At 55.6% G+C, this 230,686-nt stretch carries 203 protein-coding genes, 2 tRNA genes and 1 other RNA gene (1 of these 206 cut by a window edge); 135 read left to right on the top strand and 71 right to left on the bottom strand.

The features are described from left to right. Both JW885_07175 and JW885_07180 read right to left on the bottom strand, forming a co-directional pair. On the bottom strand, positions 1-303 hold a 303-nt coding region (locus JW885_07175; protein MBN1881938.1), incomplete at its 3' end, for a Gfo/Idh/MocA family oxidoreductase. A 622-nt stretch (positions 304-925) separates the two neighbouring features. After that, positions 926-1,001: transfer RNA gene (locus JW885_07180), tRNA-Ala, on the bottom strand. Positions 1,002-1,144: 143 nt separating this feature from the next. On the opposite strand from JW885_07180, the gene JW885_07185 reads away from it, so the two are divergent. Beyond that, a tRNA-Leu gene (locus JW885_07185) sits at positions 1,145-1,232 on the top strand. A gap of 216 nt (positions 1,233-1,448) precedes the next feature. Here JW885_07185 and JW885_07190 read toward each other — a convergent pair. The 15 genes from JW885_07190 to JW885_07260 all read right to left on the bottom strand — a co-directional run bounded on the left by JW885_07190 (position 1,449) and on the right by JW885_07260 (position 20,443). Beyond that, positions 1,449-2,030 (bottom strand): cache domain-containing protein, encoded by a 582-nt coding sequence (locus JW885_07190; GenBank protein ID MBN1881939.1) that lies wholly within the window; start codon positions 2,028-2,030, stop codon positions 1,449-1,451. A 404-nt stretch (positions 2,031-2,434) separates the two neighbouring features. Then, a complete protein-coding gene (locus JW885_07195) occupies positions 2,435-4,192 on the bottom strand; it encodes a FecR domain-containing protein (protein MBN1881940.1) in 1,758 nt (585 codons plus the stop codon). 164 nt (positions 4,193-4,356) lie between these two features. Next, on the bottom strand, positions 4,357-6,144 hold the full coding sequence (locus tag JW885_07200; GenBank protein MBN1881941.1) for a hypothetical protein: 1,788 nt from the start codon (positions 6,142-6,144) through the stop codon (positions 4,357-4,359). A 375-nt stretch (positions 6,145-6,519) separates the two neighbouring features. Continuing rightward, a complete protein-coding gene (locus tag JW885_07205; GenBank protein MBN1881942.1) occupies positions 6,520-6,969 on the bottom strand; it encodes a DUF126 domain-containing protein in 450 nt (149 codons plus the stop codon). A 16-nt stretch (positions 6,970-6,985) separates the two neighbouring features. Beyond that, on the bottom strand, positions 6,986-8,266 hold the full coding sequence (locus JW885_07210; protein MBN1881943.1) for a DUF521 domain-containing protein: 1,281 nt from the start codon (positions 8,264-8,266) through the stop codon (positions 6,986-6,988). Positions 8,267-8,515: 249 nt separating this feature from the next. Then, positions 8,516-10,027, bottom strand: a complete 1,512-nt coding sequence (gene fucK / locus JW885_07215; protein ID MBN1881944.1) for an L-fuculokinase — start codon at positions 10,025-10,027, stop codon at positions 8,516-8,518. 13 nt (positions 10,028-10,040) lie between these two features. Then, on the bottom strand, positions 10,041-10,967 hold the full coding sequence (locus JW885_07220; GenBank protein ID MBN1881945.1) for a 1-phosphofructokinase family hexose kinase: 927 nt from the start codon (positions 10,965-10,967) through the stop codon (positions 10,041-10,043). A gap of 7 nt (positions 10,968-10,974) precedes the next feature. Continuing rightward, positions 10,975-11,571 (bottom strand): class II aldolase/adducin family protein, encoded by a 597-nt coding sequence (locus JW885_07225; GenBank protein ID MBN1881946.1) that lies wholly within the window; start codon positions 11,569-11,571, stop codon positions 10,975-10,977. Between the two features lie 64 nt (positions 11,572-11,635). Next, complete coding sequence (locus tag JW885_07230) at positions 11,636-12,652, bottom strand: LacI family DNA-binding transcriptional regulator (GenBank protein ID MBN1881947.1); 1,017 nt, start codon at positions 12,650-12,652, stop codon at positions 11,636-11,638. 66 nt (positions 12,653-12,718) lie between these two features. Continuing rightward, positions 12,719-13,735: an alcohol dehydrogenase catalytic domain-containing protein gene (locus JW885_07235; protein MBN1881948.1), complete on the bottom strand. Its 1,017-nt coding sequence runs from the start codon at positions 13,733-13,735 to the stop codon at positions 12,719-12,721. Between the two features lie 7 nt (positions 13,736-13,742). Next, positions 13,743-14,864, bottom strand: a complete 1,122-nt coding sequence (locus JW885_07240) for a (Fe-S)-binding protein (GenBank protein ID MBN1881949.1) — start codon at positions 14,862-14,864, stop codon at positions 13,743-13,745. A gap of 2 nt (positions 14,865-14,866) precedes the next feature. Beyond that, entirely contained in the window at positions 14,867-16,309 is a 1,443-nt protein-coding gene (locus JW885_07245; GenBank protein MBN1881950.1) for an FAD-binding oxidoreductase, read from the bottom strand. A gap of 45 nt (positions 16,310-16,354) precedes the next feature. Then, a complete protein-coding gene (locus tag JW885_07250) occupies positions 16,355-17,362 on the bottom strand; it encodes a Gfo/Idh/MocA family oxidoreductase (GenBank protein ID MBN1881951.1) in 1,008 nt (335 codons plus the stop codon). A gap of 23 nt (positions 17,363-17,385) precedes the next feature. Further along, positions 17,386-18,894 (bottom strand): hypothetical protein, encoded by a 1,509-nt coding sequence (locus JW885_07255; protein MBN1881952.1) that lies wholly within the window; start codon positions 18,892-18,894, stop codon positions 17,386-17,388. Between the two features lie 13 nt (positions 18,895-18,907). Further along, a complete protein-coding gene (locus JW885_07260) occupies positions 18,908-20,443 on the bottom strand; it encodes an NAD(P)/FAD-dependent oxidoreductase (protein MBN1881953.1) in 1,536 nt (511 codons plus the stop codon). A gap of 403 nt (positions 20,444-20,846) precedes the next feature. Between JW885_07260 and JW885_07265 the strand changes: the two genes are divergently transcribed. Then, positions 20,847-22,250, top strand: coding sequence for an MFS transporter (locus JW885_07265; GenBank protein ID MBN1881954.1), 1,404 nt, complete (start codon positions 20,847-20,849; stop codon positions 22,248-22,250). Positions 22,251-22,742: 492 nt separating this feature from the next. Here JW885_07265 and JW885_07270 read toward each other — a convergent pair whose 3' ends face one another. Continuing rightward, positions 22,743-22,979 (bottom strand): hypothetical protein, encoded by a 237-nt coding sequence (locus JW885_07270; GenBank protein ID MBN1881955.1) that lies wholly within the window; start codon positions 22,977-22,979, stop codon positions 22,743-22,745. Between the two features lie 193 nt (positions 22,980-23,172). On the opposite strand from JW885_07270, the gene JW885_07275 reads away from it, so the two are divergent. Next, a complete protein-coding gene (locus JW885_07275; protein MBN1881956.1) occupies positions 23,173-24,174 on the top strand; it encodes an NYN domain-containing protein in 1,002 nt (333 codons plus the stop codon). Positions 24,175-24,306: 132 nt separating this feature from the next. Here the strand turns inward: JW885_07275 and JW885_07280 are convergent, their stop codons facing one another. From JW885_07280 to JW885_07310, 7 genes are all read right to left on the bottom strand, one after another. Beyond that, on the bottom strand, positions 24,307-24,594 hold the full coding sequence (locus tag JW885_07280) for a transposase (GenBank protein MBN1881957.1): 288 nt from the start codon (positions 24,592-24,594) through the stop codon (positions 24,307-24,309). A gap of 71 nt (positions 24,595-24,665) precedes the next feature. After that, the gene (locus JW885_07285) at positions 24,666-25,166 is read right to left on the bottom strand and encodes a hydrogenase maturation protease (GenBank protein MBN1881958.1); all 501 of its coding nucleotides are present in this window, start codon (positions 25,164-25,166) and stop codon (positions 24,666-24,668) included. Then, complete coding sequence (locus tag JW885_07290) at positions 25,147-26,595, bottom strand: Ni/Fe hydrogenase subunit alpha (GenBank protein ID MBN1881959.1); 1,449 nt, start codon at positions 26,593-26,595, stop codon at positions 25,147-25,149. The genes JW885_07285 and JW885_07290 overlap by 20 nt, the downstream gene beginning before the upstream one ends. 20 nt (positions 26,596-26,615) lie before the next feature. Beyond that, entirely contained in the window at positions 26,616-27,155 is a 540-nt protein-coding gene (locus tag JW885_07295) for an NADP oxidoreductase (protein ID MBN1881960.1), read from the bottom strand. 15 nt (positions 27,156-27,170) lie between these two features. Next, positions 27,171-27,875 (bottom strand): (2Fe-2S)-binding protein, encoded by a 705-nt coding sequence (locus tag JW885_07300; protein ID MBN1881961.1) that lies wholly within the window; start codon positions 27,873-27,875, stop codon positions 27,171-27,173. Beyond that, a complete protein-coding gene (locus JW885_07305; GenBank protein ID MBN1881962.1) occupies positions 27,872-29,647 on the bottom strand; it encodes an NAD(P)H-dependent oxidoreductase subunit E in 1,776 nt (591 codons plus the stop codon). Before JW885_07305 ends, JW885_07300 begins: the two co-directional genes overlap by 4 nt. 464 nt (positions 29,648-30,111) lie before the next feature. After that, positions 30,112-30,291, bottom strand: coding sequence for a PLDc N-terminal domain-containing protein (locus tag JW885_07310; GenBank protein ID MBN1881963.1), 180 nt, complete (start codon positions 30,289-30,291; stop codon positions 30,112-30,114). A 547-nt stretch (positions 30,292-30,838) separates the two neighbouring features. On the opposite strand from JW885_07310, the gene JW885_07315 reads away from it, so the two are divergent. The 4 genes from JW885_07315 to JW885_07330 all read left to right on the top strand — a co-directional run bounded on the left by JW885_07315 (position 30,839) and on the right by JW885_07330 (position 34,156). After that, positions 30,839-31,228 carry a pyridoxamine 5'-phosphate oxidase family protein gene (locus JW885_07315; protein ID MBN1881964.1) on the top strand — a complete coding sequence of 130 codons (390 nt, stop codon included), beginning with the start codon at positions 30,839-30,841 and terminating at the stop codon, positions 31,226-31,228. Positions 31,229-31,260: 32 nt separating this feature from the next. Then, a complete protein-coding gene (locus JW885_07320) occupies positions 31,261-32,169 on the top strand; it encodes a TIGR01777 family oxidoreductase (protein MBN1881965.1) in 909 nt (302 codons plus the stop codon). Positions 32,170-32,239: 70 nt separating this feature from the next. Then, a complete protein-coding gene (locus JW885_07325) occupies positions 32,240-33,079 on the top strand; it encodes an MBL fold metallo-hydrolase (GenBank protein MBN1881966.1) in 840 nt (279 codons plus the stop codon). 237 nt (positions 33,080-33,316) lie between these two features. Beyond that, complete coding sequence (locus tag JW885_07330; protein MBN1881967.1) at positions 33,317-34,156, top strand: MBL fold metallo-hydrolase; 840 nt, start codon at positions 33,317-33,319, stop codon at positions 34,154-34,156. Between the two features lie 40 nt (positions 34,157-34,196). Here the strand turns inward: JW885_07330 and JW885_07335 are convergent, their stop codons facing one another. Continuing rightward, positions 34,197-35,213: a mechanosensitive ion channel family protein gene (locus JW885_07335; protein MBN1881968.1), complete on the bottom strand. Its 1,017-nt coding sequence runs from the start codon at positions 35,211-35,213 to the stop codon at positions 34,197-34,199. Between the two features lie 567 nt (positions 35,214-35,780). Here JW885_07335 and ileS point away from each other — a divergent pair. The 4 genes from ileS to JW885_07355 are packed head-to-tail and all read left to right on the top strand — an operon-like array spanning position 35,781 to position 40,487. After that, positions 35,781-38,579, top strand: coding sequence for an isoleucine--tRNA ligase (gene ileS / locus JW885_07340; GenBank protein ID MBN1881969.1), 2,799 nt, complete (start codon positions 35,781-35,783; stop codon positions 38,577-38,579). Further along, a complete protein-coding gene (gene lspA / locus JW885_07345; protein ID MBN1881970.1) occupies positions 38,579-39,124 on the top strand; it encodes a signal peptidase II in 546 nt (181 codons plus the stop codon). The genes ileS and lspA overlap by 1 nt, the downstream gene beginning before the upstream one ends. Further along, positions 39,124-39,924: a prolipoprotein diacylglyceryl transferase gene (lgt, locus tag JW885_07350; protein MBN1881971.1), complete on the top strand. Its 801-nt coding sequence runs from the start codon at positions 39,124-39,126 to the stop codon at positions 39,922-39,924. The genes lspA and lgt overlap by 1 nt, the downstream gene beginning before the upstream one ends. A gap of 41 nt (positions 39,925-39,965) precedes the next feature. Continuing rightward, complete coding sequence (locus JW885_07355; GenBank protein ID MBN1881972.1) at positions 39,966-40,487, top strand: hypothetical protein; 522 nt, start codon at positions 39,966-39,968, stop codon at positions 40,485-40,487. A gap of 248 nt (positions 40,488-40,735) precedes the next feature. Here the strand turns inward: JW885_07355 and JW885_07360 are convergent, their stop codons facing one another. Continuing rightward, positions 40,736-41,731: a 4Fe-4S binding protein gene (locus JW885_07360; GenBank protein MBN1881973.1), complete on the bottom strand. Its 996-nt coding sequence runs from the start codon at positions 41,729-41,731 to the stop codon at positions 40,736-40,738. Between the two features lie 206 nt (positions 41,732-41,937). On the opposite strand from JW885_07360, the gene JW885_07365 reads away from it, so the two are divergent. From JW885_07365 to JW885_07450, 18 genes are all read left to right on the top strand, one after another. Beyond that, positions 41,938-42,516, top strand: a complete 579-nt coding sequence (locus tag JW885_07365) for a winged helix-turn-helix transcriptional regulator (GenBank protein MBN1881974.1) — start codon at positions 41,938-41,940, stop codon at positions 42,514-42,516. A 147-nt stretch (positions 42,517-42,663) separates the two neighbouring features. Further along, the gene (locus JW885_07370; GenBank protein ID MBN1881975.1) at positions 42,664-43,941 is read left to right on the top strand and encodes a sulfate adenylyltransferase; all 1,278 of its coding nucleotides are present in this window, start codon (positions 42,664-42,666) and stop codon (positions 43,939-43,941) included. A 77-nt stretch (positions 43,942-44,018) separates the two neighbouring features. Next, complete coding sequence (cysC, locus tag JW885_07375) at positions 44,019-44,582, top strand: adenylyl-sulfate kinase (protein MBN1881976.1); 564 nt, start codon at positions 44,019-44,021, stop codon at positions 44,580-44,582. Between the two features lie 206 nt (positions 44,583-44,788). Beyond that, a complete protein-coding gene (locus JW885_07380) occupies positions 44,789-45,703 on the top strand; it encodes an NAD(P)-dependent oxidoreductase (GenBank protein MBN1881977.1) in 915 nt (304 codons plus the stop codon). Positions 45,704-45,752: 49 nt separating this feature from the next. Continuing rightward, positions 45,753-47,720 carry a hypothetical protein gene (locus JW885_07385; GenBank protein ID MBN1881978.1) on the top strand — a complete coding sequence of 656 codons (1,968 nt, stop codon included), beginning with the start codon at positions 45,753-45,755 and terminating at the stop codon, positions 47,718-47,720. Positions 47,721-47,993: 273 nt separating this feature from the next. Then, positions 47,994-48,884, top strand: a complete 891-nt coding sequence (locus tag JW885_07390) for an SDR family oxidoreductase (GenBank protein ID MBN1881979.1) — start codon at positions 47,994-47,996, stop codon at positions 48,882-48,884. Further along, positions 48,877-49,854: a glycosyltransferase gene (locus JW885_07395; GenBank protein MBN1881980.1), complete on the top strand. Its 978-nt coding sequence runs from the start codon at positions 48,877-48,879 to the stop codon at positions 49,852-49,854. Before JW885_07390 ends, JW885_07395 begins: the two co-directional genes overlap by 8 nt. A gap of 170 nt (positions 49,855-50,024) precedes the next feature. Continuing rightward, positions 50,025-51,026: a GDP-mannose 4,6-dehydratase gene (locus JW885_07400; GenBank protein ID MBN1881981.1), complete on the top strand. Its 1,002-nt coding sequence runs from the start codon at positions 50,025-50,027 to the stop codon at positions 51,024-51,026. An 18-nt stretch (positions 51,027-51,044) separates the two neighbouring features. Then, on the top strand, positions 51,045-51,746 hold the full coding sequence (locus tag JW885_07405; protein ID MBN1881982.1) for an NTP transferase domain-containing protein: 702 nt from the start codon (positions 51,045-51,047) through the stop codon (positions 51,744-51,746). Between the two features lie 12 nt (positions 51,747-51,758). Continuing rightward, positions 51,759-52,715, top strand: a complete 957-nt coding sequence (locus tag JW885_07410; GenBank protein ID MBN1881983.1) for an NAD-dependent epimerase/dehydratase family protein — start codon at positions 51,759-51,761, stop codon at positions 52,713-52,715. A 146-nt stretch (positions 52,716-52,861) separates the two neighbouring features. After that, a complete protein-coding gene (locus JW885_07415; protein ID MBN1881984.1) occupies positions 52,862-53,782 on the top strand; it encodes a phosphoglycerate dehydrogenase in 921 nt (306 codons plus the stop codon). A 128-nt stretch (positions 53,783-53,910) separates the two neighbouring features. Then, entirely contained in the window at positions 53,911-54,585 is a 675-nt protein-coding gene (locus tag JW885_07420; GenBank protein ID MBN1881985.1) for a cyclase family protein, read from the top strand. Positions 54,586-55,273: 688 nt separating this feature from the next. Then, positions 55,274-56,299 (top strand): UDP-N-acetylglucosamine 4,6-dehydratase (inverting), encoded by a 1,026-nt coding sequence (pseB, locus tag JW885_07425; GenBank protein ID MBN1881986.1) that lies wholly within the window; start codon positions 55,274-55,276, stop codon positions 56,297-56,299. 1 nt (position 56,300) lies between these two features. Then, complete coding sequence (gene pseC, locus JW885_07430) at positions 56,301-57,515, top strand: UDP-4-amino-4,6-dideoxy-N-acetyl-beta-L-altrosamine transaminase (protein ID MBN1881987.1); 1,215 nt, start codon at positions 56,301-56,303, stop codon at positions 57,513-57,515. Between the two features lie 52 nt (positions 57,516-57,567). Beyond that, positions 57,568-58,335, top strand: a complete 768-nt coding sequence (locus tag JW885_07435; protein ID MBN1881988.1) for a TIM barrel protein — start codon at positions 57,568-57,570, stop codon at positions 58,333-58,335. A 278-nt stretch (positions 58,336-58,613) separates the two neighbouring features. Next, positions 58,614-59,522, top strand: a complete 909-nt coding sequence (locus JW885_07440; GenBank protein MBN1881989.1) for a class I SAM-dependent methyltransferase — start codon at positions 58,614-58,616, stop codon at positions 59,520-59,522. A 48-nt stretch (positions 59,523-59,570) separates the two neighbouring features. Then, on the top strand, positions 59,571-60,452 hold the full coding sequence (locus tag JW885_07445) for an NAD(P)-dependent oxidoreductase (protein ID MBN1881990.1): 882 nt from the start codon (positions 59,571-59,573) through the stop codon (positions 60,450-60,452). Further along, the gene (locus JW885_07450; protein ID MBN1881991.1) at positions 60,449-61,147 is read left to right on the top strand and encodes a metallophosphoesterase family protein; all 699 of its coding nucleotides are present in this window, start codon (positions 60,449-60,451) and stop codon (positions 61,145-61,147) included. The genes JW885_07445 and JW885_07450 overlap by 4 nt, the downstream gene beginning before the upstream one ends. 4 nt (positions 61,148-61,151) lie before the next feature. Here JW885_07450 and JW885_07455 read toward each other — a convergent pair whose 3' ends face one another. After that, the gene (locus JW885_07455; GenBank protein MBN1881992.1) at positions 61,152-61,484 is read right to left on the bottom strand and encodes a hypothetical protein; all 333 of its coding nucleotides are present in this window, start codon (positions 61,482-61,484) and stop codon (positions 61,152-61,154) included. 18 nt (positions 61,485-61,502) lie between these two features. Here JW885_07455 and JW885_07460 point away from each other — a divergent pair, with 18 nt between their 5' ends. The 14 genes from JW885_07460 to JW885_07525 all read left to right on the top strand — a co-directional run bounded on the left by JW885_07460 (position 61,503) and on the right by JW885_07525 (position 75,852). Further along, positions 61,503-62,150, top strand: a complete 648-nt coding sequence (locus JW885_07460; GenBank protein MBN1881993.1) for an ATP-grasp domain-containing protein — start codon at positions 61,503-61,505, stop codon at positions 62,148-62,150. Positions 62,151-62,169: 19 nt separating this feature from the next. Continuing rightward, entirely contained in the window at positions 62,170-63,237 is a 1,068-nt protein-coding gene (gene pseI / locus JW885_07465; GenBank protein ID MBN1881994.1) for a pseudaminic acid synthase, read from the top strand. A gap of 79 nt (positions 63,238-63,316) precedes the next feature. Next, positions 63,317-63,520: a hypothetical protein gene (locus JW885_07470; GenBank protein ID MBN1881995.1), complete on the top strand. Its 204-nt coding sequence runs from the start codon at positions 63,317-63,319 to the stop codon at positions 63,518-63,520. A 239-nt stretch (positions 63,521-63,759) separates the two neighbouring features. Further along, on the top strand, positions 63,760-65,088 hold the full coding sequence (locus tag JW885_07475) for an aminotransferase class III-fold pyridoxal phosphate-dependent enzyme (protein ID MBN1881996.1): 1,329 nt from the start codon (positions 63,760-63,762) through the stop codon (positions 65,086-65,088). A gap of 17 nt (positions 65,089-65,105) precedes the next feature. Beyond that, positions 65,106-66,014 carry an aldo/keto reductase gene (locus JW885_07480; protein MBN1881997.1) on the top strand — a complete coding sequence of 303 codons (909 nt, stop codon included), beginning with the start codon at positions 65,106-65,108 and terminating at the stop codon, positions 66,012-66,014. Positions 66,015-66,017: 3 nt separating this feature from the next. After that, complete coding sequence (locus JW885_07485; GenBank protein ID MBN1881998.1) at positions 66,018-66,767, top strand: glycosyltransferase family protein; 750 nt, start codon at positions 66,018-66,020, stop codon at positions 66,765-66,767. 210 nt (positions 66,768-66,977) lie between these two features. After that, positions 66,978-68,726 (top strand): hypothetical protein, encoded by a 1,749-nt coding sequence (locus JW885_07490; protein MBN1881999.1) that lies wholly within the window; start codon positions 66,978-66,980, stop codon positions 68,724-68,726. 8 nt (positions 68,727-68,734) lie between these two features. Beyond that, entirely contained in the window at positions 68,735-70,276 is a 1,542-nt protein-coding gene (locus JW885_07495; protein MBN1882000.1) for an oligosaccharide flippase family protein, read from the top strand. A gap of 229 nt (positions 70,277-70,505) precedes the next feature. Beyond that, positions 70,506-71,279 carry a 2,4-dihydroxyhept-2-ene-1,7-dioic acid aldolase gene (locus tag JW885_07500; GenBank protein ID MBN1882001.1) on the top strand — a complete coding sequence of 258 codons (774 nt, stop codon included), beginning with the start codon at positions 70,506-70,508 and terminating at the stop codon, positions 71,277-71,279. Positions 71,280-71,310: 31 nt separating this feature from the next. Then, entirely contained in the window at positions 71,311-72,096 is a 786-nt protein-coding gene (locus JW885_07505; GenBank protein ID MBN1882002.1) for a 3-deoxy-manno-octulosonate cytidylyltransferase, read from the top strand. A gap of 32 nt (positions 72,097-72,128) precedes the next feature. Further along, positions 72,129-73,064 carry an NAD-dependent epimerase/dehydratase family protein gene (locus JW885_07510; GenBank protein MBN1882003.1) on the top strand — a complete coding sequence of 312 codons (936 nt, stop codon included), beginning with the start codon at positions 72,129-72,131 and terminating at the stop codon, positions 73,062-73,064. 126 nt (positions 73,065-73,190) lie between these two features. Next, positions 73,191-73,979 (top strand): class I SAM-dependent methyltransferase, encoded by a 789-nt coding sequence (locus tag JW885_07515; GenBank protein MBN1882004.1) that lies wholly within the window; start codon positions 73,191-73,193, stop codon positions 73,977-73,979. A 231-nt stretch (positions 73,980-74,210) separates the two neighbouring features. Next, positions 74,211-75,200, top strand: a complete 990-nt coding sequence (locus JW885_07520) for a class I SAM-dependent methyltransferase (GenBank protein MBN1882005.1) — start codon at positions 74,211-74,213, stop codon at positions 75,198-75,200. 70 nt (positions 75,201-75,270) lie between these two features. Beyond that, positions 75,271-75,852 (top strand): acyltransferase, encoded by a 582-nt coding sequence (locus JW885_07525; protein ID MBN1882006.1) that lies wholly within the window; start codon positions 75,271-75,273, stop codon positions 75,850-75,852. Between the two features lie 341 nt (positions 75,853-76,193). On the opposite strand, the gene JW885_07530 is transcribed toward JW885_07525, so the two are convergent. From JW885_07530 to JW885_07555, 6 genes are all read right to left on the bottom strand, one after another. Further along, positions 76,194-77,285 carry a glycosyltransferase gene (locus tag JW885_07530; GenBank protein MBN1882007.1) on the bottom strand — a complete coding sequence of 364 codons (1,092 nt, stop codon included), beginning with the start codon at positions 77,283-77,285 and terminating at the stop codon, positions 76,194-76,196. A gap of 116 nt (positions 77,286-77,401) precedes the next feature. Next, a complete protein-coding gene (gene wecB / locus JW885_07535; GenBank protein ID MBN1882008.1) occupies positions 77,402-78,505 on the bottom strand; it encodes a UDP-N-acetylglucosamine 2-epimerase (non-hydrolyzing) in 1,104 nt (367 codons plus the stop codon). Between the two features lie 12 nt (positions 78,506-78,517). Continuing rightward, positions 78,518-79,828, bottom strand: a complete 1,311-nt coding sequence (locus tag JW885_07540; protein MBN1882009.1) for a glycosyltransferase — start codon at positions 79,826-79,828, stop codon at positions 78,518-78,520. Between the two features lie 453 nt (positions 79,829-80,281). Further along, on the bottom strand, positions 80,282-82,060 hold the full coding sequence (locus JW885_07545) for a hypothetical protein (protein ID MBN1882010.1): 1,779 nt from the start codon (positions 82,058-82,060) through the stop codon (positions 80,282-80,284). A 187-nt stretch (positions 82,061-82,247) separates the two neighbouring features. After that, a complete protein-coding gene (gene asnB / locus JW885_07550) occupies positions 82,248-84,194 on the bottom strand; it encodes an asparagine synthase (glutamine-hydrolyzing) (protein ID MBN1882011.1) in 1,947 nt (648 codons plus the stop codon). 3 nt (positions 84,195-84,197) lie between these two features. Further along, the gene (locus JW885_07555; protein MBN1882012.1) at positions 84,198-85,541 is read right to left on the bottom strand and encodes a nucleotide sugar dehydrogenase; all 1,344 of its coding nucleotides are present in this window, start codon (positions 85,539-85,541) and stop codon (positions 84,198-84,200) included. Positions 85,542-85,700: 159 nt separating this feature from the next. Between JW885_07555 and lipB the strand changes: the two genes are divergently transcribed. The 12 genes from lipB (at position 85,701) to JW885_07615 (ending at position 98,731) form a co-directional block, all read left to right on the top strand. After that, on the top strand, positions 85,701-86,432 hold the full coding sequence (gene lipB / locus JW885_07560) for a lipoyl(octanoyl) transferase LipB (protein ID MBN1882013.1): 732 nt from the start codon (positions 85,701-85,703) through the stop codon (positions 86,430-86,432). 225 nt (positions 86,433-86,657) lie between these two features. Beyond that, positions 86,658-88,094, top strand: a complete 1,437-nt coding sequence (locus JW885_07565) for a sulfatase-like hydrolase/transferase (protein MBN1882014.1) — start codon at positions 86,658-86,660, stop codon at positions 88,092-88,094. A 25-nt stretch (positions 88,095-88,119) separates the two neighbouring features. Continuing rightward, positions 88,120-89,538, top strand: coding sequence for a sulfatase (locus JW885_07570; protein MBN1882015.1), 1,419 nt, complete (start codon positions 88,120-88,122; stop codon positions 89,536-89,538). Positions 89,539-89,755: 217 nt separating this feature from the next. Continuing rightward, positions 89,756-90,571 carry an SDR family oxidoreductase gene (locus JW885_07575; protein ID MBN1882016.1) on the top strand — a complete coding sequence of 272 codons (816 nt, stop codon included), beginning with the start codon at positions 89,756-89,758 and terminating at the stop codon, positions 90,569-90,571. A 404-nt stretch (positions 90,572-90,975) separates the two neighbouring features. After that, positions 90,976-92,292, top strand: coding sequence for an O-antigen ligase family protein (locus JW885_07580; GenBank protein MBN1882017.1), 1,317 nt, complete (start codon positions 90,976-90,978; stop codon positions 92,290-92,292). Positions 92,293-92,337: 45 nt separating this feature from the next. Next, the gene (locus tag JW885_07585; protein MBN1882018.1) at positions 92,338-93,231 is read left to right on the top strand and encodes a sugar nucleotide-binding protein; all 894 of its coding nucleotides are present in this window, start codon (positions 92,338-92,340) and stop codon (positions 93,229-93,231) included. After that, positions 93,228-93,977: a glycosyltransferase family 2 protein gene (locus JW885_07590; GenBank protein ID MBN1882019.1), complete on the top strand. Its 750-nt coding sequence runs from the start codon at positions 93,228-93,230 to the stop codon at positions 93,975-93,977. Before JW885_07585 ends, JW885_07590 begins: the two co-directional genes overlap by 4 nt. Before the next feature lie 110 nt (positions 93,978-94,087). Then, positions 94,088-95,002 carry a methyltransferase domain-containing protein gene (locus tag JW885_07595; GenBank protein MBN1882020.1) on the top strand — a complete coding sequence of 305 codons (915 nt, stop codon included), beginning with the start codon at positions 94,088-94,090 and terminating at the stop codon, positions 95,000-95,002. A gap of 150 nt (positions 95,003-95,152) precedes the next feature. Continuing rightward, complete coding sequence (locus tag JW885_07600; protein ID MBN1882021.1) at positions 95,153-95,998, top strand: DUF72 domain-containing protein; 846 nt, start codon at positions 95,153-95,155, stop codon at positions 95,996-95,998. A gap of 117 nt (positions 95,999-96,115) precedes the next feature. Beyond that, a complete protein-coding gene (locus JW885_07605; protein ID MBN1882022.1) occupies positions 96,116-97,081 on the top strand; it encodes an alpha/beta fold hydrolase in 966 nt (321 codons plus the stop codon). A 121-nt stretch (positions 97,082-97,202) separates the two neighbouring features. Then, positions 97,203-98,150, top strand: a complete 948-nt coding sequence (locus tag JW885_07610; GenBank protein ID MBN1882023.1) for an alpha/beta hydrolase — start codon at positions 97,203-97,205, stop codon at positions 98,148-98,150. A gap of 71 nt (positions 98,151-98,221) precedes the next feature. After that, on the top strand, positions 98,222-98,731 hold the full coding sequence (locus tag JW885_07615; protein MBN1882024.1) for a VOC family protein: 510 nt from the start codon (positions 98,222-98,224) through the stop codon (positions 98,729-98,731). A 203-nt stretch (positions 98,732-98,934) separates the two neighbouring features. On the opposite strand, the gene JW885_07620 is transcribed toward JW885_07615, so the two are convergent. The 11 genes from JW885_07620 to hemB form a co-directional block, all read right to left on the bottom strand. After that, positions 98,935-99,570 (bottom strand): carbonic anhydrase, encoded by a 636-nt coding sequence (locus tag JW885_07620; protein MBN1882025.1) that lies wholly within the window; start codon positions 99,568-99,570, stop codon positions 98,935-98,937. Between the two features lie 273 nt (positions 99,571-99,843). Next, positions 99,844-101,058, bottom strand: a complete 1,215-nt coding sequence (locus JW885_07625; protein MBN1882026.1) for a tyrosine--tRNA ligase — start codon at positions 101,056-101,058, stop codon at positions 99,844-99,846. Further along, positions 101,055-101,852, bottom strand: a complete 798-nt coding sequence (locus tag JW885_07630; protein MBN1882027.1) for a TIGR00282 family metallophosphoesterase — start codon at positions 101,850-101,852, stop codon at positions 101,055-101,057. Before JW885_07630 ends, JW885_07625 begins: the two co-directional genes overlap by 4 nt. Before the next feature lie 80 nt (positions 101,853-101,932). Further along, on the bottom strand, positions 101,933-103,537 hold the full coding sequence (rny, locus tag JW885_07635; protein ID MBN1882028.1) for a ribonuclease Y: 1,605 nt from the start codon (positions 103,535-103,537) through the stop codon (positions 101,933-101,935). After that, on the bottom strand, positions 103,509-104,120 hold the full coding sequence (locus JW885_07640; GenBank protein ID MBN1882029.1) for a 5-formyltetrahydrofolate cyclo-ligase: 612 nt from the start codon (positions 104,118-104,120) through the stop codon (positions 103,509-103,511). The genes rny and JW885_07640 overlap by 29 nt, the downstream gene beginning before the upstream one ends. A 172-nt stretch (positions 104,121-104,292) precedes the next feature. Further along, a non-coding RNA gene (ssrS, locus tag JW885_07645) (6S RNA) lies at positions 104,293-104,473 on the bottom strand. A 644-nt stretch (positions 104,474-105,117) separates the two neighbouring features. After that, on the bottom strand, positions 105,118-106,047 hold the full coding sequence (gene ftsY / locus JW885_07650; GenBank protein MBN1882030.1) for a signal recognition particle-docking protein FtsY: 930 nt from the start codon (positions 106,045-106,047) through the stop codon (positions 105,118-105,120). Then, entirely contained in the window at positions 106,044-106,400 is a 357-nt protein-coding gene (locus JW885_07655) for a roadblock/LC7 domain-containing protein (protein MBN1882031.1), read from the bottom strand. Before JW885_07655 ends, ftsY begins: the two co-directional genes overlap by 4 nt. Before the next feature lie 2 nt (positions 106,401-106,402). Continuing rightward, complete coding sequence (gene smc, locus JW885_07660) at positions 106,403-109,951, bottom strand: chromosome segregation protein SMC (protein ID MBN1882032.1); 3,549 nt, start codon at positions 109,949-109,951, stop codon at positions 106,403-106,405. Between the two features lie 169 nt (positions 109,952-110,120). Continuing rightward, positions 110,121-111,221 carry a radical SAM protein gene (locus JW885_07665; protein ID MBN1882033.1) on the bottom strand — a complete coding sequence of 367 codons (1,101 nt, stop codon included), beginning with the start codon at positions 111,219-111,221 and terminating at the stop codon, positions 110,121-110,123. 6 nt (positions 111,222-111,227) lie between these two features. Then, a complete protein-coding gene (gene hemB / locus JW885_07670) occupies positions 111,228-112,205 on the bottom strand; it encodes a porphobilinogen synthase (GenBank protein ID MBN1882034.1) in 978 nt (325 codons plus the stop codon). A 144-nt stretch (positions 112,206-112,349) separates the two neighbouring features. Here hemB and JW885_07675 point away from each other — a divergent pair, with 144 nt between their 5' ends. The 3 genes from JW885_07675 (at position 112,350) to JW885_07685 (ending at position 114,503) form a co-directional block, all read left to right on the top strand. Continuing rightward, positions 112,350-113,117: an alpha/beta fold hydrolase gene (locus JW885_07675; protein MBN1882035.1), complete on the top strand. Its 768-nt coding sequence runs from the start codon at positions 112,350-112,352 to the stop codon at positions 113,115-113,117. Positions 113,118-113,308: 191 nt separating this feature from the next. Next, positions 113,309-113,755 (top strand): MerR family transcriptional regulator, encoded by a 447-nt coding sequence (locus JW885_07680; protein ID MBN1882036.1) that lies wholly within the window; start codon positions 113,309-113,311, stop codon positions 113,753-113,755. 274 nt (positions 113,756-114,029) lie between these two features. Beyond that, positions 114,030-114,503, top strand: coding sequence for a hypothetical protein (locus JW885_07685; GenBank protein ID MBN1882037.1), 474 nt, complete (start codon positions 114,030-114,032; stop codon positions 114,501-114,503). Between the two features lie 10 nt (positions 114,504-114,513). Here the strand turns inward: JW885_07685 and JW885_07690 are convergent, their stop codons facing one another. Both JW885_07690 and JW885_07695 read right to left on the bottom strand, forming a co-directional pair. Then, the gene (locus JW885_07690) at positions 114,514-115,989 is read right to left on the bottom strand and encodes a CoA-binding protein (protein ID MBN1882038.1); all 1,476 of its coding nucleotides are present in this window, start codon (positions 115,987-115,989) and stop codon (positions 114,514-114,516) included. 13 nt (positions 115,990-116,002) lie between these two features. Further along, positions 116,003-116,257 (bottom strand): hypothetical protein, encoded by a 255-nt coding sequence (locus JW885_07695; protein MBN1882039.1) that lies wholly within the window; start codon positions 116,255-116,257, stop codon positions 116,003-116,005. A gap of 360 nt (positions 116,258-116,617) precedes the next feature. On the opposite strand from JW885_07695, the gene JW885_07700 reads away from it, so the two are divergent. Then, positions 116,618-118,042: an FAD-binding protein gene (locus JW885_07700; protein ID MBN1882040.1), complete on the top strand. Its 1,425-nt coding sequence runs from the start codon at positions 116,618-116,620 to the stop codon at positions 118,040-118,042. A 45-nt stretch (positions 118,043-118,087) separates the two neighbouring features. On the opposite strand, the gene JW885_07705 is transcribed toward JW885_07700, so the two are convergent. The 3 genes from JW885_07705 to nadA all read right to left on the bottom strand — a co-directional run bounded on the left by JW885_07705 (position 118,088) and on the right by nadA (position 121,330). Next, positions 118,088-119,059, bottom strand: a complete 972-nt coding sequence (locus JW885_07705; protein MBN1882041.1) for an NAD(P)-dependent oxidoreductase — start codon at positions 119,057-119,059, stop codon at positions 118,088-118,090. A gap of 78 nt (positions 119,060-119,137) precedes the next feature. Next, positions 119,138-120,325, bottom strand: coding sequence for a CHAT domain-containing protein (locus JW885_07710; GenBank protein ID MBN1882042.1), 1,188 nt, complete (start codon positions 120,323-120,325; stop codon positions 119,138-119,140). Positions 120,326-120,412: 87 nt separating this feature from the next. Then, positions 120,413-121,330, bottom strand: coding sequence for a quinolinate synthase NadA (gene nadA, locus JW885_07715; protein MBN1882043.1), 918 nt, complete (start codon positions 121,328-121,330; stop codon positions 120,413-120,415). A 137-nt stretch (positions 121,331-121,467) separates the two neighbouring features. Here nadA and JW885_07720 point away from each other — a divergent pair, with 137 nt between their 5' ends. Together JW885_07720 and cysQ are read left to right on the top strand one after the other, a co-directional pair. Continuing rightward, entirely contained in the window at positions 121,468-122,463 is a 996-nt protein-coding gene (locus tag JW885_07720; protein MBN1882044.1) for a lytic transglycosylase domain-containing protein, read from the top strand. A 58-nt stretch (positions 122,464-122,521) separates the two neighbouring features. Beyond that, positions 122,522-123,304: a 3'(2'),5'-bisphosphate nucleotidase CysQ gene (gene cysQ, locus JW885_07725; GenBank protein ID MBN1882045.1), complete on the top strand. Its 783-nt coding sequence runs from the start codon at positions 122,522-122,524 to the stop codon at positions 123,302-123,304. A 319-nt stretch (positions 123,305-123,623) separates the two neighbouring features. On the opposite strand, the gene JW885_07730 is transcribed toward cysQ, so the two are convergent. Next, positions 123,624-124,799 (bottom strand): PD40 domain-containing protein, encoded by a 1,176-nt coding sequence (locus tag JW885_07730; protein ID MBN1882046.1) that lies wholly within the window; start codon positions 124,797-124,799, stop codon positions 123,624-123,626. Positions 124,800-124,976: 177 nt separating this feature from the next. Here JW885_07730 and JW885_07735 point away from each other — a divergent pair, with 177 nt between their 5' ends. The 20 genes from JW885_07735 to alaS all read left to right on the top strand — a co-directional run bounded on the left by JW885_07735 (position 124,977) and on the right by alaS (position 146,147). Beyond that, on the top strand, positions 124,977-126,998 hold the full coding sequence (locus JW885_07735) for an ATP-dependent DNA helicase (protein ID MBN1882047.1): 2,022 nt from the start codon (positions 124,977-124,979) through the stop codon (positions 126,996-126,998). Between the two features lie 304 nt (positions 126,999-127,302). After that, on the top strand, positions 127,303-127,815 hold the full coding sequence (locus JW885_07740) for an ATP/GTP-binding protein (protein MBN1882048.1): 513 nt from the start codon (positions 127,303-127,305) through the stop codon (positions 127,813-127,815). A gap of 21 nt (positions 127,816-127,836) precedes the next feature. Beyond that, positions 127,837-128,214: a roadblock/LC7 domain-containing protein gene (locus JW885_07745; GenBank protein ID MBN1882049.1), complete on the top strand. Its 378-nt coding sequence runs from the start codon at positions 127,837-127,839 to the stop codon at positions 128,212-128,214. Between the two features lie 35 nt (positions 128,215-128,249). Beyond that, the gene (locus JW885_07750; protein ID MBN1882050.1) at positions 128,250-129,077 is read left to right on the top strand and encodes a protein-glutamate O-methyltransferase CheR; all 828 of its coding nucleotides are present in this window, start codon (positions 128,250-128,252) and stop codon (positions 129,075-129,077) included. 61 nt (positions 129,078-129,138) lie between these two features. After that, positions 129,139-130,422: a methyl-accepting chemotaxis protein gene (locus tag JW885_07755; protein MBN1882051.1), complete on the top strand. Its 1,284-nt coding sequence runs from the start codon at positions 129,139-129,141 to the stop codon at positions 130,420-130,422. 4 nt (positions 130,423-130,426) lie between these two features. Then, positions 130,427-130,912, top strand: coding sequence for a purine-binding chemotaxis protein CheW (locus JW885_07760; GenBank protein ID MBN1882052.1), 486 nt, complete (start codon positions 130,427-130,429; stop codon positions 130,910-130,912). After that, positions 130,902-131,270, top strand: coding sequence for a response regulator (locus JW885_07765; GenBank protein MBN1882053.1), 369 nt, complete (start codon positions 130,902-130,904; stop codon positions 131,268-131,270). The genes JW885_07760 and JW885_07765 overlap by 11 nt, the downstream gene beginning before the upstream one ends. Before the next feature lie 8 nt (positions 131,271-131,278). Then, on the top strand, positions 131,279-131,869 hold the full coding sequence (locus JW885_07770; protein ID MBN1882054.1) for a chemotaxis protein CheB: 591 nt from the start codon (positions 131,279-131,281) through the stop codon (positions 131,867-131,869). Positions 131,870-131,871: 2 nt separating this feature from the next. Then, on the top strand, positions 131,872-133,953 hold the full coding sequence (locus tag JW885_07775) for a chemotaxis protein CheA (protein MBN1882055.1): 2,082 nt from the start codon (positions 131,872-131,874) through the stop codon (positions 133,951-133,953). 3 nt (positions 133,954-133,956) lie between these two features. Next, on the top strand, positions 133,957-134,550 hold the full coding sequence (locus JW885_07780) for a hypothetical protein (protein MBN1882056.1): 594 nt from the start codon (positions 133,957-133,959) through the stop codon (positions 134,548-134,550). A 6-nt stretch (positions 134,551-134,556) separates the two neighbouring features. Further along, positions 134,557-135,318, top strand: a complete 762-nt coding sequence (gene larB, locus JW885_07785) for a nickel pincer cofactor biosynthesis protein LarB (protein ID MBN1882057.1) — start codon at positions 134,557-134,559, stop codon at positions 135,316-135,318. A gap of 34 nt (positions 135,319-135,352) precedes the next feature. Next, positions 135,353-136,552 carry a nickel pincer cofactor biosynthesis protein LarC gene (larC, locus tag JW885_07790; GenBank protein MBN1882058.1) on the top strand — a complete coding sequence of 400 codons (1,200 nt, stop codon included), beginning with the start codon at positions 135,353-135,355 and terminating at the stop codon, positions 136,550-136,552. 18 nt (positions 136,553-136,570) lie between these two features. Then, positions 136,571-138,043, top strand: a complete 1,473-nt coding sequence (locus JW885_07795; protein MBN1882059.1) for a response regulator — start codon at positions 136,571-136,573, stop codon at positions 138,041-138,043. A gap of 9 nt (positions 138,044-138,052) precedes the next feature. Further along, positions 138,053-138,625 carry a phosphatidylglycerophosphatase A gene (locus JW885_07800; protein MBN1882060.1) on the top strand — a complete coding sequence of 191 codons (573 nt, stop codon included), beginning with the start codon at positions 138,053-138,055 and terminating at the stop codon, positions 138,623-138,625. After that, entirely contained in the window at positions 138,622-139,917 is a 1,296-nt protein-coding gene (locus JW885_07805; protein ID MBN1882061.1) for a competence/damage-inducible protein A, read from the top strand. The genes JW885_07800 and JW885_07805 overlap by 4 nt, the downstream gene beginning before the upstream one ends. A gap of 61 nt (positions 139,918-139,978) precedes the next feature. Further along, positions 139,979-140,539: an RNA 2',3'-cyclic phosphodiesterase gene (thpR, locus tag JW885_07810; GenBank protein MBN1882062.1), complete on the top strand. Its 561-nt coding sequence runs from the start codon at positions 139,979-139,981 to the stop codon at positions 140,537-140,539. 13 nt (positions 140,540-140,552) lie between these two features. Further along, entirely contained in the window at positions 140,553-141,575 is a 1,023-nt protein-coding gene (gene recA / locus JW885_07815; GenBank protein MBN1882063.1) for a recombinase RecA, read from the top strand. A gap of 9 nt (positions 141,576-141,584) precedes the next feature. Next, on the top strand, positions 141,585-142,766 hold the full coding sequence (locus JW885_07820) for a type IV pilus twitching motility protein PilT (GenBank protein ID MBN1882064.1): 1,182 nt from the start codon (positions 141,585-141,587) through the stop codon (positions 142,764-142,766). A gap of 99 nt (positions 142,767-142,865) precedes the next feature. Then, a complete protein-coding gene (locus JW885_07825; protein MBN1882065.1) occupies positions 142,866-143,351 on the top strand; it encodes a regulatory protein RecX in 486 nt (161 codons plus the stop codon). 165 nt (positions 143,352-143,516) lie between these two features. After that, positions 143,517-146,147 (top strand): alanine--tRNA ligase, encoded by a 2,631-nt coding sequence (alaS, locus tag JW885_07830; protein MBN1882066.1) that lies wholly within the window; start codon positions 143,517-143,519, stop codon positions 146,145-146,147. A 105-nt stretch (positions 146,148-146,252) separates the two neighbouring features. On the opposite strand, the gene JW885_07835 is transcribed toward alaS, so the two are convergent. The 4 genes from JW885_07835 to JW885_07850 all read right to left on the bottom strand — a co-directional run bounded on the left by JW885_07835 (position 146,253) and on the right by JW885_07850 (position 150,000). Continuing rightward, a complete protein-coding gene (locus JW885_07835; GenBank protein MBN1882067.1) occupies positions 146,253-146,441 on the bottom strand; it encodes a DUF2892 domain-containing protein in 189 nt (62 codons plus the stop codon). A 215-nt stretch (positions 146,442-146,656) separates the two neighbouring features. Beyond that, on the bottom strand, positions 146,657-147,007 hold the full coding sequence (locus tag JW885_07840; GenBank protein ID MBN1882068.1) for a hypothetical protein: 351 nt from the start codon (positions 147,005-147,007) through the stop codon (positions 146,657-146,659). Between the two features lie 815 nt (positions 147,008-147,822). Next, positions 147,823-149,712, bottom strand: coding sequence for a tetratricopeptide repeat protein (locus JW885_07845; GenBank protein MBN1882069.1), 1,890 nt, complete (start codon positions 149,710-149,712; stop codon positions 147,823-147,825). Positions 149,713-149,718: 6 nt separating this feature from the next. Next, positions 149,719-150,000, bottom strand: a complete 282-nt coding sequence (locus JW885_07850) for a septum formation initiator family protein (GenBank protein ID MBN1882070.1) — start codon at positions 149,998-150,000, stop codon at positions 149,719-149,721. Positions 150,001-150,271: 271 nt separating this feature from the next. On the opposite strand from JW885_07850, the gene JW885_07855 reads away from it, so the two are divergent. From JW885_07855 to JW885_08000, 30 genes are all read left to right on the top strand, one after another. Further along, the gene (locus tag JW885_07855; GenBank protein ID MBN1882071.1) at positions 150,272-151,633 is read left to right on the top strand and encodes an amino acid permease; all 1,362 of its coding nucleotides are present in this window, start codon (positions 150,272-150,274) and stop codon (positions 151,631-151,633) included. Positions 151,634-151,814: 181 nt separating this feature from the next. Further along, complete coding sequence (locus JW885_07860; protein MBN1882072.1) at positions 151,815-152,726, top strand: peptidoglycan DD-metalloendopeptidase family protein; 912 nt, start codon at positions 151,815-151,817, stop codon at positions 152,724-152,726. 44 nt (positions 152,727-152,770) lie between these two features. Further along, positions 152,771-153,217, top strand: a complete 447-nt coding sequence (locus JW885_07865) for a hypothetical protein (GenBank protein ID MBN1882073.1) — start codon at positions 152,771-152,773, stop codon at positions 153,215-153,217. 194 nt (positions 153,218-153,411) lie between these two features. Beyond that, positions 153,412-156,336, top strand: coding sequence for a preprotein translocase subunit SecA (gene secA, locus JW885_07870; protein MBN1882074.1), 2,925 nt, complete (start codon positions 153,412-153,414; stop codon positions 156,334-156,336). A gap of 14 nt (positions 156,337-156,350) precedes the next feature. Further along, on the top strand, positions 156,351-157,538 hold the full coding sequence (argJ, locus tag JW885_07875) for a bifunctional glutamate N-acetyltransferase/amino-acid acetyltransferase ArgJ (protein MBN1882075.1): 1,188 nt from the start codon (positions 156,351-156,353) through the stop codon (positions 157,536-157,538). Further along, positions 157,519-158,451 carry a prenyltransferase gene (locus JW885_07880; protein MBN1882076.1) on the top strand — a complete coding sequence of 311 codons (933 nt, stop codon included), beginning with the start codon at positions 157,519-157,521 and terminating at the stop codon, positions 158,449-158,451. Before argJ ends, JW885_07880 begins: the two co-directional genes overlap by 20 nt. Before the next feature lie 221 nt (positions 158,452-158,672). Continuing rightward, complete coding sequence (rpsB, locus tag JW885_07885; GenBank protein ID MBN1882077.1) at positions 158,673-159,509, top strand: 30S ribosomal protein S2; 837 nt, start codon at positions 158,673-158,675, stop codon at positions 159,507-159,509. Positions 159,510-159,587: 78 nt separating this feature from the next. After that, positions 159,588-160,190: a translation elongation factor Ts gene (gene tsf / locus JW885_07890; protein ID MBN1882078.1), complete on the top strand. Its 603-nt coding sequence runs from the start codon at positions 159,588-159,590 to the stop codon at positions 160,188-160,190. A 44-nt stretch (positions 160,191-160,234) separates the two neighbouring features. After that, the gene (locus tag JW885_07895; protein ID MBN1882079.1) at positions 160,235-160,963 is read left to right on the top strand and encodes a UMP kinase; all 729 of its coding nucleotides are present in this window, start codon (positions 160,235-160,237) and stop codon (positions 160,961-160,963) included. After that, a complete protein-coding gene (gene frr, locus JW885_07900; GenBank protein MBN1882080.1) occupies positions 160,960-161,517 on the top strand; it encodes a ribosome recycling factor in 558 nt (185 codons plus the stop codon). The genes JW885_07895 and frr overlap by 4 nt, the downstream gene beginning before the upstream one ends. Before the next feature lie 58 nt (positions 161,518-161,575). Then, positions 161,576-162,274: a di-trans,poly-cis-decaprenylcistransferase gene (gene uppS / locus JW885_07905; GenBank protein MBN1882081.1), complete on the top strand. Its 699-nt coding sequence runs from the start codon at positions 161,576-161,578 to the stop codon at positions 162,272-162,274. 258 nt (positions 162,275-162,532) lie between these two features. Continuing rightward, positions 162,533-163,342 carry a phosphatidate cytidylyltransferase gene (locus JW885_07910; protein ID MBN1882082.1) on the top strand — a complete coding sequence of 270 codons (810 nt, stop codon included), beginning with the start codon at positions 162,533-162,535 and terminating at the stop codon, positions 163,340-163,342. After that, positions 163,339-164,493, top strand: coding sequence for a 1-deoxy-D-xylulose-5-phosphate reductoisomerase (locus JW885_07915; protein ID MBN1882083.1), 1,155 nt, complete (start codon positions 163,339-163,341; stop codon positions 164,491-164,493). The genes JW885_07910 and JW885_07915 overlap by 4 nt, the downstream gene beginning before the upstream one ends. Beyond that, positions 164,490-165,566 carry an RIP metalloprotease RseP gene (rseP, locus tag JW885_07920; protein ID MBN1882084.1) on the top strand — a complete coding sequence of 359 codons (1,077 nt, stop codon included), beginning with the start codon at positions 164,490-164,492 and terminating at the stop codon, positions 165,564-165,566. The genes JW885_07915 and rseP overlap by 4 nt, the downstream gene beginning before the upstream one ends. 5 nt (positions 165,567-165,571) lie before the next feature. Continuing rightward, positions 165,572-166,342, top strand: a complete 771-nt coding sequence (gene tsaB / locus JW885_07925) for a tRNA (adenosine(37)-N6)-threonylcarbamoyltransferase complex dimerization subunit type 1 TsaB (protein ID MBN1882085.1) — start codon at positions 165,572-165,574, stop codon at positions 166,340-166,342. A 62-nt stretch (positions 166,343-166,404) separates the two neighbouring features. Next, entirely contained in the window at positions 166,405-166,623 is a 219-nt protein-coding gene (locus JW885_07930; protein ID MBN1882086.1) for a DUF465 domain-containing protein, read from the top strand. A gap of 90 nt (positions 166,624-166,713) precedes the next feature. Beyond that, a complete protein-coding gene (gene ilvB, locus JW885_07935) occupies positions 166,714-168,399 on the top strand; it encodes a biosynthetic-type acetolactate synthase large subunit (protein ID MBN1882087.1) in 1,686 nt (561 codons plus the stop codon). A 107-nt stretch (positions 168,400-168,506) separates the two neighbouring features. Further along, on the top strand, positions 168,507-169,523 hold the full coding sequence (gene ilvC / locus JW885_07940) for a ketol-acid reductoisomerase (GenBank protein ID MBN1882088.1): 1,017 nt from the start codon (positions 168,507-168,509) through the stop codon (positions 169,521-169,523). 2 nt (positions 169,524-169,525) lie between these two features. Beyond that, positions 169,526-170,191: a phosphatidylserine decarboxylase family protein gene (locus tag JW885_07945; protein ID MBN1882089.1), complete on the top strand. Its 666-nt coding sequence runs from the start codon at positions 169,526-169,528 to the stop codon at positions 170,189-170,191. Continuing rightward, positions 170,188-171,003, top strand: coding sequence for a CDP-diacylglycerol--serine O-phosphatidyltransferase (gene pssA / locus JW885_07950; GenBank protein MBN1882090.1), 816 nt, complete (start codon positions 170,188-170,190; stop codon positions 171,001-171,003). The genes JW885_07945 and pssA overlap by 4 nt, the downstream gene beginning before the upstream one ends. A gap of 42 nt (positions 171,004-171,045) precedes the next feature. After that, positions 171,046-172,584 (top strand): 2-isopropylmalate synthase, encoded by a 1,539-nt coding sequence (locus tag JW885_07955; GenBank protein ID MBN1882091.1) that lies wholly within the window; start codon positions 171,046-171,048, stop codon positions 172,582-172,584. Between the two features lie 117 nt (positions 172,585-172,701). Further along, positions 172,702-173,967, top strand: a complete 1,266-nt coding sequence (leuC, locus tag JW885_07960) for a 3-isopropylmalate dehydratase large subunit (GenBank protein ID MBN1882092.1) — start codon at positions 172,702-172,704, stop codon at positions 173,965-173,967. Positions 173,968-174,132: 165 nt separating this feature from the next. Continuing rightward, positions 174,133-174,639, top strand: a complete 507-nt coding sequence (locus JW885_07965) for a 3-isopropylmalate dehydratase small subunit (GenBank protein ID MBN1882093.1) — start codon at positions 174,133-174,135, stop codon at positions 174,637-174,639. Then, complete coding sequence (gene leuB, locus JW885_07970; protein MBN1882094.1) at positions 174,636-175,739, top strand: 3-isopropylmalate dehydrogenase; 1,104 nt, start codon at positions 174,636-174,638, stop codon at positions 175,737-175,739. Before JW885_07965 ends, leuB begins: the two co-directional genes overlap by 4 nt. Before the next feature lie 33 nt (positions 175,740-175,772). Next, positions 175,773-176,798, top strand: coding sequence for an aspartate-semialdehyde dehydrogenase (locus JW885_07975; protein ID MBN1882095.1), 1,026 nt, complete (start codon positions 175,773-175,775; stop codon positions 176,796-176,798). 135 nt (positions 176,799-176,933) lie between these two features. Next, complete coding sequence (locus JW885_07980) at positions 176,934-179,087, top strand: hypothetical protein (protein MBN1882096.1); 2,154 nt, start codon at positions 176,934-176,936, stop codon at positions 179,085-179,087. A gap of 49 nt (positions 179,088-179,136) precedes the next feature. Continuing rightward, positions 179,137-179,898, top strand: coding sequence for an energy-coupling factor transporter transmembrane protein EcfT (locus JW885_07985; protein ID MBN1882097.1), 762 nt, complete (start codon positions 179,137-179,139; stop codon positions 179,896-179,898). A gap of 1 nt (position 179,899) precedes the next feature. Continuing rightward, complete coding sequence (gene truA / locus JW885_07990) at positions 179,900-180,640, top strand: tRNA pseudouridine(38-40) synthase TruA (protein ID MBN1882098.1); 741 nt, start codon at positions 179,900-179,902, stop codon at positions 180,638-180,640. Between the two features lie 25 nt (positions 180,641-180,665). Beyond that, the gene (locus tag JW885_07995; protein MBN1882099.1) at positions 180,666-181,196 is read left to right on the top strand and encodes a biotin transporter BioY; all 531 of its coding nucleotides are present in this window, start codon (positions 180,666-180,668) and stop codon (positions 181,194-181,196) included. Then, a complete protein-coding gene (locus tag JW885_08000; protein ID MBN1882100.1) occupies positions 181,189-182,136 on the top strand; it encodes a hypothetical protein in 948 nt (315 codons plus the stop codon). The genes JW885_07995 and JW885_08000 overlap by 8 nt, the downstream gene beginning before the upstream one ends. A gap of 9 nt (positions 182,137-182,145) precedes the next feature. Here the strand turns inward: JW885_08000 and JW885_08005 are convergent, their stop codons facing one another. Continuing rightward, positions 182,146-182,625, bottom strand: a complete 480-nt coding sequence (locus JW885_08005; protein ID MBN1882101.1) for a DUF488 domain-containing protein — start codon at positions 182,623-182,625, stop codon at positions 182,146-182,148. A 17-nt stretch (positions 182,626-182,642) separates the two neighbouring features. Continuing rightward, positions 182,643-183,284 (bottom strand): hypothetical protein, encoded by a 642-nt coding sequence (locus tag JW885_08010; GenBank protein ID MBN1882102.1) that lies wholly within the window; start codon positions 183,282-183,284, stop codon positions 182,643-182,645. A 226-nt stretch (positions 183,285-183,510) separates the two neighbouring features. Here JW885_08010 and JW885_08015 point away from each other — a divergent pair, with 226 nt between their 5' ends. From JW885_08015 to JW885_08040, 6 genes are all read left to right on the top strand, one after another. Next, positions 183,511-186,132 (top strand): TIGR03960 family B12-binding radical SAM protein, encoded by a 2,622-nt coding sequence (locus JW885_08015; GenBank protein ID MBN1882103.1) that lies wholly within the window; start codon positions 183,511-183,513, stop codon positions 186,130-186,132. Beyond that, positions 186,129-187,643 carry an Rne/Rng family ribonuclease gene (locus JW885_08020; protein MBN1882104.1) on the top strand — a complete coding sequence of 505 codons (1,515 nt, stop codon included), beginning with the start codon at positions 186,129-186,131 and terminating at the stop codon, positions 187,641-187,643. The genes JW885_08015 and JW885_08020 overlap by 4 nt, the downstream gene beginning before the upstream one ends. Before the next feature lie 424 nt (positions 187,644-188,067). Further along, positions 188,068-188,358, top strand: coding sequence for a co-chaperone GroES (gene groES, locus JW885_08025; protein ID MBN1882105.1), 291 nt, complete (start codon positions 188,068-188,070; stop codon positions 188,356-188,358). A 15-nt stretch (positions 188,359-188,373) separates the two neighbouring features. Continuing rightward, positions 188,374-190,008 (top strand): chaperonin GroEL, encoded by a 1,635-nt coding sequence (gene groL / locus JW885_08030; protein MBN1882106.1) that lies wholly within the window; start codon positions 188,374-188,376, stop codon positions 190,006-190,008. Between the two features lie 111 nt (positions 190,009-190,119). Next, entirely contained in the window at positions 190,120-190,677 is a 558-nt protein-coding gene (locus JW885_08035) for a tetratricopeptide repeat protein (GenBank protein MBN1882107.1), read from the top strand. After that, entirely contained in the window at positions 190,677-191,309 is a 633-nt protein-coding gene (locus JW885_08040; GenBank protein MBN1882108.1) for a tetratricopeptide repeat protein, read from the top strand. Before JW885_08035 ends, JW885_08040 begins: the two co-directional genes overlap by 1 nt. A gap of 219 nt (positions 191,310-191,528) precedes the next feature. Here JW885_08040 and JW885_08045 read toward each other — a convergent pair whose 3' ends face one another. The 4 genes from JW885_08045 to JW885_08060 form a co-directional block, all read right to left on the bottom strand. Further along, a complete protein-coding gene (locus JW885_08045) occupies positions 191,529-191,930 on the bottom strand; it encodes a hypothetical protein (GenBank protein MBN1882109.1) in 402 nt (133 codons plus the stop codon). Between the two features lie 74 nt (positions 191,931-192,004). Beyond that, a complete protein-coding gene (locus tag JW885_08050) occupies positions 192,005-192,808 on the bottom strand; it encodes a peptidylprolyl isomerase (protein ID MBN1882110.1) in 804 nt (267 codons plus the stop codon). Between the two features lie 84 nt (positions 192,809-192,892). After that, positions 192,893-194,179, bottom strand: a complete 1,287-nt coding sequence (locus tag JW885_08055) for a DUF2088 domain-containing protein (protein ID MBN1882111.1) — start codon at positions 194,177-194,179, stop codon at positions 192,893-192,895. A gap of 21 nt (positions 194,180-194,200) precedes the next feature. Further along, the gene (locus tag JW885_08060; protein ID MBN1882112.1) at positions 194,201-195,166 is read right to left on the bottom strand and encodes a 3-hydroxyacyl-CoA dehydrogenase family protein; all 966 of its coding nucleotides are present in this window, start codon (positions 195,164-195,166) and stop codon (positions 194,201-194,203) included. A gap of 256 nt (positions 195,167-195,422) precedes the next feature. Between JW885_08060 and asnS the strand changes: the two genes are divergently transcribed. Further along, positions 195,423-196,724 carry an asparagine--tRNA ligase gene (asnS, locus tag JW885_08065; GenBank protein ID MBN1882113.1) on the top strand — a complete coding sequence of 434 codons (1,302 nt, stop codon included), beginning with the start codon at positions 195,423-195,425 and terminating at the stop codon, positions 196,722-196,724. A 1-nt stretch (position 196,725) separates the two neighbouring features. On the opposite strand, the gene JW885_08070 is transcribed toward asnS, so the two are convergent. The 6 genes from JW885_08070 to JW885_08095 all read right to left on the bottom strand — a co-directional run bounded on the left by JW885_08070 (position 196,726) and on the right by JW885_08095 (position 208,173). Then, complete coding sequence (locus JW885_08070; protein MBN1882114.1) at positions 196,726-197,238, bottom strand: type 1 glutamine amidotransferase; 513 nt, start codon at positions 197,236-197,238, stop codon at positions 196,726-196,728. A gap of 130 nt (positions 197,239-197,368) precedes the next feature. Continuing rightward, entirely contained in the window at positions 197,369-198,445 is a 1,077-nt protein-coding gene (locus JW885_08075) for a hypothetical protein (protein ID MBN1882115.1), read from the bottom strand. 77 nt (positions 198,446-198,522) lie between these two features. Then, the gene (locus tag JW885_08080) at positions 198,523-201,795 is read right to left on the bottom strand and encodes a UvrD-helicase domain-containing protein (GenBank protein ID MBN1882116.1); all 3,273 of its coding nucleotides are present in this window, start codon (positions 201,793-201,795) and stop codon (positions 198,523-198,525) included. Then, positions 201,788-204,934, bottom strand: coding sequence for an exodeoxyribonuclease V subunit gamma (locus JW885_08085; protein MBN1882117.1), 3,147 nt, complete (start codon positions 204,932-204,934; stop codon positions 201,788-201,790). The genes JW885_08080 and JW885_08085 overlap by 8 nt, the downstream gene beginning before the upstream one ends. A gap of 189 nt (positions 204,935-205,123) precedes the next feature. Then, positions 205,124-206,926 (bottom strand): long-chain fatty acid--CoA ligase, encoded by a 1,803-nt coding sequence (locus JW885_08090; GenBank protein ID MBN1882118.1) that lies wholly within the window; start codon positions 206,924-206,926, stop codon positions 205,124-205,126. Between the two features lie 191 nt (positions 206,927-207,117). Continuing rightward, the gene (locus JW885_08095) at positions 207,118-208,173 is read right to left on the bottom strand and encodes a histone deacetylase (protein MBN1882119.1); all 1,056 of its coding nucleotides are present in this window, start codon (positions 208,171-208,173) and stop codon (positions 207,118-207,120) included. Between the two features lie 190 nt (positions 208,174-208,363). Here JW885_08095 and JW885_08100 point away from each other — a divergent pair, with 190 nt between their 5' ends. The 8 genes from JW885_08100 to rfaE2 all read left to right on the top strand — a co-directional run bounded on the left by JW885_08100 (position 208,364) and on the right by rfaE2 (position 217,994). Next, complete coding sequence (locus JW885_08100; protein MBN1882120.1) at positions 208,364-209,479, top strand: PAS domain S-box protein; 1,116 nt, start codon at positions 208,364-208,366, stop codon at positions 209,477-209,479. Positions 209,480-209,481: 2 nt separating this feature from the next. After that, positions 209,482-210,831, top strand: coding sequence for a sigma-54-dependent Fis family transcriptional regulator (locus tag JW885_08105; protein ID MBN1882121.1), 1,350 nt, complete (start codon positions 209,482-209,484; stop codon positions 210,829-210,831). A 215-nt stretch (positions 210,832-211,046) separates the two neighbouring features. Further along, entirely contained in the window at positions 211,047-211,988 is a 942-nt protein-coding gene (locus tag JW885_08110) for a response regulator (GenBank protein MBN1882122.1), read from the top strand. Positions 211,989-212,086: 98 nt separating this feature from the next. Further along, entirely contained in the window at positions 212,087-212,455 is a 369-nt protein-coding gene (locus JW885_08115) for a roadblock/LC7 domain-containing protein (GenBank protein MBN1882123.1), read from the top strand. 296 nt (positions 212,456-212,751) lie between these two features. Then, on the top strand, positions 212,752-213,669 hold the full coding sequence (locus tag JW885_08120) for a hypothetical protein (protein ID MBN1882124.1): 918 nt from the start codon (positions 212,752-212,754) through the stop codon (positions 213,667-213,669). A gap of 54 nt (positions 213,670-213,723) precedes the next feature. Beyond that, positions 213,724-214,647 carry a DUF2520 domain-containing protein gene (locus tag JW885_08125; protein MBN1882125.1) on the top strand — a complete coding sequence of 308 codons (924 nt, stop codon included), beginning with the start codon at positions 213,724-213,726 and terminating at the stop codon, positions 214,645-214,647. A 120-nt stretch (positions 214,648-214,767) separates the two neighbouring features. After that, positions 214,768-217,500, top strand: a complete 2,733-nt coding sequence (locus JW885_08130) for an AsmA-like C-terminal domain-containing protein (protein ID MBN1882126.1) — start codon at positions 214,768-214,770, stop codon at positions 217,498-217,500. A 2-nt stretch (positions 217,501-217,502) separates the two neighbouring features. Then, positions 217,503-217,994 carry a D-glycero-beta-D-manno-heptose 1-phosphate adenylyltransferase gene (rfaE2, locus tag JW885_08135; GenBank protein ID MBN1882127.1) on the top strand — a complete coding sequence of 164 codons (492 nt, stop codon included), beginning with the start codon at positions 217,503-217,505 and terminating at the stop codon, positions 217,992-217,994. Between the two features lie 155 nt (positions 217,995-218,149). Here rfaE2 and trxA read toward each other — a convergent pair whose 3' ends face one another. Further along, complete coding sequence (gene trxA / locus JW885_08140) at positions 218,150-218,476, bottom strand: thioredoxin (GenBank protein MBN1882128.1); 327 nt, start codon at positions 218,474-218,476, stop codon at positions 218,150-218,152. Between the two features lie 205 nt (positions 218,477-218,681). On the opposite strand from trxA, the gene JW885_08145 reads away from it, so the two are divergent. The 3 genes from JW885_08145 (at position 218,682) to JW885_08155 (ending at position 222,587) form a co-directional block, all read left to right on the top strand. Continuing rightward, positions 218,682-220,055, top strand: coding sequence for an amino acid permease (locus JW885_08145; protein MBN1882129.1), 1,374 nt, complete (start codon positions 218,682-218,684; stop codon positions 220,053-220,055). Next, positions 220,056-221,141 carry a DSD1 family PLP-dependent enzyme gene (locus JW885_08150; protein ID MBN1882130.1) on the top strand — a complete coding sequence of 362 codons (1,086 nt, stop codon included), beginning with the start codon at positions 220,056-220,058 and terminating at the stop codon, positions 221,139-221,141. It abuts the gene before it with no gap. Between the two features lie 177 nt (positions 221,142-221,318). After that, positions 221,319-222,587 (top strand): inner membrane CreD family protein, encoded by a 1,269-nt coding sequence (locus JW885_08155; GenBank protein MBN1882131.1) that lies wholly within the window; start codon positions 221,319-221,321, stop codon positions 222,585-222,587. A 77-nt stretch (positions 222,588-222,664) separates the two neighbouring features. Here JW885_08155 and JW885_08160 read toward each other — a convergent pair whose 3' ends face one another. After that, positions 222,665-223,738, bottom strand: coding sequence for a hypothetical protein (locus tag JW885_08160; protein ID MBN1882132.1), 1,074 nt, complete (start codon positions 223,736-223,738; stop codon positions 222,665-222,667). A 91-nt stretch (positions 223,739-223,829) separates the two neighbouring features. After that, positions 223,830-224,780, bottom strand: a complete 951-nt coding sequence (locus JW885_08165; GenBank protein ID MBN1882133.1) for a TAXI family TRAP transporter solute-binding subunit — start codon at positions 224,778-224,780, stop codon at positions 223,830-223,832. A 185-nt stretch (positions 224,781-224,965) separates the two neighbouring features. On the opposite strand from JW885_08165, the gene JW885_08170 reads away from it, so the two are divergent. The 4 genes from JW885_08170 (at position 224,966) to JW885_08185 (ending at position 228,393) form a co-directional block, all read left to right on the top strand. Next, complete coding sequence (locus JW885_08170; protein MBN1882134.1) at positions 224,966-225,628, top strand: hypothetical protein; 663 nt, start codon at positions 224,966-224,968, stop codon at positions 225,626-225,628. A gap of 72 nt (positions 225,629-225,700) precedes the next feature. Further along, positions 225,701-226,126, top strand: a complete 426-nt coding sequence (locus JW885_08175; protein ID MBN1882135.1) for a hypothetical protein — start codon at positions 225,701-225,703, stop codon at positions 226,124-226,126. Positions 226,127-226,279: 153 nt separating this feature from the next. Next, complete coding sequence (locus JW885_08180; GenBank protein ID MBN1882136.1) at positions 226,280-227,575, top strand: phosphoglycerate kinase; 1,296 nt, start codon at positions 226,280-226,282, stop codon at positions 227,573-227,575. A 212-nt stretch (positions 227,576-227,787) separates the two neighbouring features. After that, positions 227,788-228,393, top strand: a complete 606-nt coding sequence (locus tag JW885_08185; GenBank protein ID MBN1882137.1) for a ComF family protein — start codon at positions 227,788-227,790, stop codon at positions 228,391-228,393. A gap of 29 nt (positions 228,394-228,422) precedes the next feature. Here the strand turns inward: JW885_08185 and JW885_08190 are convergent, their stop codons facing one another. Then, entirely contained in the window at positions 228,423-228,938 is a 516-nt protein-coding gene (locus JW885_08190; GenBank protein ID MBN1882138.1) for a hypothetical protein, read from the bottom strand. Positions 228,939-229,004: 66 nt separating this feature from the next. Here JW885_08190 and JW885_08195 point away from each other — a divergent pair, with 66 nt between their 5' ends. Together JW885_08195 and JW885_08200 are read left to right on the top strand one after the other, a co-directional pair. Next, positions 229,005-230,144: a glycosyltransferase family 9 protein gene (locus JW885_08195; protein ID MBN1882139.1), complete on the top strand. Its 1,140-nt coding sequence runs from the start codon at positions 229,005-229,007 to the stop codon at positions 230,142-230,144. Beyond that, positions 230,141-230,686, top strand: partial view of a glycosyltransferase family 4 protein gene (locus tag JW885_08200; protein MBN1882140.1) — the beginning only. 624 nt of this gene lie beyond the right edge of the window; 546 of the gene's 1,170 nt are visible here — the first part of the coding sequence; its start codon is at positions 230,141-230,143; its stop codon lies off the right edge, out of view. Before JW885_08195 ends, JW885_08200 begins: the two co-directional genes overlap by 4 nt.

A 230,686-nucleotide genomic window follows, 5' to 3' on the forward strand; every position in this document is an offset into this window, starting at 1 on the left:
CGGTTTTTCGCACAGGATAGGAAGACCTTTTTCGGCGCTGTCTTCAACATGACGCGCGTGAAGCCATGGGGGCGACGATATGACAACGGCATCGAGATCTTCATGTTCAAGCATGGCGCGGTGATCCTCATAAACTCCGCTTACCCTATACTTTTTTGCGAAGATATCTCTGTTGTGCGGGTCTGGATCACTGATTGCGGCGATATAGGCCCTCCCGTCCGCCGTGATGGCTGGACCATGGCCCACTCGACAGATATTTCCCGCACCAATAAGACCGAGCTTTGTTTTATTGCTTTGTTTCATAGCGCTTCCCCAAGGACTTATAATATCATTTTATGACTATGCCTGCCTCTTTCCATAAAAAAATGGGATTCTGTTGCATTATATCTGACAATCCGCATTCGCCGTTAGTTTGGCTTTTATATCTGACTCTCTTTTAGTTCGATATACTACAAAACTATTTCATAACGATCAACAATTAAATCTCCAAATTGGCCGTGCTTCATTCCGTCTGGAATTTTTTTACCACCGAAACGCCTCGAGATACTCCTTCCTCATATCATCAACGATATACTTTTGACACTGCTCCGTACCCTCTATGGTTGAGTCTCCCGGAAGCTGTTTCAGATTCGCTCGGTTGCCGGTGCTATTTTAGGAAATGGATCGCAAACAAATGTCTGAGGGTGCGGGGATGGATATCCATATCCAGTGCGCCGTTTCCGATGATCTTCACGATATCCCTGGATACCGTATTGAGGTTTGAGCGGACGGCCCTCCCTCTTCCCTCTTTCGTTTGATAAGGGAGGTGAGCCTCTCCTATGGATCATCAAAACGGGCTAACATACTTGACATATTAAAACCACATGACTATATATAACACCCCATAAAAAAAGGGCCGCGAAAAAATCGCAACCCTTGAAAAATTTGGTGGAGCTGAACGGGATCGAACCGTCGACCTCATGACTGCCAGTCATGCGCTCTCCCAGCTGAGCTACAGCCCCGTGTTCTTTTGATTGTTATTATGAAAATAATTAATTTTTATATCACACCTTTTTTTCTATGTCAATAAATTTGTCCGAATTATCGGGTTTCTTTTTCAAATATCTTGACATCCCGAGACATTTCCACCTATAATAACCTTCGTGCCGGAGTGGTGAAATTGGTAGACGCAGGGGACTCAAAATCCCCCGGACCTCGCGTCCGTGTGGGTTCGATTCCCACCTCCGGCACCAATTTGCTATTGATTTTGGGGTTTTACGAGACAGTAAAACCCTTTTTTCGGGGTGCATCGGATAAATCAAGGCGATTCAAACAGCCCGACCCGGAATTCCGGGTCGGGCTGTTACCGTGGTGCTTTATTCGTATGTGAGGAGGAGGTACAGAAACGCAATCAGCTCGATATCAAAGCATAATAGAGGCGGACGGATGAAATTTTCAACCTCCCTTTACTATTTTTCGGTTGTTGACTCCGGGGTCTCTGGAGTTTCCGGAGCCTCCGGGGTTTCCGTAGTTCCCGATGTTCCGGTACGGTCGAGCATAGATTCGAGTTCGGAGAGGGAGAGGTCCGGCTCATAAATACCGGCTCCCACCTGGTACGGCTGCCCCGGGACCTGGTAGATGTATGATATCTTTCGACTCGGTTCCGCTTCTCCCAATTTCTCCCACCAGTATTCGGTAAAACCACCCTTCTCCCGCTTGGCGGCGTTACACAGGTCAAGTCCCAGGTATGTTCCATGCACGTCGATCAACGTATTCAGCTTTACGCCGATCAGTTGATTATTCGGATGGGCTGCGATAATCCCCTCGTCACAGTCGTAGACGAAAATGTAGGTATCCGCCCAGACCCATGGTCCCGCCGGATTATTAAATTCACTTAGACCGGCAGGTCCCTTTTCCTCCAATACCCGTGCCGCCAAACGTACTTTTGTGATGATGACATCGAAAGTTGTGCCTTCCTGGGGATATGCGTTGGCGGCGAAAACCAGGACCAACACAAACAACAAGAGCGGTATCCATTTCATCGATTTCATTTCATTCCTCCATGGATATGATCTAAATTAGTATTTTTGAGTGACTCAGGATTGTGTACTACCCGTTTATTATAGCATTTTTGTTTAAATTTGTGAGTTCATTATTCATGTGAAATAAAAAAGAAAAATCTGTGCCGATAATGGTATTCAGCTTCGGTCGGGCTGAATGCCGGGTGATTTTATATACACAATGCGGATTCGTCTCCTGGGGGGCCGATTGAAACCGAGAGCGGTCTCGACGCCGGGAGTATCGTCTTCTTGTCCGCCGCAGTTCTGTGCCGAAGAAAATCGGGAAGGGCTCTCTGGAATGGATATGGAACGGGATTGATCACGTGAACGAGGCGAATGCCGCAGAAGACATTCGCCTCGTGTTTGTTTGGATTTTCCGTCTTTTTAACGAGGGGTTAGGGGAAAATTCCGATTTCCTGATCAAAGAAGTAACCGTAGTCGGAGTAGGTGACGTTGATCCAGTTATCTGGAGACAGTCTATATCGAAAGCTGCCCGCGCAGAACGGCACGGCGAGACAACTGGTGACCTCCTCGACAACGAACTCACCGCCGAATCCGTACTCCTCCCCGGTCTTCGCTTGATAGTAGCTGCGGGTCAGAGTGCGGGGAAAGGTATCACAATCCGTGCTGATGGTGACGGTGATGGAATTGATCGAAGGCGGTATGTCCGGAACTGTCATCAGAACGACCACTACTTTGTTGCAGGGTGGAGCTGCGGGAATTGTATCCACATACATCTCAAGGTCCGGCTCGATCTCGGCATAACCGGTGTCGAACCAGTCTCCCTCGGTGTGAATAAGGCGGTACTCGTCGGTTTTGGAAAGCCACCATTTGGTTGTGCCTGTGTTGGTCGTCCCCGCCTCGTTCGTCGTCCAATGAGCGGTGAAAATGATGTCGTCGCCCAGGGAGTCCACCTGTTTTATGGAGTAGGTGACCGAGAGCAGCGTGTTCCTTCCGGTGTCGATGTATGAGTCAATGGAGTCTCGAACAAGCTCTTCCCGAGAGTAATACCCCCCGGCGGAGCCGTCGTAGTCCCGGGAGATGAGGTCCTGTGCGTCGTACGTGTTTCCGTTCTTGACGGAGCGAAACAGGGTTTCCAGAAAACGCTCCGCCACTTCCCGATAATTGAGCGGTGTATAGGTGATCATCCAGGGGCCGGTGTCCCGATAGTCCGAGACAACCCCCGCCGTGTTTGTGGCCCGAACGGTGAGCTCGTAATCAATATATTCCCTCGGCTGGAATTCATATGACCAGCTTTCCGTGCCGACGGTGTCTTCCCAGGTCATGCCTCCGTCGAGGGACACCTCAACGCCGGATATGGGGGATGCTTCGTCGTTCGTTGTTCCGGTAATGAGAACGGTGCCTGATCGGGTCATGTCGTCGTCCGTGAGGGTGAGGGTGCGTTCGATATCATCCAGGTTTATGATACGGTTTATAAAAACGGACGTCACGACGGGCGGCTCGGCGTCTCCTCCCGCGCCCGCCCCGTCGTCGAACTGCATGTCTTTGAGAAAATCCTCGGCGACGCCTTTTTCGGTATCCTCGGGACCCGACGGGACCACACCCGAGCGCAGAAAGATGGAACGTCCGGTGCATACTTTATACGGCGCCATCCCAACAAGCTCACGATGCGATACCTCAACGCATCCGCTGACGGTCATGATAAAGGTTCGACTCAGGTCGGGATCGTAGGACTCGCCGAAATCGGTTCCCCGGACGCCGCATGAAGCGTTTTCCGTCTCGATGATGAGTTCGGCCTTCCCTTCCGAAGGCGGATTGACGAAGGTGCGAATTTTCCCGCGGATCAGCTCGAAGGTGCTGAGGTGTACCTTCGTGACCTCAACGGTCCCGAGGGACTTAATGGCGACGAGGCTGTCCGGACCGATCTTCAGGATACTATCTTCGGCGAACAAGATTTGAACGTATCCCTCGGCGTCCGTTTCGATTTGATCTCCGGCGTGTAACACATCGCCCGTTTTCAACGGTATCCAGTCCGAGCTTCCGTGATAGAGTACGTCGACGAATCCCTCGACGGACGTTACAACGGCGGTATCATCACGTGCCTTCTGGGCCATGACCCGGGGAATCCCCGTTGTTGCAATGAGCGCCAGTATCAGGACACACCCGATAGCGTATGAGAGTCGATGTGTCATAATGTCTCTCCCTGGGAAATCAATAAGAAAGGATTATCGTAAACGGTATACAGAACATTTTGTGTAAAGGGCATACGATACTACTTTTTCTATTGTACGAAAAGATCGGTGATTTGAAAAGAGGATATATGATAATTCTCTTCTGGCGAATCGCACAGAATCAATCAGAAATGGACGGAAAATTCCATGAGATAGACATTTTCGCCGTATCGCTCTGAGGGATCGCGGCTCCAGAAATCGTTGTTTCTATACGTGAGACCCATGCTGGAGGAGAAAAAATTCCATTCATAGATCATCTGGGTGAGGGTTACCTCGGTGGTGTTTCGCCGTGTTTCAAAGAGGGTCTGTCCACGGTTGTCATACCGTGTACCGAAGCTGCCGTAGTATGATGCGGAAAGGTCCGTTCCCCAGGGCTCGTACGCCACGGAAATTCCCGCGGACGGTCCCCAGGTAACCTGAGTTTCGGATCCGTCCGGGTTCGTCTCGTATATGCGCTCGTGTGTGAAGCGATATGCAAGCCACATGTCCCAACTGACATCCCCGGTTTCAAAGAAATATCCCCAGGTGGCCCTCAGGTTGCTTGTCAGGGAATCGGCGCTGTCATGGGTCCGGTCGTCATCAAGGATCAAACCGTAATCCACCGAATATCGCATATGATAATGGGAATTGGATATCCCGATGAGAAAGCTGTGTTCGTCTTCGTTGACGCTTTTCGGGAGATCGTCGGAGTAAGCGGTGGCGTAGTCGTATCCAAGCTTCAGGCGAAGACGCTGGAAATATCCTCCCGAATCGATGAACGGGCGAACCGACACCTCGTTTTCCCAGTAGTGATCGAAGGTGCGGTAGGTGTCGGGTGAGTCGCTGTTGAGCTTGTCGTGGATGACTTTATATGCGGTATAGAGATCCCACGAACTGCTCGGCCGATACGAAACGCTCCCCTTGAATGACTGTCGATCCTCGGAGGCGCTTCCCATGATGGTTTCGAATGTCGGCTCGACGCGCTCGTAATCAAATGACAGTTTCAGCTCCCGTATGGGCCTGTAGTCCAGTTCCAGCCGGGACGCCAGGCCTTCCCGCCGGTATTCTTCCGTCAGGAAGCGGTTTCCCTCTCCGGGATCTCGTCTGTCCGGATAGAAAACGGAGTATGCCTGCTCGCCCGTGATAATCAGGGAGTTGTCCAGGAATTTCATCCGGGTATCGAAGGAGTAGACCTGGTTTTCGTAGTCGCCGTAGGTCGAGGATGTGTAGAGGTCGGTGACTTCGGTATGGACGAACGTACCTCCGAAGAGGATGGTTGAAAGGGGTGAGAACTCCACCCGCCCGCCGCCGAACCAGTGCTCGTAGGTATCGTCGAAGGGAACGCGGTTTCTCCCCGCGAGGGCCATGAATGCGAGGGAATCGATCGGCTCCACCCACGCCTTGCCGCCCAGGAATATGTTGTTGAACGTATACTTTGTGAAGTATTCGCTGATGTCTCCACCGGCCATCTCATAGTGGTCACCGTACAGCGTCAGGTTCCAATCGATGATGTTCCATTGCGTGTCGTCCGTTATGATTGAGTCGTCGGTATGCTGTCCAAATCCATAGGCCTCAAGGATCATATTCTCCATCAGTCTCCGGGTGAAATATGCCTCCAGAGACTCGTAGTAGTGCAGTTCCTCCTGGGTCCCGGGATCGACGTCCAGAGACGAATAGTCCGTGTTTCCATACACATGTTCGTAATAGGACCTGACGGTATAATCAACATCCAGGGATTCCTCCAACACGTCGGAGACGGTTTCCCCACCCGAGCCGATTCCTCCCGCATTATCCTGAAGGAGGTAATCATTTTCATTGATTTCAGGTTTCTTCGTCGGCGGCTCGGATGTCTCAGGGGTGTCGAGCTCCCTCGTGCTGTTCCATCCCAGGTCTTTGGTGCTGTTCCACTCGGTGTTATCCGCCTGAGCCGTCAAGAGGGGAGTAGGAATGCCGGGGTGATACGATGATTTGAAAGAAAAACCGGAAGATGAAAAAGGGGAATCAGCTGAAACGGCGAACGTCGGATACACACAGAGACACGCACCGAGCAGAAACAACAGGGTGGGATTTCCCCGAATGCGGGGGAGATACCTTTTCTTGGGGAAGAGAGGCATCGATCGAAGAAAACAATAGTATATAATTATGCTAAAATTTAGCATACTAATATATAATTTGTCAACAAAATAGGCGCGCGGGCATGTTTTTACCACACCGAGTGTGCGTGGAGCGACATAATGACGGAGTGACACATAAGGGGGTGGATCGGGAGTGTAGAACAGAGGTTTTTACTAAAAGTATAGTGTGTCCGATCAATCCCGGATAACCGTTACGACGCCGTCCATTGTGACGGTGAGTGACGCTCCGTCCGTGACGTAATCCAGGAATTCTTCGCCGAGGCGATCGACCGTGACGATTCGATGTCCGCTCCAGATATCGGACAGTATCACCCCGGCCGCCGCAAGAGAATCGATCTCCTGGGAAAAAAGCATGGCCCGGGGGGCCAGGCCGAGGTCCACGGCGGTCATGAGCACCAGGCCGCCGGTGGTGGAACCGATGGTCTTCGGAAGACAGATGATTTTATCGGTGAGGTCTTTTTTGAAGAGGTCCGGGTTGTCCTGATCGGAGCAGATCGCCTGTTTCGACTTTCTCAGGGCGCTCTTTATATAGGACGCGAGGCTGTTGAACCCCTGTCTCGATACCACGGCGTGGCCCGAAATATCTCCAGGCAGGAGCGCTCTTCCGGTAAATTCCTTTTTCATTGGTACCTCTCTCGTATTATCCGCATATCATCGCAAGGGTTTCGTCGTCGGGATAAAATCGTGCGGTCGTGTAGGTCCTGAGTTTGTTTGAGTTGGTTATCACAGGGATCTTCGACGAAATGGGATTGCTCATGAACGCCACGGGGCAGACGGACGACAGGTACACACCGGCCCGTTCGAGGCGTGACGCCGTCTCGTTTTTTTCTCGAAAGATCCGCATGATCTCCGGTGCCGCCGTGAGCACCACCGGCATGGAAACCCGGGTCTTCCCGATGGAGTCGAGGCGTTGAGTGATTGCGGCGGCCCAGTCCGCCACCTGCTCCAGGGACAGATGCGGGCATCCGATGAAACAGCGTTTCGGCTTGAGATCAGGTCGTTTCCACAAGATCTTATATCCGTTCCTGATGCGTGAAAGCTCCTCGTCCGTGATCACATACGTGTGGTGGTTGAGCCTCAGAAGGGAATCGCCGTGCGTTTTCGCTTCGGGGGTGATGTGTTCAATGTGAAAGAGCCCCACCGCCCCGTTTGATGCCGTCGCGGCGCCGAAGTCCTTCAGGTAATCCCGTATGAAGGCGTCGCTCTTCCCTTTGAGGAGCGCTTCCAAACCGCCGATATACGGCACATCCTCCATCACCTTCATGCCCACGGCGGAGCCGAGAAGCTGGGGATTCGGAAGCGTGTCGGTTTTGATCTCGACCAGCCAGTCCGCCCGGCGGCCATCGTCGTTCAGAAGGCCGAACAGGGGGGCGCGGTTGATGATGTTCATGAGGATGTCTATGCCCGTGGAGTTTCTGTTTGTTCGGGCGCCGATTACCGAATTGACAAAGACCACCGCCGAGGATTCCGACCACGCCAGAATATCGCCAAAGGAGGGGGTGTTGCCTACTTCAGGGAGGTAAGAGGTGCACGAATACGAGCGGGAATCGATCAGCCCCAGGCTGTCAAGCTGGCGCTCGAGGTTTTTCTGTGCGCCGTAGATGTATCGAAACAGGAGGTTTTCAAAAAAAGACGACGGCGTTGTGTGAGGGTCGTAGGTTCTGGGATTGGTGGTGAAGGGACGGAGTGTTTCCAGACTCTCGTCGATCAGCGCATCGAGCAGGCCGTAGTATGATTTCAGTATTGAGGCGCCGAAGGACATGGCGAGATGCGGCCGCCCGGAAATGGGAATCAGGCGCGTCGCGTCGAAGGCCTCGCCGTACAGGACGACCGATCGAAGCACCTTCTGCACTACCGGTCCGCTCGATCCGGCGAGGATATCCCGCTCTTCCCGAGTCAACTCCATGCGATAGTCTTCCATATATCGTCCTTTTTTGAGGGGTTGAACGATGAGTCGTCGTGGATCTGATATCGAGAAGTCGTAGGAAGTTTCAAGCTGGACAAATGAGCATGTGTATCGTGAGAATACAACAGGAACACAGTATAGCCCGGGAGACGTAAAAAAACAACAAATATGATAGAGTATAACACGGGTGTTTCGACGATACAAAATACGAGCAGACGAGTGCGAATATCCGGCATATGGCCGAAGGGTCGGGAGGCATAAGATTCAGCGGCGGTAGAAATCCGAAAGGTCGGGCCCGATTGTCAAAAACCGATCGAAGAGTTCGTCGTAAATAGTTCTTTCCTGTGACGGCTCTATGATGTCCGTGAAGAAATCGATTGCATTATGAGCCTCATCGAAGTTTTTATATATCCCGGCGCCGATGAATCCGAATACGGCCGCCCCCACGACGGTATTCTCCCGCTGCCTGGTCAGACGGATCGGCATGTTCAGGACGTCGGCCCTGATACGGTTCCAGAGGTCGTTTTTAGCCCCTCCCCCCACCAGCGTCAGCATGCCCGGGAATACATCCGTGTGCTTCGACAGGAGATTCATGGCCATCCGCAGGTGGAACGAGAGTCCCTCCAGGAAGGCCCGGTAGATCTGTCCCCTCTCGGTATGGAGGGTAAGGCCGAGGATGGTCCCCGCGGTGTTGTGATGTCCGGTCACGCCGGTGCCCTGGAGGAACGACGGCTCAACGAAGACGCCCCCGGAGCCGGGAGGATGGTTCCTCGCCTCGTCGATCATCTTTGCGTATCTCTCCGGGTCCGATATACAATCCCGAAAGAAGAGGCGTGAGGTCCATTCCAAAGCGCCGGAGGCGATCCACTGCTGTCCCACGTTGAAGAGGCCGCAGATCGCGTCACACTCGTTTTTCAGCCCCGCTTCCCGGGCGGCGTCCGTGGTGATTGGTCGGTGGTGCCTCAGAAAGAGTATCTCCCAGGTACCGGAGCTGAGCACCGCATCATTGGGACGGCACCCCGAGCCGCATACGGCGAACTGCGTGTCGTGCCCCGCGGCGACCACCGGCACATTGGGCGCCAACCCCAAAAGGGAGGCGGCATCCTTCGTTAGCGGGCCGATGATCTCTCCCGGCTCCACCATCTCACCGAAAAACGAGGGCACAAATCCCAGGCGGCCCAGGAGATCCGTTGAAAATATTCTTTTCCTGATATCGATGAGCATGGTGCAGTCCGCCGTGGTTGGATCGTTCACCATGCGTCCGGTGAGTTTATGGTTTATCAGACCCGGCGTCATTAGGTAGGCATGGGCGTTTTCAATGATGTCGGGATTATTCTCCCAAAACCAGAGAAGGCGCATGATCGTGTGCTGGCGCATCACCTGTTCGCCGCTGATCGAAAAGAGGTCGATAAAGGGTATGTAGTCGTCGATGCGTTCGGCGACGGGTACGGTGCGGGGGCACTGCCAGGAGATGATCGGGTAGAGAAGATTGCCGTCCACGTCCACCGGCGCCCCGTCGTCCCCAAAGGTGGTGACGACGACCGCCGCGACGCTCTTTTTCCCCACTCGGGCGATTACCTCCCTGGCGCATTGGACGAGCTTTTCCCAGATCGCTTCGAAATCCCAGATCAACCAAGCTCTGTCCGGAAACTGGCGCACCGACCGGTTGTCTTTATATGAGGAGTGGAGGATGTTTCCCCGGGCGTCGACGGTGATGGCCCGGACATTGGTCGCCCCGCAATCGAGAACCAGTACGACATGTGTCGGTGCATTCATCCTGTCCTCTTTTTTATTGTTCCGTTATGATTGCATGTTCGATGATATCTTCAAGGTTAGTATCGTCCCAGAGGATCTCTCGCGAGCTGGCGCACAAGGTTCCCGCGGCAACGGCCCGGACGAACGTGGTGCGGTCCCACCTCTTTGTGACATCGAAGGATGCGGCGAGACCCGCCACGAAGGCGTCCCCGGCGCCCACCGGGTTGACGGCGGGTCCTGAAGGAGGCGTGATGGAGACGATTTTGGTCCGGGTGATGAAGGTCGCTCCGTCGCTCCCGAGGCTCAGGGCGACGACCGACACCATATCCGTGATTTTTTTCAACTTACGGATAATGTACTTATCCGTCGTTTCCCCCGTCAGGGCGGCCGCCTCGTCCCGGTTCGGCTTGATGACCTCTGGATGAAATTTCAACGATGCGACAAGGGCCGCGCCGCTGGTGTCCAGGATGACCGGGATGTTCTCTTCGTGGGCGCTGTCGATGAGGCGACCGTAATAGTCATCCGGCGCGTCGCTCGGGAGGGAGCCGGAGAGGACCACCAGGGAAGGCCTCTTGATCGTGAGGAGCTCCGCGAAGAACGATCCGAACTCATTCAGGGTGTTTCTGTCGATTGCGGGCCCCGATGGGACGATCTTCGTCTCTCTTCCCGTCTTCTCTTCAATATACGCCACGGTGATGCGGGTAAGCATGTCTACGGGATAAAAGGCGCACTCGATGCCGGAATCGATCAATCGCTCCCGGATAAAATCACCGGTAAAACCGCCCAAGAAACCGGTGGCGAGCACATCGGCCCCTAGAAAACGTGCGACTCGGGCGACGTTGTTTCCCTTGCCGCCTGGATCGGGAGGCTGATCTACCCCCCGGTTGGTGGTGTGATGCGCAAACGGCCCGCCGAAGACGGTGAAGTCCACGGCGGGATTGAGGGTGACGGTGAGGATCATTTCTCGCCTACATATCCAGGAGCTTCCCGAGAATCTGGCAGCGGCATTCCGACTCCACCCGGTCCACGATATCGAAGCATGCGTTCATGTCCCTTCCCATCGCCACGATGCCGTGGCGAGGGAGGATGACTTCGAGGGCGGTCTTTTCCCACTGATTCCGTTTCGAGATGAAGTGGGAGATGACATTCACGGCGAGCTCCGGGCTGTAGCCGGGGGTCTCCGGGATGCAGTCGATGGTCCCAAACTTCTCGGTCGCCTGGAGCGTCGGGATGATGGGTCGGGATTTCGCCACGAATACGTTCGTCCAGTAGGGATGGGCGTGAATGATCGCGCCGGCATCATTGAACTCCCGATAAAGCCCCAGGTGCATGGCCCCTTCCCGGGTGATGTCCTCGGGGCCCTCCAGGACGGTGCCGTTGAGGTCCACGATGGAAAGGTCGTCCTTTGTGGTCTGCCAGCGCAGGCGGTATCCCATAAGACGGGGGGTGATGCAGACGATATTTTCCCGCCGGACGCTGATGTTGCCGCCGGCGATGTCGGAGAGCCGTTTATCCCATATCAGTCGGGCGATCTCAATAACAAGGTTTTTCATATCTTCTTTCATGCTGGTCTGTCCTGTGCGGTGCCGTCATCCGCCGTTGAAAATGAATAGGAGTGGGGACATCGGATCAGGTGGATGCCCGGATGATGAAATCATCTTCCAGGACAATATTTTCCGGCGGTCCCGTTTTTGCACCCTCCATACGCTCCATCAGGAGGGTTGCGGCGCTCTCCCCCATCCGGTGGGTGTTCTCGGACACCACTGTCAGTGGAGGAAAAAGCAGGGCCGACCAGGGGGTGTCGTCGAAGCCGATCACCGACACGTCATCCGGTATCGAAATGCCCCGCTCCTTCAGGATATCGAGGGCCACGGAGGTTTTCCCCTGGGTCGAGCAGATGAGCCCGTCCATGGGAAAGTTTGAGTCCAGAAATTCGCGAAACGCCCGGGCGATGTCCGCCCTGTCGTGATCTTTAACCGGGATGATGGCGGCGTCCGTAAGGCCCGCGTCGGAGAGGGCCGCCTCGAAGCCCGATTTTTTCTGGTTCGCCGAGAGCGTTCGGCGGTCGAACCCCAAAAGCACGAGATGCCGCCGCCCCTTTTCGATCAGGTGCTTGGTGGCGGTGTGGGCCGCGTTGAAGTTGTCAGAAATAATGGAGTCGGTATCCAAGCCTGTGATTTTTCTGTTTATCTGCACGATGGGTGTGCCCCGGGACGTGATGGAACGGAGAAAATCGAGGTTGTCCAACGAACAGGGCACAAGGAGAATGCCGCTGATGCGCTTTGCCTGAAAGATATCCAGCACCTCCCGCTCCCGGGCCGGGTCTTCTTCGCTGGAGCAGAGAAGAAAGCCGTATTGATTCTGATGGGCGATCTCGTTGACCGCCTGCATGATCGGCGTATAGAATCGACTCATGACCGGGATGACAAGACCGATGGTCTTGGCGTCCTTCATCTTGAGGGCCCGGGCCAGGGGATCGGGGGTGTAGTTCAGCTCCGTGATGGCCCGCTCGATTTTCTGCCCCAGCTCGGGAGATACGTAGCGTGTGCCGTTGATATAGGCGGATACGGTGGCCCGGGATACGCCCGCAAGACGCGCCACATCCACGCTTGAGGGACGTTTTGCCTGTGCCGATTTCCTGTCCATGAATCATATCTCTCTATATAAGAAAAAAGTGCGATACACGGCCTTCAACCGTTTTGCCGCATTGTATCACAAATCAACGATGACTTTCAGTGTTTCGTCCGTATGCCGCATGAGAAGTCGATATCCCTCGATCCAGTTATCGAAAGGGACGTGGTGGGTGATCAGCGGCTCGAGGGACACCCTCCTTTTTTCCATCAGATCGACAGCCCCGTAAAAATCGTCCCAGGTATACATGAGGGAGCCGGTGAGGGTCAGCTCCTTGTCCTGGACCAGGACCATCTCCGTTGTCGGATCGTCCCCGTATACCCCCAGCACCACCACGTCTCCGCCGCGGCGGGTCGCCCGGATGCACGCGTTGAGGGCCGACGCGGTCCCGGCGCACTCGAAGGAGACGTCCGGGCACCTCTCGAAGAGGCCTTTTACCTGCTCCTCGATGGGGGACGACGATCGCGGCTCGATGACGTCGATGGAGAGATCCTCAAGGATTTTCCTTCGAAACGCCACGCGCTCGGCGACGACGAGGCGCCGCGGCCCGAACAGGCGCGCCGCCTGGGCGATGAGGTTGCCGATGGTGCCGCCGCCCACGATCAGCACGTCTTGATCTGTCAGGGAGGGGGGGTGGCCTACGCCGTGGACCGCGACGGCCAGCGGCTCCGTCATGGCCGCCTGGTCGGGACTGATACCCTCCGGCATCCTGACGACATGCCGTGCGGGAACCGACAGGTACTCGCTCCCCGCGCCGGGGAGCGCTCCTCCGATGAACAGCAGATCGTCGCACCGGGCGATGAATCCCTCCCGGCAGCGGTCGCACACCCCGCACCCAACCGCGGGCTGTACCGTGACCAGGTCGTTCGGTGCGAGGCCCGAGACGTCTTTGCCGACCTCTTCGACGAAGCCGGAAAACTCGTGCCCCTGCACCAGGGGAAACTCCACCAGGGGATGCTTTCCCTTGAACACGTGGAGGTCCGAGCCGCAGATGCCGATCCGGGACACCCTGATAAGGACCTCATCCGCACCGGGCGTCGGCGTCTCGACGTCGCGGTACAAAATCGTATCCGGTTTCGGAAGGTATGCCTGCTTCATGAGACGTCTATATCCTTTCCGCAAGAAATGCCCCGATATCCGTGACGGTGATCGTAAGATCCTTCGCCTTCGCCGCCCGGCGGAAGGATACCGTGCAGTTGGGACATGCGGTGATGAGCGTTTCGACGCCGTCGGATATGGCGCCGGACAAACGATGCGCCGCGACCAGTTCCGCAATGTCCGGGTCCGTCAGAAACATCCCGGCGCCCGCACCGCAGCATTCGGCCATCTTTTTGCTGTGAAAGAGCTCGATGGGAGGAGCACCCGTCGCCGCCTCGATAACCCTTCTGGGGGCGTCCAGGATGCCGGCATTTCTCCCCAGGTGGCAGGGATCATGATACCCGACCAAAGATGTATCGTCGACCTTTTTTACATTCAAATCCCCGGCGGTGATCGCGCGATCCAGATACTCGGTGAAGTGACGTATTTCGATCTTTTCCGGCATCGAGACTCCCATCCGGGGGAGGTAGTCTGTCATCGCCCGGTACTGGTGGGCGCAGCCAATGACGATTCTCTTCGGTGCGACCGTCGTGACCGCATCGATGAGGCGTTTCGCCTCTGCCCGCGCCTGCTCCACGTAGCCCAGCTCGAAGAGCCCCGCGATCGCCGACGGCTCCCGCTCGAGGATTCCCCAGTCGCTTCCCGCGGCCGTCATCAGGACGGCCGCCGACTCCAGCACCTCCGTGGTCTCTATCCTGGCGGCTGCGCCTGTGAGAAAGAGGATATCGGGGTGCTTCTTCCCGACGACGTCCTTTTGTATCGAAAGGTTCTTTATGTTTTCTGCGCCGGCCTCGTCACGGGAGATGAGCTCATCGGCCGCTTCTTTCACCCGGTCGGGCACGGCGTTTGCTTGTATTATTTCCTCCCTCGCCTGGCGGACCAGCTCGTCCTCCCGCCAGTGATAGGCGCAATCCTCCCGGCACAGGCCGCACTGGCTGCACTGGTAGAAGCGGTCGACGATCGCCTTCGTCCAGGAGAGCTTCTTCGCGTCGATCTCCGCCCGGAGGAGGGCGTACCCCCTCGGGGTGTGGGAGTCGAGCTTCGTGGCCAGGAAGGTGGGGCACGCGTGCCGGCACATGAAACAGTGTTTGCAGCTCTGTATGGTCTCTTTTATCTGTTCGGTATCCATCTCTATTCTCCCAGGCCGAGTTTTCCGGGGTTCATGATGTTGTTCGGGTCCAGCGCCCGCTTGACGGCGCGGGCGATCTCGTAGCCGTCGCCGTAGATGTCGCGCATCATCCTGCCGCAGCGAAGGCCGATGCCGTGATGCTCGTTGACCACGCCGTTGTTCTCCACCGACGCCCTCACCGCCGCGTCCATGATCCTGTTGTAGAGCCTCATGGCGTCTTTGGGATCGTCGGGGAACTCCTTGATGAGAAACGTGGGGTAGAAGCTCGTTCCCCAGTCGTACCAGTGGGAGAAGTGCGCGTGAAATTCCGCGTTCCACTCGGCGAAATCATTCTCGACGCTCCGTTTCATCTCATCATAGATGGTCTCGATATCCTCATAGGGGGCCACGGTATCGGTGACCGCGGTCATCCAGGGATAGGCGATGTAGTCGTTTGGGGGATAGTAGGACTTGTAGCGTCCCTCCCACCAGTTCTTCCCCGGCTCCTCCCCCAGGTCCCGGGCGCCCGACGTGAGCAGGATGCCGGTCGCCTCGGTCATCTGGGCGTCCACGATGGACGTCATCCCGTCGAAGCCGATGAGCATCACGCAGCCCTCCTCCTCCACACCGAACTGCTTTTTCATGATGTGCCGGGTGTCTTTCTCGTCGTACAGGCGCATCAGACAGGGATCAACGCCGTTGACCATGATCTTTCTGCCCGCCTCGATGCCGTCCTTTAGGTTCGGCAGGAGAAATCCCCAGAAGATACGCTTCTGGGGGAGGGGGTGAATTTTGCAGACCGCCTCTGTGACGATCCCGAAGGTCCCCTCGGCCCCGAGGAAGAGCCGCGAGTAGTCGGGGCCGGTGGAGTGAAGACGAACGGGGAGGCTCTTGAAGATCCGTCCAGTGGGGAGGACCACCTCGAGACGATGGGTCATGTCGGAGAGCTTCCCGTACTTGGAAGAGAGTACCCCCGTGCCGTTGGTGCTGATGAATCCCCCCAGTGTCGAGGTGGTGAACGACGCCGGGAAGTGGTTCATGGTGTAACCCCGGCGGTTCAAGCGCTCTTCCAGATGCTTCTGAAGGATGCCCGGCTGGACGGTGACGGTGAGGGATCGCTCGTTTATGGAGATGATGTTATCCATCCGCTTTGTATCCACAACGATCCCGCCGGTCAAGGCCGAGGCCCCGCCGCCGTCGCCGGCGCCGCCGCCCCGGGGGATGACCGGGATCTTGTAATCGTTACAGAGCCTGACGACGGCCGCCACCTCCTCGGTCGTCTCGGGAAAGACGATGGCGAAGGGCTTCGGGAATTCGAACTCGGTGAATTTCCAGAACCTGGTCACCCACCAGACGTCCAGGGACTGGGCCTCGATCTCGGCCTCGTCTGTGATGACGCGTTCTTCTGCCAGAAGCCGCTCAAGCTCATATTTAATCATTTCGTGATAAAAGGTTGTGCCGCTCATGGTGCACGTGACTCCTCGTGATGTGTGAAGTGTGTTGATAAAGCATTACAGCATGCTTGAAACCGGTCCCCATTCGATGGGGATGCCCCCCTTTTCGGCTATCTGTGCGAGCACGCTCATGGTCCGCGCCTCATCACGGATGGAGGGTGTGGGTTCCCTGTTTTCTCTTGCGCAGTCGATGAAGTGGCGGTATTCCCCCACGTAGCCGTTGAAGACGTGGCTCTGGTTGGGGCTGATCGGGTTCCAGTCGCTGGTCCAGATCTCCCCCGCCTCAGGGGTGTAATAGGTCACCTCCCGGGCGTTGGTGATGATCACGCCCTTTCCGGTGTCGGAGAGAACCTCGATGCGCTCGGCGAAGGGGCCGGGGCCCCCGTAGGTGCCCCATGCCAGCGTGCCCACAGCATTGCTTGTGAACTTCAGCATGGCCACCAGCGCCCCCGTGTTCGGCCCGGTGAGGTGGGCGGCGGCGTCCACCTCGGCAATGTCGCCCCCGAAGGAGATCACCGCATCCAGGTTGTGGCACTGCCACTCCAGCATACAGGTATAGAAGGTCGGAAAGACGTCGAAGCCGTGCATCTTGCTCTCTATCTGTATGATGTTTCCGAAGGTTTTTTTGTCTCCGATGATCTCCCGGACCCGGTTGTATGCCAGGCCGTGGCGCTTCTGGTGCCCCACCTGGACGATTTTTCCGGCCCGCTTCGACGCCTCCAGGATTCGCTCGGTATCGGCGGGGTAGATGGACGAGGGCTTTTCGAGGAAGACCGGGAGCCCCCGCTCCAGCACCCGGCAGGCCACGTCCGGGTGGTGTTTTCCCCCGAGGCAAATGATCACCCCGTCCAGGTTCTCCGAGTCGACCATTTGCTCAAAGTTGGTGTATGTCCTTTTCCATCCGTATTTATCCGCCATCCGCTCGGCCCGGGTGATGTCCAGGTCGCAGACGGCGGCGCGATCGACGTCATCGAAGAAGTGGAGTGAAAGGCTGGGATACAGGTTGGCCTCCGCGAAGACGCCCGCCCCGATGGTTCCCAGCCGAAAGGGTTTGTGTGAGGTCATGTCCTCCTCCAATATTCTCGTGTTTATCGTCGGTTCGATGCCGACCCATAGGCACAGTCGAGTGCCTCTTTTATCTCTCTGTATCGACCGAAGAGATCGGCGTACCGTGCGTGGATTTCTCTATCGTAAGAAATCGTCTCCCCCCCCGTGACACATCGTCGGGCGGCGTCCCGGGCGCTCGAATAGACACCTATACCGACGCCGGCCAGGAGGGCCGCACCCAGAGCCGCCGAGGCGTTGGGGATAATGACCCCATCCACCCCCATGACGTCCAGGATGATGCCGGTCCAGACCCTGTTTTTCATCCCGCCGCCGATGAGATGATAGGACGTGAATGAATCACCGATCGCCCCCAGGGCGCCTTTCGCATCGGCGAGGGCGAAGGCGGTGCCCTCGTACACCGCCCGGACGAGGTGAGACCGGGTGTGGGAGACGTTCAGGCCGAAGAAGCTGGCGGTGAGGCGGTGGTCCCAGTAGGGGGCGTCCTCTCCCATCAGGTAGGGATGAAAAAAGAGGCCGTCCGCCCCCACCGGCACGGTTTCGGCCATCTTCGCCATCTCACCGAACGCGATCGTTGAGTCGCAGGCGTCATCGAAGAGGATATCTTTCAGCCAGACGGTGGACTGGGCGCACGAGCGGGTGTTGATGTCCAGCATCCACGTCCCCTCCTCGACGAACGACCAGAGATAGGCGGGCGAATCCTCGGGGATGTCGGAAAGGTCCGAGACAATCGTCGAGACGGCCCCGGAGGTGCCCAGGCGGAGCTTTGCAGAGGACAGGTCCACCACCCCCGAGGCGAGCATCTCCGTCACCGCGTCGCTCCCGCCGACGATGACGGGCGTTCCCGGAATGAGCCCCGTCTCCCTCCCGATATCTGCCGTGACGTGTCCGGTCACATCGGTGGAGACGAGAATGCGCGGGAGCTTCGATTTCGGTATGGAAAAAAGCTCCAGCAATTCTTCCGACCAACTCCCCGTCAAATGGTCGAAGAGCGAGCTTCCCGACGCGTCGCTGGCGTCCGTCGCCACAGAATCGGTCAGGCGGAGGGCAATGTAGTCCTTCGGGTAGATGAAGGTCTCTGCCCTCTCCCATGCCCCGGGCTCGTGTTTTATGAGCCACAGGAGCTTCGGCAGGGTGCACATGGTGTTGAGGGGATTCCCGGTGACCCGCCGCACCAACTCTCCGTGCCGGGCGGTAATCTCCTCCACCTCTTTGTGGCACCGGGAGTCGTTCCACAGGACGGCGGGGCGGACCGGGAGTTTATTTCTTCCGATGAGGGTGACGCCCCGCATCTGGCCGGTCAGCCCGACGGCGTCGACGGGTGCCCCTGAGGAGGGAAAATCCGATGTCAGCTCGCGGATGACGTCCATCGCCGCAACAAACCAATCCTCCGGGTCCTGCTGGCTCCACCCGGGTGCGGGAGTGTCGGGGGCGTATTCACGAGCCGCCTCTTTGATCGCCCTCCCGTCATGGTCCACCAGGAGCCCCTTACAGCCGCTGGTGCCGATATCTATGCCGAGGAGATATCCCATAAAAGACCTGTTCTTATATATCCTTTTTCGCCCGCCGTACGACGTTCCGGGCGCTGATGATCTGGGTCCAGACGCCCGGCCCGGTCTCGCTCTGGCTTCCGATGAAACGGAGCCCCCGGATGGGTGTCTCCGACGGCGCGCCGCTTCTGTTGAGCATGGGGCAGTAGCCGCCGAAGGAGTGGTGATCGACCAGATGCACCAGCTTTCCGAAGTCCTTCGGGGTGATGGTCACCGAGGTTTTTATCATCCCGGAAAGATTCGGGATGATCGATTCCGCCTCGGCCACCAGTTTTCGTGTCATCTCGTCTTTGACCTCGTCCCAGTCTTCCTTCATGCGGTACGGGGCGATGGTATAGACGGTGACGGCGTGGGCGCCGTCCGGCGCCATCTCCGGGGAGTGGAGCGAGGGGATGTAGATAATATATCCGTCTTTTCCCTCATGATAGACGCCGTCCCGCACCTTGATAACGCCGTCGGTGACGTTGTGGGTGCCGTAATAGTAATTGAGGGGCACATCCTGATGTGCGGTGATGTCCCCTTCAACGCCCAGGTGCACCATAAAGACCGATTCCATCAGCGGGATGTCGTCTATTTTCCGTGAATAGTCCTCGGGCAGGCGGTCTCTCCCGAGAAGCGTAAAAAAACACTCCCGGGCGCCGCCGCTGGCGAGGACCATCTCCGCCGGGTGCTCGGTGCCGTCGGACAGGACGACCCCGGTGACGCGGTCCTTTTTCGTGAGTATCCTCGTGACGACCGCGTTCGTCCGGATGACGCCCCCATGCTCGAGGATGACCCGCTCCAGCGCCTCGATAATCCCGCCGCACCCTCCCCGGACGAACTGGTAGGTGATGTTCCTCGGGCCGATACCCAGCGCCCGCTTCGGGGGAATACGCCGGTCGTAGGCGGTCTCCTGGTTGGAAAAGGGGATGCCCAGGGCGGGATACTCCTCGGGAAGGATGGTCATGTCGGCGAGGATCATCATGAAGAAGGATTTCAGCACCTCGTCGGTGAAGAATTCAGCCATAAGCTCTTGAGCATTCCATGTCTCATACTTCTTGATCCGCCGCCAGAGAAGGAGCATCCCGAGAAGCAGCGGGATCTTTCGGATGGGTCCTGCCACGGCCGAGTGGCGCTCGCACGTGATCAGGTCGATGGAGGTCTCGAGAAACGCATAGAATCGATCGAGGTTAGCCGCCTCGTGGGGGAAGAGCTCTTTCAGACGCTCCTTTCTCCAGTCCCTCCCCCGGTACTCGTCGGGCCGGAAGACGCGGAAGTCCGGGAACGCAAGCCCCCGATCCCCCCTGACAAGATCGTACCGACGGTTACAGCCCAGCTCCGCCATCACCAGGTCCGCCGGCTCTCCGGGCCCGATGCCCTCCAAAGCCATCGGTCCCAGGTCCCACCTGAAGCCGTCCCGGCGGAGTGTGGCGGTGACCCCTCCCGTGTGGTCGGCCTGCTCGAAGAGTGTCACGTCCGCGCCGTCCTTCGCCAGAAAGGCCGCGGCGGTCATGCCGGCCATGCCGGAGCCGATGATGATGACCCGTGTCATGTGATCCCTCCCGTTTTCCGGCCTGCGCCCGTATCGATGCCGAAGCTTGTTTCGGGCAAAGCAGACAGGCCGGAAAACGGACAGTTACAAATAAGATTGAGCGACACGTGTAGCTGCACGTGTCACATCTAAAGTCTACAACATACGTGTTGAATGTCAAGAGAGAAACGCAGTTTTTGTGAAAAAATAGTCATCGGCCGGGTAACAGGTGCTTTCCGGTGGATATGCTTTTTAGGGAACTGTTTTTTGTTGCGATTTCTGGAAATTAAGGGTACAGTGTAAATAGAGTTTACACGTGTAGCTGCACGTGTAGTCCATGAGCAATTTCAATCTGCTTTGAGAAAAACGTAGAGCAGATGCCGTTCGAACGAATCCGAAATGATGTAAAGCGGAGGATAGAAATATGGCTATGATGGATATGAACGGAAAAGCGGGTGTCCATGGAGACGAACGGATTCCCCTCTCCACCAAGCTTGGATACGGCATTGGTGATTTCGGCGCGAACCTGGCGTTTCTCACAACGCTGTTTTACCTGTTGTATTTTTTTACCGACGTGTTCGGAATCGAGGCGAAGGTGGCGGGGATCATCGTTCTCGCGTCCAAGTCCTGGGACGCGGTGAGCGATCCCCTCATGGGAACAATCTCGGACAGGACAAAAAGCCGCTGGGGGAAAAAAAGGCCCTATCTTCTTTTCGGAGCGTTGCCCGTGGGTATCGCTTTCATGCTCCTGTTTTACTCACCACAGTTCGGGGGGAGTGAGGAGGTGATAGCCAGATATCGGATCATCTGGGGAGTTCTTACCTATATTTTATTCTGCACTACGATAACGGTTGTCAACGTTCCCTATGCAGCCCTCACCGCGGCGATGACGAGGGATTCCCACGAGCGATCGGTGATTACCGGATATCGCATGTCCTTTGGCATCGTTGGGACACTGGTGGCGGCCGGGGCCACACTGCCGCTGGTCGGTCTTTTCGGCGGTGATGATCCGATCGCCGGATTTCGCACCCTGGGAATGTGTTACGGCGCCGTACTGACGGTGGTCACATTGATCGCATTCGGAGCAACCCGGGAAACGGTGACGGATGTCACGATCGATGTCGGGACACAGATGCGGCCTTACGAATACGTCCTGACGGTGGTGAAGAATCGGCCGTTTATGATCCTGCTTGTGGGAACGCTCATGTACATGCTGGCGATGAACACCCTGGCCGCTGTGGTTGCATACTATTTCAAATACAACCTCAAGGCGGAAAACCTCATCGCCTTTGCGAACATGGGGATATTCATCCCCGCTCTTTTTTCCATTCCGCTGTTTGTATCTATCGGGAAAAAGGCCAGCAAGAAACTCGCCTATAACCTGGGCATGGGAACGGTGGGGGCGATGCTGGTGGTCCTCTTCTTTTTCGCGGAAAAGAGCCTCGTCCTCACGTTTATCTGCCTTGCCGTGGCGGGCATGGGGCTTTCCACCAACTGGCTGTCGCCCTGGGCCATCATCCCCGATACCGTGGAATACTCGGAGTGGAAGCTGGGGATACGAAACGAGGGGATCCTCTATGGGGTGTTCTTTTTCGTCTTCAAGCTGGGAGCCGCTCTGGCCGGATTTTTGGTCGGGAGGGTCCTGGATTTTGTGGGATACATGGCAAACCAGCCCCAGACGGATCAATCACTCCTGGGCATCAGGCTCCTGTTTACGCTGTTTCCGGTCTGCTTCATCATCCTGGGAATCACGATCATGTCGTTTTTCCCGATTGACGCGAAGAGACATCGGGAGATGATAGACGAGATAGAAAAACAGAGGGTATAGAGCGGGTGGTTCGGAACGTGGAGATCGCCGCTGGATCCGGTATCGTCAATGGGGTGCGGATGGTTTGCCGTCCGAAGAAATCACATCCCGGAAACGGCCGAGGTCGGTAGGGAGTCGCGTCGTATCAAGGATACGGAATAATTTATCCTCGTGGTGCATCATCACCGGTTTTTGATTGCCCATGCCTCCCGGATGGTGGAGACGGCGTTTATGGAGAACCGGTTGTTTTCCCCGGTTGAATATTAATGAAGCGCCGCCCGGTCACATCGCGGCAAAAAAAGAGGGCGGCGCCGCTCGCCTGGCGATGCTCCCGGGCAGGGAAGAGCGATAAAAAGACAGCCCGCCCCCAGGATGCTCCCTACAGAGGCGATGATCAGGGCGTATTTGAGAAGCATGTCCCGTACTTAGTTGAAAGTGGGTGACGGTTTGTGTTTCCATATTATGCTACACCTTCCTTTTTGCAAAAGATGAAATCTTCATCGAGTCTTACTTCTAGCATCCAAAGGTCCCTATAACCACTAATCCGTTTAAAGCTCTTCTCGGCAGAAGCAAAAGCCGTTGCAGCCCAACGAAGCGCCATCTTACCATTTCTCCACCTGCACACCCTGTTTGTTTTTCTCCTGCTATGACCTGGGAAGAAAGCATGAGTACCGCTTCGATGCTGGCCCTCCCCACAACAGCAATCAGCTCGTATATCACCACTCTGGAACCCTTGAAAAGCTCCACCATCGGTAATAAATACCGGGGTTTTTTAGTAAATACTCCTTAATCTTTTGCTTGTCCTTTTGTCAACAAAATGATAAGATTCCTTCACTGAGGTTCCTCCATCTAAATGGTTTTTTTGAATAACCCGATTCTATCGAGTCGGTTCAGGAACCGCCGCCCTTTTTTCAACTTCCAACTATCTTTGGGAAAAATTATATTGCGTACTACCAAAAAGAATGTTGCCATATTGTGGGATATTGAAAATGTCACCCCATCAAAAGACTCCTTATTTGTGGATGGGTTGTTGGATTATGCGAAGCAGATCGGCAATATCTCATCAGCACTCGCGATCGGAAATTGGACAGCCACCTTGACAAACAATCTTGCTGTCAATATTTCAGAGAAGGGTTTTGAACTGATCCACATGCCACAACCTGATGAGAAAACAAAACGGAAAAAGAACAGCGCAGATTTCGCCTTAATTGCGAAGACTATGGAAATGATTTTCCAATACCCCCATCTTCAGACGTACATACTCTTAACGGGAGATATTGACTTCAGGCCACTCCTTCAAACTTTGAAAAGACATGGAAAACGCATTATTGTCATTTGCGATTCCAATACGGCCTCTGAGGACCTGCTAGAATTTGCAGATGAATATGCCGATTACCGGGCGTTAATTCCCGATGATACCTCGACAGACGCAAGTGAGCAGCCCGAGACGACGAAAGGACTCAAAAAAGAGGAAGCCTTCCCTCTCTTAACAGAAGCTATTCAGGAAATGACAAAAAAGAAAAAGATTCCTACGCCTGGTTCCGTTAAAGTTCGTATGCAGCTGCTTAATGAGAACTTCTCCGGGACGATTAACGGCTGTGCCACGTGGCAGGAATTTATCAATGCCGCAGTAAAACAGGACATCATTGCGGTCACAGAGACTGACCATGGTATAACCCTTTCTATTCCAAGCAACAACAAACATCGAAAATCCCAGAGCGATATGCCGTATATTATTAACGCCTTACTTGATGCTATTCAAGGGGTATCGCCATCCAAAAAGTGGGTCCGCTTTTCTCAAGCGGGCGAAGCCCTCATGGAAAAAGGTGTGAACATTAAAGCGCATAATTACACGAAGTTTAAGCAATTGATATTAGATGCGGAAAAACGAAACCTTGTTGAAACCAGGCAAGACAAGATGGTGTGGTATGTGCGGAGAAAATGATAGTGGAAAGAGGGGGATTTCCCCGAAACACAGGCTTGGTAGGGGGCAAGTTAAAAAAGTGCTGTAAATTCCCGTATCACCCGTTCCCGTCCTCGAAGTTCCAGATGTACCCGGCTCAAGCATATTTGTTGTTCAAAGACGCACCCGGCACCTTTCGGGCAGTGAAAGAACTGTAAGATCGTAATCAAGCCCGTTCTTAAGAACATCAAGAGCCCGGTCAGCCCTTCCGGACAGATCACCGAACACGGCCTCATATATCTTCCAGGCGTCGTCCCGATTATCCGACCCGAATATCCGCCTCAGGCCCGCAACCATCCGATCCTGTATATACCGAGGAGTTACCCCAAGAACATTGCGCATCAGGTGCACCTGACACCGCTGCCACGACGCACCCTGAAAATGACGCAGTATCGCCTTCACCAATCCCGGTGATCGTCCAAAATCACCACCTCAACACCGGGCAGGCTCGTTCCTTCAACCATGCCAGGGTCTCATTCCAGCTCGATGCGGGCCGTGGGATTCGCCGCCCATGCGGTGAGCTTTTGGGTGATAAATGAAAACGCCGCCTCGAAATTTTCCAGAGCCCCGGGCGTGAGACCCTCTTCGAGCTCGAAGGAGTATCCCCGGATACCCACAAGCCATGCCTGAGGTGTGTGTTTCATGTGTTCCTCGCATATGGCAAGAATCGTTTCGGGGGATACCGAATGGCTGGTGAAGGTTATCTCCTGAGACGGAGAGATCTGAGAGACCGAGAAGGGCTCCGGGCCGTTGATGCTGGCGTCAATGAATAAGGCGATGTCGTGCTCGGAGATGGTGGCGGCGTCCTCTATTTGGAGCTGCAGGTCCGCCTCCGAGGTGACACAGGGAAGGCCGAGGGCCTCTATGCCCTCGGCCATTAAAAATCCCATTGCGTCATCCTGGCGTCCGGGGTTGCCGTACCCGATTATGACGACCGTGTGTGTCACAGCGCTCCTATCCCTTGACCTTCTCATCGATGACGGCGCCGTCTCGATCGAGGAGCTGAACCAGAAGCTTCATCTGCCCGATGGCGTGGGTGGCGCAGGAGAGACACGGGTCGTACGCACGGATGCCCACCTCGATGTGGTTGAGGAGCCCCTCGGTGATCTCTTTCCCCTCCAGATACTGCTTCGCGACCATCTGCGTTACCCGGTTCATGGGCTCGTTGTTGTTCGTCGTGGAGACGATCAGGTTGGCGAGCACGATCTGGTCGTTGTCGTCGATCTCATAGTGGTGGAAGAGGGTGCCTCTCGGCGCCTCGAGGTACGCCACGCCGCGGTTTCTCCGCGTGCCTGTAACCGTCAGGTCGCCGCTCAAAAGGTCCGGATCGTCCAGAAGCTCCCGGATCTTTTCGGCGGCGTGAATCGTCTCGATCAGCCGGGCCCAGTGATAGGCCAGGGAAGAATGGACGGGCCGCCCGCCACCCAGGGCCATGAATTCCTGGCGCTCCTTTTCGGCGATGGGGGTGTCGATGTAGTTACAGGCGTTGACCCGGGCCAGGGGACCCACGCGATACCAGCCCTTCTCCTTGCCCAGCGGCTTGATGAAGGGGAACTTCATGTAGCTCCAGGGGCGGACTTCCTCGGCGATGTAGTCAAGGTAATCGGCGGGCTTGACCTGATCGAAGATGATCTTACCGTCGGCGTCGATGGCCCTCAGATTCCCGTCGTACAGGTCCATACAGCCGTCTTCCTTGACGATGCTGACGAAGTTGGAGTCGAAGGTGCCGAACTTCAACAGCTCGTCCTTGTTTTTGCTGATCACGTCCTTGCAGATCGAAAGGCCTAATTCTGCCCATTCAACCATGGTATCGGCGTCCTTTTTGAGGAAATCCCGATCCTCGACGGTCAAATGCTTGTTGATGCCGCCGGGGATGGCGCCGGTGCCGTGGACTTTCTTGCCGGCGGTCGCCTTGATGACTTCCTGGCCGTACTTGCGCATCAGGACCGCCTTGGTGGCGAGTTCCGGGTCGGCTTCGATGATCGCGATGACGTTTCTCTTCTCGGGCGGCGCGTCGAACCCGAACAAAAGATCCGGGGCGGAGAGATGGAAGAAGTGGAGGGCATGGGACTGATAGGTCTGCCCGTAATGCATCAGGCGGCGCATTTTTTCGCCGGTGGGGGTAAGCTTGTCCGCACCGACGATCACGTCGGTCGCCTTTGCGGCGGCCAGGTGATGGCTCACCGGGCAGATCCCGCACAGACGTTCCACGATGTTCGGGGCTTCCCAATAGAGCCTTCCCTGAACGAATCGCTCGAATCCGCGGAATTCATTGATGTGAAAGCGCGCCTGTTCAATATTGCCGTTTTCGTCAACATGGAGGGTCACTTTGCCGTGCCCCTCGACCCGGGTAACCGGATTGATGACTATTTTTCTTTTTCCCTTTTTAGCTGCAGCAGCCATAGGTCGGTTCCTCCAGCGATTTAATCGTATTTAATGAGCTCATAGGGGAGTTCGGGTTCCTTCCCGGAAAGAAGCGCCACCAGGGCGTTCCAGATGGTGTCCGCCGAGGGCGGACAGCCGGGGAGGAAGTAATCTACCTTGATAACCTCGTGAAGCGGATACACCTTGTCCAGGAGGAGCGAGATGTCCGGGTCGTTGGGGATGATCCCGTCGACGACCGTCGGGCCGTTCAGGTACGCCTCCTCCATACACTCCTTGAGGGTTACGGTATTTCGCATGGAAGGGACCGAGTTGGCCACGGCACAGGAGCCGAGGCCGATGATGATCTTGCAGTTTTCCCTGAACTTGCGCGCCACTTCCACGTGTTCTTCATTGCTGACGCCGCCCTCTATAATGCCGATATCCACAGGCTTCGTGAATTCCTTGATATCGTCGATGGGCGACTTGTTAAACTCCACAAGCTCCACCAGCTTGAGGATTCTATCGTCTATGTCCAGAATGGACATGTGACAGCCGAAACAGCTTGTCAAATGCTGCGTTGCGACCACAGGTTTTGCCATGACGTTCTCCTCTGCTTACTTCTGTTCTATATCAGAGCCGATGGGCTTCTTGTCGTACTTTCTCTGGCCGTAGGGGATGCGGTATCCTTGCCTCTTGATGACGATCGCCCCGGTGGGGCAGACTTCCGCCGCCTTGTCGGCCTTGGTCATGTCGGTTTCCCCGAGATTATGCTCCGCGTTGACGGCGATCTTCTTTTTTGCACCCCTGCCGACGAAGCCGAAGACGCTCTTGCCGTCGACTTCCTGAGACGCCCGGATACATCGGCCGCACAAGATGCACCGATCCCGGTCGATGTAGACATCCGGATGGGATGCGTCAACGGTATGCTTCGGACGCATGTAGGGAAGCGTCGGGGTGATCATACCGAGTCGGTATGCCGTCGCCTGAAGCTCGCACTCGCCGCTGACCTCACAGGAGGGGCAGTAGTGGTTCCCCTCGACAAAATGCATCTCTACGAGCCTGCAGCGGAAATCCTTCAGGTCGGGGGTATCGTTATCGATGATCTGCCCTTCTTCCGCGGGGAATACGCAGGAAGCCTGGGGGCGTCCGTTTACCTTGACGGTACAGACCCGGCAGTTGCCGCCGGCGGGGAGGTCCTTGTGCCAGCAGAGTCGGGGGATATAGACGCCGGCGGCGTCGGCCGCTTGCATAATCGTCTGTCCCGGCGTTGCCGGTATCTTCTTGCCGTCTATGGTGATAGTGAGAGTGTCTTTGCTCATGAGTGTGCCTCCTCAAGTTCGGATTTTCTTCCCGCCATCTCCTCGCCGGCCTTGACGGCCTTGTCGAATTCAAAGCGGCCGATGTATTCATCGGGCCTGAGGATGGCTTTATACAGCTCCGGGAAGCTTTCCATGCTCGTCAGAATCGGATTGGCGGCCGTTTGCCCCAGTCCGCAGCGGCTCATGGTCTTGACGAGCTCTCCCAGATGTTTCAGATTGTCGAGATCCGCCTGTGTGCCCCTGCCGTCCAGGATCTTTTCAAATTCCACCAGGAGCAGGCTGGTACCGATCCGGCACGGTGCGCACCATCCACAGGACTCTTCGGTGAAGAACTCCATGAATTGATGCATGTACTTGAGGACGTCTCTCGACTCGTCGAAGACGATGAAAGAGCCGCCGGTGGGGTACTCTTCGAATGAAATCCTGGCGCCGAAGTCCTTGGGGGCCAAAAGACGTCCCGACGGGCCGCCGATCTGGACCGCCTTGGTCTTTTTGGCGCCGCACAGTTTGAGAAAATCTGCAATGGTGGTTCCGTAATCGATTTCGTAGACGCCCGGCTCTTTACAGTCGCCGGAGACACTGATGAGCTTGGTGCCGGTGGAGTCCTTGGTGCCGATGGCGGAAAACCAGTCCGCGCCCTTTTCCATGACCCGGGCGGCGGCGCACAGGGTTTCCACGTTATTCACCGAGGTGGGTTTATCCATGTAGCCCTTTTCAACCGGGAAGGGCGGACGCTCTCTGGGGGCTCCCCGCTTCCCCTCGGCGGATTCCAACAACGCTGATTCCTCGCCACAGACATAGGCCCCGGCGCCCAGCTGGATGCGGATATCGAAATTGAAGCCTTTTTTGCCTTTGATGTCGGCGCCCAGGAGGTTGTTTTTTCTGCGCTCTTCCAAGGCCTTTTCCAAAGCGGGCTTCATATAGGCGTACTCACCCCGGAGGTAGAGAATGCCCTCCGCTGCGCCAAGGGCGTAACCGGCTACGGTCATACCCTCGAAAAGCAGATCCGGCTTTTCTCTCAGGATAACGCGATCCTTGAATGTGCCCGGTTCTCCCTCGTCGGCGTTACAGACGACATAGCGGGTATCGGACTTGTTCATGCGGCAGAATATCCATTTCCGTCCCGTGGGGAAACCCGCACCGCCCCGTCCACGAAGACCGGATTTGTCGATTGTCTTGATCACTTCATCGGGCGACATCTTAAGTGTCGCGTCCAGGGCCGCTCCGTTTTCCATGGGTGCGAAGATGACCGGCCCCTCCTTCTTCAGGTTGGCCGCAACCTTTGCGCCGGGAAGGTCGGAAACGGCGTCTTTTTTCGCGGCGTCGATGACCTTTTTTACGTCTTTGGGCGTAAGATTTCCCACCGGGACGCCGTCGACGATGGCCGAGGGGGCCTGATCGCTCATGCCGATACACTCGGCATAACCCAGGCTGAAAAGGCGGTCGGATGTGGTTTCGCCGCACGAGACGCCCAGCTCCTTCTCGAAGGCCTTGACAACGTCCGCGCCTCCGTTCATCCACTCGACGACGCTTTTGCTGACAAGCACTTCATGTTTCCCCGTTTTTTTCCGGGGGAAGAATGCGTAGAAGCTGAGGGTATCGCGTACCTTGACCCGGGGCATGTTCATAGCCTCGGCGATTACGCCGATCGTCTCCTCGGAAAAGTATCCCAGCTCTTCTTTGATATCCAGCAGGACATCCATGAGCCGAGCAGGATCCTTGTCATACTTCTCCGCAATACTGCGGATGGTTTTCACCTGATCTCCTGCCATGTCCTCTCCTCTAACAAGTTTATATTGAATAGTGTTTTTCTAACCGGATTTGTTCGCAATCTCAGAACGACCGCTTGTGACACATATTTGTCACCCGTCGTATGAATGCAAGATTATATTATAATAGAAAAAGGTCGAAAGAAGGAAATTTTCTGAATTTATCTCTACCGTTTTTTGATTAACAATGAAAAGTGGGGTAGAATCGTAACTAAATCATGATATGTTGTCAAGTCTTTTATAGAAATGTATTATTTCCGATAAAAAAAAGCGGGAAGGGATGAGCTTGTGTTCTGCTGTGGAGGGATGTAGAGACATGGAAGAGATGCTCTCTTTCGAAAGCATCTGCCTGTTTTACACAAATCGAGACGTGTCTTCAGAAAAAACCGGCCGTTCTCGGCCGGTCGTTTCGTTATACGGATTCCCGCCTTTTTCAATGTCCGGATCGTCCGGGGCTGTGTGCATTTCTACTTCTTCGGCCCCATGAGGAGCCAGAACATCAAGCCGATAATAGGCAGAACGATGATCACGACGATCCAGAACACCTTTTTACCCGTGGACGCCCTGCTCTGAACCGTCTTCACGATGGCCCAGACATCCGCTATTAAAAGAATAAGGCCAAGAATGCCGCCGACTTCGATTCCCATATGTCCTCCTGTGTATATAAATGTTTTAAAAATACCGAGTGGGAAAACAGAACGGCTTTTAAGTGGATTCGTTCTGTTTTCTTTTATTGATATATATTATAATTTTTCGCACGTGTATTCAAGGATAAACCGAAAAAGCGTAGTGTAACGCCGAAGATCGGTGCTGTTGGTGTTCGATGGTGAGGTGAGGAGCTTTTTGCCGCTCTGCGCTTTTATGTGTGAGGCATCAAGGTTTTTTTCAGGGTACCGGGAAGAAAACGTGACCGGTATGTTGTGATACATTCCTTTTTGGAAACTGTGATATAGGACACAAAAATAAATGTAAGTTGTATTGTATCATAATACTACATACCGAGAAAAACGACGCAAAGAAAGAAATCTGTTTGTAATGGGGTGTGCCGACGGAGAAAGAGAAACTTCTCGGCACTCGGGAGGGTGTGGTCTCTTCAAATAAACTGTTTGCCACAGTCGGAATGAACGGTATAATGGAAAGTAAAAAAACGAAGAGCAAAACGCAAACCCTGACTCGATCGGGAGCAAGGCGCCCGTGAACCTGAAACAGTATTTTGACGATACCGACGGATTCGGCGTACTGGTAACATCGGATGACGAGGGACTGGTCAACGGCGCCGTATACGGACGGCCGCACGTATTGGATGACGGCACCCTGGCGTTTATCATGAGGCACCGGAGATCGTATCGGAACCTTCGGTCGAATCCTCATGCAGCGTATGTTTTCATAGAAAAGGGTGAGGGGTATTCGGGAAAACGGTTCTATTTGACGAGTATCAAAGAGAGCGGCGATGCGGCGGTCATCGAGGCTCTCAGGCGAAGGAAGCGACCGGAAAAAGCCGAAGGGACCGAGACCGAGGGCGTGTCGGTCGTCTATTTCTCCGTCGACGCGATCCGTCCCCTGGTGGGCGACGGTGATCCATAAAACGCATTCCGCGTTGCGTGAGGAGATGTGTCGTGACCGTTTTTATGACAGGCGGGACCGGATTTGTGGGAACCGCCCTGGCACGGACGCTCGTTGATGCGGGGATGCAGGTGACGGTGCTGTGCCGTTACGGCGAAAATCCTCCCGGTCTGCCAGAGGGTGCGGCGCCTTTCGAGGGAGACCCGACCCGCCCCGGCCCCTGGCAGGATGAGGCCGCCCGGCACGACACATTCATCAATCTGGCCGGGGCGTCCATCTTCAGCCGCTGGACGAAACGGCAAAAGGCGCTCATCCGAGAAAGCCGCATGGCCACGACCGAGAATCTCGTGGCCGCCGTCGGGAAGAGAGGAAAAAAATCCACGACGCTCTTCAGTACCTCGGCGGTGGGGTATTATGGTTTTACCGGGGACGATGAGTTGACGGAACACGCTCCGGCGGGGGATGATTTTCTTGCCCGAATCGCCGCCGATTGGGAGCGGGCCGCACGCAAGGCCGAAGAATACGGCGCTCGGGTGGTCATCACCCGGTTCGGCATCGTTATAGGGCCGGGCGGCGGCGCTCTGAGCCGGATGATACCGCTGTTTCGATGGGGATTGGGAAGTCCCCTGGGGAGCGGGCGCCAGTGGTTTTCATGGATACATCTCGACGACCTGTGCCGCGCGTTTTTGTTTTTAATGGAACATCCCGAGATTACGGGACCGGTCAACTGTACGTCGCCCGCGGCCGTTACAAATCGGGATTTGACAAAGAGTCTGGCGGCTCAGCTCTCCCGTCCCGTGTTTCTGCCGCCGATTCCGGCCCCGGTGCTTCGGATCGTTCTGGGTGAGTTCTCGCACGTTCTGGTCCGAGGACAGCGGGTGGTGCCGAAGCGACTGACGGATGCGGGATTTGAATTTGAATATCCCAAAATAGATGGAGCGATCAGGAGTTCTCTCGATTGATGTGGTGATGCTCGCGAACAATTTGTTTATATATATACATTCGGTCATTGTGTCTTGGGAGGAATAAGGTATGAAGATCAGGGTCTGGGGTGCCCGGGGATCCATCCCGGTATCCGGCAGGGATTATATCAAATACGGCGGAGACACCACCTGCCTCGAGGTTCGTACAAAGAATGACGACATCATTATCATAGACGCCGGTACCGGTCTGAGACGGTTGGGAAACCTGCTGGTGAAAGAGGGACGCACCGACTATCATATGCTGTTTACCCATGTGCATTGGGACCACCTGCTGGGATTTCCCTTTTTCAAGCCGCTGTATAAGGACGACACCAGTATCTGGATGTACGGCGGCCAAATGGCCCAGGATTCCATTAAAGGTCTCGTCTCCCCGGTCATGAACCCGCCCAATTTCCCGGTTAATTACGACAATCTGAACGCACACATTGAATATCAAGGCGAGTGTGAACTGGAGTTTGCCATCGGATCGGTTGAGATTCAGGCGATTCCGATCAGTCATCCCAACGAGGGGATGGGCTACAGGCTTACGGAGGACGGGAAAAGTTTCGTATTTTTGACCGATAACGAGTTGACCTATGTCCACCCGGGCGGCAGAGAATTTGACGATTATCTCGAATTTTCCAAGGGCACAGACCTTTTGATACACGATACGGAGTTCACCGCCGAGGAATACAAGAAAACGAAGACCTGGGGCCACTCGGTGTATAACGATGTGGTGGATATGGCGATACGGGCCGGGGTCAAGAGTTTGTGCCTCTGGCACCACAACCAGGACAGGAAAGATGACCAGGTGGACTGGATGCTCCAGGACTGCCGGAGGCTGGTGAAGGAGCGGGGTGCAGAACTTGAGTGTATCGCTGCATACCAGGATATGGAGATCATCCTGTAATATAAAAAAACCTGATGTGACGATGTGCGATGTGCCTGATCGGTAATACGGCCGTGCTGCAGGCATGTCCCTGTCGATTTTTTGCGGCCTGTTTTATATTCCGCACAGAGTTCGTGTATACGGGTAAACCAGAAGCCTTCCCATGTGCGGAGGGGAAAGGGGATCCGTCGTCCGTATCGTGCGCGGCTGATTTTGTTACACAATTCAAAAGGTACTGAATCTCATTCGGGGAAGTTCATGCTGATAAGGATCTGGGGCGCCCGGGGTTCCACCCCCGTATCGGGCGCCGAATACGTGGAGTTCGGCGGCGACACGACATGTCTGGAGGTCGTCGCGAACAGCGGCGATACCATCATTCTCGATGCGGGCACCGGCATCCGGAGGCTGGGAGCCGAGGCGTATCAAAAGGGTAAGACCGATTTTCATATCCTCTTCACCCACGGCCACTGGGATCACTTGTTCGGACTTCCCTATTTCAAACCGCTTCATAATTCCTCCACGCGGTTGTGGCTCTACGGATACCGGGGGAAGGAGGGCGCCGTCAGGGATCTTATTTCGTCGTTACTGTCGCCTCCCCATTTCCCGGTCGACTATGAGAACATCACGGCCCGGAGGGAATACCGCAATGGAGACGGCTCCGAATATCGTATCGGCACGATTACCATCCGCTCCATACCGATCAGCCATCCAGGCGGCGGGCTCGGCTATCGGCTGACCGAAGGGGATACGACGATGGTGTTTCTCACCGATAATGAGCTGGGGTACGAACATCCGGGGCGCGCGACGTATGATGAATACCTGGAGTTCTGTCGGGACGCGGACCTCTTGATACACGACGCGGAATTTACGCCGATGGAATACGGGCGTGTGCGGTCCTGGGGGCATTCATCATATGCGGATGCGGTGGACCTGGCCGCGGACGCCGGCGTGAAGAGACTGTGCCTGTGGCATCACAACCATGAGCGGTCTGATGAAGGGCTGGCGCGTATCGAGCGGGAGAGTCGACAGATCGCACTGAAAAGGGAGAGCGGGCTTTTATGCTTCGCCGCACGGCAGGATATGGAGCTCTCCCTGTAATGTGCGCGAAACGGCCGCAGGTAATAATTTCCGGCGGGGGTTATTTCGTCTTTTTCGGGAGGCCGGTTCGGGATGTATCGGGCGGCGCTGCTGTCCCGGCCGGATCGGCACCTTTTTCCCCCTCGAGGTAATTGGCATAGAAGCGCTGGGTCGGGTAGGCGAAATCGATATCGTCATGGTCGGCGAATGCCCTGAGAATATCCTCCCAGATATCCTGCTCGCTCGTCCGCCGGTCTCTCGGTGCGCACAGATACCGGATCGTGAGGAGCACTCCGCTTTCTTTGACGCTGGTATATACGGCGGGTGTCAGGTTTGTGTAGAAAATGAGGAATCTCCTGGCCGCCTGGCGGACCTTTCTCTCCGCCCGTTCCGTCAGATGCAGTGCGTTGGCGTCGACGATTTCCTTCAGTATCTCCTTTGCCTTCTGCCAGTCGCTCTCGAAGGTGAGCAGGACGGGTATCTCGTTCCAGATATATTCAAAGCCCTTTGAATAGTTGGCCTGCATCTCCGTAAATATCTTGCCGTTGGGTATATGAATGATACGCCCGGTGCTCTGGTCGGCGTCCACCCAGTTGCCGATTTCAAGAAGCGTGAACTGAAAGATGCGGATATCGATGACGTCTCCTTTGTGTTCTCCCATCTGGATGCGATCGCCCACTTCCAGGGGGCGCCGCCACAGGATGAACGCCCATCCGGCCAGGTTGACCAGGGGGTCCTTAAGAGCGATGGCGAGGCCGGCGGAAAGGAGCCCCAGAAAGGTCACCACGGATTGGAACGCCTCAAACCAGGTGCGGCCGATAATGAGGATGCCCAAAAAGACACTGATATATGTTGAAATCTTACGCCACTGGTAGCGATCTTTGATATTTTTGACCCACTGGAAGGCGATTCTGAGAACGACGGTCCTGACAAACCAGATGAGAAGGATCACCATCAGGGTGACGAAAACTTTTTTAACGACATCGGGGTTGACGTCGGTAAATTCCTGAAGCCAGTGGGAAAAATCCACAAACCGGTCGACGGCGGTTTTGAAAAGAGACGAAGCTGTTTTTTTCATAAATAGAGAAACCTCCGCCGGCGCCGGGTGACGCGAGACCCAATGATGGATCCGGGTATATATATCAAACGGGAGTGTGCGCTAAAAAAATAAAATTTTACCACGAAACCGATCACCCCGCAAGGGGGCGGATATGACCGCGGTCGACAGGGGGAGTTGTCCCCGTTGTCGGGGGACGCGCATCCCCCGCAGGCCTGTTTTCGGTATGGTGTCGGGGGCACTGTCTGAATTCCCCGTACGGCGGACGAAACATCCCCAGTTCCCCCTCTGGCACCCTCCCTCTTTAAAAAAAGGGAATCCATATATTTCCCTTTAACGGGAGGTGTCCAATCGTGCTTGTTTGCGGTGTTATACACGGCCGCCATCGAATCACCTCCCTGAAGGGGCGGAGACCGGCCGGGGTACGGGCGTGCAACCGTCGGGGAGTTTCTCCTTGACAAAAAATGAAATCGCGTGATAATCTTTCTAAGTTTATCTGTATATATTGGTTTCCCGTCGGGACGAGTGGGCGGGTAAAAAAGGCAATAGATCGCCCGTTCCCGGCATACACAGCGATCGGAGCAGGAGATGGACTACAAGGATACGCTCAACCTTCCGAAAACCGAATTCCCCATGAAGGCGAATTTGTCCAAGCGAGAGCCCCAGACCCTTTCCCGATGGGAGGAGATGCGGATATACGAGAGAATCATGGACATCTCCAAGGGCCGGGAAAAGTGGATCCTTCACGACGGGCCCCCCTACGCCAATGGGCACATTCACCTGGGCACGGTCCTCAATAAGGTTCTCAAGGACCTGATCGTCAAATCCCGCTTCATGATGGGATACGACAGCTACTACGTTCCCGGGTGGGACTGCCACGGGCTTCCCATCGAGCACCAGGTGGACAAGGAGCTGGGCGAGAAAAAGCTCGAGCTTTCCAAGAGCGAAATTCGAAAACGCTGTCGGACGTTCGCGGAAAAATTCATCGATATCCAGAGAAACGAGTTCATCCGGCTGGGAGTCTTCGGCGACTGGTTCGATCCCTACCTGACAATGACCTACGACTACGAGGCCACCATCATCCGGGAGTTCGCAAAGTTCGCCGAGTCCGGGTCGGTTTACCGGGGCAAAAAGCCGGTGTACTGGTGCGCCTCATGCGTGACGGCGCTGGCCGAGGCGGAGGTGGAATACCACGACCACGAATCCCCGTCGATCTACGTGAAGTTCCCGATGATCGACGACCTGTCGGACCTCTTTCCGGAACTTTCGGGCAAAAACGTCTCCGTGATCATCTGGACCACCACACCCTGGACGATCCCGGCGAACCTCGCCATTGCAGTGCATCCGGAGTTTGAATACATCGCCGCCGAGGTGAAGCCCGGCGAGGTGCTGATCCTGGCGCAGGATCTGGCGGACCTCGTGTTACCGTCCTTCGGTATGGGCGAGTATACGACCCTCGCGACATTCAAGGGCAAAGAACTGGAGTACAAGAAGGCGAAGCACCCGCTCTATGATCGGGAGTCGGTCATCATCCTGGCAGACTACGTGACCCTCGATGCGGGTACGGGCTGCGTCCACACCGCTCCCGGCCACGGCCAGGAGGACTACGAATCGGGCCTCAAGTACGGTCTTGCCATCTACGCGCCGGTGGACGATTACGGCAATTTCACCGACGATGTGGAGCTCTTCGCGGGCCGGAACGTCTTCGATGCGAACGAGAGCGTCAACGAAAAACTCGAAGAGACGGGCACCCTTCTCCGCACGGAGATATACGGCCATCAATACCCGCACTGCTGGCGGTGCAAACAGCCCATCGTCTTTCGATCCACCCCCCAGTGGTTTATCTCCATGGATGAAAAAAGCTTGAGGGAAAAGGCTTTATCGGAGATCGAGCGGGTCACCTGGATACCGAAGTGGGGGAAAGACCGCATCTTTGGGATGATAGAGAACCGTCCGGACTGGTGCATCTCCCGTCAGCGATCCTGGGGCGTGCCCATCACGGTCGTCTACTGCGATTCGTGCAACGCCGATATCATCAATCCCGAGAGCCTCGAAAAGGTCGCCGCCGCCATGGAAAAAGATGGGGCGGACGTCTGGTTCGACCGGGACGTCAAGGAATTTTTACCCGAAGGATTCTCTTGTCCGAACTGTCAGGGAACGAGCTTCACCAAGTGTGAGGACATTTTGGATGTCTGGTTCGACTCCGGCTCCAGCTACGCCGCCGTGTGCGAAAAGCGGCCCGGGCTGAAGCCGGTGCCGGATATGTATCTCGAGGGGAGCGACCAGCATCGGGGCTGGTTCCATTCATCGCTTCTCATCTCCGTCGGCAACCGGGGCCGCGCCCCTTACCGGGAGGTGCTGACCCACGGATTCCTGGTCGACGGCGAGGGCCGAAAGATGAGCAAGTCCCTGGGGAACTTCATCGCCCCGAACGAGGTCATCGAAAAATACGGCGCGGAAATTCTCAGACTCTGGGTGAGCGCCGTGGACTATCGGGAGGATATCCGAGTCTCCCAGGAAATCCTTCAGCGAACCAGCGAGGCGTACCGCCGCATCAGGAACACCTCCCGGTTTATCCTGGGCAACCTTTTCGATTTCGACCCGAAAACCGATTTCTCCCCGATGAGTGATCTCACCGATCTCGATCGCTATACCCTTTCGGCCTTTACAAAGATGGTTTCCCGGGTGCTGAAGGCGTATAACGACTACGAATTTCACGTGATCTATCACGCCATACACAACTTCTGCGCCGTGGACCTGAGCGCCCAGTACCTTGACATCATCAAGGACAGGCTCTATACCACGGGTGCGTCGTCCAAAGAGCGGCGGGCCGCCCAGACGACCATGTACATAATCCTCAAGGATATGGTCAAGCTCATGGCGCCCATCCTCTCGTTCACCGCCGAGGAAATCTGGCAGGAGATGCCGGGAGACGATAAAGAAGAGAGCGTGCATTTTGTCGGTTTCCCGGAGGCCGACGAGGCGTTCCGTGATACTGACCTGGAGGAAACCTGGGAGGTTATCTACGAAACGAGGAGTGCCGTGACTAAGGTCCTCGAAGAGGCGCGTCGGGAGAAGGTCATCGGCCATTCCCTGGACGCCCGGGTGACGCTTTCCGCCGCCGGCAGGAGAAAGGATATCCTCGCCAGTTATGAGTCGATATTGGCGGATATATTCATCGTCTCGGACGTCGTGCTGGCCGATGACGCCCCGAAAAACGCCACAGAAAACGAGGATATCCCGAACCTGTTTGTCGCGGTGGAAAAGGCCCCCGGGGAGAAATGTCCCCGCTGCTGGCACTATACCGAGGACATCGGAAGTGATGCCGCGTATCCCGATATCTGTGGGCGATGCGTCGGTAACCTGAAGGGAGGGAAAGACGCATAATGACCAAAACGGACGCGCACAAAATTCCGGAGAAGAATGAAAACCGGCGAAAGATTATCATGTTTTCCATCATCGCGGTTTTCGTGATTGTCTTTGATCAGATTACCAAGCACCTCATCGACACCACCATGCGCCTGGGCGAGCGTATCGAGATCATTCCGAATTTTCTCGATATCCGCTACATCAGCAATACCGGCGCGGCATTCGGCATCATGGCGAAGCTGCCGGACGGCGCCCGGCTCCCGTTTCTGATAGGGGTCTCGATTCTGGCGATGCTGCTTGTGTTCTATCTCTTCGTGAAAGCCGAGGGGAACAGAGTCGCCTACCAGGTTTCCCTGGCGCTGGTATTTTCCGGGGCCGTGGGCAACCTCATCGATCGGGTCTGGTTGGGATTCGTTCGCGATTTCGTCGACGCCCATATATACGATCTGCACTGGCCGGTATTCAACGTGGCGGATTCGGCCATCACCGTCGGAATCGTCATTCTGGCATATGAACTCCTGATACGGGAGCCCCGCCTCGAACGGGAGGCCGAACGCGGCTGATGCATCCGGTTCTTTTTTCCATAGACGGACTGACGATCTACACCTACGGATTGTGCATGTCCGTTGCGTTTCTGGTCTCCTTCGGCTGGGGATTGCTGGAGGTGAAGCGACGGGGGCTTTCGGTGGAAACCGGCATCGACCTGACCTTCTGGGCGCTGATTTCCGGCCTGTTTTTCTCCCGGCTCGCCTATGTGCTGGTCAACCTCTCCTTCTTCATCGCCAATCCCCTGAGGACCGTCATGATATGGGAGGGGGGGCTTGTATGGTACGGGGCCTTTTTCGGCGCGATTGCCGCGGGGGCGATCTTCTTTCGGGCGCACAAACTCAACGGATGGCTGTGGGCGGATATCGCCGCCCCGTTTTTCGCCCTGGGCCAGGGCATCGGCCGTATCGGCTGTTTCATGGCGGGGTGCTGCTACGGCCGTCCCACCGATTTATGCTGGGGAGTCGTGTTCACCAAATCAGAAATTGCGCCGCTGGGGGTGCCGCTTCACCCCGCCCAGCTCTACGCCGTCGTCGCCAATCTGCTCCTGTTTCTGTTTCTCTTTCAGCGGCGGAGAAGATCGAATTTCGACGGGGAGCAGATACTCGCATACGTGATTCTGTACGCTGTCTTGCGGAGCATCCTGGAGGTTTTTCGGGGTGATCCGAGGGGGTTTTGGTTGGGAGGTACGGTCTCCACATCCCAGATGATCGCCGTCGTGGCCGTAATGGGTGCGGCCGGGCTCTATTATTACCTGAAGAGCCGGGGGAAAACGTCCCGGACGGAAAGAGAAGCCGGGACCGAATCGGGCTCGTAACGCCGAGTTGCACAGCGGACCGGAGGAAGGAAATAACACACATGGATGAGAAAAAAAGAAAGCTGTCCGATCGATTATTTCCCGATTATCGCCTCTATGACGAGGTGCCCTTCGGTTTTTGGTATGTCGGTTTTTTCGGTATTGTGCTGGCGTTTTTCAACCTGGCCATCAATTTTTTCTCCCACCTGTCTTTGCTGCTCGGATTTCTGACCGATACGCTCTTTGACGTCCCGAAAGATCCCGGGGCCTTTGACCTGTTTCTCTCCGGCCTGTTCGCCCTCTACTACCTCTTTTCCGGCGTTCTTTTCCTCCGTTTCAGCGTTCAGTACTGGAATTTCAAACACAGGGCGGCCATACGGTTCCGACGGCTCCTCATGATCGATATGGGAGTATTCGTCGTCTATAACCTCCTCTATTTCGCCGGGCTCTACCTCTACAAGAACCACTACCTTGTCCCCAAGCTGCCCATCTATATCGTCCTCTCGGTGGTGGCCCTCTACTACCTGTTTCAGAACGTGGGAAAGACGGCCGAGAAGGCGGTCGTTCGAATCGACGGGAAATAACGGGCGGCGAAATACCCGGAGGCATATTTTCAGTAAACAGTGTGATCACGAAGAACGCCCTGATATCAACATGTGATGTCGGGGCGTTCGTGTTATATCCGAGTCTGTCGACGTATGGGTGAAATGGCACCCGAAAGATCCGGACGCCGGCGGGGAGGTTCTTTCGAATTTAAAAAAAGGCCGACGCGAAAAACGCGTCGGTCGTTTGGAAACAAAAACATCTTTTGTGAGTGTTCGCCGAATTCCCGTCAGGCGGGGATGGTATCCACATCCCGTGTTTCTATCAGGATAATCGCCTCAACCGGACATGCGGGAACACACACGCCGCACCCCATGCACCTGTCCGGATCCACGAGGGCCGTGTCGTCTTCCTCCATGGAAATGGCGCCGAAAAAACACCGCTCGATACACGATTCACATCCGGTACACTCGATTTCGTTCACCTGGGCGGTGAACCTGCTGGGAGCCAGGATATTGACTCCCTCCTTGATGAAGACCGGCATGGTCTGACAGCAATCCCGACAGCAGTTGCAGATAAAATTCTGTTTGGACGCGCTGTTCATGATGACGTGCACCAGTCCCTCCTCGTCGCATTTTTCGATGATTTCTCTGGCCTCGTCCCGGGTCAGTTCCCTCCCGGTTCCCCGCTCGATGGCGTAATCGGCGGATCTATCCACCTGGACGCACACCTCCAGGGGGGCGCCGCACTTGCCGTCTATGGTTCGACACGTGCAGTTCGTCACCGCGAACCTCCGGGCGTTGTCGAGAATCTTCATCACGTCATCGATGGTCTGGACCTGGGAATCCGCCTCAATGGACTGCCCCACCGGCACAACTCTGGTGAAGGGGTCCTTGACCACCTTTTCAATCACCTTGGCGTATGAAGACCATTCGGTGTCCATATATTTCTTCCAGAGGTTATGGTACTCCTTCGGAGCCTCCGGCCACAGTATCGTCGCGTCGTGAAACTGGACGATATCCCTACACATGCGGTATTTCGTTATGTCGTCCTTGGTGGACTTGAACATCAATCCCTTATGAAAGAGTTCATCGAGCATCTCCTGAGTGGTTTTTTTATCCTTTCCCGTTTTTTCGCTCAATTCGTCGACGGTTCCCGGAGTCGCCAGCATCAACCGGGCCTCGTCGTCGCTGGCGATAAATGCGAACAGCTCCGGTATAATTTTTGAGCCGGATGTCATGATCCTATCGGAGAGCTGCTCGTACAGGCTCTTCTCTTCGGTCATTTTGCGCGTCCTCCTTGTGGCTTTGTGTGCAGGGTGTCGATATTCTTCTTACTGAGAGACATTAACCCACGCAGATGGTAACATCGGCGTGACGGCTTGTCAAGTGGCGCATCGGGGCCGTGTCCCCGGTCCGTTTTTTCTTGACAGGTCCTCTCTAAAACAATAAAATTCAATAATTGAACATCGTATTATTGTTATATAATGTTATGGACAAAGAAGATCTGCGAATCCTCCGCATTATGGAGGAGGTGGAGAATAAAGATAATATAACCCAGCGGGAATTGGCGGGGAAGCTGGGGATCTCCATCGGCATGACAAATATTTTCATAAAGCGCATCATCAAAAAGGGCTACATGAAGATCACCACCATTCCGCCCAGGCGTCTCGCATACATTATCACCCCCAAGGGATTCATGGAAAAATCGAGGCTGACCATGGAATACCTCAAGTATTCCCTGGATTTCTATCGGTCGATCAAAACCCAGATCGAAGAACGCCTTGTCGAGATAGAGAGCGCCGGATCTGAGACGCTTGTGTTCTACGGCACCGGCGACATCTGTGAGCTGGCGTGTCTCTTTCTGGGCGAAACGGGGATGACCCTGACGGCAATCGCCGACGACACCGGCACCGGTTCGGTGTTCCACATGTCGATCATCCCGCCGGAGAAACTGCCGTCGGTGCACTGGGATGCTCTCTTGATTACCTCTCTCGAAGATGTGGATGTGAAACGACAAAGGCTTTCGGAATTGGGCATAGAGCACGAAAAAATATATACGCTTCAGTAAAACGAGCGATAAAACAGGAATTCTGTGATATACAAAAACAGGTAAAGACCCCGAGGAGTCATACGTGATCGACATAAACGGATATCCGTATGCATCGCACGCGCGATTTCATGAACCCTGGTGCACGAACGCAGGAGAGACAGAGTTATGACAAAAATCGACACGGGACCCAAGAGGGTCCACGGTGGGCTGGAAGCGCCCATCAATCGCATTATAACCGAAGAGAGGGCGCGGGAGGTCCAAGCCCGTGCCGGTGAGCTGCCGAAGCTAATGTTGTCTCCGGCGGACCTTTCGACGATACGACGCATCGGCGACGGCTCCCTCAGCCCCCTGACAGGTCCTATGAACAGTGATGTGTTTTATGAGGTGCTGGCGGACGAGCGCATCCTCTCCGGCGGAGAATCCTACGCCTGGACCATCCCCATCGCCTTCCCCGTCACCGATGACGAAAAGAGCGGTCTTTCCGGGAAAAAGGAAGCCGTCGTCACCGATCCTGAGGGGAATCCCGTGGGCCTCCTTGAAGTTGAGGATGTGTTCGAATTTGACAAGATGATGTACCTGGAATCGGTATACGGCACGAACCGGACCGACCATCCCGGGGCCCGCATCATTCTGAACGATGAGCGGGAAACGCTGGTCGGCGGGAGTGTGTGGGTATTCCCCGAGATGTACCGGGGGATGTCCTCATCGCACCAGCTCCATCCTAATGATTCCAGAAAGCTGTTTATGGAGCGGGGCTGGGAGCGCATTATCGCGTTTCAGACGAGGAATCCCCTTCATCGCGCCCATGAATATGCAATGGTCGTGGCGGTGGAGCGTCTCACCGCCGAGGGAAGGTTTGCGGGCATCGTCCTGAATCCCCTTCTGGGGGAGCTCAAGTCCGACGACGTGCCCGCGACCGTGCGCATGAAGACCTATCAGGCCCTGCTGGACAACAGGGCCCTGGGCCGGGGCGATAAGGATGAGGCGATCTGGGAGAAGGCCGGATACGACATCAACGACCAGTTCATGTTGCTCGGTCTTGACATGAAGATGTTTTACGCCGGCCCGAAAGAGGCGATCATGCACGCGATCTATCGCCAGAATTACGGGTTTACCGACATCATCATCGGCAGAAAACATGCCGACGCCCCCTTCGACGACGGCAGCCCCATCTGGGGGGATTTCGACGCCCAGGAGAAGTTCGGCAACCTCAACGGGAACCTTGCCGTCAACAACCTGAACGTCGGCTTTGCGGCGTTTTACGAGGAGCTGGGCCGGGTGGCGCTGATGGAGGATGAGCGGGTGAAGGGGCTGAAGCCCACGACCATGTCGGGGACGAAGCTTCGAGAAATCCTGTCCCGGGGCGAGGTACCGGAGGAGAAATTCATGCGGCCCGAGACATCGAGCGTTCTTATTGAGTATTATAAAACACTGAAAGATTGAGGCGAGCGAAGGGAGATATCCCGTTTCGCATTTTCAAACAGATCAGGTGATTCAGGAGGTAACTCGTGGGAGATTTTATGCACCCCGGTGCGACGCTCTGGTTTACCGGGCTTTCCGGAAGCGGCAAGACCACCGTCAGTAAAATACTGGAAGAGACGCTGAAAAAATCAGGATATAAGGTTGAAGTGTTGGACGGAGACGTGGTTCGGACGAACCTCAGCAAGGGTCTGGGATTTTCCAAAGAGGATCGCGACATTAATATCAAGCGTATCGGCTTTGTCTGCAACCTCTTGACCAGAAACGACGTGATCGCCATCGGCGCGGCTATCTCGCCGTACAGAGAGGTGAGAAATTCCGTCAGGGAGCAGGTCGGAGACAAATTTATAGAAATATACTGCGAGTGCCCCCTCGACGTGCTCGTGGAGCGGGACGTGAAGGGATTGTACAAAAAGGCCCTGGCGGGGGAGATAAAGAATTTTACCGGCGTATCCGACCCCTACGAGGAGCCGGAGAACCCGGAAATCACGGTCTATTCAGGTACGGAGACCCCCGAAGAAAGCGCCGAGAAGATCGTCCAGTATCTTATTGCACATGGATATGTCGATGCCGATCGATTGAATCGGTCATACAAGGTTGCGTGACGATTCCGGCGGCTTCAAACATGAGAGGAGCCGTTGAAAAGAAGGTGTACTGACATTGCGGCCCATATCTGAGGGCGGTATGGAGTAGAGCTGCCGGTGGGTGCGGGAAGGCGGGTTTTGTACAGAGTGGGAGAGATGTCCCGGCATACCGTTCATCGTCGGGGATCGGTCGTACTGTGTATTCATTAAAAAAGGTAACAGGGCGTATGAAGGTATTGGTTACAGGGGGCTCGGGCTTTATAGGCAGTCATATTGCCGATAGTCTCTCGGATAAGGGCCATGACGTGAGAATTGTCGATATTCGCAGATCGGAATATCAGAAAAAAAATCAGGAAATGATGGTGGTTGATATTCTGGACCAGGATGCGTTGGACAAAAGTGTTGAGGGGTGCGAAGCGGTATACCACTTGGCGGGGATTGCCGATCTCGATAATGCGTCCACTCGTCCGGCGGAGACGGTGAGACAAAACGTCCTGGGCACCATCCTTCTGCTTGAATCATGCCGTAAGGCCGACATACGGCGGTTTATCTATGCCAGTACCATTTATGTATACAGTGAAAAGGGCGGATTTTACCGGTGCAGCAAGCAGGCTGCGGAGACCTATATCCACGAATATCACAGAAGGTACGGCCTTGAATATACGATCCTTCGCTTTGGGACGCTGTATGGCCCCAGGGCTGACAACAGGAACAGCGTGTGGCGTTATCTGTATCAGGCGCTCAAGGATGGGAAGATAATGGGGTCGGGAACCGGAGAGGAGATCCGTGAATACATCCATGTCAGAGACGCCGCACGGCTTTCTTCGCAGGTGCTGGATGAGGAGTTCGCCAACCAGCAGGTAACGATCACCGGTCATCATCCGATCAAATATCGTCAATTGCTTGAGACGATCAAGGAAATGCTCGGCGGGCGGATTGATATCTCCTTCAATAATGAGGACAGCAACGATCACTATCGCATGACGCCCTACTCATATACTCCAAAGATCGGACACAAGCTGGTCAGCAATTACTACGTTGATATGGGGCAGGGACTCTTGGAATGTGTCCAGGAGATGGAATCTTCAATCTTCAACGATTCTCAAGAGAAACACATCGTAATCGATGACGAGAATCGGTAGTCTTCTGGAAATATTCTCAAGCAGGTGACAGGTGGGCTTTCTGTGGATAATGGATGTGTGGGATCCGGCGGTTCTCGATGTTTCTTCCGAGGCTTCACCGAACGTACAGTTTCTCTGGCTCGGCGATACTCTCTTTCCCGTTGAGTGGGATCTCGAGCTTGAAAAGAGAGGGATAACACGGGTCGGTCTTTCGCGGGAAGAATCATGGGCGCTTCAGGAAGCGTTCAAAAAAGACTACATAGAATTTATCGCACACTGGCCGATACAGACGCATGTGAAAGCACATCGTTTTCTGGACCGCTTTAGTTGTGATGGATTTCCCCTTTGGTGGTTATCCGATCCGTCCGAGAAAAACACCCTGGTAAGCCCCGCCATACAGTACAGCCTTCAACTTCTGATGACCCGGGAAATACTCTCGAGACATGCGCCGTCCAGGGTGATGCTTCATATCAAAGAGGAGGGTTTCTTCCTCGCATTGAAATCTCTTGCGGCCGGTCTTGGGATCGAAGTCGACGCATCGCACAGCACGTATACTCATCGTGATAAGGGCATCGTGTGGTTTCTGAAAAAGCGGTTCAGGCATATGCTCAGAACCATGTTTACGTTTTTCTTCTGCCTCTGTATCTATTGGAGGTATACCGACGGGGCGATTCTAAAAAAAGGGTCCCGCTCGGTCGGTTTTTATTCCCTCTTCCCCGAGACATGGTTCCTCGACGGCGATAACAGCCGTGAGAGGATGTACGGATGTCTCCCGGATGAGCTGGAAACAAAAGGGGGATATCGAACCTTCTTCCTTTCGTTCACCAATGGAATCAGGCCGTATTTCGAACAGATACAAAGGTGCGGGAAGAAAACGAGAACGGATCTTCACAAAATAATTCCGCTGCATGCATTTTTAAAGGCGACTGATATTATTAGATCCTTTTTAGACCCACGCCCCGTTCTCCGTTTCTTGCAATTCGAGAGGACGCTTTCGTACAAAAAGGCCTTTCAGTTTTGCGGCATCGACCTGTATCATGTCTTTCGAAATGAATTTCGCAGGAGTTTTATCGGACCGTATATGCCGAGGGAGCTGATACATTATTTTGGCGTGAAGAATTTTTTGCGACGGCATGGGGATAGGGTGTCGGTGTTTTTCTATTTTCTGGAATTTCATAAGTGGGAGCGATCTCTGGCCATGTCCTTCAAGCGGACGGGGCATCACGATAAGCTTGTGGGGTGCCAGCACTCCACGATTTCACCGATGAGCATTAATTATTTTTTCTCTCCGGAAGAGATTCCCGTGCTTGATGATGAGAAGAAACACTTCGATTCACATCTTCCCATACCGCCCGGGATCGTTCTTTCCGGTGAGAAGAACCGTCACTATTTTTTGGAATCGGGTTTCAATCCGGATACGCTGAAGGTATTGGGAAGCCTCAGGTATGAGCGGGAGAAGTTTCTCACACCGTCTCGGGCCGCCGGAAAAACAAAGAAGGTGTTTCTGCCCGCGTCCATTCACCCGAGGGATGCCGTCACGTCGGTCGAAATGACCATCTATGCGTGCAAGAAGAACGGGTTTTCCCTGGTGGTGAAATCCCACCCGGTGTGTGATATCAGCCGGGAAGTATTCTCGATTGCACGGAGGGCGGGGTTTCGTGATATCGAGGTGTCCCAAGAGGCGACCTTCGATATTTTCCCTCAGGTCGAAACGGTCGTAACGTCCTGGACCACCGTATCTCTGGAAGCCCTGGTCTTCGGTCTGCCGGTCGTTATCCTTTCACATACAAACGGGCTCGACATCTCCATTTTCATGGGTGAAAGGGACATTGACGGGTTATGGTTCGCATCGGACCAGCATGAGCTTTCCGATGTGCTGATGGAGATTCACCGGGAGTATTCGACGACTCCCTTTGAGGTGAGGGAGCGTCTTTGGACCCGGTACCTCGGCGGAGAGAGTGCGTCGATCATGCGAAATTATATGGATCTTTTGTATGAACTCGAGAGCGAACAAAAAAGGCGCGCCCGCTCTCTATAATGAGACGCTTTTTTGTATATAGGAGATATTCACTGTGTACACTCGGGTCGTTATGGAGCAATCAGGCCCGGTACAATCCGATGAGTATCGACTCCCTCGGTGAAATCCATAAACTGTTTGACTCAAGAGGGAATGCAGTGTTACATTATATCTTTTTTGTTTGAAAAGGTTCCGAGTTGATTCTCAGCTCCGGGCCGTGACTTCAAGACAGGTGTGATCGGGACTCCGGCGGGATATCGCGAAACGTATAAAAAAGAAAAAGAGAGTGAAACGATGAGGATATTCATTACGGGCGGTACGGGACTTCTCGGAAGAAACTTAATAACGTACCTTGAAGAGAAACATACTCTTTTCTGCAGTCACTTTCCCGCCGTTCCCGTCGACCGTGATCATATTCCCCATTATCTCCTTGATATCACAGAGCGGGAGCGTGTTTTCGATATCCTTGGCGAGGTGAAACCGGATGTAATCGTTCATACCGCCTCGTGCGGGAATGTGGACTGGGTGGAGAAGAACCGGGAACAGGGGCGGAAGGTAAATGTTGAGGGGACGAAAAACATCGTTGATGCGGCGCGAAAGATAGACGCCAGGGTGATTTTCACGTCCACCAATGCCGTTTTCGACGGGGAAAACGCCCCCTACCGGGAGGAAGACCCGACTCATCCCATAAATATGTACGGCAAGACGAAGGTCGAGGGCGAGAGAATCGTCTCTCAGGCGGGGACGAATCATACCATTGTCCGGCCGATTCTCATGTACGGCTGGAATCACCCACAGGAGCGTCAGAATCCCGTTACCTGGCTGTTGGTGCAGTTGAGAGAGGGAATACAGATCAAGCTTGTCGATGATATATATGCCAATCCCCTCCTCGTGGATGACTGTTCGATGGCGATCAAAAAGATTATCGAGGAAGAGAAATCCGGACTCTATCACATCGCCGGGGGCGAGCGGCTCAACCGCTACGAAATGGGTGTGATGACGGCGGAGGTTTTCGATCTCGATGTCGATTTGCTGAGTCCGGTGAAGAATTCTTTTTTCCAGGCGATCGCTCCCCGGCCCGTCGATACGTCATATGATGTCTCCAAGATGATTTCCGATCTGGGGGTTCGCCCCCGCGGGATGCGGGAGGGATTGGTATTCATGCGAGAGAGTGATCATGGCTAAGAATACCGTGAGTATCGTCGTCCCGGTGTATAATGCACAGCAGTATATCGGGGCCGCCATACAAAGCGCCGTCGACCAGACCTATCCTGATAAGGAGATCATTGTGGTGAACGATGGGTCAAAGGATGACAGCGAGAGAGAGATACTCCTTTTCAAGGAACACATTCATTATATCAGCCAGGACAATGCGGGCGCTTCCGCGGCCCGTAATCGGGGCATTCAGGCCGCCTCCGGAACGCATATCGCCTTTCTGGACCACGATGATGTCTGGTTACCGCACAAGCTCGAAGAGCAAATGGCGCTTTTCGATCGTGATCCCTCACCGGGCCTTGTATTTTCCGATTTTTATTATCTGAAGGGGTCTTCCGTATATAAAGAGACACAGGAGAATCGCTTTCACCGGGGAGACGCCCTGGTGGATCTCTTGAGGGGAAATTTCATCTCGCTTTCTTCAATAGTGGTCCGTCGAGACGTCTTTGACGAAGTCGGTTATTTTGATAAAAAGTACAAGATCCCCCAGGATTATGATTTATCCCTCAGGATCGCCGCAAAATACCCTATTGATTATGTCGACAAACCGTTGTTCTACTACCGCATATATGATGACAGCACATCGCTGGGCAATGTAAGCGTCCTCATCAATGAGACCCTTGATATTCTTGACACATGGGAAAAAAAGGCGGGTGATCCACGGGTTTCCGCCGCTATTGCCGAGCACAAATCTCAACAGTATCTCGGTCTGTCGCGGTATTATGTCTCGGCGGGCGATAAAAAGAGCGCCGCACAGGCCCTTGTGATCGCCGCGGGCTATAGTGAAAACCGGATGATACGGACGAAAAAAAGACTCCTGACCCTTTTTGGCCTGAGGGGGTATAGGGTAGTCAACACAATATGGGACATGATGCAAAGAAAAAAGCGGCGGGGGTACATCGGATCGCTGGAAGGGTGTATGCATGATTCCCACGTGTAGTCGAATTGTCGGGCCGTCTTGAATTGATGAAAGTCTTTTATGTCAATCGTGTGTCGTGGGGGGAGAGGGGAGTGGGTGCTTTTCTTATGATTGTCGGAAAGGTACGCGGGCGGGGATCATCGGTTGATGTCTCATTGAGATGATGATTGCGTCGTAATTATACATCGTGGATGGTGATTATGGGGAATCTTACCGGGAAGCGTGTTTTGGTGACCGGCGCCGGCGGTTTTATCGGAAGCCATGTGACCGAAGCCCTGGTGCGTGAAGGCGCGTCCGTAATCGGATTCGTCCACTACAACAGCAGGAACGACTGGGGTAATCTTGAACTGCTGGAAGAAGAGATCCGAAAGGAGGTGAATGTCTTTGCAGGAGACGTCACCGATCCTTTCAGCGTTCGCACCGCTGCCCTCGATAGTGAGATAATCTTTCATCTTGCCGCGCTCATCGGGATCCCATATTCGTACACGGCGCCGGCGTCGTACGTCGCCGTGAACGTCACGGGCACCCTGAACGTCATGGAGGCGGCCAGGGAAACCGGCGCCCGGGTCGTTCACACGTCGACGTCCGAGACATACGGTTCGGCGCAGTATGTTCCGATAGACGAGAAACATCCCCTTGTCGGGCAATCGCCGTATTCCGCCTCAAAAATCGCCGCCGATAAGATTGTCGAGAGTTATTACCGATCCTTCGATATGCCGGTCGTGACCGTTCGTCCGTTCAATAATTACGGCCCCAGGCAAAGCGCCCGGGCGGTCATTCCGACGATCATCTCCCAGGTCGTTTCGGGATTTCCTGAGATTAAACTGGGGCTGACAACGCCGATACGTGATCTGCTGTACGTGTCCGATACCGCCCGGGGATACATGCTCGCGGCGTCCTCACAGGAGGCCGAGGGCGAAACGATAAATCTGGGATACGGCAAGGGCATCACCATCGGCGATTTGGCGCGGATGATTATCGAGATTTCGGGAAAAGACGTGTCCGTGGTATCCGATGAAAGTCGTGTGAGGCCCGAGAAGAGCGAAGTAACACAGTTGATAGCGGACAACACCAAAGCCAAGGCGCTTCTCGGATGGGAGCCCCGTGTCGAACTGAGGGAGGGATTGGAGAGGTGTTATGCGTATATCCGGGACAATCTCTCTCTCTTCAAACCGGAAATATATAATGTGTAGGAGCAAAAGGAGCTTCTCGTGAGAGCGGTAATTCTTGCCGGAGGTAAAGGGAAGAGGCTCATGCCGTATACCGCGATTTTGCCCAAACCGCTGATGCCGGTCGGCGATCGCCCGATCCTGGAAATAATCATCCTCCAGCTCAAGCGATGCGGTTTTACCCATATAACGATGGCCGTCGGTCATCTTGCGTCCCTGATACAGACGTTCTTTGGTGATGGATCACGATGGGGCGTGAAGATCGATTATTCGATAGAGGACAGCCCCCTTGGAACAGCGGGTCCGATAGGCCTGATCGACGACCTGTCGGACGATTTCCTTGTGATAAATGGGGATATCCTCACGGATCTGAATTTTGCGCTGTTGATGGAACAGCACAAGCAATCCGGCGCAATGGCCACTGTCTCTTCATATGAAAAGAAGGTTGAGATAACCCTCGGGATTTTGGAAACGGAACAAAATCGTGTGACGAAATATATCGAGAAACCCACACTGACGTATCGTGTCTCAATGGGCGTCTATGCCATGAATGTCTCCGTTCTCACATATATCACAAAGGGGGCGCCGTTGGATTTCCCGGACCTCTTCACGTCATTGGTCGCCGCCGATGAAAGGGTCATGTCGTATGATTTCGACGGCGTCTGGTTTGATATCGGCAGGGTTGAAGATTACGAGGAGGCCGTTGTCTCTTTTCAGGCGCACACGAATATCTTCCTTACGTAGGGCCGCATCAGGATGAAACGAGCGCTCATCACCGGGGCACTGGGACTGGCCGGAGTATATCTGGCTCGACACCTCATTGAGAAGGGATATCGTGTATTTGGAATGGACGTCAGGGACGGCCGTGACGACGACCTTGTCCCTGAGGGGCTCAAGATCATTACCGGAGACATTACCAATCCGAGTGATGTGATCGAATCTTTTAAGATATCGTCTCCTCATCTGGTCTTTCATCTCGGGGCGATGATCTCGGGCGGCGGGGCTGCGGGCGGCAGCGCCGATTTTTTGGATTGCAATGTGAAGGGAACGCTGCATGTTCTCGAGACGGCGCTGGCTCAAAACAAGAAATCCCGGATTCTCTTTTCCTCCTCTTCCGCGGTGTATGACGCGGGTATTCGAAAGACGGTTGCCGAAGACTCCCCCCTGGGGCCCGTGACGTTTTACGGAGTCACGAAGCTGTTGTCCGAGCAGCTGTGCACCTATTTCGCCGGGAAATACGATCAGGAAATCGTTATCGCACGGACCTTCAACAATACCGCCCCGGGAGAGCATACCAGGATGGTGTCGTCCAGCCTGGCCGTCCAGGTGGCGCGGATGGAGGGTGGTGAGGCGCCTCCCCTTTTGAAGGTCGGGCGGACGGACATCGTGAGGGATTTTACGGACACGCGGGATGTTGTGCGCGCATATTTCGGACTCATCGAAAAGGGCGAGCGAGGCGGGATATATAATGTCTGCAGCGGCACCGGCAGGCCGATAGCATGTATTATCGATGTGCTCAGGGAAGCGTCTTCGATCTCCTTTGACGTGGAGACGGAATCCGGGCGGGAGAGAAATGCAAAAGAGGACATCTCGTCCCAGATCGGCGATCCGTCGAAGCTTACGGCCCGAACGGGATGGAAGACGAACATCCCCTTTGAGCAGACGATACGGGAGCTTCTGGACTATTGGAGGAGGAACGTGTCGCGTTCCTGAGCGTCGATGTCATCCGTATCTTGAATAATGGATCGCACAGACTGCCGCGGCATGAAGGAGATATCCCGACAATTCCGGGGAATCTTCCTGATATCATCTCGAAACGAAAATGAAGAGTGTCTACAGTAACCATCGTGTGGTAGGGTATGAAAAAGATTACCGTTTCAACATCAACATTCGGTGCGTATGACAGAGCCCCCCTCGAATCTCTTGAGGCCAGGGGGTATACGGTCGTGTTGAATCCGTTTGGAAGAACCCTTTCCGAACAGGAGGTGATCGACCTTGCCGGGGGGTCGGTCGGCCTTATTGCGGGCACGGAGTCGCTCAGCCTCGGGGTGCTGAATTCCCTTTCCGATCTCAAGGTGATCGTGAGGCTCGGGACCGGAATGGATAATGTGGATATGGAGGCGGCAGAAAAAGCGGGAATCGCCGTTACCAACACACCCGACGGTCCCGTTCTTGCTGTGGCGGAACTGACAATCGCCCTGGCGCTCTCGCTGTTGAGAAATATCGCCCTGATGAACGGTCACATGAAGGGCGGGACGTGGGAAAAGAGGATGGGAAACCTCCTTTTTGGGAAACGGGTCGGAATCATCGGGTACGGTAAGATCGGCATGAAGGTGGGGGAGCTGTTTCAGAAACTCGGCTGCGATATTTCTTTTTTCGATCCCGTCGTGGAAGCGTCTTTTCCCGGTGCGACGAAACTTTCGCTTGTGGAGCTGCTCAAAACATCGGATATCGTCACCATACATGCTTCCGGCGGGGACGCTCCCATCATCGGGAAAGAGGAAACGGCCGTGGTGAAAGAGGGCGCATGGCTGATAAATTGTTCCCGGGGCACGCTTATTGATGAGACGGCGCTCATCGACGCGCTTCAAAGCGGCCGTATTCGCGGGGCTGCGCTGGATGTCTTCAGCCGGGAGCCGTACAGCGGCCCGCTGACGGCCCTGGATAACGTGATCCTGACCCCACATATCGGGTCGTATGCACTGGAGGCGCGGGTGAAGATGGAGCACGACGCAGTGCAGTTGCTCCTTGCGGGGTTGGATGGGCTGAACGGGAAATGAGTGAATAGATCGCCGAAGGGACGGGGCGATAAAAGGGGGAGGGAAACGTGCGCGGGTCGATGTGTATTGAGAGATGACGGATATGCACGGGTTTCATTCTTTTAGTGTAAAAGTATCCGGTGAGCGGTATGGATGAATGGATTTTTCTTTCGTATCTGTTGGACGGGCGGACGCCCGCATACGGCGGCGGTGAATCCATACAGATAGAGTCCGTTCGATCGATGGAGAATGGAGATACCTGCAACACATCGCAATGGGCCCTCTCAAATCACCTGGGAACGCACATCGACGCCCCCAGGCATTTTGCACACAACGGAAAAACCGTCGATGACTATCCGGCTTCTTTCTGGATATTCACCTCGGTCTGTGTTGTGTGCGTTGAAACAACGAAGGGTGAGATGACGATCGGGCGCGGTGAATTGGAAAAGGCGGGGGTGCCCGATCAAACCGACCTTTTGATATTTAAAACAGGTTTTTCCGACCTCAGAGATAAGGACTCCTATATCTATGAGGGGCCGGTGTTTCTGCCGGAAACCGCGGATTATATCCGATCGGAGCTTCGGTCCGTCAGAGTCATCGGATTCGACTCAATATCGGTCTCATCATGGAGGGACCGCCCCCTTGGGAGGGAGACGCATAAGCGGTTTCTGGACCATGAAAACCCCATCCTCCTTTTGGAGGATCTCGATCTCTCTTCGATAGATCGTCACAGCACCATTGTGTGCTGTATCATCAGCCCGCTTCGTGTGACCGGCGCCGACGCCTCACCATGTACGGTTCTGGCGCGGATACACCATACATGAGTATTATCGCCGATGGAAGCGTTGCCGACATGGATGAAAAAACGGCCGTATAGCGCCGTTTCGCGTTGCCACGCGGGATCTCACGGTAATCATGAAGGAGACATGAGGATTTCCCGGTACTTGGCTTTTTTGATCGTGTGCGGCAACTTTTTTTGTTTGACACGATACAAGAGAGCGGTTAAAATTCAATAAGTGAACATCAAAAGTGCTGGGATATTAGCGAAATAGCAAAGAATCGCTTTTATTCTATCGGGTTCTCTCGTCCCGACGTCTCTGTTCGCGAGAGAGTACCATGAGTGGATGGTCGAGAGCGATCTGTTCGTCGATGTGATGGATCGGCGACTGCTTCGACCGCGGGACCCGATCCTCTCGGAATGACATGCGCCGTATGTATTGAGAGGTGCGTTGATCGGGATATGTGGGAAATATTCGATTGATAGCATTGAAAGAAGAGAAGATGACGTTTCTCTTGTTCCGGTGAAAAATGGGGGGGCTTTCGCTCTCTCAATTGTGGAACAGGAGATGTTAAACGTGTCATATTTATGGTAGTATCGGTATATGGGATGAAGATGGGCGTTATGTTTCATACCAGGATGAACTCGCAGTGGTTTCCTGGTAAAGTTTTTTGTATTGTGCATGAAAAACCGATGTTCATTCCACTTACCATGTACCGGAATGGAGAAAAACATTGTTAAACGGTAAAACGATACTTATCACCGGTGGGACCGGATCGTTCGGGAAAAAATGCGTTCAAACCATTCTTTCCCGATATGAACCGAGAAGACTTATCATTTTCAGCAGGGACGAGCTGAAACAGTTTGAGATGTCACAGGTGTTCAGCGTGGAGAAATATCCTTGTCTTCGATATTTTATCGGCGATGTGCGGGATAAAGAGCGGCTGCACAGGGCGTTTCACAATGTTGATTATGTCATTCACGCCGCCGCCCTCAAGCAGGTTCCATCCTGCGAGTACAACCCATTTGAGGCGATCAAGACGAACATCATCGGCGCGGAGAATATCATTAATGTCGCCATCGACCAGGGGATAAAGAAAATCATCGCCCTTTCGACGGACAAGGCTGCGAATCCAATCAACCTGTACGGCGCCACCAAGCTCTGCGCCGACAAGCTGTTCATCGCGGCCAATACATATGCGAGCAGCGGAAATACGCGTTTCGCCAACGTCAGGTACGGCAATGTGTTCGGCTCTCGGGGAAGCGTTATCCCGTTTTTCCTCGAGGAGCGAAAGAACGGGGTGCTTCCGATTACGGATGAGCGCATGACGCGGTTCTGGATCACCCTCCAGCGGGGTGTTGATTTCGTTCTTGCAAGCCTGGAGAGAATGAAGGGCGGTGAGCTTTTTATCCCCAAAATCCCGAGCATGAAAATTGTTGACCTGGCCCGTGCCATCGGCCCCGAGTGCGAATTGAAGGTTGTGGGCATTCGGCCCGGAGAAAAAATACACGAGGTGCTCCTTCCCCGGGAGGAGTCGAGAAACGCCGTTGAATTTGATGAATTTTACGTTGTCCAGCCCGATATGAAATTTTTTCATTACGAGTCATGGAGTAACGGTGCGGAAGTCCCGGAAGGATTTGAATACAACAGCGGGAACAACACTCAATGGCTGACGGCTGAACAGATGAGAAGCATGATCGAGGAGCTGTATCCCGAAGAACCGGTTGGTATTGATACCACCTATATGAAAATAAAATGAGATGAACGATCCCGAAATAATTCCATATGGCTGCCAAACGATAGAAGAAGACGATATTGAGTCCGTTGTAGAGATTCTTCGCTCAACCCTCATTACCACCGGCCCGGCAGTCGAACAGTTTGAAGATAAACTGCGGAATTACCTGGGAGTGAAATACGCCGTTGTGTGTTCATCCGGGACGGCGGCGCTGCATCTCGCATGTTTGGCCGCCGGAATCGGCCCCGGAGATGACGTCATCACCTCTCCCCTTACCTTTTCGGCGTCGGCGAACTGTTCCATATTCGTCAATGCCCGCCCACGCTTTGTGGATATCGAGATTGACACGGGATGCATGAACGCCGATGCCCTGGAGGAATACCTCTCAGAGAGAAAAAACAACGGGAGCGCACGCGCGGTTATCCCCGTTCATTATTCCGGGCTCACCTGTGATATCCCCGGGATATACGATATCGCCCGGGAAAACGACCTTGTTGTCATTGAGGACAGCTGTCACGCCCTTGGTGCACAGTACCGGCATGATGGAACATGGTACATGGTTGGGGCGTGTGCCCACTCGGACATGTCGGTTTTCAGCTTTCATCCGGTGAAACACATCACCACCGGTGAAGGAGGGGCGATAACGACGAACGATGAAAATATATATAAAAAGTTGATCAAGCTTCGGTCTCACGGTATGGAAAAAGACCATGAACACTTCAAGTATCCGGAGCTGGCTCAAGATAATACGGGGAACGTCAATCCGTGGTACTACGAAATCGAAGAGGTCGGGTATAACTTTAGAATCACCGACTTTCAATGCGCATTGGGTATGCACCAGCTGCAAAAACTGGAGACGTTTCTTGAAAAACGGAGAAAGATTGCATCAGTATATACCGAAGCGTTTTCTGATTTGGATCACCTGGCTCTCCAGGCGACTTTTGAAGATCGAAACCATGCCTACCATCTGTTTCCGGTATTAATTGATTATGATGCGATCGGTTTGACGCGTGGAGAGTTGATGCTATTGTTGAGAGATAAGGGAATCGGGAGTCAGGTACATTACATCCCGGTCCATTATTTGGGATATTACCGTAAAAAATTCGGATATTCGCCGGGCGATTATCCGAACGCGGAGCGATTCTATGAAAAAGAGCTGTCGCTGCCGATTTTTCCGAAATTGACCCGCGAACAGCAAGAACATATCATAGAAGAGATTCAGCGGGTTTTCAGTTCCTGACATACTCGTTTATTGTAATCGGTCGAAAAGAAAAAAGAACACAGCATATAGAATGGACGATTATAAAATCGGTTTGAAAATATGGTCGATCAATAAAGAGTATTTTCAACCGGCACAGATTCTTATCTCAGAGGGATATTGTGATTTTCTGGAAATCTATTATGTTCCGGGTTCCAGCGCGGATTATGTATCACTCTGGAAGAAAATTGACGCCCCGATTTTTGTGCACGCCCCTCATTATTCCCACCGAGTGAATCTATCCCTTCGGGAGTTTGAAGAGGGTAATCGGAAGTCGCTGGATGAGGCAATAACCTTTGCGAAGCGCCTCGACGCCCGGGGAGCAATTATACACGGAGGAACGGGGGGAACAATCGACGAATTGATCCGCCAGATCAGTCGGTTTGACAGGAACACCTTGATCATCGAAAACAAGCCGGTATGTGGCTTGAATGATGCTTTCTGTGTTGGTGTTACCCCGGAAGATATCAAAACGATTCTCGATGAGCTCGGTATGAGGTTCTGCCTGGATATTTCGCACGCGATTATCGCCGCGAATACACTCGGGATCGATGCGCTCGAGTTGATCGATAGCTTTATTTCTCTCGGGCCGACACTATATCATCTGTGCGATAGTTATACCGACGGTAATGTCGATCATCATTTGAATATCGGGGATGGTGATTATGATTTCCCGGCTTTGTTGTCTCACATCCCAAAAGACGCATGGATAACGCTCGAAACTCCGAAAAACAAGAAACCAGGCCTTTTAGATGTTATAGATGATGTTCAATTGCTGCGACACTTGTGCGGCCATGAATAAGTGGAGCAATTGTTCCTCGTATTTGAGAAAGAGATATGTCGTTTTAAGACATGGACATGTGCATGCGATAGAGTAATAATTTGATTTGGTGGAGAAAGAGTTGATATGTGAGAGTACAAGACTCCTTCAAAATTTTGATATGAAGTGTTTTTTTAAATTATCAAAAGTTTTTAATGTGCGCCCGGTAGTGTGAGAAACGAAGGATTTGTCACGTCACTCGATGGAGAGAAAAGTCAGGCTGAGTTTTTTAGTGTTGTCCGGGCAGAGGAGAGCCTTTCATGAAGGTAGCGGAATATAAGGTAATTACCGACCCAAAGTATGGTTTTAAACGGATTGATCCTGTACCCACGGACGAAGAACTAAGAAAACATTATTATGATACATACTATTCCTTGGTTTCAGATAACCGGGGAGTTTCTATGAAAAGACTGCTTGAGCGGGATACGGAAACACAGCTTGAGATCAATTGGCTGGAGCAGACGGTATATACTGATATTGAGCACATATTACGGACCAATTTGGCTGAGGAGAGTAGATCACTGCTTGAGGTTGGTTGCGGCACCGGGGATTTCCTGGCCTACCTTTCCGACCGCGGGTGGGATTGTGAAGGCGTTGAACCGTCGCAGGAGGCAACTGAGTATATTGTCAAGGAGAAGGGAATCCGAATTCAGCATTGTTTTTTTGAGGATTTTGTTGCCGATTGTCCCGAAGCGCACAAAAAATACGACGTGATCTTGCTCATGAATGTTCTTGAGCATGTACCCCGTCCCGACGAGTTTCTCAACATGACAAAGAAGGTATTGAAGCCGTCATCTGGAATTGTATGTATCAAGATTCCGAATGATTTTTCACGTTTCCAGGAGTTGGCGGAACAGGTCATTGACGAAAAAAAATGGTGGGTACAGGTTCCCGACCATATAAATTATTTTGATTTTTCTTCCATTGAATTATTTTTAAACAAAATGGGATTCCATATTATTGAAAAGGTGGCGGATTTCCCCATGGAATTCTTCTTGCTGTCTGGAGACAACTATATCAATAAACCGGATGTTGGGAGCGCATGTCATAAGAAAAGAAGAAGATTTGAAATGTCCATTCCGGGAGATCTCAGAAGAAGTCTTTATGTTTCTCTCGCACAGATTGGAGTCGGGAGGGAATGTACGGTCTTCGCTTCATACCGGGAATGATATTGATTGATGAAGAATCTGGATACTTTTTAAAAGGCACAATTGTCGATGATAGATACAGTAATAGTTACGGGGGCGTCCGGTTTTCTCGGTTCCGAGTTGTTGATATGTTTGAAAAAGACATACCCGAAAGCAACCATTATTCCGATTGTATCTCCAAGACAGGAAAAAGGAATTGATTTATGTGATGATAATGTCGTCTCTCAACTCAATCAGACATACGACATACCTCATCCCGATAATACCCTCTTGATACATGCCGCTGCGTATATGGATTGGCACTCAAGGGAGGGTATATTCAAAAATGTGGAGATGGCGACCAATATTGCCGAATGGGCGAAATCTCAAGGAATTGGTTTTAACATCTTCGTGAGCAGTGTCAGTGTCTATAAACAAAGCGAATATGCAGATCACACGACAGGGTGTTTCCCGGAAACATATTATGGGATAGGGAAATTAACCTCCGAACATGTTTGGAGGATGTTATTGCCGGAAAAAAACAGATCGATCATCAGATTTTCGGGTATCTGGGGTTGGCAGAGGAAACCGACTCTTTTTTGGAACAAATTGCTGATCTCCGCCGCGACGGATTCTCACAATGATTCTGATCTCGTTATTACACGAGCAGGCAGTAAAAGGAATTATATATCATATAGGGAAGCATCCAATTGCCTGATACATATAGCGAAGAACCGTTTACATGGGACGTTTCTTGCGGCGGGCAAGGATATGATAGACACGAAAACTTTTATCGACTATCTGAATAAACAAAAAGACTCGAAATTGTCGGTTGTCTGGAATGATGACGGTCATCAGGATGAGATTTTTTTTAAACCGAGCGATGAAATACTGGATTGCTTACACCCGTTCGAAGATGAAATGGAATATATGTGGTCCCAAAAACCGGCATGGGTTGATGAAACCGCATGATACTCTCTATCATTTCGGATATCCATGGAAACTTCCCGGCCTTCAGGGCGGTGATGGATGTGATTTCTTCCCGGGTTGAAAAGATGCTCTTTCTCGGCGATCTCTGCGGTTATTATCCTTTTGTTGAGGAATGTATAGGAATTTGGGACGAAAAACAGATCATCGGCGTAAGAGGGAACCACGATCAGATATTCATCGATTGCATGGAGTCGGGGCGGGAACCCGATGCGGAGTATGAGAAGAAATACGGCTCCGCCCTGAAACGCTCCCTGGATGATGCGTCGGAGCGAGCCCGACATATCATCATGTCGATGCCCCAATATAGGAAAATAGTTTTTGGAGACGTGACGATCGGAATGTATCACGGTGCGCCATGGGACCCGCTTGAGGGGAGGGTATATCCTGATTTCAAAGACTTGGAGCGCTTCGGTGATGTGGATGTTGATATCGTTTTACTGGGTCATACCCATTATCCAATGAAACTTACGTATAAGGACAAACTGATCGTCAATCCCGGATCCATCGGGCAGCCGCGGGACCGAATCCTGAGTGCATCATATGCGCTCCTGAACACGCATTCCGGGGAGGTTGAACATCAAAGAATCGAGTATGATCCTCATGTGATAATTGAAGATGCAAAGAAAAACGATCCAGATAATCGGTATCTTGTGGAGGTCTTGAAGTCTTATGAGTGAATCGTTACGTGTACTGGTTACCGCCGTCGGCGGTGATCTCGGCCAAGCTCTTGTAAAGGCGCTTCGCCTTTCTCGGCGTACCATTGAATGTTATGGTACCGATTGCGATGATACGGGAATAGGCTCGCTCATCGTCGATACATTTCATGTCGTTCCTCGAGCCGATAACCCGGACTATGTGGATTCGTTGATAAAAATATGCCGGGAATATGGGATTCAGGCGGTTGTGCCGGGCAGTGAGCCTGAAATACACGTCCTGAGCCGTCTGGGTGATCCCCCGCAGCTGGATGAAAATATCCCGATAATTTGCCAGCCTTCCAAATGGTTTGACATCCATCGTGATAAACTGCAATCCATGCAACAGCTTTCGGAAAGCGTAGACCTGGTTTCTTTTGCCGATGTCAACGATCCCGAAGCCCTCGCCGGATTCATCAAGGAATCCGGTTTCCCCGCGATAGTCAAGCCGAAAACGAGCAGCGGTTCCCGGTCCATTCAGATTGTACAGAATGAAGGACAGCTGAAAACGGCCCTCGAGCGTAACGACTCGTCCATCATACAGGAATATATTGATGATGCGGGTGGTGAGTTTTCCGTCGGTGTTTTCGTTTGCGACGAATTTTCGTCTGCAATCGCATTCAAGCGAGATCTTGGACCTGTCGGGTGTTCCTGGTATGCGGAGACGTCATATGACAAAGACGTACTGGATTATGCCATGAATGTCGCGAGGGCCTCACACCTTCGTGGGAGCGCCAACGTCCAGCTGCGTAACAGCTCGAAGGGACCGCGGCTTTTAGAGATCAACCCCCGTTTTTCCAGTCTGGTGGCGGCGAGGGCGATCTGTGGTTTTTTGGATTTGGAATGGTCAATCGATATTGAGTTCGGATGGAAACCGGAGATAACGAGTCAGCCATATAAAAAGATACGGTTTCGCCGTTATTTTCAGGAGGCCGTTGATTTTTGTGATGGTTTTATGTCTGTGCCCGAGTGGTCGGTCAATAGATAAATAATTCAGGCAATACGATATGAAGGATTATATTCAGATCGGGAAGAGAAAAGTCGGGAAAGGCTTTCCGGTATATATTATTGCGGAGATGTCGGCAAACCATATTCAGAATTATGACCTGGCTGTTGAGATAATACATGCCGCGCATTCATCGGGAGCGGATGCCGTAAAACTTCAGACATATACTCCCGATACATTAACGATGGATTGCAATAACGAATACTTCCAGATAAAAGGAACCCTCTGGGACGGGATGACCCTGTATGGATTGTATCGGCAAACCTACACCCCCTGGGAGTGGCAGCCGAAGCTAAAGAAAATCGCCAATGATCTGGGCATGGATCTTTTTTCAAGCCCGTTTGATGAAACCGCCGTCGATTTTTTGGAGAAGATGAATGTCCCCGCATATAAGATCGCTTCATTGGAAATCGTTGATTTTTTTCTCCTCAAAAGGATCGCACGTACGAAAAAACCGGTTATTATGTCTACCGGTACAGCCGGCCTGGGTGAAATTGATGAAGCCGTAAGGACATTACGCAGAGCGGGATGTAAGGAGCTTGCCCTGCTGAAGTGTACCAGCGCGTATCCATCACTTCCCGAAGAGATGAATATCAGGACCATTCCTCATCTTGCAGATTCATTTTCAGTCCCCACCGGGCTTTCCGATCACACGTTAGGAATAGAGATACCCATCGCCGCCGTGGCGCTTGGAGCGTGCATTATCGAGAAACACTTTATTATTTCTCGAGACAGCTCAAGCTTCGACAGGGCCTTTTCCCTCGAGCCGGATGAATTCAAGGCAATGGTTGATGGAGTCAGAATAGTAGAAAAGGCGCTGGGATCGATTCGCTATGAGGTGATGGAGAATGAGGAAAAAATTTCAACGTACAGGCGCTCGTTGTTTGTCACACAAGACATGAAAAAGGGCGAGCAATTTTCGAAACGCACCGTCCGCTCAATACGTCCGGGTCACGGGCTCCATCCAAAATTTCTGGACATGGTATTGAACAAGAGAGCGGCAATGGATATCAAGAAAGGCACGCCGTTGAACTGGGGCCTTCTTGATGATATACCCGGTGATTCATGAATTGTATTATTGCAATTTTCCCCGGCAGAGCGGCCGATAAGAGGAGTTGATTCTTAGTTATAAAGAGCCGCTTCCATGCATGGACGTGATGGTGGTGTTCAGCCGTCCGATCATGGTTGCAGGTGTAAAAACCAAAACCAACCGTATACCACAAGGAGAATACCAAGACCGCACGGAAGAAGCTGACATAAAACAGCCTTATATTTCTACAGTGAGTCGAAAACATGCAGTAAGCACGCTGTATCCCGCATCCGGTTCTACGGGTGCAAGAAAGCGTTTCTGAAATACGGTTTGGAAAGGCTGATCAATAAGCTCCTTATCCCAGGTTCCCATCCCAATGAGCTGCCCGGTGAAATAAAGACCAGAATCATCGAGTTTGCCCTTCAATGCCCGACTGACAGTCAGCAGGGATTGGGGACCGGTTAACGTCTCAGGGCATGGTGGTGTACGCCGCGTCTGGCCGAAACGTCAGGATGAGGGGGGATATTTAAATTTAGCGTTGCAACAAAATGTAACAGGGTAATGCCCATGATTGACAATTACAAGATGTCTCTTTTATATCAGGAGAGGGCCAAAAAGAGAATTCCCGGTCTTTCTCAACTCCTGTCCAAGAGGCCGGACCAATTTTCTCTGGGAGTATGGCCCGGGTACTTCAAGAAGGCTCGGGGGGCGGAGGTATGGGACCTCGATGATAATCGGTATATCGATATGAGCATATCCGGGATCGGCGCCAATGTGCTCGGGTATGCCGATCCGGACGTGGATGCGGCGGTCAAACAAGCCATCGACCAGGGCAGCAGCTCGTCTCTCAACTGCCCGGAGGAGGTGGACCTGGCGGACCTCTTGTGTGAACTGCACCCCTGGGCCGACATGGTTCGATATACGCGAACAGGCGGTGAGGCGATGGCGGTGGCGGTCCGTATCGCCCGGGCTTACACGGGGCGGGATAACGTGGCGTTTTGCGGATATCACGGGTGGCATGACTGGTATCTGGCGGCGAACCTCGGTACGGAGGACGCACTGGGGGAACATCTCCTGTCCGGCCTCGATCCCAACGGTGTCCCCCGCTGCCTGCAGGGAACGGCGTTTCCCTTCAGGTACAACAACCTCGATGAGTTGAAAAAAATCGTTGAGACACAGCGAAAGAGCCTTGCCGCCGTTGTGATGGAGCCGATTCGTGGAGACTCGCCGACGGCTGAATTTCTTGAAGGTGTCAGAACAATTGTGGACGACATCGGCGCGGTATTGATCCTGGATGAGGTATCCGCCGGTTTCCGTCTGAATACCGGAGGGGCCCACCTGACGCTTGGGCTCCGACCCGACGTTGCGGTATTCTCAAAGGCTCTGGGAAACGGCTACCCGATTGCCGCGATAATCGGGACCGGCGCGGTGATGGAAGCCGCCCAGACGACGTTCATCAGCAGCACGAACTGGACCGAGAGGACGGGGCCCGCTGCGGCCATCGCAACAATACAGAAACACAGAGACGTTGATGCGGGCGCGCGACTTATCGCCCTCGGTAAAATGGTTCAGGAAGGGTGGCGATCTTTTGCCGACAAAAACGGTCTGGATATCGACATCGGCGGCATATTTCCGATGGGTCATTTTGCTTTCAAAAATGTCGATCACCTGGCCGCAAAGGCCTTTTTCGTCCAGGAGATGCTTCACCGCGGATTTTTGGCGTCTACTCTGTATTATGCCATGTATGCCCACGAGGATGATCACGTAGGGAAATATCTGTCGGCGGTTGATGAGGTGTTTAAGGAAATTTCCGGGGCAATTACAAATGGTGATCTTACAAAAAGACTTCGGGGGGCCCCGGCTGTTTCCGGCTTTAAACGCCTGACATAACATACGGGTGACAGATAATGGCCGATGTGTCATCTCTCATACTCGGTACCGCCCAAATCGGGCATCCCTATGGTATCGCAAACAGGCACCGCGAGCCTGACCGCGCACGGGCGGTACGTGTCATACAGGAGGCCGTCGGGAGGGGCATCTTTTCGATTGATACCGCCCAGGCCTACGGGGTAAGCGAAAAGATGGTCGGCGCCGCATTGAAAGAGATCGGCTGCCGGGACAAGATGCGCGTCATAAGCAAGTTCCACCCGGATTTGAATCATCTGGACTCAAAAACAATGCTGGATTCTCTTGACGGCTCGCTGGCTCGACTCGGCGTCGACGTCATGGGCGGTATGCTCTTTCACCGGGAGGCGAGCATCGATCTTCTGGACCGGGGACTCTCGGACGTCATCCGATCGTTGCTCTTCACCGGCAGGGTTGAAAAGATCGGGGTTTCGGTCTACTCGCCGGATTTTGCCCTGAGGGCGTTGATGAGTGACGGGATCTCAATCGTCCAGGTGCCGACCAATATCCTGGACCGGCGCTTCATCGACGAAGGGGTGTTTGATCTGGCCGAGTCTTTGGGGAAAGAGGTTCATGTGCGAAGTGTGTTTCTCCAGGGCTTGATCCTGATGAAGCCGGAAGAACTTCCGGAATACATGAGCTTTGCACGGCATATCGTGGAGGAGATCCGGTTGTTGTCACAGAGGCTTTCCGTATCCCCGAAACAGATGGCCCTGGATTTTCTCAAGGTGTCGGTGCCGCAGGCACGAATTGTATTCGGTGCGGAGATTCCCGAGCAGGTTCAGGAGAACTGGGAATTTTGGAAATCCGAACCCCGAGAAGATGTGTTGGGGCATCTCGAGGCAATTTGTAAAACATGCGATGAGCGAATCATAAACCCTTCACAATGGAAGCAGCAGGGAGAGACATAGGACATGATCGGAGCCGTAATTCAGGCGAGGATGACTTCCACACGACTGCCGGGAAAGGTATTGATGGAAGTAAACGGGAAACCATTGCTTGAGTATCTTGTAGAGCGTATCTCGTATTGTAGAAATGTCGACAGAATCGTAATTGCGACGACCACCAACGAAGCCGATAATCCGATAGCGGCCTTTGCGAATAAACGCGGGATATGTTGTTATCGCGGCTCCGAGGATGACGTGTTGGAGAGATATTTCAAGGCGGCGAAGAAATTTGATATCGATACGGTGATACGTGTTACGGCGGATTGTCCGTTGATCGACCCGTATCTCTGTGATGCTATCGTTGAAAAATTCAAGAATGAACACTATGAGTATATTGGAACGGCGCCTTCTTTTGCAGAGGGGTTGGATATTGAAATTATGTCCGTTCATGCCCTTCAAAAGGCTCATAGAGAGGCAAAGAACAAATCCGAAAGGGAGCACGTCACTCTCTACATTACAAGCAATCCACATCTTTTTCGAAGTGTACGGTTGGAAAATGAAACCGATGACAGTATGTATCGCATTACGGTTGATGAGGAGGTGGATTTCAAAGTTGTTGAGTCAATCATTGATGCGCTTTACAAGGAGGGCGAGAGGCCTTTTGATCAATTTCAGATCAAGCGTTTTCTGGACGATCATCCTGAAATTTATAACCTGAACAGGCATATTATCAGAAACGAAGGGCTCCTTAAATCATTCAGGGAAGAAGGGACGTAGGATTCATCCACGATTGAAAAACGGGAATGAAAAAAAGAGGCGGAAAAAGCCATCGGTGTCGATAAATCTCCGATGGGCGAAAAGCTTCGATAAAACAACCCCCAGGTAAAGCGATACTCTGTATGGCTCGTGGTGATAAAAACGAAACATGCGCCATGTGGAACGCGGTAATAACTGAGGACGGCAAGAGAGACGGAAGGTAAATCCGGTATGCGATCAATGGTCATCATCCATGGGATTGAAGACGCGATTCATTGTGTCGAAAACACCCTGTATACAGATAACATCTTGGTTTCGACACATCCATCTGTTGAAGTATTCCTGAAGGAGATGTATGGAGTTGACTGTATGTCTCTCAGTAGTTTTCTCCGTACGGAGGAGTGCTTTGCCTTCAAAGAGAAGGCGACCGCCCTTATAGACGAAATCGTTCTCAATCTGGATACGCATATTTCTCCGCTGATTAACAGCCCCCTTGATCTTAAAATGAATTGGTTTACAGCTCGGTATCAATACAGGGTAAAACATCAGTGTTTGAGCTATATGTGTTTTATCCATTCCCTCAGAATGGGTATCGAAAGACATAATGTTGATTATATAAAATCATACAAATATGTCTGTAATAGTTTGATGGATACGTCTTCGGATATATCGTATATTCTCGAGATTTTTTTTGAAAACCACGAATTTACGACGATCGAAAACGAGTATTCTCCCGCCGGTAATGAAAATAGAAGCTTTCGGGCTTTTGCGGCCACGCTGCGCAGCAATATTATTGAATATCTCAGGCATATCGGCGGCATAAAATCCGGGAGGAAGAAGACCCTTTTTTGCGACTTGATATACAACCTCCATTTTTTAAAAGACACGCTGCCCGAAAAATATAACATGTTGACACTCCGGGATGTTCAAGATGAGATGGATAACAAAAAAGTCCGCTCTCTGTTGAAAAACGGAGTGAATTATAACAGCCTGCTCGATTTTGAGAAGTGTTATAGATCGCCTGAATTCGCCCAACTGGAAGGGCTTATTCTGAAAGATATTAAAGAGGATTTTATATGCAACAGTGATGTGTTTTTGGGAACGGCCTTGGCCATGAGAGAATTGCACAAAAAGCACCCGATCTCCCTCGGTATTTCGGGACTGCCTCGGGTGGATAAGGTGGGGGCAATCGCCTTTGAATACCTCAGGTCTGAAAATATTGACGTAGTAATCGGTCAACACGGCTATTCGTACGGCGAGTTATATAATACGTGGCACTTCGATTTAGACTTCGATTTGTGCAGTTACTTTTTCAGTTACGGCTTTACCTTCGATGATCTACAGAGGCTCTATCCTGAAAGGAATGTGACATGCGAAATTGTTCCTATTGGGTATAACTCACCGCTCAGGCGCACGCCAAGAGAAGAAATAGATCTTCTTTTCCCAATGACGTTTTCAAGCTCTTTTTTTCATGGCGGATTCAATAAAATTCTCCCTCACTTGCTCCTTGAAAGACAGATCGCATTATTGGAGTTTTTGGATTCACTCAAAGATCTCAACATCGTGGTGAAACCTCTCGCTGGATCCAATTTTGACAACTGCGCAGTGTTACCGGTCCTAAAAAGGCTAAAAAATATTCGGACGATTCAAGATGTTACGCTTACAAGATTCCTTGAAAAATACAAGCCGAGGGCGGTCTTGGTCGAATTTCCCTCCACTCCATTGATCGAAGTGATCGGATTGGACACCGAGATATTTTTCATGGGTGATGACATGTTTCCCTATGATGGTAAGATATTGGAGATGCTCAGGAAAAGAGTGTATTTCTTTTCGGATGTGAAAGACGTTACAGAGCATATTGAACGGTTTTTTCAGGGGAAACTCGAAAAAAAGAGGGATACTGAATACTGCTCCAACTATTTACGCACGGAGAATGTGAAAGAGAACGCCCTGAGAAAAATTGAAAAAATCATTGAATAATTCACAACGTGGATACACTCAGAAAACGATATTTTTATAAGCTCTCCACCAACCTGGTCGGGTTCCTGCTCGGCCTGATCACCATGGGTATTGTCCCGAAAGGTCTCGGTCCGAAGGCGTATGGTGATTTCAACTTCCTGACAAATTTCTTCACCCAGGTCTCCGGTTTTCTGGACATGGGCACTTCCACCTGTTTCTACACGAACCTCTCCCGGAGACAGAATGATTATGGGCTTGTTTCCTTCTATTTCTACTTTTCCGTCATTCTCTCCGCAGTCATGGCCCTTTTTGTTCTCGGGGCGCATCTCAGCAGGGCGTATCAACATATCTGGCCGGATCAGAATATCATTTATATTTATGCCGCGCTTTTGTTCGGCATCTTGAGCTGGTTTGTTACCATAATGACCCAAATGATGGACGCATGGGGCCTGACGACACAGTCGGAGGTGGCCCGGATGATACAGCGGGTGGTGGCTACGACTCTCGTGTTAATTCTCTTTGTTGTGGGGTGGCTGAACCTGGAGAATTTCTTCTTTTATCACTATTTTCTGTTCTTTTTTCTCGGAGGTTGTTTTCTTTTTCTAATATGGAGAAACAAGGGATCGGGTGTGCGAAACCTGGTCACCCGCAGGGTGGAATTAAAAAAATATATCCCGGAATTTTATCATTACAGCCATCCCATCTTCGTGTTTTCGACAATAAGCTTTGTCGTTGGTATCCTTGATCGCTGGATTCTGCAGCTCTTCGGCGGGAGTGTGGAGCAGGGCTTTTACAGCCTCTCATTCAAGATCGGAGAGATCATTTTTATGTTTACCAGCGCAATGACGCCTCTGTTGATGAGGGAGTTTTCCATTTCCTTCGCCTCCAATGATAACAATCAGATACGCTACAACTTCAACAGGTATGTTCCCCTTCTGTTTTCTGTCACCGCATATTTTACCTGTTTTTCCGCCGTGCGGGCTGACATATTGATAGAACTGCTGGGGGGCGCGGAGTACAAAAACGCCCTGGCGGCGGTGATCATCATGTCCTTTTATCCCATATTCCAGGTGTATGGACAGATGACGACATCCGTCTTCTTTGCCACCGACAGGACCCGTCAGATGCGAAACATCAGGGTGGTGATTATACTCGCCGGGCTGCCCGTAACCTATTTCATGCTGGCGCCTGCTGAAATGATGGGGCTTGATGCGGGGGCGACGGGACTTGCGATAAAGATGGTCGGCGTACAGTTCTTTGGGGTCAATGTTTTGTTGTATTTCGTGGCGAGGATTCTCGGATTTTCCTTCTGGAGTCATATCCGCCATCAGATCACCTGTGTCGGCATCCTGGTGGTCCTTGCGCTTGCGGCCGTTTTTGCGGTTGATAGCCTCTTTGGATTCGGGGACAGGAGAATCCTGGATTTCGTCGCCTCCGGTTTCATATATTCGCTGTTTACGCTGATGCTTTTGTTCATCAGCCCGACTGTTCTGGGGTTGAAACGGGATGATCTCAGGATGATAATCGAGGTGGTAAAAAACAGGGGCGGCGGTAGAGGAGCAAAGCGGTAAAAAAGAGGGTGTCCGGGTGCGGAAAGCGTCGATCGGGGGGAAAGACGGTGGACGCATGCTCCGTCTTCCTTTTGTACGATGGATCGTCCCGGAGCATTTTACGATACGGAACGGGAAAACGGATTTTTAGGCTTGACCGGTTTTTACTGTCTCCATATAATGCAACGCATATAACCGGCTGAGAAGTAAATAAGAGGCGAATTTATACCACCATGAGGTTGTGATTTTCATGAAAGATATCGGAATAAAACAAAAAATCAAGGACGGGCGGCTCCTATTGGGCTCGTGGATTACCCTGTCGCACCCTTCAATCGCGGAGATCATGTCGGAATCCGCTTTTGACTGGCTTGTCGTGGATATGGAGCATAGTGCGATATCCCTTTCGGACGCCCAGGCATTGATACGTGTCATGGAACTGAAGGGTACGGCGCCGCTGGTGCGTGTGGGTGAAAACAGTGCGAACCTGATCAAGCGGGTGATGGACGCCGGTGCGCATGGCGTCGTTGTCCCCATGGTGAATTCCGCCGCGGATGCGGAGAGGGCGGTATCGGCGGTGAAGTATCCGCCGCGGGGCACCCGGGGTGTGGGCTTGGCCCGGGCGCAAAAATACGGATTCGGGTTTTCCGAATATCTGAAATGGAACCAGGAAAATTCGATCGTCATCGTTCAGATTGAGCACATAGACGCGGTAAACAATTTTGAAGAGATCCTTGCCGTTGACGGCGTCGACGGCTTCATTATCGGGCCGTACGATCTTTCGGGCTCTCTCGGCGTGCCGGGGGAATTTGAAAATGAAAACGTGAAACGCGCGCTGGATCGGGTGAAGGAGGTTTCCCGGAAATCGCCGCATATTATGCCGGGATTTCACGTGGTGGACCCCGATCCCGACATGCTGCGCGAAAAATACGAGGAAGGGTATCGTTTTCTCGGTTACGGCCTGGATACGATATTTTTGGGGAAAGCCGTTCAGGGTGCGCTTTCACCGCTGAAGGATCTGAAATAGACCATACACACAGAGGGGGCAGAACAAACACATGGCGGAAAAGAGAATTATAGGAATCATCCCGACCCGTATGGGCTCAAGCAGATTTCCGGGCAAGCCTCTTGAAAAGATTCACGGCATGCCGATGGTCGGGCATTGTTTCTTCAGATCGAAGATGAGCACTCTTTTGTCTGACGTCTACATCGCCACGTGCGATCAGGAGATTTTCGACTACTCCAATGAAATCGGGGCGAAGGTCGTCATGACGGGCAGCCATCATAAGAGGGCGACCGATCGAACCGCGGAGGCGGTGTTGAAAATCGAGGAGGACACCGGCTCGTCGATAGATATCGTGGTGATGATCCAGGGCGACGAGCCCATGATTTACCCGGATATGATCGATGCGGTCGTATCTCCCCTGATCGAGGATTCGAGCATCGTTATCTCAAACGGATTCGCGCCGCTCATGAACCGGCGGGAGCAGGATGATCCGAATGAAGTAAAGGTGGTCATAGACAGGCAGGGATTCGCCATGTACTTTTCGCGGGAGCCGATCCCCTCGTGGAAGATGGGAGCCGAAAGCGTCCCGATGAACAAGCAGGTGTGCATCATTCCCTTTCAGCGTGATTTTCTGCTGACGTTTCTCGATTTGGAGCCGACGCCGCTGGAAATCGTTGAATCCGTGGACATGCTCAGGGCGATGGAGCACGGATACAGGGTCAAGATGATTCGGATGGACAGGGAGACATACGCGGTTGATACGCGGGATGATCTGGAGAACGTCGAGTCCCTGATGGAACATGATCCGCTGATGAAAGAGTATATCAAAAACCGGTAACACGATACCGTACCGAGAGAAAGGGTGGTTTGATGGGAAGCTATTTGGTTACGGGCGCCGCGGGTTTTATCGGATCCGCGATCGCGCGGCGTCTTGTCACAGAGGGAAATGAAGTTGTCACGATAGACAACCTCTCCACCGGATTCCTGGAAAATATCCCTGAGGGAGTCTCGTTTATTCAGGGGAATTGCCAAGACCCGGATGTTATTGAAAAGCTGCGGAAAAAGTGTTTTGACGCCATTCTACATATTGCCGGGCAGTCGTCCGGGGAGATCAGCTTTGATAATCCTTCGTATGACCTTGCGACAAATACGGAGTCGACGCTTCGGCTGATCTCATACGGGCTCGAGACGGGATGCACGCGCTTTATATATGCGAGCAGCATGTCGGTGTACGGCACGGTGGCGGATACCGCCATCGACGAAAAACACGTGACGTATCCCCTTTCGTTTTACGGCGTCGGAAAGCTTGCCAGCGAACACTACATGCGAATCTATGAAACAATGGGATTGAGGCCGACGGCGCTCCGTTATTTCAACGTGTATGGCCCGGGTCAGAACATGAGCAATCTTCGCCAGGGGATGGTCAGCATTTTCTTGGCCCAGGCGCTGGAGACCGGGAACGTCGTTGTGAAGGGGAGCCCGGATCGGTACCGCGATTTCATTTATATAGACGATGTCGTTGACGTAACGCTTTCGACGATTGCCAACGAAAAAGCCGTCGGCGAGGTATTCAACGTGGGTACGGGTGTCAAGACGACGGTGGAGAAGCTGTTGTTGTTGATCAAGGATGGACTGGGCGGCGATATAGGGATTGAATTCTCGTCCGGAACGCCCGGCGATCAAAAGGGCATCTATGCGGATATCACAAAGCTCAAGACTGTTTTGGGATTTACTCCGAAAACGGTTCTGAAGGACGGTCTGGAGTCAATGATACAGTGGGCTTCAAAGAACAACTCAAATATATAAGGAGAATCCTTGAAAGCGCCTCGATGTCGATTTTGTGATGCACCGTCAAAAAGCCAGACGATCAAGGGACATTATGTGTACGGAGGGACCGAGGACCAGCATTTCTGGCGTTGCGATGAGTGTGGAATGATATATTTGTATCCGGTGCCCTCGGAGAAGGAGGAGGATCGCTTTTATCTGGAAGATTTTGAAGGATTTATGAGCGAACGGTCCGGCGGTGATAAGGACTGGTCCGCCCCCGACAGGCATTTCAAGGCGAATCGTGCTGAAGTCGCGCGGCGCATGAAAGTGCTCGGTGAATATGTGAAGCCGGGCGGGACGCTCCTCGAAATAGGGTGTTCCAGCGGATTCATGCTCGACGAGATGAAGAAAAGGGGTATGGACGTATACGGTATCGAGCCCTCGAAAGTATACGGGGAGTATACCCGCGCCCTCGGCATAGAGGTTTTTAATGACTTTGAAGGTCTCGTCGCCTCAAAAAAAGATCAATTCGACCTGATAATCCACTACTATGTTCTCGAACATATCAGAAATCCGGTCATGTTTCTTGAGGATGTCGCAAAGCTGGGGAAAAAGGGCGGGAAGATGATTTTCGAGGTGCCGTCCGCGACCGAGCCGTTGATCGAAACGTATAACATCGACGCATTCGACAAGTTCTACTGGTCCGTCGTTCACCACTGGTACTTCACTCCGGACAGCCTGCGGCGGGTGTTGTCACAATTGAACAGGCCGTTTGAGCTGCTTCCGGAGCAGAGATATGATCTGTCGAATCACATGACATGGATGCACCATGGGAAGCCGGGGGGACTGGGGAAGTACTCGGAGATCTTCGGGGAGGATTTGGACGGGATCTACAGGGAGCGGCTGAAGGAATTGTGGCGTTGCGATACGATAATCGCCGTTATCGACCTGTAGGGAAATGATACAGGATGTGGTATGCGTTGTCCGCGTATGTTCATCTCCCGATAATGGTATAACGCCGGACGAAATGCCGAATCACACGATATTTCATGGCGGGTAATCCTTACGGAAGAACCCGCACCCGCCGAAAAAAACCCGTCGCGGGAGCCGTACGGGGGGGGTGGGGATAGCCGGGAAAGCCGTCGTTTGTCTCGGCATGTGCGTAAAAGAAGCTGAAGGCGCAATATGAAGGAAAAGGATATACGTCCCGACGATTTGTTCAAGGAATACCTGGAACTCGCGGTCAAGGACAGCACGGATTTTTTTTCGGATGATGATTTCGTGCATGTCACCTGTCCCGCATGCGGCGGCAAGGAGAGGGCGGGAGAATTCGAGAAACACGCATTTACGTATGTGCACTGTCGGGAGTGTCGCACCCTCTATGTGTCTCCCCGGCCGTCGAGAAGCCCCCTCATGCGGTATTACGGCAGCGCCCCGTCCAGTCTTTTTTGGACGAAATTCTATCGGAACATGTGGGATGCCAGGAGGGAGAAAATTTTCGTCCCCAGAGCGAAAATGGTTCATGACATGTGTTCTGAATATGCGGGTGACTGTTCGAACGTGTACGACATCGGCGGCGGACACGGCATCATGTGCGATGAAATGAGAAAGCTCTCTCCGCATGCGTCGTTCGTCGTCATTGAACCGTCCCACGGGCTGGCGGAGATGGCGCGGGAAAACGGGTTGTTCGTCGTCGAGAAATTTATGGAAGACGTCGTCCCGCAGGACATGCCGAATCGCGCCGACGGCTATGCCGTGGCGATGTGTTTCGAGATATTGGAACACCTGTTCGACCCGTTGACGTTCCTCAGGGCGGTTCGCGCCGTGCTTTCTTCGGGCGATATCTTTGTTGTGACGTTTTTGAACAATCTCGGTTTCGATCTTTCCCTCCTCTGGGAGGAGTCCGACAGCATTCATCCTCCCCAGCATGTCACGATTTTCAATATCGAATCGCTCCCGCTGCTGCTTGAGCGCGCCGGCTTCACCGTGCTCTCGATGACCACGCCGGGAAAGCTCGATGTGGAGCTGGTAAATAAAAAGAAAGAGAAGGTGAAGGACCCGTTCCTTCGATACATGATGCGCACGCTTGACGAGGCGGCCATGGGCGAGCTGCAGCGATTTTTGTCGAGCAACCTGCTGAGCTCATTCAGCATGTGCATGGCGCAGGTTGCGTGAGAGCTGTTTCCCCTTGGAAGGGGGAATCAATACGTTTTATCGGACGGCGACAAGGAAGAGCGACGGCACAGTGAGATTTTTTATCCAGGAACTGAAACATGCGGCGAAATTCGCCCTCGCTTTCTTCCCGGGCGGGACCGGCGAGAGGCTGAGGTCCGCATATATCAAGAGAAAATCGAGAACGTGCGGCGGGGGGATCAGGATCGGGATCGGCGTGGAGATAACGGGCATAGAGAATATCGAATTCGGTGAGAACGTCTCGATCATGAAGTATTCGTCGCTCTACGCCCATGACGGAGAAATCATCCTCGGCAGCAACATCAGCATAAATGCAAACGTGACGATCGGGGCGGCGGACGGCGGAAAAATCGTCCTGGGCGACGATGTCATCATCGGCCAGAACACGGTTTTAAGGGCCAGCGATCATGAACACCGCAGCATCGACGTTCCCATAAAAATGCAGGGGCATGCCGGGGGGACGATCACCGTTTCGGAGGGGGTGTGGATCTCCGCGAATTGTGTTGTCACGAGGGATGTCGACATCGGAAAACATTCCATTATCGCGGCGGGGGCGGTCGTCACGAAAGATGTCGTCCCCTATGCGCTGTATGGTGGAGTTCCGGCCCGGAAGATAACAATGAGAAAGAAGTGACCGGAGCCGGGGTGGGTATCGCCGATCTGTAGAGTTTTAGGGCCCCTGTTTCTTTTGAGTGTGACTCACCGTTGCGGCGATCGGGCCTCCCGAGGCGTCGGCGGCGGGGATACGGCCGTCATCACACGCCGTTTTTTTATCATACCGCCGTTTCCCAATCCAACCAGCCTTTTACCCGTTTTTATTGCATTCTTGGTCGAACCGGGGGATCCGCCGCGCGGTTACGCCGCCCCCTTCTCCGGGATCGGGTCGGTTTCAGGGAGCGGTGTGGTTTCATCCTCCGTCTGGGGCGCTTTGCCGCAGCGCTCGGAGCCATAAATCTGTTTCGCCCCCTTTTTCCATCAACTCTTTTTTGAATGAAGGCGGGTTCCGTCGGGTGGGGAGGTGAGCTCACCGAAGACGCGCACCAGCTCGTTTCGTCGGATGGCAATCGCATACCGATTTGCGGCCCGCTCCCTGGCCCTCGGGGCGAGGGCGGAGTTCATCGCATCCCTGATCGCCGTTTTGACGGCAACCGCATCCCTTCTTTCGACGACGAAACCGGCGTCTCCGATGATATCCGGGATGCCGTTGACCGCGCTCCCCACCGGGATACAGCCGCAGAGCATCGCCTGAATGAGCGAATTCGGCAGGCCTTCGCTCACCGAAAGCTGCGTATATACCTTCGATCGCCTGAGCTGCGACAGGAGCTCTTCGTGATTCACAAAACCGAGGAGCGTCAGGTTGCCCGGCGGCTCCGCGACCAGTTGATCGAAGAGGTGCGGATCGTAATCCCCGATGTGAACGAATTGATATTCGGGGATCCTGCGGGCGGCTTCGACGAAGTCCGCCATGGCCTTCAGCTCGTAATTCAACCCGGTCTTTATATTCCCGACGGTGAGAACGACACGCTCCTTTTCCGTATCGCCGGGCGACCAGAAGTCCGTATCAAATCCGGACGGGATGACGACTATGCGCCCCCTGATGCCGTCAAAAAGGTTCAGGATGCCTTCTTTCACGGTATTGTATTCGCTGTATCTGTTTTCCACTCGTACCAACGACGCATGGACGGGTATGATGAGGGAGGCGGAACGGTAGACGAAACCGCACAGGGAGCGGGAAATCCTCTTATGATAGACGCCGTACGCCAATGCCGGCAGCCAATTGGCGTCGAAACCGCCGATACTCAACGCGAGGGGCACCCCGGCGATTCGACACAACAAAGCCGGGATGATCAAATACCAGCTCACGAAAAAGGCGTAGACGGCGTGCGCGTGTCTGATGTTACAAAGCAGCCAGAGCGTCATCTTTAAAAGACTGACGGCATACGCAGGGCGGGGGGCCGTTTTGAGGGTAAAGGAGTTTACCTCGAATGCGTCTTTGAGGATGTTTTCGTCCTCGGTGATGAAGGGGGAGTCCGATAATTTTATATACAGAATACTTTTTTTTGACATAATGCTTTCGTTACGGGTGGTTGTGTGCATGTGCCGGGGAAGATTCCCTCCGCCGTGCGTATGGGTTTTCACAGGTACACATCGGCCTTCTGCGTAATGGGATCGCTTCGAGGGGGTTATGGGGAATATGCGGAGAGGAGAATATCACATACCCTCTCGCTGGTTTTCCCGTCCCACAGGGGCGGACGCCCCCCCGTTTTGTAGGTTCCCTCGCGGATGTTTTTTATGGTTTCTCCAAACGCCGCCTTGTCCGTCCCCACGACGGTGTTCGTCCCGATTTCCACCGTGGCGGGACGCTCCGTATTCTCCCTGAGCGTCACGCATGGAATCCCGAGAAAGGTCGTCTCCTCCTGGATGCCGCCGCTGTCGGTGATGACATAGTGCGCCCCGGCCATCATGCCGACGAAACCGACATACCCGATGGGCGGCACGAGGTAGATGTTTCCCGGCTCGGGGGATTCGGGGAAACGCGGCTCTTGGAGGAAGTGTTTTTCGAGTCCAAATAGGATCAGGTTTTTTTTCGTCCGCGGGTGGGCCGGCATGACGACCGGGTGATGTTTCGCGGCGTCGCTGAGCAGGTCGATGATTTTTGAAAGGGACGCGGCGTCGTCGACGTTGGACGGACGATGGATGGTGGCCGCTATGTATTCTCCGGCCGTCGGCTTCTCTTTGTGAGCCTTGGGGAGTATTCTGTTGAGGGAGTCGATCATGATATTCCCGACGAAGTGCACCCGGTCGTCCGGTATTCCCTCACGCTTCAGGTTGTCGATGCCGGATTGCTCGGAGACCAGAAGAAAATCGCTCACGTGATCGGTGAGAATGCGGTTGACCTCCTCGGGCATCGCCATGTCGAAGCTCCGTAGCCCGGCCTCCACGTGCGCCAGCGGGATACGCTGCTTGGAAGCCACCAGGGAGGATGCCAGGGTCGAATTGACGTCTCCCACGACGATAATCAGGTGCGGATTGAGCTCCGTGCAGATTTCCTCGAGAGCGATCATCACCGAGGCCGTTTGGTAGGTATGGGTGCCCGAGCCGACGTTTAAAAAGAAATCCGGTTCGCCGAGAGACAGGTCCTCAAAAAAGGCCTGGCTCATTTCATAGTCGTAATGCTGCCCGGTATGGACGATCTTATAATCGGCGAACGACCGCCGTTCGAACTCCCACACGATGGGGGCGATTTTCATGAAATTCGGTCGTGCGCCGGCAATAATAAGAATCATGGCAACGAAAAACTATTGTGTGTTTGATGATCGATCCGACACCATCCGGTGGATCAGTGCCGCGAATCGTCCCGCTACTTCCCGATATGTATATTTTTTTACGGCCTCGGCATCGGGCGCATACGGCGTCGCGCCGTGCTTTCGGTAGTCCCGATATAAAGAGAGTATCGCCTCTTTGACCTCGCCCGCCGTCGTGACGAAAAATCCGGTATTGGTCTCCTCGAGGATCTCCGCGACGGCGCCCCGGTATTTCCCCAGGCACAGGATGGTGCTTCCCGCGCCGAGGTATTCATATATCTTGGCCCCGACCCCCTGGGACTCGGGGGAGTCGCCCATCCAGTCTATCATTAAAAGGACCTGGGCCGCCATCTGCTTTTTCTTGATTTCCGCCGAAGGCAGATATCCATGTAATGAAACGCATTTCTCCAGCCCATATTGTACCATCAGGTCATGGACGTATTCCAGTCTCCTGCCGTAGAAGGATATATCGACGGCGGACTCCTCCAGGTCTTCCGCGTCGAGAAGCTCCCGGAGGGCAATAAAGAGAAGGTGCGGGTCTCGAAACTTCGGATACATGATGCCGGTATAGACGATGCTGAACCGTCGGTCCTTTGAGACCGTATCGGCATAATCGTCCTCGTCGAATCCGTTGGTGATGACCGTAACGTCCCTGTTGTGGAGATCCGAGAGCAGACGGGCGTATGGGGCGGTCACCGACACGATTTTGTCGCTTCTTCGTATCGATGATACCTCGAGACGGCGATCGATGCGGGCGAAGAGCCCGGATTTCGCGTAGTTCAGGTTGCTGTTTGACCAGAGATCCCTGAAATCGGCGATCCAGGGGATGCCCGTCTTCTTTCGAATGTACGACGCCAAAAGGTGGCCGGAGAACGGCGGCGCGGTTGAAATGATGAGTTGAATGTTCTCTTTCCTGCATATTTTCAGAAGTTTTCTGCGGGAGAGGAGACACCATCCCAGCTGGGTGTCGGGCAGGGAGAAGATATTGTGGTAGATACGGGACATGCGGGACTGCCCGACGGCGGCGGACTTTTTCATCGAACCGACGGAGCCGGGGAGGAAAAATCCGATGATCGTCTTGAGTAGTTGGGAGGTGTCCAGGGTTTTCGTCCTGTACACGGTGATGTTCGGGATCTCCATCCCCGGATCATAGAAGTCGCTCTTTTCGAAGGTCCCGGTCTCCGTCGTGAAGACCACCGGTGTAATATCGTATTCCGGGAAATACCGTGAAAGCTTCAGCGCCCTGACCGATCCGATGACGTTGAGCGGAGGATACCAGTAGGCGATGATGAGCACTTTTATCATGGATTGAATGATTCTCTGTGTTTCCTGTAATGCTGAAATTGTCGATATACATCAATCAAGGAGATGGATTCTCCCGCCTCCGGGTCATCCGTACATCACCGGTGTTCGCGTCGATAACGGTTTCAGGATAATCCGACGTCTCACGTATTTTAGCTCATGTCTTTCCACTGGGAGGCATGGAAAATCGGAAAGTCACGCCCGGGCGGTCACGATGATAACCGCTTTTTTTGAGATATATATCCTCCGCCTTCAGCATCGTGAATATTTTTCATCCGATCATCTCGAAGGCCTTCATGCTCTTTTTGGCATCGATGCGACGGGACGGCCGCCACGGCATCTCAGTTGGTTTCAATCCCGTCGTGTTCCGCAATGAAGCCGTCTCTGATGATATGACCCCAACGCGGAGAAGAGCTCTTCACAAGATTACGGATCGATACCGTGGGCTTCACAATATCACGCTTTGAATGAATTGTACGTGTCAAGTATCTTCGAAAAATGGGTGGATGTATCAATGCTCTTTTTCGAAATCAGAACATTGTTGATCATGAGGTGCTGTATTTCGGAGTTGTCGAACACATACATGGCGTCTTCAGGGTAATGCACGATGGGATACCCATGAAGGTTGAAGCTTGTGTTTAAGACCGCACCTCGTCCGGTTAGGCTTTTAAAATGTGAAATGAGTGCATGATACGCGGGATTGTGCTTTTTGTGTACAATTTGGGGGCGAACGGTGAAATCCTGCGGGTGAATCCCGGCGATTATCTCGGGAAATCGATCCGTTGTGTCAAACGTGATGATCATATAGGGGGCTTCGATCCCGGCGTCGTTTTTCAGATATGTACGTTCGTCTTCTTCCAATATTGAGCAGGCAAAGGGCATCCAGAAATCGCGCAGCTTGATCATCTCGTTGATCACCCGGATGACCCAGGGATTTTTGGGGTCGGCGAGAATCGACCTGTTTCCCAGCGCCCGCGCGCCGAATTCTTCTCTTCCCGAAAAGCGTGCGACGACCTGGCCTTCCGCCAGTAACCTGGCGGCGGCGACTTCGGGATTTTCGACACGTGTGATGGATATGTCTGATTCGAAGGAATATGTCTCCACCTTTTTTTCCACGTCTTTATCTGAAAAATTCGGTCCCAGGTAGAAATCGCCCAACGGCGGGATCTCCTCGGGATCGTTGTGCGCACCCCATGCGTACAACGCCGCGCCGATTGAATTTGTCTCGTCGCCGCACGAGGGATAAATGAACAGCTTCTCGACCTCCGGCAATTCGGAGATTATCATATTCGCCTTGACATTCATAAACACCCCGCCCCCCAGGGCGACCGTATGAATATTGGTGTAGGCGATCGCCTTTTTCACCCATTCGCTGAGAAAGTCTTCAAAATATGATTGTATAGCGCCGGCGATGGTGTCGAATCGTTGTTGTTTGATGATTTTTTGAAATAACTTGTTGCCCGAGAACATTCGCGGTATCGATGAGCCGCGTTTCCAGATGGGTTCCGGACCCGAATGGTGAATAAGGATGTTTTCAAAATCCCGCTTGAGATCGGAATAGTATTTTTCGCTGCTGTATGGAGCCATCCCCATGATTTTGTATTCATGCTCCAGGGGGGTCATGCCCATCAGGTATGTTACCGTCGAGTAAATATAGCCGAGGGATTCGTACGGGGACATGGAAAACAGTTTTTTGATCTTCCCGTTTCTTCCGATGTTGACGGTTGCGGAGCTGACATCACCCGCCCCATCGCACGTCAGAACAAGCACATCTTCGTTATATATGCCCATTCCATGATACGCCGCGGCGGCGTGACACATGTGATGATCGATGAACTCAACCGGCTTGTTGTCAAGATCCAAGGATTTCAAATTGGCCATTCGCAGTGTATACAGCTTTCTGTTCAGTATGCTCCTTTTAATCTTCTGTAGGAGACCAACCCGTCCCAGTACGTTCCGTATCGTCTTAATGACCCCCGTTCTTTTCGCATAGAGTTTTTTGGAGGTGACATTCGTCATGTATTGATTGTATTCCGTTCCGGAAAACACGATGAGGTCTATCGACGCCGGTGTTATCCCGGCGTAATTCATGGTCTCACGTATACTTTCCCGTGGAAAGCCGGCGTAATTCTTTATACGATTTATTCGTTCTTCCTGTAAGGCGAACACTATTTTTCCGTGATCCACCAAACATACGGACGCATTATGTGCATCGTGAATACCGAGTACAAGCATTTTATTCCTCATGGGTGATTGTGCTTGATTGACGTTGCATTATCCATCATTGTTTTCAGTAGTATACTATGATGTAGGATTCTTGAATCGCTTCAGTAACGGCGAGAGTATCTGCTGCAATCAATTCATACATATATTCAAAGGTACGCTTTTAGCATTTCTTCTCATACCTGTCAACCTCTCTGTTTCAGCGGGAGAGTGAACGCAACCACAGAGACAAGTTCACCCATCGCCAGATTCTCTTTACGTCCCCGTCGCCGGTCGAGAGAAATTTCTGAAGAGATCTCCGTGACGCGCCGATGTCGAGATAGCTTTCAAGAGAGTCGTGGGCGTATATCGCGCCGTTCAGGATATCGGTGCCCCCGAGCAGCCATGCGCGCTCCGGGGTGGTGAACCCCTTTTTGTCCTTTCGCCAGGTGATCTCCCCGGGAAGAATGTCCCTCATGGCGTTTCTGAGAATCCACTTCGTATATCCGTCGTTGATCTTCAGCTCATTCGGCAGCGCGAAGGCGCGCTCCACCAGCCGGTAATCGAGGAAGGGGACCCGGGATTCCAGGGAGAACGCCATGGAGCTGCGGTCCTCATACCGGAGCAGGGCCGGGATGCTTCTCTGAAAGGTGTCCAACCGCAATTGATTCTCAAGGTTTTTCACGCTCCCCATCCGGCTGAGGGCGGGATTTCTTCGGGCATACGTGTTCACAAAATCTTTGTTGAGGCCGAGAGTGTCCGAAGCGGTGGATTCGCGAAGCCCTGAGAGGGGCAGCAGGTGAAACAGCATGCCCTGTATCGCGATCGATCGCTCTCCCGCCCCAATTCCTTCGCCCGCAAGCTCCCTCCAGGCGGATGAGAGACGCCCGGATGAGACGAGCTGGGCGAGCCATCTTCCGCGGTATCCGGGATATCCGGCGAGGATCTCGTCCGATCCCTGTCCGTCCAGGAGCACCGTCACATCGGTTTCTTTCACCAACCCCATGACCCGGTACTGGGCGTACATGCTCGTGCTGGCGAAGGGTTCGTCCTGGACCGTGATGAAATGCTCGATATCCCGCCAGAGCTCGTCGCCCGTCGGATGGACGATGTATCTCTGGGCCCCGGCGAAGTCCGCCGCGATCTTGGAAAAGCGGCTCTCGTCGGCTTCGTCGTCGTGGTAGCAGGACGAGAACGTCCGCTGCTTTGGCCCCAGGGCGTTGGAGAGGCGGGCGTCGCCCCCTGCTTTGGCCGCGAGAATTCTGCTGATGATCGCCACGATGGAGGACGAATCGAGCCCGCCGGAAAGGCACGTCCCCACGGGCACGTCGCTGATGAGCCGAAGCCTGATGCTGTCCTCAAGGATATCCCGAAACTCTTCGGTCGTATTGTTGACGTCGTCGACGGGGTCCCGCGCAAGTGATTCGGGATCGATATGCCAGTATCTTTTATATGCCGCTTTCCCGTCGACGCCGACGACGGCGGTATGCCTGGCGGGGAATGAGTGAATGTGTGTGAAAAAGGTCTCGTCGGTATGATCGTTGTATCCCCGGGTGAGGTAATCGAAGACGATGCCGTCGTTGACGTCCCGGGGGATTCCCGCCGCCAGAAGCCCCTTGATCTCCGAGGCGAAAAGGAGGCAGCCGTCCTGCTCAGCATAATAGAGCGGCTTGATGCCGAATCGGTCCCGGGAGATGAAGAGGCGTTTTCGCTCGACGTCATACAGGATGAACGCCCACATGCCGTTGAATCGCCGCACACAGCTCTCCCCCCACTCACGGTATGCGGCCAGGATCACCTCTGTATCGCAATCCGATCGAAATCGGTGCCCCTTGCCCCTCAGCTCGTCTCGAATCGACTGGTAGTTGTATATTTCTCCATTGTGGATAATCCAGAGCGATCTGTCTTCTGTGGACATGGGCTGGTGGCCCAAAGGAGAGAGGTCCAGTATGGACAGCCGCCGGTGGCCCATGCCCAGGATATATTCGGTCGTGTCTCCGGAAAGCTCCCGTGGATTTTTCACGGCGCGGGCGTTCCCAAATGGGTCGAAGAACACGAACCCCTCGTCGTTCGGGCCCCGGTGGGCCAGGGCGTCCGTCATGCGAACGAGGGCCTGTGGGTCGATCGGCTTCCCGGAAAAATTATACGTGAGGGTGATGCCGCACATGTATCAGACGGACCCCGTGTTTCCCTTGCCGATACCGCGATAGACGAAGCCCGCGTCCCGGGCGGCGTTCGGATCTATGGCGTCCCGTCCGTCCACGAGGATGCGATTGCGCATTGATCCAGCAAGTTTCTTCAGATCCATCGTGAGGTATTCCCGGTGTTTGGTGACCAACAGCAGCGCGTCGGCGTTGTGCGCGGCGGCCTGAAGATCCCGGGTCAGCTCCGTCCCGGGTAACTCCCGGACGAATGGATCGTGGACGATCACGTCCGCCCCGTAGGCACTGAGACGGGAGACCACCTGGGAGGTGGGGGTGTTCCGGGTATCGTCGGAGTTTTCCAGATACGCCGCCCCCAGGACGACCACCTTGACGTCCGGGTATTCCAGGCCGGCGTTGCGAAAGCATTCGGTGGCGAGATCCACCAGGTGGTGCGGCATGGATTCGTTGATGGTGCGGGCCAGCTCCACAAAGTGGGTCTCGATGGGGCGCCTTCCGTACGTTTTCAGGCCGTACAGCAACAGCCAGGTGTCCTTCGGCAGGCAGTGTCCTCCCACGCCGGCGCCGGGGAGGTGCATCAGCCGCTCTTTCCGTGTGTTGATGAGCCGCTGCACCTCGTAGACGTCGATCCCGAGACTTTCGCAGATGAGCGCCATCTCGTTGGCGAACGCGATGTTCACGTCCCGATAGGCGTTCTCAATCGTCTTGCTGGTTTCGGCGGTCAGGACGTCGGTGGTATGGATGGACGCCCTGACGATGTTCGAGTACATCTCTTTCGCGCGGCGCTCGCTCTCATCGTCGATGCCGCCCACGATCCGGGGGAGGTCCTGGATGTATTCGATGAGCTTGCCCGGCATGAGCCGCTCGTAGGAGTAGGCCAGACTGAAATCTTCTCCCGCGGTCAGTCCCGATCGCCTCTCCAGGATCGGCCTGATGACGTGCTCCGTGGTCCCCGGCGCCACGGTGGACTCGGTGATCACCAGCACGCCCTTTTTCATGTTTTCACCGATCCCCCGGCACGCCTCCTTCAGGGAGTAGTATTTCGGCTGGTGTTCCGAGCCGTCGGTGGGGGTCTGCACCGCGATCAATATGATATCCATATCTTTCAGGACCGAGTAGTCGTCCGTCGCCCGGAAAGAGCCGTTTTTCACGATGCGCTTGATGAGCTCATCCAGTCCGGGCTCGTCGCCCTCGATGGGGGATTTCCCGGCGTTGAGGGTGTTTATTTTCCATTCGCTGACCGGAGAGCCCTTCTCCACGCCGGTTACGGTATATCCGTCCACGTCCGCCAGAAGCGCGGCGCACGGGATACCCACATAGCCCATGCCGATTACTGCGATGTGTGTGGTCATTCGCGTTCCTTCATCTGTCTATTACGAGAGGACGCCGTATGAAGTCCTCTATTTGTTTCAGTGATATGTTTGTTAAAATATATAAAATTGTGTAAAATAAAAAATACCGCGTCGTGCGGGTGAAATCCTGTGATGAAACACATACGGAATATATGGGACATGACCTTACAGACACAAGCGGGATCGATTTCCTTAGAAATTCACGACCTGGGTCATGCCGACTACGAAAAAACCTTAAAGCTTCAATATAGCTTACAAAATAGACGCCGTCAAGGGAAAGTACGTGACACGGTATTGATAGTGGAGCATACGCCCACGATAACCTTCGGCGTGCGCGGGAGTGTCAACCGGCTTGTCACCGGTCGGGACACCCTGGGGCGGATGGGCATCGCCCTGGTGGACACCAGCCGGGGCGGCGGGGCGACGGCCCATAATCCCGGCCAGGTCGTCTGTTACCCCATCATTGACCTCAAAGAACGCTTCATGCATGTGGACGAGTATATTTCAATCCTCGAAGATATCGGCGTCTGTCTTCTCGAGAAACTGGGCGTGACGGCCATGCGAAGGGAGGGATTCCCCGGCCTGTGGGTGGAAGTTGCCGGCGGTGAGGGATCGTTTCTTTTGAAAAAAATCGCCTCCATCGGCATCCACCTTTCGGGCATGGTGACTTCCCACGGCATGGCAATAAACATCCAGAACGATCTTTCGATATTCGATCACATCGTACCCTGCGGCATTGAGGGTATCTCCCTCACCTCCGTGAAGGAAGAGACCGGTACGGAACACGACATGGGAAAGGTCAGAAAAATCCTCGCGGGATGTGTGAAGGATCACCTGGCTCCGTCTGAGACATGTTCGACGAGGACCTCGGGCGATGTGGACGGCATGTGAGGGTGAAGATACTATCTATGTCGGCCGATCATGTGTCGTGTGTGAGATCGGGAACAGGCCGGGATGATCGGACGACCGAGAGGGTCGACACTGAAGCTGAAAAATGTATTGACACGGCCTTCATAATTGATAGTGTATGAAAAGCGGGGGAGCGGCGGGGGCGGGTGTCGTCTGGAATTATTATATTTTTTTATATAAACGGGGATAGAACTCATGAAACACCGCATGACACGACGAGAGCTGCTGAAGGGTGCGGCGGTTGTGGGGGCAGGGATCGGCATGGGTGCGAACCTGTCGCTTCTTTCCGGCGTGTCCCGCGTATTCGCCCAGGAGGGGACGAAGGGAAGCATGCTCCCCGCCGGGAAGGAGCGCCCGAACATCGTTTTCATCATGGCGGACGACCTTGGGTACGGGGACCTGGAGTGCTACGGGAGCATGGCCATCAAAACCCCCAATATAGACACCCTTTCAGATGACGGCATGAGGTTCACCGATTTCTACGTCTGCTCGCCGGTCTGCACGCCCTCCCGGTACGGCCTCTTGACCGGGCGATACCCGGCCCGGGCGGACCTGAACCTTGCGTTTCTGCCGCCGGACATCGTCTTTAAAAAGCGCATCGAATACGGATTTTACCAGAAGCTCTCCGACGTCGGTATTCTCGACTCCGGCGATCCGGGGACGTGTCAGGGATTGAGCGGCGATGAATTCTCCCTGGCCCGGGGCCTCAAGGACGCGGGCTACGCCACGTGCCTCGTGGGAAAGTGGCACCTGGGGTATACCGAGGAGTATCTTCCCTGTGCCAACGGGTTCGACTATTTTTACGGGACCCCGGGCGTGAACGACATGAAGCCCTTTCGCCTGATGAGAAACAACGAGGTGATCGAGGACGACGTTGCCGACCAGGGAACCCTCACCAAGCGATACACGGAGGAGGCCCTGGCGTTCATTGATCGGGAGAAGGATCGCCCCTTCTTCCTCTATTTCTCCCATACCTTTCCCCACATCCCCCTTCACGCCTCGGAGGACTTTCTGGGGACGTCGGAGGGGGGGCTGTATGGAGATACCGTGGAAGAGATCGACTGGAGTGTGGGCAAGGTCCTGGAGAAGCTGGATGAGCTGGGGCTTTCGGAAAACACCATCGTCGTCTTCACCAGCGACAACGGCCCCTGGTACGAGGGGAGTCCCGGGGGCTTGAGAGGCGGAAAGGGCCTGGCCTACGAGGGGGGCTTTCGGGTGCCGATGATCATCAGGTGGCCGGGAGTGGTGTCTCCGGGCACGGTCAATCACGCCGTTGCCAGCAACCTGGATTTCTGCCCCACGTTTCTGGCCCTGGCAGGGGTTGAGATGCCCGAAGACAGGGTGATAGACGGCGTGGATATCCTGCCGCTTTTTCTCGGCTCTGAGGAGTCGCCCCATGAGGCGATTTACTACTACCACGCGGAGAAGGTGGAGGGGATACGGGTCGGCGAGTGGAAGTATCTCAGGCGTCACAACGTCTACGTATGGCCGTCCAACCTCCAGCTCAAGGGTCCCTGGCTCTTCAACATGGAGACCGATCCCCGGGAGCGGTACGACCTGGGCACGAATCATCCGGACATCGTCGAGAGACTTGAGGGGATGATCACTGACTGGGAAGCGTCGATTGAGGCGACGCGACCATAACATCAGAATAAAGTAGGGTGCTATCATGACACGAGATATGACGCGACGGACGTTGTTGAAACTCCTGGGGGCAGCGGGGCTTTCCTCGCTGGCGGGCCCGCTCCTGGGCGGCGTGTCGGCTTTTGGGGAGGATGCGGGGGGAAGCGGCGGCCGACTTCTAAATATCGTTTTAATCAACGTCGATGACATGGGATACGGGGATCTGGGGTGCTACGGCGGTGGGGCCATCAAAACACCCAACATAGACGCCCTTGCCGAGGACGGCATGAGGTTCACCGATTTCTACGCCTGCTCCCCGGTCTGTTCGCCGTCCCGCTTCGGCCTGTTGACGGGGCGCTACCCGATCCGCATCGGCCTCCATGCGGCGCTCTTCCCCACCAACATGCCGTTGAAAAACAGCATGACGCTTCGATTCCACGAGACGCTGGGCGGCATGGATCTCCTCGACATGAAGGGGAGAGGAACCGCCGTGGGCATCCCGACCGAAGAGATCACCATCGCGGAGCTCCTGAAAGGGAGGGGATACAAAACCGGCATGGTGGGCAAGTGGCACCTGGGGGATGAGACGCCCTACCTCCCCACAGATAACGGTTTCGACAGCTTCTTCGGCGTTCCCTACTCCAACGATATGACACCCTTCCCCCTCTACCGGGACGATGAGATCATTGAGGAGAACATCACAGATCAAAGCACCCTCACGAAGCGCTATACCGAGGCGGCGCTTTCGTTCATCGATGAGAATCGCGACACTCCCTTTTTCTTCTATTTCGCCCATACCTTTCCCCACATTCCGCTCTTCGCCTCGGAGGATTTTCGCGGGACGTCCGACGGGGGCCTCTACGGCGACACGGTGGAGGAGCTGGACTGGAGCGTGGGCGAGGTCATGAAAAAGCTCGACGAGCTGAATCTTTCTGAGAACACCATCGTCCTTTTCACCAGCGATAACGGCTCCTGGTACGAGGGGAGCCCGGGCGATTTTCGGGGGGGCAAGGGGACCAGCTATGAGGGAGGCTTCCGGGTGCCGCTGATCGTCAGGTGGCCCGGGGTGGTCTCCCCCGGGAGCGAGTGTGATGAGGTGGCGAGCAACATGGATCTCTTCCCGACCCTGGCCGCCGCCTGCGGCGTCCCGGTTCCCGATGATCGGGTCATCGACGGACGGGATATCACAGAGCTTTTGACCGACACCGGCCCGTCCCCCCACGAGGCCCTCTACTTCTATCACTACGACGAGGTCCAGGGGATACGGAGTGGAGACTGGAAGTACATGCGGAAGCTCCATGTGTACGACTGGCCGTCGAACATCCAGAAAAAGGGCCCGTGGCTCTTCAACATGAAAACCGATCCCCAGGAGCGGTACGACCTGACCGAGACGCATCCCGACATCGCCGAGAAGCTCGAGGGGATGATTTCCGACTGGGAGAAAAAAACGGCGCTCGAGCTGTAAGGATCATTCCGTCGTGACAACCGGAGGCGACGCGATGCGTCGTCTCCGGCCTTTTTATTGTGTCTCCCGACATCCGGGGTATGTTCGGATTTTTCAGACGGCATCGTTGAAGGTTGACAAGAAGGGTAATCGTTTATATACTCGATGAGCTTGAAACCCGCGGGATGTGTTTTCCCTAAAGAAGGGTAATTTTTTTATGAGTGAGAGGAACCAGCGTATGCAGAAGCGGGTTTTCATTACCGGGGCCTCCCGGGGCATCGGGGCGGCCATCGCCCTCTATCTGGCGGAGCGGGGGTGTCGGGTTGTCGGCACCACCAGGGACGTCGCGAAGCTTGGGGATGATGCGCCGAATCACCTAAACATCACGATGATATCAATGGACGTCACGGATGTCGGATCGATCAACAAGGCCGTCGCCCAAGCCAGGGACACAATGGCCGGCATAGACGTCCTCATTAACAATGCCGGTATCAGCCACCTGGGTCCGTTCGAGGAGATGCCGGACGAACAGGGCCGGGCGATCATGGAGACGAACTTCTTCGGATTGATCGCTGTGACGAAGGCCGTCGTCCCCGTAATGCGGGATGCGGGCTCGGGCCTTGTGATCAACATCAGTTCCCTGGGGGGGAAGGTGGGCGTTCCCTTCCAGTCCTACTACGTCGCCAGCAAGTTCGCCCTGGAGGGATGGAGCGAGGCGGCGAGGATGGAGCTTGGAACCCAAGGCATCACGCTTGTCATCGTGGAGCCGGGGGATATCAAGACCGATATCGCATCGCATCACCTCCTGTGCGGGAGCGATTCTCCCAATTACAAGGAGCCGTACGAGATCGTCTGCCGCAGCGTTCGGGGGAACGTCTCCCACGCGGGCCCGCCCGAGGACGTGGCGAAGGTGGTGTATGCCGTCATCGGCAAAAAACGGCCCGGGGTGCGCTATCCTGCGGGGAAGGGGGCGAAGATGCTCTCCATTTTGCTGACGCTGGTGCCCGATCGGCTGGTTGAGCGGCTGGTGGTGAAAAGCTACGGACTGCGGTAGAATAGTATGATCTGCGATAGAGAGAACGTTGAGAGAAACGACGTCGGACGGGATTATTTTCCACAATTTTGAGAGACTTCTCCAATGTATCATTGGAAATATTCGTGACTCCTCCGGTGTTTCATCCGTTGTTAAAAAATACTGATGTTGTTTTCAATACGGCTGCCCTGAAAAAGTGCCGACGTGCGAATATGTGTATGAGACCGATGCCGCCGGGGATACAACCGGGATAAGAAATCAAGAGATTTTAAAAAAGCATACTATTCTTCCGACTATATCATCACAAAGAATAAGCTCAAGGAGCTTCCCGGAAAAAAGAAGTTTTTGATAGAGGACGAACCTGATTTTTCGTGTGAAATGTTCGTCCAAAGAGTTGTAATCAACAGCTACGTTGTGGACGTAATATGGAAAAGCGAATTGAAAAACCCGATGTCAACTCCATCATCCTTGTCATTCTTATCGCCCTGCTCCCGTTGATTTTTCGATTCTCCCCCATCCCCTTTTTCGGAAAGTTCTTCGGTCATAAGATACAGCTTCTCGAGATACTGTTTCCCCCTCTTGTGGTCGTCTGGTTTTTTTCATCTCTCCGCCAAAAAACACTGAAGCCGGTATTTCCGCCGGGAACGATATTCTTTCTCGCCTTCGTGGGTGTTTCATTCATCTCCTCGATGCTGTCGATCGACACGGGACGGGCGTGTATCGAGACGGCCGGATATGTCTATCTCTATCTTCTCTATTTCTTTTTTTACAATCTCATCGTTGATGAGAGTCATGTGAACGTCTCGCTCAGGTGTTTTCTCGTCATATCATTTGTGATCGGCATGATAGGAATTGTTGGATTGTTGCTCTATACAGTCTTTGACGTCACAACATTCCCCATAGAGGTATTTGAAAATTATCTCGGCATAGATCTCATCAGGATTCGTTCAACATTTTTTACGAGCAACTATTTTCTCAGCTATATGGGATTCGCGTGTGCCGTAAGCATTCCCCTCATTAAATATGATGAGAAAAAATGGATACGGGTACTCGCGTCATTGCTGATTCTCATGGTTGTCGCGATTCTGCTGACGGCCCTCTACCGGGGCGCGTTCGTCATTTGGGGAATTCTCTTTTTCGGCCTTAGGTATTTCAAGAATGCACGGGCGTTTGTATTTCTCAGGGTCGCCGCCGCCGGATTGTTTCTTGCGTTTTTTCTCCTGTTCGCCCTCCAGGGGTACATCAATATCTCCCCGGTCGAGATTTCTCATGACGCCTCCAGTCACAGGCTGGAAACCTCCATTTCGACGCAGCCGTCCGTCTATGCGAACCTCCATCTGACGGCGATACATATCATACGGGAACACCCCCTCGTAGGGGTGGGTCCCGGCCTGTACAATGAATATATGAACCGTCCTGAATTCGGCTATGATTTCGAGACATATCCCTGGACAAACCTCGATCCGCACAGCACGTATCTGGGATATTGCGCCGAGACGGGCGTTTTCGGCGTCTTGTTCTTATTGCTCTTTTTTGGAAGCATTATCGTTCATGTGAGTCGGGCAAAAACGGACACGGACATGCTGAGAAGCGCCAAGAGGCTTTTTCTCGCCTATTTTGTTCTCATGCTGGTATACGCCCTTTTCGTTGACATCTTTACCTTACGATTTCTCTATTTTGCGTATGCCCTCTCTCTTTCTCTCGGCGGCCCTCTCACGGGCGGGTATGAAAAAGAGAGATAACCACATCACGCAAAAAACGGATAACGTGTCAATAGGATTATCTTCATGTCAAGAGACAAAGAATCGAAGCGGCGGTATAAAATCATAGTACTTGGTTCTCAGGGAATGCTGGGGAGTGCTCTGGTATATTACCTCCGCGCACAGGGGCACACGGTTATTGCCTCCAGCAGGCAGACATTCGATGTGCTCACTGATTCCGTTGAAAAGATTGATCTTTCCGGTGTTGACTATGTTATCAACGCCATCGGTCTGACAAACAGAAGGTTTTCCGAGGATGATACACGTTTCTATTTGATCAACAGTATATTTCCGAGAATCCTGGCGGATTTTTGCGGCGAGAATTCCGTTCGGTTCATACATATCTCCACGGACTGTGTCTTCGATGGGGAACATGCGCCGTTTTACGAGAAGAGTCTGTTCCGTGCCGATGATCTCTATGGTCGCTCCAAGTTTTTTGGCGAACCGGCCAACTGCATGGTTCTTCGTACCTCTATTATCGGGCCGGAATTGAAAAACCAGTACAATTTATTGAGCTGGGCGCTCTCTCAGTCCGGAGAAAGCCGGGGCTATAAGAATCATCGATGGAATGGAATGACGACGATAGAACTGAGTCGGATTATCGATACAATACTCTCTGAAGACCTTTTTTCACACACCCTCCGTCATGTTTTCAGCGGCGATACGACCAAAATGGAATTGCTCGAAATGATTTATGAGGCATATAAACATCCGGTGAGGGTGATTCCGTGGGATGATGTCGAATCCAGAGATACACGCTTACGGACGGATTTTTTGGAGGATCTCCAAAGGCTCGGAATACGGGACTTGAAAGACCAGATCGCAGAGATGAGCACGGTGAGCACGAAAAAGGGGTTGTGGAAGGATCTTCCCGAACTGGACGATATATCTGACGGAACACCGATAAAGGATAAAGAATGAAGCTGTGTGTCCTTGTGCCCGCCTATAATTGCGCCCACTTTCTTCCCGAGCTCGTTGAGCGTATCACGCTTCCCGGGAAGGATGATGAAATCATCGTAGTGGATGACTCCAGCGATGACGATACCGAGAAAGTCGCAAAAAGCCTGCCGCGGGTTATTGTGAAGAAAAACCCTAAAAATCTTGGATACGGGGGCACAAGTCAACGTCTCTATGAGTTGGCGGCGGAACGTGGGGCGGATATCACGATAAACATGCACGGAGATCTCGGTCATCGCCCGGAGGATATGCCTTTGCTCTTTGAAAGACTTCAAAGGAACGATTGTGACATAGTTGTGGGCTCCAGATTACAATTTATCTATAAAAGCGCGTCACAGGAGGGGTGGCTTAAGTGTCTGTACTCTCCTGAACTTCGGGGCGGCATGCCCTTAATCAGGCTTTTTGGACACGTGGCAACCACCACATTTCAGAATCTCTGTTTCGGGACGAACCTGCACTCGTTTCATGAAGGTATGCGGGGGTGTTCCCGTCCTGTCATTGATTGGATCCTTAAAACCGAATTTTCAACATGGTATAACTATGATGTTGAAGTTCTTTTGAGCGCGTATCGATATGGATTTCGTATCGCTGAAATACCTGTCGCACCGAATTACACTGATCACGCCAAATCCTCCGCTCCACCCTTTCGATACGGTCTCAAAGTTGTTGAACACGCATGGAAGACATATCGTGGGAACAACAGAAAATAGTATGTAGACTGACTATTTTTCTCCATGTTCACTCAATTAGATGTTGAAAGTCTTCATTTTTCCGATACAGAGACAGGTATTTCAGGTATCGCATGCGAAAGGATATGTGTATGTATTTTGAAGCACGCGAATATATTCCCTGTGATCTCTGTGGAGAGGATGATTACGGCATCTTCATAAATGAAAAACTTAAACGATCTATCGTGGAGAGTGATTTTTCAGTTTTCGGCGAGCAGTGCGAACACCCGAGATTAGTGAAATGCCGAAAGTGTGGATTGATATATGCAAACCCGAGAGATTATTGGAACGATCTTGAGAAAAAATATGATGGTTTGAATATTGATGGATATATAAGTGAAGAGCAATCACGCCGATTAACAGCTCAGGCGTGCGTTGAATTGGTAAAAAGATATGTTGAGAACGGTAAGGTGCTTGACATCGGATGCTCGGCGGGTTTTTTTCTGGACAGTCTTCCTGATAGCTTCGAACCCTATGGTGTAGAGCCTGGAGCGGAGGCGGCTTGCATTGCAAAACAATTAATAGGAGAAAAAGCTGTTTATCATGGTTTTTTCGATGATATAGCGTATGAGGATGAATTTTTTGATGTTATTACTCTCTGGGATGTAATAGAACATTTGCCGAGCCCGAAAGGGACTCTCATGAAAACAAAAAGCATCCTGAAAAAAGGAGGGTTTCTTTTCATAGCGACTCCGGATGTGGGAAGTCTGTTTGCACGGCTTATGGGGAAACAGTGGCCACACTTTATTCGACAACATCTTTATTATTTTAACAGAAAGACGTTACCGTATCTCTTAAAGAGCTGCGGTTTTAAACGTATCTATCAATCAACTTTTTCAAGAAAATTTAAACTGGGATATATATTAAGACGGGCAAGACCGTTGCTGTTTTCAGAAAAAAGAATCAAGAATATGTCGGAAAAAAAAATATTGTCAAGAATTCTCAATGCCACCATATCAATCGATTTGGGAGATATGATTCTTCTTGTGGCAAAAAAAATTGAATAATATATCAAGAATGATGTTCATGTTTATGATTTGTTTCAGAAAAATTCATCCGGAATAACGGTCATATGACGCGTGAAAAAATAGTCTGGGAATATCTCATATCTCATATGATATATTACCCGTGCGGCGCCTGAATACGGCGGCGTTTTTTTGGAACATACTTTTTTATACAGGGGAGATACGATAACGATACAAGTCGGCACCAGCGGATTTTCCTTCGACGACTGGGTGGGGCCGGTCTATCCGGAGGGGCTGAAAAAGGCCGAGTGGCTCGGGTACTACGAGCGGGGGCTGGGCTTTTCGGCCCTGGAGGTCAACTACACCTATTACGCCATGCCCCAGGCGAGGACCCTCGCCGCCATGAGCGCCAAGACCACGGACGGATTCCAGTTCGTCGTCAAGGCCCACAAATCCATGACCCATGAGTTGTGGACCGATAAGAAAAGAACCGAGCGGGTTGACAACGCCGACGTCTTCCCCCTCTTCGTGGAGGCCCTTTCGCCGCTTCTCGACGCTGGCAAGCTCTCCTGTGTGCTGGCGCAGTTCCCCTATTTTTTTTACCGAAACCGGGATAACGCCGAGTACCTCCGGGTCTTTCGAGAGAGACTCGGGAATATTCCCGTGGTGATAGAGTTTCGAAACAGGGAGTGGCACGACGATCAGACCATGCGGTATCTCACGGATCAGAACCTGGGATACTGCGTGGTGGATGAGCCGAAGCTCAAGGGATTGATGCCCTTTCACCCCGCCGTCACCACGGAGCTCGCCTATTTTCGATTCCACGGTCGAAACACCGACTGGTTTCGGGCGCCGATGGAGGTGCGTTACGATTACCTCTACTCCACCGACGAGCTGACGGAACTCCTGGAGGGAATCATGGCGGTCTCGAAAGATGCGAAGAAGACCCTGGCGTTTTTCAACAATTGCCATGCGGGCCAGGCGGCGAAGAACGCCGTTGAGATGGTCAAGATGCTCCAGGAAGAGCTGGAGCAGTAGCGGCCGGGAAGGGTGTCACGGCGGTGTGGGGGGAGGCGGCATGAGGCCGTGTGTGTCTTCGCGGTTTTTTTAACGGATCAAACAAGACAATAGATACGGGAGAAAGGAGATTTGAAAATGGGCGATGCACAACGCGGACGAACACCGATACTGTATGCGGCAATTCTTCTCTTTTCCATCTTTATATTTGGGGTATGGGGGTGTGCCCACGTCGGTGTGAACACATCAGAGACGGCGGGTGAATATACCGGCATGGAGGGTGAATACGTGTTGGTACAGGACATGAACATCCATACCTATGCCTCCGGAGTCGGGTGTGGCGAACGGATACCGGTGGTGTTCATCCACGGATTCGCGGCGTCCTTCTACTGCTGGAGGTTCAACGTCGAACCCCTGGCTGTGGACGGGCCGGTGTACGCCATGGATCTCCCCGGATTCGGCCTGAGCGACAAGCCCAAGGGCCATGACTACTCCCTTGACGGCTACGCCGATTTCATCGCCGCCTACATGGACGCGATGGGTATTGAGCGGGCGGTGCTGGTGGGAAACTCCATGGGCGGAGGCATCGCCGTAAAGACACAAATCCGGCACCCGGATCGGGTCGCCGGGCTCGTCCTCATCGATGCGCTGGGTTATTTCAACAACGAGTTCTATCTCTATCGGGCACTGGGGACATATCCCCTGGGCGAGATCCTCTTATCCTGCAACAATCGCCTGATCATGAAGACCATCCTGAAAACCAAGGTGTACCGTGATAATGCCTATGTCACCAAAGACGTGGTGGATTCCTTCATGGCCGTCAATAAAACCGAGAACGGCAGGCGCTCTCCGGTATGGGTTCTCAGGGCGATGGGAACCTACCCGGTCATCCCGACAGAAGAGATAAAGAGCGTCTCGGCCCCCACCCTCATCATCTGGGGAGAGAAGGATCGAGTTTTGCCGGTCTCCCACGCGGAGCTCTTCTCCCGGGATATTGAGCACACCGAGACGGTCATTTTCCCCGATGTCGGGCACATGCCCATGGAGGAGAGGAGCGGGGAGGTGAATGATTTAATCGGGGCGTTTATCGAGGATCTCTTGTGAGAAGGGAATTTTCGCCGATCGTCGGTTCCAGCGGATTCGGGGCGGTTTTGTGTGGAGATATCAGTTCGATCATGTCATAATGTCCGGGATTATTGGTTAAAAAAATGGTGGGGTACATGCGATGAAAAAAATTCTTTCTTTTATCGGCGTTATCATCCTGATTCTTATTCTGGCCGTCGCCGTCAACTGGGGGGTACAGGAACTGCGTCCTGTAAAGATGGGTCTGGAGCTGGTGGAGGACGGTAACTTCATCGATATAGACGGGATCGGTGTCCATTACTGGGATCAGGGAAAGGGGGACGTCCTGATCCTGGTGCACGGTTTTTCCTCGAATGTCTATACCTGGAGGCTCAACGTCGATGCCTTGTCCGAGGAATTTCGGGTGATCGCCCTGGATCTTCCCGGCTTTGGGTATACGGACAATCCAAAAGATTTCGACTACACACACGAAGGATACAGCCGATTCCTGGTTGACTTCATGGACGCGATGGATATCGACACAGCGACACTGGCGGGGAACTCCATGGGCGGGGGGGTGGTCCTGACCACGGCCCTCCTCTTTCCCGAAAGAGTCGACGGCCTCATCTTGGTCGATTCCGTGGGATATCCGGAACAGGAAGATGAAGAGAAGGTGTTTCTGCCGTTTCTCCTGATGGGCGTCCCGGGGGCCGGAGAGGTGTTAATGAGCCTCAGTTATCGATCGGTTCTTGAAGAAAGCCTGAAGGGGGGAGTGTACTACGACAACAGCTTCGTGACCGAGGAGATGGTCGAATACTACTATAATGTATACAGGATGGAAAACGGGCGAAAGGCCCCCCTGTGGGTGATGCGAAACATGATGGATATCCCGCCCATCGGATCGGAGCGCATCAGCGAGGTATCGGCGCCGACCCTCATCATCTGGGGGGAGGAGGACAACCTGATCCCGGTGGGACACGCGTCGCTCTTTGAGAGGGACATCGCCGGCTCCCGGGCGGTGGTGATCGGTGAGGCCGGGCACCTTCCCCACGAGGAAAAGGCGGAATTCGTCAATGGGTTGATCGCCGATTTCATGAAGGAGGGGAACTGATACCCGTGCCGCCCCGCGTGGGGATGGAATCGACGTAAAAGAATTGCGAGAAACAAAGCGAAATTCGAGACATGAGAATACGATCATTGAGCCAGGCGGGGCTTCTGGTGGCGGATATCGACAAAAGCCTCGAGTTCTACTGCGGCATTCTGGGATTGAAGCTGGTGAAGCTCTTCGAGATGCCGTCTCACGTCGTCACGCACCTGTACGGCGTGAGGGACCGCACGGTTCGAATGGCGCTCATCCGCTGCGGCTGGGGGAGCTTCATAGAGCTGATCGAATATACCCCCTCTAATACGAAAGAGACCCTGCCCCGAACGCGTCCCGGGATGACGCACATCGCCCTGGACGTGAGGAACGTTCAGAAAATCTGCCGGGAGCTGACGGAGCGGGGGCTTGAGCTTCTGGATGAGCCGGTGCGGGAGGGAAATACCGAGTTCGCCTTCGTCCTGGACCCGGACGGCCACCTGGTGGAATTTATCGACATGAAACTCCTCTATCTCGCCAACAAGCTCCTCGGCGGCGTCATCGGCGCGCTGAACATGCGGGGAAAGTATCGCCGGTATCGCAGGGCCGATTGAAGGATGGGGCAACAGTTTTGTTTTCGGGCGAGGTGATCGTGTCGGGAGTGAATCCGGCGTCGTGATTGTTATTTCGCGGGGGAGGGAGGGAAGGGGGGCGGGAGATGTCGCCCCGAGAAATTTCCATATTCACGTAAAAAACCGGGAGCGGTAGAGATTCCGCTCCCGGTTTTGTTTGTTCACACAAAAGTGTCGGGGGTGTGCTACTTCCCGCGCTGGCCGGAGGAGATGTCCGACCTGTTGTATCCGTCGGCGAGATGTGTGTTGACGTGTATGACGCCGGCGTTGAGGGTTCTGAAGGCGTAGTCTTCGGTGATCTCGGGGAGGGCTTCCGCATCCGCCTGGTCCGTCAGGATCGTACCGCAGGGGACGTAGCGCCCGTCCGGGACGGAGACGCCCATCAGGGTACAGCCGGGCTCCACCACACAGCCCCTTCCCACCCGGGATCTGAACACCAGGGACTGCATGCCTATAAAAGTGTCGTCTCCCACGGCGGCGGGGCCGTGTATCTGCACCTGATGGGCCAGGGACACCCGGCGTCCCACATACACGGCGTATTTTGTGCCGTCGATCTCCACCAGGTTTTTCTCGATCGGTTTCCCCTCGTGTTCCGTCTCCAGGGCGTGGATAATGACGCCGTCCTGAACGTTGGATTCATCCCCCACGAAGAGCGGCTGCCCCTCGTCGCCGCGAACAGCCGCGAATGGAGACACCAAGACCCGCCTGCCGATGGTGACGTTGCCGATAACCGCGGCCAGGGGGTGTATGAAGGCGGTTTCGTCGATTGTCGGCTCGTGCGCCTGGCTGGAAAAGTCGGTAATCACGTTTTTATGAATCATCGCTTTGTTCTCCAGAATGAGTGGGAGAATAGTAGTATGACCGTATCGCCACGGGAAGGGTTGCCTCTCGGCCGCCGTCCTCGTGCAACGGTCGGTGCAACGGTCGACTCAGTATATATGGATGCACCGGAGAGGGAATGGTTTCCGAGATGATGATCTAACGAGGGAGAAGCCGATGAGGCCGCCGTACACACACCGGGACGAAACGTGAAAAGGATGGGAGGGGATTCCCGTCGATCCCGTATATCCGGTGTGGTTCCCAATGGTGTGACGCTACTGAAACGACACCTCAATAAAGCGGCGCTTTCCCACCTTGAACAGAATCCGGTCGCCGGGGGAGAAGGACCTGTTCTCGTCGGTGATTCGGTCTCCGTCGGCGCTCACGGCGCCCTGCTGTATCATTCGCTTCCCCTCGGAGGTGGACGCGGTCATTTGGAGGTCTGTGAGCAGCCTGGGGATCCAGATATCCTCGCCGGCGTCGTAATCGGCGCTCTGTACGTCCTCCGGGCGCTTCCCCTGGGAGAAGACCCGCCGGAAATGCTCCTGGGCGGCTTCCGCTTCATCCCCGCCGCAGAACCGGGCGGTCAGCTCCAGGGCCAGCCGTTCCTTGGCCTCCTTCGGATTGAGGGAGCCGTCCTTCATGGCCGCCCGCATACTTCTCAGCTCGTTCGGGGAGATATTCGAGATCAGCTCAAAATAATCTATCATCACCTCATCGGATAAACTCATGACCTTGCCGTAGATGTCCGCGGCCTCCTCGGTGATGCCGATGTAATTCCCGTAGGACTTACTCATCTTCTTGATGCCGTCGGTCCCCACCAGGATCGGCACGGTGATGACCACCTGGGGCTTCTGGCCGTAGTATCTCTGCAGGTCCCGGCCCACCAGCAGGTTAAAGATTTGGTCGGTTCCCCCCAGCTCCACGTCGGCTTTGAGGGCCACTGAATCGTACCCCTGGACCAGCGGGTAGAGAAATTCGTGGATGGCGATGGGAAGGTTCTTCTGAAAACGGTTTTTAAAATCCTCACGCTCCAGTATCCGTGCCACAGTCTGCTGGGCGGCGAGCTCGATCATGCCCGCGGCGCCGAGCTCTTCCATCCACCGGGAGTTGAAATCGATGACGGTTTTTTTCTTGTCCAGAATCTTGAAGACCTGGGTCTTGTATGTCTCCGCGTTTTCCAGAAGCTGCTCTCGGGTCATCGGTTCCCGGGTCTCCGCTCTGCCCGAGGGATCGCCGATGAGCCCCGTGAAGTCCCCAATGAGAAACACCGCGGTATGCCCCAGGTCCTGGAAGTGTTTCAGCTTCTGGATGAGGACGGTGTGTCCCAGGTGGAGGTCGGGAGCGGTGGGGTCGAAGCCCGCCTTGGCGATGAGCGGCGTCTTCGTCTTTATCGCGCCCGCCAGTTTCTCCTCCAGTTCCTCCTCGGAGATGACCTCCACAGCCCCCCTCAGGATGTGATCCATGTGTTCATTCAGGTTGGTGTTCATGATCTCCCTTTTTGTACGTGTCTCACTCGAAATCGCTCGATTGAACGGGCTCGGCCGCTCTGCGGCTCGATATGTATTAAAACCCCCTGGGCCTCGATCCCGGCCTTGGCCGTCTCGAAACGCTGGGGGATTGATGTCAGGAATCGGGCGACGGCCCGCTCCTTCTTGACGCCGATGACCGAATCGGTGGGTCCGGTCATCCCCGCGTCGGTGATAAACGCGGTGCCGAGGGGCAGAATCCGTTCGTCGGCGGTCTGAACATGGGTATGGGTTCCGATGACGGTGCTGACCCGACCGTCCAGGTACCTGGCCAGGGCGGCCTTTTCACGGGTGTCTTCGCCGTGAAAATCGACGATAATGACGGGTGTTTCCCGCTTCGCCTCATCGACAATCCTATCGGCCAGGGCGAATGGATCGTCGAACAGTCCCATGAATCGGCGTCCGATCAGGTTCAGGACGAGCACCCGAACACCGGAATGGGTGGTCACCAACGCCGTGCCGCCGCCGGGCGTGCCGTTCGGGTAATTTGCCGGCCTCAGAATCGTCGGCGCCTGTTCGAGATAGTCGATGATCTCCTTTTTATCCCAGATGTGGTTGCCCGAGGTAATGATATCGACGCCGGCATCGAACATCTCCCGGGCGACATCGACGGTCAGGCCGAAGCCGCCGGAGGCGTTTTCCCCGTTTGCGATAATCAGGTCCGGGTGGTGCTTTTCAGAAAGCTCGGGCAAAAACTCTTTCATCGCCCGCCGTCCCGGTTTTCCCACGAGGTCCCCGAAAAAAAGGACGCTTATGGTATCCTGGCTGTCATACGATGCTGTCATTGCGTCCCTTTTTCGGCGTTCAATCGCACGCGGTCTCTTGTTTCCTGTAATTATCGGGCGAATTCAACGGCTCGGGTCTCACGAATGACCGTCACCTTGATCTGTCCCGGATACGTCAGCTCCTCCTCGATTTTTTTGGCAATGTCTTTTGACAGCAGCAGCGATTCTTCGTCGTTCACCTGGTCGCTGGTGACGATGATGCGAAGCTCCCGTCCCGCCTGAATGGCGTAGGTTTTGGATACCCCCGAAAATTCCCGGGCGATTTTTTCCAGATCATCAAGTCGCTTGACGTAGGTTTCGAGCATCTCCTTCCTGGCGCCGGGGCGGGCGGCGGAAAGGGTATCTGCCGCCTGGACTAGAACGGCCAGGGGCGATTCCGGCTTTTCGTCATCGTGGTGAGCCGCGATGGCATGCACGATCCGGGGTGATTCTCCGTAGCGCCTGGCCAGGTCCGCGCCGATGACGGCGTGGGGTCCCTCTACCTCGTGGTCCACGGCCTTGCCGATGTCGTGAAGGAGTCCGGCGCGCTTGGCCTGCCTGATGTTGAGCTTCAACTCTGCTGCCATCACGCCCATCAGGAAGGCGACCTCCAGCGAGTGCTGATAGACGTTCTGAGCGAAGCTGGTGCGGTACTTCAACCGACCGATCAGCTTGATGATTTCAGGATGCAGTCCGTGAAGCCCCAGGTCGAAGCACGCCTGTTCCCCCGATTCGCGAACCTCCACGTCCAGTTCTTCCTGTACCTTCTCAACTATCTCCTCGATGCGGGCTGGGTGGATGCGTCCGTCGGAAATCAATCGCTCAAGGGAGAGGCGGGCGATCTCCCGCCTGATCGGGTTGTGCGACGACAGGATGACCGCCTCCGGGGTGTCGTCGATAACGAGATCCACCCCGGTAGCCGCTTCGATGGCCCGGATATTTCGTCCCTCACGACCGATGATCCGTCCCTTCATCTCGTCGCTGGGGAGGTTGACGATGGAGACGGTGCGCTCCATGACGTAATCCCCGGCATACCGCTGAATGGCGGTGGAGATGATCTCTTTCGCCTTTTTGTCGGCGTTTTCCTTGAGCTCTTCCTCAATTTTTCTCAGGCTTTTCGCCGCCTCGTGTTTTGCGTCGTCTTCTATCATGGAGACCAGCTCCGACTTGGCCTGTTCTCCGGTGACGCCGCTGATGCGCTCGAGGGTTTTTATCTGTTCTCCAACCAATTCGTTGTATTTCGCCTCCTGCTCTTCAAGCGTCTTGACCTTGGCGTTCAGGCTCTTTTCCTGCTTTATGAGGTTTGTATCCCGCTGGTCGATCTGTTCCTGCTTTTTGTCAAGATGTTCTTCCTTGGAAAGCAGACGCTTCTCAAGATTGCTCAGGCTGTTTCTGCGCTCTTTTGTTTCCTTCTCAAATTCAACCTTGAGCTGATAGAGGGTATCTTTCGCCGTGAGGGCGGTTTCTTTTTTTATGGCGTCCGCGGCGCGATGCGCCTCCTCGAGGATTTTTGTGGCCATGTCCTCGGCGGACTCGACCTTTTTTCGTGCCAGCATTTTATTCGTGAGAATACCCGCGATCAATCCGAAAACGGCTCCTACAACTACCGCCAGTATTATTTCTGCGAGAAGACCATTCACTTCTTGTTTACCTCCTTGTACAGGGGGGGTGTGCATGAGTACCGGCAATCATGCGGTTTTCCGTAACTATACAGTCAACGGGTACGTCATGATCGTGTCTGGGCAGTCGCTCGACGACCTGGAAATCGTACACGATCGCCGTCGAATATGCCCTCACCGACGGATCGGAAAGCAGCCGGTCGTAATACCCACCGCCGTATCCGATACGGAATCCGTCCTCATCAAGCAAAACGGCCGGAACGATTATCATATCCAGCTCATGGACGGCTATTTCCGGAGTACGGTGTATATCCGGTTCCTTGATCCCGTATGTCCCCGGAATCAACCGATCAGGTTCATCCACGGAGAAGAAACGAAGCGTGTTATGAGCTTTGTTGACGAGAGGATACGCCGTCGTTTTCTCCAACCGCCGGGCCTCATGAAAAATACATTCTGTGTCGACTTCATGTCGTATGGGCGAGTACAGCGCTATGACCGATGACTCATGAAACGGATCGGTTGCGATGACCTTCCTATAGATCGCCTTGCTTTTTTCGATCCGTTCCGCCTCGGGCATGGCCTGACGAGACGCTATGAATGTTTTCCTCAGGGCGTCTTTTTCATTCACTTCGTCAGGCATATCGTTGAAGCTCCGGGATGTACTCCATTGAGGGCAAACGATATCTTCACTGAAGAGGTTCGTTTCGATACCCGGTGATTCACACTCGCCCCGATCCGGCATGAATACCCTGCCGCCCCGATCGCGCGCCTGTGTCGCCCGGTCGGGGTGGTAAGTCTTTTACAAAAGGGTCATGCCCCCCGATGGATGCCGTGTGTCGGCGTCATTTGAACCAGTTGGTTCACGTGGGTGCCATATTACGGCTTTCGGTTTCCTTGTACTCTAAGGCATACACGCCACCGCAAGGGACGGCCCCCGTTCTTTTAGTGTTGGCTCAAAAAGTATATCCTTCATCACGCACATCTCAGGGGGCATGAACAATCCATCATGTTATACATCGGAAGGCTGCGTGGCATGTAGCACCATCAGTGCCCGGTCGAGGCATGAACGGGTGGATGTGCAACTTCGCAAAAAGCCGAAATCCGGATCGGTGGACTCCGTCCAATGCGTTATTGAAACACAATGACACTGGATGTGTGGGATGGTGATTATATACGAAGGATACCTACACGGGCGGTGCAGATACGATCATGATGTGCCGATGAATGTATATGTTCCGGAACCTCTGAGTCTCTGTATACATGTGTCAATTTATTTGTTCCGGTATTCGGAAATGTCCGGACGGGTTTTTCGCCCTCTCCGTCGCTTCATCGTAATTCATGTTCGTGTTGATATCCTTTTCGTTCCGTATCGCCATGTGATACATGTATGGCGACGCTCGTCATGTCGTAGCGTATTTTTTTTGTTCGCTACCGAATAGTATGCGACTTTTCCACACCAGTGTCATCGGTCACCGGATTTCACTCGCAGCTCTGATTCCCGATGTGTAACGGCATCCCGTTTTTGTGCCGAAAAACGCACAAGGGGATACCTTACCGACTTCATTATGGGTGCTGGTCGCAGAAAAGTCAAGAATTTTGTTATGTTAAGGTAAAGATGGAGTGGTGGGGACGTGCGATCAGACCGAAAACAGGGCGTCGATAAACGTGTCGGAATCGAAGGGCTGCAGATCGTCCGCCGATTCTCCAACACCGATGAATTTTATAGGGATTTTCAGCTCGTCGTACAGGGGGAACAGGGATCCCCCCTTGGCGGTTCCGTCGAGCTTGGTCAATACGATGCCCGAAATATCAATGCTTTCCGTAAAGGCGCGGGCCTGTGCGATGTTGTTCTGGCCGATCCCTGCATCCAGGACCAGCAGCGTTTCGTGAGGGGCGGTTGGATCCGTCCGCTGGAGAACCCGCTTGATTTTTTTCAGCTCCTCCATGAGATTGTGCTTGGTATGGAGCCGTCCGGCGGTATCTATGAAGAGATACGTGACGCCATTGTTTCGGGCATGGTTCAGCGCGTCGAAGGCGACGGCCGCGGGGTCGGCGCCCTGTTTTTGGGCGATAACCTCCACGCCTAAGCGATCCCCCCATTGCTGGAGCTGCTCGATGGCCGCGTCTCGAAAGGTATCCCCCGCCGCAAGCATGACCGAACCGCCGGATGCAGCGATGCGGCCGGCGATCTTTGCAATGGTGGTGGTCTTGCCGGTGCCGTTTACGCCGACCACCAGCACGACGGTCGGCGGGGCGCCGTTTTTGGAAAGCTCTCCCTCGGCGCCCTCAAGGATTGCCCCGAGCTGTTTCTTCAGCTCTCCCCTCAGCTCCTCAGGTGAGGGGCCGTGTTTTTTCGCCCAGCGTCTCAGGTTTTCCAGCACCTTTTCCGTAATGGCGAGGCCAGCGTCCGCCGTCAGGAGCAGCTCTTCAAGCCCCTCCCACACCTCGTCGTCCCAGCCCTTTCGATTCCCGATGATCATATCGACGGAATCGAGGTTATCCGAAATGAGCGTACGTGTCTTGGTGAGTCCCGACACGAGTCGGGAGAAAAACCTGTCCTTGGTCATGAGGATTCCTCGATGATGCTGGAGATAGCCTTTTTGAGTTGGGACACCGTGGGGGTGATAGTGGGTGACGGCGAAAGCCTCAGGACGATATAGAGCTGGTTTTCCAGCGGGGCGCTGATGATATAGGCCGAATCGGTCCTGATGATGATTTCTTCATGAAGTCCGGTGTTTATCCGCCCGGATATCGCTTCCAGCCGGTGGTGAATGGGAACCAGGTGCGCTCCCAGAAGCTTCATTTCGTATTCGTTTTCCTCGGCGAAGGAGACGATCTCCTCACCGTTGGTATCAACCAGGATGGCGCCGTTTGCCTCGGGAACCCGGTTCACCAGTTCTTGTAGGGTTTCTTGAAACAACACTATGTCTCCTTCTGGGTCAGTTTTACCGAGATCATCTTGGATATCCCGGCCTCTTCCATGGTAACGCCGTAGAGGCTGTCCGCCAGCTCCATGGTTTTCTTGTTGTGCGTAATCAGGATGATCTGAGAGGTCTGGGAGATTTCCTTGAGCAGTTCTATGAAACGCTCGATATTGATGTCGTCCAACGGGGCGTCGACCTCATCGAGAAAGCAAAAGGGAGACGGGTTGACGAGGAAAATGGCGAAAATCAGGGCGATGGCCGTCAGCGCCTTTTCCCCGCCGGACAAGAGCGTAATGCCCGACAGCTTCTTGCCGGGGGGCTGCGCCATCATCTCCACGCCGCTTTCGAGGGGGTCCCCCTCGTCGGTCAAAAGCAGCTGCGCCTTGCCGTTGGGGACAAGTCGTGAAAATACATAGGCGAACTGTGTGTTGATGGCGTCGAACGTAGCGGTGAAGCGCTCCTTCGATTTCCTGTCGATCTTCCTGATGGTTTTCTTGAGAGATTCCAGGGATTCCACCAGGTCCCGCTCCTGTGTCAAAAGAAATTCATGGCGCTCGGTGAGGGCGTTGAATTCGGACAGGGCCATCAAATTCACCTCACCGAACCGCCCGATGCGATCAGTCAGCCTCTGGATTTCAGACGCAAGGTCTTCGTTGGAGATATCCCGTGCCGCCATCTCCGTCGCCCGCCGGGAGAGATCGATATGATATCGCTCTTCAATCCGGGTCGTGAGGTGATCTTGCTCCCGGGTTTGTTCGTTCAGCTCGGTTTGGATCTCCTGGACCCGCTCCCGGGCCTGTGTGAGGATTCGGGATGTCTCCTTTCGCTTTTCTTCCAGCTCCCGTTGGTGGGCGATGCTGCTTTCCATGGTCGCCCGGGCGTCGGAGAGCTTATTCTCCAGGCTCTTGGTGCTTGAGATGTGGGCATGGAGGTTCTGTTCCGCGTCCGACTTGCGGGCGTGGAGATTTTCGATCTCCACATGCCCGTCCGCGACGGCGGATGTTTTATCGGCGATGGTTTGATCCGCCCGTGCCGTCTGTCGATCATACTCCTCAACGGTCTCCGTCAGGTGCGCCGCAAGGTCGGTCGCCTTGTGGACGGCAAGCTTGAGATCCATCTCCCGCTCTTCCAGATTTTTCAGCTCCTCTTCCGCGATGGAGAGAGACTGCTTGACGGCATTGGTCCTGTCTGCCAGGCCGGTCTCCTGCTGTTCGGTTTCTAAAAGCTCCGTCCGGTATGCCTCAAGCTCGCCCGCATATTGCTCCGTCTCGGCGGCGTGGCGGGTGATGTCTTCGGCCAGAGACGTCTCGGCCCGCTGGGTACGATCCAGCTCCCGATGGGCGGCGGCACACTCTCGATCCAGCTCCGACGCCCGTATCTTCAGGTCGGAAAGGACGTCCTTGTGTTCGGTGAGGGATGCCTCCTGACTGAGCTTTTGCTCCCGCAGCCGCTCGATATCCTCCTCCAGGACCGTCAGGGTTTCTTCGGCGTCGTCAAAACCACGGGCGACACGCTCCATCTCCCGCTTGTTCTGCAAGAGGCCCACACCGACCCTTTCCGCCCCGCCGCTCACCAGGCCCTGGGGGGTGATTACCTCTCCGTCCAGCGTCACCAGGGAGAATCCGGGGCGGCGCTCCTGCCAGATGGTCATCGCCGTGTCAAGATCGGAAACCAGGTGGGTGTTTCCGATGAGCGAAAGAATCGTATCCTTTCGCTGATCCGATATCGTCACGTGATCGGCGAGCCTGCCGATGACGCCCGGCTCGGTGAGGACGGTATCGGGGTCGGCGCCGTTGAGGGAGTTGACCGGGATGAAAAGCACCCTGCCGGAATCACTGGATTTGATCTTTTTGATGTGTTGGGAGATGTCGGATATCTTTTGAATCATCACCGCCGACAGTGTGTTGCCCAGAAATCCGGAAACGGCGCGCTCGAGGTCCTCATCGGAATCGATGAAATCGGCCAGGATTCCCACGATGCCCTCACGGTTTCCGCTCATTATCTGCCGAACCCCCTCGCCCGCCCCTTCGTAGGAGGCGATCATCTCGGCTATGGCGTCCTTCTTGAGAGAAAGCTCCGTCTTGTTGCGGTGGACCTCATCCCGTTTTTTCCCGAGGGCTGCTTCTGTCTCCCTGAGGGAGGCGAGCGTTTCGGTCAGGCGTTTCACCACGGCGTCGGTCTTTTCGATGGAGGAGGATACCTTCTCCCGCTCGCCTTCCCGGGAGGCGATGTCCTTTGTCAGGCTTTCGTGCTCCTCCCGGAGGGTTTCGAGCTGGGTCTGTTTCCGCTCGTACTCAATGGTGTAGGTTCGTATCCATTTTTCCGCATCGCTGATGGCGTTTTTTATCCGGCTGACCTTCGATGAAAACGTAACCTGGTCGGACCGGACGCCGTCCCATTCCTCCCTGAGGGTCTGCGCCCGGTCTCGGGCGGCCTCGATCTGTTCGGTCAGGGCTTCGAGGTTGTGTGTGCCGGTCTTCTCGTCTGTGCGGGCCTTGTCGATGCGCAGGAGCACGGCATGCTTCTTTTCGTTTGTTTCCTCTATGAGCTGTTCCAGGTCGCGAATCTCTGTTTCGTATCGTTCGTTTTGAATCCGCGCGGCCTCGATCCTGTCGGTAATGTGCCGGATCGATTCCTCAAGGGTCTTTATCTCCGTCTCGTTGGAGAAGAATTGTTTCTGGATGGCTTGAAATTCCTCTTCGTTTTCCAAAGATGTAAATTTCAGGGATTCCAGGCTTTCCTCGAGGCCGGAGAGCGTCGAGGCGCCCCTGCTCTCTTCTTCCAGGGCGTCTGCGAGCAGGGCCTTCTTTTGTTCCAAGCTGTCGGTCATGGAGATATACCGCCGTGCGGCGTCGGTCATCTCGTATTCCTTCAGCTCGTCCTTGATATGCTTGAAGGTTTCGGCTCGCTTCGCCTGCTGGGAGAGGGAATTCATCTGCCGCTTGACCTCTCCTACGATATCACCGATCCGAAGCAGGTTCTGTTGTGTCGCCTCCATCTTTCGGGAGGCCTCCTGCCTTCTGGATTTGTACTTGGTGATGCCCGCCGCCTCTTCGATCAGGTAGCGGCGGTCCTGGGGCCGGGCGGTGATGACGGAGCCGATCTGTCCCTGAGCGATGATGGAATACGCCTTGGATCCGGCCCCGGTGCCCATGAGGAGTTCGTTGATGTCTCTGAGACGGCAGGGGGTTTTATTGAGGTAGTATTCGCTTTCTCCCGAGCGGAAGATGCGCCGGCGGACCGAAACCTCGCTGTATTTTCCGAACTGTTGGGGGAGTCTGCCGCCGACGTTTCTGAACGTCACGGTGACCTCCGCCATGCCCAGGGGTTTTTTCTCGACGGAGCCGTTGAAGATGACGTCTTCCATCGATCGACCCCGGAGGGTCTTTGCGCTCTGCTCCCCCAGAGCCCACTTGATGGCGTCGACGATGTTGGATTTTCCCGAACCGTTGGGACCGACGATAGCGGTAATGCCCGCCGGGAAGGTGAGGGATGCCTTGTCGACGAAGGATTTGAATCCTAATATTTCGAGTTTTTTTATTTTCATGGATGCAAAAACCCCATATTATTTCTTAACACAGGGTTCGGCTGCATGTAAAGCAAAAAAGAATTATATGTGTCATATGTAGCGGTTATGGAACAAAAAACACCACATATTGTATGGTATTGACGAAATGCTCTGCGGGTGTACCGACGGTGAAAATGGGAGGGTACAATCAGGTGTGCTTTTTCGTCATGGAGGCGGGAACGTAGGGACACAGCGGCTCCGGCCCCATGTAATCGCCGGACGACTCAAAGGCCCGGGCCCGGCACCCGCCGCATATGTCGGTGTATTCACACCGGCCGCATTTCCCGGAGAGCTGTGCATAATCCCTGAGGCGGGTGAAAACGGGGGACGACTCCCAGATATCCCGAATGGGGGTCGTACGGATGTTTCCGCCGTTGATTTCCAGGTATCCGCAGGGCTGGGTGTCGCCGCAGTGGGAGATGAACAGAAAGGAGATCCCCCCGAGGCACCCCCTGGTGGTTGCGGCGAGGCCGTGGCCCCCGTGGGGCCCCACGGGGAGCGTGCGCCCCTCTTTTTGCGCCAGGGTCTGTCGGATGCGCATGTATTGGGGGGCGCAGGTGACCTTGACCTGGTGGGCTGCGGTGGTTTCGTATCGGTAGATATCTGTCAGAACCCGCTCGTACTCCCGGGCCGAGAGGGAGTCCTGGGCCATCTCACTCCCCCGGCCGGTGGGGACCAGCAAAAAGAGATGATGGGCGTCGGCGCCGAGGTCGGACGCCATGGCCGAAATCTCCTGAAGCTCATCCACGTTCCGCCGGGTGACGGTGGTGTTCAGCTGGAACGAGAGGCCCTCACTTTTTGCATTTTCTATGCCGGACATCGCCCCGGAGAACGCCCCGGAGACTCCCCGGAGGTGATCGTGGGAGGTCTCGTCTTTGCCGTCGATGCTTATGGAGATGCGTTTGATCCCGACGGTGACCAGCTCCTTGGCCAGGGGGCGTGTCAGGAGAGTGCCGTTGGTGGCGAGCACCATCCTGAGACCCAGCTCCGTCCCGAATGAGGCGATATCCAGGATGTCATCGCGAAAGAGCGGCTCGCCTCCGGTGAGGATCATGATGGGAGAGGAGAAGGCGGCGATATCCTCCAGGAGCTTTTTCGCATCTTTGGTGGAAAGCTCGTCCGGGTAGGGGCCGCGTTCCGCCGACGCCCGGCAGTGCCTGCAGGAAAGATTGCACGATCGGGTCAGCTCCCACGCGACGAGCCTGAGGGTACTGTCTGTGCCGTTTGTGCGTGGATCGGTTTTTTTCATATGTCGTTATGTTTCGGTCAGGATTCGAACCGCCTCGGGGGCGAAATAGGTGATTATCAGGTCCGCCCCGGCTCGCTTGATGGAGAGAAGCGACTCCATCATTACCGCGTTCCGGTCGATCCAGCCCAATTGGGCGGCGGCGGCGATGAGGGAATATTCACCGCTGACGCTATATGCGCAGACGGGAACGTCAAAGCGATCCCTGACCCGCCTGATGATATCCAGGTACGCCAGCGCGGGTTTCACCATGACGATGTCCGCCCCCTCTTCGATGTCCAGCGCCGTCTCAAGAAGCGCCTCCCGGGCGTTTGACGGCGGCATCTGGTGGGAGCGGCGGTCTCCGAACGACGGGGCGGAATCCACCGCCTCGCGAAACGGGCCGTAGAAGGCCGACGCGTATTTCGCCGCGTACGACATGATGGGCGTGTTCCTGAATCCCTCGGCGTCCAGTCCCTTTCGGATCGCCGCCACCCGGCCGTCCATCATATCCGACGGCGCCACCATGTCGGCCCCCGCCCTGGCATGGGAAACCGCCATCTGAGCCAAGAGATCCAGGGTGGGATCGTTTTTTATCTCCCCGTCCGCCACGATGCCGCAGTGGCCGTGACTGGTATATTCGCACAGACAGACGTCGGTTATCACGATGATGTCCGGCACCGCATCCTTGACGGCCCGTATCGCCCGTTGGATGATGCCGTCATCGTCGTAGGCCTCGCTTCCCACTTCGTCCTTCTGTTTCGGTATGCCGAATAAAAGCACCGCCAGGATGCCGAGGCTTCGAGCCTGTTTGACCTCTTCCACAAGCCGATCCATGGAGTAGCGAAAGTTGCCCGGCATCGTGGAGATTTCGTCCCTGACATCCCTGCCGTGCTGGACGAAGAGCGGGTAGATCAGGTCGTCGGCTGTGAGGACGGTCTCGGCCACCATCGCCCTGAGTTCTTTGTTCATCCTGAGGCGTCTCAGTCGCGTCTGTGGGAAGGACACGCTCTTTTCTCCCTCTTAAAAATGTGTGAAAGAATAGTAACAGAAAGCATACACTTTTTCAAGCTCCATTGACCTTCCGGGAAAAAGGGAGTAAAATATTTTCAATGGTATGTATCACCAGAATGTATAATTTGTGAAGGACATATGAAACGACTTTGTATCATAACATCGGTGCTTGTCTGCTTCGCGTTGACGGCGATCATTCCGGAGGCGTCCATGGGACAGGTCCCCAAGAAAGAGGACCCGGCGAAGATCGTCGTGCTGGTTCACGGCTTTCGCAGATCGAAGAACTCCATGTATTTCCTCCAGAAGTCCCTGGAGGACAGGGGATATGAGGTGGTCAACCGTACCTATCCGAGCGGGAAGAACACCATCGAAAACAACGCCACGTTCATCGACGACTTTGTGAACGACAAGCTCAAGGATTTTCCGCCGGATACGGAGCTCTATTTCGTCACCCACAGCATGGGGGGGCTGGTGGTGCGGTGTTATCTTGAGACATACCGCCCCGCGCAGGCCGAGCGCCTGGTGATGATCGCCCCTCCGAACCGCGGGGCGACGATGGCCGAGTACCTGGATATGTATCCGATCACCGACGTCCTGTTGGGCCCCAGCGGCGAGGAGATGGCGATGGGCGAGGATTACCTGGAGGGTCTCTGCGGCGGCGCCCCGGATATTGAATTCGGCATCATCGCAGGCGGGCGGGGAGACGGTGAGGGATACTCGCCGCTTTTGGAGGGGGATGACGACGGGACGGTCAGCGTCTGGACGACCTACCTGCCGGGGGCGGTGGATTTCCTCGTCCTGGATCATATCCATACATTCATCTGTGACCATCAGGACACCATCGACAACGTCATTAGTTTTCTGGAAACCGGACAGTTTATGCTGCATACCGCCCCACCCGATTAGAAAAATTGATGTATGCCAAGGCCGTCGATACCGACACCGGCGCGGCGGCTTTTGAGATATCGACGGCGGGAAAAGTGCGGGGTTGTTCGCTTTTCATGTTTTTTCAGCCGGCGGCATTAAAAAGCTTTGCTTTTTGTTGTTTTTGTGCTATTCAATTGAATGTGATGAAAGATTATGAGGAGGTGATGCGATTGAAAAGGACAGCGAAGGGAAACGGTGAGGACCTCAAGGTCCGCACGTACCCGGCGAGCTTCGTGATGGAATTGTTCGACATCACCCGACAGCAGCTCTACTACTGGAGAAAGAACCTCTTGACCGCACGGGGGATGGGCACCGGGAATGAGACCAGGTATTCCTTTGAGGACCTGGTGGCGATCAGGACCATTCTGAAACTCAGGGAAGAGGGCGTCTCCACCCATATGATCACCCGGGTCATCAAAAAATCAAAAGAGCTGTTTCCGGATATGGAAAACCTGCTGTCGAGCACACCGGTTATACCCTCCGGCGGCCGCCTGATCGTCATTCACCGAGGACAGGCCTATGAAGGCACGACGGGTCAGGGCGTGTTTATCAGCCTGATGGAGGTAGAGCAGGAGGTGGAGGAGAGCATCAGGGAAAAACTGAAGATCACAGCCTGATGATGTGAGAGCCGAATAACCATCCCGATCCAGTTATACTTTTATACCACAATCACCATACACCGTTACAGTCGTACTCATATATCGGATAGACATACAAAACGGAACATCTTTCTGAGTAAACTCTCGCAGCAATGAACATGATGACTGTATGGTTTTCTTTCAATCAGTCGTAAGAGTATATTCCCCGAGATCATAACCGCATGTTTTCGGGGATTTTTGTAGCGATTTCATCCATATCCATGTATCTCGTCTTTCCATGTGTCGGCTTGTGATGAACTGTCCCCTCTGTCATTCCGATCCCTCCCTGACGTTGCTCGAAAGCAACCACTTCTCCGTGGCGTCGGCGGCCGCATCGAGAGAATATATTATCTATCCCAGGGAACATATCACGTCGCTTGCGGATATTCCCGAATCCTGGCTGGAGGAATTTCACCGTCTCAAGGAATTGGTCCATCGAATGATTCGGGCGGATTGCGGATCGTCCGCGCTGTATGAATACGCCGGACGGAACGGGTGGGATTCATATCTGGATCATCGGGATGATCATGATCACGCGCACATGCACTGCGCCTCGTCGCTCGCCGCCAGCGGCGTCGGGCGCATCGTCACCCCGGATTGCCGAATCCTCACATCCTGGCGGGATATATGGCACCTTCGCCGGGAGTCCCTGGCAGGGCTCCCCTATCTGTACCTGGAAGATGAAACGGGGCGTTGTGTGGTGATGTCGGACGGGGAAACCGCATGATGGGCGTCGATTAATCCATATCCGTATGCCGCCCAAGGTGCTCGGCATAGCGGGTCAACGCCGCCAGGGAGGCCGCCGCTCTTCGGGGTGAGGGAAAGAGCAGCACACCCCTATCTTTGAGAATTTCAACGAATGTTCCCCTCTCTTCGATGATCCCCTGATCCACCACCGGAATGATCGGCTTCCCATAGGCGTCGATCATCTCGACGATGCCCTCGGCCGTCTCTTCATCCTCGGTGATGAACTTCTCTCCGAGGTTCTTCATCCCGTACATATCCGCATAGGGGGAATTGGCGAAAAAGCTTCCCCGGGACGAGCCGTACCCGAAACCGCACAAAACCAGGGAATCTATATAGTCCGCGGAGAGGAGAACTTCGAGGCATTTCTTCAGGTCGCCCTCCCTCAGGCCCGCCACCGTGTCCACCGGATTCCCCCGGCTCCACCAGGAAGGCAGGACGGTATCGAGCGTCGCGATGGTCGCGGGAGTCAGCGGGGTGACGAAAAGCCCCTCCACCGCCAGGGCGTCCGCCGCCAGCACGCCCCATCCCCCGCCCAGGGTCAGGATTCCCACGCGCCTGCCCCGGGGGAGGGGCTGATTGATTAGGACCGAGGTGTAGTCGATAAGCTGATCCAGGCTCGCCGCCCTGAGGGCCCCGGTCTGGACGAGGGCGGCCCCATAGAGCTCATCGGCACCGGCCATGGCGCCGGTGTGTGAGTTCCCGGCCCGGGCGCCGGCGTCGGTATGCCCCGCCTTGAGGACGACCACCGGCTTTTTCGGCGTGGTTTCCGAAAGGGCGGAGATAAAATCGCGCCCCTCGTCGATCCCCTCCACGTAGGAGAGGATGACCCGGGTGTGTTCGTCGTCGCCGAGGGCGCGGATAAAATCGGAGGTTGTCAGGTCGGCCTCGTTGCCGCTGGAGATGGAGCGGCACACGCCGATACCCCGACCGGAGAGCGCCCGGGCCAGGGAATAGCCCACATTGCCGCTCTGGGAGACGATGGATACCGAGCCGTCGGTGGGGATGAACGAGGGCATCCACGCGGTAAGCTTCATGGGGATGAGGCTGGCGACGCCCATACAGTTGGGACCGATCAGGCGAATGCCGAGGGCCCTCGCCCGGGTGACGATCGCTTCCTCGATGCTTTTGCCGTCATCGCCTGTTTCGGAAAAACCGGCGGTGATGATCACCGCCATCCGCACACCCTTTTCGGCGGCGTCGATCAAAACGTCCTCTACCTTCCGAGGGGGAACCACAACGAAGACCAGATCCACCTCACCCGGAATCGCCCGCAGCGACGGATACGCGTTGATGCCGAAGATATCCCGTGCTGAGGGATTGACCGGGTATACCTTCCCGGTATATCCCCCCCTGAGGATGTTGTGCAGGATGATGGATCCCCATTTGGGAAAGTTCGGTGATGCGCCGGCCACCGCAACGGATCTGGGGTGAAAGAGGTGTGAGAAATCAGTGGTATCAGGTTTCATACGGCTGTAACGATCATTTTTCTGTACGGAATACGATGGTCCTCTGTTCGAGGGGGGAAAGAAACACGATCGACGGACGATTCCAGGTAATGACGCCGCCGATGTTGCGTTTCACCCCGCATACGCCGATGGCGCCCTCCCTCAGACGGCACCGGTTGAAACATCCCCGGCATCGGACCTGTGGGCGAAGCCGCGGGGGTCGGGGAGGGAGGGGCTGGGATGATGCGTTGTTGTTCAGATACGGGGCAATGGAGACGACGGTTGCCATAAGAGTGTCCGTTCCGGGTCGCATGGTTTCAAAAAATATATATATAGTATCCGCCGTTTCACGTCAAGGTGATTTTCCTTAAACCGAGTGGGCGCCGGGACGTTGAGACACCTCCGTCTGTTCGGGGCGTGCCCCCTGCCGTGGGGTCGAAGTGGGCGCAACCTCGGTTTTGCCGGGACGGTGCGTCGGTGCCGTGACGTGAAACGGCGGCGACATTCGTCGCGCACCGTTTCATGTATCAGTATCCGTCATAATTTGCTTTCAATGATCGGTACGAACATGGTAGATTCGAAGCGGGGGAAATCATCAGACTGATTATATCGTTGATGGAAAAATCGAGACAGATGGAGACGGGACGCCATGACCTACCGATCCGTTGATGACGCCGTTATAGGGAGGCTTCAGGCCCTCCTGGGTGCGGACGCGGTATTTTCAGACGAGGACAATCTGGAGCGATACTCACGGGATGAGACCACCGAGCTCTCCGGCCGCCCGGAGGTCGTGGTCAAACCGGAAAATACAGAAGGCGTGTCTCTGGTGATGCGTTTGGCGGATGAACTGGTCGTTCCGGTGACGGCCAGAAGCGGCGGCACCGGCGTTACCGGGGGAGCCGTGGCGTCGATGGGGGGGATCGTCCTCTCGTTTGAGCGGATGAATACCATCATCGAGGTGGATGCGGACAACCTGATGGCGGTGGTCCAGCCGGGGGTGATCACGGGCGTCTTGGCCCGGGCGGCGGCCGCGGACGGCCTGATGTATCCGCCGGACCCTGCCAGCATCGATTCCTGCTGCATCGGCGGAAACGTGTCGGAATCCGCCGGCGGCCCGAGCGCGGTCAAGTACGGCACGACGAAGGACTACGTGACCGGGCTGGAGGTGGTGTTCGCCGACGGTTCTCTCTCCCGGCTGGGGGGGAAGGTCGTCAAGAACGCCACCGGCTACAACCTCATCGGGCTGATGATCGGCAGCGAGGGGACCCTGGGACTCTTTACGGAGATCACCGTCCGGCTTATCCCGATGCCCGCCTTCACGATGGACCTCCTCGTCCCCTTCGACGACCTTTTCTGTGCCGCCCGGGCGGCAAGCGATATCATCCGGGCGCGGGTCGTCCCCGCCACCATCGAGTTCATCCAGCGGGAGGCGACTGAGATGGCCGAGCGCTTTTTGCAAAAAAAGGTGCCCTTTGCCGATGCCGGCGCCCAGCTTCTCATACGGCTGGACGGGGACGACCGGAACGACGTGGAGCGGCAGATGGAGCGGCTCTGGGAGGCGGCATCGGCCCACGGCGCACAGGATATCATCACCGCCGATTCCACTGCCACGTCCGACAGGCTCTGGGAGGCCAGGAGATGCCTCCGGGAGGCCATCGTGGCCGAAAGCGAGGCGAAGGAGGGGGAGGATGTGGTGGTACCCCGAAAGGAGATTCCTCCCTTCGTCGCCGGGGCGAAGGATCTGTTGGACGGCCTCGGGCTGTCGTCGATATTCTTCGGCCATATCGGCGACGGGAACGTCCACGTGGAGATCATCAAGGGTCGTATGAGTGCTGATGAATGGAAAAGGGCGCTCCCCGCGGCTCGGGAGGGGCTGTATCGGCTGGCGGCCCGGATGGGGGGACTCTTGACGGGCGAGCACGGCATCGGCTCCATCCGCCGGGAGTATCTCCCGATCAGCCTGGATGCGGCCCAGATGGACGTCATGCGGAGGATCAAGACGACCCTCGATCCCAAAAACATCCTGAACCCGAAGAAAATCTTTCCGGAAATCGACCCGTCCCCGGAAAAATAAAGAAACAACAGGTATGACTGTACGATGACCGGCCGGGTGGTGGGGCTATCGCCTGAAGATGCTCACGTGCGTCCCGGCCCGATCGCCCATCGGCATGCCGTCCACCCAGGAGCGAAACATTTCGGACAGCGTCTCCGTCGTCCGTTTGGGCGTAAACTCAAGGTAATCCCTCGCCCGTGTCGCATCGATGATCGTCTGGGGGTGATGGAGGATGTGTGCGTCGGTGCCCAGGGGCGGGATGCCCATGCGTCCGAGCAGGCCCGTAAGCGGCGTCAACGGGGCGGGGAGGAAAAGCGGGCGTGACGGCGATTCGGCGAATTCTACCAGGAAATCGAATAGCTCCCGCTGGGTGATGATATCATCCGCGGCCACGTTGAGGGTGAGAAGCCCCTTGGTGTTCGTCTTGATGCCCCGGACCATGGCGGATACCAGGTCCTCCACGTCGAGGTACTGAACGGGGTGCTTCCCCGAGCCGATGAGGGGGATCGATTTTCCAAAAAACGCCCGTCTGAAGGAGGCATGGAGGCTGGGATGGGCGGCGGGGGGGATGCCCCATCCGGTCACGGGGGGGATGCGAAGAATGATGACGGTCAGATTCCGGGGGACCATCGTTTCCACCAGGTAGCGCTCCACCGCCAGGTGGCGCCTGCCTGTTCGGGATACGGGCCTCGGTTTTTCGCTTTCCCGATAGAGTTCCTCCCGGGAGGGGCCGTATACCTGAGCGCTGGAAACGTATACGAAGGTCTTGGTCCCCAGGCTTTTGGCCACGTTGGCGAGCTTGATGGTGGAGGTGAGGTGCGCCTTCAGGGTGTCGCCGGTTTTGCGGGCCGTCAAGAGGCCGGGGCCGCTCAGGTTCTGCAGGTGGAAAACGTGGTCGATGTCCCGGGCGATACGGGAAATAACGGTGCTTTTATCGATGTCGTCGAAGACATACTCCACACCCCTCAGCGTATCGGCCGTTTCGAAAAGGTCGAAGCCTCGTACAAAAAAACCCAGGCTCAACAGCCGGGGTATCAAACGGAGACCTACAGAGGATCCCGCGCCGGTGACCAGGGCTCGAATGACTGCCTCCCCATATATATTTTTAGACCGCTGTTACTTGTATGATCCATACAGGACGAACGGCGCCCAGTATCCCGGATGGGCAAGGCGGCGGTACCCCTTTTTTTCTTCCGAATCGATAACCATCTGCTGTGAAAGACGCAGGGCCTCGGCCTTGTCGTGATCGGTCAGGTTGTTATAGAAAAACTCCATAAAGACCGCGGTCACCCCCCGGTCGATGGTCCAGACCGTCGCCAATACCGAATCGGCCCCGGCCAGCAGGAACGCGCCGGGGAATCCCCCGGAGCCGCTCCAGATAAGCGCCGTTCTATCCGCGGAAAGGGTGACGAGGTTCACGTCCATGTAGCTGTAGAGAACCTCGCTCACCGTCAGGTTGCCGTCCTGGCCGTCGCCCCCGGCCAGCAGGATCCGGGACGATTCGTCGTTGCCCGTTTTTATCACGCTGTGGCTGGTGATGTGGACGACAGAGATGCCCCCCTTCGCCATCTCGTCCCAGAAGAGCGCCTCCGTGGCGCTCTCTTTTTCATACATCACGGCGCCCGGGATCTCCGCCGTCACCGCCTTCATCTCCAGCGGTGCAACCTTCAGATACGCAAAACCGCCGGGATAGGGGGAGTTTCCCATGACCAGGCCCCCGAGATTTGTGGACGCATCCAGGGCCAAGGAATCCGCCAAAAGGCTTATGGCGGGGGAGTAGAAGAGGGCGTAGTCATCCATCAAAAACCGGGGACGGGGCATGAAATCGTTCGTCTTGTCCTTTTCTGAGACGAGGGCGGCGAACGAAAGCTTTCTGAGGGTGAAGCCGGGAATGATCGCCAGGCGGGAGGCGCCGGCGATATCCTCCTTCACCGGCCCTATCAGTATCTGATAAAGGGCGTACGCCTCGTCCTGGAAGTTTACCAGCGGGTCCAACGCCTCCATGGATTCCACGAAGGTCTTGACGCGGGTCTCCAGCGGCTCGTCCGTCTCGGGAAGGGTCCGGGTGGCGGTGCCTCCGGAGGTGATTACCAGTACCTTCATGGTGTCCGCGTTGTATACCAGCACCGCGGTGTCGTCGTCAATCAGGTCTCTGATGATATCGATGGTGGAGGGGCCGGACGCCTCGACCGGGGCATCTTCCTGGGGGAACGCCGCGGGCGCCGCCGATACGAGGGCGATTGTCAAAATACATGTGATAATAAAAGACCTGGTCGATAGGATCGCGTGTTTTCTCAAGGTCACGAGGCCTCCCTTCCTCCGCCTTTTTTGTGCATCAAAGAAAAATGGTAAAAAACATGGTCGGCGGTGGACTTCGGCCGCCCGTTGTTGCTAATCGTCCTTTTTGATGGCGATCATCCGATCCAGGGCGATCTTCGCCCCCTTCGCCACGTCCTCGGGGACGACGACCCGGTTTTTCTCCCCCTTCAGGCAATCCCGGATGTCCGCAAGCGATGTCTTTTTCATATTGACGCAGACCATCTTTTCCGATACCGGGTAGATGTTTTTCTCCGGTGATGCACATCTCAGGGGGTGGAGTATGCCGATTTCCGTTCCAATCAAAAACGTGTGGTGGGACGATTCTTTCACGTATTTCAGCATGCCGGAGGTGCTGGCCACCTGGTCGGCCATGTCGATCACCTCGGGCCGACATTCCGGGTGGACCAGGAGCTCCGCGTCCGGATGGGCGTCCCGGGCTTTTTGCACGTCTTCGGGGGTGAGTTGTTCATGCACGATGCAGTAGCCGTCCCAGAAGACGATCTCCCGGTCGGTGAAGCGGGCGGTATACTGGGCCAGGTTCCGATCCGGCGCCATGAGGACCATGTCGCTCTTGGTGGCGCCGACCACCCGGATGGCGTTGGCCGACGTGCAGCAGATATCGCATTCGGCCTTGGCGGCGGCCGACGAGTTGATGTACATCACCAGCTCCGCCCCCGGATACCGTTCCTTGAATGTTCGGGCGTCTTCGGAGGTTATCATGTCCGCCATGGGGCATCCCGCATCGAGCTTGGGGATGAGGACCTTTTTTTTCGGTGAGAGGATGGCGGCGCTTTCCGCCATGAAGTGCACGCCGGAAAACACAATGATGTCCGCATCGGTCTCGGACGCCTGAATGGAAAGACCCAGGGAGTCTCCCACGAAGTCAGAGACATCCTGCACCTCGCTGACGGTGTAATTGTGTGCAAGGAGAACGGCGTTCTTTTTACGCGCCAGTTCCCTGATTTCTTCGTGAAGCCGCGTCGTTTCCATGGTGATTTCCGATGATTGTCTGTTCAAAATAGTATCCGTTCATCGCTCGTATGTCAAATGAATTTTCCCCCTTGACAGTGCTCGATCGGTACGGGTAGTATCTGTAGTGGCTGTATACCCCGAAGAAGACACTCCGAATGAAGGATATTTTTTCTCGCATTGTCGTGTGCACGCTGTTTTGGGCTGTGACGCTTCCCCTCTCGGGATGCGCGTCGTTTTCCCTCTCCGTGGGCGTGTCGCTCCCGTTTTCCGACACAGAGCAGGAGATCATCTCCTCCTTTTCCGAGGATGGAGTGTATTTTCCCCTGGTGGTCAATGACGAGGTGCTCGACGAGCTGGAGGCGCTCTCCCGATCGCCTTATTCCATCAAGAAGTGGTTGTCCCGCTCCCAGCGCTATGCTCCCATGATGCGGGGGATATTCCGGGAATACGGGGTGCCGGAGGAGTTGGTCTACGTCGCCATCATCGAGAGCGGGTTCGACGCCGACGCGGTGTCGGTCAAAGACGCCGGCGGTCCCTGGCAGTTCATCCCGTCGACAGCCCGGAAGATGGGCATGCGCATCGACGAGTGGGTGGATGAGCGTAAGGACTACGAGAAGTCCACCATGTACGCCGCGAAGTATCTGCGCTATTTTTACAATACCTTCGACGACTGGCACCTGGCCCTGGCCGGATACAACTGCGGCGGCGCCCCCATCAGAAGCGCCCTCAAGGCGTGCGGGGATGTGGGTCTGTGGGAGATGGGGCGTCAAGGGAGGCTTTCGTTTCAGGCCGGGGGATACGTGCCCCGAATCATCGCCATGATCATCATTATGGAACATCCCGAGGCCTACGGCTTCGCCGTTCCCATTGATGTGACGCCGCTGGAATACGACAAGGTATATGTGCCGGGTGGGGTGACGCTTTCGTTCATGGCCGATGTCCTGGAGGTCAAGACCTCGACCCTGGAACGGCTCAATCCGGAGCTTCTGAAGGGGGTGACCCCGCCGGATGTGGATCTGTATGAGCTGAAGGTGCCGGTGGGCTCCAAGCCGGTCTATTTGAAGAACTTCCTTGACGCATATTCCAATCGTGAGGAATCCCTGGAGCGGGCGGGTGAGCGTATGCGGGACCGGCCCGATGATTTTATGTAAATCCGTTTTCGTCCGCGCAATCGGTTTTTTTGTATATACATCTACTGATCGGTGACCCATGAGCACGGAAGTTTCAATAACGACACTGTCCAACATCGCCCGCAGTGCGGGCCGGGCGGTGATGGAGGTGTACGACGGGGAGGATATCTCCGTAACAAATAAGGACGACGATTCGCCCCTGACCCGGGCGGACACCGCGTCCCACGCGGTTATCGTCCGGGAGCTGGGCAAGGCATACCCCGATATCCCGATCATCTCCGAGGAGGGGAAGGACGTCCCCCCACAGGTTAGGCAGGAATGGCCGATTTTTTTCCTGGTCGATCCCCTGGACGGCACGAAGGAGTTCATCCGGCGAAACGGAGAGTTTACCGTCAACATCGCCCTGGTGAAGGATCACCTGCCGATTGCGGGGGTGGTCTTCGCCCCGGTGATCGATCTCCTCTACGGCGGAACGGAGGGCGGCGACGCCTTTCGGGAGGAGAAGGGTGAGAGGGAGTCGATTCCCCGAAAGACCCCCGGCGGGCGGGGACGGGTGGCGGTACGCAGCAGGTCCCACGCGAATCCCGACGAGGAAGAGATCCTCTCCCGCTATAATGTGGTCGACACCGTTTCCATGGGGAGCTCGCTGAAGTTCTGCCTGGTGGCGGACGGCACGGCGGATATATACGTTCGAAGCGGCCCCACCTATGAGTGGGACACGGCGGCGGCCCACGCGGTGGTGCGGGCCGCGGGCGGCCGGGTTGTGGCCGGCGGGGAGGAGCTTTCCTACAACAAGGAGACGCTCCTCAACCCGGGATTCATCTGCCTGGGGAGGGGGGTCGATTTCGTCGGGCCGGGGTAAGCGGGTATCCGGAGGAAAGGGGTGGTGGATGAGGAGAGGGCTGTGAAGCGGTGAAGCTTTTCGCGGCGCTTTATCCGCGTCATGGGGGGTGAACGATATCGACATCACCCCGTCACCGTCCATTCGGTCCGCATCGGCGGACGGGGGGATACGATAAGGAACGCCGATATCGCCCGTATCTCTTCATGGATGGGTCGGCCGCATATTTTGTGAAAAAAAGACGCCGCCCCGATGAAATCATCGGGGCGGCGTGATGTCTGGTATATTTACAATATTATCGAGGAGCGGTGAAAGTCGCCCCCCCCCGTCGGGGCGGTCCCTACTTCCTCAGCGATGGATTCTGCCCACTCCCCAGTACCCAGTAGACGTCCCGCTTTAAATCGATCACCCGGATCACGTCGCTCTCCAAAAACTGGTCGAGGTTGTATTTGTTCACCTCATCACCGCCGATTTCCTCTTCATCGTTCATCCGGTATATCTTTTCGACAAAGGCCTCGTTGATGGTGTCCGGTCCCAGGATCATCGGAACATCGCCCTCGTCGGTGATGTGCGTGAAGGAGGGCTGGGCCGCGGTGTTGATGAGGAAATAGGCGACGGTTTCGTCGTCCGGGGCGATGGAAAGACGAAAGATCGGCCCCGGCTCCTGGGTGAGTCCTTTGACCTCGTCGTCATCGATGTCGATCTTAAACACCCGGCCGCCCGAGGCGTCGTTATAGATGAAAAGCGCCGTGTTCTCCCCGGAGAAAAACCTCGGTTCGGAAAAGCCGACCGGCGCCCCCGCCGGGGGGACTTCATCCAGGGTGCCGGTTTTGATCACGGTTTTTTCGCCGAATCCCGAGCCGGTCAGCTCGATTTTCGATAGAGACGACTCCATTTCCACGGTTTCCACCATCAGTATCGTCTTCCCGTCCGGGGAGATGTCCATATCCGACACCGATCCCTTTTGAGAAAACCGCACCCGAAAGCCAGCGGGATCGTCCGACGGACGTGCGGCGATCGTCACGCCGCCGCCTGTGAGATACGCAAGGATCGTTCCGTCCCCGGACCAGCGGGGGGCGGTTCCCGGCCCCAAGTCCGCGATCACCGTGCCTTCCGGATCGATAACGAGCACGCGGTCCTCGTCAAGGGTCTGGACCACGGCGATGGCGTCACCGGTGGGGGAGATTTCAAAATCGGTGATGTTCGTGGTCACATCCCGCGGCTTCCCCTCGTCGATGTCGTAGTATCTCAGCTTTGCGTAATTATCGATAAAGTAGACACCCTCGCCCACCGTATCCCAGGCGACAAAGACGCCCTTTGCCGCCTTCTCGGTGAATTCACCCTTGAAGTCGGAGAAGTAGATGGTTCCGTCGTTGATGAATACCACGTCATAGTCGTCGGGGGTAAAAAACGTCTCTTCATCCTTCCGTAAGAACAGGAAGTAGATGATAAAAAAGATGGCGAAAAAAATGATGGTCGTCACCATGAACTGGGACGTCTTGTTCTGATTACTCATGCCGTTCTCCTTTGTGAGAAACCGGGGTGGAGGTAATACATTATATACTTGCGTTTCCGCCCCGATACGGATATCCTGAATAGAGAGTGTCGGTGCCCTCGTTTTGTTTTACACGGGATTCTTCGCCCGTTTCATTGATTCTTTGTATATACCACCATCAATCCGGATAAGTCAATAGTGACAACAATTCCCGAGGAGAGCCGGGACACCCGCGCGGAGCCGGGCATCGAGGAGATTTTTGGAGACGACGGCGCTTTGTCCGCGGTTCTGGAAAGATACGAGTTTCGAGACGGCCAATTGACCATGTCCCGGGCCGTGCGGGACGCTCTTGTGGATCGGGAATGTCTGATGGTGGAGGCCGGTACGGGTACCGGCAAAACTCTTGCCTACCTGGCCCCGGCCGTGCTGTCGGGCAGAAAGGTGGTCGTCTCCACGGCCACGAAAAACCTCCAGGACCAGATAATCAATCAGGACGTGCCCCTGCTTTCCGATATTCTGGACAGGCCGGTGACCGCCGTACACCTGAAGGGACGGCGAAATTATCTCTGTCTGCGTCACTACGACCGATTCATCCGCCAGGGCACCTTTTCATTCAAGGACGACGCCCTGCTCTTTCGCACAGTCGAAAAATGGGTTCAGACCACCCAAACCGGGGACCGGGCGGAGATCGACCGGCTCCCGGATTCCTACACCCCCTGGAACGAAATATGCTCCACCGCGGACACCTGCACGGGCGCAAATTGCCCCCACCATGAGCGGTGTTTCGTGATGAAAAGGCGCCGGGAGGCGAGGGAGGCGGACCTGGTGGTGGTCAACCACTATCTCTTTTTCGCGGACCTCATGATCAAGCACCTGGGGGGGATGGGTATCATCCCGGAGCATGATGCGGTGATCTTCGACGAGGCCCACCATCTTGAGGATGTTTGTGCCGCCTATTTCGGGTGCTCCCTCTCCCGGTTTCGTATCGACGAGCTGATGAGAGACCTGCTTCGGGAAATGGGTCACGAAGGAGTGGTCGATGAACGGGTCGCCGGGGCCGCGGAAAAGCTGACCGGCGCCTCGAACACGTTTTTCGGTGACATTCACCGCAGGCTGTTTCAATCCCGGGGCGAGGGAAGGGTGCGCATGCGCCGGGGGTTCTTCTCGAAGGAGGACGCGCAAAACGCGGTCCAACTCAGGGAGCGTCTCACCCTCCTGTCCGACCGGGTCAGCGGCCTTAACACCGATTCCGAGGGGATCCTCTCCATCTCCCGGCGGGCCGATGAGCTGGCGGCGGATCTGGACACCTTCTTCTCGCCGCCGGACTCGGACACCGTGTACTGGTGCGAGGTCAGGGGGCATGGGCTGTTTTTGATGGCCACGCCCATTGACTCGGGGAAGGTCCTCCGGGAGACCCTCTACCCGGCGCTGGACACCCTGGTCTTTACATCGGCGACCCTCACCGTCGGCGGTGAATTCGATTTCTTCGCCCGGAGCGTGGGGCTCTGGGAATCGACGGATGACGCGTCAAGTGATGCGATTTATGAGAAGACCCGGGGCGTTCGTATCGCCGGCGGCTTCGATCTGTCGCGTCAGGCCCTCCTGTGCATTCCCCGGGGGCTGCCTGAGCCCTCGCATCCGTCATTCATTCCCCGGATATCCTCCCTTGCCGAGCGGCTCATCACGGCCTCTCAAGGGAAAGCGCTTGTTCTGTGCACCAGCTTCAAGAACATGAACGAGATGTATCGGGAATTATCGGAGCGGCTTTCCATGCCGGTGTTTGTGCAGGGGGAGGCGCCGAAGCCCGTGCTTTTGGATGCATTTCGCACCGACGTGGAGTCTGTGCTGTGCGCCACGTCATCCTTCTGGGAGGGGGTCGACGTTCCGGGGGAGGCCCTTTCCTTGGTGATCATCGACAAGCTCCCGTTCGATTCCCCCTCAGATCCGATCATCCAGGCCAGGGGCGAGTATCTGTCCATGATGGGGAGAAATCCCTTCTATACCTATCAGATTCCACGGGCGGTCATCGCCCTGAGGCAGGGATTGGGAAGGCTCATCCGCAGCGCATCCGATCGGGGGGCGCTGTGCGTGTTCGACTCCCGGCTGTATACCCGCACGTACGGGACACTGTTTCTGAACAGCCTTTCCGATTACCGTATTACGGACAGACCCGAAGATGTCGAGGAGTTTTTCACTTCGGGGGACGGGGAAAATCCTTGACTGATGAGCACAAAAATATTATAAGTTAAGTCAAATGAATCAAAAACAGTCAGTAAACGATAAAATATGAAGATATGCTTCAAATAATGTGGAGCATGTTTCTCTATATGGGGTAAAAAAAGCAAGAAAGAAAAGTCCTGTTGCCCGGTTTTCACACGGAAGATATGTTACCTCTGGAGCTGGTACACTTACCGGTATATTTTCGGCGTAAACCAAAAGGAGCTGCAAGAACGTCCTGTATGCTGTGGATGTCCGGCGGCGAAGATATTGATACATCGAGAGAAACGGGTGGTGGAGGTGTGATATGAGTAGAAAAAAGGTTGTGGTAACCGGTCCCTTCAACAGCGGCAAAACCCAGTTTATCAAAACACTCAGCGAAATAGCTGTGGTCAGCACAGAAAAGAAGGTAACCGTCGCCGACCTTGCCGCCATAAAATCCGAGACGACCGTCGCCATGGACTTCGGCAAGGTGACCAGGGGTGACGATAAGATATATCTCTTTGGAACGCCGGGCCAGCAACAGCTCCAGATTATGTGGGAAGTGCTGACCGAAAATATGCTCGGATTCATCGTCATCGTCGATTCCACAGACACCCGACGATTCAAGGAGGCGAAAGATATCATCAAGTTTTTCTCGGATATTCTCGAAGAGCCGTTTGTTGTGGCGGCCAACAAGCAGGATAAAGAGGACGCGGTGTCTCTGGATATCCTGAAAAAGGATCTGGACCTGTCGGACGACACGGTAATTCTACCCTGTAATGCAACCGACAAAAAAAGTGCACAATCGGTGTTAAACGCGCTGATTGGGCGTCTCTAATGTCCCTGATGAGGTTTACTCGTGACGACATATAAAGTCGAAAAGCTTACACAGATAATATCGGAATTGCACACGGGCATTTCCGGTGTCGATGCGGTGGTGCTTGAGACCTACGAGGGACTTGTCCTTGCCTCAACGCTTCCCACAAGCCTCGAGGAGGAGATCATCGCCGCCGTGTCTTCCAACACCCAGAGTGTGGTGAACCGGGCGGTTCGGGAAATTAAACATGGAAAGAATCACAACACACTTATCATCAATTCCGATGGACAGATCATACTGACGGACATTGATGGAAAGGCGCTGTTGACGGTTATTGCGAAACGTACTGCGAATCTCGGCCTTATTTCCATAATGAGCAGACGGGTTGCCGACGATTTGAAGGAGGTGCTGCCCTTCTGATTGAATCCGACGCCAATACACCCGGCGGCTCGGGATTGCTCGACGATCTGCGGATTTCGGTCAGATCGCTCGCCAGGCTCAAGGAGCTTCTGTACACGCGGTCGAATATCAACATGAACATCTACAAGGATGTCTATGTGAAGCGTCGGCTTCGAGTGCGGATGCGGGCCAAAAATTGCACGGACGTCGACGAGTATCTCGATCTGGCGGAACGGGACAAGGATGAATACAAACGGCTGCTCAATGCGCTGACGGTGAATGTCACCAGATTTTTTAGAAACAAGGAAACCTTCGACAACATCAGAAGGATCGTAGTCCCCGAGATCGTACAAAACAGGGAACATCGGGGCGATACAAAAATAAACATATTGAGTGTCGGCTGTTCCACGGGAGAAGAGCCGTATAGCGTCGCAATTTGTTTTCTGGAATACTTCAAAAAAATAAACGGGAGATTTGATCTGAGGATAATCGGAACCGATGTCGACAAACGGGCGCTGTTTTATGCAATCAAGGGGATCTATCCGCCCGAGCGGATGTCGGGAATGTCATCGAACCTGATCGAAGACTATTTTGTTAAGGTTGACGCGGGCTATCAGGTGACACCGGAATTGAAGAAATCGGTTCTTTTTATCAAGAAAGATGTGCTTAAACAGAGGGTCCATAGACGGTTTGACCTGATTCTGGCCCGCAACATCCTGATTTACTTCTCCCGAAGATACCAGGAAATGTTGGAAACCGGATTTCATCGGCAACTGGTTGATGGAGGTTATCTTATCCTGGGGAGAACCGAATCGCTTGTCGGTCGGGGACGGCATCTTTTTAGAACGGTGAGTATCCCTGACAGAATTTACCAAAAAGTGTAACAATATCCCTTTAAAATTTGCCTCCATTGGTGTACTATAAAGTAAAACGGGAGGACCTGTAATGAGAATAGAGATCGGCTACAAGTTTATTCTTGGATTCCTGCTGGTCATTCTTGCCTCCGTCATCGTTACTCAGATTGTTGATCTCCTCAACATCGTCGATGATGATTTACTTCAGCGCATGATTTCGGCGTTGATGTCCATTTGTATCGGGCTTGTATTAGGATGGCTGTTTACCAAGGGATTCACCGGAGATTTCCGCGAACTGACCAATACGACCGAAATAATCAGCCAGGGAGATTTGAGCCGGTATATCGATATCTCGGCCAAGAAAATATTTCCCGATGAGACGGTGGACCTGGCCAACGCCATTAATCGAATGTTAGGAAACCTGAGAGAGCTTGTCGGACACATCAAAAGTACCGCATCCAACGTATCCGATTCCGCCCAGTCGCTTTCCACTTCGGCGGAGGAAATTAATGCATCCACCGAGGAAATTGCATCAACAATCGAACAGGTCTCCCGAGGTGCGGAGCACCAGGCCGAAATGGTCGAAACGACGTCCGGAATCATCAAGGAAATTGCGGGCAACATAGAAAAGGTTGCCGGCACGGCGCGGGAGCTTTCCCAGACCTCGGATAAGAGCCAGGAGGAGGCACGCAACGCCGGAGAGATGGTGGACAACGCCATGGAGCGAATGATGGCGGTGCTGGAGGACATGGAGAAAATCGGCATGGACATGCTCAGATTTTCGGAACAGGCCAGGGAAATCGGGAAGATTGTCGAGGTGATCAGCGGCGTGGCCCAGCAGACGAATCTTTTAGCTCTTAATGCCACCATCGAGGCGGCCCGGGCCGGCGAATACGGCAGGGGATTCGCCGTGGTCGCGGACGAGATCAGAAAGCTCTCCGAAAGCACCACGCGGTTCGCGGAGGAAATCACCGGGATCGTGAAAGTCATCCATGACAGCAGCGAAGAAACCATGACTGATGTTCGGGATGTCTTGAAAAACGTTCAGGACGGAAAGAACGTTATCAACTCGGCGGTCAACTCGCTGAACGGTGTTGTACGTATCGCACTGGATTCACTGCATGAACTCAACCGGATTTCAACGCTGACTCAGGAGCAGTCCTTCGGCGCAGAGAAAATGGTCAAGGCGGTGGATGAAATCGCCCGAGTAGCCGAAGACAACGCCGCCGCAACCGAGGAAGTATCCGCCGCCACTGAGGAGCAGACCGCTTCGATGGAGGAGATGGCGTCAGCCGCCCAGGAATTATCGGATACGGCCGATCGATTGAAAAGTATAGTCAACTCCTTCAAGCTCGATCCGGAATTGGAGGTGTAGTGGCATGGCCGAGGTGGAAACTCCAAGGCTTGTCCGTGCGCAGGGTCAGATCATCCTGTTTCGGGTGGGAAAGGAAATTTACGCCATCGACATTAGAAAAGTGGAACGGATCGCCGACCTGCAGCCGATTACCAGAGTTCCTCGGGCGCCGGGGTTTGTTCGAGGGATCATGAACCTTGCGGGCAGCATCATCACCATGATCGATGTCGACAAGGTACTCGGCCTTGAGGATGAATCGCAGATCGACCAGGTTATCTTGCTGGAGCATGCGGGCATGAACCTGGGGCTGGTTACCGGTCAAACAACCGACGTATTGAGCGTTGATGAGGAGTTTCTTTCCGGCGATACGATGCTCAGAGATGAAAACAAGGGAGAGATTTTCGTTTCTTCTGTTTTTACCGAAGGAGATAGGATAATCAATTTGCTGGATGTGGATAAATTGGTACATTATGTGGAAACCTCGTTTAACGTGATGAGCTATGAGTTATAAAATATTGATTGTTGATGATGCGAATTTCATGCGCGTGATGCTGCGGGATGTTCTCACTTCCGAAGGATACGAAGTGGTAGGTGAAGCCAAAGACGGCGAGGAAGCGGTGGATCAGTACAAGAGATTGAAGCCGGATCTTGTCACGATGGATATTGTTATGCCCCTCAAGAGCGGCATCGATGCGGTCAAGGAAATAATCGATTTTGACCGCAACGCGAAAGTCATCATGTGCAGCGCGTTGGGCCAGGAGCCGTTGGTGGTGGAGGCGATAAACGCAGGCGCAAAGGACTACATCGTCAAGCCGTTCGAGCCGGATAAAGTCATTGAGATGGTTAAAAAAGTAGCCGGTTTAAAGTAAGACGGGTAATGGTCGAGGGGAAGCTGATCGTCATAGCGTCATCCACCGGTGGACCGAAAATACTGGTGGATATTTTTTCCCGTATAGATCATGTGCTGCCTGCATCAGTTATTGTTGTTCAGCATATGCTTCCCCGGTTTATCACGTCATTTGCTAATCGAATTAATAATGCGTCAAAAATGAATACCATCGTCGGTACCGATGGTCTGGCAATTGAGGAAGGGGTAATTATCGTCGCCCCCGGTAAGCGTCATCTGGTTGTGGCGGAAGGAGAAGACGGGGATGCCCCCTTCCTGATTTTGCATGATGCGCCGCCGCATAAAGGCGTTATTCCGGCCGCGGACTTTACCATGATATCCGCAGCGCGCATTTACAAGGCCGCGATGCTTGGTGTCATCATTACCGGCATGGGAAAAGACGGTACCGACGGATTCGCCGCCGTCAAAGAAAACGGAGGGATGACCCTGGTACAGGACAGGGAGTCATCAGCGGTGTTCGGAATGCCCGGGGCCGCCATCAAGGCGGGGCTGGTTGATAAAGTACTTACCCCCGCCGAGATAGCCGAAGAGATTGTGAGATTTTCCTGGGAGGTTGATTAACCATGGATATGTCGCGTTACAAGAAAATATTCATGGAGGAATCTCGGGAGCATCTGAGCAAGCTGAGCCAGCTTTCCCTGGATCTCGAGAAAAATCCGGAAGACATGGAAGTGGTCAATGCGATTTTTCGAGAGGCTCACTCGGTTAAGGGTATGAGCGCCTCCATGGGGTTTGAGTCCATATCCGAGCTCACCCATAAGGTCGAGGACCTTATGGATGTCATCCGTAAGGGAATCATCACGATAAATCCTGACACCATCGATATTCTGCTCAAATCCGTAGATGTACTTGAGATGCAGTTGACCGCCGTGGACAAGGATGAAGATCCTTCGGTGCATCTCGGCGATATTATCGAACAGCTTTTGGCGGCGGCAGAGGGTGTGCCGGTTCCCGAGAAGCCGGCGGAAGAACGAGCGGCTGCGGGGCCGGAGGAGGAGCCCCACATATCCACAGAGGTTCTACGGGACGATTCGCGAGTATACAAGGTTGTGCTGCGTGTGGATCCCAAGGGGTCGAAACCGCACGTCAAGGCGCTGTTGGGCGTCAAGAAATTGTCCGAGCTTGGGAGGGTCATGGGGATGGTTCCGAATCTCCAGGATCTCAAGCAGGGCAACTGGGGGGGGATCATCGAGGGCGTGTTGACGGTAAACCTGCTGACCGGTGTTGACGAAGCCGATATCGCCAGGGCGTTGGGGGACATGCCGGACATCATCGGGCATGAGATCCTGCGCACAAGCGCCAAGCCCCAGGAGGGGGCTCAGGAAAAAAAAATTCCTGAGCACGTCGAGGCCGTCGGAGAGCCTCCGGCGGATTCAAAAAAAGCCGTAAAACCGGACACCCCCGAGGAAGAGAGCGACTCTCTGGAGCCTTCCGAAGCGTCCGGAGAAGGTCACGTCAGCATCGGGGAAATGCTCCCCTCGGGAGAGGTCTCCTCGGACCTGCCTCGATCCGTCCGTATCGGTACGGATGTTCTTGAGAGTTTCATTAATCTCGTCGGCGAACTCCTGATTACCAAATCCCGTATTCAGGTCTCTACCAGCGGACTGGGGATTACTCCGCTGGACGAGGCGGTTAATCGGCTTGAAAGCCTTATTCGGGAGCTGCATACCAAGGTCATAACCGTTCGCATGATGCCCCTGGAGAGTATCCTCACCAGACTCCCCCGCCTGATTCGCGATATCGCACGGGAAAAGAAGAAGGAGATAGATTTCACCGTGACCGGCGGCGATATTGAGCTTGACCGCGCCATCCTGGAGGAATTGTCGAACCCTCTGATGCATATCCTCAGAAATGCGGTGGATCACGGGATAGAGCCTCCCGAGGAACGGGAAGCGAAGGGAAAACCGAGGGAGGGCAGGGTCAGCCTGAACGCCTACCGGGAGAAGGACCTGGTCTTCATTGAGGTTGTGGATGACGGCAGGGGCATGGATCCTGCACGTATCAAGGAATCGGCGGTTTCCCGGGGGATCATTGGGAGGGAACAGGCCGATCTGTTAAGCGACGAGGAGCTGTTACTGTTGACGTTTATGCCCAATCTCTCAACCGCTCAGGAAGTGACGGATATTTCCGGACGCGGGGTGGGGATGGACGTGGTAAAGACGACCGTTGAGTCTCTGGGAGGTTCCGTCAATTTAGAGGCGAAAAAGGACCGGGGGACGAGAATTGTCATGACGCTGCCCCTGACGGTCGCCATCATCCAGTCCCTCTTGGTGCGGGTCGGCGAGGAAACGTACGTACTGCCGCTGAGCAAGACCGTGCGGTCCGCCGAGGTATCCCGGGATGCCGTCAAACGCAGTCAGAACCAACGGGTTGTCATCATCAACGATGAGATGGTGCAGCTCATGAGCCTTGCGCGGCTTCTGGGACTGCCGGAGAACGGGGACGGTCGGCCGGTCATTCCGATGGTCGTCGTCGAGGTGAGGGGGAGGAACATCGGCCTTGAAGTGGACGAGATACTGGGAAGCGAAGAGGTGTTCATCAAATCCCTTGGCGAACCGCTGGAGCGTATCCCCGGATTTTCCGGGGTGACCATCCTCGGTGACGGTCGGCCGGTACTGATTCTTGATGTTGTAAATTTGATGTAATATATGGACAGACATAATGCGTTGATACAATGGAAGGATGTTCTTGGTGACTATTCGGATAAAGCGCTCAAAAAGGCGGCACAGGCGCTATCCAGGTTGACCGGAGAGACCGTAACGGTGGGAAACGCCTCCATCACGATTATCAATCCTGATGAGGCGTTTCGCATTATGCAGGATGAGGCCGAGAAACTCACCATTATCAAACATGCCATTGACGGCAAGATAGCCGGCGATATCCTCCTTATTATATCCACCGATCAAACGGACATCCTTATTGAACATGTCGTGAAACGGGGGGCGCTGGGATGTGTGGATGACGAGGTGAGGAATTCCATCCTCGGTGAATTGGGAAATGTTGTTTCGTCTTCATATATCACCGTTATAGGGGACTCTTTCAGCATTCTCCTGATCCCCACGGTTCCGGAAACGCTGTGTGTTCAAAAACCGGACGAAATCGAAACAATGCTCGGAGAGGGGAAACATGCCTATAACTATGCGCTGATACTTGCCAACGATTTTTTCGTCGGCGATGATCGCGTGAGAATATATTTCCTGTTTCTTATTTCCCAGGAATCAGGAGAATTGTTTTTCCGGTGAATTCTCATGAATCGTGATGAACTGACAGAGCTGCTGTGCCGGGTACGGGACGGCGAGCTTGATATAGAAGAGGCGTCGGATCGGCTGAAATATCTTCCCTATACCGATCTGGGGTTTGCGATGCCGGATACCCACCGGGCGATCAGACAGGGATTTGCGGAGGTTGTGATGGGGGAGGGGAAGCGGCCCGAGGATATTGTAAAGATCATCGGGGAGCTGGCGGCGGGGGGCAATAATGTATTGATTACCCGGGTCGATGCCGACAAGGCGGACGAAATACGTCGTCTCATGGACGGCATGGTCTATTACGAACGGGCGCGATGCCTCTTCTTCGAGCAGCAGCCGGTTGAAAAAACCGGAATCGGAACGGTTCTGGTCGTCAGCGCGGGCACCTCCGACCTTCCGGTGGCCGAGGAGGCTGCGTTGGTGTGTGAGATGATGGGAAATGATGTCACGCGCCTCTATGATGTGGGGGTGGCGGGTCTGCATCGGCTGATGGGACATATGGATCTGATTCGCCGCGCCAACGTCCTGATCGTCGTGGCGGGTATGGAAGGGGCGCTCCCCAGCGTCATTGGGGGTATCGTTGATAGACCCGTTGTCGCCGTACCCACAAGTGTTGGGTACGGCACATCCTTTGGGGGGCTGACGGCGCTTTTGGGCATGCTCAACTCGTGCGCCGCGGGAGTGTGCGTGGTGAATATCGACAACGGCTTCGGGGCCGGATATATCGCGTCTCTCATCAATAGAAAACATGAAGGGATATAATAAAACGGAATATCCTGGGACGAAAGAAGGAATATTGTATATTGACGCCTTCTCAGGCGTATCGGGCGATATGCTCATGGGCGCTTTCATTTCCCTCGGATTTGATCTTGGACGGCTCACCGAGGAGATAGGGCGCCTCGGTATCGGGGCCGAGGTCGGCGCCAAAAAAACGCGGCGCCATTCCATCGAGGCGGTTGATTTTACCGTTGAAGTCCGGGAAGACCATCATGTACATCGAGACTATGCTCACATAAAAAGCCTCCTTTCCGATGGCATGACACCGGGGCCGGCGAAAGACATGGCGCTTCTCACATTCGCCCGTATTGCCGAGGCGGAGGCCGGCGTGCATGGAGTGGAAGTCGACCATGTACATTTCCACGAAATAGGTGCGGTGGATTCCATTGTCGATATTGTGGGTGTCTCTCTGGCCTTTACGGAAAGGGGGGCGTCTCGGACTGTTTCGTCGCCCGTTCCCTTGGGATACGGCTTCGTTCAAACGAGGCACGGGAAGATGCCGGTACCGGCGCCGGCGACAATCTCACTGTTGTCGGGCGTTCCGGTATATCCCGGGGAGGTGGAGTCGGAACTCACAACCCCCACCGGCGCGGCGCTTCTTACGGCCATGGCCGATACATTCGGCCGCATGCCTCTGATGACCCCGGACATGGTCGGCTACGGGGCGGGAGATCGGGAATTTGAGGAAGCACCGAACCTCCTTCGCATTGTGACCGGCACGGCCGTATCTGATGAGCGTGGGGACAGTGTCGTCGTGATCTCCGCGCATATAGACGACATGAATCCGCAGTTTTACGAATCAGTCGTCGATCGTCTTTTTGAATCGGGGGCGCTGGACGTTACGCTGACCCCGATAATCATGAAGAAGGGGAGGCCCGCAATTCTGTTGACGGTCATCTGTCACAAGGAACAAAGGGACGTGATGACGTCTCTGGTGCTTTCGGACACAACCACCATCGGCCTCAGGTTTCATGAGGAACAGAGGGTCACGTATGATCGTCGAATCGAGACGGTTCACACGCAATATGGAGAAATTCGGGTGAAGGTCGCAGAGAACAGTGACGGTGTGATTATGAACATACACCCGGAATATGACGACATAAAAAACGCGGCCCTGAAACATCGGGTCTCCCCGGTGTGTGTATCCCGGCATGTCATGGTGTGTGCGGAACGTATTCTCCAATCGGAATACGACAATAAATGCGATACAAACGGGTAGGTATACAACGTTATGTCAGTGGCGGATCAAAGAGGTATTGTATTGGTGGTCGATGACGAGGCGATCGTCAGGGATATCATCAGTGACGTGCTGGTTGAGGTGGGCTATGTAGTTCACACGGCCGAGAACGGCATGGACGCGCTTGAGAAGATCAAGGATGAGCCTCCGGACCTGATCATCACGGACATGAAAATGCCCAAGATGGGGGGGATGGAGCTGCTGAACGAAATAAATCACCTGAAAAACAAATTCACGACGGTTATGATGACCGGCTTTGCCACGGTGGAATCGGCGGTGGAGGCGATCAAACAGGGCGCGTATGACTATATCATGAAACCGTTTCAGTTTGCTGACCTCCTTCGTGTGGTGGAACACGCCATGGAAAAGCAGCAGCTTTTGAAGGAGAATCTTGAGCTGAAAGAGACCATGACGCTGTATGATATCAGCCAGGCCATCAGTTCGAACCTGAATCAGGAGGTGATTCTTTCGATGCTGGTGGAAGCGCTCATGAAGGAGGGGGATGCCGATGCGGTTGTGCTCTGTCTCAGCGACATCACCCAGGAGATCATCACTCCCGATATCATCATGACCACCGATGAACGTCTGAAAGAGATGCTTTCTGAAAAGGTGAAATGGGGCGGCGTGTTGGAGATGCTCGACGGGAAGGAGGGTATGATCTTTCAACGGAACGATGTCGCGCAGGTTGCGGATGTCATAAACGGTATCGACGGCATCGAGTCCCTGATGTTTCTGCCGATGGTCATCAAAGACAAGCCCGTCGGTGTTACGGCGCTTCTGTCGATGACCCGGGGATATCGTTTCACCGAGGGATCCAGGAAGGCCCTTTCAATCCTGGTCAATAACGTAACCGTGGCGGTGGAGAACGCCCGCCTGTATGAGGATATCGTTGACATCCTGGAAGACACCGTCAATAGCTTCGCCCGCACCCTCGATGCCAAGGACAAGTACGCCAGCGGTCACTCCGAGCGGGTGACCCGATACGCCCTGATGATAGCGCATCAGATGAGGCTGTCTCGAGAGGATACCGATACCCTCGCCCAGGCGGGGCTGCTGCACGATATCGGGAAGATCGGCATCAGCGAGTTTCTGCTCAACAAGAAGGGGGTGCTGGACTGGGATGAATACGAGGAAACGAAACTGCACCCGGTTATCGGCCGGGATATCCTGGCCCCCGTCGAGCAGTTTCAACATCTGGCGGAAATTATCTATCACCATCACGAGCGGTATGACGGGGGGGGATATCCGGAGGGCATTTCCGGGGATGACATTCCCCTGCTTTCCCGGATCATCGCCGTTGCCGATGCTTTTGACGCCATGACGTCGACCCGGTCGTATCGTGAGAAGCTGAACCGGGAAAAAGCGGTGCTGGAGATACAGGCGAACTCCGGCACGCAGTTCGATCCGAAGATTGTCGACGCATTCCTCGCGGTTGTAGATCAACTTGACTTTGATGAAAATCCTTCGATATAATTGAAATATATGAGCGCATCCGCAGACGGTTCTGTTCATAACGGAAATCGACCGGACACGGCATCGACCGGGAATGAAAAAAAGCGGGCAGTGAACGACATCATCGTGAGGGCGCTGGCGTCCGGATTCGGTGTGGGATACATTCCCGTCGCTTCGGGTACCTTCGGCACGCTCTGGGGCATTCCGCTGTTTCTGCTGCTCCATCTGTGGGACGGGGGGAAGCTCGGCCCGTTCCCGCTGGGACCGATCGTATATTTCGGCGGCACACTCGTATTTATCCTCTTTTCATGCTGGGTGTCCCATCGGGCGGATTCGCTGTTCGGCGGGCATGATTCCGGAAAGATCATCATAGATGAAGCGGCGGGACTGCTCGTCAGTCTTTCGTTTTTTCCGGTTCGGTGGACGTGGATTCTCGCGGGCTTCATTGCGTTTCGGTTCTTTGACATCATAAAGCCATTTCCCGTGGGATTGGTCGATAAAAAAGTCGGCGGCGGGATCGGTGTGGTGCTTGATGATCTCATCGCCGGCGTCTATGCAAATGCGGTCATATGGCTTGCGGTCGTGTTGTGGGGTGTCCTGTGAGGGGTGAGATCGTTACCATAGGAAATGAGCTGCTCACAGGCCTGGTGACGGATACCAACGCCGCGCACATTGCCCGGGAGCTTTTCGCCGTCGGCATCGATACCGCGTTTCTGACGACCGTGGGTGATATCGAGGAGGACATAGCCGACGCCCTGATTCGCGCCTCCGGGCGGGCGAGGGCCGTGGTGGTGACCGGCGGTCTGGGTCCCACGCCGGATGACATCACCTCCCGGGCGGCGTCCCGGGCCTTCGGCAAAAGCCAGGTGCTGGATCCGGACGCCTTTGAGCATATCAAGGCGCGGTATCTCAAGCGGAACATGCCGATAGGCCCCACGGCCGAGCGCCAGGCGCTGGTGCCCCGGGGCGCCCGCATTATCGAAAATCCGGTGGGGTCGGCCCCCGGATTTATGGTCGAATACCAAGAAGCGCTTTTCTTTTTCATCCCGGGGGTGCCCGAGGAGATGGCCGTCATAACGGCTCAGGGGGTGGTCCCGATCATTCGGGAAAAGCTGACGGGGCATATTTCCTCGGCCAGAAAGATACTCAAAATTTTCGGCCTGACCGAGACCCAGGTCTACGAGCGGGTCAGGCCGGTACTCTCGGAACTCGGCTCGGTTTCCGTCGGTTTTCTTCCGGTATACCCGGAAAACAGAATATCCCTGATATCCCGCTCGGAAGTGTCTCCGGCCGATGCCTTTGATGCACTTGACGCTGCGGAGCGGCTGATTCGGGAGAGGCTCGATGAGTACATTTTCGGTGAAAACGACGACTCCCTTGAGCAGATAGTGGGGAGGCTCCTTGGCCGGGCGGGGATGACTATCGCCGTGGCGGAATCGTGCACCGGGGGGCTACTCTCCCAGCGGATTACGAGTATCCCCGGGAGCTCCGATTACTTCATCCGGGGTGTTGTCAGTTACAGCAACGAGGCCAAGAGCAGATACCTGGGTGTGGAGCCTGGATTGATCGAGGACCACGGGGCCGTCAGCGACGAGGTGGCCCGGGCGATGGCCACGGGCGTCAGGGAGGGCGCCGCAGGAGGCGATCCGGTCGACATCGGCGTCGCCATCACCGGCATCGCCGGTCCCACGGGTGGGAGTGAACAGAAACCTGTAGGGACGGTCTTTGTGGCCCTGGCTCATGAAGACGGCGGGTGTAAAACCGTTACCGAGTGCAAGCGGTATCAGTTTATGGGAGATCGGGATCGGGTGCGCATGATATCCTCCCAGGTGGTGCTGGAGTGGGTTCGGCGATACATGCTGTCGAGGGAGGAATCATCGACGGATTCGTCATGATCGACGGTTTTTTGAATGTGAGTTGAAAGATACGGAGTGTATCGCTCGCCGTGGAGAGATAATGGCAACGAAGAGGCTGTTCATAGCCGCCGAGCCGCCGCAGCATGTCGTCGACGGCTGCCGGGACGTTATCGAAAAGCTCAAGGGCGCGGGAGACGGCATCCGGTGGGTGAAACCCCACGGCATTCATTTGACGGTGAAGTTTTTCGGCAATGTGGATGAGTCCCGCATCCCCGAGATCAGTGACGCCGCAGGAGTTCTTTCGGGAAGCGGCGCCATAGACCTCGCGGTGGGGGGTCTGGGGACGTTTCCGGGGAAAAAGAGACCCCGGGTCATCTGGATCGGGATCACGGGCGATCTCGATCGGCTCGTCACGGCCAGGGATATGCTGGACGGTGCCCTCTCCGGGATCGGTTTCCCTCGGGAGGACAGGCCCTTCAGGGCGCACCTGACCCTGGGGAGGGTCAAGGAGCGCATCCCCGTCGCCCTGGTCTCGCGCCTTGAACAATCCCGGGACATCTCCCTGGGTGCGATGCGCGTTGAGGGATTCTCTCTCATACAGAGCGACCTGAAACCCTCCGGGGCGGTGTATACCCCCCTGGCGTTTTATTCGCTCACCTGAAAGGATTATGCATATGGCACTGGATGAAAACAAGGAAAAGTCACTGAATCTGGCGCTGTCGCAGATAGAAAAGCAGTACGGCAAGGGCGCCATCATGCGCCTCGGAGACGGCCCGGATGCGGGCGAGGTGGCGGTGATTTCCACCGGGGCCGTCGGGCTCGATATCGCTCTGGGCGTGGGGGGAGTGCCCCGGGGGAGGGTTGTGGAGATATTCGGCCCCGAGGCGTCGGGAAAGACCACCCTTGCCCTTCATATCGTCGCGGAGGCCCAGAAAAAGGGCGGCGTCGCGGCGTTTATCGACGCGGAACACGCCCTGGACGTCCGCTATGCCCGGGCGCTGGGCATCAATACCGACGAGCTGCTCATCTCACAGCCGGATACCGGAGAGCAGGCCCTTGAGATTACGGATATCCTGGTCAGGAGCGGGTCGGTGGATGTGCTGGTTATCGACTCGGTGGCGGCCCTGGTGCCCCGGGCCGAGATCGAGGGGGAGATGGGGGATTCTCATATGGGGCTTCAGGCCCGCCTGATGTCCCAGGCCATGCGAAAGCTCACGTCGTCCATTTCGAAGTCCAAAACCGTGGTCGTCTTCATCAATCAGATACGCATGAAGATCGGGGTGATGTTCGGAAGTCCCGAGACGACCACAGGCGGAAACGCACTGAAATTCTACTCCACCGTGAGGCTCGACATTCGGCGCATCGGCGCCCTCAAAGACGGACAGGAAGTGGTGGGAAACAGGACCCGTGTGAAGGTGGTCAAAAACAAGGTTTCGCCGCCGTTTCGTGAAGTGGAGTTCGACATCATATACGGCAAGGGCATCTCCAAGGAGGGAGACCTCGTGGACCTTGCGGTGGAAGAGGGACTGATTGAAAAGAGCGGCACCTGGTACTCCTACGGTGAAGAACGGATCGGACAGGGCAGGGAAAATGCCAAGCGTTTTTTAATGGAAAACAGTGATATATATGATACCATCAAAGAGAAGATACTCGAAAAACATGGATTCACCTCCCGAGTCGATGAAAAAGCGGTATAGGGGGTTGCTATGGATATAAATGAAATATTAAAGATCGCTGTGAAGCAGGGCGCCTCGGACATTCACCTCAAGGTGGGGCTGCCCCCGGTCTTTCGGATAGACGGCTCCCTTTTTCCATTGAAAAATACGAATCGGTCGACGCCGGATGATATCATCCGGGTGGCCGAGAGCATCATGAACAAAACACAGATGGAGCGCCTGAGAAATCTCAGCGATATCGACCTCGCGTACGGCGTTCCCGGTCTCGGCCGATTTCGGGTGAATGTGTTTCAGCAGCGGGGTACCCTGGGCGTCGTGCTCAGGTCCATCCCGGTAAAGATAAACACAATCATGGAAAACCTCCTGCCGAGGGTCCTCGAGAAAATATCCCTGGAACCCCGGGGGCTTATCCTGGTTACCGGCACCACCGGTTCCGGTAAGTCCACCACCCTGGCTTCCATGATAGACCATGTCAACACGAACCGGACGTGCCATATCATCACCATCGAGGATCCCATCGAGTTTCTCCATCGGGATAAAAAGAGCATCATCAATCAGCGGGAAATCGGGCTTGACACCCTCGATTTCGCCTCATCCCTCAAGAGCGCCCTGCGCCAGGACCCGGACGTCATCCTTGTGGGCGAGATGAGGGATTTCGAGACCATTGAAACGGCCCTGACGGCCGCGGAAACCGGCCATCTCGTTCTCAGCACCCTGCACACGGTCGACGCCACCGAGACCATCACCCGTATCATCTCGGTGTTTCCCCCCTATCAGCAGCAGCAGATACGCATCCAGCTTGCCGGCATCCTTAAGGGGGTTGTCTCCCAGAGATTGGTGCCCCGGGCCGACGGCAAGGGGCGGGTTCCGGCGGTGGAAGTCATGGTGTCCACGTCACTCATCCGCGAGTGCATCAGTGAAAAGGAAAAGACAAAGGAAATCCACGACGCCATCTCCCGGGGGTTTACCGTGCACGGCATGCAGACCTTCGACCAGTCGCTGATGTTCCTGTACAGAAAGGGGCTCATCACCTACGAAGAAGCCCTCAGGCAGAGCACGAACCCGGATGACTTCGCCCTCAGGGTGAAGGGTATCTCCTCCACCAGTGATTCCACCTGGGATCAGTTCGACCAGGAAGATATTCCGGAGAGCGATGACGGAGTGGAAGGGGACGGAAAAGAAGAAGGCGATATCAAGATCGAGCGGTTTTAACCGGGAGGGTGTTTCCTGGAGGAGCGAGACAGAAGCGGGAACGGGCCCGGTCATTCGGGCGGATTGTTTCCGGAGGCCGACCCCGAGCGGGAGCGGGTCATGGCCTCCGCGTTACGAAGCCTCGGGATGCGTGCTCACAGCACAGCCGAGTTGAAGAGAAAACTGTTATCCAAGCGGATGGATCCCGCCGTCGTATCAGATGTCATCGGGTATCTGATTGATCTCGGATACTTGAATGATCACGATTTTACCCGCCAGTTTGTCGAATACGGTTTCAGGCGAAAACTCTGGGGCGCTTTCAAGGTGCGGGCATCCCTGATGGAGCGGGGGGTGTCGAAGGAAATCGTGGATGAGCATCTTTGTGGGGGAGTTGTCGACGCATGGGAGCGGCAGGGGGCGAGGGAATTCGCGAGAAAGCGTGTCAGAAATCAACCGCGCCGTGATGAAATATTCCTCAAAAAGCTTACCACACAGCTGACCGGCCGGGGATTCGCCTGGGATATCGTATCGGAGGTGATCGCGGAGATCAAAAGCGGGGATATCGATGAGGGGTCGGACAATGAAGGGGGAGGGGAAAAGGGGTGATGATCGGCGGGGAGGGATGACGGAAGGGATGGGGATGGGGGGATGGAGACACAGGGGGATTGATTTTTTTCTCGACCTGTGCAATACTCTGACGACCGACAGGGGAGTGATATCCCCTTTTTCATATGAATGTATGTGACACCGACAGCAACAAAGCAGGCAGACATGAAAGGCAGTGAGATTAGAGAACGCTTTCTCTCCTATTTTGAAAAACAGGCGCACCGCCGGATTCGCTCGTCGTCATTGGTTCCGGAATCCGATCCGACATTGCTGTTTACCAACGCCGGGATGGTGCAGTTTAAAAATGTCTTCACCGGCGATGAAAAGCGGGAGTATGTTCGGGCCACCACCTCCCAGAAATGTCTCCGGGTCAGCGGCAAGCACAACGACCTGGAAAACGTGGGCGTGACCGCCCGACACCACACCTTCTTCGAAATGCTGGGCAATTTCTCCTTCGGTGATTACTTCAAGGAGGACGCCATCAAGTTCGGGTGGGAGTTTTTGACCGTGGATATGAAGCTTCCCACGGACAAGCTCTGGGTCACCGTGTTTCGTGATGATGACGAGGCATACGAAATCTGGCGGGATATCATACACGTCCCTGAAGAGCGCATCGTTCGGATGGGCGAAAAGGACAATTTCTGGGCGATGGGCGATACCGGCCCCTGCGGCCCCTGTTCCGAGATCATCATCGACCAGGGCGAGGAGATGTCCTGCGGGCCGGACTGCGGCCTGGAGACGTGCGATTGCGACCGATATCTTGAGCTGTGGAACCTGGTGTTCATGCAGTTTAACCGGGATGAATCGGGGGTGATGACGCCGCTCCCCAAGCCGAGCATCGACACTGGGATGGGCCTTGAGCGCATCGCCGCGGTCGTCCAGGGTGTCAAGAGCAACTACGATACGGACCTGTTTACGCCGATCATTCGGACCATCGAGGAGATATCGAAGGTTTCCATCGGCGACGATCCGAACAGCGATACATCGATTCGGGCCATCAGCGACCACTGCCGGGCCGCGGCGTTTCTCATCGCCGACGGCGTGCTGCCCACGAACGAGGGGCGGGGCTACGTGCTTCGCCGGATCATGCGGCGGGCGGCCAGGCACGGGCGGTTTTTGGGCATCGAAGAGCCGTTCATGTTCCGGGTGGCGGACGTGGTGGTGGATGAAATGCACCCGAGCTATCCGGAGCTTCTTGACAATCGATCATTCATCGCCCAGGTCGTCAAGGCGGAGGAGGAAAAATTCGGTGAGACGTTAGACGTTGGGTTGAAGCTCCTCACCGATGAAATAGAGGCCCTCAAAAAGAAAAAAGAGCGGGTGCTGTCGGGACAGGTGGCATTCAAGCTGTACGATACGTTCGGATTTCCCCTGGATCTGACCCAGGATATCATCAAGGCGGAAGAGATCGAGGTGGACGAGGCGGGGTTCGAGGCGGCCATGCGGGCCCAAAAGGAACAGTCCAAGGCGGCGTGGAAGGGCTCGGGAGACGATCAGGTGTCCGAGGCGTATCTCAAGCTTGCGGCGCGCGTGGGTCCCACAACCTTTACCGGCTACGGGTCGACGGAATCAAAATCTGTCATCACCGCCCTCCTGGTGGACGGTGCGGAGGTAAAGAAAATCGAAGAAGGGGACACGGCCGAGATCGTCGTGAAAGAGACCCCCTTTTACGCCGAAATGGGCGGGCAGGTGGGGGATGTGGGCGTCATCGAGTCGGATTCGTTTCAGTTTGTGGTGGACGATACGAAGAGACCCGCCGGCGATATGATTGTTCACACAGGCTCAATGAAAAAGGGAAGCGTCGCCGTGGGGGAGAACGTCACCCTCAGGGTCACATCTGAGCAACGCGCCAGAACCGAGGCGAACCACAGCGCGACGCACCTGCTGCACGCGGCCCTCAGGGAGGTGCTGGGTGATCATGTCAAGCAGGCGGGTTCGCTGGTATCTCCGGATCGGCTCCGGTTTGATTACAACCACTTCGGCCAGGTGACCGACCGGGAACTTCTCGCCGTGGAGGATATCGTCAATCGCCGCATCCGTGAAAATCACACCGTGACCGCCGCCGAAGAGTCCTACGACAAGGCGGTGGCCGAGGGGGCGACAGCCCTCTTCGGCGAGAAATACGGCGACGACGTTCGGGTGGTGAAGATCCCCGGCGTGTCGATGGAGCTGTGCGGCGGCACCCATGCCGACAGCACCGGTGAAATCGGCATGTTCAAAATCATCAGCGAGGGGTCCATCGCCTCGGGCGTGCGCCGCATCGAGGCGGTGACCGGGGCGGGCGCCCTGGAGCATGTCCGAATGCAGGAGAAGATACTCTCAGCCGTGACCGATATCCTCAAGACCACACCAAAGGAGGCGCCGGAGCGGGTGGAAAAGCTCCTGGGACATGTGAAGGCGCTCACCCGGGAGGTGGAAAAGCTCAAAAGCGGCGGGGGGAGACTGACCGTCCAGGACGTCATCGGGGACGCTCGGGAGAAAAACGGCGTGACCGTGGTAGCACGGGTGCTGGACGACATGGATCCGAAAAGCCTCCGAGAGTTTTCCGATCGCGTCAAGGACCGGATGGAAAAATCGATCATCGCCCTGGGCTCGGTGGCGGACGGTAAGGCGATCATTCTGGTGTCGATCACCGAGGATATCACAGGCACCTACAAGGCCAACGAGATCATCAAGGAGATGGCGGCAGAGGTCGGCGGCAAGGGCGGCGGTCGACCGGACATGGCCCAGGCCGGGGGTCCCAGGGGCGAGAACATCGAGCAGGCGATCAACAAGGTGTTCGACAGTATCGGGTAGAAAATAGATACGAAAAAAGCGGGACGAATCGCATGCACGATCCGTCCCGCTTTCGGACGAAATAATCTGACATACGGGGCGCACGACCTTTTCGGGTACAGCGCCCTATTTTTTTGCCTTACAGGTGTTGATCCCGAAGGGCACGTAGAGTCCGCACCTGCCAAGCGCCGCCGTGGCCAGGGGGATGACGCCGATCAATCCCCACCAGCTTTCGTAATACGCGCCCAGGCCGATGATGACGATGCCGACGGCGATCCTGATGAGCCGATCTATGGTTCCCACGTTTTCTTTCATGATACGCCTCCCTGTATTACATATGGAAACAAAACTCTTTTACTATTAAAATAATCTCTCACGGGAGTGAAGTCAATCCGCCTCCGAAAAAATCTCTCTCATCGAGGACGAAAGCACCGGGGGGATACACGTGTCGACGGGAAAGTACGCTGCGCGCTCCCATAAATACTCGTGGGCCGATCTTTCGTGTGAGGGTGAGGTGCCGTTGAGAGATGTTAGGAAACGTCGCTCGACGTCCCCTTTTTCATCCAGTCTCGGATGATGGATGCCGCAGTGGATTTGTGTATGGGCTCGAGGCTCTCTGCAGGGGGATCGGCGAGGAAGAACGCGCATAGATGCGCATCTCTCAGGATGGGACAGCGATTCTCGTCGAAGAAGGCGCTTCCCAGCCATGAGGCGTCCGGCCCGGAAAGAATCGTCTCCGGGAAAATCCAGTCCCGGTCTCGGCCCACAACCCAGATGAATCTTCCCTCCCGGGGAATCTTGATGGTGAAATAGCGTTCTCCGATGTGCGTGCGGGGATGCCCGTTTCGATCGCTCGTTAGCTCCCCGATGACCGCGCGCATACGCTCTGTTATGGGGGAGTACGTGTCGTATCGGCACATAGTATCGCCCGATGCCTTGTGAAAACGATGTTTGTACAAAAATATACATAAAAGTTTTTACTTTGTCAATAGGATTTTAACGGGAGGTATTTTGGCCCATTTTTTTGAAAATTTACAGAAAATGTCCCCGTACCTTTAAATCCAGCCCGTATAGAGGTATACATGCAGAAGAAATCACGTTGAGGAAAGCATGGAATACAACCGCATCAGGCTTCCAAACGGGAAACATTGTCAGCGGTGCGGCCGTCTGTATAAGGGTCTGTGGGAGCCGTTTTGTCCCGATTGCCGGGCGGAGAATGATACCGCGGGGGGCAGATGCACTCCGAGGAGTCGAGCCGGGATTTCGGTGATGTATGTACATCGCCCTCACAGCCGAAGGAGCACACGGTAAGGTAATTCTATCAGCCCCCTCACCTCCCCACCCTCGCATGAGGTATCTATGAGGAGGACGCTGTTTTTTTGCCCCGATCCCCCCGCTTTGTGTCCGTCGGGCCGGACGTCTTCCCACCTCCCGCACGCCGCCTCTGGAAGGGGGAGTGACTCCTTTTTTCGCACCCTCCTCCGGCTCCGCCGCCTTTTTTAGCACACGTCTTGTCGGGTGTCCCCCAATCCGCTCACCCCCCCGTCTTCCCGACTCGGATCGGCGGCGCCGTACCGTCCCATATCTCATCTTGTGCCGCCCGTCCCGAAACAGGGCGCAATCATCTGAAGCCCCGGCGTTTGATCGCCGCGGGATGTGCGGTTGGTGTGTTTAGAATGTGGGGGTCTATGGAATATTACAGGCTGGATTCGACGTACTTGAGCCAGCGATCGATAAACTGGCCGTAGGAAAGATAGAGGTTCCCCTCCAGGGCCTCTCCCATGGTTTCCCCGTCGCCCAGGTCGTCCAGCATGGTTTTGATATATGTCATGCCGTATTTCTTGATGATGAAGGCCGTGGCGGACAGGCTCATGTCGTACGCCTGGTACACCTCGGATTCGCCGAAGCCCATAAAGCTGGATTCATAGCGCATCAGGGGCGGGTCCTGCTCAAAGGTGCGGACGAATGTATATGTCGTCTCGTGGGCTTTTTCCACCGATTCTCCCTCGAAGTACTGGGCCAGCCCCTCGTTCAGCCACACGGGGCAGTTGCCGCCCGTCATCTCATAGACGACGGCGTGGGTGTATTCGTGGGTGACCACTTTTGTGAGCTCTTCGGAGTTTCCCTCGAGTCCCCTGACCGGAATGCGTATCTTGCCGTCATACACGCCACCGGACCAGTCCGGGGTGAGGGTGGCGGTATAGAAGTCCTCGTCCGTGTAGAGAATGACGGTAATCTTGTTCGATGGATAATGTCCCAGCTTGGCTCCGGTGGTGATGTAGATTTCTTCCAGGGTGATTTTAAGGAAGTGACCGACCGTCTTGGACGATACGCCCTCGTACTTGAAGATGAAGTGTTCGCCCTCGCTGATCTCATAGGATCCCTCCACCTCAAGCTCCCGCTCTATCTTCGAGACGTATGAAACGACCTCCTCATTCGTCGGGTTCATTTCCATATACGTGGTGAGATATGAGAGAGACTCCTCCAGTTTTTCCTGATTGTACAACACAACACCGAGGGCCAGCATGACCTCCGCATCGGAGGAATCGAGGGTGAGGGCCTTTTTATAGTATGATTCCGCCGAGACATAATCCCCCTCCTTTTCGATGACATAGCCCAGACCTTTATATATAAGCGGTTCGGTGTCATCGTACAACAGAGCGCTGGAAAAATAGGTCCGGGCCTGCTCGTAATCGGATGCGTTTGCCGCCTCCCATCCCCTCGTGGCGTAGCAGACCGCCACATTGTGACGGGACGAAGTGTCATTCGGATTTTTGGTCAATGCCGCAAGGAATGAAGAGAGGGCTTCGTCATACTTCTCTTCGTTATAGAGCCGTACTCCCTCGCTGTTCAGGGGCGAGGCCGGATTCTCCATCAGGCCTGATACAATATCATCCGCGGTTGTTCTCCCTTCGATTTCGATGGTTTCGGGCGTCGGTGGAACAACGGGCGGTGTCGTCGTGTCGGGGACTTCAGGTAAGGCCGGAACCTCCGACTCCGGCTCGGAAGCGGGGGGTTCTCCGTTTTCCTGCCTGTCGATGGGTGTATAATCAAAATCCTTATAAAACAGGGGGAGGACGAAAAGAACAAGCATGAAGACAATAATGAAGGCGAAGGCGATAAGATATCCCCACTTGACCTTGAATGTACTCGCCTTGGCCTCCAGCCTTTTTACCGACGTCGGCATCTCCAGCGGTTTCTCTTCCAGGTAGGAGCGGGAGACGGGCTGTTTCAGCTCCTCGATGAGCTTCCTTTTCTCCTCGGGGCTGGAGATTTTCGGGATGAACTTGAGGTTCGCCCCCATGCGGGAGAACTGACGGTCCAGCTCCATGGCCTTTTGACGGGACGCGGCCTTTGACACGGTCACCGGAAGGTTTTCAAGGCGGGAGAGGATCGTCTTGAGGTCCGCCGATGAAGATTGGGAGGCCAGGTACTTGGCGGTCTTCTTTTTCGCCTCGTAATCAGCAAACGAGTTGATAACGACGGTATAGGTATACTCGCTGAGGTTTTGAGGAAAAAAGGAGCCGCAGGAGGTGCAGCGGCGGGTTGTATTCGGGATGTTTATGCCGCAGGTTTTACAAAACATCTACTTCTACTCGGATGGAAAAATATAAACGGTTTCGCCCGGCCTGATCATTCCCAGGGTTGAGCGAATCACCCGCTCGAGATAGACCGGATTTTCAAGCTTGATCAGCTCCTCGGTCAGTTCCCTGTTTTCTTCTTCCAGAACGATAACCTCGTTGCTGATTTCACGCTGTTGTTCCTTCAGTGCGAGATAGGAAAAGAGACCCCGATCACCGAAGATCGTAAAGCCGATGATTACAAGCGATATGATTGCGGAGGTGATCAGCAGGGATCGTCCTGTCTTGGTCATATGGCGTGAGCTTTCGATATATAAAAATAAAAGTAAAAAGACACACGGAACGATGTGTATTCATGTTTCATGACAAATTGTAGCTCAAATAACATAATTAAGTCAAGTGTTATAACAATTTACATAAATAGTATAGCAATTATGGATCGATCGCCTCAAAGATGGGAAAATAGTGTTTTTTTAAGAGAGCTGTGTTTCATGCTTGACCTCGGGGAGGGTAATCGTACATGATAAAGGATAATTATTCTATTCGAGTCAGGAGGATTGAGCGGTGTCTGAAAAAAGTGTATTGGGTCTCAAGCGTGTGCTCGGGCTCAAGGAAGTGGTCGCCATCGAAGTGGGTCAGACCATCGGGGCCGGTGTGTTTGCAATGACCGGCATCGCCATCGGCATATGCGGCGCGGGTCTTCCCCTGGCCTATGCGCTGGCGGTGATACCGGTCGCGCTTCTGATGCTTCCCCTGGCGTTCCTTGGCGCGGCGATACCCACCGTGGGCGGCAACTATACCTATCCCAGCAGGCTGGTCTCGCCCATGGCGGCATTCATGGGGATATGGATTTACGCTCTCGGCGCGTTTTTCGGCTTTTTTCCCCTCTATGCAATCACCATGGTCGAGTACCTCAAGGCTTTTTTCCCGGAGATATCCGTCACGATCTGGTCCGTCGTATTCCTGACCGTTTTTTACGTCATCAATCTCTTCGGCGTGCGTCTTGCCGCCCAGCTCCAGGGGATCTTCGTGCTGATTCTCCTTTCCGCCCTGCTGATGTACATGACCAAGGGGATACCCGCGGTGTCCCTGGATTACTTCTCGATACTCTTCCCCCTGGGAGGCATGTCCGTTCTCTCGGCGGCGGCGCTTCTGACCTTTCCCTATCTGGGGGCGAACGCGGTCATCGAGCTGGGAGGGGAGATCAAGAATCCGGCCCGGGTCATCCCGGTGTCCCTGGTCATTTCGATATCCCTGGTGTTTGTCATATACGTAATCATGAGTGTCGTGGCGGTGGGGGTGACGGACTGGACGTTCTGCGCCGACCAGCCGCTGACCGAATCGGCCCGAGTGTTTCTGAGCGGCGGAGCGCTCGTCTATTTCATAGTGGCTGGTGCGCTCCTGGCGATCGCCACCACCCTGAACGCCACCTTTATGTGGGGTACCAAGTCACTTATGATCATCGGCAGGGATCGCCTCATGCCCCAGGTCCTGACCCGGGTCAATACGCGCTTCGGGACGCCGCACTATCTCCTGACGGCCATATGGCTGTGCGCCGTGGCGGCGGTGGTCAGCGGGCTGCCGGTCAAGGCGTTCGCCATATACGCGTCCATCGGCGGTTTGGTGGTCTTCATTCCGGTCTTGATCGCGGCGATCGTCCTGCCGAAGAAGCTTCCCGACCGCTACGAGGCGTCGCCTTTGAAGATACCGGTATGGCTCCTCATCGTCAGCGTAGTGCTGGGGATCGTGCTCTTTATGGGCGCCACGGTATCCCTCTTTGACGAGCTGATACGGACGAGCATGTTTATGACCTGGTTTTTCGTCTTCTGGGTGTGTCTGGGGATCGGCTACTACCTGACGGTGAAGGCATGGCTGAAGCGGAGGGGATTCGACCTGTCGGCACTGACACAAGATGTAGATTTCTAAAGGATTCCGCATACAATATATACATAAAAGAATCCCCACAATGTCGTAACGGTCGGAGATTATTATGGTTTTCCCTTGACTTTTATCCCCGTTATTGATACATATAAATTGGAAAGGTGTGTGTGGGCGTTAATTACGCCTCACGGAACATTCCTATAAAAAAAATATTCGGTATATCCACATGCTGAAAAAAAGATACTTTACCATCATGGTCGTACCCCAGAAGGCCGACCGGGTTCGTAAAATCCGCATTTCCAATTATCTCCTCTATACCCTCTCGGTCATTGCCCTGGGTATTCTCATCACCGCCAGCGTCATGCTCTATAACTACATGGATATTTATACGAAGGCGAGGGAGGTGACGGAGCTTCGAGAAAAGAACCGCGAGCTGCGGGATCAAATCCAGGAGTTCTCGTTGAAGATCGAGGACCTGAACGAACAGATGGACAAGATCAGTCAGTTCGACGAGAAGCTGCGTATTATCACCAACATCGGCGAGTTCGGTGAGGGCGAGGAGATTTTCGGCATAGGCGGCCCGATCATGGAGGGGGGGGAGAGCGTGACCGAGCTCGACAAGCGGCACGATTCCCTCATCAAGGAGATTCGCGTCGACCTGGAAAATCTCCAGGAGGAATCAAAGATACGGGAGGAGAGCCTCCAGGAGCTGCTGAGCTATCTGGAGGATCAGAAGAACCTCCTCAACTCCACGCCGTCGGTCTGGCCCACCCGAGGATTCGTCACGTCCGGCTTCGGATACCGGCGCTCTCCCTATACAAAGACCCTCAAGATGCACGAGGGGCTTGACATCGCCAACAAGACCGGCACAAACATCACGGCGACCGCGGACGGCGTGGTGGTATTCGCCGGGATCGAGAGCGGGTACGGCAAGATGCTCACCATCGACCACGGATACGGCCTGATGACCCGGTATGGCCATCTCGATACGATTCTGGTCAAGGAGGGGGATCGGGTCAGCCGGGGGGACAAGCTGGGCACCGTGGGCTGTACGGGATTGTGCACCGGCCCGCACCTCCATTATGAGGTCCGGGTAAACGGCGTTCCGGTCAATCCGATGAACTATATTCTCAACTGAGGGGTGTAAATAGCAGGCTGTACAAGAAGAAATAAACGGAGAATATGCAGAACACCAACGAGCCGTCGTCTTTCATAATCAGCGAATCATCATCTTTGAACGCCCAGGAGTCTTTTTTTATTATAATAAGACTCCTGACGTGTTTTGTCGGGATTGCGGTTCTTCTCACCGGACTCGGATTCATCATCGTCGCGATCAAGGAAATATACCAGGCCATTATGAGCCCGGAAACCATTACACCCGTTATTGAACAGTGGGTTGAATTTTTCAGCACAAGCGGGTTGGTAATGGGGCGGGAGGGGTATTTTATCCCCGTGGAAGTTATATCCACCGGTCTGGTATTTATTGCCGGTTTTTTACTTGCCTCGATTCTATTGAAGTTAGTAACGACCGGGGCGAAAATCATCGCCCATGCTTCAATCGGAAAGGCGGCGATGTCACGGATGATCGATGAGGCCGTTAAAAAACAAATGCAGTCCCACGGCCGATAGTAATGGTAAAAGTCGATCCCGGGTGGCACATTCATTCTATGTAAGAGGGGTGGCATAGGGATTTCATCTTATGGACCGATAAAAACGTAATAGATAAAAATGAATGATTCGACCCCGAAGGAGTTTACCTCCATCGGGGTTTCGTGTATAATTATAAGGTTACGGATATATCGAGAGAGAGAAAGGGAGACGCCATGCTGAGCGGTCTTTTACGGAAGATATTCGGCTCGCAGAATGAGCGGGAGCTCAAACGCATCATTCCGCTTGTTGAGGATATAAACGACCTGGAACCGGAGGTGATGTCGCTGACCGACGTGGAACTCAGGGCCAGGACGGAACAGTTCAAAAAGCGGCTGGAAGAGGGATGGAGTCTGGACGATCTGCTGCCCGAGGCGTTCGCCGTGGTGCGGGAGGCGTCCCGCCGGGTTTTGGGCCTCCGGCATTTCGACGTCCAGCTTATCGGCGGCATCGTCCTGCACCACGGAAAAATCGCCGAGATGAAGACCGGCGAGGGGAAGACGCTCGTGGCGACCCTCTCCGCCTACCTGAACGCCCTGACCGGACGGGGCGTCTATATTGTGACCGTCAACGACTACCTTGCCCGGCGGGACCGCGAATGGATGGGCCGGATTTTCGAGTTTCTGGGATTGACCGTGGGCGTCATCCTCCACGATATGGACGACGCCGCACGGAAAGAGGCGTATGCCTCTGATGTGGTGTACGGTACCAATAACGAGTTCGGCTTCGATTACCTCCGGGACAACATGAAGTACGATCTGTCGCACTACGTTCAGCGGGAGCCCTTTTATGCCATCGTGGATGAGGTGGACTCCATCCTCATCGACGAGGCCCGGACGCCGCTGATCATCTCCAGCCAGGTGGAGCAGGACCTGCACCAGTACGATCAGCTCAAGCCGGTCATCAAGAAGCTGGTCTCCCGCCAGAAGGAGGCGATCGCCGCGATCTTCAATAGGGCCATGAGCGCCGAAAAGGATGACGAAGACGAGGGGATGTTCCTCAATCTCATCAAGGTGGAAAAGGGGGATCCCAAGAACAAGCGGTTTTTGAAGTATACGGCGGACAATAAATCCACAAAAAAGGAGATGATGCGCTGGGAGAGCCTCTACACCCGGGACAAGATGACCTCAGAATTCGAGACGGGGCTCTACTACATCTTTTCGGACAAGGAGCACAACGTCTCCTTTACCGAACAGGGACAGGCCGTCATCAGAGAGTCGGTGGGCGAGCTCTTCGACGGCATGGACATCAACGAGGAATACATCAAGATAGAGCAGGACGAATCCCTTTCGCCTCAACAGAGAGAGGAGAAAAAGAAAAAGATCGGCGCCGAATTTGAAGATAAGTCGCTCAAGATACACAACATGTCCCAATTGCTGAAGGCCTATACCCTCTTCGAGCGGGACGTGGAATATGTGGTGCACAACGACGAGGTGATCATCGTGGACCAGTTCACCGGGCGCATGATGCCCGGACGCCGGTTCAGCGACGGACTTCACCAGGCCCTTGAGGCCAAGGAGGGGGTGACCATCGCCAAGGCCACCCGCACCGTCGCTACCGTGACCCTCCAGAACTATTTTCGGCTCTTCGAGAAGCTGGCGGGCATGACCGGTACCGCGGACACCGAGGCAGAGGAATTCGCCAAGGTCTATGAGCTGCAGGTGATGGTCATCCCCACCAACAAGCCGCTCAGGAGGGATGAGTTCTCGGACGTTATATACAAGACGGAAAACGGGAAGTTCCTGGCCGTGGCCGACGAGATCGCCGAGCTTCACGGTGAGGGGCAGCCGGTGCTGGTCGGCACCACGTCGATTGACAAATCGGAAAAGCTCTCGCGCCTGTTGAAGCTGAGGAAAATACCGCACCAGGTACTCAACGCCAAGCATCACGAGCGGGAGGCGGAGATCGTCGCCGGGGCGGGGCAGCGGGGAAGCGTCACCATCGCCACCAACATGGCGGGCCGCGGCACCGACATCGTCCTGGGTGACGAAGTGCCGGATTTGGGCGGTCTTCATATCATCGGCACCGAGCGCCACGAGAGCCGGCGCATCGACAACCAGCTTCGGGGCCGGGCGGGCCGGCAGGGCGATCCGGGATCGTCCCAGTTCTATCTCTCGTTGGAAGACGACCTCCTCAGGATATTCGGGGCCGACCGCATCACGTCCGTCATGGACCGGATGGGCATGCAGGAGGGGGAATCCATCGAGCACGGTCTTCTGACCAGGGCCATCGAAAGCGCCCAGACGAAGGTCGAGGCGAACAACTTCGGCATCCGGAAGAATCTCCTGGAATACGACGACGTGATGAACAAGCAGCGGGAAACCATCTATCGGCGCCGCCGGGAAATTCTGAGTGAGGACGACATCGCGGAAGACATCCTGGAGATGATCGAAGAGAAGGTGGACGAGATTATCTATACCTTTACCGACGGGAAGGGCTACCTGGAGGATTGGGACTCTATTGGTCTCGCGGAATCGGTTCTCAGGTTCTTCTCCATCGCCATCGATCCCTCCGATCCGAAGCTCTCCGACATACCACGGGATGAATTTCACGAATGGCTGCTGGATCGGGTGCTCTCGGTCTATAAGGCAAAGGAAGAGCACATCGAGCCGCAGCTGATGCGCCGCCTGGAAAAAATTATCATGCTTCAGAGCCTTGATACCGCGTGGCGGGAACATCTGGAGGGCATGGATCAGCTCAAGGAGGGCATCGGCCTGCGCGCCTACGGTCAGAGAAATCCCCTTATCGAGTATCAGCGGGAGGGATATGATCTTTTTCAGGAGATGGGCGAGAGCGTCAAGGGGGATGTGATCGCGAAGCTCTTCCGGGTGCAGGTGGCCCGGGATGAGGCTCAGCGTCAGGACCTGCAGCGGGACCGCATGAACCTGGTGCATCGATCCGTGACGGATACCATGTCCCGGACGGCGGCGGCCGAGAGCGGGGAGGGACTCCCGCAGTCCCGCCCAGAGATGCGTCCGCCGGGGGAAAAGCAGAAGACCGTCGTCCGTGAGGGAGAAAAGGTGGGCAGAAACGATCCGTGCCCCTGCGGCAGCGGGAAGAAATACAAGAAATGCTGCGGCGTCACCGCAGCGACGGGATAACGGGAGGGACGGATATGAGTGACGCGGAGCATTTTGTCTGTCCCGGATTTCGGGCGGCGGGGTGTGCATGCGGGATCAAGAAAAACGGGGATGCTGACCTGGCCCTGATCGCCGCCGATGAACCGGCGACAGCCGCCGCGGTGTTCACAAAGAACCGCGTGAAGGCGGCGCCGATCCTGGTGGCCTCGGAGAGGGTCGAGGGGGGACGGACCCGGGCGGTACTAATAAACAGCGGAAACGCCAACGCCTGCACCGGCGAGGGGGGTCTCTCGGCCGCGCGGAAGGTTACCCGTGCCGTGGCGGATATCCTGGGATGTGTGGAGGAACTCGTGGTGCCCGCCTCCACCGGCGTCATCGGCGCTCTATTGCCGGTTGACCCGGTTCTCTCCTCCCTTGATGGGCTCAACCGTGCCCTTTCTCCCACGGGATTCGTCGATGCGGCCCGGGCGATCATGACCACCGATACGTTCCCGAAATTGTCCCGCCGTTCGGTGCTCGTCGGGGATCGTGAATACAGTGTTCTCGGCTTCGCCAAGGGCGCGGGCATGATCCGTCCGGACATGGCGACGATGCTCTCTTTCGTCGTCACCGATGCCCCGATTTCAAAAGGCATGCTGCAGCATGCTCTGGGAGACGCCGTCAACGGCACGTTCAACACCGTCACCGTGGACGGCGATACCAGCACCAACGACATGGCACTGGCCTTGGCCGGGGGACGGGGGGATCCGCTTTCCGGGGCCGGGATGGACACATGGTGTGAGGGTCTTTTCGGCGTCCTCTCGGAGCTTTCCGGGATGATCGTCAAAGACGGTGAGGGGGCGACGAAGTGCGTCACCGTGATCGTGAGAGGCGCTCCCGATACTCACACCGCGCGGCACGCCGCCTTCGCCGTGGCGGAGTCTCCCCTGGTCAAGACCGCCTTTTTCGGCGGCGACCCGAACTGGGGGCGCATCATGGGGGCGCTGGGGATGGTACCCGGCGATTTCGACCCGAACCGGGCCGATATTTCCATCAATGATGTGCCGGTGGCTGTGGATGGTCTGGGAGCCGGCGCCGAGGCGGAACGGGCTGCGGCCGGCATTATGGCGGGCCCGGAGTTCAGCGTACATATCGATCTGAAGTCGGGTAACGGCTCGTTTTCGGTCATGACCACCGATCTTTCGTGCGATTATGTGAGGATAAATGCAGATTACAGAAGCTGAAAGCAGGATCGCCCTTATTGTTCGGGCCGTCAGGGTCCCGTTTTTTACCGCAACGCTGGTGCCGATTTCCATCGGGGCCGCAGAGGCCGCCCGACAGGGTCGGTTTGATATCGTGCTTTTTCTCGCGTGTCTCATCGGTGGGGTGCTGTTTCAGGCGTCCTCCAACGTGCTCAACGACTATTTCGATCACCGGGGCGGCACCGATACCATCAACCGGTATTACAATACCTTCTCCGGGGGGAGCCGCCTGATCCAGGAGGAGAAACTCTCGCCGAAGGAAACCCTGATCCTGGGGAGCGTACTGCTGTGTGTAGGGATGTGTATCGGCATCGGGCTGACGTTCGTGTCCGGCCCACGGCTGTTGATCATCGGCGGTATCGGCGTGCTGCTGGTGGTGATCTACTCCATAGACCGTGTGGGCCTCGCCTACATCGGCCGTGGGCTGGGGGAGCTCGCCATCGGCCTCGGATTCGGACCCGTGATGATACTGGGGACCTGTTATGTATTGACCTGTGGCTTTACGGAGGCTGCGTGGTGGCTCTCCATCCCCACGGCGATCCTGATCATCCTGGTGTTGTATATCAACGGCTACCCCGATTACGACGCGGACAGGGCCACCGGCAAAAAGACCCTCCCGGTGACGCTGGGGCGTTCCGCCGCACGCTTCGGATACGCCCTGGGATTGTTTCTTGCGTATGCGGCCATCGTCGTCGGCGTTGTTCTGGATATCATTCCGACCTGGTCTCTCCTCGCCCTGATTCCGATGCCCCTGGCTTTCGCCGCCGTGCGGGAGCTGTGGCGGGTGTATGACGACCCAAGGGCGGTGGTGGGGGTGTGTGCGAAGACCATTCTCATTCATCTGACGACCGGCCTGTTGATCGTCACAGGTCTTGTGCTGGATATATATCTCTGATCGCCCGAAATTGAGTGTCCGGGCGGTTTTCTGTTGCGCAAGGAAGATATTTGTGCTAATAATTTAAAATTCGTGACCAATACGCACGCCCCGAGGGGGAACAGGGATGGTGGCCTTTCGGATGTGGTCGTCGCTTGTGTGAATACAACGACTGCCGATCCATCGGGCTCCCGGGTTCCAGCGGGGCGGTGGTACAAACCGAAATGGAGGAGGAACATTCCATGAGTGCAGTTACAATGAAGGAACTTCTGGAGGCCGGTGTGCATTTCGGCCACCAGACGAAACGCTGGAATCCGAAGATGAAGCCGTACATCTTCGGCGCCCGAAACGGCATCTACATCATCGATCTGCAAAAAACCATCGCGGAATTCGATAAGGCCTACCAGTTTATCTCAAAAGTCGCGTTCAGCGGCGGCACAATCCTCTATGTGGGAACCAAGCGCCAGGCCCAGCAGGCGATTATGGAAGAGGCGATACGGGCCGGTATGCACTACGTCACCGGACGGTGGTTGGGCGGAACTCTGACCAACTTCGTGACGATAAAGAACAGCATCGATCGCCTGAAGCGCCTCGAGGTGTTTCTGAATGATGAGGCCGCCGAGGCGTTGACGAAAAAGGAGCGGCTCGGACGCACCCGGGAGATGGAAAAGCTCAACAAGAACCTGGGCGGCATCAAGGAGATGACGAAGCTTCCGGACGCGGTCTTCGTCGTCGATCCCAGAAAAGAGCGTATCGCCGTGAACGAGGCGAAGAAGCTCGGTATCCCGGTCATCGCCGTGATAGATACCAACTGTGATCCGGACCCGATCGACTACATCATCCCCGGCAACGACGACGCCATCCGGTCCATCCGACTCTTTTCCTCGAAGCTGACAAATGCGATCATTCAGGGTCGCCAGCAGTCCAAGCGGGAGGTGGCCCCCGATACGGGCGAGGAGCCGGATAAGGCCGACGAGGCGCAGGAGACAAAAGCCGAGGAGAAGCCGGAGCCGGAAGCGGCGGAGACAAATGAGGCGGAAACCGTCCCGGACGATTCTCCGGAAGAAAAAGACGAATAGAAACACACAATACCACCGAGGCGAAAGAGACAATTCGCGTGCGCATATAACCAGAGAGCGCATCCTGAGGAGATGAACATGGAAATCAGTGCGAAAATGGTCAAAGACCTGAGAGATAAAACCGGTGCAGGCATGATGGACTGCAAATCCGCCCTCTCCGAGGCCGGGGGCGACATGGAGAAGGCCGTCGATATTCTGAGGACGAAGGGCCTCTCCAAGGCGGCAAAAAGGGCCGGGCGGGCGGCCAACGAGGGCGTTATCGGCTCATATATTCACATGGGTGGGAAGATCGGCGTCATGGTGGAGGTCAACTGCGAGTCGGACTTCGTCGCCAGCAACGAGGACTTTCAGGCCTTTGTAAAGGACGTCGCCATGCATATCGCCGCGTCCAGTCCCCTCTTCGTCACGAAAGACGAGGTCCCGGACGAGATGCTCGAGCGGGAGAAGGATATCTATCGCGCGCAGGCGAAGGAATCCGGAAAGCCCGACAAGGTGATCGATAAGATCATCGAGGGGAAGATCGGCAAGTATTACACGGAGGTCTGTCTCTTGGAGCAGCCCTTCGTCAAGGATACGGATATCACCGTTCAGGATTACCTGAACAATATCATCGCCACCATCGGTGAGAACATCATCATTCGACGTTTCGTCCGCTACCAGATGGGCGAAGAAACAGACTAATTCCACCGGGAGATGTTTTCAAAGGTCGTCGTCTGGAGGGACATATTACCACATCCGCCTACAAACGGGTTCTCCTCAAGCTTTCCGGCGAAGTGCTGGCGGGCGAGGACCCCTTCGGCATCAACCACCGGGCCATCACCTACATCACCGGTGAGGTGAAGGCGGCGGCCCAAACCGGCGTTCAGATGGCGCTGGTCGTGGGCGGGGGTAACATTTTTCGTGGGGTGGAGGTGGCGGCGGATTCGGGCGGGATGAATCGTACCGTGGGCGACCATATGGGAATGCTCGCGACGGTGATAAACTCGCTTGCCCTGCAGTCATATCTCGAACGGGCGGGCCTCGAAACCCGGGTACAGTCGGCCATCGAAATACAGGCGGTTGCCGAATCCTACATCAGGAGACGCGCCGTCAGGCATCTGGAAAAGGGGAGAATCGTCATCTTCGCCGGCGGGACCGGGAATCCCTACTTCACCACGGATACCGCGGCGTCCCTTCGGGCCATGGAGATCGACGCGGAGGTACTCCTGAAGGCCACGAAGGTGGACGGCGTGTATGACAAGGACCCGATGGTTCATGCGGACGCCGTCATGTTCGACACCCTCACCTATCTGGAGGCCCTGAATCGCGGTTTGAGGGTGATGGACTCCACGGCCCTGTCATTATGTATGGACAACAAGTTTCCAATCGTCGTCTTTAACCTGCTGAAAGCCGGAAACGTCAAAAACGTCATCTCCGGAAAACATATTGGGACAATCGTGAGAGGTGAGGAATAATGCAAGAGGTTCTGGAAGAGTTACGACAGGGCATGGATAAATCAATCGATTCGTTCAATTCCGAGCTTGCCAAGGTGCGTACGGGCCGTGCGTCCACGGCGCTCCTTGACGGGATCAAGGTCGACTATTACGGTACTCCCACACCTCTGAACCAGCTGGCGACGATCTCGGCCCCGGAAAGCCGTCTGATCACCATTCAGCCTTGGGATATCAACTCCATCGGCGAGATCGAAAAGGCGATAATGAAGTCCGACCTGGGCCTAACGCCCCAGAATGACGGGAAAATCATTCGCATCACCATTCCGACCCTCACCGAGGAACGCAGGAAAGAGCTGGTCAAACTGGTCAAGAATATGGCGGAGGACTACCGGGTGGCCCTTCGCAACCAGCGTCGGGACAGCAACGATTTCCTCAAAGAGCTTAAAAAAGAAAAAGAAATCTCCGAGGACGACTTCTTCCGACTCCAGGACAGGGTACAGGAAGTAACCGACGAGTATGTAAAGAAGGTCGACGAGCTGGTGAAACAAAAAGAACAAGAAATAATGGAGATATAAATCATTGTCGGCACAGGACCTTGGAATTGACAAGCTCCCCCGTCATGTGGCCATTATTATGGATGGAAACGGACGATGGGCCACGGATCGCGACCTCAAGCGTGTCGAGGGACACCGACGGGGAAGCGAAGTCGTAAAAAAGATCATCGATTTCAGCAAAGATATCGGCATCGAGGTCCTGACACTGTATGCCTTCTCAGAGGAAAACTGGCACCGCCCCCATGAAGAGGTCACGGCCCTGATGGATATTCTGGCGAATTACCTGAGCTCGGAATTCGAGCGGATGGTGAATGAGGGGCTGAGGCTCCACACCATCGGGAGAATAGACAAGCTCCCCGGGAATGTCCAGGATATCATCAACGCCGGCAAGAAGGTCACGAAGAAAAACACCGGGATGGTCTTCAACCTCGCCCTCTCGTACGGCTCTCGGGAGGAGATCGTCAGGGCCCTTCGTGAAATAGCCGAAGATGTCCGCCGGGGAGAAATCCTCCCGGATGATATCGACGAAGCCCTGATCTCGAGCCATCTCTATACCAACGATCTGCCTGATCCGGACCTGCTCATCCGGACCAGCGGTGAGTTTCGCGTGTCCAATTTCCTGCTGTATCAGATCGCGTACACGGAAATATTTATAACCAAAACCCTCTGGCCGGATTTTACCGTAGAGGAATACACGGAGATACTCAAAGACTACGCCGGGAGGGAGCGACGGTTCGGTCGCACCGGAGAGCAGGTGCGCGAGGACGGAGACCGGTAAGGGGGTGTGGGGGCAGAGAGGGGAAGCGTAAAAAGGGGGGGAATTGGAGGGTCGGTAGGCGGGTAAAAGGGAGAGGGAGTGGGGAGGAAGAGGAAAGAGGGGGGAGAATGGGAGCCGGGATCCCGCCGCGCCCCGCACAGGTCATCGGTGATTCGGCACATCTTCCTCCAACGTGACAACCACGGTAGCATGTAGCATTGCGTTATCATTATATATAGTATTATATGAATAAACAGGATAAAGAGGGAGCGTGTTGTTATGCTGGGTAAACGCCTCTTGACCGCCCTGGTGGCGATACCTGCCATCATTCTGATAGTCTTCCACAGCGGTCATATCGGCTTTTCAATTTTCATCTTATGCGTTGTGGGCGTGGGGCTGTACGAGTACCTGTCGTTTCTCTACCCGGAGAAGTTCAACGTACAGATTTGCACCCATGTGCTTCTGGGGTTGACGCTTCCCGTGGCGTTTTACGTCGGTTTCCCGGACCTGATCGTTCCGACCCTTTCCTTCGTGCTTGTCTGTACGATGGCGTTTTCCCTGTTTCGGGTGACCGATCCGCAAAAAAAGGCCCAAAATCTCTTCATCAGGACGTTCGGCATCCTCTATATCGCGTTTCTCCTGTCGTTTCTCATACCCGTACACGCGCTGCCCCACGGTCCCTGGTGGGCGCTGTTGGCCATCGGGATTAACTTCGGCTCCGACGCGGGCGGATATTTCGCCGGGCGGTTTCTCGGGAAACATAAGCTCTATCCGGTAATCAGCCCCAAGAAGACCGTCGAGGGATCCCTGGGGGGGATGCTCGGGGCGTTTCTGGTGGTGCTGGTTTTTAAATATATCCACTTCGACATGTTCCGATATCTGGACGTGGTCATGCTCGGCGTGGTCGGCGCGATGTTCGCCATTCTGGGCGATATGGTGGAATCCCTCATCAAGCGGGGGTTCGCCGTCAAGGACGCCGGCGGCATCCTTCCCGGTCACGGGGGCATCATGGATCGTATCGATTCCTTTGTGTTTTCCCTCCCCTTCATATACTATTACGCACTATATATCAGCAATCTGAATCTATGAAACAGGTGGCGATTCTTGGCTCCACCGGGTCCATCGGCACCCAGGCGCTGGATGTCATCGCCCGGTATCCCCGGCGGTTCTCGGTGACGGCCCTGACGGCGGGGAAAAACGTTTCTCTGATGGCCGAACAGGTCCGACGCTTCGAGCCGCATCTTGCGGCGATGGGTGACCCGGAGGCGGCGGAAGCGTTGAAAAAACTGATACCCCGGGGTGTGCGGGTGTTGGCCGGAGAGGAGGGAATGCTCACGGCCGCGGCGCAGTCCGATGCGGATATCCTTCTGACCTCGGTGGTGGGGTCCGTGGGCTTGGGGCCCACACTTGCCGCGATAGATGCGGGGGTGGACATCGCTCTGGCGAACAAGGAGACGCTGGTGGCGGCGGGAAGCATCGTGACGGCCGCAGCGAAGCGAAGGGGTGTGCGCCTCCTTCCGGTGGACAGCGAGCACAACGCGATATTCCAGGCCCTGAAGGGGCACCGACATGAGCATATCAGCCGTCTCATCCTCACGGCATCCGGGGGGCCGTTCTGGCAGAGGACGAGAGACGATCTTCATGACGTGACGCCCGAGGAGGCGGTGCGGCATCCCCGATGGAATATGGGGGCGAAGATCAGCGTGGATTCCGCCACGATGATGAACAAGGCGCTGGAAATCATCGAGGCGAGGTGGCTGTTCGACGTTCCGGGGGAGAAGATCGACGTCCTGATTCACCCCCAGAGCATCGTGCATTCCCTGGTGGAGTATCGGGACGGATCGCAGATCGCACAGCTCGGGACCGCCGACATGCGTATACCCATCGCCTACGCCCTGTCATATCCGGAGAGGATTGAGACACAGGTCAAAAGGCTGAAGCTTTCCGATGTCGAGGGGGGGCTTGCCTTCTTTCCCCCGGACGAGGCCCGCTTTCCCGCCCTGGGACTGGCGCGTCGGGCGTTAGCTGTGGGCGGGACGATGCCCGCGGTGCTCTCCGCGGCGAACGAGCGGGCGGTGGAGCTTTTTTTGGACCGAAAACTTCCGTTTTCCGCCATCGAGTCGATCGTCGCGGCGGTGATGGAACGACATATTGTGGTGGATACCCCGGACCTGGAGGACGTGTTCGAAGCGGACCGCTGGGCCCGAGGGGCCGCCGAAAATGCAGGAGAAGAGTTATGAGCACGGTAATCGCATTTATCGTGGTGCTGGGAATTTTGATCTTTGTACACGAGCTGGGGCATTTTTTGGCCGCCAAGGCGTCGGGGGTGCGGGTGCTCAAGTTTTCCCTCGGATTCGGCCCCAGGCTTTTCGGAAAAAAGGTTGGGCATACCGACTATATGATCTCCGCGATACCCCTGGGCGGGTATGTCAGGATGCTGGGAGACGATCCCACCGAAGACCTCGGGCCGGAGGAGGCCCCCTTCTCGTTTCTGACCCAGGGGACGTTTAAGAAATTATTCATCGTTGCGGCGGGGCCGGTGGCGAATTTCATATTTGCCGTCTTCGCCCTCTGGATCGTGTTCATGCTGGGGGTCCCGGTGCTGGAATCGGTGGTGGGGGATGTGCTTTCAAATTCCCCCGCCGAGCGGGCGGGTCTGATGGCCGAAGACCGGATCACCTCCATCGACGGCATACCCGTCACCGAGTGGGAGGAGATGTCCCGGCTGATCCAGGAGTCCGGCGGCGGGGAGTTGGAGCTTATCGTCGAGCGGACGATGGACGGTGAAACCGGAGAACTCGTCATTCACATCACCCCGGAGCTCAGGGAGGGGACCAACGAGCTGATGCTCCCCGACGAGGTGTATATGATCGGCATCTCCATGTCCGACTCGTACCACTACGATCGGAGGGGGCCGATCGGGGCGATCGGCTCGTCGGTGTCTGAGACGGGAAGGATAGTGGCCATCACCTTTCTTGTCATCGGCAAGATGTTCTCGGGCGAGGTCCCGCTGAATAACCTGGGGGGTCCCATCTTAATCGCCCAGGTCTCCGCCGAGGCGTTCCGGCTGGGCCTGATGGAGTTTCTCTATTTCCTCGCCCTTATCAGCATCAACCTCGGCATCTTGAACCTGCTCCCGGTGCCGATACTGGACGGGGGGCATCTGATGTTTTTCGTCATCGAGGGCGTCATCGGGAGGCCCATAAATCTTCGGATCAAAGAGATCGCCCTCCAGATCGGCCTCGTGCTGCTGGTGGCGTTGATGGCGCTGGCGTTCTATTTTGATATTTCGCGCCTGATTTCCGGAGGGTAGCCGCGATGATCGTGCTGGGTGTGGACAGCGCCACGCCGAGGGCGGGGGTGGGGATCGTTGAGGACGGGCGTTTGTGCGCCCGGCGTGTCACGCTGCCGGATAAAAACCACTCGGAGACGCTGCTTTCGGCGATCATCGAGGCTTTGAGGGAGGCGCGCCTCGCTTTTTCTGATCTGGACCTCCTGGCGGTGGGGCTGGGCCCCGGATCGTTCACCGCCCTTCGCGTCGGCGTATCGACCATGAAGGCGCTTTCCTACGCCCACGATGTGCCTTTGATTGGTATATCCACCCTGGACGTGCTGGCCGGCGGGCTTCTGGAGTATGCCGAGGGCCTGAAAACCGCCGGGACCGCCGTCTCTACCACTTCCTGGCGCGACATGATGAGGGGGGGCGCGCGCGTCGCGTCGGTGATAGACGCCCGGCGGGGAGAGCTGTACAGCGCAAGCTATCGGCTGGGAGAGGGGGACGGGCTGGTTCGGGAGACCCCCTATCGGACGATTACGCCGGGGGTACTGCTGGACGAGCTGAAAGAACCATCGGTCCTGGTAGGGAGCGGCTGCGATCTTCTCGAGAGACCGCACGACCGGGGTCATGTCGTCGTGCCCGAGGAATACCGGCACCCTGACGGGGCGGTATGCGCCGAAATGGCGAGGCGGGGTTTTGAAAGCGGTCAATTGATTGATGATCGGGACATCGTACCGCTGTATATACGCCGTTCCGATGCGGAGATTAACTACGAGCGAAGGATGAACAAAGACCTGTCATTGGGGCATTGACATCGCACATTTTTTTATTTACTATAATTCGATTATATCGATTTTAAGAAGGGGTTGTGGGTATGAGTCGGACAGAAGAGGAAATGAAAAGGAAACTGATGGAAGAAGATCCCGAGTTTCGAGCGCTGGCCGAGGAACACGAGAGTTTCGAACGAATTCTTGAGGAGTTCAACCGGAAACCCTATTTGACTCCCGCCGAGGAGATAGAACGCAAGAACATCCAGAAGCAAAAGCTCAAGGGCAAGGACAAAATGGAGCGGATTCTCAAAAAGCACCGATAGCACGTATTCACAGACCGGGTGATATGAGCGGACGTGGGTGGATTTTTACCTTTTTATCCTGATGGATATCAGCAGGAATCTCAGCAGACGATGATTAAGGAAGGAAGCGAAATATTCTACGAAACACTCCTGGACGAGGGGGTTGAGGTTATTTTCGGATATCCGGGCGGCGCGGTGTTGAATCTCTATCACCGTATGCCCGAGTATCCCCTGAAGCACATTCTTGTGCGCCACGAACAGGCGGCGGTGCACGCCGCGGACGGCTACGCCCGGTCCACCGGGAAGGTGGGGGTGGTGCTGGTCACTTCCGGTCCGGGGGCCACAAATACGGTGACGGGCCTGGCCACGGCGCACATGGATTCCATCCCCCTGGTCGTCTTTTCCGGGCAGGTTCCCAGCATGCTCATCGGGAACGACGCCTTCCAGGAAGCGGATACTGTGGGGATCACCCGTCCCTGCACCAAACATAATTTTCTGGTCAAGAACACGCATGACCTCGCCCGGATCATAAAAGAGGCGTTCTATATCGCCCGCACCGGGCGGCCGGGTCCGGTGGTAGTGGACCTCCCTCGGGACGTTATCGGGTCGTCGGTGGAATTCGAGCCCCCGGGAGACATTCATATCAGAAGCTACTCCTTCCATGCCGAGCCGGATGCACAACAGGTGCGCCGGGCGTTCGAGGTCATCTCCAATGCCGAACGTCCGGTATTGTATATCGGCGGGGGGGTTATCTCCTCTTCGGCGGCGGGGGAGGTGGTGAAGCTGGCGGAGAAGATGTCGATACCGGTGACCGCCTCCCTCATGGGACTGGGCGGTTTCCCGGGCACTCATCCCTTGTTTTTGGGGATGCTGGGCATGCACGGCACGTATCATGCGAATATGGCCGTCACCCACGCGGACGTGCTGATCGCCGTGGGCGCCCGGTTCGACGACCGGGTGACCGGAAAGGTGGAGGAATTTGCGCCCCGGGCGAAGATCGTTCATATCGATATCGATCCCACATCGATCAGCAAGAACATCATTGTGGATTATCCGGTGGTGGGGGACGTCAAAAACGTCCTGGTTCAGATGCTCAAGCACGCCGGTAAGCTGAAAAAATACTGGAAGACCGGGAGAAAGGACTGGATCGGCCGGATAGAACAGTGGAGGACCACCTATCCTCTGGAATATACCCAGAAAAAAGACGTCATCAAGCCCCAGTATGTTGTGGAATCGATATACAACGTCACAAAGGGAGACGCCATCATCGCCACGGAGGTTGGGCAGAACCAGATGTGGACGGCCCAATTTTTCCGCTTCAACGATCCCCGGACGTTGTTGACCTCCGGGGGTCTCGGCACCATGGGATACGGATTTCCCGCCGCCATCGGCGCCCAGGTGGCTTTCCCGAATCGTCTGGTGTTTGATATCGCCGGCGACGGCAGCATCCAGATGAATATCCAGGAAATCGCCACCGCCATACAGCACCGTCTGCCGGTGAAGATCGCCATTCTCAACAACGGATATCTGGGAATGGTCAGGCAGTGGCAGGAACTCTTCTACGAGGAGCGCTATTCCCACACGAGGATGGAGCTTTCTCCGGATTTTGTGAAACTGGCCGAGGCCTACGGAGCCGTGGGGATGCGAATCGAAAAACCCGAAGACGTGATCCCGGCCATCGAGGAATCCATCAAGATAGATCGTCTGGTGATAATGGATTTCGTCGTTGACGAGAACGAAAACGTCTTCCCGATGGTTCCCGTCGATTCGCCCATTGACAAGATGCTCCTGGTTTAACGCCCGCCGGGGACGGGGGGGTGTTTTGTGCTTTGCGGGAGAAAACATATTGTTGTTGTGATGCAAAAAGAGTAAAATCATAAAGATACGGGGACAAAGAGGTATTCATGGAGATATACTACGATAAGGACGCAAAAAAAGACCTGATTACCGGTAAAAAAGTGGCCGTCATCGGATACGGCTCCCAGGGCCACGCCCACGCAAACAACCTGAGAGATTCGGGTGTGGATGTCCGCGTGGGGCTTCGGTCCCAGAGCGTCGGCAGAAAGAAGGCCGAGGCCGCGGGATTTACGGTGCTCTCGCCCGCCGATGCGGTGGACTGGGCGGATATCGTCATGATCCTCGTCCCGGACGAAATTCAGGGCGATCTCTTCCGGGAGACCATCGCCGGGGCCCTTTCTTCCGGCAGCTACCTGGCCTTCGCCCACGGCTTCAACATCCATTTCGACCAGATCGTCCCATCCAAGGATGTGAATGTTTTCATGGTGGCGCCCAAGGCCCCCGGTCACATGGTCCGCTATGAATACACACAGGGGAGGGGCGTGCCCATGCTGATCGCCGTCGGTCAGGACCCCGCCGGCGATACGAAGGATGTGGCCCTGGCCTACGCCTCGGCCATCGGCGGCGGCCGCGCGGGGGTAATAGAGACCACGTTTCGGGAGGAGACGGAGACGGACCTCTTCGGCGAGCAGGTGGTGCTGTGCGGCGGAATCACGCAGCTCATCTATGCCGGATTCGACACCCTGGTGGATGCCGGATATTCGCCGGAGATGGCGTATTTTGAGTGCCTCCATGAGCTGAAGCTGATTGTGGACCTCATATACGAGGGAGGCATCAGCAACATGCGTTATTCCGTCAGCAACACCGCCCAGTACGGCGACATGACCCGGGGGCCCAGGATAATCACCGAAGAATCCCGCCGGGAGATGAAGCGGATACTGGCGGAGATTCAAAACGGCAGCTTCGCCCGGGAGTGGACCCTGGAAAACAAGGTGAACCGCCCGGTGTTCAATGCGTTGACGAGGCGGGGCGAGGAGCACCCCATCGAGGAGGTGGGGAAAAGGCTCCGGGGGATGATGAGCTGGCTGGAAAAAGACAAGAAGGTTGATAGAGAGAAAAACTAACCATGAAGAATCGGCATACACCAGTCGCCGTTGAGGGGATTCCCTTCATCTTATTGGCCCTCGCCGTCGCGGTCTGTGTGACGCTCGTCGTCCGTCATTTCTTCCCCGGTGCGGCGATATTTGCGGCGGTGCCTTTGGGTGCGATATGCGTCTTTGTGGCGATGTTTTTTAGAAACCCGAATCGGGACATCCCCCACGATCCGAAAGAGGTGGTATCCCCCGCCGACGGCACGGTTCTCGATATTACCCGGATGAAGGAGGATACGCTTTTAAATGGTGACGCCGTTCGCGTCGGCGTATTCATGTCCATCTGGAACGTGCACGTGAACCGGATTCCGATGTCGGGCCGGGCGGAAGAGGTGGTCTATTATCCTGGGAAATTCCTGGTGGCACGGCTCGAAAAGGCCTCTACCGACAATGAACGAAACGCCCTTGTCATTACAAATGAAGAGGGTGTGAAAATTATGGTGGTGCAGATTGCGGGTATCGTCGCCCGGCGCATCGTCTGTTACGTGTCCCGTGGGGACGCGGTGGAAAAAGGGCGGCGGTTCGGCCTGATTCGATTCGGCTCCCGCCTGGATGTGTATTTTCCCCCCGATACCGTTATTCGGGTTACGGAGGGAGACAAGGTGAGGGCCGGGGAAACGGTTTTGGGAGAGTTGCCATGAGTGACGAAATTGAAAAAAGAGCAAAGAGGAAGAGACGCGCCGGCGGGCGTCGGATCAAGAAAGATGACCTGAAAAAGGGCATCTATGTGCTCCCGAACCTATTGACCACAATGGCCCTTGTCTCCGGCTTCTATTCCATCATCTCATCGATTTCGGGTCACTACATACACGCGGTCTGGGCTATTTTCATCTCGGTCCTTTTCGATTCCATGGACGGGAAGGTCGCCCGCCTGACCCATACGGAGAGTGAATTCGGGGTGCAGTACGATTCCCTGGCGGACCTCGTTTCGTTCGGGGTGGCCCCGGGCATTTTGATGTACCAGTGGGCGCTGACCCCCTATGAGCGTCTCGGCTGGCTCGGGGCTGCGCTCTATGTGATATGCGCGGCGCTCCGTCTCGCCCGGTTCAATGTCCAGGTGAGCACCGTTGATAAGAAGTACTTTTTGGGAATCCCCTCGCCGGGGGCGGCCCTGGTAAACGCATCCACGGTCCTGTTCTTTATCAACATGGACGTTTCCGTGGAATACTGGCGGTTTTTTCTGTTGCTCCTGGTGTACGTTACCGGTCTTCTGATGATTTCCAACATCAAGTATTTCAGTTTCAAGGACCTGGATGCGTCTCGACGGCGGCCGGTCAATGTACTGGTGCTGATCATCCTTGTTGCGATATTCATTGCAACGAAGCCGGAGATCATGCTATTTACCGTGTTCTCCCTATATGCTCTATCCGGGCCTCTTGGGTATCTGTATATGATGCTCACGGGGCGTTCCAAGGAGTTGGATGAGCTGGATGCCGAGGAACAAATCGGTTGATTCCAGCGGAAAGTATGAAACAGCAATTGACAGGATAGAGCAATGAATGACAAGGTCATTATATTCGACACCACCCTCCGGGACGGAGAACAGTCTCCGGGGGCGAGCATGAACGACGAAGAAAAGATACTGGTCGCCCAGCAGCTGGAACGGCTGGGCGTGGACGTGATAGAGGCCGGATTCCCGGTGTCGTCCCGTGGGGATTTTGACGCGGTAAAAAGGATCGCCGCATCGGTAAAGACGCCTGTCGTGGCGGCGCTCGCCCGGGCCAAGATAAAAGACATCGACGTGGCGTTTGATGCCGTAAAAGACGCGGCCAAACCACGGCTTCACACCTTCATTTCCACCTCCGACATCCACCTGGACTACCAGATCAAGAAGTCCAGGGAGGAGGTGCTGAAGATCGCCAAGGCCTCCGTCAAGCGGGCACGCTCATTGTGCGGGGATGTGGAGTTTTCCGCAATGGACGCCACCCGCAGCGACTGGGAGTACCTGGCCCAGGTCATCACGGTGGCCATCGAAGCCGGGGCCACCACAGTCAACATCCCGGACACGGTGGGCTACACCATCCCAGGAGAATACGCCGCCATCATCGAGTATCTCTTTGAGCATGTCCCCGGCATACATGACGTCGTGGTGTCCGTTCACTGTCACAACGACCTGGGCCTGGCGGTGGGAAATTCCCTGGCGGCGGTCCAGAGCGGCGCCAGACAGGTGGAATGTACCATCAACGGGATCGGGGAGCGGGCCGGCAATACGTCTCTTGAGGAGTTTGTGATGGCCCTCAAGGTGAGACGGGACGGCTACGGTCTTGATACGAACATCAACACGGAGCTGATTTACCCCACAAGCCGAATGATCAGCGCCATCACCGGCATCAGGGTGCAGCCCAACAAGGCGGTTGTGGGAGCGAATGCCTTTTCCCATGAATCGGGTATCCATCAGGACGGTGTGCTCAAGGAAAAGCTCACCTACGAGATTATGACCCCGGAAAGCGTGGGCTACACCAGCTCACATTTGGTGCTGGGAAAGCATTCCGGACGCCACGCGTTTCGCGAGCGCATAAAGAAAATGGGGTATTCTCTCAACGACTCGCAGATAGAAAAGGCGTTCAAGAGCTTCAAAAAGCTGGCCGACAAGAAAAAGAACGTGTTCGACGAGGACATCGCCGCCATCATCGCCGAGGATGTGTTGCGCATCCCGGACCGATATCGGTTGATGTTTCTCTCCTTCAGCGCCGGGACGGACACCATCCCCACCGCAACCGTCACCCTCTCCATCGACGGGCAGACGGTGCGCCAGGCCGATTTCGGCGACGGACCGGTGGACGCGGTGTTCAAAACCATCTCCAAAATGGTCAAGGCCAAGTGTACGCTGTTAAGCTATGAGGTCAAGTCCATCACCGGAGGCACCGACGCCCTGGGCGAGGTGACGGTCAGGCTGGAGGACGGGACCTTTCGGTCGGTGGGAACCGGATCTCATACGGACATCATCGTGGCATCGGCCATGGCGTTTATCAACGCGCTGAATAAAATGGAGAAGCGCAAGAAGAAGGAGCTGCCCCGGGTGCAGACGATCTAATTGCGTCACATGCGCGATACTCGGCGCACCCGGTTTTGTTGAGCGGGTGCGCCTTTTTCATATTATATGTAAAATAAAAAACATTCTTTGTCACTTTCAGCAGCAGGAGCTTCCCCCATGCCCATGACGATCATAGAAAAAATTCTCGCGCGGCACTCGGGGGCGGATGACATCGCCCCCGGCGACCTGATAATGGCTGATGTGGACCTTGCCCTGGCCAATGACATTACCGCGCCGCTTTCCATCGATGTATTCAACGAGGCGGGATTAAAGCGGGTATTCGATGCGAAAAAGATCGCCCTGGTATGTGATCACTTCACCCCCAACAAGGATATCGACAGCGCCAACCAGTGTAAGATGGTGCGAAAATTCGCAAAAGACATGGACATAATCCATTTCTATGAGGGGGGCGACTGCGGCGTGGAGCACGCCCTGCTCCCGGAGCTGGGGTTGATCGTTCCCGGCGATCTTATCGTCGGTGCGGACAGCCATACCTGCACCTACGGCGCCCTGGGGGCGTTCGCCACCGGCGTGGGGAGCACGGACCTGGCGGGGGTGATGATGACAGGGCAGGTGTGGCTCAAGGTCCCGGAATCGATGAAATTCGTCTATCACGGAACCCCCGGAAGGTGGGTGAGCGGAAAGGACCTTATTCTCCATACCATTGGTGATATCGGCGTGGACGGCGCCCTGTATCGAGCGATGGAGTTTACGGGCCCCGCCATCGATGATCTCTCCATCGAGGGGCGTCTGACGATGGCCAATATGGCCATCGAGGCCGGGGGGAAGTGCGGTGTGTGCGCCCCGGACGAAAAGACGAAGGCCTTTCTTGCCGGAAGGACCGAGAGGAACCATATCGTTTTGGAAAGCGACGATGGGGCGGTCTATGTGGACGTACGGGAATACGACGTCTCGAAGATCCAGCCCCAGGTGTCACTGCCGCACCTTCCGTCCAATGCAAAAGCCGCAGGCGAGCTTTCGGATATTGCCATCGATCAGTCCGTCATCGGGTCGTGCACCAACGGCCGCATTGAAGATTTGCGGGTCGCCGCAGAGGTGCTGAAGGGGAGAAAGGCGCATCCGGACGTTCGCCTGATCATCATTCCCGCCACGCCGGAGGTGTATCGAACGGCCCTCCGCGAGGGGTTGTTTGAAATATTCCTGGACGCCGGCGCGACGATCGGTCCCCCCACCTGCGGACCGTGTCTGGGGGGGCACATGGGGGTCCTGGCCGCCGGCGAGCGTGCGATCGCGACCACCAACCGGAACTTCCAGGGGCGAATGGGAGACCCGAAAAGCGAGGTCTATCTCGCAAATCCTGCGGTGGCGGCGGCGTCGGCGGTGCTGGGCCGTATCGCGGGGCCGGAGGAGCTGGGCCTGTAGATGGAACGATAGCAATCCTTTGGGTGTCCCAAACAATTCGAGTAGGGTGAGAAAGCGGGCCACTCACCCCGGTGTGCCAAAGGCCCCGATGTTTTTTTGATGACAGTTCATGCCTGAATCGGTATACGATGTGATCCCGTCACAAGGCACAAGAGAGCGACAGCAATGAAAATTTCCGCACATGCATACATATTGGGCGATGATGTCGACACCGACGCCATCATCCCCGCGAGGTTTCTGAACACCTCCGACCCGGAGGAACTGGGGAGTCACGCCCTGGAGGACTACGCCCCCGATTTTCGCCGCTCCGTGCGGGGCGGAGGCATCGTCGTGGCGGGCAGAAACTTCGGGTGCGGCTCCAGCCGAGAGCACGCCCCCGTGGCCCTCAGGGTCGCCGGAGCGTCGTTGATTATTGCGGACAGCTACGCCCGGATATTCTACAGAAACGCCTTCAACACCGGGCTTCCGATCCTGGAGTCGCCCGAGGCGGCGCGAGATATCAACATGGGAGATGCCGTATCTGTGGACATTGAAACCGGTGAGATCGTAAATGAGACCACCGGGAAAACCTTCCATGCAAAGCCGATCCCTCCCTTTATGCGGGAGCTTTTGGATGACGGGGGGCTGATTCCTCACCTGAAGAAGAAAGAGAAAAAGACGGGAAAATCATGACACAGAGGGTACATTCTGTTCTGCTGCTCCCCGGAGACGGGGTGGGGGTTGAGGTAGTGCGGGAGACGGTGAAGGTCCTGGAGCGGACGGCGGATCTGTTCGGGTTCTCCCTCTCGTTTACCCGTGCCCCGGTGGGTGGGGAGGCGATAGACCAGACCGGAGAGCCGCTGCCCGCGGAAACCCTCCAGGCGGCGAGGGACGCCGATGCCGTGCTCTTGGGCGCCGTCGGCGGACCGAAATGGGACGACCTTTCCACGGACAGGCGTCCCGAGGCGGCGCTTTTGGGGTTGAGGGAGTCCCTGGGGTTGTTCGCCAACCTTCGGCCGGCGATCCTGTTTGAAGAGCTGGCCCACGCCTCCACCATCAGGGAGGAGGTCATCCGGGGTATCGATATCATGGTGGTCCGGGAGCTGAACCGGGGCATCTACTTCGGCACGCCCCGGGGCATCAGCGGGGAGGCCGGCCGGCGGGTGGGGATCAATACGCTGTCGTACTCCGAGGCGGAAATCGAGCGAATCGCCCGGATCGCCTTCCAGATCGCCCGAACGAGAAAGGGGAAAGTGACGTCTGTGGACAAGGCGAACGTTTTAGAGTCCATGGCGCTGTGGCGGGAGGTGGTCGTGCGGATCGGCGGCGATTATCCGGATATAGAGCTTGAGCACATGTATGTGGACAACTGCGCCATGCAGCTCATCAGAAGGCCGGGGGAGTTCGATACAATTTTGACAACGAACCTGTTCGGTGATATACTGAGCGATGAGGCGGCCATGCTCACCGGTTCCATCGGCATGCTCCCATCGGCAAGTCTGGGAGGGGTCATGGGCGACGGGGTGATGTTCGGGATGTATGAGCCGGTTCACGGCAGCGCCCCGGATATCGCCGGCACAGACGTCGCCAATCCGATCGCCACGATTTTATCGTCGGCGATGATGCTGGAATATTCGCTGGGTGAGGAGGCGGCCGCCCGGGCCATAGAGCGCGCGGTTCGAGATGCTGTGCGGGAGGGTTTGCGCACCGCGGATATCGCCACGAGGGGGGAATCGATAGCAGGCACGTCGAAGATGGGCGATGAAATCGCCCGACGGATATCGAACACGTAACATTTTCATTTCGAGTAATACGCGGTTTTTCAAATGACTCAGAAAAAGAACTACTCTGTGGCGGTTGCGGGCGCAACGGGTGCCGTGGGAAGCGAGATGATCAAAATCCTCCAGGAGCGGAACTTCCCGACAGGCAAGATCAAACTCCTTGCATCAAAAAGGTCCATCGGAAAGCGTCTTTCCTTTCGGGGTGAGGATGTGGCGGTAGAGGAGCTGACGAAGGATTCCTTCGACGGTGTTGATATCGCCCTCTTTTCCGCCGGTGGAAGCCGCAGCCTGGAATTCGCTCCGGCGGCGGCGTCGGCCGGTGCCGTGGTGATTGACAATTCGAGCGCCTTTCGAATGGAGGACGACGTCCCCCTGGTGGTGCCCGAGGTGAATCCGCATGCCGTGGCCGACTATACCAACCGCGGGATCATCGCGAATCCGAACTGTTCGACCATTCAGATGGTTGTGGCTTTAAAACCCCTGCATGACGAGGTGAAGATCAAACGGGTCGTCGTTTCCACCTACCAGGCAGTGTCCGGTACGGGCGCTCAGGCCATTATGGAGCTTGAGAAACAGACCCGGGCGATTGTAGAAGGGAAGACCGCGGTTTCGAGTGTATATCCGCACCAGATCGCCTTCAACTGCCTTCCTCACATCGACGTGTTCACGGAAGACGGATATACCAAGGAAGAGCTGAAGATGGTCAACGAGACCAGGAAGATCCTTGAGGCCCCCGACATCGCGGTGACCGCCACTACCGTTCGGGTGCCTGTCTACTACGGTCACAGCGAGTCGGTGAATGTGGAATTTCACGGCGCTCTTTCACCTGAGCGCGCCCGAGAGATCCTGGCAAAGGCGCCCGGCGTTGTGGTGATGGACGAGCCGGGGAAAAACCTGTATCCCTTGGCGATCAATGCCGCGGGAAAGGACGATACCTACGTGGGCCGCATTCGCAAGGATTTTTCCATCGAGAACGGATTGAATCTCTGGGTCGTCTCGGACAATCTCAGAAAGGGGGCGGCGCTCAACGCAGTCCAAATCGCCGAGCTTCTCATTGATGGATACATCTAATCGAATATATATGGATTTTTCTATTTTCGGCATGCAACGGCCATGACTGATCCAGGTGTCTTGAAAAAATATCTTGATCTGATCAGATCGGGGGGCCTCACTCGACAGGATCGTTTAATCCTCGCCGGGGGCACCATGCCGAACGGAACCCCCACGCCGCCTGAAATTCTCGGCTTGCTCTTTCATGACGAGGATCGACATATTCGTGAAGAGGCCGTCGGCTCGATGCTCAAGCTTTCCGAGCCGGAACTCAGGCAGCTGGCCATGGATACGAATTCCTCCTCTGAATTGCTGAAATTTCTGGCCACGCATTTTCACGACTCCCCTTCCATCGGCGTTTCAATTATCAGCAACAAGAACATCACCCTGGAGATCCTGAAAATCCTTCAGGGGAAGAGCGACGATCGGGAATCGATGGAGTTTGACGGCGCCTTTTCTCACGAAGAGGTGATAGAGGCCGGATACCGTGATGCGGAGGAAAGCTACGATTCGTCCATCCTGGATTCGATAGTTGAAGATGAAGAGGACATGACCATTGAGATCGAGATGGGCGATGACGATCTTTCTCTTGAAACCGAACCCCCCGGCGGCCCGCAAAAAGATTTTTCGGAACCGTCGTCGGTGTTACCGGAACACTCCGGAGGCGGCGAAGAAATCGTCTTTGACAGATATGATATGAGCAGCCCGGATGACGAATCTCTCTCCACCGATCGACGGGAAGAACTCATTCTGGACGACGACAGCGATATGATTCGTGACGATCTTCATACAAGCCATACCGATGACATCGTTATTGATGAAGACCTGATCGATGAACGGGATCAGTTTTCCCAAACCGTGGATTATATCGAGGAACGATTCGACGATGTGTTCGATTTCGTTCCCACATCAGGCGATGATTCTGAAGTAAAAGCCCCGAAGGACGATTTCAATATTGTTCTCGAACGAGGGCCGTTTGATACGTTGCTTACTCCTGAACATAAGGTTCAAAGGGAAGCCGTTCGGCCGACGGTTAGCGATGGCGACGCCGAGGTGACGCTTGCCACCGATAAATTCGTTACCCGGATACCGAAACAGCGGTATTACTATAAAGCCAGCCTTTTGGAGCTGCTGACGCCGGTCATTAAGATATCCATTCCCATCATAATCGTATTGCTCATCTTTTTGGTATATTGGATATCTGTTCCGAGAGAACCGCTTTCGGTGGAATCCTTTGAAAACGGCATCAACAGAAACCTGATTGACGGAAAGATCCTCGGATTCAACTCGAAGCTTCCCAATCCGCTGCCCGGCGATGCGACAATATCTTCATGGAATTCTCTGGATGTCTCGGAGGAGACGGAAGTTGCATCCGGCAAGCTGCGTGGCGAGATGGATTCGTTCCTCACCACCTATGAAGTTGAAATTGAAATCGAGGATTTGAAAACCCGAATCGAAGGCGGTAAACGGGAGCTGAACAGCACGGAAAACCGACAGGTTGAAGTTGCAGATACCATTGAAGCCCTGAACACGAAGATCGCCTCCCTGGAGGAGATCGTTGTGAACGAGAATCTAAACGAGCGGGACATAGAAGACAAGAGACAGGAGGAGCTGGGCGCCTTCGAGGGGGAATTTGCCGAGTTAGAGGAGAGGCACCTGGTACTCGAGGAGGAGATCGCCGACGTGAAGCGACGAATCGCCGCATATGACGGCCCGATCGGCGAAGACGAAAGCCCGGGACATGTGGCGAATAAGATTGAGTTGGAGGCGCTGACCAAGGAGCTTGGGGAAGTGGCTCCGCAGTATAATCGGTACAAGGGCGAATATCAGGGAATCGTCGACGTGATAAATCGGAAGTACGACACCATGCGTGATAACGTTAAAGCCCTGAAAAAATCAAAAGACATGCTTCAAACCCTCCAGAAGGAGCAGCTCAAGAACGTAGCATATATAGAGAATATTTACAGCCAGATAGAATCGAATACAAAAGATCTGGCGGCCCTGGAAAAATCACCTGAGCGGGGGCCCAAACTTAAGGGCGCCGCTCTCTCCAACTTTTTGGTGTTCAATTATTTTCTGGTGGAAAAGATGACCACTCGGGAGGAAGAGGTATCCTCCTTTGCGAGATATGCAATCTACAAGCGGGTTGCGAATATTGATGTAACCTATGAATTGTCCGACGGCGAGAAACGGGCTGCAACATATGCCTTTACGTTCATGCGCATGGAGACGTTCAACAAGATCCTGGTTTTTACATGGAATTTCGACAGCACCACCTGGGTGCTGACCGGAATCGCAAGCGCAAAGTAATGTTCCGGCAATCATGAGAATCCTCCAGGACATCACCCTCGGGCAATATATGCCCGCAGAATCCGTCATCCACAGACTGGATCCACGACTGAAATTTATTGTGCTCGTCGTTTTGATGGTGGTTGTTTTTTTCATAGAACAGCCCCTGAAGTTTGTCCTCCTCGGCCTCTGTGTGTTTTTGATAATCAGGCTTTCGAAGATTCCCCTTGCCTACACGCTCAAGGGAATTGCGCCGTTTATATGGCTGTTTCTGTTCGCATCGATCGCTCATTTCTTTTTTACCCCCGGTGAATCCATCGCCCCGTTTCCCATCTGGAAGATCAACGTTACCCGTGAGGGGGTCGCAAACGGCGTTTTGGTGACGGCTCGGATATTTTTCATTATACTCCTGTCGTCCCTGTTGACCCTCACGACAACCCCCCTGGAGCTGACCACAGCCCTGAAGCGGGGCCTGTCTCCCCTTGAGCGATGGAAGGTGCCGGTGGGGGATTTCGCCATGATGATGATGCTGACCCTCAGGTTCGTGCCCATCCTGCTCATGGAGGCCAGGCGCGTTATCAACGCCCAGAAATCCCGGGGCATCGATTTCGAAGCCGGCGGCCTTGTAACGCGGGCCAGAAAGCTGGTGCCCATCTTCATTCCCCTGTTTCATCTCTCCTTCAAGCGGGCCGATGAGCTTGCAATCGCCATGACATGCCGCGGATACATGACCGGCATTTCCCGGACAATGTATCGGGAGCTCCGCTTCAAAAAGGTCGATTTCTATGCCGCGATCGTGTCCCTCCTTGTGATGCCGTTCTTTTTTATCTGACATGCGCACGATCAAGCTGGTCATCGCCTACGACGGCACGGATTTTCACGGCTGGCAGGTTCAGCCGGGCACACGGACCGTTCAGGGCGAGATTGAATCCATCCTTTCCCTGATGACCGGAACGCCCACGCGGCTCTATGGGGCCGGGAGGACGGATGCCGGGGTGCACGCCCTGGGCCAGGTGGGTCATTTCAGGACCGAAAGCGCCATCGGTCGAGAGGACTTTTTTCGCGGTCTCAACGGACTGCTTTCGGACGACATCGGTATCCTTTCCGTCGAGGATGTCTCAGGCAACTTCGACGCCCGTCGATCGGCGACGGCCCGGGTGTATCGCTACTTTATATCTGAGGGCGGCGCCCCCCTCCCCTTTACCCGGCGGTATGTCTGGCATATGCGGGAGATGCTGGATCTGGAGCGCATGACGCGGGCGGCTTCTCATCTCATCGGCACTCACGACTTCGCGTCGTTCGCCGGGGCGGGGGGGGATGATGAGGTGACGATACGGGATGTATATGCGCTTGTCCTCTCCCGAAATCGGGGGGGGATTATCGAGATATGCGTGGAAGCAAACGCGTTTCTCCGGCACATGGTGAGAAACATTGCGGGCACCCTCGTGGAGGTGGGGAGGGGGAGGCGGGATCCCGACGAGATGCCCGATCTGATTTTAGCGAAAGACAGGGCGGCGGCGGGGGAAACCGCCCCGGCCCGCGGACTGTTTCTTGTGGAGGTGAAATATCCATAAGCACACGCGGCTTCAGGTTCTGACGATGGTGGCTCTTTTTTCCGCGTTGACGGCGGCGGGTGCGTATATCAAGATCCCCCTGCCTCCGGTCCCGCTGACGCTGCAGACCATGATGGTATATCTTTCCGGGCTCGTATTAGGGGGACGGGCCGGGGCGCTGTCCCAGGCGATATATCTGTTGTTGGGTCTTCTGGGTCTTCCGGTATTCGCATCGGGTGGGGGACCGGTATATATCCTCTCGCCCACGTTCGGGTATCTTATTGCGTTCGTGCCCGCGTCGCTGGTTGTGGGATATTCGGTTCGACGATTAAAGGGGCGCGCGAGAATTTTAAGTATTGTGGCTGGAATGCTGGTGGTGTATAGTATCGGTGTTGGATACCTTCTTTTTTCCATGAATGTGCTGCTTGACAAACCGATGAACGTGTATGACGCCGTCCGCGCCGGTTTTTTGATTACCGCACCGGGGGAGATTCTCAAGGGCGTGGTATGCTGGATTTGTTACGCGTCGCTGGAACGTCGATTCGATCTGCCTCTGTTCGGGGGAGGTCATGATTGACGAACCGACCCTCTTTGATGTACCGCTGGAAAAGCTTGTCGGCATTACCCGGTCGATGATAGGCCAAGACGTTGAGAAGGCGAAGGAGGACATCGAGACTCTTTCGAATATATATCCGCATCACCCCCACATCAATCGGGAAAAAAAGATTGTTCTTCACATCCACGAGGCCTTGAACACGGACGGCACCCCCGCGGAGTTTTTCAAGCGTTTTCGTGCATACAGGAAGCTCCTGCAGGAGCTGGCATATGCCCCGACATACGCCATCCAGGTCGAGGAGCTGTTTTTCCGGCGGATCATCGAGACCTTCGGCGACGATCCCCCCCAGCCGGTGTACGGATTCCCCACGGGTTATTTGTTGATGAAAGCGGGCATGTTCGAGGATGCCAGGGAGAGCCTGGAGGGGGAGGCCTCCGCCCCGTCGCTGCCGTCAAGATCCCGGGCACGGCTCGTCGGATACCTGGGGGATCTCTTTTCCATGATGGGCGATGAGCCTGTGGCCCGAAAAAAATACCTCGAGGCGATGCTGACCGACTGGCGGGGGATGGATGCCGATAATATCGTCGACGAGGACGTTCGGGCGCTTCTGAGCGGGTCGTACGTGTCGGAGGATCACGGCGGCGTTTGGGCCGCGTCGGTGGGGGCGATGTTTCTCATCCTGCCGCGACCGGATTTCGCCGATTCCGATGAGGTGCTCCGGTTTTCAAAGGAATTTCTCGCTCTGAAGAACGCGCAGAAGAAGGACGAGAGTGAAGAGCTGGCCGGAAAGCTCTTTTTCTACGCCCTGGTCATCGCCGAAAACGAGCGGCTGTTTCGCTCTCTCAAAGACGCGGATATCATGGAGCTGAGAAAATTGATGCGGCGGCTCAACGCCTCTCTCTTTCGCTTGTATACCAAGATCAGCCTCTCCTCGGACCGGGATGCCGAAGATCAATCATAGCCGGTCGGTTTACGTCTTTTTCCCGAATAATCCCATCAACTCCCTTTCCGTCACCGTCTTCCCGTCCGACAGGATGTGGCGAACCGTAACATCACGCTCATCGAGGACCGCCGCGATGATATGGCGGCGATGACAGCGGTTCGGATCCTTCTCCGCGCACATGACGGCGGTGTGTGCCTCTCCCGCTTCATTCAGGAGCGTATCGATCCCGGAATGAAACGACGGGTCCGCTATAGCCTGGGCATACGTCCTGGGCCGCGCGCCGTCCTCGTCTTTGATCCTCCCGCCGAGGGCGTCTCCCATGAAAAGATATCGGATGCCGGCGGATTCAAGCGCCCGTTTGATCTCCGTGCGGTTGAAGTGGGGGACGTGCCGGGAATAGGGCGCGCTTCGGACATCGACGACGCACCTGATGCCGTGGGTATGAAGGAGCCCGAGAAAGTCGTCGATCTCCATGTTGCTGTGGCCGATCGTCCAGACAACCGGCACATTTCGACACCGGGGGATCATGGGGAGGATGCGCCCTCACCGAGAGACGGGTCGAGGGTGATGGAGTCGACGGCGGTATTGAAGGTGTCTCTCCATTCGTCCAGCGACGCCGGTGGACAGCGAAGGGTCATCGTCACGATGTGGGTTGGGGTGTAGTACCGGACGATGTATATAATTGTATCGGGGAAGAGCGTGTTTTCCACCGTGGCCCGGGCGCACACCTCCATGCCGGGATGTCCGGAAAGCTCTCTGTTTTCGAGGGACAGTATCTCGAAGTCCGGCTTTGAGAAGGTGTTTTCGAAACTTATCGCCTCCCTCTTGAGAAAGGGAGACGCCGGATCGTTCGGTTCCGTCGCCGTCTCCGTATCCGATACCTCAGAAAGGAGTTCATTGCCGGTGGTTTCCTCGGCGATGAGGCTGAGACGGATGTCCCTGTTTTGGGCGGGGGAGAAGACGTCAAGTCCGTAATAGTCCCACAGGACCCATCCAACCGGGGGCGTGAAGGCGCACACCCCCAGCTCGTCCATGTAGCGCCCGTCGCTCATTTCGCCGTTGACGGCAAAGGCGGTTTTTACAGAGAACAGGAGCGCTAGCAGAAGGGCACACGCGAAGATGACGCAAAAAAGCCGATGACTTCCGGAAGATAAGCGAGGTGTCATATCCGATCCGTTCCGTGAATTTTTAAATGCCGTATTATAGCATGAAAGCGCCTAACTCCAAACGACGAAAGGGTGATGTTACGTTGACTTTCGTGCCAATGCATGGTACAGTACAAAAAATGAACGAAGAGTGTTCACCGCTCGCACCCACCCCGCGATACGACACCGGTGGTTTGTCCCTCGTCTGAACAGCGCTATTTAACCGAAGCCGAGCATGGATTGATACGTGTCAAAACGTGTAGAAGATATACATACATTTCTGGAACATTCTCTCGCCGGCGTCGCGATGCCCTCCCGGTATATCGGCGGGGAGATAAACACGACGGAGCGGGGGCCTGAGCCGGACGACCTCCGGTTTGTTCTGGCGTTCCCGGAGGCGTATGAGATCGGCATGAGCCATCTGGGAATATCCATTCTTGCCGATATCACAGGGAGGATGCCGGGCGTCTTCGTTGAGCGGGCGTACGCGCCCTGGGTGGATATGGAATCGCTGATGCGGCGGGAGGAGACGCCGCTCTTTACGCTGGAGACGAAGACGCCGCTGTGTGACGTCGATGTGATCGGCTTTTCTCTCATGTACGAGCTGACGTATACGAATGTTGTCTCCATGCTCGAGCTTTCCGGTATCCCCCCTCTGACGGCCGATCGAACCGATGGGCATCCCCTGATAATCGGCGGGGGCGCCGCGGTCTACAATCCGGAGCCGATCGCGGATTTTTTCGACGTCCTATTCATCGGCGAGGCGGATGAGGCGATAGAAGAGATCATCGAATATCTTCGTGATTGTCCCGACATGGAGAAAGAACGCCTTCTCCGAGGGCTGGAGAAGATAGACGGGGTGTATGTGCCCCGATTTTTTATGCCCCGGTATGAGCGCGGGCGCTTTGCGGGGATCGCTCGCTCGCCCGACGCCCCGAACGGCCCGGTCTCTGTCTCCCGCAGGGTGGTGTCGGACATCAACCGGGTGCCGGCTCCCCGGACTCCCGTGGTGCCGAATAAAAAGGCAATACACGACCGTATCAGCGTGGAGATCGCCCGGGGGTGCGGCAGGGGATGCCGGTTCTGCCAGGCCGGATTTGTCTACCGACCGGTACGGGAGCGGGACGTCGATATGGTGATCGACTCCGCCCTCACGGCCCGGGAAAGCACCGGCATGGAGGAGGTGTCGCTTTTGTCTCTCTCCTCCGGCGATTACGGCAGAATCGAGACTCTCATGTCCCGCCTGATGGATCACCTGGCGCCTCTCAAGGTGGCGTTGGCGGTGCCGTCTCTCAGGGTGGGGAGTCTCAAGCGGGAGATGATGGAGACGATTTTGCGGGTGAGGAAGACCGGTTTTACCATCGCCCCGGAGGCGGGGAGCCAGCGGCTCAGGGATGTCATCAACAAGAACGTGACGGAGACTGAGATCACCGACGCCGTTCAGGCGGTGTTCGACGCCGGCTGGCGGCTTCTGAAGCTCTATTTCATGATCGGTCTCCCCACGGAGACGGACGAGGACCTCGACGAGCTGTGCCGTCTGGTCGAGTTGGTGGACAGGAAGGTTCGTCGCGTCAAGAAGGGCGGCTTGAACGTGAGCGTCTCGACCTTTGTTCCCAAGCCCCATACCCCCTTCCAGTGGCAGCCTGCCCTTCCGATCGCCGAGACAAAGCGGAGGCAGGCTCGGATTTCCAAAAGACTCAAAGGGCTCCGGGCGTCGGTGAAGTTTCACGACGCCGAGATGAGTTATATGGAGGCGGTCTTCGCCCGGGGGGATCGACGGCTCTCCCGAGCGGTGATGGAGGCGTATCGTTTGGGGTGTCGATTCGACGGCTGGACGGAACGGTTCGATTTTTCCCTCTGGGAGGAGGCGTTCAGGCGGGCGGGTCTCTCCCCGTCCGATTACACGGAAGCGGCGTATGACCGAACAGAGCCCCTCCCCTGGAGCCATATCGAGACCGGCGTAACCGCGGCCTACCTGTGGGAGGAGCGGCGGCGGGCGTTCGACGGTGTAACCACCCCGGATTGCGCATCGAATGGATGCACCGGCTGCGGGGTATGCGGGGATGGTCTTGCGACCGTGAGGGTGACGGAGGCGGGGGAGACGGCGGGAGGGAGCGGTATAATCCCGGATACACCGGAGGAAGACACGGAGAGGTATCGTTATCTGTGCGTCTATTCCCGATCGGGCCAGGCCCGGTTCCTGAGCCATCTGGAAACCGCGTCGGTCATCATCCGCGGCATGGCGAGGGCGGGACTTCCCCTGAAATATTCCGAGGGTTTCAATCCGAAGCCGAAGGTCAGCTTCCTGGACGCGCTTCCCGTGGGGGTGGAGACCGAAGGAGACCCCTTCGTGGTGGAGCTGACCGAGCGGGTATGCGAGGACGACCTTCGGGAAAGACTGAGCGCCCGGCTTCCCCGGGGGATTCGCCTGGAGGCGGCGTGTGCGATAGCCGCATCCGGGAACATGTCCAAGCGGTATCTGCAGCTGTCGTACCGGATAGCGCTTGTGGGCGCGGACGTTCCCCTCCCGGACGTCGACGAGTCGATCGACGCATTTTTATCCCGGGACGAGGTGTGGTTTGAGGGCGGGGGCGATGCGAAGAAGAAGCGCATAAACGTCCGACCGTTTGTGGAATCGATGGAGTACCACCGGGAGTCCGAAACCCTGACCTTTGGGCTTGTGCGCATCAACGGATCGGCGCCCAGCCCCTATCGGGTGGCGTCGGCCCTTTTGGGGGTGAGGGAGAGGGACCTCAGAAACTGCAGGGTGGTCAAGGGGGAGAGCACGTCCGATTTTTTCCAAGACACGGCGTCCGAGGACGTCCCGATGTCTCAAGAAAGAGAAAAGAATTATACGGCGAAAGCATGAAGTCATATATCATCATAGATTCCCACCCGTGGGAGACCAGAGCCGCACTGGTGGAAAACGGCGTGGTCGCGGAGCTTTTCATCGAGCGGCCCAAGGACCTGGGCGTCTCCGGCAACATCTACAAGGGTAAGGTCATCCGCGTTCTTCCCGGCATGGAGGCGGCCTTCGTCGATATCGGCCTGGAACGGGCGGCGTTTTTATATGTCACCGATTTCTACGACGACTTCGACGAGTTCGACGCCTTCATCGAGAGAAACGGAGAAATGGCCGGGGGTGAGGGCGACGAGGAACGCCGACAGGTACACAGTGTTGATGTGATAGAGGGACTCATCAGGCGGGGTCAGGACGTGCTGGTGCAGGTGTCCCGGGAGCCGCTGGGAGGAAAGGGCGCCAGGATCACCTCCCACATCTCGCTGCCCGGGCGGTTTCTGGTGTTGCTGCCGACAATGGAGCGGATCGGCATCTCCCGCCGGATAGACGACGAGGAGGAACGACATCGGCTCAAGGAGCTTATTGAGGCCATCAAGCCGCCGGGAGTCGGCTTTATCGTGCGTACCGCGGGATGGGATATGACCGAGGAAGAGCTGCGGGCGGACATGGAGTTTCTCATCAAGCTGTGGCGCGCCATCATGGAGAGAAAGGAAAAGGCCTCCTCGCCCAGCCTCATACATCGAGAGCTGGACCTGTCTCTTCGGGTGGTGCGGGATCTGCTGACCCAGGATGTGGACCGGCTGCTGATAAACTCCAACGACGAGCAGAAACGGCTTCTGGAATTCGCCGACGACTTCATGCCCCGGGTGGCGGACAAGATCAGGATATATGAGGGGACGGACCCCATTTTCGAGGATTACGGGCTGGAAGCGGAGATCGAGCGGGCGTTGGGGAAGAAGGTGTGGCTGAAATCCGGCGGATATATCGTCATCGAGGTGACGGAGGCCCTCACCGCCATAGATGTCAACACCGGAAAGTTCGTGGGCAAGCGGGATCTGGAGGATACCATCCTGAGGACGAATCTTGAAGCGGTCAAGGAGATCGCCCATCAGCTCAGGCTTCGGAACATCGGCGGATTGGTGATTATCGATTTTATCGATATGGAGCACGTAAAGAATCGAGAGCGGGTCTACGAGGCCCTGGATGAAGCCCTGAAGGTGGACAAGAGAAAAACCAATATCCTCAAGATATCGGATCTCGGCATTGTGGAAATGTCCCGAAAACGAAACAGAGAGAGCCTCACCCAGATCCTCACGGATGCATGCTCCTACTGCGACGGCAAGGGATATGTCAAATCCCGCAGAACGATCTGTTATGATATTTTCAGGGAAATCGACCGGAACGGGGCGAACCGCGCCGGCGAAAAGCTGGTGGTGATGGTCAATCCGGACGTGGCGGCCATGCTGTACGATGAGGAATGGGAGGTAGTGGAATACCTGGAACGGCTCGTTGGAAAGCGGATCGTCATCAGGTCTGTGGCAAGCCTCCACGTGGAGGATTACGACATCCACTACGGATAGTGTTTCATACGTATTGTTGCGGTTAGGCGGCCCCACGTTCTTTTTCGGTCGTGCCGAAAGCCCTTTTCCACCGTGTATATGATCATTTCTCACATTCCCGGCGATTGATTTCTTGAATGGAGGGATATCCATCGAAGGGGATACTCCGGGCGTACGTGGAACGGTTTTTTCGTATGCAAAAAAGAGAGATATCGCAAGATATTATGAGTAATTATCAGTAAAATTGAGAAATAGTTGACTATTTGGCTTTCATTGCGGATTATATCTGATTTATTCTGCTGATAGTTCTTGCAATTTGAAAGTCATTGTCATACCATATCGTTAGCACTCAATAGCATTGAGTGCTAATATTTTTTTTCAACAGGTTACGCACACAGTACAATAGTGGTTTAGAAATATCACATCTAAAAGGAGTTGGAACATCATGAAAATCAAACCTTTACAGGACAGGGTGATCGTCAAGCGTGTCGATGAGGAGGAAAAGACCTCCGGCGGGATCATCATCCCCGATACCGCAAAGGAAAAGCCGATGGAAGGCGAAGTTGTGGCGGTCGGCGGAGGAAAGATACTCGATAACGGCACCAAGGTCCCCATGGACGTGAAAGCGGGGGATCGGGTTCTGTTCGGCAAGTATGCCGGCACGGAAGTGAAAATCGACGGTGTTGAGCACCTGATTATGAGAGAGGATGATATCCTCGGAATCATCGAGAAGTAAGGGAGGCACACGATAATGGCAAAAGAGATTAAATTCGATCAGGATGCGAGGGAAAAAATCCTCAAGGGTGTCAACACCCTCTCCAATGCGGTGAAGGTGACCCTCGGTCCCAAGGGAAGAAACGTGGTGCTCGAGAAGTCTTTCGGCGCTCCCACCATCACCAAAGACGGTGTGACGGTGGCCAAGGAAATCGAGCTCGAGGATAAATTCGAGAACATGGGCGCCCAGATGGTCAAGGAAGTCGCCTCAAAGACCTCGGATGTGGCCGGCGACGGAACCACCACGGCAACACTTTTAGCCCAGGCGATTTTCCGGGAAGGCGCAAAGCTCGTCGCCGCCGGGAACGACCCCATGAGCATCAAGCGGGGCATCGACAAGGCGGTCGGCGCCGTTGTCGACGAGCTGGGAAAGATTTCCAAGCCGACCAAGGACCAGACCGAGATCGCCCAGGTGGGCACCATCTCCGCCAACAACGACGAGACCATCGGAAACATCATCGCCGACGCGATGGCCAAGGTGGGCAAGGAAGGCGTTATCACCGTGGAAGAGGCCAAGGGCATGGATACCACCCTTGACATCGTCGAGGGTATGCAGTTCGACCGCGGCTATCTGTCCCCCTATTTCGTGACGGACGCCGAGCGCATGGAAGTGGTCCTGGATGAGCCCTACCTGCTGCTTCATGAAAAGAAAATCTCCAGCATGAAGGACCTCCTGCCGATCCTTGAGAAAATCGCCAAGACCGGCCGACCCTTCATCATCATCGCCGAGGATATCGAGGGCGAGGCCCTGGCCACTCTGGTGGTCAACAAGCTCCGGGGCACCCTGAGCTGTGTCGCCGTCAAGGCCCCCGGTTTCGGCGACCGCAGGAAGGCCATGTTGGAAGACATCGCCGTCCTCACCGGCGGCAGGCTCATCGCCGAGGATCTGGGAATCAAGCTTGAGAACATCGAGCTGGACGACCTGGGCAAGGCCAAGCGCATTGTGGTGAACAAGGAAGACACCACCATCATCGACGGTGCGGGAAGCAAGGCGGACCTGGAAGGTCGGGTGAAGCAGATTCGCACCCAAATTGAGGATACAACATCCGATTACGATCGTGAGAAGCTCCAGGAGCGGCTGGCGAAGCTCATCGGCGGCGTGGCGGTCATCAATGTGGGCGCGGCCACCGAGGTGGAGATGAAGGAAAAGAAGGCCCGCGTCGAAGACGCTCTTAACGCCACCCGGGCCGCGGTGGAAGAGGGAATCGTCCCCGGCGGCGGTGTGGCCCTGCTGCGCTGCCTGAAGGGTGTCGACGCCCTGAAGCTCTCCGATGCCGAGACCTTCGGCGCCAATATCATCAAGCGCGCTCTCGAGGAGCCGGTACGCCAGATCGCCGAGAATGCAGGTCTGGAAGGCTCCATCGTGGTGGAGAAGGTCAAGGAAGGCAAGGAAGGCTTCGGCCTGAACGCCCAGAAGATGGAATACGAGGACCTTATGAAAGCGGGTATCATCGACCCGACCAAGGTGACCCGTATCGCCCTGCAGAACGCCTCATCTGTGGCGGGGCTGCTTCTGACCACCGAGGCCATGGTGGCGGAGATCCCCGAGGAGCACGGGGGAGGCGGCATGCCCGCAATGCCCGGCGGTATGCCCCCCGGCGGGATGTACTAATATCCTGTCTGCGGCTTCACATAAAAAAGGCGCCCCCGGTGTGTACATCGGGGGCGCTTTCCATTATAATCATCTTGACATTTTCTTCTCGTCACTATAGAAAGTTATGTCATGAAATACAGTATACGAGCGGCGATATCCGGTTTCCTCCTTGCGGCGGTGATGCTTTTGGCCGTCACCGGTTTTCCTCAGGAATCGGAGATCATCCAAAACCAGGTGAACATGTTCCTGTCTATTATCGAAAACCGCACCGAGCGGATTGAACAGGACAAAAAGGACGTGGAGGCATATTATGAGCGGGGAACCGCTCGGTATCGCCTGGGGCTTTTGTACCTGTTCACCTACGAGCCTCCCTATACCGACGAGCAAATTGAAACCGTCAAGAATCTCTTTGATTTGGCGGTTGAGGATTTTTCCGAGGTTATAAAGCGGGATAAGGATAATTATGACGCTTATATATCCCGGGGCATGGTCTACGGCCAGATGGACCTCTCCTTTGCTGCCGTTGCTGATTTTACCCACGTGATAGTTGAGGATCCTCAGAACGACAAGGCGTATTACGCTCGGGGCAGGGAATACTGGGAGATGGAGCGTTACGAGGAGGCGAAGATGGACTACGATCGCGCCTGTGAGCTGAACCCTGAGTGGCTTGAGTACTTTTACAAATAATGAGAATAAGATCGATACAGATTGTGACGGCCGTGCTTGTGCTGTTGATTTCGGCCCCTGTTTTATCTCAGGATGCCGGCGAACTCGTTCGTGAGGGAGTTTCGTACCTCGCCGCCGGAGACTTTGAAGCGGCAGGGGAGCTTCTCGATCGGGCCGTCGCGGAAGATCCTGATAATCCGTATGCGTATGCATACCGCTCGATGGCACAGGTCCAGCTCGGGATGTACGGCGAAGCGATAGACGACGCGCTGAAAGTGCTGGAATACTCGGAACGCATGGGGGCGAAGGACGCGGACCCTCTCAGGCTGATGGCGCTCTCCAATCTGGGGACGGCGTACATCAGAATGGAAAAATACGAGGCGGCGGTGGCGGTGTTGGATGAGCTGATCGACACAGACGGCGACGATCCAATTCCCTATTTTCTGCTGGGCGAGGCATATCGGGGCATGGACGGCGAGGATGGGCTCAAGCGGGCGCTGGACGCATACACAAAGGCGATACGACTCGACCCGGAATACGCCGCGGCGTACTTTTATCGGGGAGTGGTGAAGACGCGCCTGGGAGACGAGGAGGGAGGCATCATAGACAGGGAGACCGCTATCGGATTGGACTCCGTATATCTGGAAAAGTAGCCCCAACGCACGAAAACAAGTCTATGCACGGCGGGCCTCGAGATCGTTCTCGAGGCCCGTTTTAATTCTAATAATGTTCGATGGTGCTATATATGTGGAGAAAACAGGTATCTGATGAAAACCACGTCCTGACTCGGAAGAGCGGGGCACCATCACCGCCTCGACGGGAAGACGAATAAAAGCCGCATATCTCTCCCTCCCCCCCTCCCCCCCGGACGTTCAGTAATTTCTCTCCAGCTCCAGCTCCACCTTGTGGAAGATGTCGGTAATCATCATGATGATCTCGTATCTCGTCCCCGGCGTAATCTGCATTGGGACGTGTTTGGAGATCTCCATCCAGCAGTTGTTCCCCTCCTCGTCGAAGTATATCTCAAGGGCGACCCGGAAGCCGATGATCTGCGATCGGATCGATGCGGTTATACACGCGGGGTCCTTGGTCTCCCTCACCTTCCACTCGTTTTCTTCCAGCACCGTGATGGCGGCTTCACGCACGTCCGCCAGTTCGTGGGCGTAGTACATTCTATCCCGGCGCGTACGATCCTCGGAGTAGGAGAAGGGCGCGTACTGACAGGAAGTGAGAAAAAGGGCTAGGATGATTAAAACGGGAACTATTTTTTTCATATAATCACCTGTATATGCACAGAACCGCCCCGTCCGGACGTCCGCGAGAGGAGGCGCGGAGCGGGCACCGCACATTATTCTTCATACCCCAGGTTATCCTCATAAATCGTATATTCGCTTGCTTCCTTGAGTTTTTTCAGATGGTTCATGATGATCTCATCCTGGCTGTCGTAATAATATTGTTCCAAAAGATGATCCTTGTCTTCCATCTTGATGATGTGATACCCGTATTTTGTCTTGACGATATCGCTGATATCACCCGGTTTTTCCAGAGCGAACGCGGCGTCTTCAAATTCAGCGATCATGTCACCCCGCTTGAAGAATCCCAGGTCTCCGCCGTCCGGCCCGGTGGGGCAGATGGAGTATTCCCTGGCAAGATCGTTGAAGCTTTCCCCCTCATTGAGCAGCTCGAGGATCTCTTCCGCCTCCTCTTGGGTATCGACGAGGATATGGCGGACCCTGATGGTCTCGGCGTTATCGAAGGCGTCCTTGTTTTCCTCGTAAAATGCGAGGATATCCTCAGTAGACGGTGTCACGAGGCCCTTGCTCAGCTCTCTCCTGAGATATTCTTCGATAATGACGGAGCGTTTCGCCTTTTCCGCCATATACATCACGTAGGGATCGTCGAGAATGCCCTCCTTTCCCGCCTCATGATAGAGGATTTCCTCCATCACGAGATTTTCCAGGTATTGTTTTTTCCCCTCGGGCGTGGAGAGGATTGGGGCCACCTCGGGCGGCAGGGATTCATACATATCCCTGAATTCATCGGCGGAAATACTCCATCCCTCACCCTCGGCAACCTTTTTTGCGCAGCCGAATACGAAGAGTGAAACGATAAGCATCACAACGGTCATGACATATGCGGTCGGGTTTTTCATGTTTATAACTCCCTGGATGTTTGTATGAGTGTATCCTCCACGTTTGAAAGTGTCAAGGCCTTTTGACGGAGTTCGGGAGTGCAATCAGTAGACGAGAACCGTATTGACCGCATCCCGCACGACGGACACCCGCGGGGCCTCCAATCCTGCGGCCCGTATGTGTGATAAGGCCGCATCGACGGCGCCCGGAAACGATTCCTCGGCCCTGAAAAAGCCGAGGGCGGCCGGACCCTCCGGGAGGGAGGCGAGGGCCTCGGAACAGACCAAGAGGAGTCCGCCGTTTTGCGTGAATTCCAGGGGATTGATGAACTTGTGGTCTCCGAGGACGTAGGCCCCTTTCAGGTGTGTTTCGAGGCTCCCCGGCACGCTCCCCATGGCCAGGGTGCGGGAAAAATGCGGGGGGCCGACGCCGTCGGGGGCGGCTGCGACGAGGAGATAGACGCCGCCCGGATTCAGGACGCAGCGAATGTTTTCAAAGGATTTCATCGCCTGGTACAGGTCCCGATCCATGGGGGATTCGGCCAGGGCGATGACGATATCCGCCCTATCCGCAGGTGTGGAGTAGACGGCGTCCACGATGCCGCGAAGCGGATCGACGGCGTCCAGTATGGGCGCCGCCGTCAGGGCGTGGATGTCGCCGTTGTGGGAGACGGCGTTGATCCCTGTGATTGACTCACCCCCCGCCTCCCGGTGGGCGTCGATGACAAGCCGTGTCGCCTCTTCCAGGTCCTCATGGAGCGGATTCCCGTCCGTTTTCATGTGCGTGGATGCTGGATGCGACGCAAGGCTGTGGTTTTTTCGAATCGTCTCAAACGCGCTTATTCCCGGGATCAGCGATTTTCGCCCCCCGGTATAGCCGGCGAACCAGTGGGGCTCCACACTGCCGATGGCAATGATCCGGCGATGGGCAAACAAACGCTCGGAGACCGCCACCTCCGTCCCCCGGCGGGTGACTCCCACCGTTCTCATGGGGTCGTCCCGGCAGTCGTGTATGTGAAAGCCGCCGGTGTGGGAAGAGGACGTTTTCCCCAGTATTGCCCGCTTGACGGCGTCGGGATTGCCGGAGAGTGTGTGGGCGCCGGTGGCCACCAAGACGTCGCACGAGAGGATATCGGGATGCGTGTCGGCAAGGGCGGTGAAGATGACTTCCGTGGGCGTGGGTCGATCCAGATCGTTGACGATGATGAGTGTCTCCCGATCGATCTGGAACGGGAGGGTCAGGGCGTTCTTCAGTTTCTCGGGGGAGAGGATCTCCTTCGGCCGGGATGGAGCGAAGATCTGAATATCACATGAGGACGGGAGAGAGCATTCGAGCCTCCGTGGGCCGTCGGCCGCGGTATATGGAATTGAGATGGACATCCGATGTGTCATATTTCCCGCATTCGAACGGGACTATTCCCGTATCATGATGTCCCCCCGGGAGACGAGGGCTCGAAACAGCTTCAGCTCATCCAGGAGCGCCCGGTCCCTCTTCTTCCGGTGTTCTTCCTTGATATGTTCCGGGTAGGAATAGAATCCGCCGTCCCCCTTGAAGCCGAGCTTTCCCGCGTTCACCTTTTCGGTGAGGATCGCCGGGGCCTGGGTCTCGTTGGAGATGAGGGGAAAAATTACGCCGGATGCCGCCGCGATGGTGTCGAGCCCGACCATATCCATGTGCTCCAGGGGGCCGTGGACCACGCCCCGGAGGGCCGAGCAGCACTTGAATGCGGTGTCCATCTCCTCCGGCTCGGCCAGTCCCTGTTCCAAAAGATACAGGGCCTCCCGCATGACCGCTACCTGGATGCGGTTGACGAGAAAGCCTGGGAGGAATTTATTGAGCACCACCACGTACTTGCCGATTTTGGCGTAGAAGGAGCGCAGCGCCGATATCACGTCATCCGGTGTGTCGGGCGTCTTGACGATTTCCACCAGTGGCATGATGTGGGCGGGATTGAAGTAGTGCATGATGATGAGGCGTCCGGGACGGATGTCCGGGTACATCTGGGGGACGGGGAAAGACGAGGTGTTGCTCCCGATGACGGCCTCGGGCGAAAGCAGCGTATCGAGCTCTCGAAACACCGCCTCCTTGATCTCGGGGTTTTCGGTTACCGCCTCCACCGCCAGGTCGGCGCCGACGGCCGCCGATTGCAGGTCGCGGGAAAACTCGATTCTCTTCATGACGTCGGGGACGTCCGCGGGATCGACAAATCCCTGCTGTTCAAACAGCTCCAGTGCCTCCTCGATGGTCCTTTTTCCCTCCGACAGGGCGTGTGTATCCGTATCCGTAAGGGCGACGTCTACACCCCCCTGTGCGAAGCTCAGGGCGATGCCGGGACCCATCACGCCGGAGCCGACCACCAGTACCTTATTGAAAGTCATATGCGCTGCCTCTTTGTCTGATTGATCCTATTGATTTTCCTTCTGTCGATGATATCCGACATACAGTGATGCAATTATCCGTCAATCGGACGGGTCGGTCAAGCCGATAATCGGTTTGTTTTTGTCGTATCCCGCCGCTTTCGCCCTTGCCAGCGGGGGACAAGTGTGGTGTAATGAGGTGGTTTTTGGACCGTTCGGGTCGGGCATGACCCGAAAGATGGTTTCATCGATGTTGAGATATGTGGGACAAAAACAGATGACACGACAGATAATCACCACGAAAGATTTCGGCGGGCACATCGGGGAGAGGCGGGCCATACGGGGATGGCTCATGAACACCCGGGGAAGCGGCCAGGTGGCGTTTCTCATCGTCCGGGATGCGGCCGGTATCGTACAGTGCGTCATGGAGAACGACCAGGTGGGGGACGATCTGTTCGACCGCGCCCGGCATTTGGGCCAGGAGTCGGCGCTGTACATCGCGGGAGTCATCCGAGAGGAGCCGAGGGCGCCGGGGGGGTACGAGCTTCTGGCCGACGAGATCGAGGTCATCAGCGAGTCGACGGATTTTCCCATCACCCCCAAGTCCCACGGCGTCGATTTTCTCCTCTCCAACCGGCACCTGTGGCTGCGCTCACGGAGGCAGCTCGCGATCATGCGCATCCGCGACGAGGTGATCTGGGCCATACGGTCCTTTTTCAGGGACAACGGCTTTCTCCTCATCGACAGCCCCATCCTTACAGGCAGCATCGGCGAGAGCGCCGGGACGCTCTTTTCCACCGAGTACTTCGACCTGGGCACCGCCTACCTGGCCCAGACCGGCCAGCTCTACCTGGAGGCGGCGATCTACGCCTTCGAGAAGGTCTTCTGCTTCGGCCCCACGTTCCGGGCGGAAAAATCCAAGACGCGGCGCCACCTCGCCGAGTTCTGGATGGTCGAGGGGGAGATGGCCTTCGTGGATTCAAGCGGGAACATGGACCTGCAGGAAGAGCTGGTGAGTTATATCGTGGCCCAGGTGCTTGAAAACCGCTCTGCGGAATTGTCCTCCCTCAAGCGGGATACCGAGCCGCTTATGCGGGTGAAGCCCCCATTTCACCGCGTCTCATACGACGAGGCGGTTGATCGGCTCAAAGAGTCCGGAAGCGCCATCGAATGGGGGAAGGACCTGGGGGCGGAGGACGAGGCGATCCTGACGAAACAGTTCGACAGGCCGGTCTTCGTCTATGACTACCCGAAGGGGGCCAAGGCCTTTTACATGAAGCGCCATCCCGAGCGTGACGATCTCGTCAAGTGCAGCGACCTTCTGGCGCCGGAGGGGTACGGGGAGATCATCGGCGGCTCCCAGCGGGAGGACGACTATGATGAGCTGCTGGCGCGCATCCGCGAGGAGGGGCTCCCCGAGGAGGCCTACGGCTGGTACCTGGACCTGCGGCGATACGGTTCGGTGATTCACTCCGGCTTCGGTCTGGGAATCGAGCGGGCGGTGGCGTGGATCTGTGGCATCGAGCATCTGAGGGAGGCGATACCCTTCCCCCGGATGATGGGGCGCATATACCCGTAGATCAGCTATCCAGGAGCTTCAGGGATTCCCAAATGAACGCGGGCAGGTCCGACGGCTGCCTGCTGGTGACCAGGTTTCCGTCCACGATGACCTCTTTATCCTCGTATCTCGCCCCGGCGTTGATGATGTCCTGGACGATGGATTTATAGCCGGTGACGTGTCTCCCTTCCAGCGTCTTGGCGGTGATGAGTATCTGGGGGGCGTGGCAGATGGAAAAGACCGGCTTTCCCGCCTCCATGAACGCCCTCACGAAGGCCACAGGCCCTTCGTGGGCCCGCAGCTTGTCCGGAGAGTAGCCCCCCGGGATCAGGAGGGCGTCGAACTCGTCGGGGGTGACATCACTGAAGGAGACATCGACGGTCACCTTCGTCCACTCCTTCTTGCCGATGACGTCGTCTTTAGCGACGAGCCCCACCGTCACCACCGTGTGCCCCGCCTCCCTGAAGGCGCTCACCGGCTTTGTGTATTCCACGTCCTCGAACCAGTCGGTCAGTATCGCCGCTATCTTCGCCATGAAAGCATTCTCCTCAGAAATGAGATGGAGGGGAACGGGCCGCAGAGATGCGGCCGTCCTCCCCCGTTCATGTTACACCGTGAACGACCGTTCCGCCGCTAAAAAAACGGATGCTCCCCAATCCCCCCCGTCAGGCCGGGGAATCTCCCTTCCGCGCGTCGCCTATGTGAAGAGCGAGGCTCCCCAGGCCCAGGATCCAGACGATGAGTATCGCGATGATGTTGATGATGGGAATAATGACAATCAGAAAGAAGATGATCAATCCCACAAGGAGCTTCAACCAGTATGCGGCGTCGGTTTTTTTGAAGAGCGAAAAGACGAGGCCGCCCAGGGCCGCGGAGACGATGATCTCCCCGATGAAGATGCCGACGCAGTAGGCGATGCCCACGAGTATCCCCAAGGGGATGCCCACGACGGTTACCAGGAGCACCAGCACCGCCAGCGGCGTCAGGAGGAACACCAGGACCCCCCAGCCCAGGTTCTGTGAGAATTGGGAGAAGACCCGATCGACCGTGCCCTTTGTGAAATTCGGGAAGAAACCGAAGAGCGCCATACCGACGATGAAATAACCGATCAGTCCCGCGAATCCGAAAAACGCGATAACGCCCCAGCCCGGCACCCCGGCCTCCCGTGAAACCTCCGGCATTTCGGTGACGGCGCCGTTGATGGTGACGTCTTCGGCCCTCTCGAACGTCTTGGCACTGTAGGTGAGGTCGCCCTCGATGACGGTTCCCGCGAGAATTTCACAGGTGCCCGCCTGGATGTAGGTGTCTTTCTCGAACGCTCCGGAGAGCCGCACCACGCCGCCGCCGCAGTTGACCTCGTCATTGAAGGTCCCGGAAAGCTCCAGCGTGCCGCCCGCGGCATGGAGGATCGTGTCAAAGACGCCGGACAGCTCCACGTCGCCCCCCAGGATGTAGGTCTCTCCCGAGACCGGCCCGTCAACAATGACGTCTCCGCCCATGGCGTAGAGATCGCCCGTCACCGTGCCGGACAGGGTGATGTTCGATCCCAGAAGATAGAGGGCGCCCTCCACGTCTCCCAGGATGGTGATGTCCCCGGCGATAACGTAGAGATCCTCGGAGACGGTCTCGCCCGCCTCCAAGAGATAGGCGCTGTCGGCCACATAGCGCTCACCGGCGCACGCCAGGGAGGGTATCAGCAGTATAAGGGCGGTCGCGAGAACAAAGGTTTTCCTTTTGATCATGCGTTCACCTCATAAAAAATGGTTTTATATGGAATAGTCGTATATCGTCTGTATCTTATCAACCGGGCTTGTGGGTGTCAAGACGGGTCGATTCTCACGCTCTGTCCCGTTCGGATGAAGTGGACGACGCCGAAGACCCGGACTCCGTCGCCCGCGCCCGCCCGAACCACGGCGTCGGTATAGGCCGATATCTGTTCCCGGTAGCGACTGGCGGCGCGTTCCGCGTCTTCCGGCGCAATGCGGTCGGTCTTGTAATCGAGGACGACAATACCCTCATTTGTCCGATAGCACAGGTCGATGCGCCCGGTCAGCAGACAATCGCCGTCGATGGATATCAGGGGTATCTCCCGTCCCAGGACGGCGCCTTCGGAGATCTCCCAGTAAAGGGGCGAGGCGATGAACGCCCCCACCAATCGGGTCGACTCTGCGCATATGGAGGGATACTCGGGGTCGGCGTCGTCCAGGGAGGCGGCCGCCCGCCCGACCAGACCTTCCGGGTCGTCGGAACCGTCGAACAGGGCGAGCTCCAGGGCGTCGTGCACCACGATACCCACCAGACGGGCGCGATCCGACAAATCGGCCGCCGCCTCCCCCTCCTCCGGGGGAACAACGAACAGCTCCTCGTCCGGCTCATGGAGGGATTTTCTCTCCGTCACGGAGATGAAGAGCCTTCGCTCCCTCGCGCGACGCATCTCCTCTTTCCGGGCCGCCTCCCGCCGCCTCACCTCGTCAAGAAACGATGTGTCCACGCTCCCCTCCAGGTACTCTCCGGCCTGGGGGGCGCGGAGCCGGGCCGAGACCTCGCTTTTTATATCATCCGAAAGTTCCGTCAAGTGAATCGAGACGTCTTTTTCCGATTCGTTCGCGGAACAAAAATCGATGATGTCCTTCATGAAGCCGCTGCTTTTTTTGGGCGAGCCGATCAGGATGAGCCGATCCCTCGCCCGGGTTGCCGCAACGTAGAGGAGCCTTTTCTCCTCGCTCTCGTATCGATCTTTCGCGCGCTCCTTGATGTGCGTGTCATACGTCATATCCCGGACGCCCGCCGCCCGTACGCCGACCCGGATGGAGCCGCCCTCCTCGATGATATACACGCCGTCTTCCGCCTTATATTTGATTTCCCGGCCCAGATTCGGCAGCACGACGACGGGAAACTCCAGCCCCTTGGCCTTATGGATGGTCATGATCCTGACGGCGTCCTGCCCCTCGTCGGCCACCGTCTCCTCCCCCTCGTCTTTGTCCGACTCGGCGAGGTGAGAGAGGGTCTTGATGAAATCGGGAAGGGTGAGCCTCGCCTGGGCCTCCCGCTCCCGGGCGATTCTCTGGATCTTCAGGAGGTTTCCCACCCGCTGGGGGCCGCCGGGGCCGAAGGCGTGTATCTCCAGCATATCGGTCTGTCGGTAGACCTCCTCGATCAGTCCGGACACGAACCGGTCGCCCCGGATCCTGTTCAGCTCCCGAAGGATTCGGAAGACCTCTTTCGCGGGCTCCGGCGGGTTACTTGTGAGGTAGTCGAGCAGGTCGTCGGTCTTGAGCTCGTAGATCGTGCGATCGTCCACGCCGAACACCGGGGACCGCAGAACCGCCACCAGGGCCTTTCGGTCCGTGGGATCCTGGGCCGTCGCCAGGATATGGGCCAGATCGTATATCTCCTGGCGCTGGTAGTATCCCCGGCCGCCCAGGATATGATAGGGGATGTTTTCCGTCTTGAGGGCCTCCTCGTAGACCGGGGAGGTATTTGCGAGGGACCGGAGCAGCACGGCGATGTCTCCATATCCGGGGGGACGGGTAATGCCGGTCTTTTTATCCCGGATGAAGGCGCCGTCGTTCTTCAGGACGACGAGCTCCTGGATGCGCCGGGCGATGAAGGCCGCCTCGAGGCGGCGCACCTCGTCGGTGGTGATCTTATCCGTTCCCGCGTCGGAGTCGACCGCCTCCACCAGGGGGGGCGCCGCCCCCGGGACGTCGTCGCGATCGGGATTCATCACCTGGTAGTCCACGGAATAGGACTCCTCCCGGTAGCTGATGAAGTCTTCAAAAAAGAGGTTCTGAAACCGGACGAGGTGCCGCTGGCTTCGGTAGTTCTTCTCCAGCCGCTCCACTACCCCTCCGGAGTCCTCGATTCTTTTCATCGTCTGATAGAAGAGGCCGATGTCCGCATCGGTGAAGCCGTAGATGGACTGCTGGGGATCGCCGACGATGAAGAGCCTCCCCGGACCCGGGACTGCGTCCTCGGGCCGCTTCGCCACAGGTGACCGCTCCGCCAGAAGGAGGATGAGCTTCGTCTGGATCGGGTCGGTATCCTGGAATTCGTCGACGAGGATGCACTCGAAGAGCCTCTGGTACCGGTTCCTGACGGCCATGTTGTCCCGAACCAGGAGGTATGCCTGGAAGAGGAGGTCGAAGTAGGTAAGCGCCCCACGGCGGTTTCGCTCGGCGGCGCGAAAGGCGACGTAGTCGGACAGGACCTCCACCCCGACGCCGACGAGAGAGTCCTCGTCCATGAGGGCGAGGAATTCGGGGATTTTTTTTATTTCGTCGACGGCGTCGCTTCTCAGATCCATCGCCCGCTGGAACGTCCCCTCGTCCCGCCATTTCTTCTTGCTCCCGCCCTTTTTTTGTATGGGGGCTTGAGAAAACGCGTCCCATATCTCTTCGAGGCTCTCGCGCTTCAGGATGTCAGAGAGGAAGCGGCAGTGATTGAGGAGTTTATCCTCGTCGTCGGCATCTTGGAGATAAGCGCCCATCTCCTCGGCGAGGGAGTGAAGCAAATCGAGGCGCCGCCGCTCCTCGTCTTCCTGGGCGGATTCCCTCCGGTGCTCCCGATATTGCTCCAGCTTGTCCGGCCTCTTCGCGAGGGTTTCGGCGAAAAGCTTCATCCCCGAGACCCCCAGGTATTTGATGAGCGTCACGACCTGTTCATCGTGCGCCCCCCCTCCCGCGAACACCCGGCCCGTCCACTCGTTCCAGATCTCGTCGTCCAGGATGCGTCCTTCGGTGTCGTCGGTGACGGTGAAGTTCGGGTCGATGCCCGCCTCCAGAGGGTTTTCCCGGAGTATCCGGGAGGCCAGGGCGTGGATGGTACTGATCTGGGCCTGTTCCAGGGAGATCAGGGCGTCGTTCCAGCCCCCGTCCGGGTCGTCCGCCGCTCGCCGCATGATCTCGCTTCTGAGGCGCTCCTTGATCTCCGCCGCCGCCGCCTCGGTGAAGGTGATAGCGGCGATGCGCTCAAGGGGGATTTTTCGCTCCGTGGCAAGGGCGATGATCTCCCCGATGAGCCGGGTGGTCTTCCCGGAGCCGGCCCCGGCGATGACGACCCGGTTTTCCCCCTTCGATGCCGTGTCAGTCATCGGTGTCCTCTTCTTCTTGTGTCACCGTATCGAGGCCGAGGGATGCCAGTGTCTTGTCCTTTCTGATCTGTGCGATGTCTTTCGGCCCCGATCGACAGTGATTTTTATGTTCACAGAATCGGCATCCCCGCTCCGGCACCACGCCGGCGGGAAAGAAGACGCCGGCGTGCATCATCTCCACGAACCGGTGGGTGTGGGAGATGGCGGCGTCGATGATGTCCGGGGATGTGCTCAGGTCTATTCGTTCCTCTCTCTCTTTTCCGATCGGTTTCTCCATGTATATGTGGGAGGTCGCAAAAGGATCGAGGCCGCCCGAAAAGAGGATGTCCCGGGCGGCGACGAGATAGAGGGGAAGCTGGAGCGAAAGCCCCTTTCGTATTCGGGTGGGAAGGCCGATATCCGACGGCCTTCTGGTCTTGTAGTCGATCACTGCAAACACGCCTGCTTCTTCATCCACATCGACACGGTCGATCTTTCCGGTTATCTCCACCGTTCCCGAGGGCGTTTCGATAAAAAGCGGAGGCGTTGCCTCCTCGTTGTCTTCGTAGGGCAAAAAGCCGAAGCGCCACTCGAAGAAGCGGGGGACGACCCCCCCGGATGTTCTTTCCGCCTCATAATTCAGGGCGTCCGAGAGGTTCTCGGCGATGATCTCCCGGCGGGCCCGCTGAACAAGGGCGGGGATCGGCCCCATGTGGTGCGTCAGATCGTCGTCGATGATGAGGGAAAGCCGCTCAAAGGCTGTGTGCAGCGAGGCGTCGGTGACGGGAAGGAGGTGTTCCCGCTTCAGGGAAAGGAAGAGCCGGTAGAGGATCCGGTGGTAGGCGCTCCCGATGTCCGTGCGCTCCATATCCACCGGCAGCTCCGGCTCCTCGATGTCCCCCGTCTCCAGCACGTATTCCATGAAGAACCGAAACGGACAGAGGGCGAAGGTCTCGAGCCTTCGGGAGCTCAGGCGCCGGCACGCTTCCGTGAGCCCCTCCCGGGGGCCGATGAGGCCGTCGTATACGCCGAATGGATTGAAAAGAGATCTTCCGTCCAGGGCCCGGATGCCCCGTGCGAGGCTCGGGGACGTGTGGACCACCGCCCGGGCGGGGGCGACGAGATCCTTCTGAAAGGCCACGAGGAAGCTGGATGTGCGAAGGTCCTTCTCGGTGTATCGGGCACACGTCGGGTCCAGGGCGGCGTAACGGGGGGCCGACTCCGGAACGGCGGCGGCGTCCGTGTGGCCCCCCGCCATGAGTCCTTCCAGCACGATGGAGGGAATGGCCTTTCTCCCCCGGTCGTCGCTCCGCTGGTAGACGAGCGTAAGCTCCCGCCGGGCGGCGCCCGTCGCCAGGGAAAACAGGAGCAGGTCTTCGGGATAGAGCGACCGGGAGGTGGGGAGCCCCAGTTTCTCCCGTGTCGCGTCGCCCAGGAGGGGGTCGTCTCCCTTCCTTCGGGGAAAGACCTGTCCGTTCATGCCCATGACGATCAGGACATCGAAAGAGAGCCCCCGGATGCCCAGAAGATCACTGACGAATACGCCGTCCGTGTCCGGGTCGTCCGGGAGCGTTCTTTCTTCGATACTCCCCGAAAGGAGGGAGACGAAATCGGAGAGCGTCACGCTTTTTCGTATCGCCGCAACATCCGCCATCTCTCCGATGAGCTCCGTGAGCGCATTGAACGCCCGCCCTTCCTCCGGGTCGCGGCGGATGTGCGTCTGAAGGAGGGAGGTAAAGGCGTCTGCATATGCTTTCGGGTCGTCGGACGGCTTCAAAGACGAGATGTTACCGGCGAGGCGGTTTATGGTTTCCTTTGTGGCCCGGGCGAAGCGGGCGGAGAGCCGCTGTATGCGAAGCGATTGGGGGTCTTGTTCGTCGTCTTCCGAGGGAGGGGGGGGATCGTGCGCCGCAGCCCGCTCCCAAGCGTCTGTAAACGGGGCAAGACCGTGGACGATGCCGGATTCCCTGGCGATGACCTCGGCCAGGTGGCTGTGATCCCGCACCCACTCTTCATCCGAGGGATCGACCCCCGGCCACGTGAAGAATCCCGATGAGAGGAGCGTGGTCACGTCCATCCGGCCGGGGCGCTCGCATATGAGGCCGAAAAGGGTCCGGCACGCCGCGATCATCGGGGAGCGGGACAGGGGAAATCCCCGGTCGAAACAGGCCGGAATCGAGTACCGGCGAAACGCCGCCTCCAGATGATGGAGGGAATCGGTGGTTTCCAGCGTCACCACGCCGATATGCCGCCAGGGGATGTCGGGATGGTCCTCTGTGATCTCCAGGATGCGTCGGGCCGCGGCCTCCGCCTCCCCGGCGGTCCCGGACGCGGAGACGATCCGCACGGTCGTGTTCCCATCAGGCATCCGGAAAGGGACCGGCGATGTGCGGGGCGGTTTCTGTGTATCGTCCCGGGTGAGTATCGTCAGCGGCTCGGTCGAAAGGGTTGTGAACAGCCGGGAGGTGTCCTCGGCATAGGCGAAGGAGGGATCTTCCGGAATCGCCGGAGAAAAGATATGAAGATCTCCCCGGGACGAAAGGAGGGATACGATTTCCCTCTGAAGCGGATTGAGATCGTAAAAACCGTAGAGGAGCGTCGGCTGGCGCGCATCGGACGGGACGCCGCCGGAGAGGATCTCCAACGCGCGGTGGATCCTGTCCTCGGCGTCGTATATGGAAAGCTCCCTTTTTTTGTCCCGGAAGCGGGAGTAAATGTCCAGGACGACTTTCTCCACATTGCCTGCGGCTTTTTCCACGTCGGGCCTGACCAGGTGGGACGTCATCCGGGAGAAGAGGGAAATCATGGCGTCGGTATAGCCGTCGAACCGGAAGAGGTCCGCAAACCTCCCCTCGGGATCAACACACTCCGCCCCGGCGTCGGAAAGCAAAAGCCGTGTCATCGCTCTGCTCGAGACAGGAGGGAGGGCCTCCCCCGCCTCCCGGATGACATCGAAGGCGAAGGTGAGGAATGTGGTGAACCGGACGCCGAGAAACGGCCTTTCCCTCGCCAGGCGAGACATGAGCCTTTGGGAGAGCGCCCGGGTGGGGGTGATGACGAGGATGCGTCCGAAGGGATCGTCTTCCTTCAGATCAAGGAGCGTCTGAAGAAACTGTCCCTCCAATTTCGGGTGAAAGGGGCCGAAGGTGACGCGTGTCATGAATATCCGCTGCTCGTGTGGTGGTCGAAGTCCCCGACCGGCTTCCTTTAAGGATGGATGCGGGGAAACGCCGCGGATCGGGGTTGAATCATTATACCCGTATTGTGAATGGGAGCATAGAGAAAAGCGAACGTGAACTCATCCTGTGTCTTGATGTCAGGGCGGCACATCATCCGTGGGCGGGCTTCGTTATGCACTTGAGGCGTACAGGGACTCGATGATGTCGGCGTAGTTCTCCCGGATGACCTTCCGCCTCAGCTTCAGGGTCGGGGTGATTTCTCCCTTGTCCTGGGTGAAATCATTGGGGAGAAGGGCGAATTTTTTGATGGTCTCGAATCGTGCGAGGTCGGCGTTGGCCGAATCGACCCCCTTTTCGATGACGTCCCGAACCGACGGGTGACGGGAGATCTCCTCCGACGAATCCGAAGGTATGCCCAACCCCATGGCGAACTGCCGGGCTTCCTCGGGGTCCAGGGTGAGAATCGCCGTCAGGTAGTTCCTGCCGTCGCCGATGACGATGGCGTTGGCGATCAATGGTATCTGCTTGAGGCGGTTCTCGATGTTCTGGGGGGAGATGTTTTTCCCCCCGGAGGTGATGATGAGGTCCTTCTTCCGGTCGGTAATGATCAAAAAACCATCGTCGTCCCACCTTCCCACATCCCCTGTGTAGCACCAGCCGTCTTTCAGCACATCTTCGGTCAGCTCTGGTCTGTTGTGATATCCCTTGAAGTTATTGCCGCGGATGAGGATTTCTCCATCCGGGGCCAGGGTGACCTCGAAACCGGGCATGGCCTTTCCCACGGTGCCGTAGCGGAACTCGCTGAAGGTGGTCATGGTGCCGCCCACGGTCTCCGTCAGGCCGTAGAACTCGATGACCACCACGCCGATGCTGTGGATGAACTCACCCACCTCCGCGGACAGGGGTGCGCCGGCGGAAACCGCGAACTGGAGCCTTCCGCCCAGGACGTTCTTTATCTTTTTGAATACCAGGGCGGAGGCGCATGCGTACCGGAGCCTGAGGAAGACCGACGGCGATCGCCCCGCCGTTATGGTCCTGCTTCGCTTTCTTCCGATGGAGACGGCCCAGCGAAAGAGGGCGCGCTTAAGGGGCGATCCCTTTTCCGCCGCCGAAACGATGCGGGCGTAGACCTTCTCGAAAACCCGGGGAACACTGCAGAAATAGGTGGGCCGAACCAGCGCCATGTCCGCCGCCAGGGTGTCGATGGATTCTGCGATGGCCAGGGGGATGTTTTGGTACAGGTTGTAGTAGTAGCCCGAAACCCGGGGATAGAAGTGCGAGAGGGGCAGGATGAGCAGGGATCGGTGGACCCTGTTGTCTATCTGTATGAGGGCGTGAATGGAATCGAGGACGTACAGGGTGTTCCTGTGGCTAAGAAGGCATCCCTTCGGCGGCCCGGTGGTGCCGGATGTATAGACGATGGTCGCGGTGTCGTCAGCAGTGATGTTTTTGGCCTGTGTAATGATTTCATCCTTCAGGGTACCAAGCTCGTTTTTCCCCTTCGCCATCAGCTCCGAGAGCAAGATCACGTCGTGTTCTTTCGGCGGCTGATCGTCGGAGATGAGGATGACATGTTTGAGATTCGGGAGCTCTCCTTTTTTTTGAAGGATTTTATCAAGCTGTGCGGCGTCTTCCACCACCACGCATGAGACGTCCGCGTCCCGTATAATGTACGCGCATTGTTCCGGGGTGTTCGTGTGATAGATGGGCACGTCCACACCACAAGCCAACAGTGTTCCCAGGTCGGCGATGATCCACTCCAGTCGATTGAAGGAGAGGATGGCAAGCCGCTCTCCCGGGGAGAATCCGAGGGAGAGGAGCCCCGCGGCGAAAGAGAGAGATTCATTCAGAAGATCCCCCCAGGTGATATCTCTGTATGCGCCTTTTGGTTCCGACTTGTATGAAATGATGATATCGTCTGGATGAGAGGCGGATTGTTCCAGGAAGAGACCGACAATGGTTTCACGCGTCATCTCTGTTCTCCTTCAAAATAGGATGATTGAATGGAGAAGGTCCCCCACGATTGATATCAGGTGTGCCTGTGTATCGAGATACATATGACGACTCCTTTCGGCGTCGTCGAAAGGAGTAATCTAAAGTCGAGGGTCGGTGCAATTGACCTGTCGAGAGAATAAAAGAGACGAAAGGAGCGATGAGCCGGAGGTTAGAAACATTTCCAGAATTCACGCTGCACGGATATCGCCCGCTTGATCGGATAGTTGGCCTTCTGTCCGACGTTTTCCAGATTCTTTTTCGTCAGCTCCAAATCCTCTTTGGTGGTCGCCCCCATCATGTGCTTGATGACCGCCTTTGTGCCGTCCCTGAGGCCGCCGAGGTGGTAGCCCCCCTCCAGGGTGATGAGCATGCGTTCTTCCGCGAATGTTTTCGCGATGAGCATCAACACGTCGGTGAGGGCGGCGAATCCCTCCGGGGTCACCTCCATGCCTCCCAGGGGGTCCTTGAAATATATATCGAAACCGGCGGAGACGAGCACCAGCTCCGGCTCGAATTCAAATGCGATGGGCTCCAGGACATGTTTGAATATTTTGTAGTATTCAGGATCGCCGTTGCCCACCTGGAGCGGCACGTTGACGTTGAATCCCCGGGCGTTGCCCTTGCCGACCTCCTCGAAAGAGCCGGTGCCCGGATAGTAGGGGTACTGGTGTGTGGAGAAATAGAGGACTCTTCTTTCCTCCTCGAAGGAGTGCTGGGTGGCGTTTCCATGGTGCAGGTCCCAGTCGACGATGAGGACCCTCTTGAGGCCGTAGGTTTTGATGGCATAGCTGGCCGCTATGGCGATATTGTTGAATATGCAGAATCCCATGCCCCTGCCCGATTCGGCGTGGTGTCCGGGGGGGCGGACAAGGGCGAAGACATTCTTGTTTTTCCCTTCAAAAAGACGATCTATGCCCAGAAGGAGGCCTCCGGCGGCATAGAGGGCGGCTTCGAATGACTTCTCCGACGTCTGGGTGTCCGGGTCCAGGGAGGAGTGGGGGAGTCCCTCGGTTGCTGCCACTCGTTCGTAATAGGAATGGTCGTGAATCATTTCAATTTCATCCCGTGTGGCCTCGCGGGGAGAGATGAGATCGATGTTTCCTGCGATATCCTGGTCTTCAAGCATTTCGTAGAGAATCTTGAGGCGCTCGGTGCTTTCCGGGTGGAAACTTCCGGTTTTATGTTCCAGATAGATTGGATCCTTCACGATGCCGGTCACCGCCATTGAAACCTCCGTTGAGCGTGTTCTACATAATGTAGTGATAACACCTCGAACGAAAAAAATCAATATTTTTACGTTCCACAGACGACTGAGGAATCGTTTGACAACGTGAACACCCTCTGCTACATTGTTTTTGCTTGTATATGACACAATGGATTTCGATGTGAGCACTTCAAAACGAGCCGGGGAAAAGTTGAAAAACAAAAAAGTGAAAGAAAACGGCGTTGCCGCCAGGCAGAGCGATGGGCTTCGGGATCTCATGGAGTTTACCACGAGCGTCGTCGAGATCGTTCAGGACGGTTTGATCGCCGTTGATGAAGAGCGACGGATTCTTTTTTTCAACAAGGCCGCCCAGAAAATCCTGGAATACGATCAGGATCGGGTCATCGGTGAGCACATCAGCAAGATTTTCAAGGAAGAGGAGATGGAGGCGATCCTCGCTACCGGATACCGCGCAGGTGAGGCGAGAATCGCCCGGGAAACCGAAGTAAGCAGGTCGGACGGTGAAAAAATATCCATCGGCTACAGCACCACCGTCTTCACCGATGAGGAGGGCACATCCCGGGGACATATCATCACCTTTCGGGATCTGACCGAGATAAACCGCATGCAGGAGGAAATCCTCAGGATGGACCGCCTGGCGTCCCTCGGCGAGATATCTTCGGGCATCGCCCATGAAATCAGAAATCCCCTGGCCGCCATCAAAACCACCGCCCAGGCGATGGAAGAGGAGCTGGAAAAGAACGATCCCCAGCGGGAGTTTCTCATCAGGATTGTCAAGGAGATCGATCGGCTCGATTCTCTGTTGCGTACGTTCTTTTCATTCGCAAAGCCCCGCCGTCCCATGCCGACCAGGTGCGACATACGGGATGTGGTCAGAGAGGTGCTGCTGCTTCTCAACAAGGACATCAAGAACAATATGATCGAGGTCCTAGAGAAATATCCGGACAATCTCCCCCCGGTCAATGCGGATTTCAACCAGATGCAGCAGGTCTTTTTGAACCTCTTTCTGAATTCCATCAACTTCAAGGATCCGAACAGGAAAAATACCATCTTCATCACCGCCTGGGTGAAAACCCAGAAGAAGCAGAATATTCTGGAAATATCGGTATCCGACACCGGGACCGGCATCGACGAAGAGCATATCGACAAGATATTTGATCCCTTCTTTACCACCCGTGCCCGGGGCACCGGCCTGGGCCTTTCCATTACCTACCGCATTATTCAGAGGCACGGCGGCACCATCACCGTTCGAAGTGTTGTGGGAGAAGGCACCACCTTTAATATCAGGCTCCCCTCGGTGAGTTGACCATGCCTGACGTCACCTCCGTAAAAACCCGCATTCTCATCGTCGAAGATGATCAGCTTCTGGGCGACTCCCTGGCGCGGGCCCTCAAGAGGGCTGATTACGCAGTCCTGGGCGCCGCCACCGGCGCCGAGGCGATCTCTCACGTGGAAGAGAGGGGAATACATCTGGCGCTTATCGATATGCGGCTCCCGGACACGGACGGCGTCTCTCTTATGAACGAGATTCACTCCCAGGAGCCGGATGTCCCCGTTATCATCATGACCGCCTACGGCGACGTCCAGGTGGCCGTGGACGCCATGAAGGCGGGAGCCGCCGATTATCTCCAGAAGCCGTTTGACTTGAACGAATTGAAAATAATACTCGCCAGGGTGTTGGAAAATGTGGGCATGGCCAGAAGGCTGGATACCTTCAAACGAAGGGAGGAGTCGCAGTCGTGGGATATTTCCGGGACGAGTCCCCAGATGCAGTCGATACGGGAGTTGATACTGGTGGTGGCCGATACGCCGAGAACCCCGGTTTTGATCACGGGGGAGAGCGGCACCGGAAAGGAGCTGGTGGCCGGTGCGATACACAGGGCGTCAAGCAGGTGTGACGCACCTCTGGTGAAGATAAACGTCAGCGCCGTTCCGGAGAATCTCCTGGAATCGGAATTCTTCGGACACAGGCGGGGTGCGTTCACCGACGCCAAGGAGAATAAAAAGGGACTTTTTGAAATCGCCCATCGGGGGACGCTCTTTCTCGACGAAGTGGGGGAGATGAAGCCGTCGCTCCAGCCCAAGCTCCTCAGATTTCTCGAAACCCAGACCTTCACCCAGGTGGGCGGGACCAAGGAGATACAGGTAGACGTCCGGGTGATCGCCGCCACAAACCGGGATCTGGCGGATCTCGTGCGGCAGGGGACGTTTCGGGACGATCTCTACTATCGGCTCAAGGTCATGGGCATCGATATCCCCCCCCTGAGGGAGAGAAGAGAGGACATAGAGCCGCTGGTGGAAAGATTTCTGGCCGAAGCGGTCAATGAGTTGAGAAAGAAGGTGACCGGGGTGACGGACGAAGCCCGCGAGGCGCTTTTGGAATATGACTGGCCGGGCAATGTCAGGGAGTTGAAGAACGTCATTGAACGGGCGGTTATCCTCACCAAGTCCGGAGTTATCGATCTGGATCACCTTCCCCAGGACGTGGTGAGAGGAAGACGAACCGGTGAGGTTCGTGAATACAGGTCTCTTCTCGAGGTGGAACAGGAGCATATCCAAACGGTCCTCTCCGGTGTCGGCGGTAACAGATCCGAGGCGGCCCGGATCCTGGGAATTTCCCGTTCCACACTGTTGGAAAAACTAAAACGCTTCCATTAACACGCATGTCCGATTTTCGTACACCCTGGGTGTCCGGAATTCGGGCACTCGGGGTGTTGTCATGTGACGGGCCTCCCTCCGCGAGGCGCTGATATGCAAAGATAACAATATGTTTTTATTGAGCTTTTGTGGTTTTTTGTCAATTCCTGTACGATTGAAGGGATTGGCATGACAATTGCAATTTATGTCATACAGAAAAAGAACAAGGAGGGCTTATGGCCGCTAAGGATAGAATTTTAATCGTCGACGACGAGGAAACACTCACCTGGAGTATGCAGAAAAGTCTCTCCAAGGATAAGGATAAATTTGAGGTCATGGTCGCCAACAGTGCGGAAGACGCGCTGAAGGTCCTGGAAAACGAGGATATACGGCTTGTGATTTCCGACATCAGGATGCCCGGCATTTCCGGACTGGATCTGCTCTCTAAAATCAAAAAGGAATATCCGCATATAAAAGTCATTATCATGACGGCATATGGGTCCCCCGATGTTCAGAAAGACGCAAACATGCGGGGATCGCTGCATTATGTCGAGAAGCCCTTCGAGATGAAGGACATCAGAAAACTCATCATAGATTCCCTCCAGGAAGTCAAAAAGGGATTCGAGGGACAGCTTTCCGATCTTCTGCTGACAGATGTAATCCAGATGAAGTGTTTGGGGAAGGCCCATTCATCGCTGACCATCAAGAGCGGACCAAAAGAGGGAAAGATATATTTTCAGGACGGCGATATCACCCACTGCCTGGCGGAGAATCTCGTAGGCGAAGAAGCATTCTATGAGATTCTGACCTGGCCGGAGGGAACGTTTCTTTCCAAGAGCGGCGATACGCCTGAGAAAAAGACCATCAACAAAGACTGGCAGTTTCTCATCATGGAGGGACTGCGCATCGCCGACGAGGCGGCCAGAACCGATATAGAGAAACCGGGAAAGAAAGAGCCCGGTCCAACGGTAACGCCCAGCGCCGACCAGGAGAAGTTTTACGAGCACTTCGATAAGGGATTTCATTTTCTGCGAGATAACGATCTGGAAAAAGCACGGAATGAATGGGAAAAGGCGCTCGAGCTTCAGCCGGACAACGACATGGTGAAATTCAACCTCAAGAAGCTGGCGGAGCGGGAAGAGAAGGCGAAAAAAGAAAAAAAGGGAAAAAAGGCATAATCCGAATATACCTATCTCCGGTAAGACGTCAGTGTTCATGACGATGCCGGGAACAAACAGACAATACAGTCAGATTGACATAGGAAAGGAGAACTTCAATGGCCAGTAGAACAGAAACAATGACTAACATTCTCAAGGAACTGGAAGCGGGAACGCCGGATATTGAAGCTTCCGCCATTGTCAGCGTCGACGGTTTGATCATGGCCTCGGCCCTTCCCCAGGACGTGGAAGAAGACAGGGTCGCCGCGATGAGTGCGGCCATGTTGTCTCTGGGCGAGCGTACCGCACAGGAGCTGAATAGGGGAAGGCTCGACCAGGTGTTTATTCGGGGAGAGGACGGATATGTCCTTTTGATGAACGCCGGCGAGGACGCAGTGTTGACCACACTGGTCCGTAAGGACGCGAAGCTGGGACTGATCTTTCTTGATATGAAAAGAGCGGTTGAAGAGCTGACAAAACTTGTCTAATGTCGGTGATACGTCGCAAACCGATACAACCCGCTCCGTCAATCGGAGAAAATGGACACGGAAAGAGCGGGTTTCATACACGGTTTCGGGCGGCGGAGGGAAACGGCCGATCGGCGTCACGGTTATTGGGACGGTATCAGGATCGGCGTAGAATACGGGTGACGTGTATAGACGTACTGAACAGAGATAAAGGGCGGGGTCCAGATGACCCCGCCCTTTCATATGGTGACGAAATGAAAGCATCTTGACATGGTGTGTGTGCGGGCATATGATGTTACAAAGCGGGGATACGATCGGTGAGACGTTCGGGAAAGCTGAATCGGTTAAAAGAACTGATATATCAGCGGCCGCATGCCGATTCATCCGATACGATTCGGATCGATGTGGGTGATGTCACAGATCAGCTCTTTAAAAAATCGGGATCCGGCTCTTATTTTTTGAACACCTACACCGAAGAGGCCCTGTTGAAAATGTGTACCGAGTACGGCCTCTCGGGTGCGCTGCTCGAACGGGGCTTTTCCGATCTGCATATTGATATTGAGATTCGGGACCTGTTCGAACACAGGCTCCGCATGTCGGCCCGGAATCATGATCGAATTTCTCCTCCCACGGATCGCGGGTATCTTTTGATGGAGCTTTTGATAAAGGAGGGGATATTTACGCCCAAGACACCGCCGACAGGTCTCCGTGCGGATTCTAATATCAAACTCCTCATGATCATGTGGCTCAGCTTGGAAAATCCGACCATATCGTTCACCGACGATCGGCCGAGACTTCCAGGGCAGAGACATCCGGGACTCGGCGTGCTGAAATATCTGGCGGACGTGATGCGTCGTTTTGCCGGAGACCTGAGGGTTGAGGGGATTGTGGATGTGCCGGAGCATTATCACGGCGCCCTGATGTATTCGCCTCTGTTTTTCTTTTTCAATCCCCACATGCAGGGGACGTTCGAGGCGATGTCCCGGGATCTTGTGCCGTACGGCCTTGCGGTTGCGTCTTATGCGGTTGCGCTGGAGTGTGTGGTCGATGAAGAGACCGGACACTATGTGTCGTGGGATCCGGGAGAGCAGATTCTTCCGGTTTCCGAGCACCTCAAGGACTATTTCAGCTCCCGGGAATATCGGGAAATCGTGGAGGAGACCCGGCGGGATCGATCGTTTCACGTGGATATGGAGAAGTATCAGCACGAATATCCCCACCGGGATTTTCTATAGAGAGACATTTTCATCAGAGGCGTAAAAACATCATTGCGAGGAGGGGTGTTCTCCATGACCGAACAAAAAACGGTGGGTATTGTCGGCGTCGGCAAGGTCGGAGGTGCCATGGCCGTTCTTCTGACCAGGGCCGGATACGACGTCGCATGTATCTCGAGCACGAATGAAGAAAAACTCGCCCGTGCGGAACAGGAGGTCCTGCGGGAGAGGGGCGCCCTCGGCATATCCGGCGGCCCCGTCGTTTTAACGGACCCGGTACCCGAAAGCGCCGCCGTCGACATATTGTTTATCACCACGTCCGATCGGGTCATCGGAGATGTGGCCCGGGACCTGGCGGAGCGGGGAGGGGTATCGGAAGGTCAGATCGTGGCGCACATGAGCGGTTCTTTGACATCACAGGTGCTCGAACCTGTTCGGAGTCGGGGCGCATTGGCGGCGTCGCTCCATCCGCTGCAGAGCTTCGCGGACGTATCCCAGGCCATTGCAAATATTCCCGGCTCCGTCTTCTGCCTTGAGGGAGATGAGGGGACGCATGAAGAGCTTTCGGCGATCATTGAGGTTCTGGGGGGGGTGAAGCTTCAGATCCCCGCCGAGCACAAGCCGCTGTATCACGCCGGGGCGGTGGTGGCCTCGAATTACCTGGTGAGTCTGGTGTGGGTATCGCTGATGATGTATGAGGCCATCGGGCTGGACAACACTGCAGCCGTCGACGCCCTGATGCCGCTCATCGAGGGGACCCTGAAAAACATCCGCGCCCTGGGAGCACCCAGGGCCCTCACCGGTCCCATCGCCCGGGGAGACTGGAAGACGGTGGCCGATCACCTGGAGGTCATGCGCACGACCACGCCTCATCTCATGGACGTATACCGATCCATGGGAGAGCTGACGGTACAGGCCGCCCGGGAAAATAAAAGCACCACCGATGAGTTTCTGGATAAAATTCTTCAGATCCTCGCCGCCGGAGGCGATGGGTCCTGACCATCGTGTCGCCTACGGTGCATTCCGGGTACCCGAAAGCAGTATCGTGATGTGGTGTCTGTATGAGTCTGTCGGGGGCATTGTCCCGGCGGACTTTTTGTTGATAAAGCATAATCTGAAATGAAGAAAAATACGAAACGGCTTCGCATCCTGCTGGAAGCCCTCATTCTGTCGTTTTTGGTGGGCCTGTTGCTTGCGATTGTGGCGCTGTCGGCCCTGGATATGGAACGCTACAGGGGGGAGATCATCTCCGCGGTTTCACACGCCCTGGGGGCGGATGTGACCGCAGGCTACCTGAAGCCGTCTCTCTTTCCCTATTTCGGCGTGGAGGCCAATGACCTGACGGCACTGCACACAGACGGCTCGTATGAAATCGACGCCGAAGAGGTGATCGTCGGCGTCTCGCTCTGGAGGCTGTTATTCAAGGAGATCGTCCCCCGGAAGATTCGAGTCTCTTCGGTGGATGTCTGCATTTTTCTTGCCGAGGACGAATCCGTGTCGGATTCCGTGGCGGCCTTTTTCAACCGCCCGGTGATGAGCAACGGTGATCAGACCGGGATTAGGGATATCCTCTTCGAGGACGCCCTGGTCTGTGTATATGACGGAGGCGACGGGGGCGAAACGGCGTATCGCGCCCGCATCTTTCGCGCCTGGCTCTTCCAGCGACCGAAAAAGAACTCGATCACCTTCGCCGTGTCCCTGGCGCCGCCGGGGGAGGAGGGCCGGGGGAGGATCAGCGCCTTCGGGGAATATCACACCGACCGGGGACTGGTAACCCGGCTCATCCTCCGGGAGATGGATCTCAATACCCTGTCCCTCTGGTTCGACAATCCGGGCGATCCCGACATCTCCGGCACCCTGGGGGGGAGCGTCGATGTGAGGTATCTCGATTCCCGGGACTGGGCCATGGAGGGGCGCCTGAAGGTTGAGGATATCTCCGCACAGGACCGGCGCGCCTATCCGGACGGGATGTATATTGAGAGACTCCACATCGACGCCCTGGTGACATCGACGACGGAGGGAATCATTCTTGAGGGTGTGGATGTGTCTTCAGACGAGCTTGACGTGTCTCTCGACTGTGTTTTTGATCGAACGGAGAGCGTGGACGCGGATGATCCGGGACTTTTCCTTGACGTTCTGGACTGCCGGTTTGAGGGGGTTGACCTCCAAAAATACCTCCGATTGATTCCGTACGGATTATTCTCCCCCGACGTCGGAGATTACATCCAGGCATTATTTCTGGAGGGGGTGCTGGATGGTTCCCTCCATATCGCCCCTGAAGCGGAGGGATCGGATGGGATGGGTCTTTCGCTGTCCGCACAGGTGAGGGATGCGACCCTGGACCTTGACGGCATCGTGCTCAGGGGGGTGAGGGCCGATGTGGCCCTCGATGGAGACACCCTGACGGTGAAGAATGTGGGATTCGCCGATCCCTCCAATCGCGTCAGAGAGCTGGGGACGATGGTGATAGATATGTTCGACCGGCCCTACATGGATCGGCTTGTAGTGGATATCGAGGAGATCCCCTATGAGGACCTGAAGGATATTCTCGTCTCCGGAGTCGTGAATGTGATAACGTTTCTGTCGTACACCGAGGGCGAGGGGACGGTGTGGGGGAGGCTTGAGATCTCAAGTGATATGGGAACGAACGTGGGGCCGCTCGTTATTGAAGGGGACGTCAATTTCGCCGATTGGGCCGTGGCGCTTCCGAGCGTCAACGGGATATTTGCGCCCACCGACGCATCGATCATCTTCCACGACGATACAATGGACATCCCCACATTCGAGATGCGATATCCCACATCACACCTGATCGCCTCCGGCACGCTGACGAACTACGAGGATCCGTTGTTGGTCATGGACGTCTCCGCCCCGGTCCTGGACCTGGCGGAGCTTTTCGGCAACGGAGAATCGAGCCTCTTGTGGAGGGATGTGGAGACCACCCTGATTTACCAGGAGGGGTACTTTATCCTGAACGACCTGACCTGCAGCGCGTACGGCGGCTCGTGTCGGGGCGATTTCGGATACGTCGCCGAGGAAGCGGACCCTTATAATGAGGACGAGAACGATACGGAAGATGAAAGGGAAGATGATAAGGGAGACCACGGGAAAGGTGCCGCGGGCGACGAGACATCGGATACGCCCGGTGACGCGTTGATGATCAACAGGGATGTGCCGGGAGTTGGGAATGTCGGTGATGCGATTTTTTATCTGAACATGGAGGGGGAGGGTGTTGATATGGGAGCGCTGATGGAAGATACCGGGTTGTGGCACGGCGTGAGTGGAACCGGGTCTTTCAAGTTCTCCCTGACGTCTGCGCCGGTTGTGCCGGAAGAGATCGTGGGAACCCTTGACGGCGCCGTCTCCCTGGAGATCACCGACGGCACCATCCGGCAATACAACGCCCTCTCGAAGATCGTATCCGTGATGAACATCTCCACCTATTTCAGGCTCCGGTTTCCACAGCTCGACGCCGAGGGGTTTCCCTTCGACATCGTCACCGGCGACTTCACCATAGAAGACGGCGTGTGCCACACGGAAAATCTCTTTATCGACAGTCGGGTCATCCGCATCACCTGTGTGGGTGATATGGATATGGTTCGAGAAGAGGTGGATATGATCATCGGATTCCAGGTTCTCAAGACCGTGGATCTCGTGATAAACAAGATTCCTGTGGTTGGGTATATCCTTACCGGTGAAGACGGAAATCTCTTCACCACCTACTTTCATGTATACGGCCCGATGAAAGACCCGATTGTGGAGACGATGACGCTGCAGTCCCTCGGGGAGGGGACGCTTCACATCTTCGAGCGTATCTATCGATTCCCCCTCAAAGGGGTGTTGCCGAGGTAGTTATGAATACATCGAGCGATCGCGTGCTGCCGTTGGAAAGGCTTGTTTCCGTGGCCGATGAGTTGAGAAAGGAACATCGGCGTATCGTCTTTACGAACGGGTGCTTCGATATCCTCCATATCGGGCACCTTCGATATCTCGAAGAGGCGGCCCGTCAGGGGGATATCCTGATCGTGGGTGTCAACTCGGATGGTTCCGTGAAAAGTCTAAAGAAGGGCGATGAGCGACCCATTGTGTCCCAGGACGAGCGTGCGCAGATGGTGGCGGCGCTGAAGCCGGTGGATTATGTGGTGATTTTTGACGAGCCCGACCCCCTGAAGACGATTCTTGCTGTCAGGCCCGACGTATTGGTCAAGGGCGCCGACTGGGATGAAGAGAACATCATCGGGGCGAAAGAGGTGAAATCCTGGGGCGGTACCGTGTTCCGTGCACGGCTCATCAACAATCGATCCACCACCGATATCATTGAGAAGATCAGGAAACTGAAGATATAACACGGTATGCGGGGTTCGGGTGTGGTCTCTGGGGTGCATCACCTCGCTTGTGAGAATGTACCGGGAACACCCCTCACAATAAGAAGGGGCGTTCCCGGTGGGAGAGAGGACATGTGTGTATGCTCACGCAGGGATAACCGTCTACACAGCGGAAATCAGAGCGATGCATTGATGGCTTTTTCAAGCGCGGATTTTGGCACGGCGCCGACGACCTGATCCACCACTTCGCCGTTCTTTACGAACACCACGGTGGGGATGCCCCTGATGCCGAACGACGAGGCGGTAGAGGGATTCTCGTCCACATTCATCTTGGTGAACTTCACTCTGCCGTCATAGTCTTTGGACAGCTCATCAATGACCGGAGAGATTATTCTGCATGGTCCGCACCAGGGCGCCCAAAAATCCACAAGAGTCAGCTTATCGGATTTCAATACTTCCTGATCAAAGTTTGAATCATTAATCTCCATTACCGAAGAACTCATCAGCGATCACCTCCATTTGACAAATAATATTTTCTACTATATTCAGATGAGCCGCAGGCGATTTGGTTTCAAAAAAACAGGTGGACGATATGGTATAAATATTGTACTGTATTTTAGCTTCCTCTTCGATTCTGCATTATAACGGGTTTCCCCCTTTTGTTTTTTGAAAATTTCTCTCATCCTTTCTTTTTTAAGGGAATATATTATGGAAGATACAAAACTGGCACGTTCCATCGGATTGGTCGGCGCGGTAGCCATCACTGTGGGGTGCGTTATCGGGATGTCCATCTTCGTGCTCATCGGAGACATGGCCTCCCTGGCCGGACCGGCCCTGCCGCTTGCGTTTCTCTTCGCCCTGATACCCGCCCTCTTTAACGTCATCACCGTGGCGCAGCTCGGGAGCGCCATCCCCCGGGCCGGCGGCGGGTACGTATTCACCTCCCGCATCATAAGTCCATTTTGGGGATTGTTTACCTCGTGGTTTATCATTCTCGCGATTATCGGGGCGCTCTCCACCGTGGGCGTGGGGCTCGCCCAGTACGTGAACGAGTACCTCCCGTTCGGTCTCAGCGATACGCTGACGGCCGTCCTGATTGTGGGGGCGTTCGTCCTGGTCAACGCCGTCGGTCTGGTGTTCGCGGAAGCTGTCCAGATTATCATGGTGGGACAGATGATCATTGCGCTGTTGATCTTCGGGGCTTGGGGGCTTTTCGGTGCAGAGGGTGCCGCCGGTGAGCCGGCCCCGTTTTTCATAGGCGGATTCAGCAGCATCGCCCTGGCGTCGGTGCTGTGCTACTTCTCGTATATCGGTTTCGCCACCATCGCCGAGCTGGGCGAGGAGATGAGACACCCGAAGGAGAACATTCCCCGCTCCATCGGCATCGCCGCGGTAATCATTTTTATTCTATACGCCCTCATCAGCGTGGTGTTCAACAAGGTGATGGGATACAATCCCGATGAACTGGCGGAGTTGGGTGCGCCCCTAACCCAGGCGGGGTGGCTGTTTTTGCCGGCCTGGGCGGTGCACTTTCTGAGCATCGGCGCTCTGGGGGCCGGGCTGACCTCCATCAACGCAGGCGTCATCGGCATGCCCAGGGAAATTTTCGCGCAGAGCAGGGACGGTATGATGCCCTCTCTGTTCCAGCACGTGACGAAGAAGCAGAAAACCCCGATCTGGGCGATTCTGGCGGTATTCCCTCCGGTGATGGTGCTCTTGCTGTTCAATCTGGGGGAGGATTTCTACGGCTTTCTCGCCGTGGGGGCGCTGCTTCTGACCAACATCACCATCGCGTTCGCCTGCATGAAGCTGCCCAAAATCTATCCCGATGATTACGAACGCTCACCGTTTAAGATTTCCAGGGGATGGCTCACCTTCATCTCCTGGGCCGCCGTCGTGACCTCGGGGATATTTATCGTGCTTATTCTTCTGGATAAGCAGAATCTGATTATCGGCGCCATACTGGCCGGGTGGTGCGTCTTGATTATGCTCTATTACTGGGCCAGAAAACGCTTCATGATACGATCCGGAATGGATTTAGAAAAACTCTATTCCACCATTCCCGGATACGAGGAGGACTAAATGACCGCGAGAGTGGTAAATAAAAAGGAGTACATCGATACGCCGGCCCTGGTGCTGGATCTGGACAAGCTGGATGCGAACCTGGCCGTGATGTCCGAGTATTTCAGCGGCGTTGAGGCCGACCTCAGGCCGCACATCAAGACCCACAAGTGCCCGATCCTGGCCCAAAAACAGGTGGCCGCAGGCGCCATCGGCGTTACCTGCGCCAAGGTGGGGGAGGCGGAGGTGATGGCAAAGGCCGGCATATCCGATATCCTTATCGCCAACCAGGTGGTCAGCCCGAAAAAGATCATGCGGCTTCTGGACCTTTTGAACATCAGCGACGTGAAGGTGGCGGTGGAAGCTTTGGAGAACGTTGCCGCCCTCAACGACGCCGCGGAGTCCAGAAATACGGTGTTGAAGGTCCTCATCGAGATCGATGTAGGGATGCACCGCTGCGGTGTGGCCACGGCACAGGATGCGATTGAGATGGCGAAAAAAATCGATAGGATGAAGCACATCGAGCTTGCCGGCATCATGGGCTACGAGGGCCACATCATCTTCACTTTCGATCGGGATGAGCGGGCGAAGCTCGGGACCGGGTGCATGGAGGAGCTGGTTGCGGTAAAGGCGGAGCTCGAGCGGGCGGGATTTCCGATACCCATCGTCTCCGGCGGCGGCACCGGCACCTTTGATATCGCCTCGAAGGTCCCCGGCGTCACCGAGGTGCAGGCCGGATCGTACCTGACGATGGACGCCACCTACGGGTACCTGAACCTGGGGTTCGAGCAGGCCGTGACGCTGATATCCACGGTCATCGCCGTGCACGGGGATCACGTGATTATCGATTGCGGCATGAAATCGATCACCAGCGAATTCGGCATGCCCGCGCCTGTGGGGCTTCCCGGCGTGAGCCTTGCGTCTCTTTCGGAGGAGCACGGGCACCTGAATGTGGAGGGGAAGACGAAGCTGAAGGTGGGGGACATGGTGGAGCTGGTCCCCACCCACGGATGCACCACCATCAACCTCCATGATCATTTTTACCCGGTACGGAATGGTATGGTGGAGGGGATCTGGGAGATTTCCGCCAGGGGTAAATTCGTATAACCCCGGAAGACGGCCGGGCCGGACGGCAAAAGAGTCGTTTTTCTCCGGCACGGTTATTATAGGCGACACAGAACCGGACGGCGCGTATACGCCGTCCGGTTTTTTTCTATTAAAAAACGGAACAGAGAGACCCTCCGGACTGTCTTGAAAGACGAATCAGGAAACGAGGAGGCAGCAATGGCAAAAAAAATCGCGGCTCTTATATTTATTTTCGTCTGCACATCGGTGGCCTGGATGATCCTGGGCGCCACGGTGGAATACCGTACCGACGAATACGGCAACCGGCTCTATGGCGAGGTCGAGGAGCTCTACGGAAGCGTCCAGTACCAGTACGCGCCGATAATCAGCTACAGCTATCCGGAAGCGGTTGAGAGGACGGATCCGAAGACCAAGAAGATCTTCACGGAAACAAAGACCGTAAACGGGAGGCTCCCGATTTCGGGGAGCGCCATTTTTGTGGATTTCAACCTCGATTATCGAAAAAAAGGGCTGTTATGGTACAGCACGTATACGGTCGGCTTCGACGGTACGTACTCCATTGTCAACGACACCGGGCACGACGTGACGATGAAAATTTTTCACAAGTTTCCCGCCACCAATACCGAGTATGATGATTTCCATTTCTATCTCGGAGAGGACGAGATGGAAAAGCTCACCTGGCGGGAAAACGGCGTTGAAACCGACGTGGAAGCGGCGGCGGGGGAAACGATCGTCTTCCGCGTCGTCTACCGGTCCAGGGGCCAGGATCAGTGGTTCTATTGTTTCGGTGAGGACGAGATTGTCGAGGTGAAGAACTTCTCGCTGACGGCGAATACGGATTTTGTTGCGGTGGACTATCCGACCGGCTCCATCTCACCCACCACCGTCAGTGAAGATACGGACGGCATGGTGATGTCCTGGGAGTACACCCGGAAGATATCCGGGAAGCAGATCGGCGTCGAGATGCCCAAGAAGATCAATCCCGGCCCCCTGGTGGGAAGGATCACGTTCTTCGCGCCGGTATCGCTCCTGTTCTTTTTCTTCATACTGTTTATGATCACAACGCTGAAAGAAATCAGGATGCATCCGATGAACTATTTCTTCCTGGCGTGCGCGTTTTTCGCGTTCCATCTCCTGTTCGCATACCTGGTGGATCACCTCAACGTGCATCTCTCCTTTGCGATCTCATCGGTGGTGTCGCTGTTCCTTGTCATCTCATATTTGCGGCTGGTGGTGGGGGGGAGGTTCGCGTTTCTCCAGGCGGGGGTGCTACAGCTGGTCTACCTGGTGCTGTTCTCCTATACCTTTTTCTTCAAGGGATACAGCGCGCTGATCGTCACCATCGCCTCGATTATCACCCTGTTTGTGGTGATGCAGATGACGGGGAGCATCAAGTGGGATGAAAAATTCAAGGCGCTGTCGAAAAACGGCGGATCATCCGGCGCAATATCGTCTCCGGAGAAATGACCGCTTTCGCATCGCGGATGCACCGAGACCGACAAGCTTTGTTTCAGAGTGAGGCCCGAAAACTCAGTTTTCGGGCCTCAGCCGTTCAATCCGTATCTGGTATATGCGCCGGGATCCTCCCGTGTCGAGAGAAAGATCGACGCCCTGCGGGGGATTAGGACGGCGCTCGTGAAGGTCTGATAGTAAGGACCATTGGTGATGAGTCCGGAGCCCTCATTGGAGAAGAGGCCCATCAGGTCCCAGCCGGTGGGGGGGGGTGTCGTGGAAAGGATCGTGTGGGCGGCGTTGAATCGCCTCTCGCTGGATTCATACATGCGCCTGTAGCGAAGTGCGGCGGGTGCGTCGGCCGGGAATGTTTCATCATGGGGGATGTCCCTCGCCATCATGCCCGGGGCCAGGAAATGCTGGGCGGTGATGATCGGAGCCGCAATGTTCGGCGTTCGGATTTCCGCAGCATTAGGGGTGAATTCCAGTATCATCGCCGTGTGCATATCCGCAAGACTCACGAAACCCGACGCACCCCGGGGCGCCTCCATCAAAAGAGACGCAGCATCCCGGACGTTTGTGCATCGGGCCAGCGCCCTCCGGACGGACAGGGATGGAGGGATCACCCCCTCCCCGTCCCCTTCCGTGGGCTTAAGGCCCAGGGCCAGGGCGAGGCCCTTTTCGTTGATGCCGAAAAACGCCCCCGAAAACGGCACGAAATCGAGCTCTATCCACGCATGCCCCCGATCGGGCCTTCGGGTGATGAGGGAGGCCATGGGGAAAAGCACGGGTACGGTATCGATGATGACGCCCAGGGCCGGGGTGCCGTTGTCGGTCCGCTCGCCGTCGGCCCGGGGAACGGCCGCCATGAGGGATATGATCGGAGGCACCGGGCCGAAGGCGCGTCCCAGCTCCAGGGAAAACATGTCGGAAAGCCGGGTTACGTCCAGAATGGCGCCGTCTGCCAGCGCCTCGATGTGGGAATATTCATCCGACAGACGGGCGTGGATATACCCGAGCATGTTTCGGGAGAGCGCGGAATTCCCCAAGCCCGGCAGCCCCGAGAGAGTCCCGCCCCAGATGATTCGCTCCAGCGTATCCTTGTAGATGCCCCCGAGGGTGCGTCCCGCGGATTCGGGATCGCCGGCAAGGGTGATGTGCCTCATTATGGGCCCTCACAAGACGGGCTCACGGCGAATGGAAGAAAGCCGCCGTATTGCCCGTGTGCGTTCAAACAGGTCCGTTCCCGGCGTCGCATTATTTCCCGCCGCCCGGGGCGATCCCCCGGCTCCGATAGAATTCCACGGCCCCCGGGTGCAGGGGCAGGACGTTCGATCGTGCGCATGCCGACAGGGGAATCGGCACGGGCGAGAATTCGGTTGTATACGGATCGGTCGGGTACAGTCCCTCAAGGAGCGCCGTGACGGTCTTTTTCGGAAGAGAAGCGCTCGCCACGAGGTACACGGGACGGGCGACGGTAACGATCGGCTCTGACTGATCCGGGTACGTCCCGGCGGCCAGGATGACAGGCCGCCATATCGGATATGCCGCCGTGAGCTTGTCCGCGATCTCCCCCTCGATCGGCATGATGACGACGTCATCTCCCATGATCCGCCGCACGTGGGTCACCGGCTCGTAGGGGGCGATGCCGGGGAGAAAGGCCCCGTCCAGCGACCCGTCGATGACCAGCTCCGCGGCGGTTTCCGGATCCCATCCGTATCCGCCCCCCTCAATGGGGGCGGCGTCCGCGGTCGACAGCATCATCTGGGCCCCCTCCCGGTCCATATCGCCGGGGGAGCCGAGAAACACCACCGAATCGGTCAGGTCGGCGAGGGTTCCCTCACGGGCCCGGTGGGCGGAGAGCAGAATGTGCTCATCGACCATTCCCACAACGCCCAGCGATCTCAGCTTGGTGGAGCTTTTTCCCGAAGTTCCCAGATATGCCGTAAGGGAATCCACCAGGGCCAGGTCAGCGGTTTCGTGTTTGAGACGAGAGATATTATCGACGTATCCTTCGGAGGGATTCACGGTCAGGGTGATGCCCTGATCGCCCGTCCTTTCCTCCAGGGATATTGAAAGATTGATGCCCAGCGCCCAGGAAGACCCGTCAATGGGGCCTGCGGAAAGGACAAGCTCCTGTGCCGATCCTGTAAGGGGAAGACACGGGATGAGTATCAGCGTGCAGAGAAGAAAAACAATTCGTTTCATACAAGGCGTTTCGTTTTTTGACGGCATCTTATATGAGAAATCGGCAAAGTCAAGGAAAAATCGGTGACATCCTCCCCGTCTGCACGCGTGAGCAATGAGAAAAATTTAATACTATTTTTATTGACACACGGCCGTCATCCCCGGTATCGTAACCAACACTTATGTGATCCCTGTCACATATTGCGGTGATTCTCATTCGAAAAAATATTGTAGCGTCGTTTCTGATCTTTTTCATCCTAATCGCCGTCAGGGCGAGTGCGTTGGAGGTTCAGCTTGATTTCTCCGCCTTTCCGGGAGAAACGGCCGAGCTCTTTCGAGAGAATTTCGAGGGGCTTGAAAACGATCTGGCGAAACTCCCCGGCGACGTTGGTCGGGTTCTGGTATACAAAGACGAACGGCTCGACGCCTACAAGATTTCCCTGATACTGGGACTCGATACATCCATATTCGGCGTGACTTCCCACAGTGTCTACACCGACACGCTCGATCTGACCTACTTTGTGCCTCATTTCATCGCAATTCAGGATTATCTCGACGCCGTCAAGCGTTCGGCGTCCGATGTTGAGAGGAAACGATTCATCGGACGCATCATAATGAGCATCATGCTCATCAACGGAGAGGGGGATATACTGGAGTTTTACGCCGAGACGGATTTTTTCTTCGGCGTTCGCGAGGCGGTTATATCCCCGAATTTTTCGTTTGAAAAAAGCGGCCGGAAACAGGTGACCATATACATGGAGCCCATCGATATCGTCAGCCAGGTGTTCATCCTCCCGCCGGCGCGGGATGAATCGGGCGCCCTGACGCCGGCGAGCTTGATCTATAACTTTCTCTCCTTCGATTACTGAGGGCCCGAAGGGGCGTACTTCGAAGGGAGGGAATGTCATGATATGTTTTGTTTTGTATGGAGGTGCTCGATCATGATAACGGGACGAGTGAAACCGATCGTATTCGTCTTTCTTCTTTTGATTGCCTGGGTTGTCCCGGGCGTGGCATCGGCGGAATGGAACGGTATCATCCCAAATGTGTCCACCAAGACGGAGGTCATCGAGATCCTTGGAGAGCCGTCTATGGATTCCGGGACGATCATGGTCTATGACGGCGTATGCGCCCCCTGCGGCACAAAGGGGGCCGCGGTGTATTACATCAACGATATCGTCGTGATGGTGCGGGTCATTCCCCTCTCGGGTCTGACGCCCAGCGACCTGACCGGACAGTATGGAAGCCCGGTGGATGTGTCCGAGAATCACCAGGCGGAAGAATACCTGTTCGATTCCACAACCGGGAGCGTCAAGGTACTGTTCATCAAACGGAGCAATACCGCCATCCGCATCGATTATCTGTAGTCCGCGCTTATAATATTGCGAGTTTTTGCGGCCGCCGTTCGGGCGGCCGTTTTTTTTCTTGTACACATTCGTCGGAATTGTCATTCAATTGCTTGCCAACAGATGCGTTGCTCATTATAATGAGGCGGTACACAATGAAAGGAGATATACGACATGGAGCAGAAACTCTCGCCGGACCTGCCGCTTTTGCAGAACGCCGACCTGAAAGGCAGGGTTGTGTTGGTGCGGGTGGACCATAACGTGGTAAAAAAGGGGGACATCGCCGATCCCTTCCGCATAGAAGCAACCATCGGCACCCTGTCTCACATCATTGAGCAGGGCGGCCTTCCAGTGCTGATGACTCACGTGGGGAGACCCCGGGACAAAAAAACCGGAAATATCACCGTATCGGATGCGACGTCCGTTGCGCCCATCGTCGAATACCTGAAAACAAAGCTCAACATCTCATTTCTGGTGCCGGAATGTCCCGCCACGGAGGAGGGGATCGTCGACCCCGGAAACACCCTGAAGGACGCCGTCGAGCGCCTAAAGCGCGGCGATGTGGGCGGTGTGTATCTGCCGAATACCCGCTGGTTCGCCGGGGAGGAAACAAAAGGGGAAGAGAGGGCGCGCTTTGCGGCGCATTTGGCGTCGCTCGCGGATGTGTATGTCAACGATGCGTTCGGCTCGTGGCAGCCCCACGCCTCGACCTTCGATGTGGCGCGTCTGCTTCCCTCATACGCCGGGTTTTTGATGCAGAAGGAGCTCATCGGGCTGAACGCGGTCCTCAATCCGAAACGGCCCTTTGTGGCGGTGGTGGCCGGCGCCAAGTACGATACGAAGATCGGCCCCGTCCGGGCCCTGTTCGATCGGGCCGATACCCTGATACTCGGAGGGGTGATCTACAACACGTATCTGGCGGCCCGGTACAATACGGGGATCGAGGGGGTGTCTGACGACGAGAAGGCCCTGGCGAGAGAGGTCATTTCCCTTGACGAGAAGATGGGGAAGATCCTGGAGCCTCGGGCGGTGACGGAATCGGATGTTGTGGACGAGCGGGTAGAGGGGAAGTACCGCACCGTCGATCTTGACGACATACACGGCGGCGGTACCTATCACTATTTCCTGGACGTGGCCCCGGCAGCCTTTGAAGATCCAGGGCTGAAGGAGGCCATCGGCGGGGCGAAAACCATCTTCGTCAACGCCGTTATGGGATTCGCACCCCATTTCATCGACGGGTCCAGGGCGCTGTACGACCTCATCGACAAGAATCGGGACGCCATGAAGCTCTTCGGCGGCGGGGATACTCTCGCCACGTTTAAGAAGGTGCTCCCGGATGCGTATCGGAACGGCATCGAGGACGACACATACTATTTCTTCACCGGAGGGGGCGCCGTGCTGAAGGTGATCGAGGAAGGTGATCCCTACGCCCTGGAGCCGGTCCGCGCACTGATGGAATCGGGGAAATAAGGCCCCGATCTCTCCCTTTGCCGGGGATGTGCGGGAGATTCGGGGGTGGGGCCGTGGACAAAATATCCAAGCGAATATGGTGTACGGGGCTGTTCGAGCTGATCTTTCCTCCGGTATGTATCGTCTGCCGGGATCCATTATCTACGCATGAACACACTCTCTGCCGTGTTTGCCGCGCCAGGATATCCCGGATCACATCCCCCCTGTGCACGATGTGCGGCAGGCCTTTTTTCGCGGCGGACGATCGGGATCGATTGTGCGGCGGCTGCATCTTGTCGCCTCCCCCCTTTGATGTCGCCCGGTCGCTGGGGGCCTACGGAGATGTGCTGTTGTCGGTTATTCAACTCTTCAAATATCACCGGCGCTTTCACCTGGCCGACACCCTGGTGCGGCTCATGACGGACACATCGTACCCCGGCCTTTCCCCCGACGAGTTCGATATCATCGTGCCGGTGCCGCTGCACAGGCGAAGACTTCGGGAGCGGGGATACAATCAATCGCTCCTTTTGGCCCGGGGGCTTGGGAAGATCTGGGGGATGCGTGTGGACGGGAGGGGGCTTGTACGAACCCGCTGGACGGAACCCCAGGTAAATCTGACCCCCACGGAAAGGGAGAGAAACGTCCGGGGGGCGTTTACCGTGCGCGGGCGTGAGGGGGGCGGACGTCGTGGACGCTCCTTGTATGAAGGGGCGTCGGTCCTGTTGGTGGACGACGTCTATACCACGGGCGCCACCGTACGGGAGTGCGCCCGGGTACTGATCGATTCCGGGGCGCGGCGGGTGGGGGTGCTGACTGCGGCGCGGGTCGTGGTGAAGTGACCGATCCGAATCGAGCGGACATCCATGATTTATGGAACCACCTCGATGGGTATCTCGATGGAGACGGTTCCTCCACCGACCATATCCCGTATGAAGAGTATCACCAGGTATGGGCCGGGTACGACGTTGTCGAACAGGGTGATATCGTTCGCCACGTTGATGGGCGTGCCGACTTCTGTTGGAACCGCGCGGGTGTCGATGATTTCCGGCTGGGCCAGGACCGCGTTCCCCTCCGCATCCAGCATCGCCAGGTCTTCCTGAATGTAGATGGTGCCGTCGGTATCGACCACGTAGTCGGTCAGGTCGAAGCGGATATGCACATCATCCCCTGGGGAAAATTCGGGGGGGCGCTTCGCCGGTCCCTCCCGGGACTCGGACACCACGACGTTTTCCGCGTCCAGACCCAGGGCGATAATACGGGGCCGGGAGCAGGAGACGCTCAGGACAAGGACAACCGCCAGCAGAACGAAGAGTGATGTGTGCAAAAATGCGTGTGTGCCGGCAGTACATCGGGGGGGACGCGTGTATTCGTATTGTTGCTTCATGCTTTTCCTATTGCGATTTATGGTTTCGTGTGATAATTTTGAAATTTTAACACCGGGCGGGCCGCGGTGCAAAGAGAAAAGACGCTGAAAGACCCAGAAAAAAGCAAGACGGGAGATACCAGGATACTGGTGGTGCGTCTTTCCGCCATCGGAGACGTCATTCGCACCCTTCCCGCCGTCTCCCTCATCAGGGAGAGGCTCCCCGGCGCCCATATCGCCTGGGTGACGGAAGAGGGCCCCTCAGGCGCCCTGGCCAATCGGGATGACCTGGACGAGGTCATCATCTTTCCGCCGCGCATCAAGGAGCTTGCAAAAAACCCCCTTTTTTTACCGTTATTGGTGAAGGAGTTTCTCGCATTTATGAAGGGGATACGCGCCCGGCGATACGATGCGGTGCTGGATTTTCACGGCCTGTTCAAAAGCGGGATCATCTCGTTGTTTTCGGGAGCTCCCGAGCGATACGGATATGCGCGGCCCTTCACGAAGGAGATGAATTTTCTGTGCAACAACAACAGGACGGCGCTTTCCAGGGAAAAGCTTTCCCGGGTGCGCCGAAACCTGGCGCTTGCCCGCTTCTTTTTGGGTGAGGCGGACGATGGCACCATCCCCGTGGTGTATCTGCAAAGCTCCGACGAGGAGAAGCGGGAGGTGGACAAGATCGAGGCGGAGGCGTTCTCCGGCAGGAGGCCCCGCATCATCGTCCACCCGGGGACGTCCCCCCGAACGCCCTACAAGCGGTGGCCGGCGGAGCGGTTCGCACTGGCTGCGGATATCCTCGTACGGAAGACCGGGGGCGAGGTGCTGGTGACCTACGGCCCCGGCGAGGAAGAGACCGCGAGGCGGGTCGTCGGCGCCATGAAGGAGGGGGGGGCGCTGCTCTCCCGCATGCTGACCCTCACGGGGCTTTCGGAGTTGTTTCGCCGGGCGGATGTCTGTATCGGCGGGGATACCGGCCCCATGCACGTGGCGTCCTTTTCGGCGACGCCGGTGGTCGTCGTCTTCGGCCCCACGGACCGGACGGAGAACGAGCCGTATCCGATCACCCCGTATCGAATCGTCTATTGTGAGACCGACTGCGCCCCGTGCCGAAAGAGAACCTGCACCGACGGCGCCTGTTTCGCCGGAGTCACGCCGCAGATGGCGGCTGACGCCGTGATGGAGCTCCTCGGCGATGGGCGGGCGGACGCGGCGGGGGGGTCACCGTGAGTCTCAGAATCGCCCTGGTGATAGATAAATACGACCCGGCAAAGGGCGGCGCCGAGGGATACGTCCGGGGGCTGGCCCTGGGCCTGGCCGATCGCGGGCATGATGTCTCAATCCTGGCCAGGGATACTGCCCCGGAGCCGGACGATCGGATTACGGTGATACCGATCTCCGCCCCCAGGCACCCCAAGTGGATGCGGCTCCTCGGATTTGTCCGGGGTGTGGAGAACATCGCGGCGGACGGGAACTTCGACGTCGTCCACGGCGTGGGGTATAACACCGGCGTGACCCTCCTGAATCCCCACTCGGGGGTGGAGCAGTCATGGATAGAGGGGGACGACGCCTCCCGGGAGTCGTTCTGGGGGAGGCTTTTCGGGAAGATCAGGCGGGGCCTGATGATACGCCACTACCTGATCCTGCGCCTCCAGCGGCGTCAGTATACGGATCCCACTGTCCGGGCGATTGTGGCCATCTCGGGCATGATCAAGGACGACATGATCCGGTTCCACACCGTCGATCCGGAGCGGATTCGGGTGGTGTTCAAC

The sequence above is a fragment of the Candidatus Zymogenaceae bacterium genome (assembly GCA_016931225.1).
Taxonomy (GTDB): domain Bacteria; phylum Desulfobacterota; class Zymogenia; order Zymogenales; family Zymogenaceae; genus JAFGFE01.

Coding starts and splice junctions, on each gene's coding strand:
- JW885_07190 (MBN1881939.1), bottom strand. CDS start 2,030: ATGAAATCGATGAAATGGATACCGCTCTTGTTGTTTGTGTTGGTCCTG.
- JW885_07195 (MBN1881940.1), bottom strand. CDS start 4,192: ATGACACATCGACTCTCATACGCTATCGGGTGTGTCCTGATACTGGCG.
- JW885_07205 (MBN1881942.1), bottom strand. CDS start 6,969: ATGAAAAAGGAATTTACCGGAAGAGCGCTCCTGCCTGGAGATATTTCG.
- JW885_07210 (MBN1881943.1), bottom strand. CDS start 8,266: ATGGAAGACTATCGCATGGAGTTGACTCGGGAAGAGCGGGATATCCTC.
- fucK (MBN1881944.1), bottom strand. CDS start 10,027: ATGAATGCACCGACACATGTCGTACTGGTTCTCGATTGCGGGGCGACC.
- JW885_07220 (MBN1881945.1), bottom strand. CDS start 10,967: ATGATCCTCACCGTCACCCTCAATCCCGCCGTGGACTTCACCGTCTTC.
- JW885_07225 (MBN1881946.1), bottom strand. CDS start 11,571: ATGAAAGAAGATATGAAAAACCTTGTTATTGAGATCGCCCGACTGATA.
- JW885_07230 (MBN1881947.1), bottom strand. CDS start 12,652: ATGGACAGGAAATCGGCACAGGCAAAACGTCCCTCAAGCGTGGATGTG.
- JW885_07235 (MBN1881948.1), bottom strand. CDS start 13,735: ATGAAGCAGGCATACCTTCCGAAACCGGATACGATTTTGTACCGCGAC.
- JW885_07240 (MBN1881949.1), bottom strand. CDS start 14,864: ATGGATACCGAACAGATAAAAGAGACCATACAGAGCTGCAAACACTGT.
- JW885_07245 (MBN1881950.1), bottom strand. CDS start 16,309: ATGAGCGGCACAACCTTTTATCACGAAATGATTAAATATGAGCTTGAG.
- JW885_07250 (MBN1881951.1), bottom strand. CDS start 17,362: ATGACCTCACACAAACCCTTTCGGCTGGGAACCATCGGGGCGGGCGTC.
- JW885_07255 (MBN1881952.1), bottom strand. CDS start 18,894: ATGGGATATCTCCTCGGCATAGATATCGGCACCAGCGGCTGTAAGGGG.
- JW885_07260 (MBN1881953.1), bottom strand. CDS start 20,443: ATGACACGGGTCATCATCATCGGCTCCGGCATGGCCGGCATGACCGCC.
- JW885_07265 (MBN1881954.1), top strand. CDS start 20,847: ATGGCTATGATGGATATGAACGGAAAAGCGGGTGTCCATGGAGACGAA.
- JW885_07270 (MBN1881955.1), bottom strand. CDS start 22,979: ATGGTGGAGCTTTTCAAGGGTTCCAGAGTGGTGATATACGAGCTGATT.
- JW885_07285 (MBN1881958.1), bottom strand. CDS start 25,166: ATGAGAAGGTCAAGGGATAGGAGCGCTGTGACACACACGGTCGTCATA.
- JW885_07290 (MBN1881959.1), bottom strand. CDS start 26,595: ATGGCTGCTGCAGCTAAAAAGGGAAAAAGAAAAATAGTCATCAATCCG.
- JW885_07295 (MBN1881960.1), bottom strand. CDS start 27,155: ATGGCAAAACCTGTGGTCGCAACGCAGCATTTGACAAGCTGTTTCGGC.
- JW885_07300 (MBN1881961.1), bottom strand. CDS start 27,875: ATGAGCAAAGACACTCTCACTATCACCATAGACGGCAAGAAGATACCG.
- JW885_07305 (MBN1881962.1), bottom strand. CDS start 29,647: ATGGCAGGAGATCAGGTGAAAACCATCCGCAGTATTGCGGAGAAGTAT.
- JW885_07310 (MBN1881963.1), bottom strand. CDS start 30,291: ATGGGAATCGAAGTCGGCGGCATTCTTGGCCTTATTCTTTTAATAGCG.
- JW885_07325 (MBN1881966.1), top strand. CDS start 32,240: ATGAAGATCAGGGTCTGGGGTGCCCGGGGATCCATCCCGGTATCCGGC.
- JW885_07330 (MBN1881967.1), top strand. CDS start 33,317: ATGCTGATAAGGATCTGGGGCGCCCGGGGTTCCACCCCCGTATCGGGC.
- JW885_07335 (MBN1881968.1), bottom strand. CDS start 35,213: ATGAAAAAAACAGCTTCGTCTCTTTTCAAAACCGCCGTCGACCGGTTT.
- ileS (MBN1881969.1), top strand. CDS start 35,781: ATGGACTACAAGGATACGCTCAACCTTCCGAAAACCGAATTCCCCATG.
- lspA (MBN1881970.1), top strand. CDS start 38,579: ATGACCAAAACGGACGCGCACAAAATTCCGGAGAAGAATGAAAACCGG.
- lgt (MBN1881971.1), top strand. CDS start 39,124: ATGCATCCGGTTCTTTTTTCCATAGACGGACTGACGATCTACACCTAC.
- JW885_07355 (MBN1881972.1), top strand. CDS start 39,966: ATGGATGAGAAAAAAAGAAAGCTGTCCGATCGATTATTTCCCGATTAT.
- JW885_07360 (MBN1881973.1), bottom strand. CDS start 41,731: ATGACCGAAGAGAAGAGCCTGTACGAGCAGCTCTCCGATAGGATCATG.
- JW885_07365 (MBN1881974.1), top strand. CDS start 41,938: ATGGACAAAGAAGATCTGCGAATCCTCCGCATTATGGAGGAGGTGGAG.
- JW885_07370 (MBN1881975.1), top strand. CDS start 42,664: ATGACAAAAATCGACACGGGACCCAAGAGGGTCCACGGTGGGCTGGAA.
- cysC (MBN1881976.1), top strand. CDS start 44,019: ATGCACCCCGGTGCGACGCTCTGGTTTACCGGGCTTTCCGGAAGCGGC.
- JW885_07380 (MBN1881977.1), top strand. CDS start 44,789: ATGAAGGTATTGGTTACAGGGGGCTCGGGCTTTATAGGCAGTCATATT.
- JW885_07385 (MBN1881978.1), top strand. CDS start 45,753: ATGGATGTGTGGGATCCGGCGGTTCTCGATGTTTCTTCCGAGGCTTCA.
- JW885_07390 (MBN1881979.1), top strand. CDS start 47,994: ATGAGGATATTCATTACGGGCGGTACGGGACTTCTCGGAAGAAACTTA.
- JW885_07395 (MBN1881980.1), top strand. CDS start 48,877: ATGGCTAAGAATACCGTGAGTATCGTCGTCCCGGTGTATAATGCACAG.
- JW885_07400 (MBN1881981.1), top strand. CDS start 50,025: ATGGTGATTATGGGGAATCTTACCGGGAAGCGTGTTTTGGTGACCGGC.
- JW885_07410 (MBN1881983.1), top strand. CDS start 51,759: ATGAAACGAGCGCTCATCACCGGGGCACTGGGACTGGCCGGAGTATAT.
- JW885_07415 (MBN1881984.1), top strand. CDS start 52,862: ATGAAAAAGATTACCGTTTCAACATCAACATTCGGTGCGTATGACAGA.
- JW885_07420 (MBN1881985.1), top strand. CDS start 53,911: ATGGATGAATGGATTTTTCTTTCGTATCTGTTGGACGGGCGGACGCCC.
- pseC (MBN1881987.1), top strand. CDS start 56,301: ATGAACGATCCCGAAATAATTCCATATGGCTGCCAAACGATAGAAGAA.
- JW885_07435 (MBN1881988.1), top strand. CDS start 57,568: ATGGACGATTATAAAATCGGTTTGAAAATATGGTCGATCAATAAAGAG.
- JW885_07440 (MBN1881989.1), top strand. CDS start 58,614: ATGAAGGTAGCGGAATATAAGGTAATTACCGACCCAAAGTATGGTTTT.
- JW885_07445 (MBN1881990.1), top strand. CDS start 59,571: ATGATAGATACAGTAATAGTTACGGGGGCGTCCGGTTTTCTCGGTTCC.
- JW885_07450 (MBN1881991.1), top strand. CDS start 60,449: ATGATACTCTCTATCATTTCGGATATCCATGGAAACTTCCCGGCCTTC.
- JW885_07455 (MBN1881992.1), bottom strand. CDS start 61,484: ATGGATGTCAAACCATTTGGAAGGCTGGCAAATTATCGGGATATTTTC.
- JW885_07460 (MBN1881993.1), top strand. CDS start 61,503: ATGCAACAGCTTTCGGAAAGCGTAGACCTGGTTTCTTTTGCCGATGTC.
- pseI (MBN1881994.1), top strand. CDS start 62,170: ATGAAGGATTATATTCAGATCGGGAAGAGAAAAGTCGGGAAAGGCTTT.
- JW885_07470 (MBN1881995.1), top strand. CDS start 63,317: ATGGACGTGATGGTGGTGTTCAGCCGTCCGATCATGGTTGCAGGTGTA.
- JW885_07475 (MBN1881996.1), top strand. CDS start 63,760: ATGCCCATGATTGACAATTACAAGATGTCTCTTTTATATCAGGAGAGG.
- JW885_07480 (MBN1881997.1), top strand. CDS start 65,106: ATGGCCGATGTGTCATCTCTCATACTCGGTACCGCCCAAATCGGGCAT.
- JW885_07485 (MBN1881998.1), top strand. CDS start 66,018: ATGATCGGAGCCGTAATTCAGGCGAGGATGACTTCCACACGACTGCCG.
- JW885_07490 (MBN1881999.1), top strand. CDS start 66,978: ATGCGATCAATGGTCATCATCCATGGGATTGAAGACGCGATTCATTGT.
- JW885_07500 (MBN1882001.1), top strand. CDS start 70,506: ATGAAAGATATCGGAATAAAACAAAAAATCAAGGACGGGCGGCTCCTA.
- JW885_07505 (MBN1882002.1), top strand. CDS start 71,311: ATGGCGGAAAAGAGAATTATAGGAATCATCCCGACCCGTATGGGCTCA.
- JW885_07510 (MBN1882003.1), top strand. CDS start 72,129: ATGGGAAGCTATTTGGTTACGGGCGCCGCGGGTTTTATCGGATCCGCG.
- JW885_07515 (MBN1882004.1), top strand. CDS start 73,191: ATGATATATTTGTATCCGGTGCCCTCGGAGAAGGAGGAGGATCGCTTT.
- JW885_07520 (MBN1882005.1), top strand. CDS start 74,211: ATGAAGGAAAAGGATATACGTCCCGACGATTTGTTCAAGGAATACCTG.
- JW885_07530 (MBN1882007.1), bottom strand. CDS start 77,285: ATGTCAAAAAAAAGTATTCTGTATATAAAATTATCGGACTCCCCCTTC.
- wecB (MBN1882008.1), bottom strand. CDS start 78,505: ATGATTCTTATTATTGCCGGCGCACGACCGAATTTCATGAAAATCGCC.
- JW885_07540 (MBN1882009.1), bottom strand. CDS start 79,828: ATGATAAAAGTGCTCATCATCGCCTACTGGTATCCTCCGCTCAACGTC.
- JW885_07545 (MBN1882010.1), bottom strand. CDS start 82,060: ATGCTTGTACTCGGTATTCACGATGCACATAATGCGTCCGTATGTTTG.
- asnB (MBN1882011.1), bottom strand. CDS start 84,194: ATGTGCGGCATCACCCTCACGTATAATTTTTCCGGGAAGCCGATCGAC.
- JW885_07555 (MBN1882012.1), bottom strand. CDS start 85,541: ATGACCACACACATCGCAGTAATCGGCATGGGCTATGTGGGTATCCCG.
- lipB (MBN1882013.1), top strand. CDS start 85,701: ATGACCTTACAGACACAAGCGGGATCGATTTCCTTAGAAATTCACGAC.
- JW885_07565 (MBN1882014.1), top strand. CDS start 86,658: ATGACACGACGAGAGCTGCTGAAGGGTGCGGCGGTTGTGGGGGCAGGG.
- JW885_07570 (MBN1882015.1), top strand. CDS start 88,120: ATGACACGAGATATGACGCGACGGACGTTGTTGAAACTCCTGGGGGCA.
- JW885_07575 (MBN1882016.1), top strand. CDS start 89,756: ATGCAGAAGCGGGTTTTCATTACCGGGGCCTCCCGGGGCATCGGGGCG.
- JW885_07580 (MBN1882017.1), top strand. CDS start 90,976: ATGGAAAAGCGAATTGAAAAACCCGATGTCAACTCCATCATCCTTGTC.
- JW885_07585 (MBN1882018.1), top strand. CDS start 92,338: ATGTCAAGAGACAAAGAATCGAAGCGGCGGTATAAAATCATAGTACTT.
- JW885_07590 (MBN1882019.1), top strand. CDS start 93,228: ATGAAGCTGTGTGTCCTTGTGCCCGCCTATAATTGCGCCCACTTTCTT.
- JW885_07595 (MBN1882020.1), top strand. CDS start 94,088: ATGTATTTTGAAGCACGCGAATATATTCCCTGTGATCTCTGTGGAGAG.
- JW885_07605 (MBN1882022.1), top strand. CDS start 96,116: ATGGGCGATGCACAACGCGGACGAACACCGATACTGTATGCGGCAATT.
- JW885_07610 (MBN1882023.1), top strand. CDS start 97,203: ATGAAAAAAATTCTTTCTTTTATCGGCGTTATCATCCTGATTCTTATT.
- JW885_07615 (MBN1882024.1), top strand. CDS start 98,222: ATGAGAATACGATCATTGAGCCAGGCGGGGCTTCTGGTGGCGGATATC.
- JW885_07620 (MBN1882025.1), bottom strand. CDS start 99,570: ATGATTCATAAAAACGTGATTACCGACTTTTCCAGCCAGGCGCACGAG.
- JW885_07625 (MBN1882026.1), bottom strand. CDS start 101,058: ATGAACACCAACCTGAATGAACACATGGATCACATCCTGAGGGGGGCT.
- rny (MBN1882028.1), bottom strand. CDS start 103,537: ATGCACACCCCCCCTGTACAAGGAGGTAAACAAGAAGTGAATGGTCTT.
- JW885_07640 (MBN1882029.1), bottom strand. CDS start 104,120: ATGCCTGACGAAGTGAATGAAAAAGACGCCCTGAGGAAAACATTCATA.
- ftsY (MBN1882030.1), bottom strand. CDS start 106,047: ATGACCAAGGACAGGTTTTTCTCCCGACTCGTGTCGGGACTCACCAAG.
- smc (MBN1882032.1), bottom strand. CDS start 109,951: ATGAAAATAAAAAAACTCGAAATATTAGGATTCAAATCCTTCGTCGAC.
- JW885_07665 (MBN1882033.1), bottom strand. CDS start 111,221: ATGAAAAAAACCGATCCACGCACAAACGGCACAGACAGTACCCTCAGG.
- JW885_07675 (MBN1882035.1), top strand. CDS start 112,350: ATGAAACGACTTTGTATCATAACATCGGTGCTTGTCTGCTTCGCGTTG.
- JW885_07685 (MBN1882037.1), top strand. CDS start 114,030: ATGAACTGTCCCCTCTGTCATTCCGATCCCTCCCTGACGTTGCTCGAA.
- JW885_07690 (MBN1882038.1), bottom strand. CDS start 115,989: ATGAAACCTGATACCACTGATTTCTCACACCTCTTTCACCCCAGATCC.
- JW885_07695 (MBN1882039.1), bottom strand. CDS start 116,257: ATGGCAACCGTCGTCTCCATTGCCCCGTATCTGAACAACAACGCATCA.
- JW885_07700 (MBN1882040.1), top strand. CDS start 116,618: ATGACCTACCGATCCGTTGATGACGCCGTTATAGGGAGGCTTCAGGCC.
- nadA (MBN1882043.1), bottom strand. CDS start 121,330: ATGGAAACGACGCGGCTTCACGAAGAAATCAGGGAACTGGCGCGTAAA.
- JW885_07720 (MBN1882044.1), top strand. CDS start 121,468: ATGAAGGATATTTTTTCTCGCATTGTCGTGTGCACGCTGTTTTGGGCT.
- cysQ (MBN1882045.1), top strand. CDS start 122,522: ATGAGCACGGAAGTTTCAATAACGACACTGTCCAACATCGCCCGCAGT.
- JW885_07730 (MBN1882046.1), bottom strand. CDS start 124,799: ATGAGTAATCAGAACAAGACGTCCCAGTTCATGGTGACGACCATCATT.
- JW885_07740 (MBN1882048.1), top strand. CDS start 127,303: ATGAGTAGAAAAAAGGTTGTGGTAACCGGTCCCTTCAACAGCGGCAAA.
- JW885_07755 (MBN1882051.1), top strand. CDS start 129,139: ATGAGAATAGAGATCGGCTACAAGTTTATTCTTGGATTCCTGCTGGTC.
- JW885_07760 (MBN1882052.1), top strand. CDS start 130,427: ATGGCCGAGGTGGAAACTCCAAGGCTTGTCCGTGCGCAGGGTCAGATC.
- JW885_07765 (MBN1882053.1), top strand. CDS start 130,902: ATGAGTTATAAAATATTGATTGTTGATGATGCGAATTTCATGCGCGTG.
- JW885_07770 (MBN1882054.1), top strand. CDS start 131,279: ATGGTCGAGGGGAAGCTGATCGTCATAGCGTCATCCACCGGTGGACCG.
- JW885_07775 (MBN1882055.1), top strand. CDS start 131,872: ATGGATATGTCGCGTTACAAGAAAATATTCATGGAGGAATCTCGGGAG.
- JW885_07780 (MBN1882056.1), top strand. CDS start 133,957: ATGGACAGACATAATGCGTTGATACAATGGAAGGATGTTCTTGGTGAC.
- larB (MBN1882057.1), top strand. CDS start 134,557: ATGAATCGTGATGAACTGACAGAGCTGCTGTGCCGGGTACGGGACGGC.
- JW885_07800 (MBN1882060.1), top strand. CDS start 138,053: ATGAGCGCATCCGCAGACGGTTCTGTTCATAACGGAAATCGACCGGAC.
- thpR (MBN1882062.1), top strand. CDS start 139,979: ATGGCAACGAAGAGGCTGTTCATAGCCGCCGAGCCGCCGCAGCATGTC.
- recA (MBN1882063.1), top strand. CDS start 140,553: ATGGCACTGGATGAAAACAAGGAAAAGTCACTGAATCTGGCGCTGTCG.
- JW885_07820 (MBN1882064.1), top strand. CDS start 141,585: ATGGATATAAATGAAATATTAAAGATCGCTGTGAAGCAGGGCGCCTCG.
- JW885_07825 (MBN1882065.1), top strand. CDS start 142,866: ATGGCCTCCGCGTTACGAAGCCTCGGGATGCGTGCTCACAGCACAGCC.
- alaS (MBN1882066.1), top strand. CDS start 143,517: ATGAAAGGCAGTGAGATTAGAGAACGCTTTCTCTCCTATTTTGAAAAA.
- JW885_07835 (MBN1882067.1), bottom strand. CDS start 146,441: ATGAAAGAAAACGTGGGAACCATAGATCGGCTCATCAGGATCGCCGTC.
- JW885_07840 (MBN1882068.1), bottom strand. CDS start 147,007: ATGCGCGCGGTCATCGGGGAGCTAACGAGCGATCGAAACGGGCATCCC.
- JW885_07845 (MBN1882069.1), bottom strand. CDS start 149,712: ATGTTTTGTAAAACCTGCGGCATAAACATCCCGAATACAACCCGCCGC.
- JW885_07850 (MBN1882070.1), bottom strand. CDS start 150,000: ATGACCAAGACAGGACGATCCCTGCTGATCACCTCCGCAATCATATCG.
- JW885_07860 (MBN1882072.1), top strand. CDS start 151,815: ATGCTGAAAAAAAGATACTTTACCATCATGGTCGTACCCCAGAAGGCC.
- JW885_07865 (MBN1882073.1), top strand. CDS start 152,771: ATGCAGAACACCAACGAGCCGTCGTCTTTCATAATCAGCGAATCATCA.
- secA (MBN1882074.1), top strand. CDS start 153,412: ATGCTGAGCGGTCTTTTACGGAAGATATTCGGCTCGCAGAATGAGCGG.
- argJ (MBN1882075.1), top strand. CDS start 156,351: ATGAGTGACGCGGAGCATTTTGTCTGTCCCGGATTTCGGGCGGCGGGG.
- JW885_07880 (MBN1882076.1), top strand. CDS start 157,519: ATGCAGATTACAGAAGCTGAAAGCAGGATCGCCCTTATTGTTCGGGCC.
- rpsB (MBN1882077.1), top strand. CDS start 158,673: ATGAGTGCAGTTACAATGAAGGAACTTCTGGAGGCCGGTGTGCATTTC.
- tsf (MBN1882078.1), top strand. CDS start 159,588: ATGGAAATCAGTGCGAAAATGGTCAAAGACCTGAGAGATAAAACCGGT.
- uppS (MBN1882081.1), top strand. CDS start 161,576: ATGGATGGAAACGGACGATGGGCCACGGATCGCGACCTCAAGCGTGTC.
- JW885_07910 (MBN1882082.1), top strand. CDS start 162,533: ATGCTGGGTAAACGCCTCTTGACCGCCCTGGTGGCGATACCTGCCATC.
- JW885_07915 (MBN1882083.1), top strand. CDS start 163,339: ATGAAACAGGTGGCGATTCTTGGCTCCACCGGGTCCATCGGCACCCAG.
- rseP (MBN1882084.1), top strand. CDS start 164,490: ATGAGCACGGTAATCGCATTTATCGTGGTGCTGGGAATTTTGATCTTT.
- tsaB (MBN1882085.1), top strand. CDS start 165,572: ATGATCGTGCTGGGTGTGGACAGCGCCACGCCGAGGGCGGGGGTGGGG.
- JW885_07930 (MBN1882086.1), top strand. CDS start 166,405: ATGAGTCGGACAGAAGAGGAAATGAAAAGGAAACTGATGGAAGAAGAT.
- ilvB (MBN1882087.1), top strand. CDS start 166,714: ATGATTAAGGAAGGAAGCGAAATATTCTACGAAACACTCCTGGACGAG.
- ilvC (MBN1882088.1), top strand. CDS start 168,507: ATGGAGATATACTACGATAAGGACGCAAAAAAAGACCTGATTACCGGT.
- JW885_07945 (MBN1882089.1), top strand. CDS start 169,526: ATGAAGAATCGGCATACACCAGTCGCCGTTGAGGGGATTCCCTTCATC.
- pssA (MBN1882090.1), top strand. CDS start 170,188: ATGAGTGACGAAATTGAAAAAAGAGCAAAGAGGAAGAGACGCGCCGGC.
- JW885_07955 (MBN1882091.1), top strand. CDS start 171,046: ATGAATGACAAGGTCATTATATTCGACACCACCCTCCGGGACGGAGAA.
- leuC (MBN1882092.1), top strand. CDS start 172,702: ATGCCCATGACGATCATAGAAAAAATTCTCGCGCGGCACTCGGGGGCG.
- JW885_07965 (MBN1882093.1), top strand. CDS start 174,133: ATGAAAATTTCCGCACATGCATACATATTGGGCGATGATGTCGACACC.
- leuB (MBN1882094.1), top strand. CDS start 174,636: ATGACACAGAGGGTACATTCTGTTCTGCTGCTCCCCGGAGACGGGGTG.
- JW885_07975 (MBN1882095.1), top strand. CDS start 175,773: ATGACTCAGAAAAAGAACTACTCTGTGGCGGTTGCGGGCGCAACGGGT.
- JW885_07980 (MBN1882096.1), top strand. CDS start 176,934: ATGCCGAACGGAACCCCCACGCCGCCTGAAATTCTCGGCTTGCTCTTT.
- JW885_07985 (MBN1882097.1), top strand. CDS start 179,137: ATGCCCGCAGAATCCGTCATCCACAGACTGGATCCACGACTGAAATTT.
- truA (MBN1882098.1), top strand. CDS start 179,900: ATGCGCACGATCAAGCTGGTCATCGCCTACGACGGCACGGATTTTCAC.
- JW885_07995 (MBN1882099.1), top strand. CDS start 180,666: ATGGTGGCTCTTTTTTCCGCGTTGACGGCGGCGGGTGCGTATATCAAG.
- JW885_08000 (MBN1882100.1), top strand. CDS start 181,189: ATGATTGACGAACCGACCCTCTTTGATGTACCGCTGGAAAAGCTTGTC.
- JW885_08010 (MBN1882102.1), bottom strand. CDS start 183,284: ATGACACCTCGCTTATCTTCCGGAAGTCATCGGCTTTTTTGCGTCATC.
- JW885_08020 (MBN1882104.1), top strand. CDS start 186,129: ATGAAGTCATATATCATCATAGATTCCCACCCGTGGGAGACCAGAGCC.
- groES (MBN1882105.1), top strand. CDS start 188,068: ATGAAAATCAAACCTTTACAGGACAGGGTGATCGTCAAGCGTGTCGAT.
- groL (MBN1882106.1), top strand. CDS start 188,374: ATGGCAAAAGAGATTAAATTCGATCAGGATGCGAGGGAAAAAATCCTC.
- JW885_08035 (MBN1882107.1), top strand. CDS start 190,120: ATGAAATACAGTATACGAGCGGCGATATCCGGTTTCCTCCTTGCGGCG.
- JW885_08040 (MBN1882108.1), top strand. CDS start 190,677: ATGAGAATAAGATCGATACAGATTGTGACGGCCGTGCTTGTGCTGTTG.
- JW885_08045 (MBN1882109.1), bottom strand. CDS start 191,930: ATGAAAAAAATAGTTCCCGTTTTAATCATCCTAGCCCTTTTTCTCACT.
- JW885_08050 (MBN1882110.1), bottom strand. CDS start 192,808: ATGAAAAACCCGACCGCATATGTCATGACCGTTGTGATGCTTATCGTT.
- JW885_08055 (MBN1882111.1), bottom strand. CDS start 194,179: ATGACACATCGGATGTCCATCTCAATTCCATATACCGCGGCCGACGGC.
- JW885_08060 (MBN1882112.1), bottom strand. CDS start 195,166: ATGACTTTCAATAAGGTACTGGTGGTCGGCTCCGGCGTGATGGGTCCC.
- asnS (MBN1882113.1), top strand. CDS start 195,423: ATGACACGACAGATAATCACCACGAAAGATTTCGGCGGGCACATCGGG.
- JW885_08070 (MBN1882114.1), bottom strand. CDS start 197,238: ATGGCGAAGATAGCGGCGATACTGACCGACTGGTTCGAGGACGTGGAA.
- JW885_08075 (MBN1882115.1), bottom strand. CDS start 198,445: ATGATCAAAAGGAAAACCTTTGTTCTCGCGACCGCCCTTATACTGCTG.
- JW885_08080 (MBN1882116.1), bottom strand. CDS start 201,795: ATGACTGACACGGCATCGAAGGGGGAAAACCGGGTCGTCATCGCCGGG.
- JW885_08085 (MBN1882117.1), bottom strand. CDS start 204,934: ATGACACGCGTCACCTTCGGCCCCTTTCACCCGAAATTGGAGGGACAG.
- JW885_08090 (MBN1882118.1), bottom strand. CDS start 206,926: ATGACGCGTGAAACCATTGTCGGTCTCTTCCTGGAACAATCCGCCTCT.
- JW885_08095 (MBN1882119.1), bottom strand. CDS start 208,173: ATGGCGGTGACCGGCATCGTGAAGGATCCAATCTATCTGGAACATAAA.
- JW885_08105 (MBN1882121.1), top strand. CDS start 209,482: ATGCCTGACGTCACCTCCGTAAAAACCCGCATTCTCATCGTCGAAGAT.
- JW885_08110 (MBN1882122.1), top strand. CDS start 211,047: ATGGCCGCTAAGGATAGAATTTTAATCGTCGACGACGAGGAAACACTC.
- JW885_08115 (MBN1882123.1), top strand. CDS start 212,087: ATGGCCAGTAGAACAGAAACAATGACTAACATTCTCAAGGAACTGGAA.
- JW885_08125 (MBN1882125.1), top strand. CDS start 213,724: ATGACCGAACAAAAAACGGTGGGTATTGTCGGCGTCGGCAAGGTCGGA.
- JW885_08130 (MBN1882126.1), top strand. CDS start 214,768: ATGAAGAAAAATACGAAACGGCTTCGCATCCTGCTGGAAGCCCTCATT.
- rfaE2 (MBN1882127.1), top strand. CDS start 217,503: ATGAATACATCGAGCGATCGCGTGCTGCCGTTGGAAAGGCTTGTTTCC.
- trxA (MBN1882128.1), bottom strand. CDS start 218,476: ATGAGTTCTTCGGTAATGGAGATTAATGATTCAAACTTTGATCAGGAA.
- JW885_08145 (MBN1882129.1), top strand. CDS start 218,682: ATGGAAGATACAAAACTGGCACGTTCCATCGGATTGGTCGGCGCGGTA.
- JW885_08150 (MBN1882130.1), top strand. CDS start 220,056: ATGACCGCGAGAGTGGTAAATAAAAAGGAGTACATCGATACGCCGGCC.
- JW885_08155 (MBN1882131.1), top strand. CDS start 221,319: ATGGCAAAAAAAATCGCGGCTCTTATATTTATTTTCGTCTGCACATCG.
- JW885_08160 (MBN1882132.1), bottom strand. CDS start 223,738: ATGAGGCACATCACCCTTGCCGGCGATCCCGAATCCGCGGGACGCACC.
- JW885_08165 (MBN1882133.1), bottom strand. CDS start 224,780: ATGAAACGAATTGTTTTTCTTCTCTGCACGCTGATACTCATCCCGTGT.
- JW885_08175 (MBN1882135.1), top strand. CDS start 225,701: ATGATAACGGGACGAGTGAAACCGATCGTATTCGTCTTTCTTCTTTTG.
- JW885_08180 (MBN1882136.1), top strand. CDS start 226,280: ATGGAGCAGAAACTCTCGCCGGACCTGCCGCTTTTGCAGAACGCCGAC.
- JW885_08185 (MBN1882137.1), top strand. CDS start 227,788: ATGTGCGGCAGGCCTTTTTTCGCGGCGGACGATCGGGATCGATTGTGC.
- JW885_08190 (MBN1882138.1), bottom strand. CDS start 228,938: ATGAAGCAACAATACGAATACACGCGTCCCCCCCGATGTACTGCCGGC.